We start from the raw sequence: 230,686 nt of genomic DNA, 5'->3' as shown, positions 1-230,686 counted from the left end.
TTCGATTGCGCGCTGATGGGCGCTGTTGGCACTGCACTTGCGGTGAGCGCGCACGGCCTCGGCAATCTGCTCCCCGATGCTCAGCACCGGGTTGAGCGCGGTCAGTGGTTCCTGGAAGATCATCGCGATCTTCTCGCCGCGGAAATGCTCCACTTCACGCTGGTTCATGGCCAGGAAGTCCTGGCCGTCGATCAGCATCTTGCCGCTGGTCACCCGCGCCGCCTCGGGCAAGAGGCGCAGCAGGGAGAGGGCGGTCATGGACTTGCCACAGCCGCTTTCGCCAACAATGCAAAGGGTTTCACCCGGCCGCACTGAGAGGCTCATGTCTGAGACGACGGCGAATGACCCTTGGGCGCCCCTGATCTCGATATTGAGATCGGACACCTCTATCGCCGCTTTTTCAATAGCGCTTGTCTGGCTCATCGCCGTCGTCTCCTTTACCAGCCGGGGCAGGCCGATCTCGTCCGCAATCAGTCGGTGGCGCCGTCGAGGTTACCGACCATGTACGCATAGTCGCCGCTATGGACGAGATTGCGGGTTAGGTGCTGCATGATCATGATGCCGTTTTCGAAGGGGGTTTTGATCTCTTCGAGAACTTCGAAATTGTAGGGGCTGACGACCCGTCCAAGCAGTGCGCCGCCCTTGATGACTTCGCCATTTGCCGGCGCCAGGGTTTCAATCCAGCCACCCTGCGTCGGCCGCACGCCGGCCAGCTCGGTGACCACGATCTGCTTTGGATTCTCCCAAGGTTCTCCGGCGATGGTGCCGGTAGTCTTGAGCATGTTGAGCACACCGTCGACCGTCTGCTTGACGTAGCCCGTCTGCTCGACAATGCCGCCGCCCAGCTCGATCACTGCAACCGGGATGTTGCGGGTGTCGATGGTCACCGTCTTGGTGGTGCCGCCGAACACAGTGCCCTGCTTGTTCTCGACCGGACGGTAGAGGACCTTGGAGCCAAAGGCGCGCGACAGGCGCTCGTCATTCCAGATGTAGACATAGTCCACGGTCGGACGGTCGGTGCCCGAATGCAGATCGATATGAACGTCGATCTTATTGAGGAACTCATTGGTCAGTGCATGGGCGAGCTGCTGGCTGTGGGTGCCATTCGGATTGCCCGGAAACTGACGATTGAGGTCGACCTTGTCGATGGTCGAATAACGCTCGTTGACCGCAAATGCCGACGGATTTGCAACCGGCAGCAGGAGAATGCGACCCTTGATCGGCATTTCCTTGAGCACGCGGAAGAGATCGAGGATCGCCTGCGAACCTGTGTTTTCATTGCCGTGGATGGACGCTGAAATCCCGATGGTAGGTCCGTCTTCTTCACCGACCAGCTCGTGCATGAAGATCACGGCGTCGGAACCGTCGGCATTGGTGGTGAATTTGGGGCGAAGCTGATTGATGGCTTTTACCATGATGAATTCCTTAGTTACTTGGCGGACTTGCCGCCGCCGCGGGACAGCTGGCGGGGATCGAGAATGTCCCGAAGGCCGTCGCCGAGAAGATTGAAGCCGAGCACAGTGACCATGATGGTTGCGCCCGAAATAATGGAGAGCCACGGCGCGTCACGCATGAAGCGAGTGCCGTAGGCGAGGGTCCAGCCCCAGGTCGGCTCGGGGGGAGGAAGGCCGAAGCCGAGGAAGCTCAGCGCCGATTCAGAGATGATCGCGGTGCCCAGGCCAAGCGACGCCAGCACGATGATCGGCCCGAGAGCGTTGGGGAGGATTTCCTTGAACAGGATACGGATGGGACCCGCACCAAGCGCCCTGGCGGCCTGGACATAGTTCTGCTCGCGCAGAACCAGGGTGGTGGCGCGCACCACGCGGGCATATTCCGTCCACGCCACCACGATGATCGCGAGCGCGACATTGAAGACGCCCGGTCCCAGCACGGCGACAATGGCGAGGGCAAGAACGATCGCCGGGAAGCCGAGGAAGATGTCGGTAATACGCATCAGGAGCTGGTCTACCCAGCCACCGAAATAGCCGGCGGCAAGACCGACCACGGTTCCGATCACTGCCGAAACGGTCACGGAAATGACCGCGATGGTCAGCGAGATGCGTGCCCCAAAGATCAGGCGGGACCAGAGGTCGCGCCCAAAATTGTCCGTGCCCAGGATGTGGTCCATGGTGGGACCGGCGAAACGGTTGCGCATGTCCATTTGCTCCACCCCATGGGTAGCGAACCAGGGCGCGAAGACGGCAAGGACAATGATGGTGAGCGTGATCAACGCGCCCACGATCAGCGAAATATTGGTCAGAGCTTTCGGCAATCGCATGGGCGTTATCCGAGGCGTACGCGCGGATCGACCGCGGCGTAGAGAAGGTCGACGATCAGGTTCACGAGGGCGAACACGATGGCGAAGGTCAGCACGATGCCTTGAATGAGCGGCAGGTCACGCTGCGAGATGGCGGAGATGGTCAGCTGACCAAGGCCGGGCCAGGCGAAGATGGATTCGGTGAGCACTGCACCCCCGAGGAGGGCGCCGAAGCGCAGGCCGATGACGCTGAGCACGGGCAGCAGCGCATTGCGCAGGGCATGGCGCACGACGACACGCCCCTTGCGCAGGCCCTTGGCATAGGCGGTGCGCACGAAGTCCTCCCGCAGCACTTCCAGCATGGAGGCGCGGACGAGCCGGGAGATGATTGCCGCCGAATTGGCCGCCAGTGCCAGTGCGGGCAGGGCGATATGGCGGAAAGAATCCCAGAGCACCTGCGGCCGGCCATTCAGCGCCGCCCAGAGTGCCTCATGCATTGGCACGCCGCGGCCGATCGAGGGGAGCCAGCCCAGTTGCACGGCAAACAGCAGCATGAGCAGAAGACCCAGCCAGTAGACGGGCATGGAAACGCCAAGCTGGGCGAAGAGCATGGTGACGGTATCGACCCAGGAGCCCTGACGGATAGCCGCCAGGACGCCGAGGGTGATGCCGATCACGCTGGCAAGCAGAAGAGCAACGACGGCGAGTTCGATGGTCGCGCCAAGCCGACCGGCGATGATCTCGCTCACCGGCTGGTTCTGGAAGATGGAGCGGCCCATGTCGCCCTGCAGCAGGGCGGCAAAGTAGTTCCACAGCCGAATGAACCAGGGGTCATTGAGGCCAAGAGAATTGCGCAAATTCTGGATCGCCTCGGGAGTGGCGTCCTGTCCCAGAAGCACAGCGGCCGGATCACCCGGAATGATGAGCAACAGGCCAAAGGTCACCACGACCATGCCGATGGCCATGGGGATGAGGAGGAGCAGGCGGCGGGCAATGTAGGCGAGCATGGCGACCTACCTCAGTTCGAGCGGAAGAGCGTCATCCCAGGATGACCTCGTCCAGCTTGCGGGGATAATTGGTGAGGCTTTCCGGGCCCGATGCCGTCACGAGCACCGTATCGGCCAGGCGGAAGCCGCCAAGTCCGGGCACGTAGAGCGCCGGTTCGGAGGAGCAGACCATGCCGGGGAGCAGGACGGTTTCGTCGCCGCCTTCCACCCATGGGGGCTCGTGGAACATCACGCCCATGCCGTGGCCGACGCGATGCGGGCAGAACTGGAACACACCGTGATCCCGATAGAAATTGAGGGCCCGATCATCGGCGGAGGAACAAGTGGCGCCCGGTTGAAGGCCTGCCGTGCCGATGGCCTGCGCTTCCTGGGAAAGATTGTAGAACTTTTCCTGCTCGGCATTGGGTTCGCCGAGGATGAAGGTGCGCTCGCTTTCGGCGGCTCGTCCCCCAACTCGGCAACCGAGCGAGAGGATCATGCTTTCGCCGCGCTGGGGGCGATGGGCTGTGGGCATGCCGTGCGGAAATGCGGAGCGCAGGCCCGAGTAGACAAGGCCACCAGCGATGCCCGCGACATACATGATGTCCTCATGCTCGTTCTGCATGGTTTCGAGGGCATGGCTGATGATGTAGTTTTCGATCTCGATTTCGGTCGGCATGGTTTTGCCGGTGCGCAGCGCCTCGGAGATCAGTTCCGCACCGGCATTGACCATGCTGTCGGAGATGCGGGCTGCTTCGCGATGCAACACCAGCTCTTCGGGGTATTTGATATAGCGCTGCACGCTGACGAGGGACGTGGCAGCCATCCGCGCATTCGGGAAGGCACGCTGGATCTGCGCCACGCGGCCGTTGGACATGCCGAAACTGTGGCCGATCGTCCCCTTGAGATTACCCAGCGTGCGCGCCAGCACCGCAAATGCGGGGTCGCGGCCGGGAAATTCGAAATAGACCACCAGTTCTGCGTCATCATACTGCGCGCTGGCGTGGTGCCGCTCAAGCTCTGGGATGAGCAGATAGGTCGTGGTCGCCGTCAGGACGACGGCAATCGGCCGCTCATTGGAGTAGTGCGAGAAGCCGGTCGTGTAGACGACATCGTCATTGGAATCCAGAATGAGGACATCAATCCCCTGCTGGGACATTTTTGCGCGAATGTCGCGTTGAACCCGCGCGTAAAACTCGGCGCTGAGGCGCTGGTTGAAAGTCATGACGGTCGTCCTGCTCTGGAGCGTTCGGGGATGGGCCGGCGCCTGAGCGCCGACCCAAGCCATTGGCTTAGTCGTTGAGGCCGATCAGGCCGCGCAGATTGCCGCGCGGAGTGGCCTGCACTTCAACCGGCAGGTCCTTGCTGTAGAACAGCTGATAGCCCTGGGCCGAGACGATGTAGTAGGGCAACTCTTCGGCCAGGATTGCAGCGGCCTTCTGGTAGGCAGCGGCGCGTCCGGCCTGGTCGAGGGTCGAGCGACCTTCCTGCAGCAGGGCGTCGACTTCAGGGTTGGAATATCCACCCCAGTTGGTCGGGCCACCGGTCGAGAGCTGGGCGAACATCAGGCGATCGGGATCGACGATGTTCAGCCAGCCGAGCAGGGCGATCTGGTGCTTGCCCTGCTGGACGTAGTTGGTCGAGAAGCTCGGCCAGTCGCTGATCTGGGCCACGGCCTTCACGCCAGCCATTTCGAACATGGCCTGGAGGAACTCCACGGTCTGGACGCGGTTGGTGTCTTCCGAATGGGTCGACAGCACGACTTCGAGTGCCTTGCCGTCCTTGTCAAGGAAGCCGTCACCATTGGTGTCGCTCCAGCCCAGCTCGTTGAACAGCGCGACAGCGCCCTCAACGTCGAAGGTCGGCTGCACGATGTCGGCCGAATAGGCCCAGGACGACGGCAGGATGATCGAGGTCGCCACTTCGTCGACGCCCTGGAAGATGTCGTTGACGATGGTTTCCTGGTCGATCAGCATCGAGAATGCCTGACGCATCTTCGGGTCGGCCAGCAGCGGATCGTTGGCGTTGAAGTTGACGTAGGTCACGCCAAGGCCGGCCATGATGACATTACCGAAACGGTCGTCGTTCTTGAGGCGCTCGATGTCCTGGGGCGGCAGCGGTGACTGGATGACGTCCAGGTCTCCGGCCTCGAAAGCCTGCGAACGGGCGGAGTTGTCGCCGATGATCTTGAGCGAGACCTTCTCGAAGGCCGGCTCGGCACCCCAGAAATTCTCGTTCTTGACCAGGGTGATTTCGCTGCCGCGGTTCCAGCTGTCGAGCTTCATCGGGCCGGCGCCGACCGGGTTCAGGGCGATGTCATGGCCGCCTTCGACCAACGCCTTGGGGACAATGCCGACGTCGAGATAGCTCAGCAGCGGCGCATAGGGTGCGCTCAGGCTGAACTTGACGGTCTGCGCATCGACGGCCTCGATCGCGGTGATCGGAGTGTAGAGCGCGCGCTGGGGGGCGTTGAGATCCGGGTTGAGCAGCGTAGTGTAGGTGAACACCACGTCATCGGCCGTCAGCGGGCTGCCGTCGGAGAATTTCAGATCCGGGCGCAGCTTGAAGATGACCGTCTGCGGATCGGGGCTTTCCCATCCCTCGGCGAGGTCCGGAACGGCCTCGAGATTGGGGGTGATGTGCACGAGACCCGAATAGATCAGGTCATTGGCGCGCGAAGCCGTGGTGTCGCGCATGAGGCGCGGGTCGAGCGTGCCGGCATCGACGTCCATGCCGACGACGAGTGTGGTTGCGTCCTGTGCGATGGCTGCATGCATGGGCATGAAGCTCAGCGCGACAAGCGCACTGGTTGTCAGTAGAAATTTCTTCATAATGTTCCCTTCCTTGACATTAAGCTGTCTGTCTTTCAGATCCCGGATTTGCCTTTGATTGACGCAGTTGGGCGAGTTTCGGGACCAGAATTGTCTCCAGGGCGCCTGGGTCTGGCGCGTGCCGGAATTCGAAGCACTGGACGCCGGGCCGAACGATCTGGGCCACGTGATCGGCACCCGAGGCGAAGACCACTGCATCGCAGGTTGAAAGGATCTCGGCCAAATCCGGGGCCGAGGACCAGGTCACGCGAATATCCGACACATGCGGGGCAAATTCCCGCACGCTCGGCCGCATGATCGCGATATATTCCTGGAAGTGCGTCACCGCCGCGACGCGCGAGCGTGGGTCGAGGCCGGCAAGCGTCTGGCGCGTGCGTTGGGACGGTAGAAAGCGCAGACCCAGCACCAAGGCGCCCTTGACCGCACTGCGGACCTCGGCTTCCCGATGGCCGAAGGTAATCACGAGGTCAGCCTGAAGGCAGAGCCGATGCTCTGGTCCGTCGGCCTGGAGGGCTTCAAGAGTGACCAACTCGATGGTGTCGAGAGGGGAGAGTGCGGGACGGATATCGTCGACATAGTCGCGGCCGGGGCCCTCGAATATGCACACGAAAACAAGCTTCAGTCCGGTGTCCGGGCGCCGCATATGTGCGCGGGCATTTATCATGGCCACAAGTGACATGGGCGAAACGCCCAGCGCCTCGGCCTTGGCAATGATCGCGTCGATGTCGCGGCTCAACGCGTTGATGGGCTGGTTGTCATCGAGCGCCTTGCGCGGGTCGCGCATGGTGAACGCACCAAGGCCCTGCCGCATCTCCACCAGGCCTTCGTCGCGCAGCTGCTGGTAAACCTGGTTCACCGTCATCGGTGCCACGCCCAGCTCTGCGGCGAGCTGGCGCACCGAGGGCAGCTTGGTGCCGTAGGCGGCGTCGCTGAAAGACAGCACATAGCTCAGAAGACCGTGCAGCTGCGTCCCGATCGGTACGGGGAGGGACTTGTCGATGCTGGACGGGTCGAAGGTGAACATGTGTTCTATCCGGTTGATACACTGACCGTACCCATGCGTTCGCAGCAGCGCAATAGGGTGTGAGAGTTTTTCGCGCAGCTTGTGAATTAGCTGCTTTTATGAGCATCGTCTCCGGGGTTTTTGGGCTTTCACGCGCGGCTCCGCCGATGCTAGAGTCCAGATTTAGCAAGATTGCCGCGGAAGGTGTACTAATGGAATATGTCAATCTCGGTCGGACCGGCCTCAAAATCTCAAAATTGGGCTTGGGCTGCATGACGTTCGGCTCGCCGACATGGGCGCCGTGGGTGCTTGACGAGGCCGCCGCCCGTCCGATCATCGAGAAGGCTGTCGATCTGGGGATCAACTTCTTCGATCTGGCTGACATGTATTCGCTTGGTGCATCTGAAGAGGTTGTGGGCCGCGTGCTCAAGGACGTTCCGCGCCACAAGCTCGTCTATGGCTCCAAGCTCTACAATCCGATGAGCGGCGACGTGAACGATCGCGGTCTCTCGCGGAAGCATATTTTCGATTCCATCGATGGCACGTTGAAGCGCCTCAACACCGATTACATCGACCTCTATTCGCTGCACCGTTTCGACTACGAGACGCCGCTCGAAGAAACTCTCGATGCACTCAATGATGTCGTCCGCCAGGGCAAGGTCCGCTACCTCGGCGCATCGTCCATGCATGCCTGGCAGTTCATGAAGGCGATCGGTATCCAGCGCGCCAACGGTTGGGCGCAGTTCGTCTGCATGCAGAACCACTACAATCTGATCTACCGCGAAGAAGAGCGCGAAATGCTCCCGCTCTGCATCTCGGAAGGCATCGGCATTACGCCCTGGTCGCCTCTGGCCCGTGGTCGTCTCGCGGCACGTCCGGAAGCCGACACCACCCGCTCACAGACCGACAAGACCGCCCAGGCGCTTTATGATCGGACGAAGGATGCCGACGACGCCGTCATCGCTGCTGTCCGTGCGGTCGCGGAGCGTCATGGCCGTCCGGCGGCTCAGATTGCCTATGCTTATGTCGCGCGTCGCCCCGGCATCACCGCGCCGATCGTCGGTATTTCGAAGCTGCATCAGTTCGATGACGCGATTGCCTCGCTCGAAGTCAAGCTGACCCCGGAAGACATCGCGCAGCTCGAGGCTCCCTATGAGCCAAAGCGCGTCGCTGGCCACGTCTAAGGATATTTCGCGATGAAAATCGGCAAGGAACTCGCTGAACTCACGGCTGGCATCGATGCGCTCTACCGCTCGATGCAAAGCAGCGATGGCTTCCTCAACAAGGAAGGCCTGATCCCAGTCGCCATGGCAGAGGTCACCCCTCTGCCATTGGCCAGCTATGATGACGCCCGCGAAAAGCTCCGCGCTCTCGCGGCTCGGGTGCCCGCTGAGTCGGAGAGCCTGCTTCGGGCCGACTACGTGGCGGAAATGATCGATTCGCTGCTCGCCCTGCTCGACACCTTTGATGGCACGCCGATTTCTTTTGGAGATCGCGTAGCCCGTCAGATCCGTGTTCCGCAAACCCTTGTTCCGGATGCTGAAATCGAAGGCTATCGCACGACGATCCGCGAAAAGCTCAACGAGCTTGGCTACACCGGCGGTACGCTCTCCGAGGATTTTGAGCGCTACGAGGCGCAGGCCCGCGTTCCCACTGACGAGGTCCTCTCGGTTCTCAACGAGTTGATCGCCGAGGCCCGCACCAGCGTTACCGCCACCATGTATCCCTATGATCATGAGGGCATGACGCCGGAAGGCGTCACCGCGGTCCCATTCTCGGCCTATTGCGACTACCCCACGCGAAAAGTGCTGCTGAACCTCGACTTTCCGTACACCCGCTTCTCGCTGAAGCATCTGGCGACGCATGAAGTGTTCCCCGGGCACCTGGTGCACATGAACATCCGGGAAAACCGGGTGGCTGACGGCACAATGCCGCTCGATGGCGCGCAGGTGGTCACGAGTTCAGCCAGCTCCGCCCTCTTTGAAGGCATTGCCGACAATGGCATGGAGTTTCTCGACTGGATCAATGGTCCAGAAGATGAGCTGGGCGTTGCCCTCCAGCGTCTGCGCAGCGCCATGCGTTGCAATGCCGCCTGGATGATGCATGCGCAGGGAATGTCGCTGGATGAGATCGTCCCGATTGTCGCGAACAAGACTCTCCAGGACCCGGTCACCATGCGCTCGCGCCTGGCTTTCCTCAGCCACAATCTCCGCGCGCCGTTCGTCTACGCCTATTACGGTGGCGACATGGCGGTGAACGCGGTCTGGAAGACGGTCAAGCCCGAGCAGCGCAAGGCGTTCTGGGAATACCTCTACAACAACATGCACACGCCGACGACGCTGGCCAAATACTGGCAGCCGGAATAGCGCTCGCATTTCCGGTTCAGCACCAAAACTCTTGCGGCCCGCGACGTGGAAGTCGCGGGTCAGGCGTCAGACGGTGATTGCCAGCGCCAGCGCTTGCATCAGTTCATCTATGTTTCCCGGCTTTGTCACAACCGGAAAGTCGCGATATTTCTCCGGCAAATCGCGGGCCGAATATCCGCTGAAAAACACAACCGAAATGGACTTCTCACGGAGGCGCTCGACCAAGGGGAAGGCGGGGCCGTCTATCAGTTGAATATCGATAATTGCTGCGTTTAGTCCCGCGTCGACCAACTCGTCCAGCAAGGCGACACCCTCTGCCACCTGTGCGACGATTGCCAAGACCTGTACGCCCCGTGCCTCGAAGTCGGACGCAAGACTGCTTGCGAGCAGATACTCATCTTCGCAGATCAAAATTCTGACGTCTGTAACTGAGGACACGACACTCACCGCACACCACGACGATTCGCCCACCATACCGACGTCCGGCATTGATGCGCTAACATAGGTTAAGTAGAGGGTCGAAGGGCAGACGACGGTGCGATTATCCGCCGGTCTGATGATGCGGCGCCGCGACAGGCTTGGACTCGGGTGAACCGCGATGACGAAGGAATATGGAAAGGACAACCAGCGCAGCTGTCGCCAGGAATTCCGATTGCCAGTTCTGGAAGGATTCGAACCACAATTGCGAACTGGTCAAATGTTCCCAGAGCGAGACCTCCGGCATATTGTGCAGCGCTGCCTCGGCGTTCGCTGCAGCGGCGCTGCCGGTCCAGTGCAGAACGAAGGACATCACGAAAAGCCCAAAAAGCGCGGTTCCGAGAGAATAGGAGTAGAGGTATCCGATCAGCCCCCCCGCTCTGACCGGCCATGGGGAATCCGGACGTACTCTGTTGGACGGGCCATCCTCTGCCTCATCGCTGGCCGCGTCCGGATCGCGCGATTCCGCCGAACCTTTTTGAAAAAGCATTGCTGTGAGCAACACATAGGCTGCCATCTGGAGAAATTCGCTCTCCCAATTTTCGAACAGGGCCGACTGGAATTCTGGCGACGTCAGATAGCTGAACAGGCCCAGAACGGGACGGTGGTGCTCCGCGAGGAGTTCATTATTGGCAAGCCAGCCGGATAGAGCCATGCCAACGAGGCACATGAAGAATGCCAGCATAAGGGCGATTGTCAGGCCGTTGTTTCGGAAAAACATGACGACGAACCTCAAAACCTCCGGGAAAAAGCACGGGTGATAACCGCCGAGGGACGGCTATATGCGCCGTCCTCCCCAAGTGTCGGCCGCGAAACAGACGTCAGACGCGTACTTTCTATGCAACCTTCTCAGCGTTCGCGACTTAACCGTAAGCGCGTGGTCCATCGCGCATTGCTCTACGGATGTGTGTCCTGGTGCTCGAAGTGAAATCCAGGCTGAATCATTTGACGATGTTCCGACGGAAAGCCTGCCTAGAGTTCCATCAATATTTTACCCGAGCATCCCTCTTCCTATCGATGCCAGAATTAGAAAGAAGGCCGCACCACCGACCCAGAGTGCGCCTGCAATCAGGGCAAAGCCTTCGATGAAGTCTGCGCCAGAATCATGATTTTCCTGCATTTCGGCCTCGCTGCTTGTTCCAGGCAGTAACGTCCGGCCCGTTGTGAGGTTGCCAATGCTCCGGAATGGCAAGCCAATTTTGCGCACGGGAAATGATTGTTTTCGGGGCAATAAAAATGCTGTGTATGGTTGATGTCAGCCAGTTAGGTAGAAATGTTCCCGCAGACCCCCGTGCCGCCCAGCAATAATATTTCTGCGGATGATCATACCGCCTATCTCCTGGCGGCAATCGTCGACAGTTCCTTCGATGCAATCATCAGCAAGAACCTCGATAGCATCATCCAGACCTGGAACGCCGCCGCCGAACGCATGTTCGGCTATACCGCCGAGGAGGCGGTGGGCAAATCGGTGGTCATGTTGATCCCTCACCATCTGCAGAACGAGGAAGCGGAGATCATTGCGCGCATCCGGCGGGGGGAACGCGTCGAGAGTTTTGAGACCGTTCGCTTGCGCAAGGATGGCACCCGGATCGATGTTTCGCTGACCATATCACCCATCAGACATGCCGATGGCAGCATTGTCGGGGCGTCGAAGATCGCACGGGACATCACCCAAACCAAGGAGGCGGAACGGCGAATTCGCCTTTTGCTTCAAGAGGTCAATCATCGCGTCAAGAACCAGTATGCGGTGATTCTTTCCATCATTCGTGAAACCAGCAACCGATCTCAGTCGCCCCAGCATTTCGAACAGCAGCTTCGCGACCGGATCCTGGCCCTGGCACGCTCGCAGGACCTCCTCGTCAATTCCGGTTGGAGCGGCGCGAGCCTTGCCGAGTTGATTGAACAGCAGCTTGGGGCCTTCGGCAATGAGCACAAAGTGGTCACGCTGGGGCCGCCAGTCACGCTAAATTCCAATGCAGTTCAACACCTTGGCATGGCCATGCACGAGCTTGGGACGAACTCGGTCAAGTATGGTGTGCTGGGGCGCGGCCAAGGACAAATCGTCATCGAGTGGAAGATTTTCCCCAGCGACGGCGAGGACTTCGTCGAACTCTGCTGGAGCGAGATGACCGGAAGTGCGGTGGCCGTTCCGGATGACAGTGCGCGCCGGGGGTTCGGCTCGGTCGTTCTGGAACGTGCGGTGCCTTTTTCCCTTCGCGGAGAAGCATTTATCGACCGCGGCGCGGATTATATCCGCTGGACGCTCAAGGCGCCGCTGACCGAAATGATCTCTCAGCGTCCATCGGAGGCCTTGGCGTCAGTCGCAAAAAATCTGGGCGCCAGAGAGGCTTAGAGCTGATCGTTGTAACGGTCTTTGGTTTCCCCGACCATTTTGGTGAGTTGGGAAAAGCTTGCGGACGCGTCGGCGTCGCCGCGGTTGGCGAGCCGGAGGAGCCGGATCGGAAAGGCGATGGCGTCGCGATTGGCGGGCGAAAGCTCCTCGGTGGCCCGTTCATCGCCGATGACCAGCTGCTCTGACGTGGCGAGCGCCTTTTCGATCTCATCTGCCGTCAAAATCCCTTTTGAAACGAGTGTCTTATTGATGGAGGCGATGGCCATGAGCAGGCCTTCGAGCTGAAGATTGGCTGTGTTCATCTTGGTCTCCTTCACGCGGATGGCAATGATCTTAAGCGATATTCGTTGCCCGGGGATAAGCTCAGTCTTCTGGCTTCCAGATCGCTAAGGTGCTGATCGGCTTGCGGTTTGTGGAAAGGGATGGGCCCTCGAACTCCCAGGGATCGTAAAAAACCCTGTTGTCGGCATCATAGAGCATGAAGTGGTCATCGTGGACATGCATGACGGCGAGGCCCTGGACGTCGTCCCAGCTTTCGACTGCCTGCCGCGCAGCGAACCGCCAGCCGAACCGGGGCAGGATGCGGATGATGTCGTCCCAGGTCGAGCGGCGTAACTCCCCGTCTTTCCAACCGAAATGGGCTTCTATCTCGCCAAGCGGCCTGCCGGTCAACATCTGCAGGACGCTGGCGCCGCAGCCATCTTCAAGCGGGCGCTGGGTGACGAAGGGCAGGCGGATTTGGTCTGGACTGGGTCGGGTCAACGGGCCGCTCCTTGATTGGGCGCGCGTAGCATTTCGTGGTCTAGTGCTAACAGACGGTTAGCATTGAGACGCCTCAAATGTGAAATGGGCCGCTGATAGTGGACGCGTTGGGCCGAACGGTAAATTGGCCCACGACCGCGCTCCAACTCTGCTTGATTTCTATCGCACCATGGCATTGATATGCAGCGAGCAGTTCAGGGGAGGACAGCATGCTGGCTGGATTTGGCGCCGTACGGAATTTCGCGGCCGCAATGCTGATCGGCCTGGCGCTGATCGGGTCGGCCACTGCGCAGACCAAGATCACCCTGCTGGAAAACACCGACCTCCCCGGGTTCGACTATTCGATCCTCAAAAATACCGACCTCGAAGCCTGCCGGGCGCAATGCGCCGAGGACAATATCTGTCGCGCCTTCACCTTCAACGATAAGTCGAAATGGTGCTTCCTCAAAGGCGGCGTCGGCGATGAGGCCGCGTTCAACGGAGCGATCTCAGGGCGCGTGACCCGGGCGCCATCGCCGGCCGTCATCGAGGCGACGCGTCATTCCGAATTGCCATTCCCGGCGCAGGCGCTGGTCGACCAGGCGAAGCGCTTTGCCAACGACCTGCCGCAGACCGACGCGCCGGCTCCCAAGGCCGTTTATGCCGACCTCGTTGCCTCGGGTGACGAGGAAGCGGCCGCGGACAATTATGCCGGCGCCGTGGTGGCCTATCGCCAAGCCCTCGCCATCAACGCCAACGATCCCGAGGTGTGGCAGGCGCTTGCCGAGGCCGCATTGCGCCGCGCCGACGCGGTCAAGGGCCAGTCGACGGGCGACAACAGCTCCGAAATGGGGCAGGTGGCCACGGCAGCTGCCATGAATGCCTTCCTGCGCTCCACCGAACCGGATGCGCGCGCAATGGCGCTGCGGGCCCTCGCCAATGGCATCGAATATCGCCAGATGTGGCGGGAAGCCATCGCCACCTACCGCCTGAGCCTGGCGCTGTTGCCGGACGCGGTGCTGGAAGACTATCTGGACACAGTGGTGGCCCAGCACGGCTTCCGCATTACCGACCATGTGGTGGATGCCGAACCGGCCGCCCCGCGGGTCTGCGTCGTCTTCTCCAATCCGCTCGGCAGCACCGATCTTTCGGCCTTCGTCTCCGTCGCCAATGCGCCGCAGGCTTCGGTCGAAACCGAGCACGAGCAGATTTGTATCGAAGGACTGCAGCACGGCAACCGCTATTCGATAAAGTTCCGCGCCGGCCTGCAATCGGCCGATGGCGAGGAACTGAGCAAGGATGTGGACCTCAGTGTCTATATTCCCGACCGCACCCCCTTCGTGGGCTTTGCCAATAATGCCTATGTGATGCCAGCCGGTCTGGGCGGTGGTCTGCCCATCACCTCGGTGAATGCCGAGACGGCGGAAATCGAAATCTATCGTATCGGCGACCGCTCCATTGCGACGGCCGTGCGGGATGGGATTTTCCAGAACGGACTCGCCCCTTATGGTGCCGAAGACATTGCCGACCGGCTTGGCGAGGCGATCTGGAGCGGCGAAGTCGATCTGGCGCAGGGCGATTCCAATGCGCTGATGACGACGGCCATCCCCGTGGCCGAAGTGCTGGGCGAGGTTAGTGCAGGCGCCTATGTGATCACCGCCAAGGTGAAGGGCGAAGACGACGAGAATTACTGGTCGGATATGGCCACGCAATGGTTCATCGTCACCGATCTGGGGCTGACGACCATAGCCGGCGACGATGGCGTGCATGCCTTTGTGCGCGGCCTGAGTTCGGCTCAGCCCATTGCCGGGGCCACGGTCCGGCTCGTGGCGGTGAACAACGAAATCCTGGGCGAGGCCACGACCGATGACGATGGCCGTGCCGTGTTCGCACCGGGCCTGGCTCGCGGGCAGGGCGGCCGGGCTCCGCAATTGCTGGTGGCCGAGACCGGGGACGGCGACTACGCCTTCCTCAACCTTTCCCGCCCCGCCTTCGATCTCACTGACCGCGGCGTCGAGGGACGGCCATCCCCGGGCCCGCTCGACCTCTTCGCGACCACCGAACGCGGCGTCTATCGCCCGGGCGAAACGGTGTATCTGACCGCGCTGCTGCGCGACGAGCGCGCCAATGCCGTGACCGGCCTGCCGCTGACGCTCGAAATCGAGCGGCCCGATGGCGTCACCGCCAGCAGTCAATTGCTCAATGACGAAGGGGCGGGTGGCTATTTTGCAGCCCTGCCCATGGCGGCAGAGGCCATGAGGGGCTCCTGGACGCTGCGCATCTATTCCGATCCCAATGCCGAACCACTGGCGCGCACCAGCTTCCTTGTTGAGGATTTCGAGCCCGAACGCCTCGCCTTCGAGGTAAGCCCGGTGGAAGAGGGGCCATTCAAGGCCGGCGCGGTCAACGAGATCAATGTCGCCGCCAAATATCTCTATGGCGCCACCGCGCCCGATCTGCGGATCGAGGCCGATGCCATTCTGCGGCCGCGCACGACCCTGGCCGAATTCCCCGGCTACACGTTCGGCCGGCTGGACGACGCCATCGAGACCAGTCGCGAGCCCCTTGGTCTCGTCGGCATGACCGATGAGGCCGGCAACGCCATTGCCGAGGTGACCCTGCCCGAAGCGCAGGTGACGACCAAGCCGCTCGAAGCGCAGATCCTGCTGCGCCTGATCGATACCAGCGGCCGTTCGGTGGAACGCAGCATCACGCGGCCGGTTCTGGCTGATGGCATTCGCATCGGCATCAAGCCGGTGTTCAGCGACGCGACGGGCCTGGGCGAAGGCAGCAAGGCCGAGTTCGAGATCATCGCCGTTTCGCCCGAAGGTGAGGCGGTCGCCGAAACGGGGCTGAACTGGACCCTGTCGCGGATCGAGACCAATTATCAATGGTATCGCAACGGCAGCACCTGGAACTGGGAAGCCATCACCACGACGCGTGACGTGGCCAATGGCGAAGCCGACACCAGCGAAGGCAAACCGGCCATTGTTGGCGCCAATGTCGATTGGGGCCTCTACCGGCTCGAGGTGGAAAGCAGCGGCTCTGACCCGACCTCGTCGAGCTATGAATTCTACGCCGGCTATTATTATGCCGATGCCGGTTCGGATACGCCGGACACGCTGCAGGTGGCGCTCGACAAGCCGGCCTATCGCATCGGCGAGACCGCCAATCTCAAGCTCGACCCGCAATTTGCGGGCACCGCGCTGGTAATGGTGATCGACAATCGCGTCATCGAAATGCAGGCGGTGGACGTACCCGAAGGGGGCACGACCGTACCGCTGCAGGTGACCGAGGCCTGGGGGCCGGGCGCCTATGTGACGGCCATCCTCTACCGGCCGGCCGACGCCAGCGAAAAGCGCATGCCATCACGGGCGCTGGGTCTGGCTTTCGCCGATATCGATCCCGGCGAGCGCAAGCTCGATGTGAGCCTCTCGGCGCCGGACGTGACACTGCCGCGCGAAAGCTTCACCGTCGAAGTGGCGCTGGGCAATGTCGCCGCTGGTGAGACCGCCTATGTGGCCGTCGCGGCGGTGGATCTCGGCATCCTCAACCTCACCAATTTCAAGGTGCCGGCGCCGGACGAGTATTATTTCGGCCAGCGCCAGCTGGGCATGGAAATCCGTGACCTCTATGGCGCCCTGATCGACCCCAATCAGGGGCTCGCCGGGGCACTGCGCTCGGGCGGCGATGGCGAGACCGCGCGTCTCGGCACGCCCCCGCCGATCACCGTGCTGGTCGCCCAGCATTCGGGCATTGTCGAGGTGGACGAGAACGGCAAGGCGAGCCTCAGCTTCGACATGCCGGACTTTACCGGCACGGTGCGGATCATGGCCATGGCCTGGACCGATAGCGCCGTCGGCCATGCATCGACCGACGTCATCGTGCGCGATCCGGTGGTCGTGACGCTGAGCCCGCCGCGCTTCCTGCGGGTGGGCGATGAATCTCGCCTCTTGGTCGAGATCAACAATGTCGATGGCGAAGCGGGCAGCTATGGCGTTGCGCTCTCGACCGGCGAGGGCATTTCCACACCCGCTTCCAGCACGGAAATCGAGCTGGGCGAGGGTGAGAGGACGGCACTCGACCTCCGGCTCAATGGCATGCAGATCGGCGATTGGCCGGTGGTGCTGACCATTACCGGGCCGGGCGGGCTGGAACAGACCAAGGAACTCTTGCTGGGCGTGCGCCCGGTGAGCGCGCAGGTGACGCGGAGCCGTCTCGTTCCCATCGGGCCCGGCGAGCGGATCGAACTCGGGGTCGAGAGCTTTGAAGACCTGCTCGCCGATACCGGCACGATGACCCTTGCGGTCGGCCCGCTGGCGCGACTCGACGTGCCGGGCCTGCTGATGTCGCTCGACCGCTATCCCTATGGCTGCGCCGAACAGGTTTCGAGCCGGGCGCTGCCGCTGCTCTACCTCAACGAAGTGGCCGGCCTGATCGGGCTGGCCGAAGACGACAAGCTCAACCAGGTGGTGGCGGACGCGATCACCAATGTGCTCGCCAAGCAGACATCGGCGGGCGGGTTCGGGCTCTGGGGGCCCTATGATGGCGGCGACCTCTGGCTCGACAGCTTCGTCACCGACTTCCTGCTGCGGGCCAAGGCCAATGGCTACAAAGTGCCCGAAGAGGCCATGAGCATGGCGCTCGACAACCTCGCCAACCAGCTCTCCTACGCAGCCGATTTCGACAATGGCGGCGAGGATGTGGCCTATGCGCTGCACGATCTGGCGCGGGCCGGCCGGGTGGCGATGGGCGATCTGCGCTATTATTTCGAGGCGCGGCTCGACGCCTTCGCGACGCCTCTCGCCAAGGCCCAGCTGGGTGCGGCGCTGGCGCTCTACGGGGACAAGACACGCGCCAATCGGGCCTTTGCCGCGGCGGTGGAGAGCCTCGGCAAGCCGGAGAACACCAAGCGCTACCGGCTCGACTATGGCAGTAAGCTGCGCGACACCGCAGGCGTGATCGCGCTGGCGGCCGAATTCAGGGCCGAGGGTGTCGATCTGCTGGCGCTGACCAACCAGCTGGCGAAAATGCTGGACCGGGCCCGCTACACCTCCACCCAGGAGGAGAGCTGGACGCTTCTGGCGGCAGCGGCGCTGGGGCAGGGCACGGCCGACGGCACGATCACCCTCGATGGCGAGGCCCTGACGGGGCAGGTCTACCGCCGCTTCGAGCAAACTGGTTTTACCACGCTCGAACTCGTCAACGAGGGCACCAGTGCGACCGAGGCCAAGGTGAGTGTGACGGGATATCCCGCCGTCGCGCCTGAGGCGACCAGCAATGGCTTCACCATCGAGCGGGAATATTTCCTGCCCGACGGCTCGCGCGTCGATCCCGAGATGACCCCGATCGCCCAGAACGAGCGGCTTGTGGTGGTGATTTCGGTCCGGCCGACCGATTTCGGATCGGGCCAATATGTGATCGCCGACCCGCTGCCGGCAGGCTTCGAGATCGAGAACCCGAACCTCTCCGCGGGCGAGGGCGTCTCCGATTTCAACTGGCTCAAGCTCAATACGCCGACCCATGTGGAATCGCGCACCGACCAGTTCGTCGCCGCCTTCCGCTACTATTCGGAGGTCGAGACTTTTACGACCGCCTATATGGTGCGGGCCGTGTCGCCGGGGATGTTCGTCTTGCCTGGCGCCAATGTGGAGGACATGTATCGTCCCGAATTGCGGGCCAACACGGCCTCCGGCTCGGTCGAGGTGATCGCCGCAGGGCCATGAGCGAGAGTGCGCCAAAATCGGGGAGGAAGCCGCGCCCTTGGGTGGCGCGGCTGACCCTGCTTGGCTTTGTGCTGTTCACGCTGGGATTGGCCGGAGTTATCCAACTGACCGCCTGGGTGACGACGATCCGGGCCGAGCTGCCGGCGACGCCGGACCTCGCCGAATTGCCGGTTTCCGTCGCGGTGGTGGATCGCAATGGCGCCCTGCTGCGGCCGTTCACGGCCGGCGATGGCCGCTGGCGCCTGCCGGTGCGCAAGGCGGAGGTCGATCCGCGCTTTATCGACATGCTGATCGCCTATGAGGATCGCGGCTTTGACGGGCATGAGGGCATTGCCTGGAACTCGATGGCGCGCGCGGCGCTGCAATTTGTCGGCGCAGGGGGCCGGGTGGTGTCGGGTGGCTCGACCCTCACCATGCAGGTGGCGCGGCTGATCGAGGGGCAGCCGACCAGGAATGCCTGGGGCAAGCTGCGGCAGATGGTGCATGCCGACCGGCTCGAGGATGAACTGGGCAAGGACGACATTCTCGATCTCTACCTGACCCTGGCGCCCTATGGCGGCAATATCGAGGGCATCCGCGCCGCGAGCCTTGCCTATTTCGGCAAGGAGCCGACGCGGTTGACGACGGCCGAGGCGGCCCTGCTGGTGGCGTTGCCGCAATCGCCCGAGGCGCGACGGCCCGACCGCGACCCCGAGGCGGCGCGGCGGAGCCGGGACATGGTGCTCGACCGGCTGGTGACCATGGACGCCATTGCCGAAGAAGAGGCGCGGGCGGCAAAGCTCGAGCCGATCCCGATCGCGCGGCGCGAATTTCCCATGCTGGCGGCGCATACCGCAGAGGCGGCGCGAAAAGCGCAGCCGGGGGCGCGCACAGTTCAACTCACCATGGAAAAGCGGCTTCAGGAGGCGCTGGAGCGGCTCGGCGCGGCGCGGGCGCGGATGATCGATCCGAAGGTTTCGGTGGCCATCCTTGCGGCGGATATGGAGACCGGGGAGATTCTGGCGTCTGTCGGATCGGCGGGGCTGCTGGCGACGGAAAGCGCGGGGTTTGTCGACATGACCACGGCGATCCGGTCGCCCGGCTCGACGCTGAAACCACTGATCTACGGGCTGGGGTTCGAACTGGGGCTGGCGCATCCGCAAAGCCTTATCGAGGACCGCACAACGGCCTTTGGCGGTTATGTGCCGGTCAATTTCGACGGCTTCAATCGCGGCACGGTGACCATCCATGACGCGCTGACGCAGTCGCTGAATATTCCGGCCGTGGTGGTGCTCGATGCGGTGGGGCCGGCGCGGCTGGTGTCGCGGCTGCGGCGCGCCCATGCGGATGCACGCCTGCCGGTCGATACGGCGCCGAGCCTTGCCGTGGGGCTCGGCGGGGTGGGGATCAGCCTGCGCGATCTTGTCGGGCTCTATGCCGCCATCGGGCGCGGGGGAATGCCGGTGACGCTGCGGGACGGTGTTGGCAAGCCCAAGCCGGAGAGCAATGGCGTATCCGCGCCGGTCCTCGACCGGGTAGCGGCGTGGTATGTGGCCGATATTCTGGCCGATGTGCCGCCGCCGCTGAACGGCACGCCGGGGCGCATCGCCTACAAGACCGGTACCTCCTATGGCTATCGCGATGCCTGGGCCATCGGCTTTGACGGCAAGACGGCGATCGGCGTCTGGGTCGGGCGGCCGGATGGCGCGCCGGTGCCTGGACTATCGGGGATTACCGGGGCCGCGCCGATCCTCTTTGAAGCCTTTGACCGGCTGCGCAATCGCCGCGCGCCGCTGCCCAAGGCGCCGCCGGGCGTACTGTTTGCGTCGAATACCGAACTGCCCGAGCCGCTGCGGCGGTTTCGCCACCCGAACGATAATTTGGTGGCGCGGATCGCCTCGCCGGAGATCGCCTTTCCTGGGGATGGCGTCGATGTCGATCTGGGATTGCGGGAGGGGCAGGAGGCAGCGCTCACCGTAAAAGTGCGCAATGGCGTGCCGCCCTTCACCTTCTTTGCCAATGGCGCGCCTTTCGGGCGGCCGCGCTTTGCGCGAGAGGGGATCTGGCAGCCCGACGGACCCGGCTATGTCACGCTCTCGGTGGTCGATGCCGAGGGGCGCGGGGATAGTGTGACGGTGTTTTTGAATTAGGGGGGGCCAACACCGATGACCCCCAACCCAGCGCCGCTACGGCCTTGCGGCCCAGCTTTGCTACCCTCCCCCTGAACAGGGGGAGGATGCGCAGGAGTTGATGGGGTTGGTTCCCGAACGCTCTGCCTACTCGGTGTCATTCCCGCGAAAGCGGGAACCCCTGTTTAACGGAGGTCCCCGCTTTCGCGGGGATGACATTGTGGTGGTGCGAGATAGGGGCAGCTATCGGGAGTTGCAGCCACCCCCCCACAAACAAAAGATCAGGCGCCGGTGACGCGCCAGATGACGTCGCCGACGTCGTCGGCCATAAGCACGGAGCCGTCGGCGGCGTGGGCGACGCCGACGGGGCGGCCATAGGAATAGTTCTCATCTTCCGTCAGGAAGCCAGTGAGGATGTCGCGGGGCATGCCGACCGGCTTGCCATCCTTGAACTCGACAAAGGTCAGCTTGTAGCCGGAGAGCTTGCTGCGGTTCCACGAACCGTGCTGGCCGATGGCCATGCCGGCGGGATAGCCGGGCAGTGTGCCGTCGGGTAGCCAGCAGAGGCCGAGCGAGGCGGTGTGGCCGCCCAGGGCGAAGTCGGGTTGCAGGGCGATTGCGACCTTGGCTGCATCCTGCGGCACGCGATCGTCGACGGTGCGGTTCCAGTAGCAATAGGGCCAGCCATAAAAGCCGCCATCGACCACCGAGGTGAGGTAATCCGGCGGGGTCTCGTCGCCGAGGCCGTCGCGCTCATTGACAACGGTGTGGAGGGTCTGCGTGGTGGGTTCGAAGGCCATGCCGACCGGATTGCGCAGGCCGCCGGCAAAGAGGCGGTGCGTACCGGCCGCGATGTCATATTCGAAGATGCAGGCGCGGTCGATTTCGGCCTCCATGCCGGCATCGCCGATATTGCTGAGCGAGCCGACGGCGACATAGATCTTGGTGCCGTCCTTGTTGGCGATGAGATTGCGCGTCCAGTGGCCACCGGGCTTCATGCCCATCAGCTTGCGGCCCTGGGCGGTGATCTTGGTCTGGCCCAGTTCATAGGGATAGGCGAGCAGGGCATCGCTGGCGCCGACATAGAGAGTGTTGTCGAGGAACACCATCCCATAGGGCTGGCGCACGTTTTCCAGCAGAACGTGGCGGACTTCGGCCACCCCGTCGCCATCGGCGTCACGCAAGAGGATAATGCGATTGGGGCTGTCGCCCGAGGCGCGGGCCCGTTTCATCGTCGCGGACATGGCGTGGTCGAAGACGGTCTTGGGATTGCCCGACTCGCCCATGGATTCAGCGACGAGAACGTCGCCATTGGGCAGGATATAGACCTGGCGCGGATGATCGAGGTCCCTGGCGAAGGCATTGACCTTGAGGCCTGGCGCGGGAACCGGGGTGCGGCCGTCCTGCCAGCCCTTGGCGGTCGGCATCTTGAGGGTCGGGATGGAGCCCTGCGGCTTGGGCCCGGGAATGGTCGGTTTCAGCCCATAGGCCGGTGGGCGCGGACCATCGCCGGAATGGCGAATGGCGACGGCAACCGAACCGACTAGAGCGACAAAACGGGCGAAAACGGCACTGGCATCCATCGGTGATCACTGCTCGCAAAATCGGGAAAGCTGGAGACTAGCGGCAATATCGTTCTCGGACCAGATATTGATCGCCAGAAGTATGATTTATTCGGGGAATTGCTGGCGGTGCAGGAGGTTATGGGAGCGGTAAGGAGGCGGTAGGGGCACACCGAGCCCTCATCCTCATTCCCGCCCCATAAGGGGGGAGGCGCAGGGGGATAGGATCGCGGGACGAGACGGACGGTCGATGGGTTAGCCCGTCTGCGGCAGCTTTTCGATGTCGCAATTGGCTTCCATCGGGGGTGACCCGAGGCAGCGCCGTGAGCGGACAGGCGGTCCAATAGAAAAGGCGCTCATCAAGCGCCTTTTCGGAGGAGTTTCGGGCCGGTCAGCTCCAGAGCTGGGACCACTGGCCGTAGGTGACAGCCAGGAGTTCGGGGCCTTCGTGGTTGCCAAAGGCCAGGTGGCGATTTTCTTCGCTATAGGCGAAGGACATCAGCAGGTCGGCGCGGGTGGCGCCGCCGGCAATCTGGTCCTGCCAATAGGCCAGGCCATCGGCCTCGCCCTCGCGGCCAAGAACGTTCTTGTAGAGCACGTCGACGAAATCGTCGTCGGACATGGTGTCCGGGGTGCCGAAGCGATCGGCGAATTCCGGGCTGTCGATCAGGCTGAGGGCCATGCGGTCGAGATCGGTGCCGTTCGAACGGGCCGAGAACCAGAAATCGAGACCACCCGCGTCGAGGTCGCGGCCGAGGCCGGCGCGATAGAGCAGGGTGATTTCGTCGACGAACTGGCGGTCGCCCAGTTCGGCAATCGGGCCGACCAGCGAGAAGATGCCATCCTTGACCGCAAGGATTTCGACGCCGCTGAGGGCAACGCTGCCGCCGTCATGGACGATGTTCATCACCCCATTGGGGTCGCCCGAGATCTTGAGCGCCTTGAGCGACAAATCGAGCACGAGCGTATCGGTGCCCGCGCCGCCGCGAACCTCGTTGCGGCCGAAGCCGGGGATGAAGATGTCGTTGTGTTCGCCGCCGATCAGGATGTCGTTGCCCGCCTGGGCTGGGGGTGTCGGCAGGGTGACGGAGATGAAGTCGCGGATGTTGAGGCCGATCAGCGAGAGTTCCTTGCCGATGCTGTCGCCGACGAGGAGATTGCGACCTGCGCCGCCATTGAGCGTGTCATTGCCGGCGCCACCGACGAGGACGCTGTCGGCGCCATTGCCGATGATCACATCGTTGCCGCGACCGCCAATGGCGTTCTCGATGAGGGCGAGCGGGTTGTTTTCATGCAGCAGGGCGACGGCGACATTGCCGGGGGCCACCTGGCCATTGCCCAGATTGGCGCGCTGGCTATTGCCGAAGCTCGACCAGCCGCCGGGCGTGAGATCGATCCGGAGATCGGTCGAATATTCGGAGAAATCGAAGGTGTCGCGGCCGCCGCCATCCCAGATGGCTTCAAAGACCTTGTTGCTGCCCGGAGCGCCCTGGCCGACGCCATTGATGAATTTCTCGCCGGTGGATTCGCTCCAGCGATAGACGGTGTCCCCGGCGCGGGTGTTGTAATTGGCGCCGTAGAGATACTGGATGGCGGCGATATCGCGCACCATCGGGGTCTGGGCATAGCCATAGGTCTCGTTGGTGTAGCCGACCGAGACCGACTGGCCCTCATAGGAGCGGTAGCTCATGATGGTGTGCGCCATGGCGTCGATAACCGAGGCGGTGGCGGCAGAGGGCACGGACTGGGCGCCGCTGATCTGGCCATGGAGCGCGCCGGCGCAGCAGGGGCACAGACCATCATCGGGCGCGGCGCCGGAGGCCGACAGCGTGTTCGCCTCATGCGGATGCGCCAGGCCGAGCGCATGGCCGATCTCGTGCATGATGGTGAGATAGGCGTAATTTCCCTTGGCGGGTGAAGCGAGATAGGTCGTGCCCAGCCAGACATCACCGGCCTGGGTGGTTTCGGACGGGGTGTAGGCCCAGGCCGTGCTCGGCATGGTCGAGACGCCCATGCGGATTTCGGCAGTGTTGGCGTTGGTCTGGACGAGGTCGAGCGCGATCAGCTCGTTCCACATCGCGAAGGCATCGAGCGCGGCTTTCTGTTGCCCGCTGTGGAGGGCGGCAAAGCTCTTGTTTTCGCCGCGGCCATAGCTGGTCGCATAAACCGATGCGGACTGGGAAAACCCGAAGGAGATGGCCTCGCCTGCCCATTTGCGGCTGGTCAGGAGGTCGTCGATGTACTTGGTACCCGAAGAGAGGACGCGGTCTACTGCCGACATGATTGACATCACCCCAAAGCATTCTTGCCTGGGTCTGGTGATATCGATCAGGAATTCAGGGTCGGTTGGAACGCGCGGCGCAATTTTATCGACCCGTTTAAGGGGTCAGAAACTCTGTTTCGCCGGGGGTACTGAAATATCGAAGAAAATGCCCGCCAATGCTGCGGGCAAATTGTTTACCCTAATGATTTTTCTCAAGTATTTTCGTCGGGCAGCCAGCGATCCCCGGCCGTTTTGTGGAAGCGCGGGGTGGCCAGCGGGGCAATGATGCGGTCGAGCCAGGGGGTCAAGGCCGACCGCCAGGCCGAGCCCTGCAGCATGGCGCAACCAATGGCGATGGGCGTGATGCCGGCATGGCCGAGCAGGCGCAGCACCGCCTCCATGGACTGGCCGGTGCTGATGACATCGTCGATAACTGCGATCCGCCGGCCTTCGAGCAGGGGCAGCATGCGCGGATCGATATAGATGGTCTTGCCTGCGCCGGGGCTGGTGATCGATTTCAGCGGCTCGGAGAGTTCGTCGCGGTACCAGAATTTTCGCGAGGTGCCGAGCGGGACCATGCGGGTATGGCCGAGGCGGCGGGCGACGTTGGACGCCAGGGGCAGGCCGAGCGTCGGCACGCCGATGATGATTTCGGGCGCCAGCGGGCGGAGCAGGTCGGCCAGCGCCCCGGCGAGGCCGTCCTCGACGGCAAAGCTCGCCTGATTGAGAATGAGCGAGGACACGGCGGCAGTGCCATCGCCGGGCAAGACGCGGAGCGGCAGGGGCAATTGGCGGCCATCGGGCAGGGTGGCGGGATAAAAGCCGACATGTCCCTCTGCCGGGGAAACGTCATATGTGCCCGGCGGAACAAAGCTCTGCCAGAAATCATGCGGCTCATAACTCATGCCTAATCCTTGATTGTGCGGCCTGCTGGGCGCAAAGGTGCGCCGACGCGAGCTATGCCAAGACGGACTGAACTATGCAATCGGCCAGCAATGATCCCTTTGAACTTGATGCCATGATTGCGCTGCGGCGCGATCTGCACGCCAACCCCGAACTCGGTTTCGAGGAAGTGCGCACCAGCGCCATCGTGGCGGAAAAACTGGCCGAGGAGGGTATCGAAATCCATCGCGGGCTGGGCAAGACCGGCGTGGTGGGGACGCTGAGAGTGGGCGATGGCAAGCGGCGGATTGCGCTGCGCGCGGATATGGACGCACTGGCCATGCCAGAGCTGGCCGACCGGCCCTACAAATCGAACACGCCAAACGTGATGCATGCCTGCGGCCATGACGGGCATACGGTGATGCTGCTGGCGGCGGCGCGGCATCTGGCGCGGACGCGCAATTTTTCAGGCACAGTGCATTTCATCTTCCAGCCCGCCGAAGAAGGGCGCGGCGGCGCCAAGGCTATGGTGGAGGAAGGGTTTTTCGAAAGATTCCCGGTGGATGCGGTCTATGGCCTGCACAACATGCCGGGGCTGGCGACGGACGAGATGGCTGTCGTTGCGGGGCCGCAGCTGGCCTCGTCGGACAGCTGGACGGTTACTTTTCGCGGCGTCGGCACCCATGGCGCGAAGCCGCATCTGGGGCGCGATGCGGTAACGGCGGCGGGCCATTTTCTCGCGGCCATCCACACCATCGTGGCGCGAGTGGTCGATCCGCTGCAGCCGGCGGTGATCAGCGCCTGCGCGCTGGAAGCCGGTGACTTCAAGGCGCTCAACGTGATCCCCGATATCGTGCGGGTCGGCGGAACGGCGCGGGCCTATTCGGCCGAGGTGCGCAACCAGCTGGAAACCGAGATCGGCATCGTGGCGCGCGGGATCGCCGCGACCTTCGGTATCGAGGCCGAATATGAGTTCCTGCGGCGCATACCGCCGGTGGTCAATGATGCCGATGCGACGGCGCGGGCATTGCGCGCATCGCAGGCGGCCACGGGCCGGCCCGTGGTGACGGATTTCCCGCCCTCGACGGCCGGCGATGATTTTGCTTTTTTCGGCGCGGAAGTGCCCGGGGCCTATGTCTGGCTGGGCAATGGCCCCGCCGTGGACGGGGCGCTGCACCATAATACGCGCTATGATTTCAACGACGACGCCATTGCCACCGGCGCCCGGTTCTGGACCACCCTGGTGGAACAGGAACTCGCGGCCTAGAGCGTTTCACCGCGTCGTTGAAACGATGAAATTGCTCAAGGCTCTCGTTTTGTCGCGGTTCCGAACCACAAAGCTGGAAACGCTCTAGCGCAGGCCGCTGGCCAAAAGTGCCAGCACGGCCGGTGCATCGACACGCATCGCGACATTGACGGGGCTGCCGGTGTCGCTGCGGGTCAGCGCTCCGGCATCGGCACCGTCGCCGAGATTGACCGAGAGGCGCAGGAAGTCGATCCCGAAGAGGTCTGGCGCGACGGCGAGGAGCATGACACAGGGGTCGTGCAGGGGGCGGCTGCGCTTGTCGTCCTGGAGATAGGCCATCAGCATGTCGGCGGCGATATTGCCGGCCGGGCTGGTGCGCAGGGCTTCCACATAGTCGCGATCGGCGCGGACCCGGCGGGTCACGTCTAGCGGAACGATCGTGGTGCGGATATCGGAATGCAGCACCAGGGCCACGGCCTCGGGATCGCTGGCGAAGTTGAACTCCGAGCCCGGGCCGGAATTGCCGGGCTCGTCGATCGTGCCGCCCATGGCGATGAGATGGCCGATGCGCTGGGCGGCGTCGGGGTGCTCATCAATCAGCCGGGCGATATTGGTGAGGGGCCCAAGGGCCAGGATGTCGATCGAGCCCGAGGGTTCGCGGCGCAGCGTTTCGGCCAGCCATTCCACGGCATTAGTGTCGATGGGAGCGGCCGGCGGGGGCAGGGTGACGCCGCGCAACCCGTCATCGCCATGGACGACGATGGCGTCGATATTGTCACGCAGGAGCGGCGCGTCGGCACCGGAATGGAGCGGGATGTCCGAGCGCCCCATGGCGGCGAGCAGGCCGCCGGCATTCTTCGTGCTGCGTTCGAGGCCGATATTGCCGGCCACGGTGGTCAGACCAAGGACTTCGAACCGTCCGCTGGCGAGCGCAAAGAGAATGGCAACGGCGTCGTCGAGGCCTGGGTCCGTGTCGATGATGACGCGTCTTGTCATGGTGCTGTTTTCCACGCTGGTGTGCCTGTTCAGGCGCGTTGATCGATGTCCCGCATTTCGGATTTGAATTGCCCGGCAATCTGCAGGGCATCGGCCACGACGCGGCGGCTTTCGAGTGTCTGTACCCTACGGTCGCGCATGAGCCATCGGCCTGCAACCATCGTATCGGTGACGTCGGTGGGCATGGCGGCAAAGACGAGGGCCGAATAGGGATCGTAGATCGGGTGCAGGCGGGGCGCATCGAGGCTGATGCGGATGAGGTCGGCCTGCTTGCCGGGCTCGAGCGAGCCGGTCTTGAGGTTTAGCCCGAGGACGCGCGCGCCTTCGATGGTCGCCATCCGGATGATCTCGACGGCGGGCAGCGGCTTGCGCGAGCCGGCGAGGAGTTTTGCGAACATCGAGACGGGGGCGAACTGGCTGAAGAGGTCGAGCGTGTTGCCGCTCATGGCCCCGTCGCTGCCAAGGCCGACGGGCAGGCCGGCATTGCGCATCTTTTCGACCGGGGCAATGCCGCGACCGGCCTTGCCATTGGAGCGGGGATTGGTGGCCACGCAGACCTGATGCTCGGACATCATGGTGATGTCGGCATCGTCGAGCTGCAGGCAGTGGGCGCAGATGAGATTGGGTTTGAGCAGCCCCGCTTCCGCGGTCACGGCGACGGTGGATTTGCCGTGGTTCTCAAGCGCCCAATTCACCTCGAGGGTGGATTCGGCCAGATGCATCTGGACCGGCACGTCCGGGTGGTCGGCGGACCATTGGGCGATGCGGGCCATGACATCCCGGCCGGTGGAATAGGGCGCGTGGGGGGCGATCGAGGGGGTGACGAGCTTGTGGCCGGTATAGCGGTCGACCAGTTCTTCGACGCGGGCAAACCCTTCGTCGAAATTGGTGTGGTCCGGCGGGGCGAAATCGGCCAGCGTCTGCCCGACAATGGCGCGGAGGCCTGCCTCGGCGCAGACATCACCCACTTCGGTTTCGAAATAATACATGTCGGCGACAGTGGTGACGCCGCCCTGGATCATTTCGAGTGCAGAAAGGGCCGAGCCGGCGCGCACCATTTCGGGGGAAACAAATTTGCGCTCGAGCGGCAGGATGTAGCGATAGAGCCGGTCATCGACATCCTCGCCAAGACCGCGGAACACCGACATACCCATGTGGCAATGGGTGTTGACCATGCCGGGCATGACGAAGTCGCCATTGCAGTCGATGGTCTCGGCGCCGGGAATGGAGGGCGGCGTGCCCGAGCCGAGGGCGGTGATGATGTCGTCATCGATCTGCAGCCAGCCGCGTTCGTGGACGGTGAGGGCGTCGTCCATGGTAATGAGCTGGGCGTTGGTGAGGATGCTGGTCATGATTGGTCCCTCGGGCAGATCGTGCGTGTATGGAGAGATTGGGGCTCTCGGTCACCCCCACCTAGCCTCCCCCTTCAAGGGGGAGGTGGCGCATCGAGTGCTTGGTGCGGTCGGACCCCAAATGACGGCCCTGACAAATCTCATTGGGGCACTATAGAGCTACACCCACCGGCCGGCACCTCCCCCTTGACGGGGGAGGGTGGGAGGGGGTGTTGGAAGCCCGGATATTGGGGCTCTCACCCCCCCACCCTTGATCCCTCCCCGCAAGGGGGAGGGAGACGACTGAGACATCTTGAAAGGTGGTGAAGGTTACCCTTCTCACTCCACCGCCAGAATAGTGCACTGCTCGGGGACGGGGACGAGCTTGGCGTTGGCGCCGGGCTCGAGGATGCGGGTGAGGGGGCAGTTAGCGAGGAGGGCGCCGGCTTCGGTTTCGGCCTGGTACTGGTAGGCGCGGCCGAGATAGGTGCGGAGGCCCAGTTTTGCCGGAATGCCTTCGGCGGCCATGTCGTCGGTGACGGCAAGGCCATCGGCGCGGCAGGCAAGCACGAACTCACCGGGGATGGCGCCATAATGCTCGAGGCTGAGCGTGAGGCGGACGCCACCGGCAGCTTCCGCCGTGACCTTGGCGCCGTCGCGGGCGACGACCTTCATCGGCACGAGGTTTTCAAAGCCGACGAAGCGGGCGACGAAGGCATTGGCCGGACGCTGGTAGAGATTTTCCGGCGTGTCGAGCTGCATGATCTTGCCGGCATGCATGATGGCGACGCGATCGGAGATCGAGAAGGCTTCTTCCTGATCGTGGGTCACATAGACCGAAGTGGTGCCATTGGCGCGCTGCAGTTGGCGGATTTCGACACGCATGTCGATGCGCAGCTTGGCGTCGAGGTTCGACAGCGGCTCATCGAACATCAGCAGCGGTGGCTCGATGACGAGGGCGCGGGCGAGTGCCACGCGCTGCTTCTGGCCACCCGAGAGGGCGCCGGGCAGGCGCTCGGCCAGATGGGCGAGGCCGACGCGCTCGAGCATGGCGGTGACGCGCTTGGTCTTGGCTTCGCCGGAGACGCCGCGCTGCTTGAGACCGAAGCCGACATTGTCGGCAACGGTCAGGTGCGGGAAGAGCGCGTAGTTCTGGAAGACGAGGCCGATATCGCGCTGGTGGGCGGGCAGGCGGGTGAGGTCCTTGCCCCCGAGCGTGATCGTGCCGGAGGTCGGCTGCAGGAAGCCGGCGACGAGGCGGAGGGTGGTGGTCTTGCCGCAGCCCGAGGCGCCGAGCAGGGAGACCAGTTCGCCCTCTGCGATATCGAGCGAGAGGTCTTCGAGAACCTTGGTCTGGCCGTAGTGGGCGGTGATGTTGCGGATGGAAAGGGGCTTGGTCACGGCGAGACCTCTATTTGGCAAGGAAGGTGAGGCCCAGTGTGCGCTCGACAATGGCCATCACGGCCACGGTGAGCACCATGAGCAGAACCGAAACCGAAGCCACGGTGGGATCGAAGAATTGCTCCATATGAGCAAGCAGCTGGATAGGCAGGGTGGAAATGCCCGGTCCGGTGAGGAAGATCGAGATCGACACATCGTTGATCGAGGTGATGAAGGCCAGGATGAACGCGGCGATGACGCCCGAGCGGACATTGGGCAGCAGCACGGTGAAGAAGGTCTTCAGCGGCGGCGAGCCCAGGCTGATCGCGGCTTCCTCGATGGAGAAATCGAAGGAGGCGAGCGAGGCCGAAATGACCCGGATCACATAGGGCAGGATGAGGATCGTGTGCCCGATGATCAGCGAGATGAAGATCGGCGCATTGAACTGGAAGGCAAGGTTTTTCAGAAGCGAGAAACCCAGCACCAGTTCAGGCACCAGAACCGGCAGCACGAAGAGCGTCGACAGCCAACCCGGAAGCTGGATGCGATAGCGGCTCATGGCGTAGGAGGCCGGAATGCCGATCAGCAGCGCCACGAAGGTGGCGATGAAGGCCACCTGCAGGCTCGTGGTGATCGTGCGCCGGAAGGCGTCGATGGCAAAGATGTTCTCGAACCACCTCAGGCTCAGTCCCTGCGGCGGGAAGGTGAGGAAGGTGGTGTCGCTCAGCGCCGAGCCGAGGACGATGACGAGCGGCCCGACCAGGAAGAAGAAGACGAGGACGGTAAAGCCGATCAGTGCGGGATGGAGTTTGGTTGGCATCAGACGGTCATCGGGTTGAGGCGGCGTGCCGCTGCGTTCATCGCCATGACGATGGCGATCGTGAAGACCACCATGATGGCCGCGATGGTGGAAGCGCTGACCCAGTCAAAGGTGACCATGGCCTGCTGGTACATGAGGGTGCCCATCATCATCACCTGTTCGCCGCCGAGAAGCTGTGGCGTGGCGTAGGATGTGAAGCTGCCGGTGAACACCAGCACGGCGCCGACGATGAGACCGGGCACGGCGAGCGGCAGGATGACCTGGGTGAAGGTCGCCGACGGCTTTGCGCCGAGCGAGGCCGAGGCCTGGATGAGGTCGTCCGGGATGGCTTCGAGCACGCCGACCAGCGTCAGGATCATCAGCGGCACGAAGAGATAGACCATGGCCACGATGACCGAGCCCTGGGTGTAGAGCATTTGCAGCGGCTCGGTGATTATGCCGAGATTGACGAGGGTGGTATTGAGAATGCCGTTCTTGCCCAGGATGATGAGCCAGGCAAAGGAGCGGACCACGACGCCGGTCAGCAGCGGGAAGACGGCGGCGATGATCAGGATGGATTTGAGCCAGCCCGGCGCGCGCGACACCACATAGGCGGTGATGAACCCGACCACGAGCGCAATGGCGGTGACAATCAGCGAGACGTTGATGGTCCGGATCAGCACGGTGCGGCGGAAATTGCTGCCGAAGAAGGCCTGGTAGGTGGCGAGCGGGCCACCCGGCGTGCCGAACGTGGTGTAGATGGTAGCGGCAACAGGGACCACAAGGCCCAGGAGGACCAACAGGGTTGCCGGCGATGCCAGCGTCCAGCCTGCGAAGCGTTTCATATTTTCGCCTTCACAATGACGGTGCGCCCGCCAATGGCGGGGCCTCTTTCCTGCCGGGCAGGAACTTAACGGAATTGCGGTGTACTACAGAAGTCGCACCCGCTCGGAAATGGCAGAAAGCGGCTGGCTCAGTGCCTAATCGTCACACCCTTGTTACGGTAGCGACAGGCGCGCAGCTCTGCAATCGGGCGCCGGCGATGCCGGGAGAGCAGATGGCGTAGCGAAAAGGGGCGTGACGATAACCGCCACGCCCCCGATCAAATCTTACATGCCGAAGATTTCGTTCCAGCGATCAACCCAGCCGCCCTTGGCGGCGTTCATCTTGGCGTAGTCGATACGCTGCAGGCCATCGATCACGTCGGCGCCGTAGGTCCAGAGCGAAGCCTGCTCGGGCGTGAGCGTGACGGACTTGACCACGGGAGCATCGACGCCCTGTTCGGCCAGCTGCTGCTGGATTTCGGTGGAGAGGATGAAGTTGATGAACTCGTGAGCCAGCTCGGGTTCGGCAGCGCCCTTCGGAATGTTCACCGTGTTGAGCGTGGCGATGGAGCCTTCCTCGAGATCTGCCCAGACGACGGAGGGAACCGCAGCCTGGATCTGGCCCAGGGTGAAGTCCTGCGCGATGGCGGCGGTGATCTCGCCAGTCGAGAAGAGGTTAATCATCTCCGAGCCGGTATTGTAGTTCTTGACCACGTTCGGCTTGAGCGCTTCAACGCCGGCAAAGGCGGCATCGGCGTTCTCGAATGCGTCGACGCCTTCATGATCGCCGGCCTTCATCACGACCATCGGGCCAGCCGTGGTGGTGATGCCGGGGAGCGAGAGCGAGGAGGCGAGGTCGTCGCGCCAGAGATCGTTCCACGAGGTGATCGGGGAGGCGATCTTTTCGCTGTCATAGACGACGCCCACGCGGCCGATCGTGTAGGCCGGGCCGTAGCCGCCCTGAGGATCCTTGGCGAGGTCGTAGATGCCTTCAAGGTTGGGGATCTTGGACGGATCGATCTTCTGGAACACGCCCAGATCGATGCCCTGCTGGCTGAAGCTGTCGGAGAAATAGGCAACGTCGACACCGGCGCCGTTGCGGATCTGCAGCTTGTTCAGGCGCTCGCCATTATTGCCGGTTTCGAACTGGATCTCGCAGCCGCACTGTTCGCGGAAGGGAGCCAAGACGATGGATTCAAGCTTTTCGCCGTTAAAGCCCCACCAGGAGATGGTGAGGGTCTTGGTCTGAGCGAAAGCGGGCGTTGCGAATGCGGCTGTGGCGGCGAGACCAAGCGCGAGAGTGGTGGCGACGAACCTTGACATTTTTCGAGTTCCTTTTGCCCAAACCGGGGAAAGTTGGGCAAGCTGATAGTGATGTCCCTGCGGAGAAGAGCCTATTTTTTCAGCGCTTGTAATACAAGTTCAATTCTTAGGCTTTCCTCACCTTGCTGATCGCATTCAGGGCCATTGGGAAGCGATCACGGACCCGTGTTAGCGGGATCGTGGGCGGCGGCAAGCGCGACCTCCAGGCTTGGTTAAAGATAGAGGTGCGCTAGCTCGCCTCGGCGATATCGACCGCATTGGCATGGAAAAGGGCGGAGACCACATCGGTCTGGGTCACAATGCCGGCCAGCGTGCCGTTGTCGGTGACAACGGGCAGATGGTGGTGGCCGCTGCGCAGCATGAGCTGGATGACCATGGCCAGCGGCATGGCGGCGGGGATGGTGGAGACAAGGGGCGTCATCACATCGCGCACCCTGCCGCGCAAGGGGCGATCAGCGCGGGGCAGAAAGCGGCTGGCACTGGCGCTCGGGCCCCAATCGGCTTTGTCGAGAAGATCGGTCTGGGTGAGAATGCCGACCACGCGTCTGGCGTCGTCGATCACGGGAAGGGCCTTGATGCCTTCCCTGCGGAGGAGGCGCAGCGCGACGCGCAACGATGTGCCGGGGGCGATGGTGGTGACCGCGCGTGTCATGATCGCTGCGGCGGTGATGTCGCCCGAGCGGCGCGCAAAGGCGATGATCTCGGCGCGCTGCAGGACATCCCCCAGATCCACGGGGTCGACGCTGACCACTTCGTCGCGCTGGGCGATGGCCTTTTCGAGATCAGAGACGGTAACGCCGAGGCTGAGCGCTTGAGGGGCGGTCTCCGAACCGGCACGCGCGGTGACGGCCGGGCGGTGCGGATAGTCCTTGCCGGTCAGCCGGTTGAAGGCGACCGCAATGGCAAGCAGCAGTAGCGAATTGACCGCGACCGGCCAGGCGACGAAGACATAGCCGAGGTCTGTGATGGCCGGGCCGCCGATGACCGCGGTCAGCGCAACGGCGCCGCTGGGCGGGTGGAGGCATTTGAAAGTCAGCATCAGCCCGATGCTGACTGAGACGGCCAGCGCCGCTGCAAGCGGCACATCGCCGATCCACTGCGCGCAGGTGACCCCGACTATGGCAGCCAGGCAATTGCCGCCGAGGATGGACCAGGGTTGAGCCAGCGGGCTGGCCGGCACGGCAAAAAGCAGCACGGCCGAAGCGCCGATGGGCGCCATCAGCAGCGGCCAGTCCGGGCCATTGCCCAGCGCCAGTGTCGTCAGAGCCGCGGTGGCCAGCAGGCCGATAAAGGCGCCAATGGAGGCGCGCAGCCTCTCGCGATGGCTGACGGGGACAAGATTGGGCAGGAAACGGGCAAGGCGGGACATGGCGCTGGCAATAGCATTGCCGTCGCGCGGCAACAAAGGCGGGGAATGCGAAGTTCGGCGGGTTTGGGTAAAATCTTGCTGGGGGGATACCCGCTCCTAGCCTCCCCCCGATAGGGGGAAAGATCTGCCGGTGGTTCATAAATATCGCGGCAAACGCGATAGGTTAGGGGGGGATCCCCCAAACCCTACTCCGCGTGGTCCTTGACCGATTCCATCGAGACGTGGGTGGAGGTGTGGGCGACGTGGGGCAGGGCGGAGATCTTTTCGCCCAGCACTTCGCGATAGGCGGCGATGTCTTTGGTGCGGACTTTTAAGAGATAATCGAAGCTCGAGGCGATCATGTGGGCCTGCTCGACCTCGGGGAGGGCGCGGACGGCCTTGTTGAAGGCGGCGAGCGCGGCCTTGCGGGTGTCGGAGAGCTTGACCTCGACAAAGGCGACATGGGGCAGGCCAAGGCGCTCGGGATCGATGACGGCGCGATAGCCCAGAATATAGCCTTCTGCCTCGAGCCGCTTGATGCGGGCCTGGCAGGGCGTCTTGGATAAATTCACCCGCCGGCTCAACTCGGCTATGCTGAGGCGACCATCGCGGGAGAGCTCATCGAGGATACGACGATCGATCTGGTCCAAAGTCTCGTGGGTGATGGTTTTCATGGTCGTTTCGCCTAAGAGAGGCCGCCATATTACCAGCATTGATGGCGCTGTCCCAGATGATCAGGCGAAACGCCTGTGAGAGGTCTGGCATATCTGCTGGCAACGATTTTTGAGTGATGTCCATGACCGATATCGACGCCATCCGCGGGGAAATGCGCGCCCGCATCTATGCAGATGAAAACCAGCTGGTGCCCCAGCTCATCGAGGCGACGGGCCTCGACGAGGCGCAGCGCCGCGCCGTCTCGGGCCATGCCGAGCAGCTGGTGACCACGGTCCGCAGTGGCAACAAGCTCGGGCTGATGGAGAGCTTCCTGGCCGAATATGGGCTCGCGACCGATGAGGGCGTGGCGCTGATGTCGCTGGCCGAGGCGCTGCTGCGCGTGCCGGATGCCGAGACCGTCGATGCGCTGATCCATGACAAGGTGGGCGGTTCGGACTGGGCCAGCCATTTTGGCGGTTCGTCCAACCAGCTGGTCAATTTCTCGTCCTGGGCGCTCAGCCTGACGGCAGATGTTCTGGGTGATCCGGAAGTCGGCCCCAAGAACGCGCTGCACCGCGCCATCGCCCGTCTGGGCGAGCCCGTGATCCGCACTGCCGTTGCGCAGGCGATGCGCGTGCTGGGCAGCCAGTTCGTCTTTGGCCGCACTATTGATGAAGCCATCAGCAATGCCAGGAAGCCCGAGGCACTGGGTTATCGCTATTCCTACGACATGCTGGGCGAGGCCGCCCGCACCAGTGAGGACGCCGAGCGCTATTTCGAGAGCTATGCCAGCGCCATCGCGAGCCTTGCGCCGCACTGCACCTCTGATGCCGTGCGCGACAATCCGGGCATTTCGGTAAAACTCTCGGCGCTGCATCCGCGCTATGAATTCGCCAAGCGCGAACGGGTTCTTACTGAACTGGTGGACTCGACGCGAAAGCTGGCGCTGGCGGCTCGCGCCGCCAATATGGGCTTCAATATCGACGCCGAAGAAGCCGACCGCCTCGATCTCTCGATGGAAATCATCGAGGCCGTTCTGGCAACGCCGGAACTCGCTGGCTGGGACGGTTTTGGCGTGGTGGTGCAGGCCTATGGCAAGCGTGTCCTGCCGCTGATCGACTGGCTGGAAGCCATTGCGGAAAAGCTCGATCGCAAGATCATGGTGCGCCTGGTCAAGGGCGCCTATTGGGATGCCGAGGTCAAGCGCGCGCAGGTGCTCGGGCTCGACGACTTCCCGGTCTATACCCGCAAGGCGACCACCGACGTCAGCTACATTGCGGCGGCGCGAAAGCTCTTTACCTGCAAGCGCATCTACCCGCAGTTTGCCTCGCACAACGCCCATACGGCGGCGGCAGTGCTGCATCTGGCCGCCGAAGCCGGGCGGTTCAACGACAGCTACGAGTTCCAGCGCCTCCACGGCATGGGCGAGCGGCTGCATGAAGTGCTGCGCACCAATCATTCGACCCGCACGCGTATCTATGCGCCGGTCGGTGCGCATAAGGACCTCTTGGCCTATCTGGTGCGCCGTCTGCTCGAAAACGGCGCCAATGGCTCGTTCGTCTATCAGATTGCCGACGAGGATATCCCGGCCGCACAGGTCGCCGAGGACCCGATCGGCAAGCTGCTGGCACTGGAGAGCTTTGCCAACCCGGCCATTCCGTTGCCCAAGGACATTTTTGGCGGGCGGGACAATTCGGCTGGCCTCGATATCACCGACCCGGTAGCGCTCGGTGCTGTCGACGCGGAGCGGGCAAAATTCCGCACGCATAAATGGCTGGCGACCACGATCCCGGCTTCGGCCGGAGAGGGCGAGGTCGCTGGTTCTGCGGCCGCGGTGATCAATCCGGCCGATCCCGACGATGTCGTCGGTCACGTCGTTGCCGCGACGGTCGAAGAGGTCGGTGCAGCGATCGGGGCTGCGGCGGCGTCCAACTGGGCCTGGACGCCCGTGGCAAGCCGCGCCGCAGCGCTGCGCAAGACCGCCGATCTCTATGAAGCCCATCGCGCCGAGTTGTTTGCGCTATTGGCGCGCGAGGCTGGCAAGAGCTGGTCGGACGCTGTGGCGGAAGTGCGCGAGGCTGTCGACTTCCTGCGCTACTACGCGGCGCAGGCCGAAGAGGGTGAACTGGGCGCGCCGCGGGGTGTGTTTGCGGCGATCTCGCCGTGGAATTTCCCGCTGGCCATCTTTACCGGCCAGATCGCTGCTGCGCTGGTGACCGGCAATGGCGTGGTTGCCAAGCCCGCCCCGCAGACGCCGTTGATCGCCTTCCGGGCGGTGCAGCTGATGCATGAAGCGGGGATTGCTGCCGACGCCATCCATCTGGTGCCGGGTGGCCCGGATGTGGGCACGGCCTTGACCTCGGACAGCCGGATTGCCGGCGTCGCGTTCACCGGCTCGCTGCCGACAGCGCATCGCATCGACCGCGCCATGGCGGACAACCTCGACCCCAAGGCCCCGCTGATCGCCGAGACGGGCGGGCTCAATGCGATGATCGTTGATTCGACAGCGCTGCCCGAGCAGGCGGTGCGCGATATCCTTGCGTCCGCTTTCCAGTCGGCCGGCCAGCGCTGTTCGGCGCTGCGCGTGCTCTATGTGCAGGAAGACGCGGCCGAGCGGACGCTGACCATGCTCAAGGGTGCGATGGACGAGCTGACGCTGGGCAATCCCTGGGACCTCGCCACCGATATCGGCCCCATCATCGATCAGCCGGCGCGCGAAAAGATCGAGACCTATCTGCGCGTTAATGCGGCAAAGGTGATTCACGCGCTCAAGACGCCGGCCAAGGGCAATTTCGTCGCCCCGACTGTGCTCAAGGTGAATGGCGTAGAGGATATCCCGGAGGAAATCTTCGGGCCGGTGCTGCATGTGGCGACCTTCAAGGCCGATGAGATCGACAAGGTGATCGCCGCGATCAACGCCTCGGGCTATGGCCTGACCTTTGGCATGCACACTCGCATTTCGAGCCGGGTTAAGAAGGTCTCCGCCTCGGTCCACGCTGGCAATATCTACATCAATCGCAACCAGATCGGTGCGGTGGTGGGCAGCCAGCCATTTGGTGGCGAGGGCCTGTCGGGCACTGGGCCCAAGGCGGGCGGGCCGCACTATCTGCCGCGCTTCACCACAGGGTATGCGGATTTGCAATCCGCTGCGCTGACGCTGCCCGGACCGACCGGCGAGAGCAATGTGCTCCATGTCGCGCCGCGCGGAACCGTGCTGTGCCTGGGACCGAGCGGACAGGATCTGGTGACCCAGCGACGTATGGCAGAGACGGCCGGTTGCGTGCCGCTGGTTGTGCCGGTGGATCTTGAGATGCTGGCAAATGCCACGACGTTCGAGGCGGTGGCGTTCTTTGGCGAAGGCGAGGAGCTGGTGCAGATCCGCAAGGCGCTGGCCGCGCGCGATGGCGCTATCCTGCCGCTGCTGACCGGCCCGGGCGATGTCGCCCGCCTGCAGTTGGAGCGCCAGGTCTGCATCGACACGACGGCAGCTGGCGGAAATGCCAGCCTGATGGCCGAAGCGGGTTAACGGGAACGGATGGGGCGGGGGTTTCTCCCGCCCTTTTCTTTTTGACGGGCGGCGCGGTACACCCACCTAACCTCCCCCTGATAGGGGGAGGGACGCATCGAGTTTGGACTGTTAATTTCCGCGATGACACGGTGGCGATAGGTGACCCGGTAGGCGCCCAGAGTGCGCTCTCTCCATGAGATGGCGAAAGCACTCTTCCAAGAACCCAAAAACTCAGGCGCGCAGCGCGACCAGCATGGCGAGCTTGGCCGGGATCGAAATGAGGTCGCGGATCTGCTGGACGCGCTCAGGCGTGTAATAGTCGGTGACATCGAGCATGTTGACGGTGCCAACCAGCACGTCGCCGACAATCACTGGCATATTGACGACCGACTGGCAGCCGAGCGAATTGATCAGCTCATGGTCGAAGAACACCTTGGCGATGTCTTCGATGGTGTTGGTGACGAAATATTCGCGGCGGCCGTGCACGACGTCGAACCAGGGGCCGTAATTGAGCGGCTTGGTGCCCGAGGCCGGGTAATTGGCGGGGTCGCTGGTATAGGCGCGGCGCGACAGCTCGGCGGCCATATCGACTTGCATGACAGTGAAAAGCTTGGCGCCGACAGTGGCCTGGACGAGGTTCTGGAGGGCGGAGAAGGCCTGCTCGGCACTCTTGGCCTTGGCGATTGCCACGTCGAAAGTGGCGAGGGCGGCCTGGTGGTCAGTCATTGAGGGTAGTCCTTGGTCTGGTAGATGCGGAGGCTCGTTGGGCCGAGCCGGTTTCTCCTCCCCAACACTCCCCGCGAGGGGAGATAGCGGCAGCCTTGGGCCCTAGCCGCCTTCAGTGGCGGCGAGCAGTTCCATCGAATAGGGCTCGTTGAGTTGGCCGGCCTTGAGCTGGGCGACGTCGGCGACTTCAACGATGCGGCCATGGCGCATGACGGCAAGGCGATCGCAGAGGAAGCTGACGACGGGCAGATTGTGCGTCACCATGAGATAGGTGAGATTCTGCTCGCGGCGGAGGCGTTTTAAGAGATTGAGGATTTCGGCCTGCACCGACACGTCGAGCGCCGAAGTCGGTTCGTCGAGCAGCAGCACCTTGGGTTCGAGCATCAGCGCGCGGGCGATGGCGACGCGCTGGCGCTGGCCGCCCGAGAGCTGATGGGGGAAGCGGAAGCGGAAGCGCTGGTCGAGACCAACCGAGCGCAGGACGGCGTCGACCCGTTCGCCACGATTGCCGATGCCATGGATGGCCAGCGGTTCGGTGAGGGCAGCATCGATGGTTTTTCGCGGGTGGAGCGAGCCATAGGGGTCCTGGAACACCATCTGGACCTGGCGCGAGACAGCCCGGTCGATCCGGTGGCTCCGGGGCTGGCCAAGGACGGAAATCTCGCCCGTCCAGTCCGGCGCAAGGCCGGCAATGGCGCGCAAAATGGTGGATTTGCCCGAGCCACTTTCCCCGACAAGGGCAAAGCTCTCGCCCTCGGGAATGGACAGGGTGACATCATGGACGACCTTGGTGTCGCCATAGGAGATGTCGAGATTCTTGAGGTCGATGGCGATCATGTGCCGGCCCATTGTGTCCGGTCGAGCACCGGCAGTTCTTCTCTTATTTCATCGATGACGGGCATGGCTGCGAGCAGGCCCCGCGTATAGGGATGCTGCGCCTTGTCTAGCTCACCGGCGGCGCATTCTTCGACCACGCGGCCCGAATTCATCACCAGCACGCGGTCGCAATAACGACTGACCAGAGCCAGATCGTGGCTGATGAGGATGAGCCCCATGCCCTTGCGGGTGACGAGGTCGTCGATGATGTCGAGCACCTGCGCCTGGACGGAGACGTCGAGCGCCGAGGTCGGTTCGTCGGCGATCAGCAATTCAGGCTCCGGGATCAGCATCATGGCAATCATGATGCGCTGGCCCATGCCGCCCGAAACTTCATGCGGGTAGAGTGTGGCGACGCGCTGGGGATCGTTGATGCGGACGGCACGCAGCATTTCTAGCACGCGGGCCTGCACGTCGCGGCGCGGCAGTTTCTGGTGGGTCACCAGGGCCTCGGCGATCTGCGCGCCCACCGTCATGACCGGATTGAGCGAGAATTTGGGGTCCTGCATCACCATGGAAATGCGGGCGCCGCGGATCGAGCGCATCTGCTTTTCGCTCTGGGCGAGAATGTCGATGCCATCAAAGCTGAGCTTGTCGGCGGTGACCTCGCCTGGCTTGCGGATGAGTTTGAGGATCGAGCGGCCGGTCATGGATTTGCCGGAGCCGCTTTCACCCACAATGCCCAGACGCTCGCGACCGAGCGTGAAGGAGAGGCCCTTCACCACTTCGACGCGGCCGGAGTGGGTCGGGAAGGAAACGCGAAGATTTTCGACTTCGAGAAGGGGCATGGTCATCAGCTCTTGCCCTCGTTCTTGGGATCAAGGACGTCGCGCAGACCATCGCCGAGGAAGCAGAAGCCGAGGGAGACGATGATGATGGCAAAGCCGGGCATGGTGGCGACCCACCACTGGTCGAGGATGAAGGTACGGCCGCGCGAGATCATCGCGCCCCATTCGGGCAGGGGCGGCTGGGCGCCAAGGCCGATAAAGCCGAGACCGGCAGCGGTGAGGATGACGCCAGCCATGTCGAGGGTGACGCGCACGATCATCGAGGAGGTGCAAAGCGGCAGGATGTGCTGGACGATGACGCGGATGGGGCCGCCACCGGCCAGCTGCACCGCCGAGATATATTCGGCATTGCGGATGGTCAGTGTTTCGGCGCGGGCAATACGCGCATAGGCGGGCCAGGAGGTGATGGCGATGGCGATGATGGCATTGTTGATGCCCGGGCCAAGCGCGGCGACGAAAGCCAGCGCCAGGATCAGCTTGGGCAGCGACAGGAAAATGTCGGTGAAGCCCATGAGGATGCGGTCGATCCAGCCACCGAAATAACCGGCAATGGCGCCGACGAGGAGGCCGAGCGGAGCCGAGATCAGGGCCACCAGCAGCACGATGGTCAGCGTGATCTGGGAGCCATAGACGACGCGCGAGAAGATGTCGCGGCCGAGCTCGTCCGTGCCCATCCAGTGCTCGCCCGAGGGCGGCAGCAGGCGATTGCCGAGGTTCTGCCCGGTGGGAGAATAGGGGGCAATCCACGGCGCGAAGGCGGCCGTGAGCAGCAGGACGAGAATGATGAGGCCGCCGAGGACCGAGAGCGGATTGCGCAGCAGGGCTGTCAGGACGCGATAGGCGCGCCCGGCATTGGCCTGCCAGCGGGAAGTGGGGCTATCGGCGAGGAGCCAGTCGCGAGTGGTCATGCGGAGACTCCTTTTTGAGACATGAACGAAAGGCCCCTCACCCCAACCCTCTCCCCAGAGGGGCGAGGGGGCTCGGCCGGTGCATTTTTCATTCGCCGCGGCAAAAGCCGCATCATCCTTGCGCGCACCGCTCTATCCCATGCGTCCCCTCGCCCCTCCGGGGAGAGGGTCAGGGTGAGGGGTGTGGCCGCGAAAACAGAACTCACCATCACCGGGCCCTCGGGTCGAGGACGCGGTAGAGCACGTCGGAGACCTTGTTGATGAAGATGAAGACGGCGCCGATCACGAGGGTCGAACCGAGCACGGCGTTCATGTCGGCGTTGAGCAGGGCCGTGGTGAGGTAATTGCCGATGCCGGGCCAGGAGAACACCGTCTCGATCATCACCGAGCCTTCGAGAAGACCGGCATAGGAGAGGCCGATGACGGTGATCAGTGGCACGCGGATGGGGTTGAAGGCGTGGCGCCAGATCACGATCCGCTCGGGCACGCCCTTGACGCGCGCCGTGGTGACGAACTCCTGGTTGAGCTGGTCGAGCATGAAGGAACGCGTCATGCGAGCGATATAGGCGAGGCTGAAAAAGCCGAGCACGGACGCCGGCAGGACGATGTGCCAGAGCGCATTCCAGAAGATGTCGATCTCACCGCGAATGAGGCTGTCGATGAGGATCATGCCGGTGACGGGCTGGACGAGGCCGTCATAGAAGATGTCGAGCCGGCCCGGGCCACCCACCCAGCGCAGGCGGGCGTAAAAGACGGCAAGGCCGACAAGGCCCAGCCAGAAAGCGGGGACGGAATAGCCCAGGAGGCCGACGACGCGGATCGCCTGGTCGAGCCAGCTGCCCTGGCGGGCGGCCGCGGTGACCCCGAGCGGTACGCCCAGCGCGATGCCGATCAGAATGCCGAGCGTGGCCATTTCGAAAGTGGCGGGGAAGAAGCGGCTGAGGTCTTCGGCCACGGGGCGGCCGGTCGAAACAGAGCGGCCGAGATCGCCGGTCAGAACATTGCCGACATAGGAAATGAACTGCTCGTAGATCGGGCGGTCGAGGCCCATGGCGCTGGCAGCGGCATCATATTGAGCCTGCGTCGCCCTGTCGCCGACGACTGCCAGAACCGGGTCGATCGGGATGACACGGCCGATGAAGAAGGTGATGGCCAAAAGGCCAAGAAAAGTGAGGAAAAGCGTGATGAGGAACCCGGCGAGCGCCGAAAACCGTCTGCCGACGCGCTTTGACGTCGAGACGGAGGAGGGCGCTACTTCAACGGGTGGCTGATCAACGCTCACGCGAAAACCTCTTGTACAAACAAAAACTTATCGCCGCAGGATGACTCTCTTGCGGAGCGGGAAACCTTTATATTTCACTTCCACCATACAAGAAACTTTGCTTATATCAAAAAAATTTTGGTGAGGGACAATGGCGGAAGAGGCCACTGCACGAGCGCAAGGGAGGCACCCAAAAGTGGGCGCGTTGATCCGTGCCCGCCGCCGTCAGCAGCACATGACCCTGATGCAATTGGGTGAAATTGCCGAAGTGTCGGTAGGATATCTCAGTCAGGTGGAGCGTGACCATGCGACGCCTTCGCTCGGCACGCTGGCGCAGATCGCGCGGGCCCTGGGCGTTCCCATCGACTATTTCATTTCGGCGCCTGCGCCGCAGAATGCCCTGACCCGTTCGGAAGAGCGAAGCCGGTTTTCGATCGATGGTTCCTCGGTGGTCTATGAGCGGCTCGGCGCCGATTTTCCGGGCAACCAGCTCTCCAGCTTCCTGATGACCGTGCCGCCGGGCTATCGCTCGGAAACGGTGGCGCATGAGGGCGAGGAGATTCTCTTCGTGCTGGACGGCTCGATCACCCAGCGGCTGGACGGCGAGGACATGGTGATGAATGCGGGCGACAGCCTGCATTTTCGCGGCAACCGCCCCCATTCCTGGTCCAACCACACGGACCGGCCTGCGCGTCTCCTGTGGACGGGCACGCTGGCACTCTTTCGGTCGACGGCCCGCCCGCAGCGGTCGGCAGTCGCGAAACCCAAACCCGGCACCAATAAGCCGGCCAACAAAAAAATCACCCCAAAGGAGAAACACTCATGAAGCTCTTTCGCGCTGCCTTGCTGGCCTCAGCGCTGACCCTGCCGCTGGCGGCAGGCGCAGCCTATGCCGCTACCCCCGCCGATGCGCTGGTCATCGCCCAGAACATCGACGATATCGTCGCGCTCGATCCCGCACAGGCCTATGAATTCTCGGCCGGCGAGATCAACGCCAACCTCTATGACAAGCTCGTCCAGTACGACGCCGCCGACACCACGGTGCTGGCACCGGGTCTGGCGTCGGAATGGGTTGCCGACGAAGCCGCCAAGACGCTGACCTTCACCATGCGTGACGGCGCCACTTTCGCCTCGGGCAATCCTGTCCGCGCCGAAGACGCGCAGTTCTCGTTCAAGCGCGTCGTGACGCTGAACCTGACCCCGGCCTTCATCCTGACCCAGCTTGGCTGGACCCCGGAAAACATCGACGAGATGGTGACCGTGGACGGCAACAAGGTCGTCGTGAAGTGGGATGGTGATTTCGCGTCGGCCTTCGTGCTGAACGTGCTTGCGGCCCGTCCGGGCGCCATCGTCGACGAAGTTCTTGTGCGCGAGCACGAGGAAAATGGTGACTGGGGCAATGCCTGGCTCAACACCAATTCGGCCGGTTCCGGCCCGTTCGTCCTGACCGACTACCGTCCGGCCGAACTGGTTCGCCTCACCGCCAACGAGACCTATTGGAACGGCGCGCCGGCGATGAAGCAGGTGCTGATCCGTCACGTTGCGGAAGCGGCAACCCAGCAGCTGCTGCTCAACTCGGGCGACGTCGATATCGCCAAGAACCTGACTTCCGACCAGGTGGCGGGTCTCGCGAGCGATGCGGTCAAGGTCGAGACCTATCCGCAGGCGGCCGTGCACTTCCTTTCGTTCAACCAGAAGACCGAAGAGCTGACCAATCCGGCCATCTGGGAAGCTGCGCGTTATCTCGTCGATTATGACGGCATGACCCAGACCTTCCTCAAGGGCCAGATGGAAAAGCACCAGGCCTTCTGGCCCAAGGGTTTCCCGGGTTCCTATGACGAGACCCCGTTCACCTATGACGTCGAAAAGGCCAAGCAGATCCTGGCCGATGCCGGCATCGAGACGCCGATCAACGTCACGCTGGACGTGATCAACTCGACCCCGTTCACCGACATCGCGCAGTCGCTGCAGGCCGGTTTCTCAGAAGCGGGGATCAATTTCGATATCCTGCCCGGCACCGGTGCCCAGGTGATCACCAAGTACCGTGAGCGTACGCACCAGGCCATGCTGCTCTATTGGGGCCCGGACTTCATGGATCCGCACTCCAACGCCAAGGCGTTCGCCTACAATTCCAACAATGCGGACGACAACTACACCGCGACAACGACCTGGCGTAACGCCTGGGCCGTGCCTCAGGAAATGAATGACGAAGTGACCGCAGCCTTGGCCGAAGCCGATCAGAGCAAGCGTAACGAGCTCTATATCGACCTTCAAAAGAAGGTTCAGGCCGAAAGCCCGATCGTCATCATGTTCCAGGCGGCCCTGCAGATCGCCATGGGCAGCAATGTTGACGGTTATGTGAATGGCTCCAATTCGGACTTCGTGTACTACCGCCTCGTAACGAAGAACTGATCCGCCAGCGGATTCTATGCGGGGTCGATGGCCCCGCATGTTCTCGAGATAGACGACGGCTGTCCCTCATGTCGTCGTCTCGCGGAGCCGGGCACTCCTCCTCCCGTCCGGCTCCGCCTCCTCTTTTGAAAATTGATAGACCCCTCACCCTAGCCCTCTCCCCAGAGGGGCGAGGGGACTGGATCGAGTTTGTGGCACAATCTCTGCAAGCGCGCCGGTCGTCTTCCATCGCCCCCCGGGGAGAGGGTTAGGGTGAGGGGCCGCGCCCCATAAGCAAACCAGCGAGTTATTCTCATGAATCCAACACTATCCGCCCGCATGGCCAAGCTGCGCCAGCGCATGTCCGACACGAATACGGACCTGGTCGTGATCGGCCCTTCGAGCCACATGACTTATCTCGCCGATCTCTCCCCGCATGGCGATGAGCGGCCGGTCATGCTGCTGGTGAGCAAGGATTTTGCCGGTTTCCTGATGCCGGCGCTCAATGCCGACAGCTCGCGCCAGCACACGGATCTACCGTTCTTCTCATGGGCAGATGCCGAGGGCCCGAACGCGGCGCTGGACCAATTGATCGACGCCACCGGCATTTCGCGGGTCAGCCCATCCGTGGTGATCGACGAAACCATGCGCGCCGATTTCGCGCTGCTGCTGCTCGATGCGCTGCCCGGGGCTTCGCGCCGGTTCACCCAGGACACGGTCGGCTATCTGCGCTCGCGCAAGGACCAGGCCGAGTATGATTTGCTCAAAGCCTCGCACCTGCTCAATGACGGGGCCATGGCGGCCGGTTTTGCCGCGCTGAAAGAGGGGATCACCGAGGTCGAAGTGGCCGAGGTCATCGCCAAATTCTACAAGGATAACGGCGCGACGACCCAGTTCATCTCGGTGTGCTTCGGCGCCAATGGCGCGTTCCCGCATCACCACACCGGTGCAACCAGGCTCAAGGCTGGCGATGCCGTGCTGCTCGACATTGGCGGCCGCATCAATGGCTACCCCTCCGACATGACGCGCATGGGCTATTTCGGCAGCAAGCCTGAGGGCTATGACGAGATCCATGACATCGTGAACCGAGCTGTTGAAGCCGCGCTTGCCGCGGTCAAGCCGGGTGTTCAGGCCAAGGAAATCGACAAGGCAGCGCGCGATGTCATCACCGCTGCCGGCTATGGCGAAAAATTCCTGCACCGGACCGGTCATGGCCTCGGCATCGACGTGCACGAAGCGCCCTATATCACCGGCACGAGCGAAACCGTTTTGGACGAAGGCATGGTGTTCTCGATCGAGCCGGGAATTTACCTGCAGGGGCGCTTCGGCCTGCGGCTCGAGGAGATCGTCATCATACGCAACGGCAAGGCGGAGATATTCTCCGAAATGCCGCGGACTGCCGTGGGGGCTTAAGGCTCCACCGAAAATGGTGGGTGCCGAAGCCACCTCCTAACCTCCCCCGGGAGGGGAGGGACTGGTTCTTTGGCGCACAAAAATTGCGGCAGACACGATTTATGCCTCTCCCTATCAGGGGGGAGGTGGGGGGCCTGGTCGATGGCGAGGATGAGGCCGGGAACGGTCATTTCTTGCGGGCGATAGTCTGGCGCACGGCGTCACCAATGCCGGCTTCATTGAGCCCGAAATTGTCGAACAGCCACTCGGCCGAGCCGGTCGGCACGAAGCCGGGGAAGCCGAGAATGCGCATGGGCACTGGATTGGTGGTGCTCACCACTTCGGCAATGGCGCCGCCGAGACCGCCGCGGACGGAGTGCTCTTCGACAGTGACGATGGCGCCGGTGTCGATGGCGGCAGCAATAGCCTCATCATCGAGCGGGTTGACGGTCGACATGTTGGCGACGCGGACCGAAATGCCCTCCGCGGCAAGCGTCTTGGCCGCCGCGACGGCGCGGTGGACGGTGGTGCCGCTCGCGATGATGGTGGCGTCCGAACCCTCAACCAGCGTTTCGGCCTTGCCGATCTCGAATCTTGCCCCGGCGGGACGCTCCAGTGCCGGCACGGCCATGCGGCTGACGCGGACGAACACCGGGCCGTCATGATCGGCGGCGGCCTTGATCGCCTCCGCCGTCTCCCACGGGTCAGCCGGCACGATCAGCTTGAGATTGGTGAAGAGGCGCAGCCAGGCGAGGTCTTCGATCGAATGGTGGGTCGGGCCGAGCTCGCCATAGGCGACGCCGCTCGACTGGCCGATGAGCTTCACATTGACATTGGAATAGGCAATGTCGGCCTTGACCTGTTCCAGCGCGCGGCCGGTGATGAAGCACGAGGCAGCCGAAACGAACGGGATTTTGCCGCCATTGGCGAGACCGGCACCGACAGCCACCAGCGTCTGTTCGGCAATGCCGACATTGACCATGCGCTCTGGGAATTTCTTGCGGAAGCCACCCAGCTTGGACGAGCCGACGCTGTCGCTGACCACGGTGACGATGCGCGGATCGGCTGCGGCCAAGGCCTCGATGGTCGAGGCAAAGCTGTCGCGGCAATCAAAGAGACCGGCTTTTGCAGGGGCAGTAGCGCTCATCAGACCAACTCCGCCATGGCTTGCTCAAACTGTTCCGTGTTGGGCACGCCATGATGCCAGGCGACATTGTCGTGCATGAAGCTGACGCCCTTGCCCTTGAAGGTATTGGCAATGATGCAGAGCGGCTTGCCGCGACCCTTGGGCGAGGCGGAGAGGACATCGAGAAGCGCACCATGGTCGTGACCATCGACGATCTCGACATGCCAGCCGAAGGCGCGCCATTTGTCATCCAGCGGATCGAGCGAGGCGGTGTCCTCGGTGCGCGCACCCTGCTGCAGCCGATTGCGGTCGATGATGAGGGTGAGGTTCTCGAGCTTGCGGTGCGCGGCGGTGAGCGCCGATTCCCAATTGCTGCCTTCCTGCAGCTCGCCGTCGCCGGTGAGCACGAAGGTGCGGAAATCGGCATTGTCGAGCTGGCCGGCAATGGCAATGCCCGTCGCGACCGGCAGACCATGGCCCAGCGGGCCGGTATTGGTCTCGACCCCCGGCAGATAATTGCGGTTGGGATGGCCGTTCAGCCTGGAGAGCGGCTTCATATAGGATTTGAGATCGGCCTCGGGGAAGAAGCCTGCGCGGGCCAAAACGGAATAGAAGGCGCCGGTGCAGTGGCCCTTGCTCATCACGAACCGGTCGCGCGCGGGATCGCGGGGATGCTTCGGATCATGGCGCAGCACGCCGAAATAGAGCGTCGCGAGAATATCGGCGGCGCTGAAATCCCCGCCGGGATGCCCCTGCCGCGCCTCGTACACCATCTGGAAACTGCGGCGGCGAATCCACAGCGCCTGGGCGGCGATTGCGGTGACGCGATCATTGCGGAGATCGAGGGCGGGGGTGGGCACGGGCGGATTGTTCCTGTCTGGGCAGCAGTCGAAGTCGCTTGATCAGCTTGCTGCAAGCCTAGCCTTCGACCTGACCGGCTATCAACTAGTATTTGCGATTTTTGCGGTTTATTTGTGAATGTCTGCATTTTGGTACTTTATGCGCGGCGAAACCGCATTGACCTTGCGAATGCCGGAGGCCAAGGCTAAGTCCTTGCCGGAAGTGATCGGGAGGGCAGGATTTGGCCGGTTCCACCACAAAGCCAGTCGACCCCGCAGCGCGTAGAGGGCGAAAGCCCATGGCGGACGCTGGCCGACAGAATTTGCTCGCCGAACCGAGGCGGATGAAAATTCTCGAGTGGTTGCAGGAAGAGGGGAGCGCCCGCGTGCGCGATCTCTCCGTGGCCTTCGCCGTTTCGGAAGCGACGATCCGCCAGGACCTCGAGCGCCTCGACGCCGAGGGCTTTGTGACCCGGGAGCATGGTGGCGCGCACCTGAAGTCCGTGCCGCAACAGGTGCAGTCCATGTCGCTGCATCACCTGGTCAATATGGACAGCAAGCGCAAGATTGGTCGAGCAGCGGCTGCCCTGGTCGGGCCTGGCGAGACCATTATCCTCGATGCTGGATCAACCACGACCGAAATCGCCAACAATCTGGTGTCCCACCAGAATTTGAACGTCATCACCAACGCGATCAATATCGCGCTTCTCCTGGGCGCCTTGCCCAGCATGACAATTCATATGTCCGGCGGTCAGTTCAAGGCGCCGACCCTGTCCTTGTCAGGCGAAAAAGCCGGCGAGTTTTTCCAGGGCGTATTCGCCGAAAAGTTGTTCCTGGCAACCGCCGGGGTGTCGTTCGATGCCGGGCTGACCTTTCCCGCCATGGCCGACCTCTACGTCAAGCGGGCCATGATCAAGGCGGCGTCGAAGGTCTATCTTGTGGCGGACAGCACCAAGATCGGGCGGACCTCCTTTTCGTCCCTCGGGCCGCTGGATGTTTTGACCGGCTTTATCACCGATGACGGCATCTCTGATGAAGACCGTCGCGAATTCGAGCGGCGGGGGATTGAAATCATCGTCGCAATCTAGCGCGCTTCGGGGCCGTGATTGGCGTGTGATTTGACAGCGCGCGGCCATCTCGCGCATGGCTTATGCCTGAACGAAAAAAAGCGAAAGCGTCATGCTTCGATTTTTGCGGTTTAATGTGGATGGCCGGGTTTTGTAGTGATAGCTGTTCCCGTCGGCAAAGGGGATGGGTTCAGGGCCAGTGTCGAGGGGCCCAGCGAGGGTAGTCCCTTCGTACGATTGCTTCCCGCGTGAACCGAATGCCGTGTTCGCGGTGGAATTGCCGGGGCGGCCCTATCTGGCTATTCGGGTCCCGCCCGGCGCAGTAGAGGGGTTTCCGGCCGCCCCCTGGTGCGTGCGGCCGGGCACCGAACGGGGCTCAGAGTGTCTTGGCCAAGGCCTCCATCTGCGTGGCGCAAAGGCCCCAGCCTTCGTGAAAGCCCATCTTCTCGTGGGCCTGCTTGTCCTCAACCGTCCAGTGCCGTGCCGTGGCCGTGTACCGCGTCTTGCCGCTTTCCTCCTCGAACGTCAGAACGCAGGTGAAGAACGGTTTTGAAGAGGGCTGCCAGTCCCCGACATAGGCGTCGGTAAAGACGAGCTTCTTGTTGGGAATGACTTCGAGATATTGCCCCGGATTGGGGAATTCGGTGCCGTTCTCGTCGGCCATGACGATCTCGCTGCGGCCCCCGGGGCGCAGATCGACCGAGGCGCGCGGCGTGCTCCAGGGTTTTGGCGCAAACCACTGGGTGATCAGGGCCGGTTCGGTCCAGCAGCGATAGAGCGCCTCGGGCGAGGCGTCGATCAATCGGGTGAGCACGAGATCGCGCGAACTGTCCTGGGTCATTTCTGGTCCTCCTGACGTTTATTGTCTGCAATGACGACGAGAGCCGGTGATGGCGTTCGACATATTCGATATGAAATATGCGAGCCCAGCCACCCCTTCATTGCGCCGTCCGTCAGGAGGCCGTTGCGGTCTTGTCGCTGAACCGTGTTTCGCCGGGTTCGGACGGTGCATGTCCGAGCGCCGCCAGGGCAGGGCGCAGGACGCCCCCGTGGGTGTCCAGCAATTGCCTGGCTGCGGCGAGATCGGGTGCACCGGCGGCAAGAAGCACGGCGGGCTTCACAAAGCCCTGGCTGGTGTCGAGCGCCCGCGCAGCGACAGTGTCATCCACCCCCGCAATGGCCGACACGATCGCCCGGGCCCGATCGCGCAGCTTGATATTGTCTGCGACCAGATTGACCATGTACCCGTCATGCACATGGCCCAGTTCGATGGCCATCATGGTGGAGAGCATGTTGAGGGCGATTTTCTGAGCCGTGCCGGCCCCCATGCGGGTCGAACCCGCGATCAGCTCTGGCGGCGTCGGCAGGCAAATGCCCACATCGGCGGCCGACAGAATGGGCGAACCCTCATTATTGGCGATGGCGATGGTGGCGCCACCGGCTTCGCGAACGGCCGCCAGCGCTGCCATGGGGAAAGGGGTCTGTCCGCTGGCGGTCACGGCAATGAGACAATCGCGATCGCTGGGTGCAAGGGCTTCGATCGCCCGGCGCGCGGCGTCGCTGTCATCCTCCGGTCCCCCGGCCATGTTGGTGAGGGATTGCAATCCCCCAGCCAGTACGACCGCGATCCGGTTCTGCTCGATGCCGTAGGTTCCGGGCAATTCCAGTCCGTCCGCGAGCGCCATCAGGCCCGAGCTGCCGGCAGCGGCATAGATGAGCCGGCCGCCTGCGGCAATTTTGGTGGCAGCGAGGTGGGCGCCGCGCGCAATGTCCGGGATCGCCGATTCGACGCTTTGCGCTGCGGCGACCTGACCATGGGCGAGAAGCCGAAGCACGCGATCTGCGGGGAGGGTTTCGAGCCCCTTCGCATCCATATGACGCATCTCGGTCTGTCGCATGAATTATCTCCTCCTCGGGAGATAATGCCAAAAAAATACCACTTGTCGAGTAGGGCGGCCGGAACGGGTCATCGTCCCCCCTTGTGTGGCGCCCGCGGGCTGAGACGCACAGCAATCTTCTCTGCCAAGTCAGTTTCGGCTTGGTGAATGGTATTTTATTGGTATTGTCAAAGCGAAGCGCTCGGTCTATCTGCGGAGATAACCGGTACCATCGTCAAGCGAGGAGAAAAGCGTGGCAGAGACGTTTGAAACGTTCTTCTCCGGCAATCCGGTGACCCTGCCGCAGGGCGGGCCCCTCTATCTTCAGCTCAAGCGCTGGATAGAGGATGCCATAAAAAGCGGCGCTATCAAGCCCGGAGATGCCCTGCCATCCGAGCGGGACCTGGCGCTGCGGGTCGATGTTTCGCGGGTGACGGTGCGCAAGGCGGTGCTGCATCTGGTGCAGGAAGGCTTGCTGGTGCAGCGGCACGGTTCCGGAACCTTCGTTGCGCCGCCGACCCAGCGGGTGGAGCAATCGCTCTCGCAGCTAACTTCCTTTACCGAAGACATGGCGCGCCGCGGCATGGCCGTGCGTGCCGAATGGCTGGATCGCGGGCTTTATGCGCCGTCGCCTGAAGAAACCATCATTCTGGGCATGTCTCCCGGCGAGCAGGTGGCGCGAATTGCGCGGCTTCGCCTCAGCGGCGACACGCCGCTCGCCATCGAGCGCGCCAGCCTATCGAGCGACATCCTGCCGGATCCCGGCCAAATCGCAGATTCGCTTTATAAGCACCTCGATCGCAGCGGCAATCGGCCGGTGCGCGCCATCCAGCGGATCCGGGCCGCAAATCTAGGCGAAGACGATGCGCGTTTGCTGCATGTATCGACAGGGTCGGCCGGACTCAATATCGAGCGCACATCCTATCTCGCGTCCGGCCGTGTCATCGAGTTCACCCGCTCCATCTATCGGGGTGACACCTATGATTTTGTCGCCGAGCTCCGGCTGGGTGACGCGCCGACCAACGGAGCAGGGCGGTGACAGGCCTCATGAGGGGCGTGTCATTCGATGGATTTTTGGATTGCGGGTTACGGCAAAAAATGCCGGCGGCATTCAGGACAGTAACGGAGACAGCATGAGCGACCTGACGGCTTTTATGGGCGGGCGGCTCTTCGACGGGCATGATTGGCACGACAATGCGGCAATTCTGGTGGAGTTCGGCCATGTCTGCGCCATCCTCCCACGCAGTGAAATCCCGGAAAACGCCGAAAAGATAGACCTGGGCGACGGACTGATCGTGCCGGGGTTCATCGACCTGCAGGTCAATGGCGGCGGCGGGGTTCTATTCAACAATCAGACCGATCTGGCCGGTATCCGGACCATCTGCGAAGCTCATGCCCAGTTTGGCACGACCGCACTGATGCCGACGCTGATCACCGACACTGCAGCGGTGAATGTTGCAGCCATCGCAGCCGGGAATGCAGCCGTTCAGGCGCGCGTTCCTGGGTTTCTTGGTTTGCACCTCGAGGGGCCGCACCTTGCCCTTGCGCGCAAGGGGACGCACGATCCCGCCCTTATTCGCCCCATGGACGAAAGTGACCTCGCGCGGACGGTCGAGGCAGCCCGGACATTGCCCAATCTGATCTGCACGGTCGCCGCGGAAACCGTGACGCCCGATCAGATCGCAACCCTCGTCGAGGCCGGGGCCGTCGTCAGTATCGGACATTCCGATGCCAGCGCCGAAGTGGCGGGCGCCGCCTTCGACGCGGGCGCGAGCATGGTGACGCATCTCTTCAACGCCATGAGCCAGATGGGCAATCGCGAACCCGGCGTCGTCGGCGCGTCGCTGGCCAACGATCGGGTGTTTGCCGGATTGATTGCGGACGGCATCCACGTTCATCCCACCAGCATCGAAATAGCCCATCGGGCCAAGTCAGGCGCCGCCGGCCGGCTGTTCCTCGTCACCGACGCCATGTCGCAGACGGGAACGGATCTGACGGAGATGACGCTGAATGGTCGGAAGATCACTCGCGCGGATGGCGCCCTGCGCCTGGCGGATGGAACACTGGCTGGGGCCGATCTCGACATGATCGACGCGGTGACCTTCATGAACCGGAAGATTGGCGTGCCGCTCGAGGAAGTATTGCGCATGGCGTCGCTCTATCCCGCCGAGGCGCTCGGCATTGAAGAGACTTATGGCCATTTGCGGCCTGGCGCTCTCGCCAGCTTCGTTCACCTCTCGGGCGATATGGACGTTCAATCCACCTGGATTTCCGGCGAGCGCGTCTGGCAGAAATAATGGCCTGGCCCCGCAGAGAATTGTGTGGGGCCAAGCTATATCCATCGAAGTCCTAGCCGCGGCCGATATAGGGCATGGCCGTGGCCATCACGGTCATGAACTGAACATTCGCCGAAAGCGGCAGTCCCGCCATGTAGCGCACGGCTTCCACGACATGGGCAACATCGAAGGTCGGCTCGGGCGCCACCGTTCCATTGGCCTGCAGCGAACCGGCGTTCATGTGGCTGGTCATATCGGTCGCCGCATTGCCGATGTCGATCTGTCCGCAGGCGATGTTGTAGGCCCGGCCATCGAGCGAGATGGCTTTGGTCAGCCCGGTAATCGCATGCTTGGTCGTTGTATATGAGGCCGCCTGCGGCCTGGGGACATAAGCCGAGATCGAGCCATTGTTGATGATCCGCCCGCCCTGTGGTTGTTGCTCGCGCATCATGCGGAATGCCTCGCGGGCGACATAGAAGGCGCCGTTGAGGTTGGTATCGACCATCTCCCGCCAGACCTCTATCTCGATATCGCCAAAGGGGCGGGCGGGGGCAAAGCGGCCTGCATTGTTGAAGACGAGATCGAGGCGGCCGAATTTTTCCTTGAGACCGGCGAACATCCTTGCGACCGAATCCGCGTCGGCGACATCGCAGGTGAGCCCGACAAATCCGTGCGCGTCCGACAATTGCTCGACCAGTTCGCGACGCCGCCCGCAGATCGCCACCTGCCATCCCGATTGTGAAAGGCCGCGTGCCGTGGCCAGCCCGATGCCTGAAGTGCCACCCGTCACAAGTGCGTATCCGCCAGGCGTCATATTGCTTTCTCCCTTATTCCAGCCATGTCGCTGCCATGTGTCGGGCAAAGCCAATCCGGTGTCAAACGGCCCCCGGCATGGGGGCTGCGAAGCCTCGACAGGTCCGAAAAAGCCCGGAAGACGGGGATTCTTAAGCTGGTATTCAGAAGTGTTAACGAAAGGTTTCCAACTGTGTGCTGAATCTGCAACATCCGGTTCGCAACCATATTGTGGCGAGCTTGAATCCGGCTTTGCGTGATTGCGTCCGCATCTTCCATGCGTAGAGTGGGTCTTGCGAATCCATGCATGGGATCGTTTGTCGGTCGCAGCGCGACGGCAACACACTGCACCACGAATAGTGTGGTCGCGTTTCGACAAACCGCTGGGTAACCGGCACCAAAAATGACTGACTTTGGAGGTCAATTAATGAAACTCAAGAGCCTTATCCTCGGTTCTGTCGCCGCCGCTGGTCTCTCGACCGCAGGCTTCGCTGCCGATCTCGGCGTTCTCACCTCGCTGGACGTCTGTGACGCTCTCGGTCTTTCGGGCCTGACCATCTCGTCCGACACCAACTGCCTGCAGATCTCGGGCGAAGTGAAGTACGAATTCATCTGGGGCGACTATGCCGGCACGTTCCCGGGCATGGGCATCCTTGCACAGGCTGGTTCGCGCAACGTTGACGACAACAACGCCGTCGTCGTCGGTGGCTCCACCTTTGACAACGACTGGCGCACGAAGGTCGAGACCTGGCTGAAGTTCGTCGGCACCGCCGACAGCGATTTCGGTCCGGCCAAGGCCACCATCAAGCTCAAGTCCTGGTTCGACCAGGTCGTGACCAACGAAGGCTATGACGCCGCTGGCGTTTATGTTGGCCCGACCGTTGGTGGCGACGCTACCGTGAACGGTGTTGGTTCGAACGGCGCATGGATCATCGACGAGGCTTTCGTCTCGGTCGGCGACACCACCATCATCTCCGCTGGCCGTAAGGGTTCGATCGCGAACCTCGGCGACGACGAGCCCTTCAACTTCCTGGGTCTCTTCAACTCCGACGCAGTTGACAAGGGCGTTCGTTACGCTGGTCAGCACCCGCGCACTGGCAACTATGCCATCCAGGTCGTTTCGGATCTCGGCAACGGCGTGAACGTCGGTGTTGGTCTCGAAAACCTCGGCAACGAAGGCACTGGCGCATTCGGCACCAACCCGGCTGGCTTCTACAACGCCACCACCGGTGCTCAGGCTGCTGGTACCCTCGTCGGCGTCGTGAACTACGCTGGTGAAGGCATCACCGCACACATCACCGGCGTTGCTGGTGGCGTGCTCGACGGTATCGTTGAAGATTGGGGCGTCCATGCTGGCGTCACCGGCACCTTCGACGCATTCAAGGTCCGCGTTGCCGGTGCTTATGGCGCCAACAATGCTTCCGACACCTACTGGAACGTCCTTGGTTCGGCTCAGGCCACCTTCGACATGTTCACCATCGCTCTGTCGGGTGAAGCAACCGGCGGCCAGAACGCTGGCGTTGCTATCCCGAACCAGGCTGGTCTCGGCGGCTCCATCGGTGCAGCAATCACCGAAGGCGTGAGCGTCAACCTCGGCGGTCGTTGGTTCGACGAGAACACCGGCCTTGCAAACGACGAAGGCTACCAGGTCGCTCTCCAGCTCGTGGCTGCTGTCACCGAGACTGTTAAGCTGACCGGTGAAGTCGGTGTCTATGGCACCAACAAGCCAGTTGCTCAGCAGTCCGACTTCTACGGTTCGGCTGAACTCGCATGGGCTCCGGGCGGTGGTTTCACCTCCTCGCTCAAGGGCGAAGCTCACCAGAACGGTGCCTACAAGGTCACCTTCAAGGCTGCCAAGTCCTTCCAGTAATTGGAAGCTTCGGTATTCCGAACGGAAAGGCCCGGCATTTGCCGGGCCTTTCTGCTTTTGGGCCGTGGGATAGATCACGGTCGTGGATCGACGGGATAATCAGGATCGAACCCAACCCATCCGGGACGGACCGATTGGCTCGGCGGACCCCGCGAACTTTCGCTCAAAATTTTGACTTGGCCTGGCGTCTGCCCAAGTTCAGTCTGACTTCTCCGTCCCGATATCGCCGGGCACCAGCGTCAAAGTGCAAAACTCAAAACAGACGGTGCCAAGCTTACTGAGCCTGCGCCTGTCCTCGTGCATTTTTCTTTGTCACCCGCGCGAAATCATCTAGGGTCCGCAAAATTGCGGGATTCTATAGGTTTGGCATGAATAGGCGGCTCCTTACCTGGGCAGCGGGCGGTGTCTTCGTCGCTCTCGGCTCAATCGTTCTTCCGGGTGCCGCTATTGCGCAGAATTCGGTGGTCTCAGTCCCTCCACCCCAAATTTACGAATATTGGCTGAGCATCTCACGGCAAGCGGGTGGCACCCTCGTTTTCGACGGTTACGCCCCTGATGAAGCGACCCGCCAGCGCCTGTCCCAGGTCGACGGTGCCGACACGACCTGGTTGAAACTCGGTGCCGGCGCGCCGGCCCGCTATGACGACATAGCCGCTTTCGGTCTCGGCATTCTTGGACGCCTGAATGAAGGGCGCTTCGCGGTGCGGGGAAACATCGTCTCGATCTCCGGTGTCGCGGCCAATGCCGACGCCTATGCGACAGTGCGCTCCCAGCTTGCGACCGAACTGCCCCAGGGTCTGATCCTTGCCATGGCCGAAATTTCCGCCCCACGGGTGGATCCTTTCGAGTTCTCGGCGAAGCGGTCCGAAGGCGCTGGAGTGACGCTCACGGGTTTCGTGCCGAGCCCCAATCTGGAAACAGCTCTGATGGGCCTGGCCGGGGATGGCGCCGTATCCAGCCTTCGATATGGGTCCGGCGAACCCGTCAATTTTGAAAACGCTGCCCGTCAGGCTCTGGCATTTCTTCCGCAAATGGCCGAAGGCGAGGTGCGATTTGACGGCAGGGCCTGGGTCATTTCCGGCACGCCAGCTTCCGCCGAGGCGGCCAGGTCCATCCAGTCTCAGTTCAGCGAGCGCAAGCTGGCCGAGGCAGGATGGGGCTTGAGCCTGGCGACGCCCGCGCCAATTGCCGTCGCAGAGGCCGTTCCTGCTCCGCCGCAGCCAGCGGCCGAGCCGGTCCAACAGGCGCAGCCTGCGGGGGCGGTCGCCCCGGCGCAGCCGGAAACTGTTCCCTCTGTGCAGCCAAGTGTCCGTCCCAGCTTGTCCCCCGCAGCACAGCGGACCCAATGCGCCGAGCAATTGGCCATCCTGTCGGCTCAGAACGCTATTCTCTTCCGGTCCGGCGCAGCAATACTGGCGGTGGAAGCGGGAACGATGCTCGACCAGATCGCCGCCACACTGCAAAATTGTCCCGAGATCATGGTCAATATCGAAGGACATACTGACAGCGACGGCGAAGCGCGCGCCAATCTGGCTTTGTCCGTAGCGAGGGCTGAAGCCGTGGCCAACGCTCTTGTCGAGCGCGGCATTGTCTCCGATCGGCTTTACGTCCTTGGATTTGGCGAGGCGCAGCCCATCTCGGACAATGCTACGCAGGCCGGAAAGGCGCAGAACCGGCGCATCGTGGTTTCGGTCAGGGACTGATCCCGACCGAACCGTCAGGCAGCCTTGCCGCGCCGGCCCGATGCCAGATGCGAGATAAACCGCGCAATGGCCGCGATCTCCTCGGGTTGGTCGAACAGGGCAGGGGAGCCCTGACCGGCAATGGTGTATGCGATCGCGTCCGGGCGTCTTCGCACCATCTCTTCGAAAGTCTCGCGCCGCAATTGATCGGTGAGGTGCGTCCTCAGGATCATAAGCGGCGCAATGGATAGAGCGTCGTAGAACGGCCATTGCGGTGCCAGGACATCATCGAAATTGATCGCAGCCAGCGGGGCGAGAAGGCGACGATCATAAAGGGGCTGGGCGCGCCCTCGCTTGTCGAGATGGTGGCTCCGCAGGGCCAGGCGATCCAGGGCCTCGTCGCTTAGCCCCGGATAATCGCCCCCCAGCATCCGGCGAAACCCCGCTGTGACAAGCTTGAGGCCTCGCAGGCTTTCGATATGTGCGAGATTGTTGCGTAGCCGTACGATCCCCCGCGAATCGACGACAGGTCCGGCATCGAGCAATATCGTGCCTGCAACCAATAGTGGGTGCGCCGCCGTCAGTGCCATCGCGACCTGACCGCCATGGCCTTGACCAAGGAAAATGGCGCGGGGGACGCCGAGCGCGGCGAGCCCGTCGGCAACATCCCTGGCGTCGGCGAGCGAGCTATAGTCGGATGCGGCAAGGCGATCGTCGGCGCGACCGCGACCGGGCAGATCGATCAGCAAAGTCGGCCATCCGCCCATTTCTGCGCGACGGAAATAAGCCAGAAAATCGGAGAAATCGCTCATGTTGCGATTGAGCCCGGCCAGACACACCAAGGGTGGGCGCGGATCGGAGAGCGAGCCGGATATATGCACGGCCATGCGCACAAGCGGGTTGCGCGTTTCTATGAACGCAACATGCAGATTGGCGAAGGGCGGGTGGTCCGACGGTACGCTTCGGCTCTTGCGCAAAACTCTCTCCAATCGTTCCCGTCGGGCCCGCCCATGTGGCCCCAGCGAAGGGGCTCGTTCAAGCCTTTTGCGGCGCGATGCACAGTTGCGGGCAAGTGGGCAGAGTTTGTCGCCATCTGCCTTGTGATGGGCAAAAGTTGAAAGTATGGTGCGCCTCTCTCAAGGGCTCGGCCCGGACATCCAACTCTTCGCCGACCCCAGGCTCGGCATAAACCAGGGAATACCGACAAAATGCTGCGTGGCTCAATTCCGGCTCTCATCACTCCCATGCGCGATGGGGCCGTTGATGAGAAAGCCTTTGCCCGCTTTGTCGAATGGCAAATCGAACAGGGTTCGCACGGCCTGGTGCCGGTCGGCACCACGGGGGAAAGCCCCACGGTCAGCCACGAAGAGCACAATCGCGTCGTCGATATCTGCGTGGAAGTCGCCAATGGCCGCGTCCCGGTTCTGGCCGGCGCCGGCTCCAACGCCACCGCGGAAGCCATCTCCCTCGCCCAGCACGCCGAAAAGTCGGGTGCCGACGCCGTCCTGTCGGTCGTGCCCTATTACAACAAGCCCAGCCAGGAAGGCCTGTTCCAGCATTTTTCTGCCGTGGCGCGCTCGGTGGGGATCCCGGTCATTCTCTATTCCGTGCCCGGCCGCACAGTGGCTGACCTGACGGTGGACACGATTGCGCGCCTCCACGAGGCACATTCCAACATCATCGGCGTCAAGGATGCGACGGCCGACCTGGGCCGCGCCAGCCTTCAGCGCGCCAAGCTTGGCACCGATTTCATCTTGCTCTCGGGTGAGGACATCACGGCACTGGGCTTTAATGCCCATGGCGGCAATGGCTGCATTTCGGTCACTGCCAATGTGGCGCCCAAGCTCTGCTCGCAATTGCAGGAGCTCTCGCTGGCGGGCGATTTCAAGGGCGCGCTCGCCATCCAGGACAAGCTGGTGCATCTGCATAAGGCCGTCTTCGTTGAGCCCAGCCCGGCGCCAGCAAAATATGGCGCGAGCAAGCTCGGCTTCTGCGCCAATGAGGTGCGCCTGCCGATCGTCCCAGCAACGTCCGCCGGCGAAGAAGCCATGGACTTTGCAATGCGTCACGCCGGACTTATCTAAGGCCCATGGCTCAGAAGAACGACAAGAACAAATCAAAGAGCGGTCTCATCAGTCACGGCCTAGTGGCTGAGAACCGTCGTGCGCGTTTCGACTACGAAATCGGCGACACGATCGAGGCCGGCGTCGTTCTCACGGGCACCGAGGTCAAGTCTCTGCGCCTCGGCAAAGCCCAGATCACCGAGGCCTATGCTTCCCCTGAGAAGGGTGAGCTCTGGCTGATCAACGCCCATATTCCTGAATATCTGCAGGCCAACCGCTTCAACCATCTGGAACGGCGCCCGCGGAAATTGCTGGTGAGCAAGAAACAGCTTGCCCATCTCGATGCCGAAGTCTCGCGAGCCGGCAATACCATCGTGCCGTTGAAACTGTTCTTCAACGACCAGGGCAAGGCCAAGCTTCTGATCGGCCTGGGCAAGGGCAAGAAGAATTATGACAAGCGCGCCACCAGCCGCGATCGGGACTGGAACCGCGACAAGGCGCGCATCATGAAGGAAGGTGGGCGCGGATAGGCTTCCGCGCTAGGCGTCCGGATTGACCGGACGAGTGACCTGGGGCCGGCCCACGGTCTTGGCAAGGTCGACGACATCGAGGAAGAAGTCCGCCTGGCGGCGCAGATCGTCCGAAATCATGGGGGTAGAGGTGGTCAGGGTGGAGACCACGGTCACGCGCTTGCCCTTGCGCTGCAGTGCGGCCACGAGGGCAGTGAAATCGCCATCACCGGAAAACAGAATCAGGTGATCGTAAAAGGCTGAAAGTTCGAGCGCATCCACGGTGAGCTCGATGTCCATGTTTCCCTTCACCTTGCGGCGGCCAAGAGCGTCGGTGAACTCCTTGGCGGGCTTGGTGACCACGGTGTAGCCGTTATAATCCAGCCAGTCGATCAGCGGCCGGATGGAAGAATATTCCTGATCTTCCACCAGGGCGGTATAGTAATTAGCCCGCAACAGATAGGCGCGAGCGCCGAACTCGGTGAGAAGTTTCCGATAGTCTATATCGATCCCGACTGCTTTAGACGTGGCATATAAATTGGCCCCATCAATAAAAAGCGCAATCTTCTCGCGAGGATCAATTCCCATACTAACAAACGCTCCAATGAACAGCGCGAATTCTGTCTGGTTGCGAACAATTTTGCAAGAGGGCGTCGTGGGGCCGAATAAGTTCACGGCCAGACTTTAATCTTCGGCCGCTCTTCGCATATTTCCATGGAGGCGGCAAGGCAGGGTGGGGCGCCCGCACGGTCACCAAACTTGTCATCCCCCGCCGCATGGTGTATGGCCAACATTCGTTCCGCAAATTATTGGAGACGTTCGTGGCACGCGTCACCGTTGAAGACTGCATTGAGAAGGTCGAGAATCGTTTTGACCTCGTCCTCATGGCCGCTCATCGCGCGCGCATGATTTCCTCCGGCGCCCAGATCACTGTAGCGCGTGACAACGACAAAAATCCCGTCGTTGCCCTGCGTGAGATCGGTGATGGCACCATTTCGCCTGAAGATTTGCACGAGGACCTGATCCACTCGATGCAGAAATATGTCGAAGTCGACGAGCCCGAGAGCCACGCCGCTCCCTTGCTCGATGGCTCCGGCGACGACGACTCGATCAATTTCGACACGATCAGCGAAGAAGAACTGCTTCGCGGTATCGAGAGCCTGGCTCCGCCAGAGCGTCGCGACGACTGATTGGTTCCCGCCGGTGCCCCTGCTGACGGCAGGCGGTCGAAGGCGAGAAATCCCAAAGTCCAAAACACTCCACCCCCGGACCATTCCGGGGGTGTTTTTGTGTTGGATGAACAATCTCTTGGCGCGCGACCCTTCCCATTTCCAATCGACGCGCTAAGTATGGAGACAGAGCGAGAGCAGCCACCTCCATGATGCGTCAGTACGAACTCGTCGAACGTGTTCAGGCTTACAACCCGAACGCCGACGAACAATTGTTGAACAAGGCCTATGTGTACGCCATGCAGAAGCATGGTTCGCAAAAGCGTGCCTCTGGCGACCCCTATTTCAATCATCCCCTAGAAGTGGCGGCGATCCTGACCGAGCTCAAGCTCGATGACGCTTCGGTTGCCGTTGGCCTGCTGCACGACACGATCGAAGATACCGACGCGACCCGCGCCGAGATCGATCAGCTTTTCGGCGGCGAGATCGGCAAGATCGTCGATGGCCTGACCAAGATCGATCGGCTGAACCTTGTCAGCCGCGAGGAGGCCCAGGCAGAGAACCTGCGCAAATTGCTGCTTGCCGTCAGCCAGGACGTGCGCGTCCTCTTGGTCAAGCTGGCCGACCGGCTGCACAATATGCGCACGCTGCAATATATGCGGCCGGACAAGCAGGTCCGCATTGCGCAGGAAACCATGGATATCTATGCCCCGCTCGCGGGCCGCATGGGTATGCAGGATATGCGCAACGAGCTGGAGGATCTGTCCTTTCGGATCCTGCACCCCGAGCAATACGCGGCCATTGTCGAGCGCCTCGAGCAATTGCAGGCCGACAATCGCGAAGCCATCGAGACCATTACGCGTGAGCTGACCGAACGTCTTGGCGCCGAGGGCATCAAGACGCGGGTGAAGGCGCGGGTGAAATCGCCCTATTCGATCTTTTCCAAGATCGAGCGCAAATCCATCGCCCTAGAGCAATTGTCAGACATGATCGGCTTCCGGGTCATCGTGGAGTCGGTGGAGCAATGCTACCGCACCGTGGGACTGATCCACACGACCTGGAAGGTCGTCCCCGGGCGGTTCAAGGACTATATCTCGGTCCCCAAGCACAATGATTATCGCTCGATCCATACCACGATCGTGGGTCCCAGCCGCCAGCGCGTCGAGCTGCAGATCCGCACCGAGGAAATGGACCAGATCGCCGAATTCGGCATTGCGGCCCATGCCCTCTACAAGGACGGCGCATCGGCCAATCTGACCCGCATCGAGAACGAGTCCCAGGCCTATGGCTCGCTTCGGCAGACCATCAGCCATCTCATTTCCGGGATCTCGGCCGAAGATTTTCTGGAATATACCAAGCTTGAGCTGTTCCAGGACCAGGTGTTCTGCTTTACGCCCCGTGGGCGGCTGATCGCCCTGCCGCGCGGCGCGACCCCGATCGATTTCGCCTACGCGCTGCACACCGATATCGGGGACACCTGCGTCGGCGCCAAGATCAACGGCCTCATCCTGCCGCTGGTGACGCAATTGCGTTCGGGCGACGAAGTGGAAATCCTGCGCGACCAGAACCATCGCCCGCCCTCCAACTGGATCGGCATTGCGGCAACCGGCAAGGCGCGGGCGGCCATCCGCCGAGCGGTGCGTCTCGCCGCCACGCAGCGCGCGCACGCCCTTGGTGAGCATGTGCTCAACATGATGCTGGAGCGCGAGGGCGTCATGCTCGACGAGGCCGAGGCCAAGACGCTTGCCGAAGAACTCCACATCGGCAATCGCCGGGATCTGCTTATCGCGCTGGGCGAAGGCAAGGTGGGCAGCGAGGATCTTGGCAATGCCCTCGCTAAGGTAAAGGGCATTCGCAAGCGTCGCCGCAAGCTCGACCTGCCTGTCGCTGATACCGCCGATGGCTGGTTTGCGCTCCGCGCGACCGAGCTCTTCAAATTCCGTGTGCCCGGTGGCCAGCATGGCGGGCCCGCCGCCAAGGCCGCGTTGGCACAGCTTGATTTCCATACCCCTGTTCGCATCACGGGGGAGGGTGTCGTCCCGGGGGATCGTCTCGTCGGCATTCTCCAGCCGGACGCGCCGATCGTCGTCTATCCCATCCATTCCGAAGTGCTTGCCCAGATGCATGACAAGGACGTGGCCTGGGTGGATGTGCGCTGGGACCTGACAGGCGAGGAAGACCGCCTCTTTGCCAATGTGATTTCGATGGAATCACTGAACAAGCCGGGATCGCTGGCGCAGATTTCTTCGGCCATCGCCGCGTGCGACGCCAACATCAACAATCTGGTGATGCGGATGATTTCGCCCGACTTCCACCAGATGATCTTTGAAATCGAAGTGCGCGATCTTGCGCAACTCACCGATGTTCTGGCAACGCTCAAGCGCAGCCCGGGCCTATCCGCCGTCCAGCGGGCCGGCGCCCGCGAAGCGGGCATGATTTCGACCCTCGAGTGGGACGGCAATGTCGACAGGAGTGCGCGTGATGACGAAAGATGAAGTCCTCGATATTTTCCGCCAGTGCGGGGCCATGCTGGAGGGGCATTTCATCCTGTCCTCGGGGCTGCGCTCTCCCGTCTTCCTGCAGAAGGCGAAAGTCTTCCAATATGCCGAGCACACGGAAACCCTCTGCAAGGCTCTCGCCGCGAAAATCCGCGACGAGGGTTTCGGTGACGTCACGAAAGTCGTGTCCCCGGCCATCGGCGGCATAATCCCCGGCTATGAGACGTCGCGTCATCTCGGCGTTCCCGCCCTTTATACCGAGCGCGTCGACGGCCAGTTCGAACTTCGCCGCGGCTTCGAGATCGAGCCGGGTGACAAGGTCATCGTCGTCGAGGATATCGTCTCGACCGGCCTCTCGATCCGCGAATGCGTCGATGCCCTGCGCAAGATCGGCGCCAATGTCGTGGCTGCGGCCTGCCTGATCGATCGCTCCGCCGGTGAAGCCGATGTGGGCGTTCCCCTCGTCAGCCTTATCCAGTATAAGGTGCCAGCCTATCCCGCCGACCAATTGCCGCCCAAACTGGCGGCATTGCCGGCGGTAAAGCCGGGCAGCCGGGGTATTCAGGGCGTCAAATGATCATTGGGCTAGGTTCCGATCTCATCCAGATTCATCGCGTGAGCGAGGTGCTCGACAAACATGGCGAGCGCTTCACCAATCGTTGTTTCACCGAGATCGAGCGCCGGAAGTCCGATCGCCGCGCCCAGCGGGCGGCCTCCTACGCCAAGCGGTTCGCTGCCAAGGAGGCCTGCTCGAAGGCGCTTGGCACCGGCCTTAGTTTTGGCGTTTATTGGCGAGACATGGGCGTTGTGAACCTGCCGTCAGGCAAGCCCACAATGCATTTGACCAATGGGGCCTTGCGGGCGCTGCAGCGGCTTGTGCCGCCTGACCACGAGCCCCATATCCACCTGACGATCACCGACGATGCCGGGCTTGCCCAGGCCTTCGTCATCATCGAAGCGCTACCCAGAACCGTTGACCCCGCTTCGGCAACGCTCTAACGCTTCCGCATTGCCGTTTCGGGGACGAAGATGACCCAATCTGCCGACAAGACCACCAGGAAAACCGCCTCCAACGAGTGGTGGGATACATGTGTGGTCGTGGTGGAAGCGCTGCTGATTGCCATCGTCCTGCGCTTTTTCCTGTTCCAGCCTTTCTCCATCCCGACTGCCTCGATGCAGCAGACGCTGATGATCGGCGACTATTTCGTCGCGAACAAATTTGTCTGGGGCTACGGAAAGCATTCGTTCTCGCTGGGCCGGTATGGAAATTTCAGCGCGCTGGATTTCGAGCTGCCCATCTCCAACCGTATCCTGGGCCGTGACCCCAATCGCGGCGACATCGCCGTGTTCCGGCCGGTGCCGCAGGACATCGAATACATCAAGCGCATTGTCGGCCTGCCCGGTGACCGCATCCAGGTGACCAATGGCCGGCTGATCATCAACGGCACCATGGTTGAGCGCGAGGAAATCGGCAAGACGATGGACGTCGACAGCAATGGCGATGCCCGTGAAGTGACGGTCTACCGCGAGACCTTCCCCGAAGGGACGACGCACATCATCCAGGAAATCGGTGACAACCTGCCGCTCGACAATACGCCGGAATATGTCGTGCCCGCTGGCCATTACTTCATGATGGGTGACAATCGAGACCGCTCTGCCGATAGCCGTGTGCTGAGCCAGGTGGGCTATGTGCCCGCGATCAACCTCATCGCCAAGGCAGAGGCGCGCTTCTTCTCGATCAAGGACAATCTGCCGCCCTGGCAGATCTGGCAGTGGCCGGCCAATGTTCGCTGGGATCGCATGTTCCAGTATGTCGACACCGACCAGCCGTATGACACGACGGCGACGCCGTGAGTCGCCGCAGCAATGGACATGAAAAGCTCCAGTTCCGGCTCGGCTACCGATTTGCCGATCCGGACCTGTTGGAGCGGGCGCTCAGCCATTCCAGCGCCATTTCACCCGGCAAACGCGTCGAACGCTCCTATCAGCGGCTGGAATTCCTGGGCGACCGGGTTTTGGGTCTCGTCGTCGCAGACATGCTCTATCGGCGCTTTCCCAAAGCCAATGAGGGCGAGCTGAGCCGCACGCTCAACTCTCTGGTGCGCAAGGAAACTTGCGCCATCATCGCGCGCCAGCTGGACCTTGGCCCGGAGATGATCCTGGGCGATAGCGAAGCGCGCACGGGCGGGGCCGAAAAGGAAGCGATCCTGGGCGACGTGACCGAAGCGATCATCGGCGCCATCTATCTCGATGGCGGCATGGGCAAGGCCTATGAATTCGTCGAGCGTCACTTCGAGGAATTCATCGCCGATGGCCAGACCCATCGCGCCGATGCCAAGACCACATTGCAGGAATGGGCCCAGGCCAAGGGTCTCGAACCGCCGAACTACGAATTGGTGGAGCGGACCGGGCCCGATCACGCGCCCGAATTTACCATTGCCATCGATTTGGCCGGATATGGGCGCGTTGCCGCCACCGGCCCCTCCAAGAAGATCGCCGAGCACAAGGCGGCCCAGGAATTTCTGGTCCAGCAGAATGTCTGGAAGGAACAAAAATGACCGAACCCGCCGATCTCACGAACACATCCTGCGGCTTCATCGCGCTTGTCGGTGCCCCGAACGCCGGCAAGTCGACCCTGCTCAACGCGCTGGTTGGCACCAAGGTCTCCATCGTCACGCACAAGGCTCAGACGACGCGAAGCCAGGTCCGCGGCGTGCTGACGCTCGACACGGCGCAATTGGTGTTCGTCGATACGCCCGGCATTTTTGCGCCCAAGCGCCGGCTTGAGCGTGCCATGGTGGACAATGCCTGGGGTGGGGCAGGGGACGCGGACATCGTCGCGTTCATTCTCGACGTCGGTCGCGGTATTGCGCCCGATATCGAGCTCTTGCTCGAAGGGCTCGAGAATATCCGCCAGCCCAAGGTTCTGATCCTCAACAAGATCGACACCGTCAAACACGAGAGCCTGCTGGCACTGTCGCAGACGCTCAACGAACGCACGCGCTTCGAGGCGACCTTCATGCTGTCGGCTCTCAAGGGCAATGGCGTCCAGGATTTCATCGACTGGTGCGTAAAACACATTCCGCCGGGGCCATGGCACTTCCCGGAAGATCACCTGACCGATCTCACGATGGCGATTACCGCCGCCGAAATTACGCGCGAAAAACTGTTCCTGCGCGTGCACGACGAAATTCCCTACAATTCCACGGTGGAAACCGAGAGCTTCAAAATCCAGAAGGACGGCTCCTACAAGATCGACCAGGTGGTCTATGTCACGCGCGACAGCCACAAGAAGATCGTGCTGGGCGCGGGCGGCCAGACCATCAAGGCCATTGGCGCCGAAGCGCGCAAGGAGCTGATGGGGATGTACGACGTGCCGATCCATCTCTTCCTCTTCGTCAAGGTCCGGGAGAAATGGGCTGACGATCCGGAGCGCTATCAGGAAATGGGGCTCGATTTCCCACACGAGAAGAAATGAGGTCGCGCCCCGGTGTGTTATCCGGGGCGTAAGTCGCCATGGAATGGACTGGTGAAGCGCTGCTCATAGGTGTCAGGCGCCATGGCGAGAGCAGCGTCATTGCCGAGGCCATGGTGGCAGGGCGGGGGCGGTATCTCGGCCTCGTGCGGGGCGGGCGGTCTACGAGGCTCGCAGCAACCCTGCAGGCGGGCAACACGGTGCAACTCACCTGGCGGGCCCGCATCGAGGATCATCTTGGCAATTTTACCGTCGAATTGCTGCATGCCCGCGCCGCCGAACTGATCGCCGACCCGGTTCGGCTCTATCTCAGCCAGCTTGTGTGCGAACATCTCCGCCTCTTGCCCGAACGCGACCCGCATGATCGGCTGCTTGGCATGGCGCTCGACCTTATCGACCACCCTCCGGATGGTGCCGCCCTGGCCAAGTTCGAACTGGCCGTTCTCGATGAGCTTGGCTTCGGGCTCGATCTCGAAAGCTGTGCCGCCACCGGCGTGACCAGCGACCTCACCCATGTTTCCCCGAGATCGGGACGGGCGGTGTCGAGGGCCGCAGCTGAGCCCTATCGCGAGAAGCTCTTGAAACTGCCGAGCTTTCTCGTGTCACGCGGCAATGCTTCACCGGGTGATATCCGGGACGCCTTTCGCCTCTCCGGCTACTTTCTGGACAGGCATGTCTGGGGGCCCCGCCAGATGGACGTCCCCCCTGTGCGAGACATGCTGCTCACCAAGTTGATGTCAAAAGCGGAATGATGTCGACGCTGGTTGAAAAATCGGCTGTTTCTGCGGGAAAACCTTGGGGAAATAGGCTTCCGCGCCTCTAGCTCGCTATACTCTGCTCCTGATTCGTTCTCATTTCGAGCCACCATGTCCGATACCGATACCAGTCCGCCGGCCGACGATCAGCGTATCGTCGATCTCAAGCAGGCGCTTGAGGAGCGGTACCTGAGCTATGCGCTCTCGACCATCACGCAACGTGCGCTTCCCGACGCGCGGGACGGCCTCAAGCCGGTCCACCGACGCATCCTGCATGCCATGCGCCTGCTCAAGCTCGATCCGAGCCAGGGCTACAAGAAAAGCGCCCGCATCGTTGGCGACGTGATCGGTAAATTCCACCCGCATGGCGACTCTTCGATCTATGACGCGCTGGTGCGTCTGGCGCAGGATTTCTCGCTTCGCTATCCACTGGTCGACGGGCAGGGCAATTTCGGCAATATCGACGGCGATAGCGCTGCGGCCATGCGATATACCGAAAGCCGCATGACCGAGGTGGCAACGCGCCTGCTCGAAGGCATCACCGAAAACGCCATCGACTTCAAACCGACCTATGACGGTGAAGACGACGAGCCGGTGGTCCTGCCGTCCAATTTCCCGAACCTGCTGGCCAATGGCTCGACCGGCATCGCCGTGGGCATGGCAACTTCGGTGCCGCCACACAATGTGGTCGAGCTCTGCAATGCGTCGCTGAAACTCATCCACAATCCCAATGCGACGGTCGACGAGCTGATCCATCAGGACCTCTCGGCGCCACCATCGATGGACGATCTGATCCGTGGTCCGGATTTCCCGACGGGCGGGCAATTGGTGGAGACCCGCGCCTCCATCGTCCAGTCCTATGAAACCGGGCGTGGCGCGTTCCGGACCCGCGCTGTCTGGCACAAGGAAGAGAAGGGCCGCGGCGTCTACCAGATCGTCGTGACCCAGATCCCCTACGGGGTGCAGAAGTCCCGCCTCGTCGAGAAAATCGCCGAGCTTCTCCTGGCCAAGAAGCTGCCGCTGCTCAAGGACGTGCGCGACGAAAGTGCGGATGACATCCGGCTGATCCTCGAGCCGCGCGCCGGCACGGTCGACGCCGTCATCCTGATGGAGCAGCTGTTCAAGCTCACCGAACTCGAGCTTCGTTTCGGCTTGAACCTCAACGTGCTCGACCGCGGCACGGTGCCAAGGGTGATGAGCATCGCCGACGCACTGCGCGCCTGGCTCGACCATCGCAAGGAAGTGCTGGTCCGGCGCTCGCAATATCGACTGGCGCAGATTTCTGCCCGGCTCGAGGTCCTGGAAGGCTACATCATTGCCTACCTCAATCTCGACGAGGTGATCCGCATCATCCGCGAGGAGGACGACGCCAAGGCCAGCCTGATTGCCACATTCGAGCTCACCGACAACCAGGCCGAAGCCATCCTCAATATGCGCCTGCGGTCCTTGCGCAAGCTCGAGGAAATGGAGCTCCGCAAGGAGCATAAGAACCTCACCGAGGAACGCGGCAAGCTCGAGCATCTCCTCTCATCGGACAAGCGGCTTTGGGGCGAGATCGCCAAGCAGGTGGAAGCGCTCAAGAAGTCCTATCCGCTGTTCGAGGCCGATGGCACGACGCCCCATGCCCTTGGCGCACGTCGCACCTCCGTCGGTGCCGCGCCCACTGCTGACGCGGCCGAGATCACAGAAGCCTTTATCGAGCGCGAGCCGATCACCGTCATTCTGTCCGAGAAGGGCTGGATCCGCGCGCCCAAGGGCCACAATGCCACGATCGATGAAAAGGCATTCAAGAGCGGCGACAAGCTCAGGCTCTCGTTCAACTGCGAGACGACCGACAAGCTCTTGATGATGACCACGGACGGCAGGGTCTACACCATTGGTGCGGACAAGCTGCCGGGTGGTCGCGGGCAGGGCGAGCCGGTCCGGATCATGGTCGATATGGAGGAAGGCCAGGAAATCGTCGCGCTGTTCGTGCACAAGCCGGGCACCAGGCGGGTGATCGCCTCCTCCGCCGGCTATGGCTTCATCGTCAATGAGGACGATCTCATTGCCAATACCCGCAAGGGCAAGCAGGTGCTCAACGTATCGGCACCTGAAGAGGCCAAGCTCATCGTGCCCTGTGACGGCGACCGCGTCGCCGTCATCGGTCAGAACCGCAAGCTCCTCGTCTTCCCGATGACCCAGCTTGCAGCCATGACGCGCGGCAAGGGTGTTCGTCTGCAGCGCTACAAGGATGGCGGGATTTCGGACATCAAGACCTTCTACGCCGCGGACGGACTGACCTGGATGGACAGCTCGGGCCGGACCTATTCAAAGCCCACAGAGGAACTGGTGGACTGGATCGGCGATCGCGCTGCGGCCGGCCGCCAGCCGCCAACCGGCTTCCCGCGCAACAACAAGTTTGTCGGCTAACCGATTCAAGGGACTCAACAAATGATCCGCCACTGCGTGTTTGTTCGCTTTCGTCCGGATGTGTCGCTTGAAGAGCGGGCGGCCATCTATGCCGAACTTGAATCTCTGCGTGAAGTCGTTCCGGGATTTGTTGGCATGGCCTTCGGTGCGAATGTGTCACCCGAGGGCCTGCACCAGGGGTTCATCGACGGCTTCACCATGGATTTCGTCGATGAAGCGGCGCGCGATGCCTATCTGGTGCACCCGGCACACAAGGCCGCAGGTGGGCGTCTGGTGGCGGCGCTCGAGGGCGGTCGCGATGGGCTGATTGTCTTCGATATGGCGGTGTAGAGCGTTTCCAGGAAAAGTGGACACCACTTTTCCGGTTCGGAAGCGCGACAAAACAAGGACTTGGAGTGATTTCACCGCGTCAACGACGCGGTGAAATGCTCTAGAGCGCGCGCGAGGCCTCGGCTTCGGTGGGCGACTGGCGCACCCAGCCCTCGTGTCCACGCTGGATTTCCAGCGGCTGGTAGAGGGCCTTGTAGGCCATCTTCGGCGAGTTCTTCACCCAATAGCCGAGATAGACATAGTCGAGGCCGGCGGCGCGTACCTGGGCGATATGGTCGAGGATGAGGAACGTGCCGAGACTGCGTCGGGCCTGCGCCGGGTCGTAGAATGAATAGACCATGGATAGCCCGTCGGGCATGACATCGGTCAGCGCCACGGCCACCAGGGGTTCGCCGGGCTCCTTGAGCAGGCGGTACTCAACCACCACGGACTGAACCGGCGTGTCCTCGACCATGTACTCATAGTCGTCGTAACTCATCTGCGTCATCCCGCCGTCAGCATGGCGGGCATCGAGATAGGTCTTGAATAGATCGAATTGTTCCGCTGTGGCCTGCGGGTGGCGCACCGAAATGCCCAGATCCACATTGTTGCGCAGCACCCGTCGGAAGCGTGCCGACGGATTGAACTCCTCGGCCACGATGCGTACGGATTGGCACGCATTGCAGCCTTCACAGGCCGGACGATAGATAAGGTTCTGGCTGCGGCGGAAGCCATTATCGCTGAGGAGATGGTGAAGCGCCGAGGCGCGCCTGCCGGTCAGATGCGTGAACAGTTTCCGCTCCTGCCGATCCGGCAGGTAGGGACACGGCATCGCTGCAGTTAAGAAGAGCTGGGTGGATTCCGGGGACTGGTTGGTCATCTAGGACCCAAAAGCTGCAATGACCGCGAGTGTACCCTCGCGGCCGTCTACCTGCAACGTATCAATATGCCCCGGATTGCCGCATCCGTTGCCAGTGACGCATCATCGGCGAGCGCCGCACCATCAGCGTGCCCACGATCAGGTCGTGGATCATCTGGCGACGGGGCGTGAACAGGGCAAAGAGCAGAGAGATGGGCCAGGAGATCCAGAAGGTGATCCAGAACACCAGAGCGTGGACCACTGCCATCCAGCCGTCCAATGGAACGCCACGGGTGGGGGTAAGGACGAGGTCCATGAGTTGCATGCCGATCGTGGCCCGTTTCGCCGAGCCAAGTGTTGCCGCGTAGTAGAGAACGATCGAGGCGGGCACGATGAAAAGCAGCGAGACCCAGGCCAGCCCGAAGGTGAAGAAGCCCAATATGGCTCCAGCCAGAGACACCAGCGCGACGATTATCGAGATCAGGATGATATCGATGATCGCGGCGATGACACGTCGCGTCAGCAGTCCCTCGAAGAGTTCGGGGGCCGTTGCGGGGTCGGGCAATTGGGGGCGGGCGGCGTAATCGTTGCTCATGGCCGAAAGATTGTCATAGCCGCGCCGCAGTGCAAGAGGCGGACCTCATAATTTCAGTGCTTCGGTCAGGCCGCCTCGGCAACCTGCGCTTCGCCGAGGATAGGCGCGGGCGCGACGCGGCGAACCATGGCCAGAGCGGTCATGGCTGCAATGGCCGCGATGATCGAGCCCGTCGCAAAAAGCGGAATGATTGCGGTCAGCACTTCTTCCTTCGTCGTCGCTACGGCATATCCGGCGGTGTTCGCGGCCAGGCCGGCAATAGCCGCTCCGATGGCATTACCGGCAGATTGCGTCGTCGGGATGAGAGCAGAGGTGCGGTCGCGTTCCGCGTCGCTGGTCGTCTCGATCAAGGTGAGCATGATGTAGCCGTTCGACATGCCAAACCCCATGCCGATCAGCAGTTGCGACACGATGAGCAGCGGAGGCAGGGTGAATATGAGGCCGCACAGAACACCTGAAATGCCGATGGCGAGAAAAACCGGTCCAAGGCGGATCAACACGGCGCGAGTCGAACGCTTGCGCACATTGGCGACAGCGACGGAAGACAGGCTCCACGCCACTGCCATCACCGCGCCCACAGCGCCGGCAAGCGTCGGGCCAAAGCCCCACAATTGCTGCAGCAGCATGACGAGGTACACCGCCGTCACCGCGCCCGCGACAGGCATCAGCAGGACGACCCAGAAGCCCGGTCCAAGGGCCGTGTTCGACCAGAACGCGCCGGATGGGGTGAGGGGGGAGGCGCTGCGGCGATCGAGCCAGATGGCAAAGATCAGCGCCAGGATCGCCACGCCCACAAGTCCAAAAGCCTGTGGAGCCGGAAGAACGGAAGCGATTGCCACCAGCAATATGCCGCCACCAATGGCCAGGAGCCTCACGCCCGGAAAGCCGGACCGTGTATCGCTTGCGGCGCTGTTGGGAACGACGAGCGCGACCATGAGGCAGAACACGACGACGAAGGGCACGTTCACCAGAAACGCTGCGCGCCATGACACGAATTCCGTCAGCGCTCCCGCTCCGGCCGGACCGCCAAAGGCCGCGATGGCCCAGATCACCGCCTGCATGCCGAAAACCTTCGGCACCAGCCTGTTGGGGAACAGCTCAGGGATCAGCGCAAAGCACAGCGCCGCCACGACCCCTTCGCCCAGACCCTGGATGGCCCGACCGATCAGGACCTGGGACATGGTGCCCGCACTGGCGGCCACGAGCGTGCCAATCAAGAATACGACCGCCATGGCGATCAGTGCCCAGCGCGAGCCGAGGCGTTGCTTGACCATGACGGCGCCGGCACCGCCCACAATGGCGAAGACAAGGTAGAGGGTTGTCGCCCAGGCGATCAGTTCGACGCCGTCAAGTTCATTGACGGCGGTTGGCAGCGCCGTGGACGACAGGAAGGCGTTGAACGCCAGCAGCGCCACGCCGAGACAAAGGATAATCGTGGCAGCAAGGTATTTCGGCCCAAAAATTTCGGCCCAGCGCCCTTCGACATCAGCCGACATTTCAGACTCCAGAATATTGCAAGTTGCGTCTTGTTAAATTCTCGTGCGACTTAAAGCAATCGACATCTCGGCAACTTGTTCAAAATGAAAAAGGCCCCCGCGCGAGGCGGGGGCGCTTGATCACCGATTGCCGAGAATGCAGCTTGTCAGCGGCCGAGCTTGCGGGCCATTTCGAGCGCGTAATAGGTGAGAATGCCATTTGCACCGGCCCGCTTGAAGGCCCACAGGCTCTCGAGGACTGCCGCGTCGCGATTGATGGCGCCCGCTGCCCCGGCCAGTTCGATCATCGCGTATTCCCCACTCACCTGGTAGGCGTAGATCGGGATGTTGAAGGCGTCCTTCGCCCGGCGGATGATGTCGAGATAGGGCAGGCCCGGCTTGACCATGACGCTGTCGGCGCCCTCGGCGATATCCTGCTCGATCTCGCGCAGCGCTTCGTCGGTATTGGCGTAGTCCATCTGGTAGGTACGCTTATCGCCCTTGAGGCGGCTGCCCGAACCGACGGCCTCACGGAACGGACCATAGAAGCACGATGCATATTTGGCCGAATAGGCCATGATCTGCACGTTCTCGTAGCCTTCCGCATCGAGGGCTTCCCTTATGGCGGCAACGCGGCCATCCATCATGTCCGACGGCGCAATGATATCCGCGCCAGCCCTGGCCTGGACGAGAGCCGACCGCACCATGGCAGCCACAGTCTCGTCATTGAGGATTTCCCCGTCGCGAACGAGGCCATCCTGACCGTCGCTGGAATATTCATCCAGCGCCACGTCGGCGATGAGCCCGATTTCCGGCACGGCACTCTTGATGGCACTGAGCGCGCGGCACATGAGGTTGTCGGGATTATAGGCCTCGGCTCCGTCCTCGGCGCGGAGGTGGTCCGGTGTATTGGGGAAAATGGCCAGCGCCGGTATCCCGGCATCGCGGGCGGCCTTCGCGGCCTCGACCATGAGATCCACGGACAGCCGCTCGACGCCGGGCATGGTCTTGATCTGCGTCCGCTCATTGTGTCCATCGATGACAAAGAGCGGCCAGATCAGGTCGCGCGGCAGCAATTGAGTCTCGCGCACCATGTCGCGACTCCAATTAGCCTGCCGTGTCCGGCGCAGTCGGCGTCCGGCGAGAAAGGACATGTCATGCTTTGGCCAATTGTCAGTCATGGGAAGGCGCTCCGTTTCTGCGATCTTCCTATCAGCGCAGCGCTGGCCGTCCAAGCCACCGCTTGTCGCAGGGGCCGCCAGTCGCTATCAAGTCTGCATGTTGTTCAAGGCACCCCAGCTCGGCCTCTATATCCGGATCGTCGCAATCCTCAGTCTCATGCTGGGGCTGAACGATGCCGGCCGCCTGCTCGGGATTAACCTCGGCTCGACAAGTCCCCTGGCCGTCATGGGACCGTCCGCCTTCGTCTACCTGGCGATCTTTTCCCTTGCCCGCCTCTTTGCCGGTGTCGGCCTGTGGATCAAGGCCAGTTGGGGCGCTGTTCTCCTGGTCGGCGCCACGGCAACCGAACTGGCTCTCTATGTTGCCGGCAGCCCCGACATCCGCATGAGCGCGGTCGGCTTTTCCGTGCGCGTCATTTTGCTGGTCGCCATCGTGCTGATTTTCGGGCTCAGCATCCGCATCAATCGGGCACAGGCCGCAGACTGACCGCAGTCGCGCTGCCGGTAAATTCGCCTCAAATCGACGGCATGACCTTAACCAGCCACTGGAGCTGGCGAGCGGCCAATGCGGGGTTTCCTGGTCTGGGTGAACAGACTTATCCACTGCGCGCTCAACAACCTCAGGGTGGCGCACCCGTCGTCTGGCGGCCCTTTACACGCCCGTAAGGTTACAATTTTATCAACCGGTGTAACGATCCATAAAGCCAAATTCCCATTGCTTTCCAGTAAGATAGTTTTAAGCGTGCGGCTTAGGGTGATCTTAGTCGGCGGGCCCTAGTTTGGCCTCATGAGATGCGAAAAATCGCACGCAGAAAAACAGTGAGGCACAAATGGCAATCAAGTCGAACACCGCTGAGAACATCGTTCCGGAACGTGGCGTAGGTCTCAAGCCGCTCTATCTCGAGGCAGTCTCCCGCGTTGAGCGTCTTCACCGTCGTCTTCTCGACCTGATCAAGGACGAGTTCGACCGCATGGGTTGGGACGATATCAACCCTGTCCAGGCGCTGTTGATGTTCAACATCGGCGACAGCGAACTGACAGCGGGAGAACTGCGCTCGCGGGGCTACTATCTCGGCTCCAACGTCTCGTACAACCTCAAGAAGCTGGTCGAGACCGGTTACATCTTCCAGGAGCGTTCGCGCACGGACCGTCGCTCGGTTCGCATCCGCCTGACGCCGAAGGGCGAAGAAGTGGCAGAAGTGATCGACGAGCTCTATGATCGCCACCTCAAGTCGATCGACAAGGTCGGCGGCCTGGGCGACGAGGAGTTCGACAACCTCAACAAGGCACTGGCCCGTCTCGAGCGCTTCTGGGTCGACCAGATCCTCTACAAGCTCTGATCACGGCGTTCATCTGACGACATTCGGGCGGGTGGAGCGCGTGTTGCCTCCGCGCCACACTTGCACGCGAACGCCGGCCCCGTGGCCGGCGTTTCTCATTTGTGCCGTAAAGCGAGCGCAGCAGCGTTACGTGGTTCGAAACCATTTCCCGAGTATGGGTAGTTGTGCCGATGGTTCACAAGGCGTTGACAGACGTTGTGGGCCCGACATGGCAATGCTAATCGCGCCATCTGGTGATGGGCGTTCTGCTGGGTGATTCAATGCGGCTAAATCGACGTTCTCTTCTCCGTTCTCTTGCTGTTGCTGGTGCTGGCATAGCCATGCCCTCGATCGTCAGGGCGCAGGACAGCGAGTCCGTATGGGACATGTTCGCAAGAAACCGCGTCCTTCGTGATGCGGACCAGGGTGGAAATACGGCCGCCGCAGAGGCGCTGATTTCGACCAATGAGCCGATCTTGAGCTTCGATACGGCTTACAATCTCCAATTGGCCATTTCCCAGTATGAGCCGTTTGTCGCTGCGGGCGGCTGGGAAGAGACGCCGCAGGAGGCATATGGGCTCAACCTGGGCAAATCGGCGCGTCATGTTGTGCAGCTCAAGCGCCGCCTGATCTCGTCGGGCGACATGCCGCTCGTAGACAATGTCAGCGAAGTTTTCGACGCCGAGACCGACCGTGGCGTTCGCGCCTTCCAGGCTCGGCATGGCCTCGTGGTCAACGGCCAGGTGGACGAGGCGACCTGGTATGCGCTGTCCGTGCCGGCCGCCACCCGGCTGCAGCAGCTTTACCTGAACTTCACCCGCGTCCAGAACATGGCCGCCAAGCTCAACCCGCGCTATGTGGTGGTGAATATTCCGGCGGCGACGATCGAAGCCGTCAATGACGGCATGGTCGAGCAGCGCCACACCGCGGTGGTCGGCCGCGTTGACCGTGCGACGCCGATCATGGCGTCGAACATCCACCAGATCAATTTCAACCCCTATTGGCATGTTCCCAAGTCCCTGGTTCGCCAGGACCTGACCAAGTACATGCAGCAGAACCCGAACTACCTGGCCGAGCAGAATATTTTCATCTACGACGGCAGCGGTAACAAGATCGATCCGCAGTCCATCAACTGGGCCAATATCAGCGATGCAGAAGTGAACTACATGTATCGCCAGGAGCCGGGCGCAGCCAACTCCATGGGCCACTGCAAGATCAACTTCTACAACCCCTATGACTGCTATCTGCACGACACGCCATCGAAGGCGCTGTTCGGCGAAAATGCGCGTTTCCACTCATCCGGCTGCGTGCGCGTCGAGGGCGTCAGCCAGCTCGTGAACTGGCTTCTGCGCGACAATGGCGACTGGGACCAGAACAAGGTCAACACCACGTTCGACGCGCTGCAGCGCCTCGACGTGGAGGTCAAGGCCAAGGTGCCGATCCACACAACCTACATCACTGCCTGGGCAAACAAGCAGGGCACGGTCAGTTTCCGCGACGACGTCTACAAATTCGACGAACAGGGCAAGGTCTCGTTCGGCTGATCCTCGACCGGCGCCCTCCCACCAGGAGGGCGTTTCCGTATAGGCATCGGCGAGAATCTTGCTATCCTTGCCCCGTCTGGAGGTGACATGTCAGCGGGTGTTCTGTTCGAATTCGTACAGATGGGCCAAGTGATGCGTGTCGCCGCCATTGACGAGGTGACCGGCACGGAGGTCATCGTCATCACGCCGCTCAACGCCACGCGTCTCCAGATGCAACGCGTGGCGATGGCCAAGCTGCAGCGCAAGATGCACGGCACCGATGAAGGGCCTGATGCGCCCGTACCCAAAACACCAGGACGATACGCCTGAAATAACGCACCCAACGGGGGACGGGCAGGGTGCGCCCGCTAAGCCTTGAGCATCCACTCATGCTCGGCTGCATTGTGGAATTTCCAAACGCGCTTTGGCCCGGCCATGACGTTCAGATAGTAGAGGTCATAGCCCGCGGTGGTCGCCACCGGATGGTAGCCGCGGGGCACGAGAACGACATCGCCATCCTCTATCGCCATGGCCTCATCAAGGCTCCGATCATCGGTGTAAACGCGCTGGAAGCCGAAGCCCTGGGGCGGGTTCATCCGGTGATAGTAGGTCTCTTCAAGCTGACTCTCGCGGGGGAGATCGTCCTGGTCGTGCTTGTGCGGGGGATAGGATGATGTGTTGCCCTGGGGGGTGATCACTTCCACCACGAGCAGCGCATTGGCAGAGCCATCGTCCTCCGGCATGATGTTGTAGACATGACGGACATTGTGGCCCGTGCCCCGGGTGATACGGGGATGCGTGCCGGGCGGAATGATCTTTGCAGCGAAATTCCCGCCGCCGGGGGCCGAGCAGACAGCCAGTTCCAGCTCAGTCGTCGCGTCCACCGCCCAATGGCGACCGGCCGGAACATAGAGGGCCCATGGCGCCCCATCGAACGGGCTCATCCGCTCGCCCAGCTCGCCAAACTCCTCGCCGTCGACGGCGAATTTGCCCCTGCCGCTGACGATGACCAGGCACAGTTCGCGGTCCTCGGACGCCCCACCAAAGGCCTCGCCAGGCGTCAGCTTGTGCAGGGCAAATCCGACATGGTTCCACCCTGCCGAGGCGGGGGTTACATCATGGATCTTGCCGGTCCTGTTCGTCGGGCGAACGAGGAGGGGGGATTTGCTCATCGGATTTCTCCTCCTTGGGAAATCTGTAAAAGAAATTCCAGGCGACATAGGCGAGCGCCAGACCGACCAGAACAGCCCAGAACTGGTCGCCGGTATAGAGCAACTCCCAGCCCAGCCACAGCGTCAGGAAAACCGCCACGGCGACCCGGCGCCAGAGCGGTCGAAACCAGTTCACATCGTTTTCCTTGAGCGCCATGCCGACCCCTCCCGCCTGATTCAGTACGGCAAGGCTTTAGCACAGCCCGTTCAAAAGATTCACTGTTTCGGGAAGCCCTGGGTCTCGACGGTATATCCTGCGGCACTCATGACCCGCATCAGCTCGGCATGGCCGATTTGCGCCATTTTGAGCGGCGGGTTCTTTTTTGGATCCTGTTCGGCCTCGACGACGAACCAGCCTTCATAGCCATGATCGGCGAGCCGCTGCACGATCGCGCCGAAATCCAGCGACCCGTCACCCGGGACCGTGAAGGCCCCCAGAGCGACCGCATCGAGAAAGCTCTGTTGGCTGCGATCCAGCGCGTCGACCACCGCGCGGCGGATGTCCTTGACGTGCACATGGTTGATGCGGGCGTGGTGCCTGTCGATCGCGCGCAGCACATCGCCACCGGCAAAGGCCAGATGGCCCGCATCGAGAAGGAGCGGGATGCCCGCGCCGGACGCGGCCATGAAGGCGTCGAGTTCGGGCTCGGTCTCGACCACAGCGGCCATGTGATGGTGATAGGAGAGGGGCATGCCCTGGTCTGCGCACCATTCGCCGAACGCGGTGACCTTGCGGGCATAGGCCTTCATTTCGTCATCCGAGAGTCTTGGCTTTTGCGCCAGCGGAATCTCCCGCTTGCCCTGGATCGAGCGGCCGACCTCGCCATAGACGATGCAAGGGGCATTGACCGCCTTGAACAGCTCGATCATCGGCGCGATGCGGTCCTTATTGGCTGCGAGCTCCTCATCCACCAGCGTGCCGGAGAACCACCCGCCGCAGAGCGTGACGTCTGCCGCTCGCAGGATTGGCAGCATCAAATCGGGATCGTCCGGAAACCGGCGACCCTTTTCCATGCCGGTAAAGCCTGCTGAGCGCGATTGGCGCAGGCACTCCTCGAGTGAAACGTCGTCGCTGAGTTCAACGAGGTCGTCGTTCCACCAGGCGATCGGCGACATGCCAAGCTTGGCCTTCATGCTCATTCCCCCTTAGCCGGCGCGTTGCGCCTTGAGCGCCTTCACATAGGCCTCGCGCGCTGCGTTGACACTTGGCCTGTCGCTGACTTCCGGCACGGCCACGTCCCACCAATGGCCGCCCGCTTCGGTGGTGATCAACGGGTCGGTTTCGATGACGAAGACATGGACGCCGGCCGCCCCTTCCGTCTCCCGAAGCGCTGTCTCCAGTTCGGACACGGAACCAAGCTTTTTCGCCTTCGCGCCCATGGCCGCGGCATGGGCCGCGAAGTCCACATTGGGCAGTTCCATATGGTAGGTGTCGCGGAAGAGATTGTTGAAGTTCGCGCCGCCCGTGGCCATCTGCAGCCGGTTGATGCAGCCGAAGCCGGCATTGTCGAGCACGACGATAGTGAGGCGGATGCCCATCATCACGGCGCTGACGATTTCCGAGTTCATCATCAGGTATGAGCCATCGCCGACCATGACGATGACATCGTCGTCCGGCCGCGCCATGGCGACCCCGAGCCCGCCGGCGATCTCATAGCCCATGGTCGAAAAGCCATAGTCGAGGTGATAGGAGCCGGGGCCATCGGCGCGCCAGAGCTTGTGCAATTCGCCCGGCAGACCGCCCGACGCGCAGACCAGCGTGGCCTTGGTCCGGCCGCGCTGGACGGCACCGATCACCTGGGCATCGGAGGGCAATTCAGTATTGGTCTCCGCCCGCGCCGCGTCGGCGTCCACGAGCCAATCTTCCTTTTCGCGCAATGCCTTGGTGGCCCAGGCGGAATCAGTCTGCCAGCCCATAAGGGCGGCATCGAGCGCCTCGAGGCCAACCCGGGCATCGGCCACCAGCGGCAGCGCATTGTGCTTGTGTGCATCGAAAGGCTGGACGTTGAGCCCGATGACCCTGACGTCCTCGTTCTTGAACAGCGCCCATGAGCCGGTGGTAAAATCCTGCAGGCGCGTGCCGACTGCCAGCACCAGATCGGCTTCCTCAGCCATGGCATTGGACGCCGCTGTGCCGGTCACCCCGACCGATCCGAGATTGAGGCTGTGGCCATGCGGCAGGGAACTCTTGCCGGCCTGCGTCTCCAGCACCGGGACGCCATGCGCCTCGGCAAAGGCGGCGAGACTGTCCGAAGCTTCGGAATAGAGCACGCCGCCGCCAGCGATGATCACGGGCTTTTTCGACAGCTTCAGCGCCGCTGCCGCGACGGCAAATTCCTCGGCGTCTGGCATGATGCGGCGCTGGGTCCAGATCTTCTCGGCGAAGAAACTCTCCGGATAATCATAGGCTTCCGCCTGCACATCCTGGCAGAGGCTGAGCGTCACCGGACCGCATTCGGCGGGGTCGGTGAGCACCTGCATCGCCCGACGCAGCGCCGGAATGATCTGCTCGGGTCGCGTAATCCGGTCGAAATAGCGGCTGACGGGACGAAAGGCGTCATTGGCCGATGCCGTGCCGTCACCCCAGGCTTCCAACTGCTGCAGGACGGGGTCGGGCATGCGGTTGGCAAAGACGTCGCCGGGCAGGAGCAGAACGGGGATGCGATTGACATGGGCAAGGCCAGCGGCGGTGACCATATTGAGCGCGCCCGGGCCGATTGAGGTGGTTGCGGCCATGAAGCGGCGGCGGAAATTGGCCTTGGCGTAGCCGATGGCGGCGTGGGCCATGCTCTGCTCGTTCTGCCCGCGATAGGTGGGTAGTTCCGTCTTGACGCCATGAAGCGCCTCGCCGAGCCCGGCGACATTGCCATGGCCGAAGATGGCCCAGACGCCGCCGAAGATCGGAACAGTTTCGCCGGAGATGACGGTTTTCTGCGCCGTCATGAAACGTGCAACGGCCTGGGCCATAGTTAGCCGAACTGTCTTTTGGCTCATGCCGATTTCCTCAACTCCCAAACGCTTTCATGCCGCCGCGATGCCTTGAGCACTGCGCTCCCAAATCTCGACCAGCGTGCCAAAGCGGCGGGCCATATTCTCCACCGCCTCGGCATCCACCATCTTTCCATCCAGCCAAGCCCTTGCGGCTTCTGCAAAAATCGTGCGGCCCACGGCAAAGCCCCGGACCCAGCGCGAGGACTGCGCGGTGGCAAAACCCGCCTCCAGCTGAACCTGCGGGGCGTCGAGGCCGAGAAGGACTATGCCACGACAGAGAGGGTCGCGCGCATCGATCACCCTGTCCAGCGCTGCCCAAGCATTTGGCGAGGCCAGGGGTTCGAGCTTCCACCAATCCGGCTTGATCCCGGCGTCGTAAATCTCGCCGAGGGCGCGGGCGATGGTGTCGTCTCCCACCGCGCCATGCTTGCTGGCGATGATCTCGACCAGCAATTCTCGGCCGATTTTTCGAGCGGAATCATAGGCCGCGCGCAGCTTTGCGATCTGGGTTTGCTTGAGCTCTTCCGGATCGTCGGGATGGAAGAAGCACAGAACCTTGATGCAATGGTCGACCGGCCACTCGGTGAGCCGCGAGCCCAAATCCTGAGTGAATTCAAACTGTAAGGGCCGGGAGCCAGGCAACTCGATCGGCTTGGCAATCCAGAAATTCGGGATTGCGGAGGCGGTGAACAGGGCGTCGCGGCCATATTTGTCGTCGAGCAGCATGCCGAAGCCGTCGCGTCCATCCGCCACCTGCGCGGCGGCTTTGACCGCCAGCACCTTGAAATCCGGGATCTTTGCGAGCTTTTGTGGGTCGCCGCCCGCCATGTCCTCGAGCTGGCTGCGGTGGTCGATGGCGAGGGCCAGCAATTTGGGGATCTGGCGACGGCGCGTCGTGGCCCAATGGATGTGGTTGATCTCCGCATCCTTGCGTAAAGCCTTTTCTTTGCTGCCCTTTTCGAGAAAATAGGTCAGTTCGGCCCAGGTCGGAATTTCGGGGGCACAGAGGAGACGCGAGACGGCGAAGGCACCGCAGGCATTGGCCCAGGTCGCGCTGGTTTGATGGGGCTCCCCGCGCAGCCAGCCGCGCAGATAGCCACTCATGAAAGCGTCGCCGGCGCCCAAAACATTATAAACTTCAATGGGAAAGCCCCGTCCGACGATTCCGTCCTCGAGGTCGTCCGGGATGGCTCCATCATAGACGATGCACCCCATCGGCCCGCGCTTGAGCACAATGGTGCCGGTCGAGAGATTGCGAATGGTTCGCAATGCCTCGTGGAGATCAGTCTCTCCCGCCGCGATCAGGACTTCCTCTTCCGTCCCGACGATCAGATCGCAATCGGCCAGGACGGTCTTCAAATGGTCAGACACTTTGTCAGACGCGATATAGCGGCTGTCGCCGGCATCGTGTCCGGCCAGCCCCCACAGATTAGGGCGATAATCGATGTCGAGGATAACTTTGCCGCCATTTTCCCGAGCGATGCGCATGGCCTTGCGCTGGGCGGCGTCGGTGTGGGGCTTGGAGAAATGCGTGCCGGTGACCAATACGGCGTTGGAAGATTTAATGAATTCGGGGTCGATGTCGTCTTCATTGAGCGCGTTGTCGGCGCAATTGTCGCGATAGAAAATCAGCGGAAAGGATTTGTCGTTCTCGACCGCGAGCAAGACCAGCGCCGTCAAACGCTCGGGATCGGTGACGATTCCACGGGTTTCGACCTTTTCTCGCGCCAATTGTTCGCGGATGAACCGGCCCATCTGCTCATTCCCGACGCGGGTGATAAGGGCCGATCTGAGGCCCAGTCGCGCCGTTCCGACAGCGATATTGGTGGGGCAGCCGCCGACGGATTTTGCAAAGGAATCAACGTCTTCGAGCCGCGTTCCGATCTGCTGGCCATAGAGGTCGACAGAGGCGCGGCCGATGGTGATGACGTCGAGTTTGTGGTCCTCCCGGGCGGCGGTCACGGCTGATCTCCTCAGGGCCTGTATTTCGCTGGATATGAAACACAGGTTCTGAAAATCCGTCAATATGGAACGAGCATTCCAAATGTGGAATGCACATCTTCCCTAGAAGCGGCGGCGCTTTTCGGCGATCGAGACGGTCAGCGCCATGGCAAAGGCCATGCTGGCCGAAAGGGAGCGGAAGCCGGCATGATCGGCTTCGACCAGTTCGAACCAGACGCTGGAGCACTCGGCCAGCGGCGAAAAGGCAGAATCGGTGAGGGAAACCACCGGCACGCCACGCGCAGCGAGGGCCCGGGCCTGGGTGGCGCTTTCCGAGGCATAGGGGGAAAAACTGGTGGCGAAGGCGGCATCCTGCGGACCCGCCATAGCCAGGAGGTCGTCGTCAATTCCTGCAGACGTGCCAACCATTTGGCAGCGAACTTTCAGCTTGCCGAAGGCATAGGCCATGTAGCTGGCAATGGGGTAGGAACGGCGCTTGGCGATGAGATAGATGGTGTCGGCTTTGGCCAGGATTTCGACGGCTTTCTCGAAGCCTTCGGGGTCGATGGCCGCGCTCAGCGCGTCGACGCTGCGATGGGCCGCGGAAATGAACTTGTTCAGGATTGCCGTGCTTTCGGCCAGCGAGGCCTCGCCTTCCTCGAGCTTTTTCAGCCGCTCTTCATAGCTCGAATTGCGTTCGCGGAGGCGCGCCCGGAAAACCTGCTGCAGGCCGGAAAAACCATCGAAACCAAAGTGTTGGGCGAAGCGAACGAGGGTGGAAGGCTGAACCTGCGCCGAGATGGCGACGCTGGCGGCCGTGCCGAACGCAATCTCGTCGGGATGGTCGAGCGCATAGGCAGCGACCTGGGTCAGCCGCTTCGGCAATTCGCCTTTTCGCTCAAGGATGACCGCGCGAAGCGTATCGAAATCCTCGGGTGCTGCCCGCTGTGAAATATCACTCATGCGCAAGCCCTGCTGGAAAACCTGTTCCGCAGATGGAATGCACGGATTACGCGGACAAAATCAAGGGCAAATCCGCGCGTGCACGCGGACTCGCCTTTGGTCATGTTGATGTTAGCAGGATGTTAGCGTTGAAAACCGCCTTTGGCGAATTTGGTTACGCTGGCTGCAGCCCACCCTGGCGGTCATTGTTTTCGACCCAGAAGATGAAGGCGGAGGCCCCCACGATCAACGCCGCACCGGGCCAGAACCAGACCGATGGGACCTGACCCAGCGCGATCCATCCGACCAGCCCGCTGAGTGGCACTTTCAGATCGCCGAAGGGCTGGAGATAGGCGGCATCCGCGGCGCGATAGGCAAAGGCGAGGAGATATTGCGCCAGCGCCGTCAGCGCCCCGAGGAGAACCAGGAGGACAAGCCCCATGCCGCCGGGCAGGGCGAAGGGCAGGCCTGCAATGCCGGCGGGGACCGCGGTGGGCAGCAGCCAGCCCAGCGCATTGACCGCGAGGAGGATGAGCAAATGGTTGGGCGTGACGAGGACCAGAAGCGAAACCGTCAGCGTCTCGGGGCTCTCTTCGCGCGAGAGGTATTTGGTGAGCACGTCGGTGGTGGCCCAGAGCGCCGCAGCAAGGATCGGCACCAGCGTGTGCCAGCCGAGGCCCTCGGCGCCGACACCCGAAACGATGATGGCCCCCAGCGACCCGACAAGGGCAGCGCCGATGCGGGCAGAAGAGACGCGTTCGCCGAGGAAGAGCGTGGACCCCAGGATGATGAAGAGCGGGCCGGTGGCCAGGAGGGTCACCATCTGCCAGATCGGCACGCCTGAGGCGAAACCATAGACAAAGACATGCACGCCCAGCGCCGACACGAAGGCACGGATTTCGTGCGCCCAAGGGTGCCTTGTGTGGAGGTGCCTGAGGCCGATGCGGAGGATGAGGGGCAGAGCCAGGAGCGAGGCAATGAGATATTGCCAGAAGGCCATGCCGGTGGAACTCATGCCGAACTGCCATGGCAAGACGGCCTGGAGCGTATTGGTGCCGGCGAAGGCGAGGCTCGCGGCGAGCATAAAGGCCGCGCCGGTAGCGGCGGCATTTGCGGTAGCAGAGGAAATCTGGTTCATGATCGTCCTTTCCGTAACCAGTTTCCTCAGGGTTACGGGAGACGACAGGCCGGTTTTTGCGCGCCAATAGACGCGCACGCCCGGCAGGGCGCTGATCCCGTTCTCTTTCATCCGGACTATACCGTCGGCTCCGGAGTTACACCGGATCTGCTGACCCTCGGGACCCAAAAGTCCAAAGGCGCTCGCGGGCTTGGCGTTGCCGCCTTTACCGCCGGTGGGGAATTGCACCCCGCCCTGAGAACATTGCAGGCTTTTGACCTGCGAGGAGAAAAATAGGTCAGGGCGATGCAACAGGCAAGTACGCACAGGCCTGTAACTGTGCGTCGTTCTCGAACGATGAGGAAAATCTGTTCGAGAACGCGCGGGTCACGGGGTCGGGCTTCTATTCGCCGCGGGGCAGGGCGGTGTAGACGCGCGTCACGAACTGGTGGAACTCCGCCATGTAATTGGCGAGAAAATCACGCGTGCTGGAATTGTTCACTTCCCCATCGTCGGTGATGAGATCGGGAGTGAAATGGATATAGGCTTCGATCGCATTCATCTGCGGTGAATTGCAGAAGCTGAGGATACTGCGCAAATTCTGCTGGGCCACGGCGGTGCCGATGGAGCCGATCGACGCCCCGATAATGGCCGAGGGTTTTCGGGTGAACGAATTTTGCCCCCAGGGGCGACTGGCCCAGTCGATGGCATTCTTGAGGCCTCCCGGAACGGCGCGATTATATTCCGGCGTCACGAAAAGAATGGCATCGGCGTCGGCGATGGCCTGCTTGTAGGCCCGGGCGACGGGCGGGTAGTCCGCATCGTAGTCGGGGCTGTAGATGGGCAGATCCCGGAAGGGGATTTCGCTCATCGTGAACCCGGGATGGGTCAATCGGACGAGCGCCTTCGACAGCTTCCGGTTTATCGATGTGCTCGAAAGGCTGCCGACAAAATAGCCGACCTTGAACATGGTGGTCATGACGACCTCCTGCGCGAATTGGGGACCTCACTCAACGCGGCAGGCAAAGGTTTTGATCCGGGAAGGACGCCGAAAGGTCTTGCGGCTCACGCCCCGCCAATCGAAGGCCAGTGCTCGTCAGGCCGGAGGCGGACCATGAGAAGGACGTCCAGGACGGCGTTGCCCTTAATCCGTGCTCTCAGCTTCCGGCCCTCCTCGATAAAGCCATTGCGAATGTAAAGCGCGATGGCACGCGGATTGTCGGAATGGACGCTGAGTTCTACGCGCAGGACGCCACGCGCATCGGCTTCGGCCAATGTTGCCTCAAGCAGGCTGCGGCCAAGCCCGCGGCCTCGCCAGTCGGATCGAACGCCCATCCCGAGCTCGCCACAATGCCGTTCATGTGTTGCAGTCGAACGGACAATGTCGCACCACCCCACGACCTGGCCGTCGGCAAGGGCGACAAATTGCGGGTTTCCGGCCTCGATATTGCCCAGCACGAAATCCTGCACCGCCGCGAAGGGCGGCGCCTCGGCGCTGCGGAGGAAGGAGGATTCCCTTGCCACAGCGCCGAGCGTTTCCCAGAAGCCGGGAATATCCGCTTCAGTAATAGCCCTCACCTTGTGCAATTTTCGCCCCCACTGACAAGTCCCCGACTGAGGACGGTTGAAGAGCTTATGGGGCGGTGCGGGCCCAAAGCAATCGCTGGAAGGGACGTATTTTTGAGTTCTTTCGAGCCTCTGCCAGGAAGACTTATGGAGCACTGGCTCGCGTCCTCTCACCCCAAACCTCCCCGCGAGGGGGAGGGAGCATCTCGACAGCGCTCAGCGCGAAAAGGTGACGTGGATGACGCCGCTTTCGGAGACTTCGCTCGTGACCGTGTAGCCGTCTTCGAGCCGGCGCAGATCCTCCCAGAGACGGACGCCCTGACCCAGAATGACCGGCGCAATGCCGACATGGAGCCGATCGACGAGCCCCGCCTTGAGGCAGTCGCGAACGAGGCTCGCGCCGCCGCCGATGCGGATATCTCCCCCCTTGGTAAGGGTTTTGGCGCGCTGCAGGGCATCCTCGACGCTGGTGTCGAGGAAGTGAAAACTGGTGCCATTGGCAAATTCGAGGTCGGGGCGCCGCTTGTGCGTCAGGACGAGCACCGGAATGCGGAAGGGGGGCTCGTCGCCCCACCAGCCGTTCCAGTCGGGGTCGTCCGTATTGTGCAGGCCGAACATGCCGGCGCCCATGATTTCGGCGCCGACATCGGCGAAATATTCCTGGGCGTAGCGATCATCGATGCCGGTCGTGCCCTTTCCGGTCTTGTCGCCGAAGACGCGCTCCCGCACGGTCTTCGTGGCGGCATAGGCGCTGACAAGGCGCATCCAGTCCGGGCTCATCGGATTTTCCGGCGTCTGGTCCATGGCGGTGGCGAAGCCATCGAGCGAGATATTGAGATCGGCGCGGACGACCATTTTTTCCTCCTGGCGGAATGGCAGTTTTACTTAGGCATTCGACTTAGTATCACGTCCAAACACTAAGGCAATAGCCTAAATGTCATTGACCCGTTTTCGGCGGGGCGCTAAGCAGGGACATGCCCTATCATTCGACCCCACTCGACCTTGCCTTCCACGCCCTGAGCGACCCGACACGACGCGCCGTGGTGTCGCGGCTGGCCGAGGGGGAGGCGCCGGTGAGCGTTTTGGCAGAGCCCTTCGACATGGCACTGCCTTCCTTCGTCCAGCACCTCAAGGTGCTTGAGGAATGTGGCCTGATCGCGAGCGAAAAGCGCGGGCGCAGCCGATGGTGCCGGCTGGTGCAGCCGCGCTTCGAGGAGGCGGCGGACTGGATGGATGCGGAGCGCCGGAGCTGGCGGAAGCGGCTCGATCGGCTGGAGGCCTATCTCGACAAACAGGCGGAGGAAGAACGATGAGCACGCTGTTCGACACCTGGTCGATCGACCGGGAGATCGTGCTGACCAAGGTGATCAACCATCCGCGCGAAAAGGTGTTCGCCGCCTGGATGGACCCCAAGGCGCTGGCGCAGTGGTATGGGCCCGATGGGCTGGGCATCGAGAGCCACGAGGCCGATATCCGCGAGGGTGGGGTCTGGCGTTTCGACATGGTGGGCAATTTCGAGGGGCGGGAGCAGCGCTTTCCCAACCTCATGCGCTTCATCCAGATCGTGCCGAACGAACGCATCCTCATCGACTATGGAACGCCCGAGCCGGACGACCCGGACCGCTTCCACATGCTGGTGACATTCGACGTCCAGGGGGATGGGAAAACGGTTCTGACCATGCGCCAGCTGCATCCGAGCCGCGAGCGGCGCCAGGCGGTTCTCGCGTTCAACGCGGTGGAATATGGCCTGCAGACGCTCGATTCCCTCGCGGCCTATCTCGACCGCTAGTTGAGAGGCGCGGTGCCGGAGCACCGCGCCGAAGGTCGATTGGGATCAGCCCTGTTCGAGCCACTTCACCTGCTCGGGGGTGAGCTGGATCTCGAAGGCGTTGAGGCTGTCGTCGAGCTCGCCGAGGGTACGCGGCCCGATGAGGGGAACGCTCGGGAAGGGCTGGGCGAGGACATAGGCGAGGGCCACATGGATGGGCGACTTGCCCAGGCGCCGGGCGAGTTCGATGGCGCGGTCGCGACGGCCAAAGTTCTGGTCGTTGTACCAGACGCGGACCAGTTCCTCATTGTCGGTCTTTTCGCGGCCGGCGCGGTCGGTGAAGAAGCCGCGGGCCTGGCTGGACCATGAGAAGTTCGTGACCTGCCTATCGATCAGCCATTGCTTGAAATCGGGCGTCGAGGCCGTGACGCAGCCATCCCAGATCGGGTCGAGCATTTCGGCGAGGGCGAAATTGTTCGACAGCGCCTGTGGCTTGGTCTTGCCGGTGCGTTCCGCGTAAGCGATGGCCTCGTCGAAGCGTTCCTTGGTCCAGTTGGACCCGCCGAAGGGCCCGCGAATGCGACCAGCCTTGACCTCGGCATCCATGGCATCGACGAATTCGCCCACCGGCACGTCGAGATTGTCGCGGTGCATGAAATAGACGTCGACATAGTCGGTCTGGAGGCGATCCAGCGACTGGGTGAGCTGCCGGGCGATGACATCGGGATAGCAGAGCGGAGAGTGCGCGCCCTTGCCGATGAGCACGGCGTTTTCGCGGACGCCACGGCTGGTGTGCCATTCGCCAAACAGCTTCTCGGTGTAGCCGGCGCCATAGACGAAGGCGGTGTCGAAGAGATTGCCGCCCCGCTCCCAGAAGGCGTCGAGAAGGATCGCGCCGGAGGAGAAGGTCTTGAAATCCTCAAAGCCCAGCGCTGCCGCCGAGGCGGATTTGGCAAGGCCCGGGATAGTGCGCTTGGGGATGACGCCGGTATTGGGCCCGAGGGGGCGATTGTCGATGGTCCTTGTGCGGACGGAAGGCCTTTCGATCGAATATTCGATGCCGGCATCCTTGCGCCAGATGTCGAGCACGCGGGCATTGCCCAGGCTATCGGCCCAGCTCATGCCGGGGGCGGGGAACTCGGTGCGGCCTTCCTTTATGGCGAGCGAAGCGGCGTCGGCCTCGAAGGAATAGACATGGCGCTCTTCGCCGAGGCTCAGCGTCTCGGTCTTGCCGCCCTTGATGATGTCGATGCGGCCGGGGCCACGCGTGCGGTCGCCGGCGGCGAACCAGAAATCGGGCACTTCGATGCGGCCTTCCGAGCCGTGAATGCGCAGGACATTGTCAAGGTTCGCCATGACGGCGCAGGAGACCTGGGCGATGATGCCGTTCTTGAAGGTGAGAATGGCCGCGGCCCAATCGTCCGTGCCTTCGTCATTGAGCTTGGCTGTGCCACGCACTTTCACCGGGTCGGCGAAGGGCTTGCCGATGGCCGCGCCGGCGATGAGCCGGGCCATGGAGACGGGGTAGCCGCCGACATCGAGAATGCCGCCGCCGGCGAGCGAGGAGGCAAAGAGCCGGTGCTCGGGCTGGAATTTGCCCATCGAGAAGCCAAAGCTCGACTGGATCATGCGCACTTCGCCGATGGCGCCGGACCGGATCAGCTCGATCAGCTGCACGACCTGCGGGTGCAGGCGATACATGAAGGCCTCGCCCGCGAACGTGCCGGCCTTGCGGTGTGCGTGGAACACAGCGTCGATCTCATGGGCCGAGAGGGCCAGCGGCTTTTCGACGAGCACATGCTTGCCGGCCTCGGCGGCCTTGATGGCCCATTCGGCGTGGCCGGTATGAGGAACGGCGATGTAGACGGCGTCGATATCTGGATCGGCCAGCAGCGCGTCATAGCCCTTGAGGATGCGCGCTCCGGGAAAATCCTCGGCGAGGTCCGGACGATTGGGATCGCGCGTCGCAATGGCGGCAAGTACGCCGTGCTGGGCATTTTCGAGGCCCCCGCGGAAGGCCTTGGCGATGCTGCCCGGGCCGATAATGCCCCAGCGGATCTTGGAGTCGGTCATGAACATAGTCCTTGAAAAAATAGGTGTAGGCGTTCCGGGTCATTCCCGGGAAGGCGGGCGTTTCCGGGAAAGGATCAGCGCAGGCGATTGCCCGCACTGTCGAAGAGAAAGGCGTGGCTGGCGCGGATGGCGACGGTGAGGCCGGAATCATTGCCAAGGTCGCGGGCACCCTCGCGCTCGACAGTGATCGGCTCGCCGGACCCGGTATTGGCGTAGACAAAGCTGGTCGAACCCAGATGCTCGGCCACATCGACCTCGAGGTTGAGATCGACATCCCCGGTACCGGCCTCGGCAAAATGCTCGGGCCGGACGCCGACCAGCACCGTACTGCCCATTGCGGGCAGGGGGCCCGAAAGCGGCATGCGGAGGTGGACGCCGCCCTGGTTGACGAGCCGCAGACTGACCGCGCCATTGGCGGCCTCGCTGACCTCGGCCTCGATGAAATTCATCTTCGGCGAGCCGATGAAGCCGGCGACGAACTGGTTGACCGGATCGTCATAAAGGTCGAGCGGGCGCCCGGCCTGTTCGATCCGCCCGTCGCGGAGAACGACGATCTTGTCGGCCAGTGTCATCGCCTCGACCTGGTCGTGGGTCACGTAGATCATCGTGGTCTGCAGCTCCTTGTGGAGGCGCGCAATCTCGATGCGCATATGCACACGCAATTCGGCGTCGAGATTAGACAAGGGCTCGTCAAAGAGGAAGACCTCCGGCTGGCGCACGATGGCCCGGCCGATGGCGACGCGCTGGCGCTGGCCGCCGGAAAGCTCCTTGGGGTAGCGGTCCATCAGCGGGTCGAGCGCCAGGATCTTTGCGGCAGCGTTGACCTGCCGGTCGATCTCGTCTCTGGGCACTTTGGCGAAACGCAGGGCAAAGCCCATATTGTCCCGCACGCTCATATGTGGGTAGAGCGCATAGGTCTGGAACACCATGGCAATGCCGCGCCGCGAGGGCTCGATATCGTTCATGCGCACGCCGCCGATCTGCAGATCGCCGCCGGTGATAGGTTCAAGCCCGGCGATCATGCGCAGGAGCGTGGACTTGCCGCAGCCGGACGGGCCGACGAAGACGACAAACTCCTTGGACGCGATCTCCAGATCCACGCCCTTGATGACTTCGTGGTGGCCATAGGCCTTGCGAATGCCTTTTAGGCTGAGGCTGCTCATTTCATGTCCCTCATTTGACCGCGCCCAGCATGCCCTGCACGAACTGGCGCTGCAGGACGAAAAAGATGACAAGGGTCGGAAGCGTGGCGAGAACGGTAGTCAACAGGATGACGCCGTAATCAGGTGTATAGGCGGCCGTCAGCGTCGAGATGACCAGGGTGATGGTCTTGTTCTCGGGCGTCTGCAGCACTATCAGCGGCCAGAGGTAATTGTTCCAGGCGCCCATGAAGACGATGATCGTCGCCGCCGCATAGGTCGAGCGCATGGTCGGCAGATAGACGAAGAGAAAGATCTGCCATTCCTTGAGCCCGTCCACCCGTGCCGCGTCGCGCAGATCGGCCGGAAAGGCCTTTGTCGCCTGCCGGAAGTAGAAGACGATGAAGATCGAGGCGATGGACGGCAGGATGACGGCGGTGAAGGTGTTGGTCAGCTGCACCCGCGAGATCATCACGAAGAGCGGCACCATCAGCGCCGCGAACGGGATAGACAGCAGGAGGAGGAGCAGCTGGAAAATCCGCTCCCGCACCCGCGATCGAAAGATCTCGAAGCCGTAGCCGGCGAGCGAGGAAATCGCCAGGGTCAGGATGGTCGAGACGATGGCGATGAAGAAGGAATTGCCGAAGACCCGCACCAGATCGACCTGGGCCATCAAATTCTGCAGATTGACCAGCAGATTGCTCCCCGGCGTGAGCTTGCCGGTGACGATTTCGGTCGACTTGTTGGTGGCGCCGAGCGCCATCCAGATGAAGGGAAAGACCGAGACGAAGGCCGCGACGGAGAGGAAGAGATAAACGCCGGCGCGCCGCAGCAGATAAAAATTCATGACGGCCTCCTGCGATCGCGCGCAAAGGCGAACTGGATCACGCTCAGCACTGCCACGATGGCGACGATGACCCAGGATACCGTGGCCGAGTAGCCGAAGCTGGGCATCATGCGGAAGGTGAGGTTGTAGATATAGAGCGACAGGGTCATCGTGCCATTGCCCGGGCCACCCTGGGTGATGTTGTTCACCTCGTCGAAGAGCTGCAGCGTGCCGATGGTCGAGAGGATGGTGGTGAACAGGATCACCGGCTTCAGCATCGGAATGGTGATGTGCCAGAACCGCGCCCAGGCGGGGATGCCGTCGATGCGCGCGGCCTCATAGATCGACTTGTCGACGTTCTGCAGCGCCGCCAGGTAGAAGATCATGTTGTAGCCGGTCCAGCGCCAGGTGATGGCGAGGACGATGACGATCTTGGCCCAGAACGGATCGGTCAGCCAGGGCAGCGGCACGCTGATCAGATGCAGCGACATCAGCGTCTGGTTGACGATGCCATCGCTCGAGAACATCGATTTAAAGAGGCTCGAATAGGCGATCAGCGAGGTGACGCAGGGCAGGAAGATCAGGGTGCGGAACAGGCCCCGGAAGCGCAGGGTCGCATCGTTCAGCGCCACTGCGAACAGCAGCGCCAGAATGATCATTATCGGCACCTGGACGACAAAGAAGAAGCCCGTATTGAGCAGCGCCTGCACCAGCAGGGCATCATTGGCCAGCCGCTGGATATTGGCGAGGCCACCAAAGGAGAAACTGTTCCCGCGTCCGACCTGGAAGCTCATCCAGAGCGACCAGAGGATGGGATAGATCATGAAAATGCCGAGCAGGACCAGGGCGGGCATGACGAATGCCCAGCCGTTGAGCTGCTCGTTGCGGTCCAGACGTGTCTGCGCCATGCCCCACTCCGATCGAGAAACCGTGCCAAGGGAGCGGAGCGGGCCGAAGCCCGCCCCGCAGGCTGGAGGCTATTGCATCTGCTGGCGCAGCTGGGCGTCCATGGCCTTGAGGGCCTCGTCGATATCGCCGCCATTGGCGATGTTCGGCAGCTGGGCGCGGACGGCGAGGCGGGCTTCCGGCGTGAAGGTGCCGTAGTCGACCGAAGGAACCTGGGCCAGCCAGTCGGAGAAGTTCTGCCAGACCGGTTCGCCACCGAAGAACTCGTCGCTGGCCTTGTAGGCGTCGCCTTCACGGGCGGCGAGGAGGGAGCCGACGGCGCCCTGGTTGACCAGGATGCCCTGGTAGAAGTCGACGTCTTCGGCCCAGACGGTTTTCAGGAAGTCGATGGCTTCTTCCTGGTTCTGGGAGGAGGCCAGCACGTACCAGCTGGAGCCGCCATTGTTGGAATAATTGGTCGCGCCTTCGACTTCATTGAGCTTGGGCAGCGGCGCCACGCCCCACTTGCCGGCCTGGTCGGCAGCCGACTTGATAGTGCCGGTGATCCACACGCCCTGCGGCACCATGGCCACTTCGCCCGAGGTAAAGGCGCCGGTGTAGCCGGTCCAGTCGGAGACGGGCTTGATCAGGCCGGCCTGGGCCATTTCCTGGAAGACTTCGAGCGATTCCCGCAGCGCGGCATTGTCGAGGATGTTCGGCTCGTTGCCGTCCTTGAGGTACCACTGGCCGGTGGACTGCATCATCATGATGATCTGGCCGTCATCATTATAGTCCATGTCGATCAGCGGATGGCCGGTCTTGGCGAGGATGTCCTTGCCGATCTCGATCAGGCGATCCCAGGTGATGTCCTGGACATCGGCCGCGGTGTAGCCGGCTTCCTCGAGATAGTCGGAGCGGTAGAAGAGGCCGGTGACGCCGGAGTCGAAGGGCAGGGAGTAGGACTTGCCGTCATGGGTCGCGGCGGCGACCTTGTAGTCGGCGAACTTGCTCATATCGATGCTGTCGGACAGCGGCACGAAGGCGCCGGGGAAGGACTGCAGGAAGCGCTGGATGTTGTCGTCCTGGATCAGCACGATGTCTGGCAGGCCGTCCGAGACGCCGGCGAGCAGCTGGGTCTGCAGCTTCTGGTTGATCTCGTCCTGGGTGACATTGTTGATGTTGAACGTGGTTTCCGGATGCGCAGCGGTGTAGCGCGCGCCGGCATCGGCCATGGCAGGGATGTTGAAGTTCGGGTCCCAGCACCAGACGGTCAGTTCGGCGGCGGAGGCCGCGACGCTGAACATGCTGATGCCGGTCAGGGCGACGGCAAGCGTGCGGGTCCACCGCGTGACATTGCGAGACATAGTATTCCTCCCTTTTTGTTTGCTCTTCCTCTGAGCGAAACCTAAGCTAACGGTCCTGATGTTCCCGTCACTCTCATTGGGTATGCGGATTTGGCGGAAAGTAAGATGGACGAGCGTGTTTATTACGAACCACTTGCCAATGGCGTGGAACGACTGCCCACGGAACTGCAACTTTTCCATGCTTCGCCCCTCGTGATGCGCACGCCTCACTGGCACGCCCAGGTCGAGGTCAATTTCATCGTCAAGGGCTGGGCTCACTACAAGATGAGCGGGCACGAGGCCAAGTTCAACGCCGGCGATCTGGCCCTGTTCTGGGGCGGGCAGCCCCATTATCTCGACAGCGCCTCGGACGATCTGATCTATGCCGGCGGGCATTTGCCGCTCGTGCATTTCTTCCGCCTGCGGCTGCCGCCCGGCGTGCAGGCAAAGCTTATGCAGGGCGCAACGCTGGTCACCGGGGCCACCGACGCCTCCGACCCGATCAATTTCGAGCGTTGGTACGACTATGCCCGCTCCGGCGATCTGATGAAATCGAGCGTGGCGGTGGACGAACTGCTGCTGCGGCTCGAGCGCATCCGCTTTTCGCCCTATGCGCTGCTGCCCGACTCCCTGGCCTTGCACGACCACGGGGAACTCGACCCGCACACCTCGCCCATCGTCGTGCGCATCTGCGAATTCATCGCCGACAATTTTCGCGAAGACATCGATTCCATCGATATTGCGGTGGCCGCGGACGTGCATCCGAAATACGCGATGACCGTGTTCAAGAAATCGACCGGCATGACCCTCAATGACTATGTCAATCTGCTGCGGCTGAGCTATGCGCAGGCCCTGCTAATGCGCGACGAGGCAAATGTCCTGCAAGTGGCGATGGATAGCGGCTTTGGCTCGCTCAGCGCCTTCAACAAGTCCTTCCGCAAGATCGCCGGCACCTCGCCCAGCGATTTCCGCCGGGAGTTGCGGACCCGGCCGAGCGTGAGCCCGAACGGCCGCTTCGCAAGCGCAAGCCTTTTCGGCTGACGAGGCCGGCGATGGGGCGGCGGCGGACGGCAATCGGCTTCGGACTGGTTGTTATCGTCCTGCTGACGCTGTTGCGCCTTGCCGATCCCTATCCGCTGCGCGTGGCGCGCGAGACCAGTTTCGACAGCTATCAGCAGATGCTGCCGCGCCATGTGGGCGCGGAACTGCCCGTGCACATCGTCGATATCGATGAGGAGGCTTTGGCGGCCATCGGGCAATGGCCCTGGCCGCGCGATGTCTTTGCCCTGCTTACCGAGCGCCTCCTTGAAATGGGCGCGGCCGCGGTGGCGCTCGATCTGCTGTTCGCCGAGCCCGACCGGATGGGACCGTCCGGCACCGAGGCGGGGCAAAGCAATGACGGCAAGCTGGCGGCGGCGCTGGCGAGCGGGCCGAGCGTGCTGGCCCTTGCCCAGAGCCCACGCGCTCCTCCACCCAGGATTGGCCCCAAGGCCGGGTTGGCGGTGACCGGTAACGACCCGCTGGCGCGCCTGCCGCTCTTGGGCGGCGTTGCCCAGCCCCTCCCGGAACTGGCGGCGGAGGCCGCAGGACTGGGGGTTGCCAGCCTCGAACGGGGGGAGGGCGGCGTGGCGCGCCGGTTGCCGCTGCTCTGGAACAGCGACGGGAAGATGTTCCCGACCCTCTCCGTCGAGGCGATGCGGGTCGCCATGGGGGTTTCGACCCTCGTCGTGCTCGGCGATGGCAGCGGCGCCGTCGACCAATTGCGCATTGGCGACATGGCCATTCCCACCGGCCCGAACGGGGATCTCTGGATCTATTATCGCAGCCTCGAGGACGAGATATTCACCTCGGCGGGAGACATTCTGGGCGCTGACTACACCAAGCTGACCGAGCGGATTGCCGGCAAGATCATCCTCGTCGGCACCTCCGCGACGGGCCTTCTCGATATTCGCACCAGCGCGCTGGGCGAGGCCGTGCCGGGTGTGACCATCCACCTCCAGGCGCTCGAGCAGATGCTGACCGGCACCTTTCTCGACCGCGCCGATTGGGTGGCGGGGCTGGAAGTGCTTATTTTTGCCAGCGCCGGATTGCTGATCGTGGCCAGCGTGGTCACCACCGGGCCGATGGTGGGGCTGCTGGTGTCGCTGATGACGGCAGCGGCGGTGACGGCGGCGAGCTGGCTGGCTTTTGCCGGGCCGCGCCTCCTCATCGATCCGAGCTTTCCGCTCCTCGGCATCCTGACGCTCTTTGCCGCCATGGTGGTCTATCGCTTCGCCACCACCGATGCCGACCGGCGGCGCATCAGGCGCGCCTTTGCCCACTATGTCGAACCCTCGCTGCTGACCCAGATCGAGGCCGACGAAAAATTGCTGCGCCTCGGTGGGGAAGTGCGGGAGCTGACCGTCATGTTCTCGGACGTGCGCAATTTTTCCGCGCTCGCCGAACGTATTTCGCCCGACGAACTGGTGGGCATCCTCAATCGGCTGTTCGGCGCGCTGGGCCATGCCATTGTCGATCACAAGGGCACCATCGACAAATTCATGGGCGATGCGGTGATGGCGTTCTGGAACGCCCCCGTGCGCACCGAGCGGCATGCGCTTCTGGCCTGCCGGGCGGCGCTCGACATGCGCGATGCGCTCGAAAAGCTCAACTCGGAGGGCAGCGAGACCATCCGCATCGGCATTGGCATCGCCACCGGACCGGCGCTTGTCGGCAATATGGGGTTCGAAGAACGGTTCGATTATTCCTGCGTCGGGGACACGGTCAATGTCGCCTCAAGGCTCGAAAGCATGTGCAAGGCGGTGGGGCACGAATTGATCGTGAGCGCGGCCACGGCCGCAGCGGCGCGCGAGCTCGCCTTTCTCGATGCCGGGCGGATCGAACTCAAGGGCATGAGCGGCCGGGAGGCGATTCTGATCCTTGTCGGGGACGAGAAGGTCGAGCAGAGCACGGCGTTTCTCCTCCTCTCCGAGGCGCACGATGCGCTGGTGGTGGAATTGCTCTCAGGGCAGGCGAGCGCCGGCAGGATTGCGAACTGCCGGGCACTCTCGGCGGCGGTCGACCCGCGCCTTGCGGCCTTTTATGACGCACTGCCCGGACGTATCGACGATTTCACGACATCCGGGGAGGCCATTGCCAGCGCCAGTGAGTAAGGGAAGGTGCAATGGCCATCGAATGACAAAAGCTGTGAAATTCTCGCGATCTGGCTTCAGCGATGAAAATGGGGCTTGCCTCACCCGGCGCGACTGACTATGTCTCCGCGCAGTCGGGGCGTAGCGCAGCCTGGTAGCGCATTTGTCTGGGGGACAAAGGGTCGTCGGTTCAAATCCGGCCGCTCCGACCATTTTCCAAAATATTGGCGGCAAGTCCGGCGTCACCAGTCGGCACGACTGGGGGACAAATGGCGCTGACGGAAAGCGACATCGAACCCGCCTTCGATTTGTGGCCGCAACTGGCGGGCCGCGTTCGCGACGCCCATCTCGTCAATCACTCCGAAAACCAGACCTTTCGCATCGACACCGCAGCCGGCGAGCCCTTTATGCTGCGCGTCCATCGGCCCGAATATCAGACCGAGATTTCGATCAACAGCGAACTGGCCTGGCTCGCCGCCCTAAGCCGCGACACCGATCTGCCGATTTCCGAACCGCTGCCCGGCGGCGATGGCAAGCTCCTCCAGCATTTCGTCACCCGCTCCGGTGAAAGCCGCCGGGGCGTATTGTTTCGCTTCATTCCGGGGCGCGAGCCGGGACCCGACGAAGACCTTGTGCCGCTCTTCCGGACGCTGGGGGTCTACGCCGCGCGCATGCACCTTCACGTCATGGAGTGGACGCCGCCCGCCGGTTTCGAGCGGCAGGTGTGGAACGCGGCTTCGATTCTCGATGCCGATGGACTGTGGGGCGACTGGCGTTTGGCGCCCGGGGTGGACCATCGCGTGCGCGAGGTGCTCGACCGGCTCTGCGTGGCGCTTGCGCAACGCCTCTCCGATTACGGCACCGGGCCGGATCGCTATGGGCTGATCCATGCCGATATGCGGCTGGGCAATCTCCTGGTCGATGGCGAGCATGTCAGCCTGATCGATTTCGACGACAGCGGCTTCTGCTGGTTCGCCTACGACTTTGCCGCGGCGATCTCGTTCCACGAGACCCAGGCCAATATCCCAGCGCTCAAGGCGGCGTGGATCGAGGGCTATACGAGTGTGCGGGCTCTGAACGCCAGGGATATCGCCATGCTCGACGCCATGGTCATGCTGCGGCGCATGGCGCTGCTAGCCTGGATCGGCTCGCATGCCGAGACCAATCTGGCCCAGACCCATATGGATGGCTATGCAACCGGAAGCGCAGATCTGGCCGAGCGGTTTATGGCCGGGCCGATCTGGGGGTAAGCAAAGTTCTTGCCGAGAGGCCTGCCCCCATCACCCCAACCCTCTCCCCGGAGGGGCGATGGAGGGGAGGGTTTTGCGCCTCGGACGAGACCCTAAACCAGCACTTCTTCGCGGGAGGCGGTGAGGCGGGGGTCGTTGTCGATGGCGCTGGCGACGCCCCAGACCAAGCCGATCAGCAGGAACAAATGCCGCCAGTGATCGGAATCGATGATGGCGGATTCGGCGGCCAGCATTGAAAATGTGGCCATGAGGGGAATGGCGAGGAGCCGGTAGGGGGAGGGGCGCAGGAGCGTGCCAAGACCCTTCCAGAGCGTCACGCCGATCAGGCCAATGAACAAGATTCCCCCGCCCCAGCCATAATTATGGAGCACGGACACATAGACATTGTGGGGCTCCTCGATGATGCGCAAATTGCGGAATTCGCCTGGTCCCAGTCCCCAGGGGTGATCGAGCGCCAGCTCGAACGCATAGCCCTGGCGTCCGAAGCGGCCGGTTTCGCCGGTGTCGTAGCTCTGGGTGGCGAAACGGGTTTCGAACAGCTTGTAGACCGAGGGAATGGACAACAGGCCCCCCAGCGCGACGACCAGCATGGCGGCGCCCACCATCGACATCATCATGATGCGCACCTTGTCGCGCGCACCGGCCTCGAGCAGGAAGACGAGGAAGAGCGTGATCATCGATGACGCCGCAAAATGTCCCCAGGCCGCGCGCGAGAAACTGACGAAGACGCCGACGAAGAGGATGAGATAGATGCCGCCGGCGATGATCGCCGGCCAGCCGCGCAGCAGCAGGACGCGCTGCAGGGCGAACATGGCGGGCAGGATGAGGAAGGGCGCGAAGACGTTGGGGTCCTTGAACGTCGCCTTGGCGCGGCCATAGCGCAGGAAGAAATCGGCGCCGGGCATGAGCCGGAGATAGGCCAGCGTGCCGATGATGGCGAGGAGGACGGCGATCGCGGTATAGGCCCCCATGATCAGCCGCATGCGCCGCGTCGTGTCCTCGGCCACGTAATTGGCGGCGAAATAGGAGGTGATGAGCAGGAAGATCGTCACCAGGGTGAAGATCAATGCGTCGCTGATCGGGGTAAACTGGACCTGGAAAACCGCGATCACGGCAAAGGGCGTGAACGCGAGGATGATGGCCAGGAGCCCCAGGGTCGACCGGTAGAGGCCGAGGCCCGCCATGATTGCGACGGGCAGCACCAGGACGAACATCAGCTCATAGGGCGACGGCTCGAAAAGGACGATGCCGCCGGAAAAGATCCACATCGCCACGAGAATATCGAGAAGGCGCTGCGCCTTTTTGCGCACGAAGGCCTGGCCGGCCTCTTTCGATCCGACATAGGCGGCATCGAAGGGGGCGGTGACGCTCAATAGGCGTTCTCGTTCTTGGCAAACAGGGAGATCGGCGTCATGACCACGATGTAGAGATCGAGCAGCAGCGACCAGTTCTCGATGTAATAGAGGTCGTGGTTCACGCGCTGCATGATCTTGTCGATCGTGTCGGTTTCGCCGCGCCAGCCATTGATCTGGGCCCAGCCGGTCATGCCCGGCTTGACGCGATGCCGGGCGAAATAGCCTTCGACGGCGTCGTAATAGAGCTGGTTGTCGGCCTTGGCCTGCAGGGCGTGGGGACGCGGGCCGACGATGGACAACTCGCCCTTGAGCACGTTGAACAGCTGCGGCAGCTCGTCGATCGAGGTTTTCCGGATGAATTTGCCGACGCGGGTGACGCGCGGATCGTCCCGGGTCACCAGCTTGGCGGCACTTGCGTCCAGCATATCGGTCCGCATCGAGCGGAATTTGTAGATGTTGATCAGCTGGTTGTTAAAGCCGTGCCGTTTCTGCACGAAAAAGACCGGGCCCTTGCTTTCGAGCTTGATGGCGATGGCGGCGGCGATCATCACCGGCGACAGCAGGGTGAGCGCGGTGATGGCGACGACCTTGTCGAACACCCATTTGAACACGAGGTTCCAGTCCGAAATCGGGCGGTCGGCCATGTCGAGCACGGCCACGCCACCGATATAGGAATAGGCCTTGTCGGTGAATTTGAGCTTGCTCATATGCGCCGAGAGGCGGATGTCGACGGGCAGCACCCAGAGCTGGGTGAGCATGTCGAGCACGCGCTTTTCGGCCGAGAGCGGCATGGAGACGATGACGAGATCGACCGGCGTGCGGCGCGCGAATTCGATGAGGCTCGAGACCTTGCCCAGCTTGTGATAGCCGGCCACTTCATCGGGAGAGCGCTCGTCGATGCGGTCGTCGAAAAGGCCGAGGAGATTGATATCCTTGTCGGCGCCGGCGTTGATCTGCTCGATCAGGACTTCGGCATCCTTGCCCCCGCCGACGATGACTGTGCGGCGCTTCAGCCGGCCCTGGTGGGTCCAGCGCTGCACCAATGTACGCAGCAGCAGCCGATAGCAGATGAGCAGGGCGGCGCCGGCGACGAACCACGTCATCAGCCAGACGCGCGACACCATTTCGCCCGCCTTGAGGAAGAAAATGACGGCGGTGAGAATGACCACCACCGAGGCCCAGACGGCGAGAACCCGCCCGACTTGGCCGATGATCTGGCGATAGGCCGGGACGCGATGGCTGCGCAGGGCATTGAGCCCGATATTGGTCAGGAGCGCCGCGCCGATAATGAGGATGGCGTAGAGCGTTTCCTCGCCCGGAGGCACATAGGCCGCCTGGATCCCCAGGCCCAGCGCGATCAGCAGCGCGGCTTCCACCACTTGGGCGACGCCCGAAATGACATTGCCCGAATAGGTGCGCTCAACCGGCCGGGCTATGATGTCTTCGGCTGGAGGGGAGAGCGGGGTGTCGGGATTGGCCTCGCGCGAGGCATGACCTGTGATGGCCTGCTTGGGGTCGACACGAAACATTCTGGCCACCGGTACTCATACACTAGGCCGTTATATTGCGCGACAGTCCTTTATACTCGGTGAAATCACTCGCTAGGATTGCGCCAGCGCTGCCCGATAAAGCACCTCGATCGCGGTGGCCATGGGCCCGACGGCGAAATGGGTCTCTATACGTGCCAGCCGGCGCATCATTCGCTCGTGAGCCGGGTGAGGCGCATCGAGCGCCTCCTGCATGGCGCGGGCCAGCGCCTGTGCATCGCCGGGGGGCAGGAGGCCGTCGGTTTCGCCGGCAAATATCTCGGGAATGCCCCCGACATTGGTGGCGATGACGGGTTTTTGCGCGGCAGCCGCTTCGAGCACGATATAGGGCAGGGACTCCGCCAGCGAGGGGACGACGACAATCTTGCCGCGCGCGAACATGGGGCGGGCGGGCTGCGCGCCGACGAGTTTTACCCGGGGCGCGAGGCCCAGTTCGGCCAGTCTGGCTGCGAGCGTCGCGCGGTCGGGGCCGTCCCCGGCCATGACCAGCGTAGCGGGGCTTCCATCCGGCCGCGTCACGCCGGTCATCGCCTCGACGAGCGGGAAAATGCCCTTGAGCTCGCGCAATTCACCGACAAAGACGAAATCGTCCGCATCCGGCGCGGTTTCGACCGGTACGAATTCGTCCGGCGAAAGCCCGTTATGGATCACCGCGACGGGACAGGTCGGGGGACCGATGAGGCGCGAATAGGTGGTCCGCGCAAACGCGCTCTCGAAAATGATCGCTGCCGTTTGCGGCATCAACCAGCGTTCGAGCCGGTGGAACAGGCGGCCCGAGGTGGATTGGGCAGAAAAATGCAGCACGCCGCCATGCGGGGTATAAAGGGCGCGGGCACGCGAGTTTCCGATGCGGGCGAGGCGGGCGTAAAAGCCGCCCTTGGCGCCGTGGCCGTGAAGAATGTGGATATCGAGCTTTCGCGCCAGCCGGCGTACGGCCAGCGGCGTGGTGAGATCGCCGCCGCCGAGGACCCGCGGCATCGGCAGCCTGTGGACGCCGAGTTTTGCATGGGGCGCCAGCGCGGCGAGGCGGGTGTCGGTCTGGGCGTCGCCGGCGAGGCTATCGACGACGAGGCCAACCTCATGGCCCATGCCGTCTAGGGCGCGCGTCAGATCGGCGACGTGGCGAAAAAGCCCGCCCACCGGGGCGCGCATGATCTGGAGGATACGCAGTTTTCCGCGCTGAGGGTCGCCCAAGGGTTCTAGAACCAGCGCTCGTTCACGACGATTGTGTCGCCGGGCGAGAGGGGGAAATCGAGCTCGACATTGCCCTTGACCATTTCACTGCCCTGGCGGCGATAGACGGTGACCTTGGTGCGGTCTGCCGTTTCGTTGAAGCCGCCGGCCGTGCTGATCGCAGAGCGCGCCGTCATGCCATAGACATAGGGAAACTGGCCGGAAGTCCGCACTTCGCCCTGGATGAAGAAGGGACGATATTCGGCCACCTCGACGGCGACATTGGGGTTGCGCATGAAGCCATTGGCCAGCGCCCCGGCAATGCGCGAGGCGGCAACGCCGGTTGTCTGGCCGCGCACCTGCACCGACCCGACCAGCGGGAAGGCGATCGCGCCGCTATCATTGATGCGGTAGGTATTGGTCAGCTCCGCATCGCCATAGACGGACACGCGCACCACGTCGCCTGTATCGAGTGTATAGGCGCCCTTGGTGTCGACCAGATAGGTCGATGGCAGCGTCGACGTGGTCGAGCACGCCGCCAGGGGCATCAGCAATGTCAAAGCAAGAAAGGGCAGCCAGCGCATTGGGAATCCCGCGCGTTCGAGTTGGCCACAGTGTTGATCGTCATGGTTAAGATTTCCCTTATGTCGTTTCAATATCGCCCGTTTTGCGGTCTTGATTAACTTAATGTTGACCACGCAGGGGGATAAGTCAGGTCACGATGAGGAGCCCACATGACTCTGGATGCGCCCACCTTGCGCGATGCGCGGATTGACATTGCAGCGGTGATGGGTGCGCTGGCGCGGAAACTGCCTCGCATTATCCTGATTACTCTGGGTCTGCTGGTGGCGACTTTTGTCGTGCTCATGTTCATGCCCAAGCTTTATGAATCGTCCGCGTCGATATTGGTGGAACCACGCTCCAACGCCTTCGCGCGGGCCTCGAACGAGCTGGCGCCGACGGCCGGAGGCGCCGACACCGGCGTGGTTTCGAGCCAGATCGAACTCCTCAAATCCCGCGATACGCTGCTGCGCGTCATCGACGAACTCGATCTGCGGTCCAAGCCTGAATTCAACGGCTCGCAATCGGGATTTTCGCCGATGGGCGTGCTGATGCAATTGATCGGCCGCAGCAACCGCCCGGTCAGCATCGACGAGACGGTGCTCAACACGCTTTATGATCGCATGACGGTGGTGCAGGAGCGGGATTCGCGCATCATCACCGTGCTGTTGCGGTCGACCGACCCCCAGCTGGCGGCCGACATCGCCAATGCGGTGGCGCGCGCCCATGTGGTGCGCCGGGCGCAATTGTCGCTGTCCGACACCGCCGATGCCTCAGGCTGGCTGAACGAGGAAATCGCCCGGCTCCGGATTTCGGTGGAGCAGGCAGAGACCGCCGTTGCCCAGTTCAAGGTCGACAATGACCTCTATGTCGGCGCCAACAATACCAGCCTGCTCGACCAGCAGCTGACCACCATCTCTGCCCAGATCGCCACGGCCCAGGAGCGCAGGAATGCGGCAGTGGGTCGTGCGGCGATGATCCGCGAACTGCTCGCTCGGGGCCAGCCCATCGACGGCGTGACCGATGTGCGCAGCTCGGTCGTCATTCAGCAGTTGAGCCAGGAAAAGGCCCGTCTGCAGGGCGAGCGCGCCCAGCGTTCGGCGACGCTCCTGCCCAATCATCCCACCATCCGCGCCATCGATTCCCAGCTCCGTGAGCTCGAGGCCCAGATCCGCCAGGAGGGCACGAGGGTGGCCGAGACCCTTGAGGCCGAGGGACGGGTCGAAGGCAATCTCGAAACAACCCTGGGGGCCGATCTCGATCGGCTCAAGCAGACAGCTTCGACGGCCACGCGCGACACGGTGGCCCTCGACGGCCTGGAGCGCGAGGCCAAGGCGCAGCGCGATCTGCTCGAGGCCTATCTGCTGCGCTACAACGAAGCGTCTTCGCGCGTCGATGCCAATTCGACACTCCCCGATGTGCGTGTCGTCACCGAGGCCGCGCCATCCGTGGTTCCGGCCTCGCCCAAGACGGCACTAATCCTTGCGGCCGTGGGCCTCGTCGCCCTGGCAGGGCAGGTGGGAGGCGTCATCTTCGGCGAACTGATGTCCGGTCGCGCCCTCCGCCCCGTCCAGCTTTTCGATCCCACGCCTTCCGAGCCGCGCGCCCGGCGGTCAGAGCCTGCAAAAGAACGCGACGACGTCGAGGCCGAGGCAGGCGCCGAAGAAGCGCCGAAAACGCCGGATGTGCAGCCAGGACCTGCAACGCTGCTGTCCCGCGACGGCAGCGAAGTAGCGGACATCGCCTCGAGCGATACGCGTGCCCTGTTCAAGGAACTGTCGGAACGGCGCGAACGTGCTGCGCCACCGGAGGTGGAGAATTCTCCGCCGCCAGCCACGCCGCGCCCTGTGCCCGGGCTGGTGCGCTATGCAGATCTCGCGGCCGATCTCGTCCTGGGCCGGACTCATCTTCTTCTGCTCGCCGATTACGGACGTGACTTTCCCAGCGAAAGACTGGCGCGCGAGCTGATCAATGATGCCCTGTCCAAGGGCCTCAGCGTGGCCCTTGTCGATGCCGGAAGCGGCCGAATTGGTCCTGTTCCGGGGCTCTCCGATCTCAGCGCGGGAGGCGTGAGCTTTGGCGATGTCGTGCAGAAATCGGCTTCCAGCAGTTTCGCCGAAATCGCCTGGGGGCAGGGCGATGCCATCGACCGCAGCTCGGCGCGCCCGATCACCCTGGTTGAGGCGCTGGGCGACATCTACGAGGTCGTGGTGGTGTTGACCGGCCGCATTGCCGGGCGCTCCAGCCTGCCGCTCTTTGCCGATCTGGGCGGGCGCGTCGTGCTGGTGGCAACCAGCTTCGAGGAAACCGACGAGGCTAACGACATTCGCCGGCAATTGCTCGATGCGGGCCTGCCCAAAGTGGAAATCGCCGCCCTGGCAGATCTGGTCGCAGCGTAATTGGCCGGGGCGTCATGTCGTTGAAATATGCCGTCATCCGGGCCGCGTTCGAAGCCATGTGGCTCGCGCGCCTGCCGCAGTTTTCCCGTGCTCTTTCCGCATCGCGCGGCGTGATTCTGACGCTGCATCGCGTCCTGCCGGAAAAGCCCGCCGCCTTTTCGCCCAATGCCATTCTGCAGGTGGAGCCGGAATTTCTCGACTATATCATCGAGCGCATCCGGGCATTGGACATGGATATCGTCAGCCTCGACGAAGCCATGGAGCGTCTTGAAGCGACTGTGCCCGGACGAAAATTCGTCGTCCTGACCTTCGACGATGCCTATCGCGACAATCTCGTCCATGCTCTGCCCATCCTGCGCCGGCACGAGGCCCCGTTCACGCTTTATGTGCCCACGGCCTTCGTCGATGGCGTCGGGCAATTGTGGTGGCAGGCCATCGAGGACATCATCGCGCGCCAGGACGCGATCGCCTTCTCCGAAGATGGAGAGACGGACTATGTCGAAACGCGCAGTGCCGCCCAGAAGACCGAGGCGTTCGACCGGCTCTACTGGCGCATGCGAAAACTGCCAGAGGCGGAGCGGCGGGATCTCCTCGCCGAGTTTGCCGAGAACTATGGCTATGATCTGGATCGGCAATGTCGGGACTTGATCATGGACTGGGACGCGCTCGGCGTGTTCGCGCGCGATCCGCTCTGCACCATCGGCGCTCACACCGTCCACCACTACGAACTGGCCAAGCTGCCGCCCCAGGAGGCCCGACAGGAAATGGCGCTGTCGGCCGACATTCTCCAGGCCCAGCTGGGCAAGCGGCCGGAGCACTTTTCCTATCCGCTGGGCGGGCCGCTATCCTGCGGGCCACGCGAGTTCGCGCTGGCGGCGGAGCTGGGGTTCCGTACTGCGGTCACGACCCGGCCGGGCGGCCTATATCAGCATCACTTGCAAAGCCGCACGGCCCTGCCGCGCATTTCGCTCAACGGGCTTTTCCAGAAGCGGCGTTATGTCGATATTTTCGCCAGCGGCGGGTTGTTCACGCAGATGGGGCGGCTGATGGGGTAGGGCGCGTGCCCTGGGGCCACTCCCGCCAATTCAGTCAATTCGCGCGGTGTCGTCGGGCCGCGCCATCCATCGCACGAGGGCCATGGCCGGAAACAGCCAACCCATGCCGGCGATGATGAAATAGATGATCAGCACGAGCCCGGGGAGGCCTTCGGGCAGGGCAAGATAGATCGACGTGGCCAGCACCGACCATGCCGCGATCGAGCCGACCACCAGGAATGCACCGATCAATTTGCGATTACGCTGGGTCATGTGCGGCATCTGGACTGTTGCGGGAATATCGCCCCGGCATTACCACTGCGCCAGTTTCTTCGATACCAGAAAGATCGCTGTGACTGCCTTGCATGATGCCGCACCCGGCAAAGTGAGTATTGTCGGTGACCGCCTCCGCCCTGTGCGGATATGGCTTTATATTGTCGCCGCAATGGTTCTTCTCATGGTGATGGTGGGCGGCATGACCCGCCTCACGGGGTCGGGCCTGTCGATCACCACCTGGAAACCCATATCCGGGATCATTCCACCGCTGACCGAAGCGGATTGGCTCGCCGAATTCGAAGGCTACAAGCTGATCCCGCAATATGAGGTCTACAATCACTGGATGACCCTCGAGGATTTCAAGGGCATCTTCTGGTGGGAGTGGGGCCATCGGTTCCTCGGCCGGATCATCGGCTTCGCCTTCGCCATCCCGTTCCTGGTCTTCCTGTTCCAGCGTCGCCTGACGCGTGACATGACCATGCCCCTGGCCGCGCTCTTCATTCTGGGCGGGTTCCAGGGCTTTCTGGGCTGGTGGATGGTTTCCTCCGGCCTCAGCGAGCTGACCTCGGTCTCGCAATATAGATTGGCCACCCATCTGACGGCGGCCTTGATATTGCTCCTGGCTTTGGTCTGGGTGGCGCGGCGCATGCGGCCCGAGCCGGTGGAGAATGTCGTCACATCGGCCAATAAATGGGCCGCCGCAATTCTGCTCGGCATGCTGGTGATCCAGATCGCGGCCGGCGGTTTCGTGGCCGGCATCAAGGCAGGCATGGGGTTCAATACCTGGCCGCTGATGGAAGGCAAGTTCATCCCCGATGGGCTTTATGCCTTCGATCCGGCCTGGCTCAGCCATTTCGAACATGGCCTCACTGTCCAGTTCAACCACCGCATGCTGGCCTATCTTATCACCATCGTGGCGGCTGTGATGGTCTTCGTGCAGGCGCGCGGCAATGGCCTCTCGGGCGTGCATCGCTGGCTGGTGGTCATCATGGTGCTGGTCGTGGCCCAGGTGGCCCTTGGCATCGCGACGCTGCTCTCGATGATCAATATCGATCTGGCGGTCGCCCACCAGGGACTGGCCTTCATCCTGGCCTCCACCGTCGCGGCCTATCTCGCCGATATGACGAAAACCCATGCGCTGGGTGCGGTAAGATAATACCGCATCTGTAAGTACCTGTTTTCAAACGACTTTTTAGGTGGGGTTGACGGCATGTCGAATCCCCCCTAAAGACCCCCCCGAACTGGTCGGTTCCCTGTGGATCGGCTGCCTGAATCTTAGGGATTTCGATTATGAGCACTTACTCGGCAAAACCGAGCGAGATCGAAAAGCAGTGGATCCTCATCGACGCCGAAGGGCTGGTCGTGGGTCGTCTTGCTTCGATCATTGCTTCGCGTCTGCGCGGCAAGCACAAGGCGACTTTTACGCCTCACATGGACATGGGTGACAATATCATCGTCATCAATGCCGACAAGGTGAAGCTGACCGGTCGCAAGCTCGACCAGCACCGCTTCTACTGGCACACCGGTTACCCCGGCGGCATCAAGGATCGTACCGCGCGCGAACTGCTCGAGGGTCGTTTCCCGAACCGCGTGCTGGAAAACGCCGTGCGCCGCATGATGCCCGGTGGCCCGCTGACGCGCGCCCAGCTCAAGAACCTGCGCGTCTATGCCGGTTCCGAGCACCCCCATGTCGCACAGAACCCGACCGCTCTCGACGTCGGCGCGATGAACCCCAAGAACGCCCGGGTGAAGTAACATGGCCGAAACCATCAACTCTCTCGAAGATCTCGGCACTGCTGCCGGCGCTCCCGCCGTCAACGCTGCACCCGTTCACGAACAGAAGCTCGACAGCCTCGGCCGCGCCTATGCCACCGGCAAGCGCAAGAACGCCGTCGCTCGCGTCTGGATCAAGCCCGGCAAGGGCAAGGTCACGATCAACGGCCGTGAATTTGCCAAGTACTTCGCACGTCCGGTTCTGCAGCTGATCGTCAAGCAGCCGATCGTCGCTTCCGAGCGTCTCGACCAGTACGACGTCAACGTCACCGTCGCCGGTGGTGGTCTCAGCGGCCAGGCCGGTGCTGTCCGTCACGGCATCTCCAAGGCACTGACCTACTTCGAGCCGACCCTGCGTCCGGTTCTGAAGAAGGGCGGCTTCCTGACCCGCGACAGCCGCGTTGTCGAACGCAAGAAGTACGGCAAGGCCAAGGCCCGTCGTTCGTTCCAGTTCTCGAAGCGCTAAGCTTTTCGAATTTTGTCTTTTGCAAAGGGGCCGGGAAACTGGCCCCTTTGTCTTGTCTGGCATCCGCGCTCCCGGTGTTCGGGTGCAGCCTGCTCTCCCGGGGGAGGGAAGCTGGTGATCCCCAGTGGATCGAGGCTGGTCAAACGCCGCCTCGCTCTCCATATGGGGACGATCAATAGAGCCTCGCCATGCCCAGCCTCGTTACCCGCTTCCACCTGCTGATCTTCTCCGTCACCCTGGCGATTACTGCAGTCGCGCTTTTGCGGGTTCCCGAAGGATTTGCCTTTGTCGCCCATTGGCGGGGCAGCGTGGCTGACTGGTTGTGGCCGCGCGATATGGCGCTGGCTGTGGCGCCCCTCCTCGAAATCGGGCTGCTCGTGGCATTCTTTGTCCTGGGCCGCGTGCTCACCAAGAACCACCTGGCCAAGACGCGCCATATTTTCGACCCCGCCCTGACATTGCTGCTCGCCGTGCCTGCCTTTTGCCAGTTGGGGCTGCTCTTTTCCGGCATCGGCTCCGACCTCGATCTCATCCGCTTCGCCGGCTTTGGCCTCGGCTTCGTGCTGATGCTGCTCGGCATCGTCCTCTATGGGGCGGAACGGAACTCCTATGGGGGCTTGCGCATGCCCTGGCCGATCCCATCGGACCGCGCCTGGCTGGTGGTGCACCGCCTGACCGGGGCCGCGACTTTTCTCGCCGGGGCGGGCCTGGCCGTCCTCGCATGGATCGACCCGGGGCTGGGCGTCTTGCTGCTGGCCTACGGGCTGAGCCTTCTCGTCTTGCCAGTGCTTGCCGGCCTTGTGAGTCTGCTGAGCCGGCCGCTTTGACATTTTCGATCTGCAAAGCATCGAACCGGCATTAGAAATTTCTTCTACGCGGGGCGCAAATGGAACGCCATGCGCTGCTTTCGGTCCGGTGCAGGGATATGTTTTGGCCAATTCGCGGGCAAGCTGCCTAATTTTCATGCTTGGCCTGTCAGCTAGAAGGTCACTTCATGTCTCCCACCACCCTTTCAGCGGCTCGCGCGCCTCGTGCCCCCAAGCCGTTCTATGCCAGTTTCGGCTTCCAGGTCCTCGTGGCCATGGTGGTCGGCCTGATCCTCGGTTTCATCGCCCGCAATATGGGTCCCGACGCGGCGGGCAACGCCAATTGGCTGGCCCAGACGCTGTCCACGATCGGCTCGTCCTTCGTGTCCCTGCTCCGCGCCCTGGTGCCGGTGCTGGTCTTTACCGCCATCGTCGCTTCCATCGCCAATCTGCGCGAACTCAACAATGCAGCCAAGCTGGTCTGGCAGACCCTGCTCTGGTTCGCCATTACCGCGCTGATCGCCGTGGCCATCGGCATTGCGCTTGGGCTCATCATCCAGCCTGGCCTCAATACGGCCGTGACCGAAGCCGCGGCCCGCGCGCCGTCCTCGACTGGTTCCTGGCTCGATTTCCTCAAGGGACTGATCCCGTCCAACATCTTTGGCCTGCAGGCTTCGACCCGCGTCACCGATAGCGGCGCAACCACCAGCCTCAACTTCAACGTGCTGCAGATCCTCGTGATCTCCATCGTTGTCGGTATCGCCGCTCTGCGCGTCGGCCCGGCAGCCGATCCGTTCCTGGCCTTCAACCGCTCCTTCCTCAAGATCGTCCACAAGGTCCTGTGGTGGGTCATTCGCCTGACGCCAATCGGCACGATCGGCCTCCTGGGCAATGCCGTGGCCGTCTATGGCTGGGACGCGCTGGCGCAGCTCGGCTGGTATTCTGCCGCCATCTATATCGGCCTCGCCCTCGTGCTCTTCGTGGTCTATCCGGTGCTGCTGCAGGCCAATGGCCTCAATCCCATCCGCTATTTCCAGAGCGCCTGGCCCGCCATCCAGCTTGCCTTCGTGTCCCGCTCCTCGATCGGCACCCTGCCGGTCACCGAGCGCATCACGGAAAAGAACCTCGGCGTACCGCGTGAATATGCGTCCTTTGCCGTGCCGCTCGGGGCCACCACCAAGATGGATGGTTGCGCCTCGATCTATCCGGCAATCTCGGCCATCTTCGTCGCCCAGTTCTTCGGCATCAGCCTCGGCATCGAGCACTATCTGCTGATCGCCTTCGTCGCGGTGATCGGTTCGGCCGCCACGGCTGGCCTGACCGGTGCCACCGTCATGCTGACCCTGACGCTCTCGACCCTCGGATTGCCGCTTGAAGGCGTCGGCCTGCTGCTCGCCGTCGACCCGATCCTCGACATGGGCCGCACCGCCGTCAACGTCGCTGGCCAAGCCCTCGTGCCGACCATCGTCGCCAAGCGCGAAGGCATCCTCGATCAGGCCACCTACGATCGCGGCGAGAGCATCGAGGCGCTGGATATCGAACCCAACGCCGTACCGGCCGAGTAAAACTCTCCATCTCCGTACTGGGGGAGGCGAAAGCCTCCCCCTTTTTTGTCTTCATGTTTCGTCTTGACGCTAATTAGCGAAAACGCTAAGTAGCGAAATATCGAAATGAGGCTGCCCTTGAGTATCAACGCGGTTTTCGAAGCTCTGTCGCATCCGGTGCGGCGCAAGGTGCTGGCCCTGCTCAAGGGCGGCCCCAAAAGCGCCGGAGCGCTCGCCGATCATTTCGACATCAGTCGGCCAACGCTCTCGGTCCATTTCGGCAAGCTCAAGGAGGCCGGCCTGGTAACCGTTGAGCGGCAGGGCACGAGCCTGATCTATCATCTCAACACGTCAGTGCTGGAACAGGCCCTGGCCGATGTGCTCTCGCTCAGGGAAGAAAAATGAAGACACCAAGACTTCTCAATCTCTCCGCTCTTGCGAGCTTGTCGCTTTTGGCAGCCATCACCATTGTCGGCTATGCCATCTTGCCCGCCGATGCCCAGATGCCGGTCCATTGGGGGCCTGACGGCGCGGCCGATTTCCACATGGCGCGCAACTGGGCGCTGCTGGTTCCGGTCGCTGTGATCCTGTTCATCGGGGTAGCGTTCCAGATCGTCCTGCAACGCGGCTTACACGGTGAACGCGCGGCACCGTCGCTACGCACGGCCTTTGCCGGCCTTGCCCTGCTCATGGCGGCGCTCCAGGCCGGCGCCATCGCCATTACCCTGGGCTTTGCGCTCGACATGGTCCGGCTGGTTGTCTTCGCCCTTGGGGTGCTGCTGATCGTCCTGGGCAATATCCTGCCCAAATCGCAGCCGAACGCTTTTGCCGGCATGCGCCTGCCTTGGACACTCGATGACCCCGCCAACTGGCAGGCGACCAATCGCCTTTCGGGCATATTGATGATGGTCGGCGGGTTTGCCATGGCGCTGGCGGCCTTGCTTATCGGCGACAAGGCCTGGCTCTTCGCGATCACGGCACTCGGTATCGTCGGCCCGCTGCTGGCGGGCGTCCTGTTCAGTTACAGGCTGTCGCGGCAGGGCAGGGTGTAGCCGAGGCGGGCGACCCTCGGGTCGCCCTAGACTGCTTTTTTGAGCGAGAGCTTCTTGGCCTTGGTCTTCTTGCGCTCGACCTTGGCGGCGCGCGGCACGAAATTGGCCATGACGCGCTCGATCACCTTGATCGCACGGTCGACGCCATCCTCGCTGCGCAGCTTCTCGGCGAGCTCGGCCGCATTACGCCGATAGCTTTCATTGCTGGAGAGATCGGCAAGCGACTGCGCGAGCGTCTCGGCCGTCAGCTTGCGCAGGCGGATAGGCTTGGGGCCGCAACCCAGTTCATAGACGCGCCGTCCCCAATAGGGCTGGTCCATCGCCTGCGGGACGACAAAAGTGGGTCTACCAAGGTGGAGGCCGGCCGATGTGGTGCCGGCGCCGCCATGATGGACGACCGCGCTGACATAACGGAACAGCCGGTCATGCGGGGCCTTTTCGATGGAAAAGATGGTGTCCGGCAAATCGCGCGGATCGATGCCGCCCCAGCCGCGCGCCACGACGGCACGGCCGCCCCACAGCGCCATGGCTTCCTTGAGGATGCGCGTATTGCGCTCAGCGCCGAACGGCATGGAGCCAAAGCCGATATAAACCGGCGCTTCGCCAGCGGAGAGAAACGCTTCGAATTCGGGCGTCGGCTCCCAGCCACTGCGATCGCGAAGGTTCCAGTATCCGGTGACGAGCGCGGTCTTGGGCCAGTCGCGCGGGCGGGGGCTGACGGCCGTGGAATACGCGTACAGCGTCGTCAGCGCCGAGCCGTCGGTATTGGTGAACACGCCGCCCATATTGCGCGCATCGAGCCCCATCAGCTCGCGGCGCAGCCGATTGCGCGGCAGGTTCCAATAGGCCTGCTGCATGGTCGCGGCGGTGTAGGAGAGCTTGTTGAGCGTCGGGCCGAGGTCGTCGGCGACATAATACATCGACAGCGGAAACTCGCTGGTCGAATTGAGCGGCTGCAGCGCCGTCATGATCGCCGGGATCTTGAGCGCCTCGGCGATGTCGATGCCGAAGCTCGTATTCATGTTGACGATGATGGCGTCGGCGCCCTGGCACATGCGCCAGGCCGAGCGCGCCGCCGTATCGACGATCTGCTGGCCCTGTCTCAACAGGGCAGGGCCGTTGATGAGCATGGAGGTGCTCATCGCACTTTCGAAACGGGATTCCTTGAGAAAGGACTGGATGGACGGCCCGAGCGAGTGGAACTCCAGCCCGTAGCCCGTCACCAGGTCCTCAAATTCCTCGGTCGCGCCAAGCGCCACCCCGTAACCGCGCTCCTGCAGCGCTATGGCAAGGGCGAGATAGGGTTGAACGTCGCCTTGCGTGCCGATCGTCACCAGGGCAATGCGCTTCAAGTTCGAACCTCACCATACGCCGTTCGGCTCCGAAGGTCGGCACCCTTCGGCCCATTTACAAGACCCGGAGGACGATTTAAGAACGGTCTGTCGATGGTTGCATTCCTTACAAAAACGACTTCCGAAGGGCAAGAGACATGCTGTCTCCGTTCACTGTTGCAAAGGTTGGAGCTGAGCTCGCCGGCAAGGTGATGGCGGTTGCCGCGGCCGCCAATGCGGCAAGCGCCCGCTAGCTCTTCCCGCATGGCCATTCATATGGCCGGGAAGAGCCGAATACAGCGCAAACCCCACAGGGCCGGGCGTTTTTGCCCGCCGACAACCATAATTCCGCGATAATCATGCCTCCCATAATCGAGGTGTGGCGCTCACAGCGCGTCGCGGCAAGATCAGGGTCTTTGAGTGGCCCGCCGAGGAATCACATGAGCGAAGTTTTCCACCGTATCCGTCGCCTCCCGCCCTATGTCTTTGCCCATATCGACCCGATCAAGGCCAAGGCGCGCGCCAATGGCGTCGATATCATCGATCTGGGCATGGGCAATCCCGACATGCCCACGCCCGATCACATCGTCGAAAAGCTCCAGGAGACGGTCAAGGATTCGCGGACGCACCGCTATTCGACCTCCCGCGGCATTCCCGGGCTCCGCAAGGCACAGGCCAGCTATTACGGCCGCCGGTTCGGCGTGAAGCTCAATCCGGACACCCAGGTCGTGGCGACCCTCGGCTCCAAGGAAGGCTTCGCCAATATGGCGTCGGCCATTACCGCGCCGGGCGACGTGGTGCTGGTGCCCAACCCGACCTATCCGATCCACTCCTTCGGCTTCATCATGTCGGGCGGCGTCGTCCGCTCCATGCCGGCCGAACCGGGCGAGGATTTCATGCGCGCGCTGGATCGCGGCGTGCGCCACTCGATTCCAAAACCCATCGCGCTGGTGCTCAACTACCCGGCCAACCCGACCGCCTACACGGCCGACCTCGATTTCTACACCGAGGTGGTCAAGTACTGCCGGGCCAACGACATCCTGATCCTCTCGGACCTCGCCTATTCCGAGATCTATTTCGACGAGAAGAACCCGCCGCCCTCGATCCTGCAGGTGCCGGGCGCCATCGACATCTCGGTCGAATTCACCTCCATGTCCAAGACCTATTCCATGCCCGGCTGGCGCGTCGGCTTTGCCGTCGGCAATGAGCGCCTGATTGCCGCGCTGGCCCGCGTCAAATCCTATCTCGATTATGGCGCCTTCACGCCGATCCAGGTTGCCGCTGTTGCAGCGCTCAATGGCTCGGACGAGGTGATTGAAGAAGTTCGCAAGGTCTACAAGCACCGCCGCGACGTAATGGTGGAAAGCTTTGGCCGGGCCGGTTGGGAAATCCCGGTTCCCAAGGCCACCATGTTCGCCTGGGCCCCGATCCCGCCGCAATATGCGCATCTGGGCTCGCTCGAATTCGCCAAGCTCCTGGTTCAGGAAACCGGCGTGGCCGTCGCCCCGGGCGTTGGCTTCGGTGAATATGGCGATCAGTATATCCGCCTCGCTTTCGTCGAGAACGAGCAGCGTATTCGCCAGGCCGCGCGCAACATCAAGAAGCTGCTCGGCTCGAACGGTGGTCAGGGCAATGTGGTGCCGTTGACCGCCTGATGCGGGAACAGGCGCGTTTCGAGGGGGCGGTATCCGCCCCCTTTCCATGCCGTGGGATTGTCTGGTGGATGCAGCTCTGAGCGCCGTGATGCAGTGCGGCTATTACGATAGAGGCGTCTGCCGATCCTGCACGCTGATGGGCACGCCCTATGATGCCCAGCTCGCCGGCAAGATGGAGCATGCACGAGGCCTGCTTTCCGCCTGGCCCGACGCCGTCTGGCTGGAGCCGATGACAAGCCGCCCCGAGGGCTTTCGCAACAAGGCGAAAATGGTGGTGGGCGGCTCTGCCGATGCCCCCACGCTCGGCATTCTCGATGCAGCCTTGCATGGGGTCGATCTCGTCGGCTGCGGCATTCTCGCAGCGGGGCTGCGCGCCGCCTTCGCGCCGATCAAGGCCTTCATTTCGCGCGCGAACATCGCGCCCTACGATATCCCCACGCGCCGCGGCGAACTCAAGAATTTGCTGCTGACCCAGTCCTCGGACGGCGAATTGATGCTGCGTTTTGTGCTGCGCTCCACCGAGGCGCTCGGGCGCATGCGCAAGCATCTGGCGAGCCTGCTGGCCGAGCTGCCGCAGCTCGCGATTGTCACCGTCAATTTCCTTCCCGAGCACAAGGCCGTGCTCGAAGGCGATGAGGAAATTGCATTGGCGGGAGGCGACACTTTGTCCATGCGCCTCGGCGAGGTGTACCTGCATTTGCGGCCCGCGAGCTTCTTCCAGACCAATACCGAGATCGCCATTGGGCTCTATGCCCAGGCCAGGGAATGGGTCGATGAGATCGCCCCGCAATCGGTCTGGGATCTCTATTGCGGGGTAGGGGGCTTTGCGCTTCATGTCGCCGCGCCGGGTCGCCGCGTCCACGGCATCGAGATCAGCGCGCCGGCCGTTGCATCGGCGCGGCTCAGTGCGTCGGATGCGGGACTTGCCGATGTGACATTCTCCGTGGGCGACGCGACCGCCTTGCCGGTCGCGCAGCCGCCCGATGTCATTATCGTCAATCCGCCCCGCCGCGGTCTTGGCGAAAAGCTCTGCCAGACCCTCGAGGCGACGGCGGCGCAGACCATAATCTATTCGAGCTGCAATGCCGTGACGCTGGCCCGCGACATTGCCGCCATGCCGTCCTACATGCCCAGCCGCATTCGCCTCTTCGACATGTTTCCGCAAACAGACCATTATGAAGCCATGGTGCTTCTGGTCCGGCGTCCCTAGCAGGGCGGAACCAGCTGTTATTTCTCCAGTAATCCGGGGATGTGCGGCAAAACTCCTATTGACCTCTAGGCAATTTCCTATGCAGATGGCGCCACCATGAGCGATATCCAATCCTTCCGCCAATCCGTCGAATCCTTCATCTCTTCCCGCGGTTGGACTCCCACCCGTTTCGGGCGCATTGTGGCAGGGGATCCGCTATTCGTTTTCGACCTGCGGGACGGCCGTGAGCCGCGCACCGAGACGCGTGCGCGTATCCTCAAGGCCATGGCCGAATTCGGCGACACGGAAGCCCAGACACCGCTGCGCATCGGCGTGGCCGGGCTGGGCAATGTCGGCGCCACGCTGGTCCGCATCCTTCAGAAAGACGGTCCCGAACTCAATAAAAAGCTGGGCCGGCAATTGCAGGTCACCGCCGTTGCCGCGCGCTCGCGTTCCCGCGACCGCGGCATTGATATTTCCGGCGTCGAATGGTTCGACGATCCGGTCGCGCTGGCCAAATCCGATGGCATTGATCTCTTCGTCGAGCTGATCGGCGGGGAAGATGGTCCTGCCTTTGCCGCCGTCAAGGCGGCGCTGGAAATCGGCCGCCCGGTCGTGACCGCCAACAAGGCTCTGCTCGCCAAGCATGGTGTGGCCCTTGCCAAGCTGGCCGAAGAATCAGGCGCGCAGCTCGGTTTCGAAGCTGCCGTTGCCGGAGGCATCCCGGTCATCAAGACCTTGCGGGAGGGCCTCGGTTCGGCCCGTATCGCCAAGGTCTTCGGCATCATGAACGGCACCTGCAACTATATCCTCACCCGCATGGGCAATGAGGGCATCAGCTTTGCCGATTGTCTCAAGGACGCGCAGGCGCTGGGCTATGCCGAGGCCGACCCGACTTTCGACGTCGAGGGTTTCGACACCGCCCACAAGCTCTCCATCCTCGCCACGCTCTGCTTCGGCTATGAGATTGCGCCCGACAAGATCCGGGTGGAGGGCATTTCCTCGATCACCCAGCACGATATCCTCGTCGCCGCCGAGCTCGGCTACAAGATCAAGCTGCTGGGCATTGCCGAACGCACCCAGAGTGGCATCGAGCAGCGCGTCCACCCCACTTTCGTGCCCAAGGGCAGTGCCATTGCCGGCGTCGATGGGGTGATGAACGCCGTCGCGCTCGAAACCGACCATGTGCACGAATTGCTGCTGGCCGGCCCTGGTGCCGGTGGCCCGCCGACCGCGTCCTCGGTACTGTCCGACATTCTCGACATTGCCCGTGGCACCCGCGTGCCGCCGCTGGGCGTGCCGAGCGACGAGCTGCTGCCTTATCTCGAGGCGCCGATGCGCCCCCATGAAGGCGGCTTCTATATCCGCCTCAACGCCAAGGATGTACCTGGTGCGCTGGCTGCAATCGCGACCCGCATGGGCGACAAGTCGATCTCCATCGACTCGGTCATCCAGCGTTCCGATCTCGGCGCCAAGGCCGTCGCTCCGGATGGCTCCCCCACCCGGACTGTGGTGATGATTACCCAACAGACTTTGGAATCATCCGTGCGCGAAGCGCTTGCAGAGATCGCCGCCGACGGGTTCATAGTCGGCGAACCGCAATTGATCCGCATCGAACGGCTCTGACCCCCGCTTTTGGGGCAGGTCGTGGTCCCGGGGGAAACATGAAGCTCAGTAAGGTCGAAGACGGCAAGAGCACCACCCATCTGCATCGCATGCTGACGCTCGAAATGGTGCGCGTCACCGAGCGCGCCGCGATTGCCGCCGCCGAATGGCGCGGCAAGGGCGATGAGAAGGCCGCGGACGACGCAGCCGTTTCGGCGATGAAAGCCGAACTGGACAATGTCGCCATTTCCGGGCGCGTTGTCATCGGCGAAGGCGAAGAGCACGAGTGCGACAATCTCTTTATCGGCCAGCCGGTCGGCACGGGGCAGGGTCCCGAGGTCGATATTGCCGTCGATCCGCTTGAGGGCGTCACCCTCTGCGCCAAGAACCAGCCTGATTCCATCGTCGTGCTCGCCATGGCCGAGCGCGGCGGCTTGCTCAATGTCGCGCGCAACGTCTACATGCACAAGATTGCCATCGGTGCCGATTATGCGCCCGAGACGGTCCATGTCGAATGGTCGGCCACCGATAATGTCCGCTCGCTGGCCAGGGCCAAGCAGGTGCCGCTGGCCGAGATCACCGCCATCGTGCTCGACCGGCCCCGCCATGCCGGGTTGATCGAGGAACTGCGCACGGCCGGTGTTTCGGTGAAGCTCCTCAGCGACGGTGACATTGCCGGCGTCATCCACGCCGTGAACACCGCCGATACCGGCGTCGATATCTATCTCGGGTCCGGCGGCGCGCCCGAAGGCGTGCTGGCCGCGGCGGCCCTGCGCTGCATTGGCGGCCACATGCAGGGCAAGCTGATCCTCGATACCCCCACCAAGCGCCAGCGCGCCCACGAGATGGGAATCTCCGACGCCCATCGCATCTACGACATCGGCGATCTGGCCTCGGGCGATGTGCTCTTTGCTGCCACCGGCATCACCGATGGTACATTGCTCGATGGTGTGCGACTGCGCCGCGACAATGTTGAAACCAGCACCATCGTCATGCGCTCCTGGAGCCAGACGACGCGATGGATCAAGGCGCGGCATTCGCGCTGAGGGGAGGGTATGCCCCCACCCAACCTCCCCCTGATATGGGGGAGGGGCTCAGCAAGGTTCGTTTGGTTTTTATCAATAAAGCACCACGCTTCCCTCGGGCTTGACCCGAGGGCCACTCTGCGCGCCCCAATCCTGGCAATTCGCGCGTGGATGGAGGCCCTCGGGTCAAGCCCGAGGGAAGCCCGGTATGCAGAGAGGGCGCCCGAGCCATTTCCATCCCTCACAAGCGACACCCTCTTCCGCTTCCGCACCAAATCGCCTAACACCGGCACATGCTGGAAACGCGGCGCAATTTTCTCGATGTTACCCAGTCGGTCACTGGCCGTGCCTGGGTGGACCGGCTTGACCTTGCCGGCACAAGGCTGGCCGGGGCCATCGCCCAAAAATCCGGAATATCCGATATTCTGGCGCGCATTCTCGCCGGTCGCGATGTGGAGCTGGATGCGGCCGGCCTCTATCTCGAGCCGACCATCCGCGCTTTGATGCCGGATCCATCCACTCTGACCGACATGGATGCACTGGCCGAGCGGATCGCCAAGGCCATCGCCGATACGGAATCCATCGCCCTCTTTGGCGACTATGACGTCGATGGCGCGTCCTCCTGCGCGCTCATGGTGCGCTTTCTCGGCCATTTCGGCATCACCCCGCAGGTGCACATCCCCGACCGCATCTTCGAGGGTTATGGCCCCAACATCGCCGCCATGGATAAGCTGATCGATGCCGGCGCCAGCCTCATCATCACGCTCGATTGCGGCACGACCAGCGACAAGCCCATCGCCCATGCCCGCAACAGGGGTGTCGACGTGCTGGTCATCGACCACCACCTCTCCGACCATGATCTGCCGCCGGCCAATGCGCTGGTGAACCCCAACCGTCCCGACGACATCTCCGGGCTTGGCTATCTCTGCGCGGCGGGCGTCACCTTCATGGTGCTGGTCGCCGTCAATCGCGCCCTGCGCCAGAGCGGCACCACCGGCCTGCCGGATTTGATGCGCCTCCTCGATATCGTGGCGCTGGGCACGGTGTGCGACGTGGTCCCGCTCGTCGGCCTCAACCGGGCCTTCGTTATCCGCGGGCTGGAAGTGGCCCGGCGCGGCGACAATCCCGGCATGGCGGCGCTGGCCCTTGCCGCGCGGGTGTCGGGTCCGCTCAATCCCTATCATCTCGGCTTTCTCATCGGTCCGCGCATCAATGCCGGCGGTCGCATCGGCAATGCGGCGCTCGGCACGCAATTGCTGGCACTGGACGACGAGCACCAGGCCATGGTGATCGCCGCAAGGCTCGACGAGCTCAACACCGAGCGGCAGCGCATCGAGGTGGAAGCCGTCGAGGAGGCGACCGCCGTCGCCGCCGCCGAAATCGGCGGAGGGGAGGGGCCTCCAGTGCTCGTCCTGGCCTCGGAAAGCTGGCATCCCGGCATTGTCGGGCTCATCGCAGCACGCCTCAAGGAGCGCTTCGAACGGCCGGCCTTCGCCATTGCGCTGCATCCAGACGGCACTGGAACCGGCTCGGGCCGCTCCCTGCCGGGGGTGGATCTCGGCTCGGCCGTCATCGCCGCCGTGGAATCAGGTCTCATTCCCAAGGGCGGTGGCCACGCCATGGCTGCCGGCATCAGCCTTCGACCCGGCGAGCTGGGACCCTTCCGCTCGTTCCTCGCCGAACAATTGGGCGCCAATGTCCAGGCCGCGCGCGCCGCTTCGGCGCTGAAGATCGACGCCGCCCTGACCGCCCGCGGCGCCAGTGTCGATCTCCTGCACAATGTCGAAAAGGCCGGCCCGTTCGGTTCGGGAAATCCCAATCCGGTCTTTGTCTTTCCCGCCCATCGAGCCCGCTTCGCCCAGATCGTCGGCAAGGGCGGACATGTGAGTTTCACGCTCGCCTCCGAGGATGGCGCGCGCTTGAAAGCCATCGCCTTCCGCGCTGCGGGCACCCCGCTTGGCGACGTGCTGCTGCGCGACGCCGAGGCGCCGCTGCACTTTGCCGGGGCCCTTTCCATCGACCATTATCAGGGGCGCGAACAGGTTCAGTTCCGCCTCACCGACATTGCCCGTCCGCCCCGGTGAGCCCGCCTAACTCCCCTCGAAAACGCAAAAACTGCCGCTTGCATATCCGTTAATGGCCGTTAAGGTACTGGCGGACATAGATCGGCGGCATGATCTTCACCGATCGTCAGAGACCATTGAATTGTTCGCGTCTGCCTCGCGGTGTTTGTGGATTTAGTATTCGATGAGCAAATCCGTTGTCGACCAATCTCAAACCGGCGTTACGCTTTGGACCCGATTTGCCTCGCGGCTGGTCGAGCGCATCGGCGTATCGCTGATCGGCAACCCGCGCCATGGCGCGGTCACGGTGATCCTGCCCAATGGCCGGACCCGTACCCTGGGCAATCCCCATTCCGGCGGACATTCCGTGCTGCGGATGAAGAATTTCAACGTCATCGGCGAGGCGATGAAGCGCGGCACGGTGGGTTTCGCCGCGGCCTATATGAATGGCGATATCGAGGTCGATGATCTCACCGCGCTGTTCCGCTTTTTCCTGCGCAACCGGGACATGTTCGAAAAGGCCAATCCCGGCTTTTTCCGTCGGGCCGCCGCCGATCTGCATTATCACCTCTCGCGCCGCAACACGCTGGAGGGCTCGAAGAAGAACATCGCCGAGCACTACGACCTCGGCAATGATTTCTACGGCCTTTGGCTCGACCCTTCGATGACCTATTCCTCTGCCGTCTTCACCTCGGGCGACCAGAGCCTTGAAGCCGCGCAATTGGTCAAATACCAGCGCGTCGCCGATATGGCGGGGGTGACGCCGGGGTCTTCCGTGCTCGAAATCGGCTGCGGTTGGGGCGGCTTCGCCGAGACCGTCGCGCGCGACTACAAGGCCCATCTGCGCGGCATCACCCTTTCGGCCGAGCAGCTGAAATTCGGCAAGGAGCGCCTCGCGCGGCAGGACCTCGACGACCTGGCGACGCTGGTATTCGAGGATTATCGCCACACCGAGGGGCAATTCGACCATGTCTGCTCCATCGAGATGATCGAGGCGGTGGGCGAGGACAATTGGCCGAGCTATTTCCAGACCGTGCACGATCGCCTCAAGCCCGGTGGCACCGCCGCGATCCAGGCCATCACCATCAACGAGGCCGATTTCGACGGCTATCGCAGCGGGCCCGATTTCATCCAGCGCTATATCTTCCCCGGCGGCATGCTGCTGACCAAGACAGTCATGCGCGAGTTCGGCGACAGATTCGGGCTGGTGCTCGAAAACGTTGAAACCTTCGGCCTTTCCTACGCCAAAACTCTGCGCCTCTGGCGCGAGCGCTTCCTCGAGCGCTGGCCGATGATCGCCCAGTTGGGCTACGACGAGAACTTCAAGCGCAAATGGGTCTACTACCTTTCCTATTGCGAAGCGGGCTTTACCGAAGGCGCCATTGACGTCGGCATCTACCAATATCGCCGACCCAGCTGAATTGAAGAGCTCCGGCATCGTCCGGAGCTTTTCGTGACTGGACGCAGGCCCGGCCTTTCGCCTTCCTGAGCGAATGGCTCGGCCTCGCGCTGCGCCCGATTTGACAAAGTGGGCAATATGGCCATGATGTCGGCCATGAACCGCATTTTTGTCATCCCTCGCCAGTTCATTCACGGTCTACGCCAGGCAGGCTGATTGCCTGGTGTTGCTACCTGCCTTTCAGGCAAGAGCGGCACCAGGCTTACGGACTTCAATCCTCCAAATCCCCTGATCTGCCCGCCACGCCTTTTCGCGTGGCGCTTGCACATGTCCTGTTCGAGGCTTTCGCGATGACTTTCAAATATTCCGTCACCCTTCCCATCACCGGCAGCCACAAGCTGGGCCGCTTCCGGACCTGGGCCGAAGAGCACCTGCCGGAGCTGGCCTATAGCTTGCCGCACCAGACCCCGATCAAGACCGAGACCATGGTCATTCGCCTGCGCTCGCTCGACGACCGCAAGCGTATCCTTGAAACCTACGCCCAAAACCCTCTGGCCTGAAGGAGACGTGAATGCCCGCCCTGCGCTATTGCCGATCCTGTGCCGGCCCGAGACCCCGGGCCGCGCGACGCTGCCCCTGGTGCCTCCGTTCCTACGACGGGAAGGCATCGAGGCCGGAGCATCTCTTCTCCATTTACGAACGTGCGGCGAACACCAGCCGGGACACGATCACCAAAACGCAGGTGCAAGGATGACCACGATTTCTCTGTCTGAATGGACCCAGTCGCCCGACATCGTCATCGGCGAAGAAGAACATCGCCGGCTGACCGTGGCGGCGCTCACCGATATCGGCCAGAGCGCAGAGCGCATGGATTTCCTGCTGTATGAGCTGGACCGTGCCCGCATCGTCAAGGACGGGCTCCTGCCCGCTGATGTGGTGCGGATTGGCAGTGTCGTCCGCTACAGGCCCATCCCGGGCGAGGAGCGGACCGTCAAGCTGGTCATGCCCGAACATGTCGATCAGACCGGCTCCTATCGCCTCTCGGTGACCTCGACCCATGGCGCAGCGCTTCTCGGCCTGCGTCCGGATCACCTGATGAGCTGGCTCGATCCCGACGGCACGATGCACAGGCTCAAGGTCCTCAAAGTGGCCAATCCACCGGCCGCAGCCGGTCCCGAAACGGACCCCGATCCCGGCCCGTCCGCCGCCTGACGCGCGCCGTAACCGCCTCCGGACATCATCCGGGGGCGGTTCTCCTTCACTTGACGGTTATATTGTTATGCATATAACCAGTTAACGTGGTGCGGGGGCGATATTGGGGTGGGGGAGACCGTAGCCCTCATAGTCAGCAGATCCCCCGCGTCACGACACGAGGGGGTTCGTATGGCGAGACAGGTCTATATTTCCGGCAGGATGGTTGCCGAAACCGAAGCAAAGATTTCAATTTTCGACAGCGCTATCATGCTGGCCGATACGGTCACGGAATCGACGCGCACTTTCCGTCACAAACCTTTCAAGCTCGAGCAGCATATCGAGCGCCTCTACCAGTCGCTCAAGCTGACGCGCATCGATCCCGGCATGAGCGCCGAACAGATGCTGCGCACCACGCTGGATGTGTTCGAGGCCAATCGCGATAATTACGGGCCGGATGACGATTGCTGGATCGTCCACAATATCTCGCGTGGCCTTGCCGTGGCGGGCGCCGATCCCACCGTTCAGTTGGGCGCTGCGACGGTCATGATCTTCACCCAGTTCATGGACCTCAAACCCTGGGCGCGGTTCTACACCGAGGGGTGCCACGGCGTGACGCCGGTGAGCCGGATGGTTCCAAGTCAGTCGCTCGATCCGCGCATCAAGAATCGCAGCCGCCTTGCCTATACCCTGGCCGAAATGGAAGCCAAGCAGGTCGATCCGGCTGCCCAGAGCGTCATCCTCGATCTCAATGGCCACGTGGCCGAGAACAAGGGTGGCAATATCTTCTGCGTCACCAAGGGCGTGTTGCGCACCCCCTCGACGGTCAATTGCCTCGCCGGCGTCAGCCGCGCCACGGCACTCGAACTGGCCAAAAAGCTCGGCATCCCCACAGAGGAGACCTCACTCCTCCCCTATGATCTGGCCACTGCCGAAGAGATGTTCTTCACCTCGACGCCCTATTGCATCATGCCCGCCACCAAATTCAACAATCTCACCGTCGGCGACGGCCAGGTCGGCCCCATCACCAAACGCCTCCTCGAAGCCTGGAGCGACCTCGTCGGCATGGACATCGTGGCCCAGGCCGAGGCCCAGGTGAACTGATGTTCTGAGTGGCCGAAACCCTCTGAGGCAAGAGGGCGCGTCCGCATTGCGGGTGTGCCCTTCGTTTTTCTGGGCGAGCGCAAAGCCTGCAGCGCCTTCGGTCGAACAGGCAGGCCTTCCAGATGGCAGAGCCTGCGCCGAAGCAAGAATCGCCAGGCTATGGAGCCTCTGCTCATTTCTCGCAAAGTGGGGGAAGCGTGGTACGCCCTAGGGGAATCGAACCCCTCTCTGCACCGTGAAAGGGTGCCGTCCTAACCGATAGACGAAGGGCGCGTGCCAACGCTGGGATTTCAATTCTTGGTACGCCCAAGGGGAATCGAACCCCTGTTCCCGCCGTGAGAGGGCGGTGTCCTGACCGCTAGACGATGGGCGCAAGTCCAAAGAATAACTGTGTTGTCTAAGCACAGTTCCCGCAAAGCGGGGGGAAGCGTGGTACGCCCTAGGGGAATCGAACCCCTCTCTGCACCGTGAAAGGGTGCCGTCCTAACCGATAGACGAAGGGCGCGTCTCAACGCTGGGTGTCGTATAGAGGGAGCTTTTCGCCGTGGCAACCCCCTCTGTCGCGAATTTCAGGGTTTTTAAAAAAAGACCGAGTTATCAACAGCCTGAGAAGGTTACAGGGCGGTTGTAGCCGCGCGGCCGGTCGCGCACATCCACATGAATGAAGTTCCGGCCAGGATAGCAGCCCAGCCCGCCGACGCCCGGCGTTCGCATGGCGAACTGGATCAACCGCTGCTTGTCGACACCCGGGATGTAGAAGTCCGCCGCCATGCATTTCTTGTGGTAGGAATTGTCCGCGCCGCCGGCCGCCGAATTGTGGTGGTCGTCGCGATAGCCAGAATGCATGACGACCTTTTTGCCGAAATGGCCCTCGAACTCCCAGATGAGGAACCGCAGTTTCGGCGTGATGCAGAAGGCGTTGACCGATTTGGACGCGACATAGGTTCCCCAGTCGGCGCGCAGGCCGGCATAGCCCGCGCCGCTGCCATTGGCGAACATCGCCATGGGCACGCAGGCCGAAAGGATGAGGAGCAATCCGCCTATGGCGGCAAATCTGATGATGGGGCGAGGCATGGCGACTTTCCCGATTGGCTTGTGTTGCCGGCGGGCAACAGGCAATGGGCCGAACAGTTCAGTCGCTAAAATTAGAGCGGTTTCGCTAACCCCACGCTAAGCGAGACGGTTAGCGAAACCTAAAGCCGGTGTTACCAGCTGCCGGTGTTCGGCAACGACGCCCAAGGCTCCTGCGGGGGCAAATGGCCATCCTGGATCAGCTCGATCGAAACGCCATCGGGGGACTTTACGAAGGCCATGTGGCCATCGCGTGGTGGGCGGTTGATGACCACCCCCATGTCCGCAAGGTGCTGGCAAAGGGCGTAGATGTCCTTCACCCGATAGGCGAGATGGCCGAAATTGCGTCCGCCGGTATAGACTTCCGGATCCCAATTGTAGGTCAGCTCGACCTCGCCGCCATTATCGCCCGGCGCGCGAAGGAAGATGAGGGTGAATCGGCCCTTTTCATTGTCGGTGCGGCGCACTTCTTCCAGGCCCAGCCCGGCACAGTAAAAACGCAGGCTGTCCTCGACATTGGTGACCCGCACCATGGTGTGAAGATATTGCATCTCGGTCTCCCTGAACGATTTCGGACCCTGCGTAACAAGCCGGGTCTGCCCCGGCAACCGCGGCATCTGGCGGTCCGTCAACTATTTCGCAACACCTTCTTAACTTTTCCCCCTGAATCGGCCAGACTGGCGCGGTATTGTCGGAGTACCTCGCTGGGGCGGGGATGAGAAAAAGGCGTTGGGGTATGGGGGTTAAGGGCAGCGATGATAGCGGGGAAGGCGCGAATCCACACGGGATAAGCAGTGTGGATGGACGCGAGGAGCATGCCTCCCCGGATGCGCAGCCATCGCTGGATGTCATCGAGATATCGGGAGCGATCAAATGGTTCGATGCCGGCAAGGGCTTCGGCTTCATCGTCCCGGACAATGGGATGGCGGACGTGCTGCTGCACGTTACCTGCCTGCGCCGCGACGGCTACCAGACGGCTTATGAAGGCGCCCGCATCGTCGTCGAGGCGCTCAATCGCCCCGGTGGCCTGCAGGCTTTCCGCATCGTCTCCATGGATGAGAGCACGGCCCGCCACCCGGCGCAGATGCCCGCGCCGCGAACCCATGTCGTGGTCGAGCCATCGTCTTCGATGGTCCGGCTCGAGGTGAAGTGGTTCAACCGCATCCGTGGTTTCGGTTTCCTTTCCGCAGGGGAGGGGACGCCCGACATCTTCGTCCATATGGAAACGCTGCGCCGCTTCGGCATCACCGAATTGCGGCCGGGCCAGTTCGTGCTCGTGCGCTACGGAAACGGACCCAAGGGCCTTATGGTCGCCGAAATCCGGCCCGATGGTTGGGGCGATGCCCCATCGTCTCACTAGGTCCTTCCAAAAGGTAACATTATGCTAACCTTGGCGTCATCGATGCGAAACGCGCTGGCAATTGCCGCCGTGCTTGTCGTCAGCCTGCCGCTGGCGGCCTGCAGCGATGACAGCCGCCTTGTCATCAACAGCGACGGTGCCAGCCACGAGTTCAAGGTGGAGCTGGTGGATACCCCCGAAAGCCGCGCCCAGGGCCTGATGTACCGTCAGGAACTGGCCGATGACGCGGGCATGCTGTTCGATTTTCTCGATGAGCGGCCGGTCTCGTTCTGGATGCGGAACACGTTTATCCCATTGGATATGCTGTTCATTAGCGCCGATGGCGTTATCCGCACCATCCACGTAAACGCCGTCCCGCATGATCCGACTTCGATCCCGTCGCAGGTGCCGGTACAGTTCGTGCTCGAGATCCCAGGCGGCCGCAGCAAGGAACTGGGCATTGAGCCCGGCGACACTGTCGAGCACGCGCGGATCAAGGCCGCCAATTAAAGCCGCGCGAACACCATGCAGTCCAGCACGGCCAGAAGGTGCAGGCTGGCGCCGGCGACGACGAAGACATGCCATAAGGCATTCTGGAATTTGAGCTTTTCCCAAAGATGGAAGATGATTCCTGCCGAGTAGGTGACGCCGCCGGCAAGCAAGAGCCAGAGCGTCGAATCCGGCAGCGTCTGCGCCAGGGACTTGAAGACGAGAATGCCGCTCCAGCCGATGGCGAGATAGAGCACGATCGCCAGTCGCCCGAAACGGTGCGGCACGATCAGCTTCAACGCCACGCCGACCAATGACGCGCCCCAGACAAGGCTGGTCATGACCGAGCCCATGGGCGTGCCGCCGATGACGGCCAGGAATGGCGTGTAGGACCCTGCGATAAAGAGGAAAATCGCCGCCTGGTCGAGACGCGCCAGGTGCTGCTTTACCGGGGTGACGGGCCACAGATTGTAGGCCAGCGACACGCCGAGCACGAGGATGAGCGTGGCGACATAGACGAGAAGGGCCGGAAACGCCTCAGGCGCGGTGTGAAGAAGGGCCAGCGCCAGCAGCGAGGAGCCAGCGGCAATGGCAATGATCAGGCCAAAAATATGGACCGCAGCGTCGGCGACCATCTCGGAGGTCGAATAGGGCCTCTGTTCCCGGCTCCACCACGAATATGTCGCGGTCCCAGCGCTTCTGCGCATCATCTCCGTCTCCCTTGTTGAACCCAGCATGGGCTACGGACAATGACCAGACTATTGAACAGTTGCGGCGATTGTGTGCCATCGTGAATGGCGGGCCAACTTATCTGGTGAACAAGTGGTGTCATCGCTTGACGGGTAACGGTGTCGTTACGTACGCACCGGGCTATGAGCAAGTCGCCAAAGCCGCCGGTTCCACTCTATTCCGCCCTGGCTGATGCCACGCGCTGCCGCATCCTGACGATCCTGCAGGCGGGGCCGGTCCCGGTGCACAAGCTCGCCGATTCGTTTCCAATCAGCCGTCCGGCCATCTCGCGCCATTTGCGCGTGCTGAAAAGCGCCGGTCTTGTCGCTGAGGTCAAGAAGGGCCGCGAAAATCTCTACACCTTCAAGCCAGCAAAGCTGGAGCGGGCCCGTGCGTGGATCGACCTTATGACGGTGGCGCCGATCGTCGAGGCCCGCGCCGCCGAGACTGCCCCAGCCAAACCGAAGTCCGGCAAGAAGCCGACCGCCCCGGCTAAAGCAAAGGCCGCCCCGGAGGCGGCAAAGCCTGTCGCCGCCGATCCTGTGATCCCTGCCAGCCAGATGGGCTTTGATTTCTAGGCAAGTGCCTGGCCGGAGCGCGGTCTAGACCGGAGCGAGGGGGAGGGTGCTTTCCAGGGCGGGGCGCTCTTCGCTGCCGAAGGCCGCCTCAACGGACCGCCCGAATTCAGTCGCCGACCACATGATGTGGGCCTTGTCCGCACAAATCTCGACGGCCGCCAGCGCGGCCCGGGCGCCGAGCGCGACGGGCACGATCTGATGACCAATGATCTCGGACGCCGCCATGGCTGCAGTGATATCCTTGCGCTGATCGCCGACATACCAGATGACGTCGCGGCGCCGCAGATCGCGGCCAATGCCCTTGAGGGCGGTGACCAGCGGATCGGGCCAGGGCTTGCCGCGAATGACGTCTTCCCGGAAAACGCTGGCCGTAAAATACTTCTTGAGGTCAAACGCCTCGAGCACGTCATGGCCATAGCCGCGGCCGAGGCCATTGCTCACGAGGCCGAGGACCACGCCATTGTTGTGGAGGTGTTCGAGAGTAGCGCGAAGCGTCGCGCAGGGCTGCAGCATCTGTTCCACCGACTTGCGGCGAACACGATGGATCGCCCGGTGAACCAGCAATTTAGGCGCCTTGGTCTCTACCGTACGATGACGGCGAGCCAGGCGAAACCGAGCAACCAAGCGACCGGCCCTGTGCGAACAATCGTCCAGGAATTCCAGCGCCTGCAGCACCCGCGGATTGACGTGATGTACCAGCGTTCCATCGAGATCGAAAAGCACGATGGTCGGCGGCGTCAGTTTGGAATCCAGCGTCACTACCCCCTGATCGGGGGAAACTGACCCAATTCCATTCCGTGCACAACCCAAAACCGACATTTTCACCAGCGTGTGCGGCCTTGACCAGGTGCCCGCTTGCCAGGGTGGTATCGGTGCCCAGACCATGCGCAGGCGGCAAAAATCACTTAAAAACAGATGCTTCTCGCTAACGCTTCCATTATCAATTGCACTTTAGAGGTGATGCTGTCTTCGGTGGTTGCAAACCGGCCTTTCTGGCGGCGCATGGCGAATCTTTTGCGCTTGAGTGTCGTTTAGTCTAAACTGAACGAACTGAAATTAGCCTGACGGATTGATGTGACCCTCTCTGCCATTGACCGCTTTATCGAAGAAATGGGCCTCATCGCGCAGCACGATGGTGGGCCTCGCATTGCCGGGCGGATAATGGGACTCCTTGTTGCCGAGGGACGCGAACTAAGTCTAAACCAGATCAGCGAGCGCCTGTGCGTCAGCCGGGCAAGCGTCAGCACCAACGCCCGACAATTGGCCGCCCGCGGACTTCTGCGCCTGACCACGCATACAGGGGATCGTCAGGACTATTACGAATTATCTTCCGCCAGCTATGTGCAGATGCTTCAGGAGCTGGCAGGACGAATGGAAAAATATGCAAGCGTCACAGAGGCTTGCGCTAAAGAAATTGAATCAGAATCGGAAGGTGCAGCTCGCAGGGTGACCGAGCTTTCGGCCTTCTATCGTGACTCCTCGCAATTCTTGGGCAATTGGGCGAGCCTATTGCTACAGGGAAAAGCTTCGCTTCAGGACAAAGAGCAATGACCGCAACCAACGATAAACCCGAATGGGCCCAGAGCAAGCGCGAGAAGGAAAATGCGCAGCGCGTCGCTCAAGGCCTCAAGCCAAAGCGGCGCATTGCGCCCTGGATCGTCCTTGGCGTTATCGTGGTGGGCGCGGCGGCTTTCTTCCTGCTTCAGCCTCCCGCGCCCGAGCCTGTTGTCGCAGTCGAGGAAACGACTGTGGTCAAACAGATTCTGCGGTCCGAAACTTTTGAAATCCAGCCCAGCACTTTGCGCCAGACCGTCAAGGTGACGGGAACCCTCGTGCCGTCCCAACAGTCGGACGTCGCCGCCCAGGCTTCGGGCCGCGTTCTTTTCGTTGCGGTTCGTCCCGGCGACGAGGTTGCGGCGGGCGCCAAGCTCGTCGAGATCGATCGCGAGAATCTGGAGCTGCAGCTGAACCAGCAGCGGGCCACTGCCGACGCCACGCGTGCGCAATTGCTTTCCTCGCGCCAGCAACTGGAACGGACCGAAGAGTTGGCGCGCCAGGGGCTCACCAGCCCCTCCGCGCTGGAACAGGCACGCTCCTCGACTGCCGCCCTGGAGGCCAATCTGGCGGCGCTGGAAACCGCTGTGCGCGGCGCCGAACTGGCTCTGAGCAAGGCAACCGTGACTTCGCCCATCACTGGCATAATCGCATCCCGTTCTGTCGAGCCGGGCCAGACCGTATCCGCCGGCGCGCCCTTGATGACCGTGGTCAATCTCGACCGCATGGAATTCCAGGCCGCGGCGTCGGTGAATTCCAGCGCCCTTGTCGGCGCCGGCCAATCCGTCGAAGTGACCGTGACCGGCCTTGATGGCCAGAGCTTCACGGGCACGGTCAAGCGGGTGAACCCGATCGCAGTCAGCGGCACCCGCACCGTGCCGATCTACATCGATCTCGACAATGCCAATGGCAATCTGCGGGGTGGCATGTTCGCCACCGGTTTCATCACCGTCACCGAAAAGGTTGATGCTGTCGCCGTGCCGTCCACGGCAGTGCGTGAAGACGCGTCGGGCAATTTCGTTCTCAAGCTCGTCGATGGCAGCCTTGTCCGCCAGGGCGTCGAACTGGGCCAGGAATGGGATCGCGGTCGCACCGTCGAAGTCGAAGGCGTGGCCGTCGGCGACACCATCATCGGCGCCCCGCTGACCGATCTCGCCGATGGCGAAGTTTATGAAGTGGTCGAGGACTGATCCATGTTTCTGACCCGAATAAGCGTCAATCACCCCGTCTTTGCCACCATGATCATGGTGGCAATCATGGTGTTCGGTATCTATTCCTACCAGCGCCTCCCCATCGAGCAGATGCCCGATGTGGACTTCCCCGTCGTCGCCGTGGTGGTGAGCTACCCCGGCGCCTCGCCGGAGGCTGTGGAAGCCGACGTCGTCAAGCCGATCGAAGAGGCGGTGAACACCATTGCCGGTCTCGACACCATCCAGTCCACGGCCCAGGCCGGACAGGCCATGGTGATCATGATCTTCAATCTCGACCAGAACTCCCAGCAGATGGCGCAGGATGTTCGAGACAAGATCGACCCGGTCAAGGCCCGGCTGCCGGCCGGGGCAGGGGAACCGCGCGTGCTGCGCTTCGACCCATCGGCCCTGCCGGTCCTCTCGCTCGCGGTCAGCTCCGAGACCTTGTCTGATCGCGACCTGACGGCCCTGACCGAGGACATCATCGTAAAGCGCCTGTCAAACATCTCCGGCGTCGGCAGTGCGTCCGTGGTTGGTGGTGTTCCGCGCCAGCTTAATATTCAGATCGATCCCGACCGGCTCACGGCTTTCAACATTGCGCCGAGCGCCGTGATCTCGGCCATGCAGGCAGCCAACAAGGATCTTGCAGCCGGCTCGATTACTCAGGATAGCATCGTCCAGTCGATCCAGGTTCTGGGGCGGCTCGAGGACGAGCAGGATTTCTACGACATCATCGTCGGCAATCAGGGCGGCCAGCCGGTCACCCTGCGCGATGTCGCGACCATCGAAGACGGCACGGGCGAAGCATCGAGCCTGGCCATCCTCAATGGCGAGCGCGCTCTTGCCGTCGACATCCTCAAGACGCAGGGCGCTAATACGGTGGGTGTCGCGGAAGAAATCCGCCGTACCATCGACAACCTCCTGACCAGGGAACTCCCCGAGGGGCAGGTCAAGATCGAGGTCGTGGTCGACAACGCCAAGCCGGTGGAGGATTCCTTCCACGCCGTGCAGAACATGCTCATCGAGGGTGCGGTCCTTGCCGTCATCATCGTGTTCCTGTTTCTCAATTCCTGGCGTTCGACCGTCATCACCGGCCTGACGCTTCCCATCTCGATCATCGGCACGATGGTGGCGCTGAATTTCCTCGGCTTCACCCTCAATATGATGACGCTCCTGGCGCTGTCGCTGGCCGTGGGTATCCTGATCGACGACGCCATCGTGGTCCGCGAAAATATCACGCGCCACCTCCACATGGGAAAGAGCCACCGTCAGGCGGCTTTCGACGGCACCAATGAAATCGGCCTCGCCGTGATGGCGACGACGCTGTCCATCGTTGCCGTGTTCCTGCCCGTCGCCTTCATGGATGGCATCATGGGCCGGTTCTTCCTGCAATTCGGCGTGACCGTGTCCGTGTCCGTGCTGATCTCGCTCTTCGTGGCCTTCACACTCGATCCGATGATGTCGAGCGTCTGGTACGATCCGGCCTCGAACCCGAATGCCAAGCGCGGGCCGGTTGGACGGCTGATCCAGCAGTTCGACCGCCTGTTCGAATGGATCACCGAAGGCTACCGCCATGTGATCCATTGGGGCCTCAAGCACCGCAAGTCGGTTCTGCTCGTCGCGCTTCTGTCCTTTGTGGGCACCTTCTTCCTGTTTCCGCGCGTCGGGGTGGAATTCGTGCCCGCGGTCGACAACGGCATCTTCACCGTGACGGTGGAGACGCCGGCCGGTTCGTCGCGTGAGCATACGGCCGTCAAGCTCCGGCAGGCCGAATCCATCCTGCGGCAATTGCCGGAAGTCGAGACCACTTATTCGACTGTGGCTGGCGGCCTGGCGGCCAGCGGCGCCAATACCGGCACGCTGACCGTCACGCTCGTCGACAAGGCCCTGCGCGACATCACTCCCCAGGAATTGATGCCGCGTGCCCGCGACATGCTTGACGCCGTCCCCGGTGCCAAATTCCAGGTTACCGCAACGTCGGGCCTGGGCATGTCCTCCGCTCCGGTCTCGATTACCCTCTACGGCGACAGCTTTGTCGTCCTGGAGCGCCTGGCCGACCGACTGGTCGCCAAGCTCGAAACCATCGATGGGCTGATCGACGTCACCTCGAGCCTCGACGAGGCGGAGCCGGTTGTCGGCATTTCCGTCAACCGTGACCTCGCCAACAATCTGGGCGTTTCGATGGGCCAGATCGCGGCAACGCTCAATCCGCTGTTGAGCGGCGAGGATGTGGCCGACTGGACCGCGCCGAACGGCCAGGTCTATTCGGTCGTCGTCCGTCTCCCCCAGGCCCTGCGCGAGGATGTGGATGCCATCGGCAATCTGCCCATCGCCCAGTCTGGCGCCACCGGCTCGAGCGCCATGATCACCCTCAACCAGGTGGCCGAGGTCGTCGAAAGCACCGGGCCCGCCACCATTAACCGCCAGGATCTGCAGCGCGGCGTGACAGTGGAAGCCTATCTCTCCGGCGTGGAACTGGGCGCGGTGACGCCCCAGCTTCAGGAGGCGGTCAACAGCATCGAGTTCCCGACGGGCTACCGCAGTTCGTTCGGCGGCGAAGTCGAGCAGATCGCTGACACCATGGGTGCAGTAGGCTCGGCCCTGCTGCTGGCCGTGATCTTCATCTATCTCGTGCTCGCCAGCCAGTTCGGCAGCTTCCTGCAGCCGATTGCCATCATGGGCTCGCTGCCCCTGGCGTTGATCGGCGTGATGGTCGGCCTTCTTGTCGGCGGTTCGACGCTCAACATGTTCTCGGCGATTGGCTTCATCATGTTGATGGGCCTCGTGGTGAAGAACGCCATCCTGCTCGTGGACAATGCCAACCAGCACGTTCGCGGCGGCATGAACCTTTATGAGGCCTTGGTCGAAGCCGGCGTAACCCGCTTCCGCCCGATCATCATGACGACACTCGCCATGATCTTCGGCATGATCCCGCTGGCGCTGAGCTTGCACGAAGGCAGCGGCCAGAACGCCCCGATGGCCCACGCGGTTATCGGCGGCCTGATCTCTTCGACCATCCTGACCCTTGTCGTGGTGCCGGTGCTGCTGACCTATATCGACAGTTTCAGCCGCTTCACCCGCCGCTTCATGCCCAAGGCGCCGCATGACGACGAGCACGACGTGCTCGTTGAGCAGAAGGCCTGATAAACGAAAAGGCGGGGAGCAATCCCCGCCTTTTTTCTGTTCTGATGATGTCGGTATCGACAGAGAATGGTTTAGCCCGGACCGCCCAATCGAGCGCCAGACTTCCCTCGGGCTTGACCCGAGGGCCAATTTGCGAGCCGCAAAGCAACAGATTTGCAATTGGATAGTGACCCTCGGGTCACGCCCGAGGGAAGCTCCGTGCGAGAGGGGAACGGCAGGGCAAGCTTCGTCGCCAATCCTACCGATCACCCGAAAACCGCTGCTAGTCTTACCACTGCGGCCCGACACGGGCCGGGTCGATCGTAGCAGGGCGGCCATCGAGGCTCAGCGCGCTCTGGCGTGCCGGCGTACGGGAGATGACCTTGCCGCCCTTGATGACAGCCAGGCGCGTCGGCTTGAGACGGATGGCGTCGATGCTGTCCTTGGCCTGCAGCAGCACCATGTCGGCCTTGCAGCCGACATCGACGCCATAGCCCTCGAGATGCATGATCTTGGCCGGGCCCTTGGTGACGAGATCAAAGCACTTGCGCATGGCCTCGCGGCTGGTCATCTGCGCGACGTGAAGGCCCATGAAGGCTACCTCCAGCATGTCGCCCTGGCCGAGCGAATACCAGGGGTCCATGACGCAGTCATGGCCAAAGGCGCAGTCAATGCCATAGGTCAGCATCTCGGGAATGCGGGTCATGCCACGGCGCTTGGGATAGCTATCGTGCCGACCCTGGATGACGATGTTGATCAACGGATTGGCGGTGGCGCTGACGCCGGCCTCGACCATCAGCGGCAGGAGTTTTGAAACGTAGTAATTGTCCATGGAATGCATGGAGGTCAGGTGCGAGGCGTTGACCCGCCCGCCAAGACCCAGCCGCTGGGTTTCATAGGCCAGCGCTTCGATGTGACGGCTCATGGGGTCGTCGGTCTCGTCGCAGTGGATGTCGACAAGGAGACCGCGGTCGGCGGCAATTTCGAGCAACGCCTTGAGGCTCGATGCGCCATCGGCCATGGTCCGTTCGAAATGCGGAATGCCGCCGACAACGTCGACACCCATGTCGAGCGCGCGCCTCAGCAGCTCCGGCGCCCCCGGATAGCGATAATAGCCATCCTGCGGGAAGGCGACGAGCTGCAGGTCGATATAGGGCGCAACGCGCTTCTTGACCTCGAGCAGCGCCTCGACGCCGAGCAGGCGATCGTCGCAAATATCCACATGGGTGCGGATGGCGAGGAGCCCCTGCGAGACGGCGAGGTCGCAATAGGCGAGGGCGCGCTCGATCACCGCTTCCTGGGTCAGCAGCGGCTTGAGCTCGCCCCAGATCTTGATGCCATCGAGCAGCAGCCCGCTTTCATTGTGGCGCGGCAGGCCGAGCGAGAGCGTGGCGTCCATGTGAAAGTGCACATCGACGAAGGGCGGAGCAACCAGCTGCCCGGCAGCGTCTATGGTTTGTCCTGCGTCACCAGGCAGATTGGCTTCGATCGCAGCAATTCGCCCCTCGCGCACGCCGATATCCACGCCGCTGCGGCCATCCGGCAGATTGGCATTGGTGATCTTCAGATCGAACATATTTGGGTCCTCTTCAATAGACCTCGCCCCCAGCTGCGCCCTGGAGCGCGGCCTCGGAGGGCAAGGATGTGGCAGATGGTCTGGCCTGGCAACCTCCCGCAGAGGCGGGAGGTTCGAATGAGTTTAGTGCCGCTGCCCCTTGGTCCAGGGCTGCAGCAGGGCGCGGGGATAGTCCGCCCGGCGTGCCACAAGGATCAGGGCGACGATGGACAGCAGATAGGGCAGCATCAGGAAAATCTGCCCCGGAACGACCTGGCCGATCTGGGCTTGAAGGCGGATCTGGAAGGCGTCGAACGCGCCGAACAGCAGCGCGCCAAGGAGTGCCTTTCCAGGCTGCCATGAGGCGAAGACGACCAGCGCAATGCAGATCCAGCCACGTCCATTGACCATGCCGAAGAAGAAGGCGTCGAAAGCCGACATGGTCAGGAACGCGCCGCCCAGCGCCATCAGGGCCGACCCGGCGACGACGGCACCGATGCGCAGCCCACGCACCGAGAGCCCCTGCGCTTCGACGGAAGCCGGATTGTCCCCCACGGCGCGGATGGCGAGGCCCAGCGGCGTGCGATAGAGCACCAGCGCGACGAGGGCGACGAAGACCAACGCGAGGAATGTCAGCGGCGTCTGTTGAAAGAGCGCAGGCCCGATGAAGGCAATATCGGAAAGGCCGGGAATATTGAGCGGCTGGAATGCGGCGATGCGCGGCGGGGTGGTCACGTCGGGCAGGGCGGTACGATAGGTGAAATAGCTGGCGCTGGTGGCCAGGAGGGTAATGCCGATGCCTGAAACATGCTGGGAAAGCCCCAGCACCACCGTGAGGATGGCATGGAGCAGGCCGAAGACGGCGCCGGCGCAGGCCGCCACGAGCACGCCACCCCAAAGCCCCAATCCGAGATAGACGGCAAGCCAGCCTGCCATCGCCCCGGCAACAAAAATGCCTTCGATGCCGAGGTTCAAGACGCCGGCCCGCTCGCAGAGCAAAGCGCCGAGGACGCCAAAGATCAACGGCGTGGCGATGCGAAGGGACGCAGCCCAGAAATTGGCCGAACCAAGGATTTCAAGAAGGACATCCATGCTCAGGCCTCCACGCTCTTTTGCTCGTAGCGCAGTCGGAAGCGCAGGAAGAAGCTGCCGACCAGCACGCAGAGAAGGGAAAGGGAGACCACGAGATCGGCGATATAGTTGGAGATGCCGGTGGCCCGGCTCATCGAATCCGCCCCCACGAATACGGCCGCGACGAAGATCGCTGCGGCCACGGTGCCGATTGGCGAAAGGCCGGCCAACATGGCGACGACAATGCCCGAATAGCCAAAGCCCGGCGAAAGATCGGCGGAAAGGTAACCCTTGACTCCAGCCACTTCGCTGACGCCGGCGAGGCCCGCGAGCCCTCCGGAAATCAGCGCCACCTTGAGCATGGTGGCGTTGACCGGAATGCCGGCAAAGCGGGCGGCAGCCTTGTTCTCGCCGACGGCGCGAATCTCGAAGCCCAGCACGGTCTTGCGCACCACGACCCACAGCACGATGGCCGCGACGACGCCGACGATCAGCCCCCAATGCATCCGCAGGCGTGGCAGCAGCTTTGGCAGCTTGGCTTCGGCAATCAGCGGGATCGATTGCGGCCAGCCCATGGCCAGCGGGTCCTTCAGCGGGCCCTCGATCAGCATCTGGACGAAGAGGATGACGATGAAGTTGAGCAGCAGCGTGATGACGACTTCGTCGGCGCCGAATTTCTGCTTCAAGATGGTGGGGACGACCATCATCAGGCCACCAGCGACGAAACCAGCAATCATGACGGTCGGTATAGCGAGGGCAGGGGGCATCTGCAGCAGCCCTCCGCCCACCAGCACTGCGGCCAGGGCGCCGATATAGAGCTGACCCTCGGCGCCGATATTCCAGAGTTTTGCGCGGAAGGCGACGGCAGCGGCAAGACCGGTGAGGATCAGCGGCGTGGCGCGATTGAGTGTTTCACTCAGCGCAAAGGTGGAGCCGAACGCGCCCTGGACCATCAACCAATAGGCATTGAGCGGCGAGCCCCCGGCAAAGAGCACCGGGATGGCCACGAGCAGCAGCGCCACCACGCCTGCACCCAGCGATACAGCGAGCTTGAGGCCCATGCTGGCATCAGTCCGGGGTTCAAGACGAAAACTCATGATGCCACCCCTGCGGACTGAATGTGCTGACCGGCCATCAGCAGGCCGATCGTGCCCCGGTCGAGATTTTCGGACTGTCCGGCATCGGTCACCGTGCCGGCATGGGCGACGAGGAACCGGTCCGAGAGAGCGAACAATTCGTCGAGGTCCTCGGAAATGACCAGCACTGCGGCGCCCCGGTCGCGGGCGGCAATAATGCGTCGATGCACTTCGGCCTGCGCGCCGACATCGAGGCCACGCGTCGGCTGGTTGGCGAGGATCACGCGCGGCTCGCGCTCCAGCACGCGCGCCAGGATCAGCTTTTGTACATTGCCTCCGGACAGCAGGCGCGCCTCGGCATCCGGGCCGGGACAACGCACGTCATAGGCCGCAATGGCACTCTCGGCCCGCACCCGCATCGCATTGCGGTCGAGCCAGCCGGCGCGGGAGAATTCGGAGCTGCGGACATCCTCGATGGCGATATTGTCCGCCACGCTCATCGTGCCGACGACACCGTCATGCTGGCGATCTTCCGGCATGCGGGCAACGCCCGCGGCGACGAGCGCGCGCGGATCGGCGGAGCGCACCGGGGTGCCGTAAAGGTTGAGCGCGCCCTCGCTTGGAACGGCAAGGCCGGAGATCAGCGCGGCGATGCCCGCCTGACCGTTACCCGACACGCCGGCAAGGCCGACGATCTCGCCCTGGCGCAGCACGAAGTTGACATCGGTGAGCACTTGCTTGCCCGCGCCCTCGCGCAGGCTGACGCCGTCGAACTGCACGAGCACATCGCCGGGCGTAGCAGGGGTGCGGGTGATCTCGGCCACGGCCTTGCCCACCATCAGATCGGCAATGGCGCGGCGGTCGGCCTGTGCCGTTTCCAGCTCGCCCGCCTTCTTGCCGCCCCGCAACACGAGGATGCGGTTGGAGATGGCGAGCACCTCGCCAAGCTTGTGGGAGATGAAAATGACCCCGAGCCCGTTGGCGGCCAGCCGCCGGAGCACGGTGAAAAGCCCATCTGCTTCCTGCGGTGTCAGCACGGCGGTGGGTTCATCGAGAATGAGGACGCGCGCGTCGCGATAGAGCGCCTTGAGGATTTCGATGCGCTGCTTTTCGCCGACCGTCAGGTCCGCCACCCGGCAGTCGAGATCGACGTCGAGGCCGCTCTCGGCGATGATCTTTTCCACCTTGCGGCGTGCTTCGGCGGCACGGCCGAAGGACATCAGCTTTTCCGTGCCGAGACGAATATTGGCCAGGCCGGAGAGATTTTCTGCCAGCGTAAAATGTTGGTGGACCATGCCGACGCCGGCATTGAGCGCCGCCCCGGGCGAGCCGCTGGGAAGCGTGACCATCTCACCCTCGACGGCGACGCGGACCTGTCCTTCGTCCTGCACATAATGGCCGAACAGGATATTCATCAGCGTCGTCTTGCCCGCGCCATTCTCCCCCAGCAGCGCCAGGATCTCGCCTTTGTGCAGAGTGAGGGAGATGTCGTCATTGGCGACCAGAGGGCCGAAGCGCTTGGTGATGTGCTCGAGCGAGAGCAGGGGGGCTGGTGATGGCTGGTCGGTCATTTACTGCTCGCGCAAAGGGACTTTGAGCTTGCCGTCACCTCCACCCGACCTCCCCCTCAGAAGGGGGAGGGGTAGAGCTGTGTTGGAGGCACGATCTGTTCTCCCCACCGCCTCGTTTCATCCACCTATCAGGGGGAGGTTGGGTGGGGGTGGTGGGGGCCACGATCTCTCATGGCTCCCAAAGCTCAGTTGGACTTCGGCTCGCTGTCGTCGATCTCGACTTTGAACGTGCCGGCCAGGATTTCGGCTTCCTTGGCCTTGGCTGCAGCAACCGCATCGGCGCCGGCCAGGGCTTCGTCGACCACGAGGCTCGAACCACCGTGTTCCATGAAGGCATAGATGCCGTAGTCGGAGGCGGTGAATGTGCCGGCCTTGACGTCTTCAATGGCCTTGTTGATCATCGGCTCGCCGTGCCAGAGCGCGGACGCCAGGATCGTGCCCGGATAGTCGGCAGCGGTGTCGATGACGTTGCCGATGGCGAGAATGCCGCGTTCCTTGGCAGCGTCGGACACACCAAAACGTTCGGCGTAGAGAATATCGGCGCCGGCATCGATCATGGCGAAGGCGGATTCCTTGGCCTTCGGGGGATCATACCAGGAGTTGATGAAGCTCACCGAGAATTTCACATCCGGATTGACCGACAGCGCGCCGTCCATGAAGGCGTTCATCAGGCGGTTCACTTCGGGGATTGCGTAGCCGCCGATCATGCCGATCTGGTTGCTCTCGGTCTTGAGACCGGCAATCATGCCAGTGAGATAGCTCGGTTCCTGGATGAAGTTGTCGAAGGTCGCATAGTTCGGCTCTACGGGCTGCAGCGACGAGCCCATCAGATACATCACTTCGGGATATTCTTCGGCAACGGCACGCGAGGGCTGCTCCACGCCAAAGGCCTCGCCGATGATCAGCTTGTTGCCCTGCTCGGAATATTCGCGCATCACGCGCTCATAATCAGTGTTGGAGATGTTCTCCGAATAGACATATTCAATGGTGCCGGCAGCGTCGGCGGCGACGAGCGCATTGTGCAGGCGGCTCGCCCACTGCTGCTCGACCGGCACGGTCCAGATCGCGGCGACCTTGAGCGCTTCCTGCGCGATTGCGGTGCCCGACATGGCCAACGCCACGCCTGCAGCCATGACAGAAACGAAGCCGCGACGGCCCAACACAAGTTTCATCATCATCTCACCCCGTTTGTAGAAAAGTTAGCCCAGGTTTCCCAAGTGCCCATCTAGTGGGCAATAACCACAGGCTTGGCAAGCGTTGGCATCGCGTTGTTCACCGCGATGTCGCCGCGCAAACCTGGCCTCCAGCCAGGCTGTTTTCCGAAATCTTGCTGGCTCTGGCGGATGGCGCGCAACCGATGTCCCGGCATGCCGTTTTACTTTTTGGAGGTACCGATCATGAAAGACACCCCGAAAAAGACTGACGAAGCCGCCGCCATGCGCGATGGCAAGAAGCCTGGCCCCAAGGATGCACCCGTGCAGATCCGCGACGCCGGCAGCGAGGCGCAAGAGAGCCCACCCCGCCAGTGGGACGAGGTCGATGAAAGCGTCGACGAGACTTTCCCAGCGAGCGACGCCACTGCGAAATATTGATAGCAGACGGGGAGGGACGCTTTCGCCCTTCCCCGGCCCCGGCTTTCCCCATAAAGCTGCGGCATGTCCCACGCGCTCTCCCGCTCCACCGCGACCCTGATCGGCCTTTTGGCCGTCGTGCTCTGGTCGCTTTTGGCAACCTTGACTGCGGCCAGCGGCGACATGCCTCCGCTTCAGTTCACCGCGGTTACTTTTGCCATCGGCGGTGTGTGCCTGATGATCGTCAGGCCCGGCGCGATCAAGGCGATGCGCCAGCCTCTCTCGGTTTGGCTTGTTGGCGTGCTGGGCCTTGCCGGCTACCATTTTGCCTATTTCTTTGCGCTTAAGAATGCACCGCCGGTCGAAGCCAGCCTCATCAACTACCTTTGGCCCGTGCTGATCGTGGTGATGTCTGCCATGCTCCCGGGGGAGAAGCTTCGCTGGAACCACATCGCCGGCTGCGTGCTGGCTCTGGCCGGCACCGTGCTGGTCGTTACGCGCGGGCAGGGACTGGTGCTCGAGGCGCAATATGTCCTCGGCTACGCCGCGGCCCTTTTTGCTGCCTTCGCCTGGGCCAGCTATTCCATTCTCTCGCGCCGGCTGGCCAGAGTTCCAAGCGAAGCCATCGCAGGATTTTGCCTTGTGGTGGCCGTCCTGGCCTGGCTGAGCCATTTGGCTCTTGAAACCACTGTCTGGCCGACCTCGCCGTGGCAATGGGTGGCCATTGTCGGGCTCGGTCTCGCGCCAGTGGGTCTCGCCTTCTATGTCTGGGACATCGGGGTCAAGCAGGGGGATATCCAGATCCTGGGGGCGGCGTCCTACCTTGCCCCCCTTCTGTCCACGCTCCTTCTCATCGTCTCCGGCTATGCGGAGTTCAGCATGAGCGTCGTGATTGCCTGCGGGCTCATCACCCTGGGTGCGGTGGTGGCGGCAAAGGATATGCTGTTCCGCCGCCAGGCCGCCGTTGAAATCGCGCCAGCAGACGCTGGGTGAGGCCGGCTTAGCGGCCCATCTTCTCGGCAAGGATACGGGCGCTCGTCGGGCCGAGGGTAAAGCCCTGGTGGCCATGGCCGAAATTGAACCACATGCCGGGGTTCTTCTCCGATGGTCCGATCATTGGCAGCATGCCCGGCATGAACGGCCGCGTCCCGCGCCAATCTTGGGCATCGACCCGCTCGCCCAATGCGAACAACTCACGCGCGGCCAATGTCGAGCGGTCGATCTGACGGCTGCTTGGCGGTGCGTCCAGCGTACTGAGTTCGGCGCCGGTCAAGACGCGCAGTCCCATCCGCATCGGCGACAGGAACGTGCCTGTCTCCACGTCGAACAATGGCAGTTTTGGCCCGTCCTTGACGTGGAAATGCCGGTGGTAGCCGCGCTTGTACACCATCGGTACGGCATGCCCGAAACGGCCAACCAGGGCGGGAGACCATGGTCCTAGGCAGACCACCACGCGCTCCGTCGTCAGGGGGCCATTATTGGACTGGACCCGCCAGCCGGCGCCTGCGCGTTCGAGACTGTTCGCATCACCGAGGACCATGGATCCTCCACGCGCCATGAAGAGATCGGCATAGTGGCGCACGAGGCCACCGGGATCCTGGCAGGACCATGAGCATGTCCAGTGCACGGCACCGGCCAATTTGGCCTGAAGTCCCGGCTCTGCGTCCGCCAGCTCGGCCCCCGAAAGGGTATGCGATGGAACGCCGTATTGGGAGCGATACCGTTCGGCTGTCGCCACGGCCTTATCGAAGCCGGCCGCCGTGCGGTAAACCTTGCGGTACCCATCCCGCGCAATGATGGCCTCGGCCCCCGATGCTGCGATCAGGCGCGCATGGTCCTCGGTTGCGCTGAGGATCATCCTCGACCAGCTCGGCGCGATATTGGCCTTATAGCCCCTCGGCAGGGAATTGCGGGCATAGCCGAGCAGGGGCACCAGCCAGTGCGGCAGGTCCCTCATGCGCCAGACCACATCATTGGTGCGTCCGGTCGCGATGGCGAACAATGTCTTGGGGTCAAGCGGAAGCGGATAGGGTTCGACCGCCTCGGCCTGGATTATCCCCGCATTGCCGAAACTTGTCTCTTCGCCCGGGCCGCGCCGGTCGAACAGCGTCACGGCGTGGCCGTTTGCCTGCAGGGCCAAGGCAGTCGAAACGCCGACCATTCCGGCGCCCAGGACGATGATTTCACTCATATGATGTAGCCAGCTTGTCTCTTCGGCTCCCCGGCCGGCGCGTCAATCTTGGTCGAAAAGGGAGACTGCTGCGCCAGTTGGAACATGTCCTGGGCGGGGACGATCCGAATCCGGATTGTCTTTGGCGGATTTGACCATGCCGAAGCGCAGGGCCGCAAGCTCGGATTTGAACGCCTCTTTCTCCCGGCATGATTGTGAACGGCCGGCATACACCCGGGCAACACCTCGGAACGGGTCATGCTCTCCCCCGTTGAGTACAGTTCAACAGAGGAGTGCCGTGCATGTTTATGAGAGTAGACAGGCTGATCACCGAGTTGCCACCGCCCACCAAACAGGACCCCAATGCCGCTGCTGCTCTCCAGGAGCTTCTCGGCGGCAAGTACGGGGAAATGTCGACGCTCGGCAACTACATGTTCCAGAGCTTCAACTTCCGCTCCAAGGACAAGCTGCGCCCCTTCTACAGTCTGGTCGCCTCGATCACGGCCGAGGAACTGGCTCATGTGGAACTCGTCAGCAACGGCGTTGCCATGCTCAACAATGGTCCCGACAAGCCCAAGGGCGACATGGGCGACGGGGGTGATATCTCCAAAACACCGTTCGAAGCCATGAACGATATCCGTCTCGCTTCTGCGTTCTTCTCCAATGGCGGCGGCGCCACACCGGTCAACGCCAATGGCGTTTCGTGGAACAATGACTTCGTCACCACGACCGGCAACGTCATCTTCGACCTGCTGCACAATTTTCATCTCGAATGCGGCGCGCGCCTCCACAAGCTGCGCGTCTACGAAACGCTGAGTGACCCCACGGGCCGCGAAGTCTGTGGCTATCTCCTGGTTCGTGGGTCGGTCCACGCCCATTCCTATGCCCTTGCCATCAAGAAACTGACCGGCGTCGATATCGAGAAGATGTTGCCGACACCCAATATCCCCCTGGCGAAAATTCCCGAGTGCCAGAAATATCTCGATGAGGGATCTCATCGTCGCCTCTACACCTGGAGCAACGAGGACTATCGCGAAATCTCCGGGATCTGGTCGAACGACGACGTGGCCTTGCCCGGTGATCCTCCGGGGCCGCTGGAGGTCGTCGAAGGCATGCCGGAAGGCGGCAAGATGCAGCAATTGCAGGGCGTGCCATCGGCCTTCACGCCCGACTACGCGCCTGAAGAATTCTACGAAATCGCGGCCAAGCTTTATAAAGCGTCACGATAGTCTATCCGACGGGGCGAGTGATTTCGTCCCGTCCTTCGCTTTCACCCGGCGCACGATGATTGCTCGTTACCAAGGGTGACCCGAGGGGCTTGGCCGGTTGAAGTGATCGGTAATGGCGAGCAGCACGACCATATGCAGGCGTTCGGGCGTCTCCGGGTCCTTCAAGCACTTCACCTTGGACGAAATGGTGAAGCGCCGCGCGCCTTTTTCCCCGCTGACCGTATAGTGCAGATATTGACGCGCAGCGTCATAAGCCGCCGCCACAATTTGGAACTGCATAGCCCTCGTCCCAAGGATATTCCGCTGCCAAGTCTAGCAGAGTTTTATCCGGAGTGCCGCTATCGCAGGGGAAAGTCCTGAGTTTGGCTTTCAATTATCCGCGCGGTCGAGGTCAGCTCAAACGAAACGCCGCCATCACCATCGGCCGGAACGCGCCGCTCTCTTCCAGCAGCCCGGCGAGCGCCGCCTCCGAAAGCCGCGAATGGATGCCGGTCCGGACCAATATTGCATCGATGCCGAAATTTGCGGCTCCCGCGATATCGTGTTCGATACTGTCCCCGATGGCGATAAGTGTTTCCTTCGCCGGCCCGCCGCAGAGCCCAAAGGCATGCTCGTAGATCGCGCTATGGGGCTTTCCAATCCATCCGACTTTGCCGCCCAATTCTTCATAGACGCGCGCGATCGCTCCGGCGCCCGGGGCGGTGCCCTTGCCGGTCAGCATCTCCATGTCGGGGTTGGTGCAGATGGCGGGCACCCCACGCTCGGCCGCTGGCCGCAACATCTCCCGGTATGACTGAAGGTCGATCCTGTCTGCCTCGCTTCCGGATATCACTAGGAGTTCCGCAGCGTCAGCCGTCGACACGTTCCGGAACTGCAGCCGGTCTGCCAGATTGGTATCTCCCCCGCTCGAAATCGTGAAGCATGGCGTTCCAATGGATGACGGCAGGCCCGACCAACCGGTCCTGACGAGGGAAAATGCAACATCTCCTGAGGTGACCAGATGGTCGTAGAGGTCTGGCCCGATGCCCAGCTTTTCCAGCCGCCTGCCATTATAGTCGCTCGCGCGGCCTGAATTGGAGAGGATGATGACAGTCTTGCCGCGCGACTTGAGAAAGGCCAATGCCGCGACGGCGCCGGGATAAGGCTTCGCCCCGTCCAGCAAGACGCCGAACTGGTCGACGAAGAACACGGCGTATCGATCGGCAAGTTCCTGCAGCGAGACGGAGGGTCCGAGCTTAGCCATGTTGCACATTCCTCAGGGCCAGGCGGGCGACACCTACGGCTGCCTCGAGCGACAGCGCTGGCAGGAAGGGTACACCGAGCCGCTTGGCCCGGATACGCTCCCAGGCTTCGTTTGCGGCGCCGCCTCCGACGGTCCGGATGGATTTGAGGGCAGGGCCGCCAAGCGCTTCGAGCATGTCGTATCCCCTTGCCTCGATATCGGCAATTCCCTCGAGGATCGCCTGGAAATAGAGGGCGTCGTCATCGGGACGCGGTGATAATCGTGGCGCGAAATCGGGATCGCTCACCGGAAAACGCTCTCCTGGTTTCGCCAGCGGATAATAGGACAATCCGCTCGGTTTTTCCGGGTCAATGCGGGCGCTCAAGGCATCGAAATCGGCGTCCGGCAGCAGCGCCTTGATCACTGCCCCTCCAGTGTTGGACGCGCCGCCGGCCAGCCACATGGAATTGACGCGGTGGCTGTAGATGCCGAATTCGGGCGCTTCGATCCGTTTCGCCGATAGCAGCTTTATAACCAGGGAGGAGCCGAGCGCGGTGACCCCGTCGCCGATTTCCGCAGCGCCCGTGGCCAGGAACGAGGCGCAACCATCCGTCGTCCCGACATGCACCCGGCAATCCATTGGCAATCCCAGCGACCGGCCCCATGCACCAATGGCGGCGACCGGGCTGCCGGCAGCTCGGACATCGGCTAGCAGATGGACAGGCAGTCCCGCCCGCTCGATCCACGCGGGCCAGGTGCGGCTATCGAGGTCGTACCCAGTTTTCAGCGCATTGTTCTCGTCGCTATAGGCGATCCCGTCGCCGAGCTGCATGGCCACCCAGTCAGCCTGATGCACGATGTGCGCGGGGGCAAGGCGCCGGTAGAGGTCGATCGCCTTGCCGAGCGGCGAACTGCCGCCCCGCGCGGGACTGGAAGGCGGCGCGTGATGCGCAATGCTGGCGAGAATATCGGGCGAGGACACCTGCGCATTGTACATCGCCGCCGCCTCGATCGGCGCACCGGCCTTGTCGAGCGCCAGCACCGTCCCTGATGTGCCGTCCACAGCCACGCCGCGCACCGCCGACAAATCCACATTCTCCCCCAGCTGCGCGAGACTGTGCTCGACGCCTTGTCGCCATTGGACGGGGTCGCTGGCCTCTTGTGGCGCGGAAAATCTGTGTGCGCCAAGGCCGAGGGCCCGGCCATCATTGTCTATCGCCGCTGCGCGGACGCCGGAGGTCCCCAGATCGATGCCGACGATAGCGGCCTTGGTCATCCCTTGGTCGCCTGCCGATCGAGGGATTGCCGGTATTTTTCGGCCTCCCAATGGGTGAGCTCGTATTCCTGTTCAGCCGAAAGATAGTTGAGGCTCTTGCCTGCCGGGATCCGCGTGATCACCTCGGCGAGGCATCGCACCATGGCGTGCCCACCCGGCGTCAGATCCGAGCGCACGAGAACCCCTTTGCCGGGAATGACCACCAGCTTGGCAGGTTCGCCAGTTTCGGACAGCGCAAGGTTTGGGCTGTCATCGAGCGTTCCAAGCTTCGTACCGAGAAAAATGACATGGTCCGGATAGAGCGAGCCACCCATGGCCATGGCCAGCGCAGCCGGGTCGAGTGCGATGTCGTGAGACTCCGGATCATCCGGCAAGCCAAACTCACCCAGCCGCCGCGCCGTCGCCTCCAGCCAGTCAATATCCGCAGCGGGAGCGGATCGCCGGGGCAGGGCGAGTGCGGCCGTCACTTCTTCCACCCGCGCTTCGGTTTCCGCGACGCTGTCGCCGCACACCACCAGCCCATGATTGGCAAGCACGAGAATATCAGGCGCATCAGCACGCACCTCGGCGATGGCCCGCGCCAGCGGCGTTCCCGGCCGGCGATAGGGGATCATCGCCCATCGCAGATGCGGCAAGCGATCCGCGAAGATTTTTGTCAGCTCGGCCTCGGCATCGCTGCAGACCGCGTGCGCCAGAGTGTTGACGCAGTGGAAATGCGCCACGACACGCTGCGGAATGGAAGCATGGACGCTCGCCTCGATAGACGGCCGCAATCCGGAGGGGTTGAGCGCGGCGACGACAAAATCGGTTGCCTTCTCCGCGCGGGGATCGCCCGCGTCAAGCGCAGCCACAAGCGGTGCGGTCTCGAGCGGAACCATGATGTCCCGCTCCAGCGCATGCGCCAGCCAGGTGCCGGATGCTTTGACCCACATCACCTCGCCGATCTTGATGGATGTATTGCCACCGGCGCCCTGGGTGCGGGTGATGTCGCTTCCCAGTCTTGCCGAGAAGGTGCTGAGGGCCGCCAGCGCCTGTGTGCTGTGCTGATCCGCTGTCATCGGCCCCTCCCGTGATGTCCATCGCGTAACGCCATGAGAAACGGTCTAGGCTAGGTGAGGAACTTTCGTCAAGGGTGATGGACTTTGATCATCACCCTCTTGCAAGCGTGAGTGAGTTGTGAATACGATGGCCCCAATGAGGCAATAAATTGCCCTGGGAGGACAGTGGCGTGATCGACTCGGATCGTCACCAGCAGATCGCCGACATTCTGAAGGATCGCCCGTTCGTGTCGGTGCGCGACCTGCAGGATGCCTTGGGCGTTTCCGCTGCCACGATCCGCCGCGACATCGAAAAGCTGCATCAGCTCGGTCGGGCGCGGAAAGTCTATGGCGGTATTTCCGCCCGCGAAGGCACGGGCGGCAAAGCCAGCTCGGCGCGCCCCTATGATGAGAACCGCGATATCGCCGTCGATGCCAAGCGCTCCATAGCCCGGCTGGCGGCCACGCTGGTGCGCGATGGAGATTCCATCATCATCAATGCCGGCTCGACCTGCTTTCATCTGGGCGTCATGTTGGCCCAGCGAAGCCTGCGCGTTTACACCAATTCCATGCCGCTCGCGGCCTATCTCGGCGATCACGGCGCCTGCCAGTTGATCCTGCCAGGCGGAGAACTGCATCGCGAGCCTGGCATCCTGGCTTCGCCGGCCAACAGCACCGTTCCTTTTTATGCCTCGCGCTTTTTCGTTGGGGCACAGGGCATCAGCGGAGAGGGGACACTGGAATCCCACCCGCTGCTCGTGCGCGTCGTGAGCGAATTGAGTGATTGGGTCGATGAGGTCGTCGTTCTCGCCGACAGCCGCAAATTCGCGATACGCCCGCGCAACGTCGTCCTGCCGCTCTCGCGTATCGGCACTTTGGTGACAGACGAGGATCTCTCCGACGCCGACGCCAAGGAACTCGAGGACAATGGCGTTACCGTTCTGATCGCCGGTCGGGGAGGGGCGGAGCAATGAGCCTCGCGGTCTTTGATCTGGGCAAGACGAACTCGAAAATGTTCGTCCTCTCGCGCGATGGGTCCATCCTCCATCAGACGAGGACCAAGCCGGTCTGGATCGATCACCAGGGGCGTCGCGTGCTCGACGATGCGCATCTGTTCGATTGGATGCAGGCGTCCCTCGCCGACATTGCCGATCAGCACAATGTCACCGGCATCATGGTCTCCGGCCATGGCTGCACTTTCGCCTTGGTCGGACCCAATGGGCTGACCCATCCCATCCTCGATTACGAGCAGGATCCGCGCCCCGAAACCGCGACCCACATAGACGCGGAAATCCCACCGTTCAGCGAGACATTCTCCCCTGTCCTGCCGCTTGGCTTCAACTATGGCCGCCATCTACTGTGGCTCGCCGAGGACGAACCTCCTTCAGTGTCCGATGCCGAATGGATTTTGAGCTATCCGCAGTTCTGGAGCTGGCGCTTCGGTGGCGCACCGTCCTCGGAAGTCTCCTATCTCGGCTGCCATTCCCATCTCTGGGCGCCGCTGGCAGATGATTTCAGCACGCTGGTCCGGAAGCATGATTGGCGGGGAAAGATGCCGCCATTCGCCCGGGCTGGGGAGCGCATCGGCTCCTACGCCCTGCGCACGCCCATGGGAACACGCCACCTCGCCGTCCACAATGGCGTCCACGACAGCAATTCCGCGCTCTATCTCTACCGAGCCCTTGGCCTCGATGACTTCACCCTCGTTTCGAGCGGCACATGGGTGATCATCTTCAACACATCCTGCCCGCTTCAGGTGCTCGACGAACGGCGCGACATGCTCGCCAACGTCACCGTCGACCGCAATCCTGTCGCCACCATCCGCTTCATGGGCGGCCGCGAATATGATCTGGTCAGCCAAGGGTGGAATGCTCCGATTTCGCTGGCGGCGCTTCACGGCGTCATCGAAAAATCGATCTTCGCCCTGCCATCCTTTGCCGCAGGCGGGCCGTTCCAGGGCATGCAGGGCCAGGTCATCGGCCCTCAGCCGACACCCGAAGAACGCGGTGCTGTTGCGCTTCTCTACGTGGCGCTGATGACCGATCTGTCGCTCGATCTGGTCCAGTCCGACAATGATCTGGTGGTCGATGGCGGGCTCGTCAAAACCGGTCTTTATGCGCCGCTTCTGGCGCAATTGCGCCACAGCCAGACCGTACTCTCCAGCCGGGAGGTAGAGGGAAGCGCGCTCGGCGCGGCGGCCCTCGCCATGGAGGATTTCGATGTCCATGCGGTCGTTGGAGATCTTGCACGCAGCGAGCCGCTGGCACTGGCCGGGCTCGATGCCTACCGCAAGACCTGGCGTCAGCTCGTCTCGACCCAACAGCGGGAGGCTGTGGCATGAGTGAGCAGACCTCGAGCGCGGCCCCGACCAGGCCCGTCCTCGAAATGCGCAATATCAGCAAGACCTTCGGCGCCATCCGCGCCCTCAACAATGTCTCGCTGACGGTCTATCCCGGCGAAGTCCATGCCGTCATGGGTGAAAACGGCGCCGGCAAATCCACTCTCATGAAAGTCCTTTCAGGCGCCTACAAGCCCGACCCGGGCGGCGAAATCCTGCTCGATGGCCATCCGGTGGCGCTGGGCGATCCGATCAAGGCCCGCGCCAGCGGTATCTCCGTGATCTACCAGGAGCTCAGCCTCGCGCCCAATCTGACCGTCGCGCAGAACATCTATCTCGGGAACCAACCCTCCCGCTTCGGCCTCATCGACACGAGGGCCACCGAAAAATCCGCCAAGCCCATCCTGGACCGGCTCGGCATCACCTTTTCCCCGCGTACCATCGTGCGAACCCTGTCCCTCGGCGAGCGGCAGATGGTGGAGATCGCGCGCGCCCTCTCCACCCAGGCGCGCATCATCGTCATGGACGAGCCGACGACCTCGCTGACTTCGCGCGAAACCGACAAGCTCTTCAGCGTCATCGAGACCCTCAAGGCTCAGGGCATCGCCATCATCTATATCAGTCACCGGATGGAAGAGATCTACCAGCTGGCCGACCGGGTGAGCGTCTTGCGCGACTCCGCCTATGTCGGCACGCTTGACCGGTCCGAACTCTCGGCCTCGCGGCTGGTTTCGATGATGGTGGGACGCGATCTCTCGTCTTTCTACAAGAAGGAGCACCGCAGCCCTTCCGCCGATCGTGCACTGGCGCTCGCCGTGCGTGATATGTCCGATGGCGCGCGTGTCCATGGCTGCAGTTTTGACCTCTACAAGGGCGAGGTTCTGGGTCTTGCGGGCCTTGTCGGTTCCGGCCGCACGGAACTCGCCCGGCTGATTTTCGGCGCCGACCGCAAGAAGTCTGGCACATTGTCCCTGGAGGGATCGCAGCTCGAGATTTCCAGTCCACGCGACGCCATCGAGGCCGGCATTGCCTACCTCACCGAGGATCGCAAGGTTCTCGGCCTATTCCTCGACATGTCGATTTCCGACAATATTTCCATCAGCGTCATCGGCGACGACGCTGGCGCGGGCCGCCTCCTGGACCGCCCTGCATCCCGGCGGCGGGCGGAAAAGGCGGTCAAGGACCTCTCCATCCGCACCGCCGGCACGAGCATCAGCGCCGGAGCCCTTTCAGGCGGCAACCAGCAGAAAGTGCTGCTGGCACGGCTCCTCCAGAAAGACCCGAAGGTCATCATTCTCGACGAGCCGACGCGCGGCGTCGACGTCGGTGCCAAGTCCGAGATCTATCGGCTTATCGACGAACTGGCCCAGCGCGACATCGCTGTCCTCGTCATTTCGAGCGAGCTTCCGGAGATCATCGGCATTGCCGACCGCGTCCTCGTCATGCGCGAGGGCCGGATCGTGGGGGAGGTACGCTCCACACCGGACAAGCCGATCGACCAGGAAACGATCATGAATTTCTCAACCGGCGCGCTGCGCGAAACCGCGGCGTGACCCCGATGTGCAATTCCTCACCACAGGCAGAACCATGACCGACGCACAAGTGAGCCCCATCGCCCAGCGCCAACGCGTTCGCGCCATGTTGGCCGCGCTCGGCATGCTGCCGGTCCTGATCATCCTCGCGGTGGGCTTTCAGCTGCTCAGCGGCCGCTTCATGAACCCGAACAATCTCTCGATTGTCATGCAGCAGGCCTCGATCAACACTGTGCTGGCGGCAGGAATGACCCTCGTCATCCTCACCGGCGGCATCGATTTGTCGGTCGGTTCGATCCTGGCCGCATCCGCCATGGTGGCGGTGATCGTCTCGCTCTTCCCCGATATCGGCCTGCTGGGTATTCCGGCCGGTCTCGCCATGGGCCTGGCCTGCGGCTTCGCCAATGGCGCGCTCATCGCCTATATGAAGCTGCCGCCCTTCATCGTCACCCTGGGCTCGCTGACCGCAGTGCGCGGTCTGGCGCGCCTGCTGGGTGCCGACACCACGGTCTTCAACCCGAACCTGCCGTTCCAGTTCATCGGCAATGGCAGCGTGCTGGGCGTGCCCTGGCTGGTGATCATTGCCTTCCTGATCGTGGTGATTTCCTGGTTCGTGCTCAAGCGCACCGTGCTCGGCACCCAGATCTATGCGGTGGGCGGCAATCCCGATGCGGCGCGCCTCACCGGCATCAACGTGCCGCTGGTGCTGCTCTTCGTCTATTGCTTCTCCGGCGTCATGGCAGGGCTGGGCGGCGTCATGTCGGCCGCACGGCTTTATGCGGCCAATGGCCTCCAGCTGGGCCAGGCCTATGAGCTGGACGCCATCGCCGCCGTCATCCTGGGCGGCACCAGCTTCGTCGGCGGCGTCGGCTCGATCTGGGGCACACTGATCGGCGCACTCATCATCGCCGTTCTGTCCAACGGGCTCATCCTCACGGGGGTCTCGGACATCTGGCAATACATCATCAAGGGACTGGTCATCATCGCTGCCGTAGCGCTGGATCGCTATCGGCTCGCCGGTGGCGCGAGGACCTGATCTACCGGTTTTCCGGCAACTCGTGGCTCGCCTTCAGCGGCCATTTCAATAGGGAGGACTACAATGAACTTTCTACCAAAGCTGCTGTGTGGCGTCGCGCTTTCCGCCTGCGCCCTGACCGGGGCCATGGCCCAGGAAAAGGAACTGACCAATGTCGGTATTTCCGTCGGCCTTCTGGGCAATCCCTTCTTCGTCGCCACCATCAAGGGCATCGAGGACAAGGCCCGCGAGATCAATCCCGACGTCCGCGTAACCTCGGTTTCCGCCGACTACGACCTCAACAAGCAGGTGTCCCAGATCGACAGCTTCATCGCTGCGGGCGTCGACATCATCATGCTCAACGCCGTTGATGCCAGCGCCATTGCCCCGGCCGTGCAGAAGGCCCGCGACGCCGGTGTCGTCGTCGCTGCTTTCGACGTTTCCGCACCCGGCGCCGATGTCACGGTGATGACCAACAATGTCAGCGCCGGCGAAAAGGCCTGCCAGTACATCGTCGACGAGCTCAAGGGCGAAGGCAACGTCATCATCATCAATGGCCCGGCTTCGTCCTCGATCATCGATCGCGTCCAGGGCTGCAAGAACGTCTTCGCCCAGAACCCGGGCATCACCATTCTGTCCGACGACCAGAATGGCCAGGGCTCCCGCGAAGGTGGTCTTGCTGTGATGCAGGGCCTGCTCACCCGCTTCGATGACATCGACGCCGTCTTTGCCATCAACGATCCCACCGCCATCGGTGCTGAACTGGCTGCCCGCCAGCTCAACCGCACCGATTTCATCATCACCGCCGTCGATGGCGCTCCCGATATCGAGGAAGCCCTGAAGAGCGGTACGTCGATGATCAAGGCTTCGGCCTCCCAGGACCCCTATGTCATGGCTGGCCAGGCACTCGAAATGGGTGTGGCCGTCCTCAAGGGTGAAAAGCCCGCCGAGGACACGATCCTGCTCGAACCCGAGCTGATCACCTCGGACAATCTCGGCACCTACAAGGGCTGGACCGCAGTCCGCTAAAACTCCCGACCAGCGGCGCGGCCCCAGGGCCGCGCCGTCTTTTTCTTTGCTTGAGGGGACCCATGAGCAAGCTAGGCATCCACTCCTTCGTCTGGAGCGCGGGATCGAGCCAGACCGAACTTGAGGCGGCACTCGAAAAAACCCGTGATAGCGGATTCAAACTCATCGAGTTTTCCTATCTCGACCCCGCCCAGGTTGACGTTCCCTGGCTCGCGCGCCGGATCAGCGATCACGGCCTCGACGTGTCCATCAGCATGGGGCTTCCGGCCGAAGGTGACGTCTCCAGCGCCGATCCCGCTATCGTCGCGCGCGGTCAGGAAATCCTCTCCGGCGCCATCGCCCTGACGCGCGATCTCGGCGGCACCAAACTCGCAGGCATATTGTCCTCGGCACACGGCAAGCAGGTCCACGCTCCAACCCTCGAAAGCTGGAAGCGCAGTGTCGACGCCGTCGCCCGCGCCGCCGAAATTGCGGCTGGCGCAGGCGTCACCCTCAACCTCGAAATCGTCAATCGCTTCGAGAGCAATTTGCTCAACACGGCCGCGCAGGGGCTTGCCTTCATCGAGGCGACTGGTGCCGATAACGTCTTCCTCCACCTCGACAGTTTTCACATGAACATCGAGGAAGCCGATATCGGCCTCGCTATCCGCAATGCGGCGGACAAGATCGGCTATGTCCATATTGGGGAAAGCCATCGCGGCTATCTTGGGACCGGCAACATCGATTTTGCCGCCATCTTCGACGCGCTGGTGGCTATCGGCTACGATGACTGGGTCACCTTCGAGAGCTTCTCCTCCGAGATCGTGGACGAAAAACTCTCGATCGCCACGGGCATCTGGCGCAACCTCTGGGACGACAATGTGGACCTCGCCAACCACGCCCGCACCTTTATCGACCTGGGCTTCGCGACTGCCCGCCGCAAGGCTGCGCTGGTCGCCAATCCCGACACGCTTTCTCCATCCTGAGCCTGCCGGCGGGAACGCTCTTCCCGCCGGGTCCGTTTCTCGCCTTTAGCGCGAGGACTATCCGGTGGCCGAATACGAGCTTCTTTACTGGTCGGTCCCCTTTCGGGGGCAGTTCGTGCGGGCCGTGCTCGCCTATGCAGGCAAGAGCTGGAGCGAGCCTGGCGATGGCAAGATCTCGGCACTGATGGCCGGGAAAGTATCCGACATGCCGGTCCCCTTCATGGGGCCGCCTGTCCTGATCGATAATCAATCCGGCTTCGCATTGTCCCAGATGCCGGCCATTATCTACTACCTCGGCGACAGCCTGGGCCTGCTCCCGACCACCCCGCAATTGCGCGGCATGACCCTGAAAGTGGTCAACGACGCCAATGATGTCATCGACGAGCTCACCCTCAATGGCGGGCGGGACATGTGGACCGAAGAGCGATGGCAGCGATCCATTCCGCGCATCGAAAAGTGGATGACGATGTGGGAGGAACTGGGTCGTCGGCATGGCCTGGCAGACGATGCCGGCTATCTGCTGGGCGGCGACCACCCGGGACTGGCTGATGTGATCACCGCAACGCTCTGGACCACGATCAGCGATCGCTTCAGCCGCCTGAAGACACTTCTGGTCGACACCGCGCCGCGGACCATGGCGCTCTCAGAGCGCATTTCTTCGCTGCCGGCGCTCGCCGAACTCCGGGCAAAGGCCCGGAGCGAGTATGGCGACGCTTATGCCGGTGGCCAGATCGGCGCGTCGATGAAGACATATCTGAACGAGTAGCGAGCGCCGGAGCGCCACGCCTCAGAGCAGTTCGTACAGATAGACGTCGCCAGTGGTGTTCGTGCCAATCACCCCCGGAACTAGATTGGTGGCGTGGCTGACGAAGGCGAGCTTGCTGCCATCTGCGGACAGCCAGGGGCTGAGGCTTGAACCGTTGCCATGTGCCGTGATGTTCGACAGCACGCCATTCCGGTAGACGAAAATGTCATAGTCCCCGTTCGTCTCGACGACGCCATCGACGAGATTGCTGGCCTTGCTCGTAAACGCGATCGTGCTGCCGTCAGCAGAAATGACGGGATTGCCACTCTCGGCGTTGCCGTGGGCCGTGATGTTGGTCATCGTGCCGTTCCGGTAGACGAAGATGTCCGCCACCCCATTGTCGTCCACCACGCCATCGACAAGGTTGGTGGCCTGGCTCGTAAAGACGATCGTGCTGCCATCTGCCGAGACTCTTGGGTCGAGGTCGTAATAGGCGTCGTCGCCATTCGAGCCGGCCGTGATGTTGGTCAGAATGCCATTGCGGTAGACAAAGATGTCCGCAAAGCCATTGTTGTCGTCATAGCCCTCGATGAGGTTGGTGGCATCGCTGAGAAAGACCACCGTGCTCCCATCGGCGGAGATCGCGGCCATTCCGCTGTAATTATTGGCATTTGCGGTAATGTTGGTGATCGTGCCGTCCTTGTGAAGGAAGACGTTCATCTGTCCATTGGGTTCGGTCGCGTTCGGGTCGAGATTGCTGGCTTCGCTCGTGAACACGATCGCGCTGCCGTCGGCCGACACACTCGGAGTGAAGCTTGCCCTGTCAGCATGCGGAGTGAGGTTTATGATCGTCCCATCCCGGTAGACGAAGATGTTCTCGAACCCGTTGGTTTCCGTGACACCCGGGATCAAATCCTGCGCCGCGCTGAAAAACACGATGGTGCGGCCATCCACCGAAACTTCGGGATGGTAGCTGGCGCCACTGCCATGCGCGGTGATGTTGGTGATCGTGCCGTTGCGGTAGACGAGAACATCCATGACCCCATTGGTGTCGATGACGTTGGGGTCCAGTGTGGTGGCAAGGCTGCTGAAAGCGATGACGCTGCCATCGCCGGACATCTGGGGGGGATAACTCGGTATCTGCGAGTTCGGCGTGAGAAGCGTAAGGCGCTCGTCATCGACGATCGTGGCGTGCGCACTGGCTGTGGTGATCGCCACGCCGTCGCTGGGCCCGGAGATGGTGGCAATGACCGTTTCGTCGCCCTCGGCCCGCGTGTCATTGATCGGCGTTACCGTAAAGCTCGCCGTGGTCGCCCCCGCGACAAAGCTCAGTTCTCCATCAACGAGGGTCGTCGTATAGTCGGTACCGGCCACCGCAGTGCCGGTGAGCGCGACAGAGATCGTCGCCGCATCCAGGGCGCCAACGCGCGTGACCGTATAGGTGATCGCTGCCCCGCTGCCTTCGCCCACGGCGGCATTAGACGCCGAGATGGAATAGGAAGGCGAGGGTGGGGCGCTGCCACCGCCGCCATTGCCCGTTTCGGTCGGGTTCAACAGCTTGGAGACCCACTGCTCCAAAACCAGCGTGCCGGATGGATCGGCCGGGTTGAGTTCGCTGAGAAATTGCCGGCCGATCGCCGCTGCATCCGTGCCGGCATAGGCCGCGATCTCCTCCGGCGTGTCGAGGCTTGCCGTAAAGGCTTCCGCGGCGGCGACCTTGGCGGCCAGAACGTCGAGATCAGCGCTTTGCGCCCCGTCGAAGATGTTGATGGCGATGGTCTCGATGGACTGTTCGCCGTTCTCGAGCGCCGCGATGAAGTGGGCAAGCCCATCCGCATCGGCTTCCCGGTTGAACAATGCAAGGTAGATCGAACCGATGATTTCGGCCGGAGTCTTGTGTTCGACGCGGTCGAGATATTCGGGCGTTGCCGTCAGCGTTCCGATCAGGGCACTCAGATTTGCGCCATCATTGGTGATGTCCCTCCAATAGGCGAGGCCCTCAGGATCTGCCGGACGGCCAAAGAGCGCGACATAGATACCCTGAATGCTTGCCATGATCGTAAAGTCCAATGGGATAAAATAATTTGATGCCCATCAGTGATTTAAATTCCTAACAGAAGTTTCAATCGCCGGGGCGTCTCGAGCGCATCGCTGCAGCTGTTCCCATGGTGATTGAAATTGAGGTTACCAAACTACCCCGATTGTTCACCGCCCCCGATGGCACGCCACTGCCAGCGCTCCAGCGCGGTAAAGCCATCATGGATCAGCAGCGCCAGCGCGCCGACGATCAATCCACCCTGCACGACAAAGGCAGTATTGCCCGATTGCAGCCCGGCAATGATCACCTCGCCAAGCGTCCGCGCGGCGACCGTCGATCCGATGGTGGCGGTGGAAAGAGCTATGGTTGTCGAGAGGCGCAGCCCCGAGAGGATGAGCGGCAGGGCCAGCGGCAGCTCGACGCGCATAAGCCGCTGCAGCGGTGTCATTCCCATCCCCTTGGCGGCCTCGGTGACGGCCGGGGGAAGGCCCGCCAACCCGGTAAGCGAGTTCTCGAAGATCGGCAGCAGGCCATAGAGAAACAGCGCGACCAAGGTCGGTGTCGTCCCAAATCCCAATATCGGCACGCAGAGCGCCAGCACCGCGACAGGGGGGAATGTCTGGCCGATATTGGCAATGGCCCGCGATACCGGCAGGAACTCCGCCCCAAAGGGGCGTGTCACCAGAATGGCAAGGCCCACCGCCAACAGCGCTGAGGCGGTGATGGCAGCAAAGACGATGGCCAGATGGCTCAGCGTCAGCGAAACGAGGCTGCCCTGATTATAGACGGCAACCTGTCCCGGCCGGGCAAACAGGGAAAAGAAGAAGTCGAAATCACCCGGGCGGATGATCACCCAAGCCAGCAGAGCCGCCGCGCCGAGGCGGAGAAGGAACCCCGTTCTGATCACGGCTTGGCCGCCAGGGCGCCCAGCTTTTCGAGCGTGATAACCCCCACGATCGCGCCGTCCTTCTGCACCGGAGCAGCCCTGCGCCTCGACCACAAGAGCTCGGAATAGGCGTTGCGAAGGCTCATGCCCATCTCGAAAGCTTCGCCCTCCGCCATGCCCGGCTCGACATGCTCGCCGACGCTCGACAGCGACAACAGCCGAAACGCACGGTCCGTCGTGCCCACCAGCTCGCGCACATAATCCGTTGCCGGATCGGCGATGATCTCGTCGGGCGGCGCGCATTGCAGGAGCTTGCCTTTGTCCATCACGGCAATGCGGTCACCAAGTTGGATAGCCTCGTCCATGTCGTGGGTGACGAGCATGATGGTCGTGCCGAATTTGGCCTGGATGCGCTTGAGGTCCTCCTGCGCCTTGCCCCGCGTTACCGGGTCGAGGGCGCCGAATGGCTCGTCCATCAGCAATATGTTCGGCTCTGCCGCCAGCGCGCGCGCCACGCCGACACGTTGGCGCTGCCCGCCGGACAATTGGTGCGGCATGCGATGGCGAAAAAGCTCGGGCTCGAGTTGAAAAAGCTCCAGCAACTCATCCACACGACTCGCGATTTTGCCTTTGCTCCACCCCAGAAGTCGCGGCACTGTCCCGACATTCTGTGCGATGGTCCAATGCGGAAAGAGCCCATTTCCCTGGATCACATAGCCCATATGGCGCCGCAATTCGTAGGCGGGAACGCTCTTGATGCTGCGCCCGTCGACCCGGATATCGCCCGCGCTCGGTTCCTCCAGCCGGTTGATCATGCGCAACAGCGTGGTCTTGCCCGAGCCGGAGGTGCCCACCAGCGCGCAGATCGTATTCGGCTTGACCACGAGGCTTACCCCGTCGACGGCCCGCGTATTGGGATAGGCTTTGACGACATTTTCGATTTCGATCACGGCGGCGCCATCCTTCCCGAAGACATCTCGATAAAACTGTCGAGGATGACAGCGGCCGCAAAAGCCAGCACCACGGTCGGCACGGCGCCCAAGAGAACCAGATCCGCCGCCGTCTGCCCGATCCCCTGGAACACGAAGACCCCAAAGCCGCCGCCGCCGATCAGTGCGGCGATTGTTGTGAGCCCGATATTCTGCACGAGCACGATGCGAATGCCCGTGAGGATCACGGGCAGCGCCAGCGGCAACTCCACCTGCGCCAGCCTCTGCATGCCGCTCATGCCCATGCCGCGCGCAGCCTCGACGGTGGCCGGGGGCAGTCCCGTCAAGCCCACAAGCGTATTGGCCACCACCGGCAGCAGCGCATAGGCCACCAGCGCAACCATGGCCGGCGCCGTGCCGATGCCCGATATTCCCGCGGCACTTGCCCCCGGGACATTGGCCGCCACCCACGCCAGCGGCACGATCAGCATGCCGAAAAGCGCGATCGAGGGAATGGTCTGGATCACGTTCAGCACGCCCAGCGTTATCCGCCGCATCTTTTTGATTTTGTAGCTGGCGATCCCCAGCGGAACGCCAATCGCTACGGCCAGCGCGACCGAGGCGAGGGCAAGCAGGACATGGGTCTTCGCCTCGCTCCAGAATGCTGGAGCCCGGCTTTGATATTCCTTGAGGATCGACAACTCGCTCCAGGCCCCGCTCCAGAAGAAGACGCAGACGACGCCGATTGCCAGAGCCAGGAGTCCCAATCGCTGCATGGGCTGCATTTTTCGCCGTGCCAGCGCATCGGTCAGCATCAGCGCCAGCGCGAAGGCGATCAGCCAGAAGCCGGCCCCGATCGAAACGCGCGCATAGCTGTTCTCCTCAGGGGCCAACCCGTTCGCAGCAACGCCAATGCACATGGCCACGATGACAAGCGCCACGGCGCTGACCCCGAGCTTTACCGGGTCCGAAGCCCTGACCAGAGCCGCAGCAAGGGCTGCGCCCATAGCGACCAGCATACCGGCAAGCGCGAGCGGGGGCAGGGCTTCCCAGAGGAGCAGTCCATCCCCCGGCACGATCCGATTGGCCTTGAACACGGCAAAGGGCAGGAAAAATCCTGCCCCGGCGATGATCGTGATCAAGACCCCGAGCGGATCGAGGCGAAGCCCGCCCGCATTCTCACGCCTTGCCGATAGTGCAATGCTCATTGACGCCCCTTGGCGGCCTTCCCGACGCGAGGACTAATCGAGAAAGCCATTCTGCGTCAGGAAGTCAGTCGCCACTGCAGCCGCCGGCTCACCGCCAAGCTGCACACGCCCGTTAAGGTCCTGCAGGACTTCAATGCTGAGCGCTTCGAACACCGGCTTCAGCAACTCCTCGATCTGCGGATATTGCTTCAGCACTTCCTCCCGGATGATCGGGGTTGGCTGATAGACCGGCTGTACGCCCTTGTCGTCATCGAGCACCACGAGCCCGGACGCGCTGATCCCGCCGTCCGTGCCATAGACCATGGCGGCATTGACGCCATTGGTCTGCTGCGCCGCCGCAGCGATGGTCGCGGCCGTATCGCCGCCTGACAGCACCACCAATTGGTCCGGCGTCAGCGTAAAGCCATAGACTTCCTGGAATTTTGGCAAGGCAGGAGGCGAGTTGACGAATTCCGAGGAGGCCGCCAGCTTTACCGCGCCGCCGCCCGCCACCCAAGCTCCGAATTCGGAGAACGTCGTCAGCCCATTAGCCTCGCCCAGGTCGCTGCGCAGGGCGACGGCCCAGGTGTTGTTCGCCGGCGACGGCGTCAGCCAGACAATCTTGTTGGCTTCATAATCGAGCCGCGCCACCGTATCATAGGCTTCGGCGGCATTGTTCCAGATGGGTTGGTCCGCCCGGTCGAAGAAGAACGCGCCATTGCCGGTATATTCGGGGTAGATGTCGATCTCGCCGGCGATGATCGCCTCGCGCATGATCGGTGTCGCGCCAAGCTGGATCCGATCTTCCACCGCGATGTCATTATTCTCGAGCACCTGCTTGATGACATTGCCGAGGACACCACCTTCGGTATCGATCTTGGATGAGACGACCACTTGGGCCGAAGCCGTGCCGGTCATTAAAACCAGCGCCGCGAGCGCGCCGACTGCGAGTTTGCCGTCTATCATTGCCTGAACCACCCTTCGTTCTATCAGATTTTGCCAGATTACGACGCGTCGCGCAGAATTCAGGCTCTCGACAAACGCCTCGTAACCGCGCTGGTTCCTCCAAGACATCTGCGCTTCATCTCAGTGCGCCGGGTGGATCAATTTCTGCGTCCCGCCCGTTAGGCCCTTCATACGCACCTGGCCCCTGGCTGGATTATGGAGACGCATCATGCTTCGTTCATTTCTCATCGGCCTCGCAGCAGGACAGCGTGGGATAACCCCACTCGCCGCCATCGCGCTCGCCACCTATCGTGGTGAAATCAGGCCGTCGCTGCCGTTCCAGAGTCTGTTTCGCAATCCCCTTGTCACCGCCGGCGCCACTGCCTTTGCCGCCGCTGAGATGGCCGGCGACAAGATGAAATCTGCCCCCGACCGCATCGTGCCGATCGGTCTCGCCGTGCGCAGCGTCACCGCCGCCTATGCCGGAGCGGCGCTGGCGCCCAAAGGGCAGCGCCAGCTCGGCGCGGTCATCGCTGTGGGGACGGCGCTCGCCTCCTCCTATATCGGCTGGCGTCTGCGCTGCGCCGCCATGGAACGCTACGGCCAGACCTCGACGGGCCTTGTGGAAGACGCCATCGTCATGTCGGGAGCGCTTGCCGTGGCCACCCCGCAGCTGATGGGCACGACGGCGCTGCTCGAACCGCCCCGGCATTGAACCTGAGAGTGACCCTCCGCTGCAAAAAAACCAGTTGTGATTTGCCTGGGACCGCCGGCGGCACCACATAAATGACATGGCCAGCAAACTGACGCTTGTTCTCGGATTGACACTTTTGGCGCTGCAGCCCGCTGTGGCGGCGTGCCCGCCTCCGCCTGCCGGCAGCACGGCGGAGGAAATCAGGGCGCATGGACAGCGGCTGCTCTGCTTCCAGCAGCAATTGGCGGAGGACGCCGAGCGGCAAAAGCTGCAGACCGATATCGATGTCCTCAGCCGCACCCTTGACGACCTGCAGCTTCAGAACAAGTTCAACGCGCTCCCGCGTCCCGAGACCATGTTCCCGGCCGTCGTCCTGCCCTGAGCCGATGAGCGGCGTCAGCCGCGATGGAAGAAGGCCGCAATCCTGTCCACGATGCGGTCTGCCAGCTCTTCCTTGCTTCCGGCCCCGAGATCGGTAACGCCGTCCCTCGCCACCTGCAGGATATGATTTCGGTCCCCACCGAACACGCCTTTGTCGGGCGAGACATCATTGGCGAGGATCCAGTCCGCGCCCTTTGTCGCGAGCTTGTCTCCGGCGTGGGCGAGGAGGTCATCCGTCTCCGCCGCAAAGCCCACGACCAGTTTCGGCCGCTGTTCATGATGGCCTATGGTCTTGAGAATATCCGGGTTTCGCACCAGGCGGATGGAAAGTTCCTCGTCCTCCCCGCCGCGCTTCTTGATCTTGCTCGAGGCTATGGTGGCCGCGCGCCAGTCCGCTACGGCAGCCACGAAAATCGCGCCGTCGGCCGGCAGGCTTTCTGTCGCCGCCGCAAGCATTTCGGCCGCCGTCTTCACGCGTACCATCTGCACCCCCGCCGGGTCAGGCAGCGAGGTCGGGCCCGAGATCAGCCGAACATTCGCCCCTTCATGGGCGAGCGCTGCCGCGATCGCGTGGCCCTGCTTGCCCGAGGACCTGTTGGAAATAAAGCGCACCGGATCGATCGGCTCTTCGGTGGGGCCAGACGTAACGAGAAACGACAGTCCCTCAAGCCGCCTGCGCGAGGGAGCCAGAAGGCGCTCCGCTGCAGCGACGATGGCAAGGGGTTCTGACATGCGCCCGAGCCCGGCTTCCCCGGACTCCGCCATTTCCCCTCTGTCCGGCCCGACAAACGCGATACCGTCCGCCCGCAGCGTCGCCAGATTGCGCTGCGTTGCCGGATTGTCCCACATCTTCGGGTTCATCGCCGGCGCAAACAGCACCGGACTGCTGCGGGCTAGCAGGATCGCGCCGGCAAGATCGCTCGCGAGGCCCAAGGCCGTCCGCCCAATCAGATCGGCCGTCGCCGGCGCAACGATGATGAGGTCGGCCTCCCGTGCGATCCGAATATGCCCCACATCGGCGCCCGCAATCGGCTCGAACAAATCGGTCGCGACGGGCACGCCGCTAACCGCCGCCAGCGTGGTCGCGGTGATGAAATTGTTTGCCGCCTCGGTCATCACGCACCGCACACGCGCGCCCCGTTCACGCAGCCGCCGCACCAGGTCAGGGCTTTTGTAGGCCGCAATGCCCCCGGAGACGATGAGGAGGAGCTGTTTGTCGCGAAGGCTCATGTCTGCTCCTGCCGGGCACGGGCGATTTCGAAGCCGCGGGCGCGCTGGTCGGCGCGCAAGGCGCGAGCCGCATCGAGGTCGATGTCGAAGACGCGGACCTGGCTGCGCCCCAATGTGCGCAGCATCTGGGAACTCGTCTCCGGATCCGGGTGGGCAAGCCCCGCGATCCCCGAGCTGGGAAGGTCGCCGCCGGTCCGCACCGGATAGGCCCAATCGCTTACCGCGACGAAGGCCGCCTGCTCAAAGGCCCGGGCAATCATGGCATGGCGCCAGCGCGCCCGCGCCATGTCGGGACTGCTCTTGCGGCTCACCGACAGGGCAGGGACGAGGATCAGATCCGGCGCCACATCGAGCGTCCGATAGGTTTCCGCGTGGAAAAAATCAGCACAGACCGAGACGAAGCATTCCACCCCATTGATGCGGAAGCTCGCCCCCGCGCGGTCACCGGGGCGCGCAAATTGGCGCTCCCGGCCATATGGGTTGGCTTTCTGGTAGTGCGCGATGATGTCGCCCAGAGGGTCGACGACGATGCCCTGGTTGGGCGGCTGGACCTGGGAAGTGTCGAACTGGCTCCCACCCACCACGTGGCAACCGAAGGCCCGCGCCATCTCGGCAATGGCCGAGGCATATTCGCTCGCGCTATATCCCTCGCCGATGACTTCGGGCAGCAGGATGATGTCGCCTGGCTCGCCCGTGAAACCGTGCCGTTTGAGCGTGGCGGCAGCCCGGCCGATATCGGTTCCGTCTGCCAGTCTGGCCTTTGGCTGCGTCAGGACGATTCTCACGCGGGCGCTCCAGTTTTTGTTCCGACATGCACATGGCCAGTCAGAACCGGAAAATCAACCGCAAGTCTTCTATGCCCCGGAAGCAAGCGCCATGTCGCTGTCGCCTTCGACCAGTTCCAGCGGCACGATTTTTCGCACCACACCGAGCGGATAATGCGCGCTGTAGTCGGGCATGTTGGCCAGCAGCGCCTCGGCCAGCGAGATGCCCAGATCGCGCAAGGACAGCCTGAAACAGGTAAGGCGCGGCACCAGATAATGCGCCTGCGGACTGTCGCGCCCGATGATGGCGATATCCCGCCCCGGCACGAGGCCGGTCTCGTAAAGCCCGTTATAGAGCCCCAGCGACATCACTTCATTGGTGAGGATAAACCCGGTCGGTCGCTGCTCCGGCGCCATGCCGGCAATCGTCCGGGCGATCTCGTGGCCCCCACGCTCATTGGGCGCGGTCCGGAACACCAGCGCCTCGTCATACGCGATCCCGTGCCGGGCCAGCGTCGTCCGATAGGCGTCGAGGAAGACGAACCCCAGATTGGTATCGTCGCGCGGCGCGAACACGCCGATCCGCCGATGCCCCTTGGCCACCAGCCGCGAAACCCCGACCTCCGCCATGCCTTCGAAATCGAGATCGAGCCAGGGGTGGCCCGCGTCCGTCTCCGAGCGCCCCAGCGCGATGAAGGGAATCTTCCGGCCGGCGAGAAAATCGATGCGATGATCCCTGCGCTTGGTCGCCGATATGATCAGCGCGTCGGCAAAACCACGTGCCACGATACGCTGCATATAGGCGTCCGGGTCTTCCTCGGAGGAACAGAGCAGGGCAACGAGATCGAGTTGATGGCGCGCAAACACCGTCTGCACCCCATCGAAGACGCTCATGAAGAACACATCGCCTTCGCCGGTAATGTCCGAGCCGGTCTGCATCATGAAGCCGACCACCCCGGTCGATCCCTTGCGCAGGGCGCGGCCGGCCTGGTTGGGCACATAGCCCATGGCAGCGGCCGCCTCGAGCACGCGCTGGCGCGTCGCCTCGTTCACATCCGGCTTGCCATTGAGTGCCCGCGACACAGTGCCGATCGAAATATTGAGCTGCTGCGCCAGGCGCCTGATGCCGGTCATGCTTTCTGGCTTCCTCCATCGGCCTGGTGCGCTCCAGAAACGTTTACGATTTCCCATTGACACGTCCGCCGTTCAAATAATAGCGTCGTAAACGTTTACGGCCAGTTTCGAAATGCCGAATACGGCAGCGACGCTCAGGGCCCGTCGGGAGGAAGTCTTGGTATTCAGAGCGGTTCTGGCCGGTTGCGGCGCCATGTCCAAAGGCTGGCTCACAGCCCTTCGCGAGCACGACCTGCTCAAGGGCAGGGTGGAGATCGTCGGGCTCGTCGATCTCGATCTCGCCACCGCGTCCGCGCGGGCCGCTGAGTTCGGCCTCTCCGCCGCCAGCATCGGTACCGACCTCGACACGGTGCTAGGCGAGACCAAGCCCGATCTTCTTTTCGACGTCGTCGTTCCTCCCGCCCGCGCCGGCGTGGTCGAAGCCGGCCTCCGCCATGGCTGCCACGTGCTCAGCGAAAAGCCGATGGCGGCGAGCCTCGCGGAGGCCCACCATCTTCTTGCCGAGGCGAAGGCCGCCGGCCGCATTCACGCCGTGGTGCAGAACCGACGATTCATTCCCGGCGTCAGGCGCCTTCGCCGTCTCATCGAATCCGGCGCCATCGGCGAGCTGGCCAGCCTCAATTGCGATTTCTTCATCGGCGCCCATTTCGGCGGTTTTCGCGATGAAATGGAAAACGTCCTGCTGCTCGACATGGCCATCCACACGCTCGATGCCGCCCGCTTCATGTCCGGCAAGTCGCCTCGCGCCGTCTATTGCCTGCAGACCAATCCGCCGGGCTCCTGGTATCGCCACGGCGCCGCCGCCAATGCGATCTTTGAGTTGGACGATAATGTCGTCTTCAACTATCGCGGCTCCTGGGCTGCCGAGGGGGCCAATACCTCCTGGGAAAGCGCGTGGCGCATTGTTGGCAGCAAGGGCACGGTGCTCTGGGATGGCGCTGACGCCTTCCAAGCCAATATCGCCACCGGCGACACCGGCTTCTTCCGCGATCTTACCGCCATCGATATCCCGCCACCCGCGGACGACACGCAGACGCACGGCCATGCCAGCGTCATCGCCGACTTCCTCACCGCCATCGAGACCGGCCGTCCGCCGGAAACCGTTTCATCCGACAACATAAAAAGCCTCGCCATGGTCTTCGCTGCGATCGAAAGTTCGCGCCTGGGCCAACGCGTTGCTATCGACATTTAGGAACACTGCATTGACCGACCCAGCCAAATCCATCCGCATCGGCACCATGGTCTCCGCGTCAGCCGGCAAGGCGGCAGAGCGTATCGCTGAAATCGCCGATCTCGGCTTTGAGAGTTTTGAGCCGTTCTTCTGGCAGACCACCAATGGTCAGGACCTTGCCGAGCTGGGCAAGCGCAGCCGCGACGCCATCGGCGATCGCGATATTACGATCTCGACCCTGGGCATGTTCGGCAATGTGCTGGAAGACCAGGAGATGGACCGCCAGACCCTGCAGGGCTGGAAGGACTGCATCGACAACGCCCACCATTTCGGCGCCAGTTGCGTCGCCGGCTTTACCGGGCGCATCCGTAACAAAGTGCTGACCGATAGCCTGCCCCAATACAAGAAGGTCTGGACCGAGCTGGCCCAACGCGCCGCCGATAGGGGCATCCGCATCGCCTTTGAAAACTGCGCCATGGACGGCAATTGGCAGACCGGCGACTGGAACATCGCGCACAATCCCGATGCCTGGGAGTTGATGTTCAACGAGACGCCCCAGGACAATATCGGACTCGAATGGGAACCGTGCCACCAGATGGTCTATCTCATCGATCCGCTGCCACAGATCCGCAAATGGGCGCACAAGATTTTCCACGTCCACGGCAAGGACGCCACCATCCGCTGGGACGTCATTCGCGAGCACGGCATCTTCGGCAAGCATCCCTTCGTCTTCATGCGCACGCCCGGCTTTGGCGACAGCAATTGGACCGACATTATTTCCGAGCTGCGCCTCGCCGGCTGGTCGGGCTCCATCGACATCGAGGGCTGGCACGACCCGGTCTATCGCGATGCGCTTGAGATGACCGGGCAAGTTCACGGCCTCAATCATCTTAAGGCCGCGCGCGGCGGCGCCCATGTGAATGTATGACAATAAGTATGACTATTGACGAGGCTTGAGAAACCGTTTTACCTAACCTGAGAAAAGGGTTTTCCATTGAGGTATCGGGACGTGATCAAGGCTGAGCGCATCCGCATCTATGACGTCGCCCGCGTGGCAGGCGTCAGCGTTGCGACTGCGTCCAAGGCCCTGAACGATACCGGCCGGATGACCGAGGAAACCCGTACCCGCGTGAAGCAAGCGGCGGCGAGCCTCGGCTTCCGCCCCAATGCGATGGCGCGGGCGCTGACCCAGCAACGCAGTTTCACCATTGGCCTGCTCACAAATGACACCTATGGCCGCTTCACCCTGCCGGTCATGGCCGGGATCAACGAAGCGCTGATCGATCACGGCGTCTCGGTCTTTCTGTGCGGCATCGAGGACGATGCGGCGCTGGCGAAGATCCATGTCGACGCCATGCTGGACAAGCAGGTCGATGGCATCATCGCCACCGGCAAGCGCATCGACCGTCGCCTGCCTGTCGATCTCTCCAATCTTCCCGTGCCCGTCGTCTATGCCTTCACCGATGGCCCGGACGATGCGGTCACCCTTGTCTCGGATGACGCCCTCGGCGGCCGCCTCGCCACCCAACATCTGCTCGACCTTGGCCGTCGCAACCTCGTCCATGTCACCGGCCCCGAGAGTTTTGCCTCGGTATCGGCCCGTGCCACCGCCTTTCGCGCATTGGCCGGGGCGGGGGCGTCCGTCCTGCATGGTCCATGGTCCGAGGCCTGGGGGCACGAAGCGATCGCTCAACTATGGGCCGACCCCGAACCGCCCGATGGCATTTTCTGCGGCAATGACCAGATCGCCCGCGGCGTCGTCGATGCCCTGCGCGAGCGCGGCGTTTCCGTCCCCCGAGATGTCGCCGTCATCGGTTTCGACAATTGGGAAATCGTCTCGGCGGCGACGCGCCCGCCGCTCACCACCATCGACATGAATTTGAAGGAACTCGGCCGCGAGGCCGGACGCCTGATCCTGGAACTTGCCGAGGGCAAGCCGGTCGAGCCGGGCATCCGCACGCTGCCATGCAAACTCGTGGTCCGCCAGTCCTGCGGCAGTGGTCTGCCTGCCGCTCACGAAGAGGGAAGGGTGTCGCACGAGGCTTAGGGAGTGCTGCCACGGGCATTGGCGTGCCCATGGCAGCGAGGAAAGTACCGCTCGGGAAGAGGAAACCCGATGCGGCACGGATCGCGGCCGAGGCCGCAAGGGAGGATATAATGCAGTTTACCAAGTTCGGTCTATTGGCCGGTCTCGCCTTCGGCGCGTTGATTGCCGCAACGCCTGCTTACGCACAGGTAACGCTCAAGGTCTGGTCCATCGACGGCGTCGATCGTCCGGGCATCGCCGATACCTATTCCAAGGAATTCGATGACGCCAACGAGGATATCGTTGTCGAATATCGCGGCATCCCCTTCGATGAGATCGTCAACGAGACGCTGCGCGCCTTCGCCACCGGCAATGCGCCCGATATCGTCTCCTTCGACAATCCCGATTTCGCGCTGTTTTCTTCGCGCGGGGCTATGCTCGACATCACTGATCGCGTCGCGGCTTCCGATATCATCAGCAAGGCCGAATATTTCGCCGGCCCGCTCAATTCGGTCACCTGGGACGGAAAACTCTTCGGCCTGCCCAAATATACCGACACCATCGGTATCTTCTACAACAAGGATTTCTTCGCCAAGGCGGGCCTGACCGAGCCCCCCAAGACCTGGGACGAAGTCGCCGACTACGCCGCCAAGCTGACCGATCCCGCCAACAATATCTACGGCATCACCTTCTCGGCCCGCGCCGGCGAAGAGGGCACTTTCCAGTTCCTGCCGATCATCCAGATGTCCGGCGGTGGCGCCGACAAGGTGAATACCGAGGGCGCGGCAAAGGTCCTTGATATCTGGAAGAGCCTGATCGACAACGGCTATGCCAGCCGCGACGTGCTCAGCCTCGGCCAGTGGGATTCCACCGGCGTCTTCAATTCCGGCAATGCCGCCATGGCCATCTCCGGTCCGTGGGAAATCGACCGCATGGTCGAGGACGCCAAGTTCGATTGGGGCGTGGCTCTGCTCCCCACCATCGACGCCGACGATGAGCGCTCCTCCGCGCTCGGCGGCTTCAACTGGGGCATCATGGCCAACACCCAGCATCCGGACGAAGCCTTCCGCCTGCTCGAATATTTCGTCGACCAGGAAGACCGCATCTTCCCCGAGTTCGGCAATCTGCCGGCGCGTGGCGATATCGAGCTGCCGGTCACCGGCATCGAGAAAAAGGACGCGGCCCTCAAGGTCTTCCAGGAGCAGCTGCAGTTCGCTCAGCCGCGTGGCCCGCATCCGGAATGGCAGAAGATCTCCAAGGCCATCTATGACGCCGAACAGCAGGCCCTGACTGGCCAGATGCCGGCCATGGATGCGCTCAACCAGGCCCAGGCCACCATCGATACCATCTTCGGAAAATAGTCCTCCCGACCACTGGCCGGCCGGAGAACGCTCTGGCCGGCATTTTCTTCTGATGCCCTGGAGGATGCGGTGTCGCGTTTTTTCAATTGGCTGCGGGACGGGGTGGGGTTCGATATCCTCCTCGTGGGCGCCGCCCTGCTTTTCCTTGTCGCCCTGGCAGGCCTGCCGCTCATCTATAATGTGCTGATGAGCTTTCAGCAGGTGGACATGTTCACCCTCGGAGTGCTGTTCCGGCCCTTTGTCGGCTTCGACAATTACGTCGCCGTGGTGCGGCAGCCCGAATTCTGGCTCGTCACCCGCAACACGCTGATCTTCGTTTTCGGCTCGATGTCCGGACAGTTCGTGCTCGGCTTTGCGCTGGCGCTGTTCTTTGCCCAGAATTTCCCTGGCGCCTCCACCATCCGCGGCCTGTTCCTCGTCTCCTGGGTCATGCCCGGCCTTGTCGTCGGCGCCATCTGGAGCTGGATCCTCGCCGGCGATTTCGGCGTGCTCAATGTCATCCTCAAGAGCCTTGGCATCATCCAGTCCAACATCTTCTGGAAGTCGGACCCGAATTTCTCCATCTGGGCCGTCATCATCGCCAATATCTGGCTCGGTCTCGCCTTCAACATGCTGCTGCTCTCCGTGGGTCTCGCCGCCATCCCGCGCGATCTCTACGAGGCCGCCGAGCTCGATGGCGCCAATGCCTTCCAGCGCTTCTGGACCATCACCCTGCCGATGATGCGCCCCACCATTGGTGCGGTGCTCTCGCTGGGCCTCATCGGCACGCTCCAGCAGTTCGACCTCTTCCCCGCGCTCACCGAAGGCGGGCCCGCAAACACCTCCAACGTCGCCGGCTTCTGGTCCTGGCAATTGAGCTTCCAGCTCTATGACTTCGCCAAGGGCGCAACCGTCTCGGTCATGATGTTCCTGCTCGTGCTCTTTGCTTCAGTGATCTATGTGCGCTCGACGCGCCATGAGGTGCGCGGATGACCAAGACCTACACCCCCTGGTTCCTGCTCGTCGTGGCGCTGGCGCTCGCCGCGATCTATCTCTTTCCGCTCTATTGGATGTATGTCACCAGCCTCAAGACGGGCTCTGAGATTTTCGCCAATCCGCCGACCTTATGGCCCAACAATCCCAATGCGGGGATCTACCCGGAGGTCTGGGCCCGGCGGAACATGCCGGTCTTCCTCTCCAATTCCGTGCTCATCGCCTCCGGCGTAACCGCCATCACCGTGATCCTGGGCACAGGCTGCGCCTATGTGCTGGCCCGCTACCGCAATGTCTGGATCGATGTCGGCCTCTTCTGCGTGCTGATGCTGCAGGTCCTACCGGCCTCGGTCATGGTGACGCCACTCTTCGTCGGCTTCAACCAGATCGGCCTCCTCAATTACCCGCGCACCGCGGTGGTGCTGGCCGCCGCCGCCAAGGCCATGCCGTTCTTCGTCGTGCTGGTGCGCGCCACCTTCATGAGCGTCCCGCGCGAACTCGAGGAAGCCGCGCTGGTGGATGGCAATTCGCGCATCGGGGCCTTCTTCTCCATCGTCCTGCCCCTGGCGCGAAACGGCATTCTGGTCTGCGCCATCCTCACCTTCATGAGTGCCTTCGGCGAATACATCTACTCCAAGTCCATCATCCAGAGCCCCACCCAGCAGCCGGCCAGCGTTGGCCTCTCCGGCTTCCTTGGGCCCAACTCCACCGACTGGAGCTCGATCATGGCCTATTCGGCCATCTATGTGACGCCGATCCTCCTCGCCTTCGTCATCCTGCAGCGCCGCATTGTCTCCGGCCTCACCTCGGGAGCCCTCAAATGACCGCACAGATCGAGCTCATCGGCATCGACAAGCATTATGGGAGCTTCCATGCCCTCAAGACCATCTCGTTGACCATCGAAAAGGGCAGCTTCGTTGCCCTGGTCGGCCCCTCCGGCTGTGGCAAGTCCACGCTTCTGCGCTCCATCGCCGGCCTCGAAACCATCACCGCAGGCGAACTCAAGATCGCCGGAAAAACCATGACCGGCGTGCCGCCGCGCCATCGCGACATTGCCATGGTGTTCCAGTCCTACGCGCTCTACCCGCATATGACGGTGGAGGAAAACCTCACCTATTCGCTGCGCCTCCATGGCGTCGGCAAGGCCGAGGCAAAGGCCAAGGCCGCCGAAGTCGCGGCCACGACCGGTCTCTCCCAGCTCCTCGGGCGCTATCCCCGCCAGCTTTCCGGCGGCCAGCGCCAGCGCGTCGCCATGGGCCGGGCCATCATCCGCAACCCCAAAGCCTTCCTCTTCGATGAGCCGCTCTCCAATCTGGACGCGGCTTTGCGCGTCCAGATGCGCAAGGAGATCCGCGCGCTCCATGATCGCCTCGGCGCCACCTCGGTCTATGTTACCCACGACCAGATCGAGGCCATGACCATGGCCGACTGGGTCGTCGTCATGCGCGATGGCATCATCGAGCAGCAGGGCCGCCCACTCGACCTCTACGACAAGCCGGTCAATCGCTTCGTCGCCGGCTTCATAGGCTCACCGGCCATGAATTTCATCGACGGCCGCATTGCCGAGGCTGGCAGATCCGTAGTCCTCGCCGATGGCGCCGGTGAACTGCCATTGCCGCGCAGTCTCGAGCCGGGCAGGGCGGTGGTCGTCGGGCTGCGCCCCGAACATCTCCAGCCCGCCAGCACTGACGCCACCTTCCATCTGGAGATCGGTGTCATCGAATCCACCGGTTCCGCCACTTATCTGACCTCGCCCGATGGCGCGTTCCAGCTGGTTCAGTCCGAGCGCTCAAGCCTCAGGCCAGGCGATCGCATCGGCCTCTCCATAGCGCCCGAAAATATCCACCTCTTCGATCCGCAAACCGGCGTCGCACTCTAAGGGCACATAATATGTCTCGTTACGCTCCCGTCCCGTTCCCGTCGGTCAAGCTGGAAGGCCAGTTCTGGCATGAACGGCTCGACACGGTCCTCGCCCGCACCGTCCCCAGCCAGCATAAAAAGCTCGGCGAATACGGCATTCTCGACAGTCTCAAACTCCCCAATCCACCGCCGCCGCTGCGCTTCCCGCGCCACCCCAATGGCTTCACCGTTCAGGTGTTCTGGGACAGCGATGTCGGCAAGTGGATCGAGGCGGCCAGCTATGCGCTCGCCCATCGGCGCGATGCCGATATCGAAGCCAAGATCGAGGCCGCTATCGACGATCTCGAAAAGGCTCAGGCGCCCGACGGCTATCTCAATTGCTGGTATCTCGGTCGCGAGCCCGAAAAACGCTGGACCAATCTGCGCGACAATCACGAGATGTATAATGCCGGCCACCTGCTCGAAGGCGCTGTGGCCTATTTCCAGGTTACCGGCCGCCGGCGCTTCCTCGACATCATGGAGCGCTATCTCGACCATATCTACGCCGAGTTCGGCACCGGCCCTGGCCAGCGCCGCGGCTATGACGGCCACGAGGAAATTGAGCTTGCCCTGATGAAGCTCTATTACCTCACCGGCGAAAAGAAGCACCTCGACTTCGCCACCTATATGATCAATGAGCGCGGCCGCCAGCCGCCACATTATTTCGACTGGGAGCGCGATCAGCGTGAGGGCGGGGATGCCGGCCAGCGCTATGTCTTCGGCAATTACGAATATTCCCAGAGCCACAAACCGGTTCGCGAGCAGGACAAGGTCGTCGGCCACGCCGTGCGCGCCATGTATCTCTATACCGCCATGGCCGACCTCGCCGCCGAACTTGGCGACGCCGATCTCAAGCGGGCTTGCGAAGTCCTCTGGGACGATGTCATGCAGACAAAAATGTATGTCACGGCAGGCCTCGGCCCCTCGGCACACAATGAGGGTTTTACCCACGATTTCGACCTGCCCAACCAGACCGCCTATGCCGAAACCTGTGCCTCGGTTGCCCTGATCTTCTGGGCTCAGCGCATGCTGCATCTCGATCTCGATGGCAAATATGCCGATATCCTCGAGCTCGCCATGTTCAACGGCGCGCTCTCCGGCCTCAGCCGCGATGGCGAGCACTATTTCTACGCCAATCCGCTCGAAAGCGATGGCACCCCGACCCGCTGGGACTGGCACACCTGCCCCTGCTGCACCATGAATGTCTCGCGCCTCGTCGCCTCGGTCGGCGGCTATTTCCTCTCGACCGCCGCCGACGGCGTCGCCTTCCACCTCTATGGCGGTATTGCCTCGGACGTGGAAATATCAGGCACCAAGGTGAGCCTGAGGGAAGAGTCCAACTATCCCTGGTCCGGCGACATCACCATTCACGTCGATCCGGAAACGCCCAAAACCTTCGACGTCAAACTGCGCATTCCCGGCTGGTGCTCGGATGCCAAGCTGGCGGTCAATGGCGACGCGGTGGATGTGTCATCGGCCAAGGCCGGCTATGTCACCATCAACCGTCTATGGACCAAGGGCGACGTCGTCACCCTGACGCTCCCCATGCCGCCGGTCCGCCTCTACGCCCATCCCGGCGTTATCATGGACGCCGGTCGCGTTGCGCTCAAGCGCGGGCCGCTGGTCTATTGCCTTGAAGAAACCGACAACGGGGAGGGTAGGGTCCAGCGCCTCAAACTCCCTCGCAGTGCCGAGCTGCGCACCGAGATGGACAAAAACCTCTTCGGCGGCATCGTTAAGCTGCACGCCGCTGGGACCGCAATCGAGGAAGCCGACTTCACTCAGCTTTACCGAACCGCGCCCCCCCAGGAGACCTCTGCCACCCTCACGGCCATCCCCTACTACCTCTGGGCCAACCGAAATCAGGGCTCGATGGTGGTCTGGATCCCGGAAGCGGTCGAATAGAAGTCGTCCGATCGGCAGAGACAAAAAAGCGCCCGGCGTTCTGGCCGGGCGCTGCAACTCTTCAAATGCGCTTAGCGGCTCGAGCCGGCCTGCAGTTCGCGCAGAAATGGGATCGATTCGAACTGATCGGGCTGCACATGGTCCCAGGAAATGCCCTTGGGGCGGGGATGAGCGCTGTTGGTGGTGATCAGCTCTTGTTCGGTGGCGACGTAGTCCATCCAGCAGTCGAAATCCATCATGACGATGTTGCCGTCCGGCACCACCTGGGTGGAGTGGACGCTGGTGACCAGCGGCGTGTCGGGCCTGATCCGGCCCAGCTCGTTGAGCACGCCGGCTTCAAGATCGGCGAATCCGCCGCCCTTGCCGGTCCGCGCCCCCTGCCGGGTAACGGCCACCGAGCCGAACACGCAGAAATCGAGCTCGGGGATGTCGGTGAATTCGATCCGCTCGCCATGGTGCATATAGCCCTGATGGCTGGCAGCCAGCTCGAAGGTAATGCCCTTTTCCTTGAGCACGACAGGGTCGATGCGGACATAGGGCGCGCTCTGCACCAGTTCGGGAACGGGGCAATAAAGGGTCTTGCCCTCGTAGAGCGCCCGCAACCGCAACGAGTACTGGGCGGAATCGGGATTGACCTTGACCGCCTTGGCAGTCTTCCAGGCCGGAATCTGGGTCATGTGCCAGGCGGCAATATCGGCGCCGGTGAAATTGGGGATATGGCTGCGCGCAGGGCCAATCGCGACCCCGTCCTCGACCAGCTGATCCCAGATGGCATTGCGCAACTCGTCTTTGGCAGGGTTGCGACCCGCCCAGCGACCACGATCGGTCATCACAATCTCCATCACTAAAGTGCGGCTTGCAACCGCATGCCGCCATTCGCGTCGAACAAGAGAGGCGTCTCTTGCGGCGGGAAAAGCAGGATTTCGGGGCCAGCGATCGCCTGTTCGGCGGCCATTCGCACGGTCAACTGCGTGCCGCCCGTCTCGACATGGACAAGCCGGTCCCCACCGACGAATTCGATCGCGGCAATTCGGGCCGACAGGCCGCCCTCGCCGGCGGTTTCGATGGCGAGGGTCTCCGGCCGCAGCGCCATCAGGCACGCCGTGCCGGGTTTGACGCCATTGGCCTGGGGGGCGAGGCGGGCGAGAGGCCGCCAGACATGCCCGTTTGCCAGGGTCCAGCTGTCGGCATCCCTGGCCGTCAGCGGCAGGAGGTTTGCAGGCGGGCTACCGACAAAGCCCGCGATAAACGCAGTCGCCGGCGCGCGATAAAGGGTCTCCGGCGGCTCATACTGCTGGATCCGGCCCGAATTCATCACCGCGATCCGATCGGAGGTGGCGAGGGCCTCGGCCTGGTCATGGGTCACCATGATGGTGGTGATCCCCGTGCGGTCGTGCAACTCGCGCAGTTCGAGGCGCACCTTGTGGCGGAGCACGGCATCGAGATTGGAAAGCGGTTCGTCGAGCAGCAGCAGTCGCGGCCGGATGGCGATGGCCCGGGCAATGGCGACACGCTGCTGCTGACCGCCCGAGAGTTCGCCGGGCCGACGGCTCAGCGCAGGGTCGAGACCGACCATGGCCAGGGATTCATCGACGCGCTTTTCGGCTTCGGCGCGGTCCATGCCCAGCATGTCGAGCCCGAAGCGGACATTCTGGCGAATGCTGAGATGGGGAAACAGCGCATAGTTCTGGAACACCAGCCCGATATTGCGTTTCCAGGGCGGCAGATCGGTGATGTCTTCGCCGCCCAGTTCGATCTGTCCGCGATCGGCGTCGAGCAGGCCGGCGAGGATCTGCAGCAGGGTCGACTTGCCGCAACCGCTGGGGCCGAGCAGGGAGATGAACGCGCCCTGTTCGACATCGAGGTTGATGTCATGCAGCGCCACCGCGCCCTTGTAGCTCTTCTGCACGGAGCGGATGCGTAGATAGGAAGATCCGGTCATCAGAACCGCCTTGAAAGCTGGAAGAGGCGCTGTCCGAGGACGATCACCAATATTGTGAAGCCGACGATCATCGCGGCAATGGCGATCGTTGTCGGGTCGATACCCTCGGTGCGCAGCCGCGAGAAGGTGCGGACCGGGAAGGTAATCCACCCGGCTCCCGCGATCAGCGTCGTCACCACCACATCGTTGAACGAAACGAGGAAGGCGATGGCCGTGCTGGACAGAAGTCCGGGCATGGCTAGGGGCAGGGTGACGCGGCGCACGACATTCCAGGGTGAGGCGCCGAGGCTCTTGGCTGCGGCCTCGAGCTTGGGATCGATCTCGTCAAACGTGGCGATCATGATCCGCGCCGCAAACGGCATGGTGATGGTGACATGGGCAAGGATCAGGCCGGGCAGTGTGCCGTTCATGCCCAATTGCGCGTAGATCGACAACAGCGCGATGGCCCAGACCACCAGCGGCAGGGTAAGCGGAGCGAGCAGCAGCACTTCGAGCGCCAGGCGATAGGAGGGCTTCCCGCGCACAAGGCCGAAGGCGGCGAGGCTCGAAAGCCCGACGGCGATGGCCGTCGAGATGACGCCCAGCACTGTGCTGATCCACAGGCTGCTCTTGTACTCGTTGTGGTTGAACGCTTCCTCGAACCAGCGCAGCGAATAGCTGCGCGGCGGAAAGCGGAAAATATTGCCGCCGTCGAAGGCCGAAAAGATCAGCACCAGGATCGGGGCCAGGAGGAACAGCAGGATGGCCACGACGCCCGCGAGCATCAGGCCCTTGCCGAAACGAGATGTCATGAGGCCCTCGCCAGTCGACGGGAAATCAGCGCGCCGACAAGACCGGCGAGGGCGAGGAACAGCAGCATGACAATGCCGAGGGCCGAGGCAAAGGGCCAGTCGAGCACCATGGCGGCCTGCTGATAGGCGAGAGAGGCAAAGGTAACGACCTTGCCCTGGCCGAGAATCTGCGGCGTCACGAAGGCCGTGAGCGCGGCGCAGAAAACGAGGAGGCTGCCGGCCACGATGCCCGGAAGCATCAAGGGCAGCAGCACTCGCCGCCAGACTACGAATGGCGACGCGCCAAGGGACATGGCGGCCTTTTCATAGTCGTGCGGAATTCGTTCAACAGTGTTGATGAGCGGCAGCACCATCAGCGGCAGGAAGGCCTGCACGAGCCCGATGCTGACGCCGGTAATATTGCCCAGAAGCGGCAGGCTGGTCTGGATCAGGCCCATCGATTTGAGCGCGCCATTGATGAAGCCGAGCGGGCTCAGGAGATTGACGAGTCCCAGCGTGGGCAAGAGCGCGCCACAGATCAGCGGGAGGATCGAGATGCCGATGAGCAGGCCCTTGGCGCGCCCCGCATGGAGCACGATCCACCGCGCCAGGGGCAGGGCGAGGAGCAGGCAGATGAGCGTCACGAAGCCGCTCAGCCAAAGCGTCGTCCACAAACCGCCCAGATAATAGCTGTCGCTGAAGATGCGGACATAGTTGGTGAGAGTGAAACTGGTGTCGAGACTGAGCGAGCCGGGCACCTGGCTCCAGAAGCTCAATACCACCAGAAAGAGGAACGGCAGCACGAAGACACCGAACATCAGGACGGCCGCGGGCGCGACGAGGAGCGCCGTTGTCGTCGGGGTGATGTCCGGTGTCTGGTTCAAGGCGTGCGGTCCTGTGCTCGGGCAGACTGATTACTGGCCGAGGATTTCCTTGTTCCAGCGGTCGGTCCAGTCAGAGCGCTGCGCAATGACATAGGTCCAGTCGAGCTGGAGCAGGCTTTTCACCTCTTCCGGCGTGTTGATCACCTTGGCGGCCTGTTCATCGGACAGGACGACCTTGGAATTGGTCGGGCCGAAGTTCAGTTCATTGGCGTAGGCGGTCTGGGTTTCGACACCGAGGGCGAGGTCGATGAACATCTGGGCCAGCTCGGGCTCAGGGCTGTTGGCGACCTGGCAGACCATGTCACGCACCAGCACCGGACCGGGGTCCTTCGGGAACACGAAGCCGATGCCTTCGTAGTTCTCGAGGTTGGAGATGACATAGCCCGAGATCATCGGCGCGGCGGCGATTTCGCCGGCATCCATCAGGGTCAGCACTTCATCGAGGCTGTTATAGGTCAGCATCGGCGCGCCCAGCTCGGCCAGCTTTGCAAAGGCCGCGTCCGGGTTGGTTTCGTCCGCGCCGGCGATGCGGGCGGCCACGGCCAGCATGCCGTCGCCTTCCGAGCTCGGATAGGGGGCATAGGCCATCTTGCCCTTGAGTTCTGGGTTCCACAGATCGGACCATTCCGGGGCTTCAGGGAATACGGCCTTGCTGTAGGCGATGCCGAGCCCGACAAGGCTCATCGCGTAGCAGCCATCGTTCATGCCGGCCCAGACGTCGGCTGCGGCGGGAACGAGAGCGGCGTCAGGTGCAATGACGAGGCCTTCCTTCAGCGCGGAGGGCGCTTCATAAATGTTCTGGAAGGTCACATCCATGGTGGGATTATTGCGTTCCGCCACCATCTTGGAGAGGCGATCGCCGCTGCCGCCGAGGAGGAACTCGACCTTGGCGCCGGTCTTGGCTTCGAGCGGGCCGGCAACATGCTCCCGGAGGAGGCGTTCGATATCGCCGCCCCAGGTGCCGACGACGAGAGTGCGACCCGAGTAATCCTGCGCAAAGGTTGGCAGGCACGGGAAAAGGCTCACTGCGGTCACTGCCGCGTAACAAGCGATGCGTTTCATGATTCCCTGCTATGTTAAGTTTAATAACGCTGTTCCCGTGCCCACTCGCAAAGGCACGTTGAATTCAGACTAGGCAGGGCACCAGGACAGGAAAAGTTGCCCATCCCATATATGAGTCATAATCCCGGCCTTATGGGCGACCGCCTGGAACCGCCAAAACATCCTGCTCCCGTACGAGCCGGCGTATAGTCTCCCGCAGCCAGCGGTGATAGCGGCTGGCCTGGGAGCGCTCATGCCAGAGCAGGTAGAAGGCCATTACGCCCAGCTCTTCGGGCATTTGCAGAAGTTTGAGCCTGCCGCCGCGCGTCGCATGCTCGGCATAACGCCGCCCGACGGTGAAAGCGTGCTGGGTTCCGGGCAATAATTGCGGAATGATGGAATAGTCGGGGACGGAAATAACCACGCGCCGCTCGAGCCCCAGCCGCGCCAGCATCCCCTCTATGGGGCTGATCGACAAATCCTGCTGGGAAGACGGGGAGATGTGGCTCAGCCTTACATAGTCTTCGAGGGTCAACTGCGTGCCCGCCGGGAGGGGATGGGAAACGCAGACGAGGCAGGCCAATTCCGCGCTCGCCAAAGGCATGTGCTTGAGGTGCGCCGGCGGCACGGGCCAGTTCCCGACGATGGCATCGAGCCCGCCCGATTCCCGCTCCGTTTCGTCACCGCTGTGCAGAGTGGGCACGAAAAGCTCGAGCCGGCAGCGTGGCGCGATCCGGTTCAGCTCGGCGATGAGGTGGGGCACGAGAAAGAACTCGAACGAGGTCGCCGCCGCGATCCGAATTGTCCGTTCCGAGGTGGCGGGGTCGAACGTCTCGTCCGATTCCAGTAGGTCGACGAAGCCGTTCATCAGCGCGTCCACCTGCGCGGAAACCAGCATGCCCTTTTCGGTGAGAACCATCTTCTGGCCCGACCGGACCAGCAGCGGATCGCCGAAAATGTCGCGCAACCGGCGCAGGATCGCACTGACCGAGGGCTGGCTCTGGCCCAGTTGCGCCGCCACGCCCGACACGCTCCGAACCGAAAGCAGGCGCCGCAGAATGTCGAGATCGCGCAGGCTGAGGCCAAAGAAATTGGATCTGCTACTCATCGTCCGCTCCCCGCGCAGCGTCGCTTCCTGCCCTCTTTGATAAGCCACTGCGCGAACAAATCACGGTGTTTATGCGCGAGACGCTTTGGCAGGCGTCATAGAGCCTGTGCCCATATTCTGCCATCGCCCGCTCGCGCGGCAAATGACCGCTCCCGCGAGGCAAGCCGCCGAGATTGCGACCCCTGGTATAAGCAATTTGCCCCGCAATTTTCCCGCCCGGATACTACCACGCCCGCAGGAACGCCTCAAAAACAGGCATTTTCTGCAACTGCTAAAGGTTGTGTCATCAAATTATGTATGACAGTCTACAGATGTTACAAAGTTCGAGGGGGCTTTTGTGAAGCATCTGATCCGCGGCAGGGTTCTGATTGATGGCAAGGGCGGCAGTATCGACCAGGGGGCGGTGCTGTTCGAAGGTGACCGGATCGTCGCCGCCGGTCGCGCTGCCGATATCGGTGTTCCGGAAGGGGCCGAAATCATCGACACGGACGGCACGGTCATGCCGGGAATGTTCGACGCCCATGTGCATTTGCGCTCGCCGGGTACGCCGGATGAGACCGGCATGCACAAATGGGAGATGGCGAGCATGTCCTATGCCGACATGTCCCTGCGCGCCGCCTATTACGCCCAGCAGACGCTGCGGTCAGGCTTCACCTCCGTCCGTGACCTTGCCGCTCCGGGCGGAACGATCATCGATCTGCGCAAGGCCATCGATGCCGGGTATATTACCGGGCCGCGCATCAAGGCGTGCGGCATGGGTCTCACCGTAACCGGCGGTCATATGGACGAGGGCGGTTGGGCCGATCACGTCAGCTTCGCCAACATGACCGCGCCCTGCAATGGCGCCGACGGTTTCCGTCAGGGTGTGCGCGAGCAGCTCAAGCGCGGCGCCGACTTTATCAAGCTCAACACTTGGGTCTCCTATCACAACAGCCCGACCCGCTTCTGGCGGCAGGAGATGACCGAAGACGAGATCCGGGCGGCCTGCGATGAAGCGCACGCCCAGGGGGTCCATGTTGCGGCTCACACCTATGGTCCGGACGGTGTCGCGGCCTCGGTGCGCAACGGGGTCGACACGATCGAGCACGGTCACTGGATCGACGAGCCGACCATAGAATTGATGGTCAAGCACAACACCACTTTCGTGCCGACGCTGACCATCAACGATGTTCATGCCAGCTACGCCGTCGACAATCCGAACCTGGCGGAAAAATACAAGCGCTGGCACCGGGAATCGAGCGCGGCCAAGTGGAAGACGCTCGAATTGGTGCGCAAGGCCGGCATCCGCGTCTGCACCGGCACCGACAGCGGCTTCCAGCTCGAAAACGGCAAATGGGGCGCCTATGAGCTCATGCTCATGGTCAAGGGCGGGTTCACCCCGATGGAGTCCATCGTCGCCGCCACCGCGTCTAGTGCCGACATGATGGAGATCGAGGCGGGGCGCCTCGAAGCCGGCAAATATGCCGACATCGTCATCGTTGACGGCAATCCGCTCGATGACATCTCCATTCTTCACGACATCAGCAAACTCCGCGTCTTCAAGGGCGGGGTCGCGGTGCAGTGACCGGATAAAGGACGGCCGGCCCGACCGGCCCGCAGCGAAAGAGATCACGAGCAGACTTCATCAAGGCCCCCGACAGGAGGGCCTTCCTGAAGACCTGCGCAAAATTACCGACGAAGGAAACGCGCCATGAGACAAATCTTTCTCGCCGACAAGGTGATCGACTGCACGGGAGCGGCGGCGATCGAGAAAGGCGCCGTGCTGGTGGAAAAAGGCCGGATCGTCGCGGTGGGCCGACAGGCCGATATGGGCGTGCCGGACGGCGCGGTCATGGTCGAGACCAGGCCCGGCTCCACCCTCATGCCCGGCCTGATCGATAGCCATGTGCACATTGTCTATAGCGGCTCCGAGAATGCAGCCGTGGCGCGGGCCGAACAGACCGATACCTCCTATCCGGCGATGGCCCTGCGCGCGGCCGCCCACGCGCAATTGGCGCTGGCCAGCGGCTTCACCGCCCTGCGCGACATGCACGCCCCCGGCGGCGTCGCCATAGATCTGCGCAACGCCATCGCGCGTGGCGATGTGGTGGGACCGCGCCTGAGTGCCTGCGGTCGCGGCCTGACCGTCACCGGTGGTCACATGGACTTGCCCGGCTATGCCGATCACGTTTCGCTCGATGGGTTTGCCCATCCCTGCGACGGCCCGGACGAGTTCCTCAAGGGCGTGCGCGTCGAGGCAAGGCGGGGCGCCGACTTCATCAAGCTCAACACCGCGGTGGGGTCGCGCAAGGTGCCGGGCGTCTATTGGCGTCCGGAAATGAACCCCGCCGAAATCCGGGCGGCCTGCGACGAGGCCCACGCGCAGGGGCTCTATGTCGCCTCGCACACCTCCGGCGGTCCTCCGCTCACCGCCACCGTGGCGAACGGGGTTGATTGCGTCGAGCACGCCCACTGGATCGATGATGAGTGCATCGATCTGATGGCGGAGCGGGGCACCTTTCTGGTGCCGACCCTGCTCGTTAACGAGCGCAATTTCGAGGTTGAGCTCGCCCCCGGCCAGACCCTCTCGGACTGGGCCTATTCCTCCCGCGACGCAAAATGGGTGTCGCTCGAAAAGGCCCGCAAGGCCGGGGTCAAGATCGGGGCGGGCACCGATGCCGGCTTCATGGTGCCCCACGGAACCATGCACTGGCGCGAGCTGGCGCTGCTGGTTCAGGGCGGCTTCACCGAGATGGAAGCAATCATTGCGGCCACGCGCGTCAATGCCGAACTCATGTCGCTGCCCGTCGGCGTGCTCGCAGCCGGAAAGCTGGCCGATTTGCTTGTCGTCGATGGCGATCCTCTCGCCGACATCTCCATTCTCGGCGATGCAAGCCGGCTGACCGTATTCAAGGACGGCTTCAAGGTCGCCGAGGGCGGCACACTGATTTCTTCCTTTCCTGCCGAGGTGGCCGCATGAAACTGATCCGAGCCGACAAGCTGATCGATGGCACGGGAGCCAAGGCTCTCGAAGGGGCCGCCATCCTGATCGAGGGCGATCGCATCAAGGCCGTTGGACGCGCTGCCGACATTGGTCAGCCCGAGGGCGCCGAAATTATCGATGCGCCGAAAGGCACGACGATCATTCCCGGCCTCATCGATGCTCATGTGCACATGGCCTATAGCGGCGCGGTGGATCTCGATGCCTTCCGGGTCGAGACGGCGCTGATACACTGCCCGGCAATGGCCCTGCGAGCCGCGCGCTATGCCCGCGAGACGCTCGAATACGGGATCACCGCCGTGCGCGACATGCACGCGCCGGGCGGGACCATCATCGATCTGCGCCGGGCCATCGATGCCGGGCAGGTCGAAGGCCCGCGCATCAAGGCCTGCGGCCTGGGCCTGACCGTCACCGGCGGCCACATGGACCAGCCCGGCTTCGGCGATCACGTAATGTTCCGCGACATGAACGCCAATTGCGAGGGTCCCGACGGTTTCCGGGCCGGCGTGCGCCAACAGCTCAAGCGCGGCGCCGATTTCATCAAGCTCAATCCCTGCGTCGGCTCGCGCCGCGACGAGCGCTATTTCCGCTTCGAGATGACGCTGGCCGAAATCACTGCCGCCTGCGAAGAAGCCCACGAACAGGGCGTCATGGTCGGCGCCCATACGTCGGGCGGCCCCCCGCTGTCTGCGGCCATCCGCGCCGGCTGCGACACGGTCGAGCACGCCCACTGGATCGATGACGAGACGCTTGCTTATATGGCCGAGCACGGCACTTACCTCGTCCCCACGCTCGCGGTGAACGAGGCCTCCTCGGCCTATATCCTGGAACACGGCGCCTCCGAGCGGACGCTCAAATGGGCCAGCGATTCCGAAACCGCCAAATGGGAGCGTCTGACGCGTGCCAAGGCAGCGGGCGTGAAGGTCGCCATGGGCTCCGATGCCGGCTTCTTCCTGCCGCATGGCGCTGGCAATCTCCGCGAGATCGAACTCCTCGTCCAGGGTGGCTATTCCCCCATCGAGGCGATCCATTGCGCGACCGCGGTGGGTGCCGACCTCATGCAGATCGACGCCGGGCGGCTAATTGCGGGCAAGTTCGCCGACATCGTCCTCGTGGCCGGCGATCCCACCGAAAATATCTCAATCCTGCGCGACAAGACCAAACTCACCGTCTTCAAGGGCGGCAAGCCGGTCTCGCGTCGTCTGAAGCACTAGCATGGCATCCGCCAGGTGGTTTCGATGTCTGAGGGGGCATCGAAACCACCCCGTTTTCTGACCCAAGGAAGGAGGGTTTCCTCATGAAGCTCATAAGACATCTGCTCGCAGCAGGCACGGTCGCGCTGGTCGCGCCCGTTTCTGCGGTGATTGCAGCGCCGCCGGACAACACCATCGTGGTGGGCCTGTCCACGGACGCCGTTACGTTCGATCCCGCACAGATTTCAGCGCGCGACAATTCAAACATCGCCCGCCACATCTTCCAGACGCTCTATGAGCCGGTTCCCACCGGCGGCCTCGTGCCCGATCTGGCCTCGGGCTATTCCATCTCGGAAGATGGGCTCGAATATACCTACACCATCCCGGAGGGCCTTACCTGCTCGGATGGCGAGCCGCTGACCGCCGAAGACGTGGCCTATTCCTTCACCCGCCCAGCCGATCCGCAGTACAATTTCACCGGCAATACGCCGGGCTACATCTTCTCCTCGGTCGGCTTCAAAAGCGCCGAGGCGCTGAGCGACACCGAGGTCAAGATCACCATCGGCCGCAAGAACCCCATCGCTTTCACGCTGATGAGTGAAGTGATGATCCACTGCAAGGATAGCTACGAGGCCATGACGGTGGAAGAAGCCGCCGAACGCCCGATCGGCTCCGGGTCCTATAAGCTGACCACCTGGGATCGCGCCTCCCAGATCGTCCTTGAAAAATACCGCGAGCCGGGCAATTTCGACACGCTCGTCTATCGCATCATCCCGGAAGCATCGACCCGTTCGGCCGAGCTGATCGCCGGCAATGTCGATATCATCACCAATGTGGCGCCCGACCAGCTCGAGCCCATCAACACCTCCGGAACGGCCGAGGTCCAGGCTGTACAGGGCACGCGCCGCATCTATGTCGGTTTCAATCTGCGCGATGATTTCGCCCAGGGAAGCGAGGGTGGGGCTGCCATCCAGAACACCGATGTTCGCGTCGCCCTGCAATATGCCATCGACGTGCCCTCCATCTGCTCGCAGCTGCTCAATTTCGAGTGCGAGCGCGCCACGGGCCTGGTGAACCCGCCCAACGGCAATCCCGACATCGAACCTTATCCCTATGATCCGGAGATGGCTGAAAAGCTGCTGGACGAAGCCGGCTATCCGCGGGGCGAAAACGGCGTTCGTTTCAATATCAAGCTGCAGGGGCCGCGCGGCCGCTACCTCAATGACGCCAATGTCGTTCAGGCCATTGGCCAGTATCTCAACGATATCGGCGTCGAAACCGAAGTTGAATTGCTGGAATTCGCCTCGGTCTATGTCCCGCTCATCCGCGAGCACGATGCCGGTCCGCTGTTCTTCCTGGGCACCGGTGGTGACCTCGCCGAGCCGCTTGTCGACATGACCGATCTGGCCACCGTCGAATCCGGCACCAACTACACGTCCTGGAAAAACCCGGACTGGTTCAACGGCTGGGCAGACATCTCCAAGACCACCACCAAGGAGGAGCAGCGCCCCATCATCAATCGCATGCTGGACGTTTTCTACAACGATCCGCCGTGGCTGATGCTCTACTTTCAGCCTGACTTCTACGGCGTGTCCGATCGGGTGAACTGGCAGGCCCGCCGCGACGAACGCGTCTACCTCTGGGATGCCTCACTCGCAAAATAACGCATAACGAACTCAGAAGCGCGGCCGCCGGATCACTCCGGCGGCCGCAACTCATTGGCGATTTGTGTGGCGCCTATTCGGCGAGGCCAGGCGGCAGGGTGCCGGCCTTGAACAGCACTTTCGGTTCGTCATAGGTGTCGGCCTCCACATCGACGTCTGCGGAGTAGGCCCAGACGCCCGCCCTTGAAGGCGCGATCCGCTCAGCTGCCGCTATCGCAGCCTCCGCCGACCGGGCAGCCTGCGGCTGATCCGGCTCCAGCTTGCGCCCTTTGGCGCGGAAGCCTTGAACAAAGTACAGGGTTGGCACGAGTGCGATCCTTCTGATGAGCCGGACCATGAACCGAGGTAATAAGGACGAGGTCCTTACCGCAATCGACGGGATCTGGCTGACGTGACTTGCGACAGTGCAGTTCTGCAGCATCGATCGTCCAGCGATCCCACCGTGGAAAAACAAATGGGAAAGCGACTGAAATTCTGGCGATCCCGACAGGATTCGAACCTGTGACCAACAGCTTAGAAGGCTGCTGCTCTATCCAGCTGAGCTACGGGACCGCGCGCCCTTCCTTTATCGCATTTTGCGGGAAATGGAATGCCTCTTGGGTCAGGGCAGGGCAGGCGCGTCGGCGCGTTCCACAGATGGCGGACGTCCGGTGCTCTCGCGCACCACCAGCTCGCTCCGCAGGACGATACGCAGGGGTTTTTCCCGGTTCGCCGAGCCCTCGATCATGTCGATAAGCGCCTCGGCGGCCATCCGCCCGAGCATTTCCCGCGGCTGGCGCATGGTGGTCAGGGGCGGGTCGATATGCGGGGTAACGCCCAGATCATCGAACCCGATGACCGAGATGTCCCGGGGGCAGATGATCCCGTGCTGGCGCAGTCCCGAGAGGAAGCCGATGGCCGATTCATCATTGGCCGCGAAGAAGGCGGTGGGCCGCTCGGGCAGCGACAGGAACCGCGCCGCCGCTGCATAGCCCGTTTCCATTTCGAAATTGCCGCGCAGGCACCACTCGGGTCGCACTTCGAGCCCGACCTTGTCCAAAGCCCGCGCGAAGCCGCTATGCCGTTCGCGCGCAACGATATTTTGCTCCGGCCCCAGCAAATGCCCGATTCGGGTGTGGCCCAGATCGATCAGGTGCCGCGTCGCCCTCTCCGCCGCCTCGATATTGTCGGTCAGAACCGTGTGAAAACCCGATTTGGGAATCTCCTCGCAGGCGATCACCACCGGTACCATCGCCGCCTGGTCGCGCAACGATTGCAGCTGCGCCACCTCGATCGAGCCATCGAGCAGCAACAGCCCGTCGGCGCGATTGGACAGCAGGAAATCCTGCAGCCGCCCCACGGTCTGCCTGCCGAAATAGAGGTTGATGACGAGGACGCCATAGCCCCGCAGCGCCGCCTCTCGCTCGATGGCGTCGAGGATCGACGAAAAGAACGGATTGCGGATGTCAGGGAGGGCAACCAGGATTGCTTTTGCACTGCGCTGGCGCAGCGAGCGGGCGGTCTGGTTAAGCGTGTAACCGGTTACACGAACGGCCTCCGAAACACGGGCGCGCGTCGCCTCGCTCACCTTTCCGGGGGCGGAGAGGGCGCGGCTCACTGTTGCTGTAGAGACTTTCGCAAAACGCGCAACGTCTTGGATTGTCGGCGTTTTTCTTGGTTCTTGCACGTGAGCCAGCGCCTCCATTCGCTGTCAATTCTGCAAAGGGTCTAAAACGATCTTGACAGGTCCGCAAGTCCTGTATGAAACTCCTGAAATCGATTGCACTGGGCGTTTTGGTCAATTGCAATCGATTACACGCGGCCGGCCTGGGATGTCTCATTCAAAGAAGACAACCTCGCGGCTGGCGGCATGATTGGGGCGGAGGCCCCTCGTGTTCGTTGGGAGGACATATCTATGAAGAAGTTTGCAGTAGTTGCCGCCATGGCAACTGCGTTGCTCGGCTCGACTTCGGCCATGGCAGCGGATCTTGAAGTCACCCACTGGTGGACTTCTGCCGGTGAAGCTGCCGCTATCGCCGAATTCGCCAAGATTTTCGAGGCAGAGACGGGCAATACCTGGGTCGACAGCGCGCTGGCCGGTTCGGGCACTGGCGCAAACCCGGTCATCATCAGCCGTATCATCGGTGGCAACCCGATGGGCGCCACCCAGATGAACACCGGCCGTGATGCCGAGGAGCTCATCCAGGCTGGCCTGATGCGCGACCTGACCGACGTTGTTGCCGATCTCGATATCGACAGCTTCTATGTCGACCAGTCCCTGCTCGAGCCGTGCCGCTACGAAGGCGGTCTCTACTGCCTGCCGATCAACATCCACTCGTGGGACTGGCTGTGGCTCTCCACTGCTGCCTACGAAAAGATCGGCCAGCCCGTCCCGACCAATTGGGATGAATATGTTGCCTCCTGGCCTGCACTGCAGGAAGCCGGCATCCTGCCCTTCGGCCTCGCGACCGGCTGGCCGATCAACGGCATTCCCGGCGTTCTCATGAACGGCATCGGTGGTGCCGACCTCGTCAAGCGCATCAACACCGACAAGGATCCGGAAGCCGTTCGCGGGCCGGAATTCCGCAAGGTTGCTGAAGCTCTCGACGCCCTGCGCAAGGTGACTTCGCCCGAAACCATGGTTCCGTCCTTCGGTGACGTTGGCAATCAGCTGCTCGAAGGCACTGCTGCCGGCAACATCCATGGCGACTGGCTCGCTGGCGATCTGCAGATCGCAGGCGGCGTCCCCGGTGAAGACTATGAATGTCTCCCCGCTCTCGGCGTCGGCGATCAGCTGACCGGTGGCGGTGACTCCTTCTACTTCCCCAAGCTTCCCGAAGGCACCGATCCGGCTGTGATCGAAGCCCAGGCCCAGCTGGCACGCATCCTGATCTCGCCTGAAGCCCAGCTCAAGTTCAACATGGTCAAGGGCTCCATGCCGATCCGTACCGACATCGACCTGTCGGGCGCCAACGCCTGCATGACCAAGGCTCTTGGTCTGCTCAAGAACGGCCTGCTGCCCTCGGGCGACTCCTCGCTCTCCAGCGACACCCAGCAGCAGCTGCAGGATCTCGATCTCGAATTCTTCGCTGACGAAAGCGTCACCGTTGATGACTACATCGAGCGCCGCGCCGAGATCATCGCTCAGGCTGACTAATTCTGCCCGGGTTGAATGAGGCTCAGCTCTCATTCCAAAAAGCGGTGGTCGGTCTCTTAGGAGATCGACCACCTTCTCAATGGAGAGAAGTTTATGGCGGACATTGCCGTTAAATCGGGGGAGGAGGCACGCGACGTCGCTCGGCCTGGCCTCCTGCAAAAGACCTTCCTGAAAAATCTGCCCGCCAAAATAGCGGCGCTGCCCATGATGGCGACCGTTCTCGTCGTCTTCGTCGGGTGCACGATCTGGACAATCTACTACTCCTTCACCAACTCTAAGCTCCTGCCGACCGGCAAGTTCGTCGGTTTCGATCAGTATGAGCGCCTGTTCACCACCAATCGCTGGAATATCTCGGTCACCAATCTGATCACCTATGGCGCCATGAGCCTGGTGTTGACACTGACCCTTGGCTTCCTGCTTGCCGTGCTGATGGACCAGAAGATCCGCTTCGAAAGCGCCTTCCGCACCATCATGCTCTACCCCTTCGCCCTCTCGTTCATCGTCACCGGCCTCGTCTGGCAGTGGATCATGAACCCCACGCTCGGCCTCCAGGGCGCGATGCGTAATCTGGGCTGGGAGAATTTCACCTTCGACTGGATCACCAATCCGCGCATGGTGCTGTTCGCGCTCCTCATTGCCGGTCTCTGGCAGGGCGTCGGCTTCTGCATGATCCTGATGCTCGCTGGTTTGCGCGGCGTCGATGAAGAGATCTGGAAGGCCGCGCGCGTCGACGGCATCCCCACCTGGCGCACCTATGTGTCCATCGTTCTGCCGATGATGCGCGGCGTGCTCGTCACCGCCGTGGTGCTGATCGGCTCGGGCATTGTCCGTCTCTATGATCTGGTCGTGGCCCTCACCAATGGCGGCCCGGGCATTTCGTCCGAAGTACCGGCCAAATACGTCGTCAACTATATGTTCTCCGGCGGCAATATCGGTCAGGCACTCGCAGCCGCGACCATGATGCTGCTGACGGTGATGATCATCATGATCCCGTGGGCCTATCTGGAATTTGGCGGAAAGGGCCGACGTACATGAGCAATACCGCAACTCTGTCAGGCTCGGCGCCTGTCTCGTCCGGCCCGTCCGTCGAGCCGCGTGGCCCGAGGCCAAAGCCCTTCTTCACCCCGAAGAAGATCATGATCTATACGACCCTGGTCTTCTTCTCGCTCTACTTCCTCTTTCCGCTCTATGTGATGGTCTCGACCTCGTTCAAGACCATGCCGGAAATCCGCTTCGGCTCGATCTTCGCTCTGCCCAGCCAGATCAATTTCGACGCCTGGGCACGGGCCTGGACCAGTGCCTGCACCGGCCTGAACTGCAACGGTCTTGCTCCGGGCTTCTGGAACTCGGTCAAGATCACCATTCCGTCCACGATCGTGTCGATCTTCATCGCGGCGATCAACGGCTATGCGCTGGTCAACTGGCGCTTCAAGGGTTCGGAAATCTTCTTTGCCATCCTCATCTTCGGCTCGTTCATCCCCTATCAGGTGATGCTCTATCCGCTGGTGATCATCACCCGTGAGCTCGGCATTTTCGGCAAGCTCGAAGCCGTCATCCTGATCCACACCATCTTCGGCATGCCCATTCTGACGCTGCTGTTCCGCAATTACTTCGCCTCGCTGCCGCAGGAGCTGTTCAAGGCCGCCCGCGTCGATGGGGCAGGGTTCTGGCGCATCTTCTTCGAGATCATGCTGCCCATGTCGCTGCCGATCTTCGTGGTGGCGCTCATCCTGCAGATCACCGGCATCTGGAATGACTTCCTGTTCGGCGCCGTCTTTGCCGGCACGCAGAACCAGCCGATGACGGTGCAGCTGAACAATATCGTCAATTCTGCCCAGGGCACGCCCGAGTACAACGTCAACATGGCGGCCACCGTGCTCACCGGCCTCGTGCCTCTGATTGTCTACTTTGTCTCCGGCAAGCTGTTCGTTCGCGGCGTGGCCGCTGGCGCCGTGAAGGGATAAACGACTATGCAACCCAGCGTTTCCATCAAAGACCTCTCGCTCAATTTCGGCAATGTGAAGGTGCTCGAGCGCCTCAATCTCGACATTGCCCAGGGTGAGTTCATCGTGCTGCTCGGGCCCTCGGGCTGTGGCAAGTCGACCCTGCTGAACTGCATCGCGGGGCTTCTCGAAGTCTCCGACGGGCAGATCTTCATCAATGGCAAGAACGTCACCTGGGAAGAGCCCAAGGACCGCGGCATCGGCATGGTGTTCCAGTCCTACGCGCTCTATCCGCAGATGACGGTCGAAAAGAACCTGTCCTTCGGCCTGCGCGTTTCGGGCATGGCCAAGGATGAGATCGAAAAGCGCGTCAAGCGCGCCGCCGAAATCCTCCAGATCGAGCCGCTGCTGCAGCGCAAGCCGGCCAATCTCTCCGGTGGCCAGCGTCAGCGCGTCGCCATCGGCCGCGCCCTCGTGCGTGATGTGGATGTGTTCCTCTTCGACGAGCCGCTATCCAACCTCGACGCCAAGCTCCGCTCGGATCTGCGCGTCGAGATCAAGCGCCTGCACCAGCGCCTCAAGAACACCATGATCTACGTGACCCACGACCAGATCGAGGCCCTGACGCTTGCCGACCGCATCGCCATCATGAAGAGCGGTGTCATCCAGCAGCTGGCCGATCCGCACACCATCTACAACAAGCCCGTCAATCTCTATGTGGCAGGCTTCATCGGTTCGCCGTCGATGAACTTCCTCAACGGCACGCTGGATGGCGCGACCTTCACCGCCGATGATGGCACCAAGATCCCGGTCGGCTCCTACGATTTCACCGCGCCGGCAAATGGGGCGCGCAAGGCCGTCCTTGGCGTCCGTCCCGAGCATATTTTCCTCGGCGATGCGGCGCATGGTTCGCCCTTCACCACGTCGGCGGAGATCGAGATCGTCGAGCCCATGGGCTCGGAGACCCTCGCCTGGACCAAGGTTGCCGGCATTCCGGTCACCTTCCGCTGCTCCAGCGATATCGAGCTCAATGTTGGTGACAAGGTCACCCTCGGCTTCGATATCGCGCGCGGTTCGCTGTTCGACGCACAGACGGAAAACCGTCTCTGATTTCCAACCCGTCCGGCGCCTCAAACTGGTGCCGGACGGCCGCCTCGGCGGCAAAAACTTACCTTTGCGGTACTTGGTCTGGCATTCCGGCAGGACTGGTTATTGTGTTTAGCCTATTTCTGTCCGCGCGATGCGAGGCCGCATTTTAATTATTGGACGGGGCCATTATGGACTTCTCTTACCAGCTTTACAGTGCACGCAACGAGGCGTCGCTGGATGATACCCTCAAGACGCTCAGCGGGCTTGGCTATACTCAGGTCGAAGGTTGGGGTGGCCAGTTCGCCGATCCTGCAGCGCTGGCCCAGAGCCTGAAGAACGCCGGCCTCAGCATGCCGACCGCGCATATGGGCTTTGCCCAGCTCGAAGATACCGACGCTGCCCTGCGCATCGTCGACACGGTTGGCATCGACACCGTCTATTGCCCCGCTCCTCCGTCCGAGGCCTTCCGCCTCGGCCTCGGCGACTGGCAGCATTTCGCCGAAGGTCTCGCCAGGATCGCCGCTGCCTTCAAGGCCGCCGGCAAGGGCTTCGGCTACCACAATCACCATTGGGAATTCGCCAGGGACGCCAATGGCAAGACGCCGATGGAGCTGATCCTCGACGCCTCCCCGGACACGCAGTGGGAAATGGACCTCGCCTGGGTGGTCAAGGCCAATGAAGACCCGCTCTTCTGGCTCGACAAGCTCGGCAGCCGCATTACCGCCGTCCACGTCAAGGATATCGCCCCTGCCGGCGAGAATGCCGATGAAGATGGCTGGGCCGATGTCGGCCACGGCACGCTCGACTGGAAAACCCTGATTGGTGAAGTGAAGGCCAAGACCAAGGCCCGCTATTTCGTCCTCGAGCATGATAAGCCCGCCGATGCGATCCGCTTTGCGCGCCGCTCGATGGATACCCTCAAGAGCTTCGGAGTCTAAGCCATGGCAAAGACCTATGGCGTCGGCATCATGGGTGCCGGCAATATTTCTGGCGCCTATCTGCGCCTCGCGCCCCTGTTCAAGGGGCTCGAGGTCCGCGCCGTTGCGGACATCCGCCCGGAAGCCGCCAAGCTGCGCGCCGACGAGTTCGGCGTCGCCGCCCAGACCCCCGATGAACTGCTGAAAAACAGCGAGATCGACGTCATCGTCAATCTCACTATTCCGGCGACCCACTACCAGGTTTCGTCCGACATCATCTCGGCCGGCAAGCACGCCTATTCCGAAAAGCCGTTCGTGCTCTCGGTTGAAGAGGGCCTCGCCCTCAAGAAGGCTGCCGACGAGCGTGGTCTCAAGGTTGGCTCGGCGCCGGACACCTTCCTCGGCGGCGCGCACCAGCAGGCCCGCGACATCATCGACAGCGGCAAGCTCGGCAAGATCATGAGCGGCACCACCCACGTGATGAGCCGCGGCATGGAACACTGGCACCCCAATCCGGACTTCTTCTTCCAGCCCGGTGGTGGCCCGATCCTCGATCTCGGCCCCTATTACGTTACCGAGCTGATCCATCTCCTCGGCCCGGTCAAGCGCCTCTCGGCCTTCACCAACATGGCCCGCGCCGAACGCACCGTCACCGCCGAAGGCCCGTTCAAGGGCAGCACCATCAAGGTCGGCACCCCGACTACGATCCACGGTGTCCTCGAATTCCATAACGGCGCCATCGTCACCGTCGGCGCCAGCTGGGACGTGGCGGCCCATGGCCACCACAATATCGAGCTCTATGGCACCGATGGCTCCATCTTCGTGCCCGATCCGAACTTCTTTGGTGGCGATCTCGTCACGGCCAGCATCGATGGTACCCGGACCCCGGTCACCCCATGGGATCACCCGTTCGGCAAGCCGAACCAGGAACTCGACAAGCCCGTTCCGCGCGCCAACTATCGCGCTGCTGGCCTTGCCGACATGATGAACACCATCGAAACCGGTGCCCCGGCGCGTTGCGGCCTCGATGTTGCCCTCCACGTCATCGAAGTCCTCGATGGTCTGCTGCGGGCTGGTGCGAGCGGTGAGGTCCTCACCCTGACCACCACCTGCGAGCGCCCGCTGGCCCTCGGCCCAGACGAGGCCCGGGCCCTGCTCAAGGCCTGATGGACGTACCTCATTGACAGGTGCGAGGCACTGGTCAAGACTATTTCGAATTTGATCCGGGCGGCGGCAATCCGTCGCCCGTTTTCGTCTATGCGGGCATCAGACCCGCGCTGAGGATAAGGTCTGCGGCGCCACTGCCGACGGGCCGTAGAGAGGAGAAAATTCATGCGCACCATCAAGGGGCCCGCAATTTTTCTGGCCCAGTTTGCCGGCGACACTGCGCCGTTCGACACTCTGGACAATATCTGCCGCTGGGCTGCCGGTCTCGGCTACAAGGGCGTTCAGATCCCGACCTGGGTCTCGAGCTTTATCGATCTCGAAAAGGCCGCCAATTCAAAGACCTATGCGGACGAGATCAAGGGCATCGTCAATAGCCACGGTCTCGAGATCACCGAGCTTTCCACCCACCTTCAGGGACAGCTCGTCGCCGTTCATCCGGCCTATGACACCGCATTCGATGGTTTCGCCCCGGCCGCTGTGCATGGCAATCCCAAGGCCCGTCAGGAATGGGCCGTCCAGACGCTCAAGAACGCCGCCAAGGCTTCCCAGAACCTCGGCCTCAAGGCCCACGCCACCTTCTCCGGCGCCCTTGCATGGCCCTATGTCTATCCGTGGCCGCAGCGCCCCGCAGGCCTCGTCGAAGAGGCCTTCGATGAACTGGCCCGCCGCTGGACGCCGATCCTGAATGCCTTTGATGATGCCGGCGTCGACGTCTGCTACGAAATCCATCCCGGCGAGGATCTGCACGATGGCATTTCCTTCGAAATGTTCCTCGAGCGCGTGAACAACCACCCGCGCGCCAACATCCTCTACGATCCCAGCCATTTCGTTCTGCAGCAGCTGAACTATCTCGACTTCATCGACATCTACAAGGACCGCATCAAGGCGTTCCACGTCAAGGATGCCGAGTTCAACCCCACCGGCCGTCAGGGCGTCTATGGTGGCTTCCAGTCCTGGGTAGACCGGGCAGGGCGCTTCCGCTCGATCGGCGATGGTCAGGTCGACTTCCCCGCCATCTTCGCCAAGCTGACCGCCAATGATTTCGACGGCTGGGCCGTGCTCGAATGGGAATGCGCCATCAAGCACCCCGAAGACGGCGCGCGTGAAGGTGCCGAGTTCATCAAGAGCTACATCATCCGCGTCACGGAAAAGGCCTTCGACGATTTCGCCAGCGGCGGCACCGATCAGGCGGCCAACCGCAAGATGCTCGGCCTGAGCTGAGCCGTTAGCAGGTCTGTGACGTATTCTCGTCGCAGGCCTGCTCGATGCTAACAGTCTGCTACCCAATTGCAGCATTAAGGACACGCAAAATGGCTGAAAACGGCGCAAAGCGCATTCGCCTTGGCATGGTCGGCGGCGGCACGGGAGCCTTCATCGGCTACGTCCACCGCATCGCAGCGCGGCTTGACGGAGACTATGAACTCGTCGCCGGCGCCCTGTCCTCCCGCCCGGAAGTGGCTCTGGAATCAGGGAAAAATCTCGGTCTCGCCGAAGACCGAATCTATACGTCCTACGAGGAAATGGCCCGCGCCGAGGCGGCTCGCCCGGACGGTATCCAGGCGGTTTCCATCGTCACGCCCAACCACATGCACTTCGGTCCCGCCAAGGCCTTTCTCGAAGCCGGCATCCATGTGATCTGCGACAAGCCGATCACCTCGACCATCGAGGATGCTCGTAAGCTCCTGGAAATCCAGCCGAAAAACGGCGCGAAGTTCCTGCTCACCCACAACTACACCGGCTATCCGCTGATCCGTCAGGCCCGAGACATGATCGCGGCCGGCGCCCTCGGCAAGATCCGTGTCGTCCAGGCTGAATACGCCCAGGACTGGCTGACGGAAGCCGCTGGCGACGACAATAAGCAGGCCGCCTGGCGAACCGACCCCGCCCGGTCCGGTGCCGGCGGTGCCATCGGCGATATCGGCACCCACGCCTACAATCTGCTTCGCTTCGTCACCGGGCTAAAAACCGAAGCAGTTTCAGCAGACTTGACTGCATTTGTCCCCGGGCGTCAGCTTGATGATAATGTGCACATCATGCTGCGTTTCGAAGGCGGGGCAAAAGGCATGCTTTGGGCGAGCCAGGTCGCGGTAGGCAAGGAAAATGGTCTCCTGCTGCGGGTCTATGGCGACAAGGGTGGGCTCGAATGGTCTCAGGAGAACCCGAACTATATGTGGTTCACTGAGTTCGGCAAGCCGCGCCAGTTGTTGACCCGTGGTGGCTCGATCTCCATGCCGCCCGCCGCGTCTATGAACGTGCGCATTCCGTCCGGTCACCCGGAAGGATATTTGGAAGCCTTTGCAACGCTTTACAGCCAGTTCGCTGCTGTCATTCGCGGTGAGGGCAGCGAGTACGAAGGTCTTCTGCCCACCATGGCGGACGGTATCGAAGGCATGCAGTTCATCACTGCCTCGGTAAAGTCCAGCCAGAACGACAGCCGCTGGACCAAGTTCAGCGACATCTGATGTCCTGCGCCGCCCAGCCCTCCGGCTGGGCGGTTTCTACTGAATGCGTTCTGCGGAAAAGCCCTTTTCTTCCAACAACTTAACGACGCTCATCTCTCCCAGGAGATGCCCGGCGCCCACCACAATCAGCGCTTCGTCGTTTTTGTCCAACAGCGTTTCGATCTGATCGACCCAGTTGCGATTGCGCTGGTTGATGAGAATCTCGATGAAGGCATCGCCATAGGCGCCGGCATCGGCCATGAAGAGATCGGCCAGCGCCTCTGGATTGCCGTCCGCCCAGGCCGCCTTCATCTCATCGAGCATCTCGACCAGGCGATCGGCTTCGGTCAGCGTTCCTTCCAGCATCGCCACCTCGCTGGCTTCGTCCCCGCCCGCCAGGAAGCCGATCTGCTCCGCCGCCGTCTCGAAGAACCGCAGCCGATCCCGGTCGATTTCATTTTGAAGGGTCAGGTCGACACCCAGATTTGGGTCATACCCCGCCTGGGCCAGGGCCGTTACGGAGATCGTGCTGGCCGCCAGCCATGGTCGCATGGCCAGCAAGGTGGGCACGGGTACGCCGTAAAGCCCTGCCGCATCACGCACTTTTGCCATCAGGCCGGCATCGATCCGTTCATTGAGCAAGCGCCCATCCCGCGCAAACCCATGCTCCATGGTCAGGGCGATAATCTCCGGCTGTGCCTCCAGACCCAAATCGGTTTCGAAATAGACCAGGTCAGCCTTGGCCATGATCTTCTCCAGCGCCGCCGTGCGCCATTCGGTGTCCTCTGGGAGCAGGTGGATCGAGCCGAACAGCCAGATGGCGCTGTCCGCGTCATGGACCTTCCACAGCGCGGGCGCGCTTGCCGCCGGCAGGGTGGCCGAGACGGCAAGAGTTAGGGCGGCAATCAGCTTCCGGATGATCATACTTGCGCTCCATTTGGGTCGTGACAGCAGACTACAGGAGCTTATCCGCTGGCCCAAACTTGTCCTGATAATGTGAACGCGTATTTTCTGCCGGGGCCAAAAACAAAAAGCGCTGCAATCACTTGCAGCGCTTCGCGGACTCAATATGGCAGGTGCTTAGTGCGTCCAGGGTGTCCGGCGGTCCGAACGGAAATTGTCCGGATAGCTGACTTTCTTGGGCGTGGTGTCATGCGCTGGTTGCACTGTGTATTCGATGCCATTGCGCTGCGCATAGGCCTCGGCTTCTTCCTGGCTATCGAAGGAAAGGCGAACCTGCTGGCGGGTTTCCGCCGTCGTCGTATAGCCCATGAGCGGGTCGATGCCGCGCGGAACGGCGGCCTCATGAACAAGGACCCAGCTCTTGGACTTGCCTCTGCCGGATTGCATCACATTACGAGAAGGGCGGTAGATGCGGGCGGTCATGCAAAGTCCTCTAAACGATGCGGCGTCGGGTTGATGGCAGGCGCTCCAGAGCGCTCGAACACCCGGAATCCCTGCAGCCGAGAATAGGTTCCGAAGCTATAGTTGGCCATGGGCCGCGGGGGAAGTAGAAAAACGCTCCTCATCCGCCGGAACGATCTTTCGAGGCGCAGATCCAGCCCAATCATGCGTCGATTTCGACTTCTCCCGGCTTCGGAAAGAGCCCGGCCCATGGCAGGGCAACCGGCAACTCGACGGTTTTGCGGGTGGGACTTGCTTACAAGCCGGTTTTGGTCCGTCTGGGGCGCTGGTTCCCTTGGCCGTGGCCCAATAACCTGCCTGCGCTTTTCAAGAGGGATCCAAGGGTGCTAATAGTGCTTATAAAGCGCATTGGTGAGTGATCTCAAACCCTTCATGGTTACGCGTCAAAAAGACAACTCATCGGATCTCGTTCATCGGCGCAAGCCCGAGACGGCACGGCGCGTCACGATGACGGACGTGGCGCGGGAGGCTGGCTGTTCTCAGGCGACAGTGTCGTTCGTTTTGAATAATGCATCCGGCATACGTCTGTCGGAGGAGACGCGCCGGCGGGTGTTCGACGCCGCGCGGCGGCTGGGCTATGACGGGCATGTGGCGCGTGCGGCGCAGGCCGTTCGCGCCCAGCGTGGGCGGCGGATTGGTTTCGTCGTCGACCAGTTAGCGACCAGCCCGGAGGCGGTGCAGGCGGTCGAGGGATTGAGCCAGGCGGTGCAGGCCGCGGGGGATCTGGTTTTCGTGGCGCAGAGCCGCACCGATGCCCGGATCGAGGCCGAGCTGATAGCGTCTTTTGTGGAGCAGGGGGCTGTGGCCCTCGTCTACATGACCATTTTCACGCGCGAGATCGAATTGCCCAAGGCATTGCTCGATCTCGATATTCCCGTGCTCCTCCTCAATTGCTACACCACCGATCAGTCCCGGCCGGCAGTTGTTCCCAGCGAGATCGCCGGAGGGCAGAGGGCTACCCAGCATCTGATTTCCAAGGGGCATCGCCGGATCGCCACCATTACCGGAGAAATCTGGATGGAGGCAGCGCAGGACCGGTTGAAGGGCTATCGCCGGGCTCTCTCGACGGCGGACATACCCTTTGACGAGGACCTGGTGTTCAATGGCGACTGGTCTGCCAGCGCCGGCTACGAGGCGACACGGAAAATCCTGGCGCTTCAGGACATTCCCACGGCCATATTCTGCCAGAACGACCGGATGTCCATCGGCTGCTATGAGGCCTTGAAGGAAGCGGGCTACGAGATCCCGCGGGACATGAGCGTGGTCGGATATGACGACGAGGAAATTGCCCGGCACCTCCACCCCCGCTTGACCACCTCGGTGCTGCCGCACCGGGCGATGGGGCAGTGGATCGCCGAGCAATTGGCGGAGCATTGGTCGGCCGACCAGCAGCGCTATGCCATCGTCAAGCTTGAATGCCCACTGGTCGAACGACTTTCCGTGACATCGCCCCGGGGTGAGCTGCCGCTCTAGGTCCTTGGCGGCGCAACCGAATTTCGGGTTACCAGCTCGCATTCCAGCTTGGTTTTCTGCATCCGTTGGTCTGCGTCGGCATCCTCGAAACTGTCGAGCAACTGACTAACTGCCCACCGCGCCATCTCGTCGTGCGGCAAAAGGATGGTGGTGAGCGGGGGATCCATATTGGCCGCAATGTCCTCGTCGTCAAAGCCGACGATGGAGAGATCTTCGGGGATGCTGAGGCCAAGCATGCGCGCCGCTTCGTAGCAGCCAATGGCCATTCGGTCACAATAGCAGAAGATGGCGGTCGGCCGGTTTGGCTGGGAGAGCAGGGCGAGGGCGCGCTCGCGGCCGGCCTGGATGGTCCAGCCCCCAAGCGTGACGAGGCCGTCTTCCACCGGCAGCCCCCATTTCTGCATCGCCATCCGATAACCCTTTTCCCGGTCGATGGCGGCTTCGATCACGTGCTCGCCGGCCAGGTGCGCGATCCGTCTGTGACCGGCCCGGATCAGGGTCTCGGTGGCGGTAAAGCCGCCGACCAGGTCCCCGGGCACGACTGACGGATAGCGGAGCCGCTTTTCGTAGCAGTTCAAGAGGATCAGCGGGAGACGAGAAAGCTGTTCCGGAACAATTACTTCCCGGGTCATCAGCGTGCTGTAGATGACGCCGATCGCGTTGTGGGCGACGAGCATGTCCAAGCCGGCCTGTTCGAGCACGGGGTTATTGCCCGTGCAGAACGTGGCGATGATGATGTCCTGCAGGGCCGCCTCGTCTCGCGCGCCTTCGATCAGGGGTGCGGCAAGGGGCGTGGTGGAAATCTCGTCGATGAAGAGGCCGATGACCCGGTGCCGGCCGGCAGGCAGTTTGTGGCCGGGTCCACGACGGTAGCCCAGGGCCTCGGCGGCTTCCTGGACCCGGCGGCGGGTCAGGCGGGAAATCCGGGCGTTGGCGACGCCGTTGAGAACCAGGGACACTGTGGCCTGGGAAACACCCGCCAACTCGGCGACCTGATGCATAGTTGCGCGCTTTTCCACCCCGCCTCCCCAGCGTTAACAGATCACCACCCTTTAGCTCTATTTGCTAGCAGACTGCTAGCATTTGGGAGGCCGAAATGCGCCATGTGTTGTCGCGAGGAAGGGACCGCTCGGGCGCCTCTTGCCAAGGTTCAAGTTCAGACCTAAGGTGATTATAATATAACTAATAGGGTGGAGAGATGAGCGCAAATCCTGCTGAAGCGTTTAGCGCCGACATGGCCCCGCGCATGAGCCTGTCCCTGGACGGTGTCTGGCAGTTCCGGCACGAGAATGGGCCGTGGCGGGAAGCGCAGGTGCCCTCACCCTGGCAGGCCCAATTCTCCGATCTCGTCGACACCTTCGGCCACGCGGTCTACCGGCGCAGCTTCACCATCCCTGACGGATGGAAGCAGAAGGAGTTGGTTCTCCATTTCGGGGCCGTGAGCTATTTCTGCGAAGTCTTCGTCAATGGCGAAAAGCTCGGGAGCCATGAAGGCGCCTTCCTGCCTTTCGATTTCGTTCTTGCCCCGGACCTGCTGAAGGCAAGCAACGAGATCGAGGTGCGGGTGACCATGCCATCGACGGATCACCGCGCTTTCCCGGATTTCCCCTTCGCCGAAGTCCCGCATGGCAAGATGTCCTGGTACGGCCGTGTCGGCGGCCTCTGGCAATCGGTATCTCTTCAGGCGCGTGATCGCCGTCACCTGCAAGCTGTCGTGGTCACGGCAGGCATGGACGGAAGGCTCAATGCGCAGCTGTCCTTTTCGGCCGCTTCGGCAGGCCTTCCGGCGCTGCTGGAGGTGCTGGATGCTGACGGCATGGCTGTCGCGCACACGAATATATCGGCCGGCGCAGAGGTCGAAGCGGCGCTCGCTCTCGACGCGCCCCGGCTCTGGGGGATCGACCAGCCCAATCTCTATACCCTTGTCGTGACGCTGGGTGAAAATCTCGACCGTTTCGAGCAGAGCTTTGGCTTCCGAACGATAGAGACGCGCGACGGCAGGATGCTGCTCAACGGCCAGCCGATCTATATGCGCGGGGCGCTGGACCAGGACTATTATCCGGACGGCCTCTACACGCCGCCATCGCTGGAATTTCTCGAGGACCAGGCGCGCAAAGCAAAGCAACTGGGGCTCAACACCCTGCGGTGCCACATCAAGGTGCCGGATCCTCGATATTACGATGTCGCCGACCGCTATGGCCTGCTGGTCTGGACCGAAGTGCCCAACGTGGCCAATTTCACGACGGCTTCGGCGCGGCGGATGCGTCAAACCATGGAAGGCATTCTCCAGCGCGATCGCAACCATCCCTCCATCATCGCCTGGACGCTGATCAATGAAGACTGGGGGACGCGGCTCATCGAAAACGAAGAGCACCGCCAATGGCTCGCGGACAGCTACGACTGGCTCAAGCAAGCCGATCCCACGCGCCTGGTGGTCGACAATTCGGCATGTTTCCCGAACTTCCACGTCAAATCGGACCTGAACGATTTTCACTACTATCGCTCGGTGCCGGAACGACGGGGGGAATGGGACGATCTTACGGCGCAGTTCGCGGCCGGTGCGGACTGGACCTATTCTCCCCTGGGAGACGCCGAGCGGCGCGGGGATGAGCCGCTGATCGTCTCGGAGTTCGGCGTCTGGGGGCTGCCGCATCCGGACAAGCTGCGCAAGGACGGCCGAGAGCCGGACTGGTTCGAAACCGGCGCGCTTTGGGGCGATGGCGTGGCCCTGCCGCATGGCATCGAAGAACGCTTCGCAGCGCTCGACCTGCACAGAACCTTTGGCAGCTTCGACGATTTCATCGAGCAGGTGCAGTGGTACCAGTTCATGAATCTGCGCTACGAAATCGAGGAAATGCGCCGCTATGCCTCGATCATAGGTTACGTCATCACCGAGCTGACCGACGTGCACTGGGAGGCAAACGGCCTCCTGGACATGGAGCGCAATCCCCGCGTCTTCCATGACGTTTTCGGCACAATCAACGCGGACATCGTCATCGTGCCGCGCCCCGAACGGTATTCGGCCTATGCGGGAGAAAACCTCGACATTGCGCTGACAATCGGCACAGGGGGCCTCTCCATTCCCGGAGGCGCAGTGTTGCGCTGGAGTGGCGAGATCTCAGGCGAGGCCGCCGTTCCGGCAACAGGACCAGTCTCGACGGTCGATCTCGGCCGGATCGGTTTTGGGATGCCGGCTACGGGCGGCAATCGCATGCTGGAAATTGCGTTCGTGCTGGAATCCGAAGGCGTGGTTCTGGCACGCAACACTTGCGAGATCGCGCTCTACTCCCGGCGCGACAATGCGGGACTGCCCTCCATCGCTGCAGCCGATCCGCATCTTGCAAGTCATGCCAGCGGCCTCGGCTATCGGGTCGTGCCCGCAGCCGAGGCCGACATCGTCCTGGTCCATGCCGTGGATGGGGACGATGTCGAAGCAATCAAGGCCGGGGCGCGCTATCTGATCCTGGCCGATGGCACTGTTGAGACCAATCGCAATCTGCGCACGGACATGCCGATCGGGGAGCTGCCGCATCGCTCCATCGTGGCGGGCGGCAAGCAGTTCCGCCCGAGCCTCGACCAGCATTTGCCCGGCATCAGTCTCGTCGAGCGCGACGGCACCATATGGCGCGGCGACTGGATCGCGGGCTTTTCCTGGCTGCGGCGGCAACACGGCTTCGCCGACATGCCCGGTGGCCCGATTTTTGATCTCAGTTTTTCCGACGTGGTGCCCCATCACCTGCTGACCGGTTTCCGGCCGTGGGAGTTCGGCAGCAATGTGATCGCCGGGATCATATGCGGATGGGTGCACAAGCCCGCTGCGATCATCGGCGAAAAGCGTGTCGGCCGCGGCGGTGTCGTGGCCACGACATTCCGGCTGACACGGGAGGCGCCGGGCGCCGATCCGGTGGCGGCAGCCCTTTTTGACGGCCTGGTGAGAACGGCAATGGAAATGCCGATCGACCTAAAACACTAGGGAGGCAATTCAACCTGGCGCGGCCCGTCATGGGCCGCGACTGCAACGAGTTTGATCCGGAAGATGGCAAAGCCGCGCCGGATGCAAGCGGGAGGAGCGAGATGGCAGACATCGTGCTGTCGGAGGTGAGCAAGGCCTTTGGCGCCGTACGGGTGCTCGACAATGTGTCGATGCATATCCGCTCGGGTGAGTTCATCGTTTTCCTGGGTCCCTCGGGCTGCGGAAAATCAACGTTGCTGCGCATGATTGCAGGGCTCGAGACCGTCAATGGCGGCACCATTCATATCGGTGATCGCCGCGTCGACAATTTGCCGCCAAACCAGCGCGGCGTGGCCATGGTCTTCCAGAATTACGCGCTCTATCCCCATATGAGCGTGCGCCAGAACATGAGCTTCGGCCTCGAAAACATCGGCACCGACAAGGGCGAGATCGCCCGACGCGTCGACGAGGCCGCGCGCATGCTGGAGATCGGGGCCCTCCTGGACCGCCGTCCAGCCCAGCTTTCGGGTGGGCAGCGACAGCGCGTCGCCATCGGCCGGGCAATCGTCCGTGAACCGGAGGCCTTCCTCCTTGATGAGCCGCTCAGCAATCTCGATGCCGGTTTGCGCGTGCGCACGCGGGTGGAACTGGCGCAGCTGCACAAGCGGATCGGCACGACAATGATCTTCGTGACCCACGACCAGACCGAAGCCATGACACTGGCCGACCGGATCGTGGTGATGAATAACCGCAAGATCGAACAGATCGGCACGCCGATGGACGTCTACTCCCGCCCGGCCAGTCGGTTTGTGGCCGGCTTTGTCGGCTCTCCCGCGATGAATTTTCTCCCGGTGCAAGACATCCGGGAGGAGGGCGGCAAGCTGGTCGTGCGGGCAGGGGGCGCCGATATAGCCACCGACATCGATAGCGGCGCACTCGCCGGCAGGGACGCGTTGACGCTGGGCATCCGGCCCGACGGTCTGAAGGTCGTCGCGGGAGACGGCCTGCCCGGCACGATCGAGCTGGTGGAACATCTGGGCGACCGCACTTTGGTCCATGTTCGCCTCGAGGAGGGCGAACTGGTGATCGCGGAGGATATCGGCAAGAGCACGCTGGTTCCGGGACTGCCCGTGTCGCTCATGGCGGCCCGCGGCGAAACCCACATCTTCGATGCACAGGGGGCGGGATACCACTCCAGCTGAGTGTCGAATGGTTCAGGCGGTGCGAAAATACCTGCTCAATGCGACGCACCGGCCGCAGTGGACCGCATAGGGCATCAATCCTTTTGGGAGGAAAGAATGATGAAATCTCTACGGCGAATTGCCCTGGCCTCGACCGCGTTTCTCGCGCTCGCGACCAGTGCCTATGCCCAGCAGAATGTTGTCTGGTGGGACTTCCTTGCCGGTGGTGACGGCGTGCGCATGAAAGCGCTGATCGACGCATTCAATACCGAACATCAGGGTGAGATTACCATCCAGGGCACAACGCTCGAATGGGGCACCCCTTTCTACACCAAGCTGCAGACATCGGCGGCGATCGGCGAGGGGCCCGATATCGCCACCTATCATCTGTCGCGCATTCCGCTGGCCGTCGATAGCGGCACGCTGAGCGAAATCACCGACGAGGACATGGCCGGCGCGGGCATTTCCGACGCCGATTTCACCGCCGCCGCCTCCGAGGCCGGCAAGGTCGACGGAACCCGCTACGCGGTGCCGTTCGACCAGCATGGGCTGATCCTCTATTATAACAAGGACATGCTCGGGGAAGCGGGCATGCTGGATGAGAACGGCCTTCCCACCGGCCTCGACGGGCTCGACGCTTTCGATGCCGTGCTGGCCAAGTTCACCGGCGACGGTAAATATGGCCTGTCCACGCCGACCGGCGACCGCTACCGCACCATCTACAGCCTCTTCGGCCAGCAGGGCGGCACCATGTTCGACGAGGCCGCCGGCGGGTTCTTCCCGACGGACGAGGATCTTGCCAAGCTGACCACTGCCATCGAGACGGTCAAGGGCTGGGTCGACAAGGGTTATACGCCGGTGCAGGTGGAAAGCCCCGCGGCGCTGGCTCTGTTCACGTCCCAGCAGGCGCCGTTCTTCATCATGGGCAATTGGGAAATTCCCACCTTTGTCGACCTGCACGCCAAGGGCGAGCTGTTCGAATGGGGTGCTGTGGAACTGCCGACCCTGTTCGAGAACAAGGCCGCCTGGTCCGATAGCCATGCCTTCGTCATCCCGGCCAATGCCGGCAAGGAAGCGGATGCGGAAAAACGCGCCGCCGTGATGACGGTAATCGCGTGGATGGACCAGCATTCGCTGGACTGGGCCGGAGCGGGCCATATCCCGGCGTTCAACGCGGTTCGCGAGAGCGCAGAATTCCAGGCCCTCAAGCCGCAATCGGATTATGCCGGCTTTGCCGACACGGCCGTGTTCGATCCGCGCACCATTCTGGCGGGCCCTGCGGCCCCGCTTGGTGATGCATGGAGCAACTACATCAATCCGGCCACCACCGGCGAAATCGAGCCTGCCGACGCCGCCGAGCAGATGCGCGACGATCTTAACGGCCAGCTTTAGACCCAGGAGGCCGGCGCCGGACAATGGCGCCGGCCTTCCCACATCGGGAGGCGAGGAAATGCTTCGGGACAAAAGACAGGACTATCTGGCGGCGCTGATCCTGGTCGGGCCCTTCGTGCTCATCTATGGCGTGCTGTTCGTCTGGCCCACGATCCAGATGGTGATGCTCAGCTTCACCAAGGCGCCGCTGATCGGCAGTGGCGATTTCGTGGGTTGGGATAATTACGAAAAGATCCTCACCCAAAAGCTGTTTCACTCCGCCTTCTGGAACACCGCTTATTTCGTTGTGCTGACCGTCATTCCCAGCACGCTGATTTCGCTCCTCATTGCCTTGGCCGTGAACCGGCTCAAGGGCTGGATGCAGGGATTTGTGCTGGCCTGCTTCTTCCTGCCCTATATCCTTCCGGTCTCGGTGGTCTTCCTGACCTGGAACTGGCTGATCGATGTGCAATATGGGTTGGTGCAGGGGGTGGTCGCCCTGTTCAATGGCGGCCAACCGATCTCGCTGACCCGCACCATACCGCTGTTCATGCCGACCGTGGCCTTCGTGACAATCTGGTGGACGATGGGGTTCAATATCCTGCTGTTCATCGCCGGACTGCGCAATATTTCGCCGGAAATCTACGAGGCGGCGCAGCTCGACAGTGCCAGCCGATGGCGCCAGTTCAGCCGCATCACCTGGCCCTTGATCTGGCCCATCACGGTTCTGGTGATGACCATCCAGCTCATCGCGCAGCTCAAAATCTTCGACCAAGTCTATCTGTTCTCGATCGGCGGGCGGCAGGACGCGACTATCACTCTGGTTCAATTCGTCTACAAGCTCGCCTTCCAGCAAAACCGCGGTGGCGAGGCAGCGACGGCGGCCGTGCTGCTGTTCGGGATCATCATCGTCCTGTCGGTTCTGCAATATCAATTGCTGCGGGCGCGAGGTGAGAAATGACCACACAAACCCTGAGTCAGACTGAAAGCCTGGCGCCGCCCCGCGATCGTTCGCTCGATATTATCGGTATCGTGTTGACTGCGATAACGCTTGCCGTGGCCGTCGCGTCCTTCTTCCCGATCTACTGGGCCATCGTCACCTCGATCAAGCCGGACAGCGAGGTGATCTCGGGCAGCAATTCGCTATGGCCGGGCCGGGTAACCTTCGACAGCTATATCCACATCTGGAACAACACCAATATCGCCACCTGGTATCTGAATTCCCTCGTCACCTCCGCGATCATTTCCGCCCTGGTGATCGTCTCCTCGGCCGGGTGCGCCTATGCACTGAGCCAGCTCGAGTTCCCCGGCCGGCGGCTGATCTATGTGCTCATCCTGGCCTGCTTCATGGTGCCGATGCAGGCCCTGATCGTGAACCATTTCGTGCTCATGGCTCAGTTCAAGCTGCTCAATACCTGGGCCGGCATCATCCTGCCGCAACTGATCGTTCCGGTCGTGATTATCGTCTACAAACAGTTCTTCGACAGCGTTCCCAAGGAATTCCGGGAAGCCGCGCAGATGGACAGCGCGGGCCACTTCAAGATCCTGTTCCGCATCTACCTCCCGATGAACTGGGGCGTCACGGCAGCGCTCTCCATCATCACCTTCATCGGCGCATGGAACGCCTTCCTCTGGCCGTTCCTTGCCGCAACAGGCGAGGCGACGATGACGGTGCCGGTGGGGATCACGCAGGTGAAGGACGCCTATGGCATCGTCTATGGAAAGCTGATGGCCTCGGCCGTCGTCGCGGGCCTACCGGTCGCTGTCCTGTACCTGATCTTCCAGCGGCGGGTAACGCAGGCGATCATGCTCTCGGCCGGGGTGAAGGGCTGAATATTTCCATCGCAAAAAAATGCCCCTCGTCGAGCGGTCCAGTGTGCTCGACCAAGGGGCAATGAGTTCGGCGCTTTGTTCGGCAGCGCCGTCAGGCGGAGGGGCGGATGTTCTGGTTGACGTGGAAGAGGTTCGACGGATCGAACTGGGCCTTTGCAGCCGCGAGCCGAGTGTAATTGTCGCCATAACTGGCGCGAACGCGCGCATCGCCCTCATCATCCATCATGAAGTTGATATAGCCGCCGCCCGAATTGAACTGATGCACATTGTCCCAATATTCCCGCCCCCAGCGCGTAATCGGGCCGGCCATCTGCGGGTTGGAGTCGATTGCAGCGATGACCATTGACCACCTGGCGTCGCGCGCGCCCCAGGGGGTGTCGTCCTTATTGGCCCGGTGAACCGCTCCGTCGATGGGGTAGAGATGCATCAGGCAGAGTTCGCTCGGCGCCTTGGCCGCCTGCGCGATGTGGGCGTCAATGGCCGCGTCAGTAAGCTCGCTCACATAGTCGCCTTTCCAGTACCATTGCAGGCCCTTCGGGAAGAAGGGGTCGAACAAGGCCTGGATCGAGGGGAAAGGCATCATGCCCATCCAGTTGAACAACGGCTCTGGAAGGTGGTCGAGCAGCCGCGCCATCACCGCAATGCCTTCGTCTTCCGGGCCATTGAATGACGATATGACGGCGCAGGCTCTCTTGCCCCAGTGCTCGCGGGGGAACGGATCCATGGACGGGACGGTCTTCAACCCGACAAAGGAGCCCAGAGCCTCCGGCGCGCTGCCGATGAAATCGCGATAGGCCCGCATGACCGTGGCGCCATGCTTGGCAGCATCCCAGAAGATTGGGCCGGCAAAGACGTCCTTGACCGGATGCGCCTGGAATTCGAAGCTGCTGACCACCCCGAAATTTCCCCCTCCACCCCGTATCGCCCAGAACAATTCCGGGTTTTCCGTCTTGCTGGCGGTTTTGACGGTGCCGTCGGCCATGACGACATCGGCGGACAAGAGATTGTCGATCGTCAGCCCATGCTGGCGCGTCAGATAGCCCGTGCCACCGCCCAATGTCAGTCCACCGACGCCCGTGGTCGAAACAATCCCGAACGGGACGGCCAGCCCAAAGGCATGCGTAGCATGATCGACATCGCCCGAAGTGCAGCCCGGCTCGACCCGAACCGTCGCGCGATCGGGGTCCACGTAAACCCCCTTCATCATCGACAGATCGATCATCAGCCCGTCATCGACGCTGCCAAGCCCGGGACCATTGTGCCCGCCACCCCGTATGGCGATGTCGAGCCCGTTTTCGCGCCCGAAATTGACGGCCGTCATGATGTCGGCAACGTCGGCGCAGCGCGCGATCAGCTTTGGCCGCTTGTCGATCATGCCGTTATAGAGTTTGCGCGTCTCATCATAGTCGCTGTCCCCGGGGCGCACGACCGGCCCCCGCATGCGCGCCGCGAAATTGGTGATGGTTTCCTCGTTCATGATATCGCTCCGGGACAATCGCCTGATGCAGGGGAGGAACGTTAGTCCGGGCAAATGGCGCTTCAAATGGCCCATCGTCCTGTTTCATTGCTCATTCGTCCGAACGCTTGAAACGGTATTGACGGTTGTTCGGGAAGGGCGGACTCTCGGCGGCCAACCGCTGCCCTCCAAGGGGCTATGCGTTTGTCTCGACTGCCTTTGCAATCAAGGTGAGGCAAATGGATGTGCTCTCCGATGTGCTTGCCGCAGTTCGTTTGACCGGTGCGATCTTCTTTGACAGTACCTTCCGCAACGATTGGGTGGCGGAAGCGCCGAAAGCCTCGAGCATTGCCCATCAGGTCATGCCAAGCGCCCAGTATGTGTTCTATTTTCACACCCTGCTCGAGGGAGCGTGCTGGGCGGAACTGACCGATGGTTCGATCGAGCCGATCCGGCTCCGGACCGGCGATGTCATAGCCTTCCCCATGGATGATGCCCACGTCCTGTGTTCGAAAATCGGCATGAGGGCCAAGCCGGAACTGGCCATGTTCGTGCATCCGGTGGATCGGCAATTGCCCTATCTGATCAACCAGGGCATTGGCCGGGAATCCTGCCGCTTCGTCTGCGGATATCTTGGTTGCGATATCCGACCCTACAATCCATTCATCAGCGCCTTGCCGCGCGTTCTGCTCGCCCGGGGCGCTGCCAGCCAGCTGTGGTTGTCCCATCTCGTCAACCACGCGGTGTCGGAAACCGACTGCCATGATGCGGGGGGCGAGATTGTCCTGGCAAAGCTGGCCGAACTTCTCTTCATCGAGATCGTCCGCCAACACATCGACAGTCTCCCGATGGGTTCACGGGGATGGTTGTCGGGCCTGCGCCATCCCCAGATCGGCCAGGCGCTCCGGCTTATCCACGGTCGACCGTCCGAGGACTGGACCATCGAGCGCTTGGCACGCGAAATCGGGCTGTCGCGGTCGGTATTCGCCGACCGTTTTACCCATTTCGCGGGTGTCACACCGATGCAGTATGTGGCGCGCTGGCGGATGCAGCTGGCCGCGCGCCGGCTGGAGACCCCGGGGATCAGCGTCGCGCAGGCCGGCGCCGAAGTGGGCTACGAATCGGAGGCGGCCTTCAACCGCGCCTTCAAAAAGATCGTCGGCACCCCGCCGGGGTCCTGGCGCAGGAACCTGACCCACAGGCCCGGGGTGGCGGAGGCGCCCTTCGCCAATGGGGGCCACTTACCCCTGATAACCAAACTGCAGGAAACGCCCGGGCCAGCGCTGTAGGCGCCAGGATTCCAGATGACCGCGCCGGGGGGCAGCGGTCTCGAATGCCTCGGTTCGGCGGAAGGAGGTCGGCCATGGTGCGTTTGATCGACACTGACTACCTCGTCGTCGGGGCAGGGGCGATGGGCATGGCCTTCACGGATGCACTGATCGACCATGCCGATGTCCATGTCACCCTTGTCGACCGACGACCTGCGGCAGGCGGACATTGGAACGACGCCTATCCTTTCGTGCAGCTTCACCAGGCATCCTTGTTTTATGGAGTGGCCTCGCGGCAGCTGGGGACAGGTGCAATCCAGCCGGACGGGCCGGAAGCCGGCCTGCAGGTCCGGGCACGACTGGCGGAGATCCAGGCCTATTACGACGATATCCTGCATCGGCATTTCCTGGGAACCGGGCGCGTGAGATTTCTCGCAAATTGCTGCTATCGCGAGACGGACGGCCGCCATTTGGTGTCGTCCCTGGTGTCCGGAGAGACGATCGAGGTCAGGGTCCGCCGCCGCATTGTCGATGCGACCTATCTGTCTCCGACCATCCCCGCGACCACTCCGCCACCTTTCGATGTCGCCGATGGCGTCAGGGTCGTGCCGATCAATGAGATCACCCGGCTCGCCGACGCTCCGAAGCGGTTTGTGTTCGTGGGAAGCGGCAAGACCGCCACAGATGGCATTATCTGGCTTCTGGGCAATGGGGCGCCGCCCGATCGCATCATCTGGATCCGCCCGCGCGATCCATGGATGCTCAATCGGGAAGTGGTGCAGCCCGGCGCCGTTACGGCCCTCGACCTGGCGAGCGGTGTCATGGCTTCAGCGGCCGAAGCCAGCTCTGCCGATGATATGTTTCTCCGCCTCGAGGCGGCCGGAATCATGCTGCGGATCGACAGAAATGTAACCCCGACAATGGCCAAGACCCCGACAATGGCCAAATGGGAGCTCGACCTGCTCCGGACAGTGGACCGGGTCGTGCGGCTTGGTCCCATCAAGAAGATCGATCGACATGAAATCGCGCTCGACAGAGGAATGATCGCTTTGCCGGCCGGCACGCTCATCGTCCATTGCGCCGCCTCGGGCCTGACATATAGGCCGCTGGTCCCCATCTGGGGGCCTGACAGGATCCGCCTCCAGGGGATCAGGGCCGGCTTTCCCTGCTTCTGCGCCGCGCTGGCCGGGTTCGTGGAGGCCACTTATGACGATGACCGGGAGCGCAACCGGGTGTGCCCTCCCAATGTGTTTCCCGACAATCCGCGCAGCTGGGCCGAAATGCAGTGGCGCGGCGCGCTGGCCACGCGGCTCTATGGTGCCGAGCCCGCTATTGCCGCCTGGGCCAATCAATGCGCGCTCAACCCGGCACGTATCGATCCGTCCTCGGCCAGCGATCCCGCAATCGCGGCAGCGGCGGCACGCCTTGCGGCTGTCGCCGGACGCGGACTGGCGCGGTTGGCCCAACTCGCGAGCGTGACGAGCGGCTGATCCATGGCTCGGGCAGCGGCACTCGCACGCCGAAGGTGACTAACGCGTTGTAATCTGAAGATTTTCTGGTGGGTCGCCGCGCGTAGCCGAGAGAAGCCTGTTCTCGAACTACGGGCAGACTTGAGACGCAAATGGTCGGAGTACAAAGATTCGAACTTTGGACCCCCGGTTCCCAAAACCGGTGCTCTACCAGGCTGAGCTACACTCCGACATTGCCCCCCTCCGTTAGCGCGTCCTCATGCAAAGGGCAAGTGCGATCAAGCAGATACCACAAACTCTTGACGCTGAGGCCGGGGCTGTGGACAACAAGGCATGATCGATCTGCAAAAACCCTGGCCGCTGGGCCTCGACCGTCGAACATGGCCACTGTTTCTTGTCGCCATTCTTGTCATCCTGGCGGCGCTTGCCGTGATCGACGTCTCCGCTTCCCGGGGCGCGATTGGCTGGCCAGACGCTTGGCGGGCGCCGTTTTTCTTCATCACCGATTATGGCCTGTCCGAGTGGGTGCTTGTTCCCAGCCTCGTGCTGACGATCGTGGCGGGCCTTGCAATGGTGCCGCTCAAGGGGTTCTGGCGATCGATCGCGTCGGAAACCGCACTGGTCTCGGCCTTCGTCCTCGCGGGGGTGGGCATTCCGGGCCTCCTCACCAATTTGCTGAAACGCCTTATCGGGCGGGGGCGGCCGGTGGAGTTCGACAGCGCCGGCGCCTTTTCCTTCCATAATGTCTTCAACGACTGGACGTATCAGAGCTTTCCAAGCGGCCATTCGGCCACGGCGCTGGGTGTGGCCTTCACCATCGGCTTTGTCTGGCCGCGCACTTTCATTCCGCTGCTGATCGTCGGTCTTCTCGTGGCCATTTCGCGGGTGCCCGTGGGCATGCATTACCCCACCGACGTCTTTGCCGGCTGCGTGGTCGGCATGCTGGGGGCCTATCTCGTGCGCAATCTCTTCGCCCGGAAGGACTGGCTGTTCCACCAGCAGGCCGACGGACGTATGGTCCGCAAGCCGCTGGTGGCGTTCGGGCAGTTGTTTCAGCGCGCCCGCGCATAACGCGAAAGGCCTTCCGACAGGTCGCGCTTGAGATCGTTCACGTCCTCGAGCCCGATATGGACGCGGAACAGATTGCCATCGTCGGTCCAGGGCTTGGCGGTCCGCGCCTTGCCGGGCCGCACGGGCAGGCAGAGGCTTTCGAAGCCGCCCCAGGAATAGCCCATTGAAAACAGCTTCATCTCGTCGACGAACGCCGCCACGGAGGCGCGTGGCGCGGGCTTGAGCACGAAGGCAAAAAGGCTGCCGGAGCCGGTAAAGTCGCGCTTCCATAAAGCATGATCGGGATGGCTGGGCAGGGCAGGGTGAATGACCCGCGCAACCTCGGCCTGTCCTTCGAGCCAGGTGGCGATTTCGAGAGCGCGTTTCTGGTGCGCTTCCATGCGTATGGCCAGCGTCCTGAGGCCCCGGCTGACGAGATAGGCGTCGTCGCCTGAGGTGAAAAAACCGAGCAGAGTGCGCGTCCGCGCTACTTCGGTCCAGGCTTCCTCGGTCGCGGAAACGGTTCCTGCCAGCACATCCGAGTGACCGACAAACATCTTCGTAGCCGCGTGGACGACGATATCGGCGCCCAGCTTGAGCGGCTGGTGGTAAAGTGGTGTCGCCCAGCTGTTGTCGACGATCAGCCGCGCCCCATTGGCCTTCGCGGCGGCGGCCAGGGCCGGAATGTCCTGCATTTCGAAGGTGAGGGAGCCTGGGCTTTCTGCCAGCACGGCCTTTGTATTGGGCCGCATCAAATCGGCGATGCCCGCCCCGATTCGGGGGTCGAAATAGCGGGTGGTGATCCCCATCCGCGTCAAAAACCCATCGGCGAAGACCCGGCCAGGCTCATACGCACTGTCGCTGATCAGCAAATCGTCGCCCGTCTTGAGGCAGGCGAGAAGGGCGATGGTTATGGCCGCCAGCCCCGAGGGCACCAACTTGGTGGCGTGCGCGCCCTCCAGCTTGGTGACCACCGCCTCCGCGCTTTCCGTGGTGGGATTGCCTGCCCGGCCATAGAGATAGCGCTGTTTTTGGTCTTCCAGATCCGACAGGCTTTTAAACAGGACAGTCGAGCCACGGTAGACGGGCGTGTTGACGAAACCGAACTGCTCGTCGGGCTCTCTGCCCTCATGTGTCAGTATGGTCTCGGCCGCCATGTGGGCAGGCGAGGAGGGCGATATGTCGGTCATGGGCGTAGTGCTCAAATTCAGATCACAATTTCACTCTGGCGAAAAAAGAGACAGAGTGCTTGTCTCAATTCATCATCTGCCCTTGACGTTACGGTCAAGAGACGATTGCATGCTTAACAGCATCGCAACTGTCATACAAAGGATGGTGGTGCTACTCGGACAGTCGTTGGGCAAACAGCGGCATGTTGTTCGGGCACTGAGGGTCAGGGAACAAAGGTAACTAATATGCAGAAAAAGCTTGCAACACTCGCAGTATCCGCCGCGATCAGCCTTATGGCTGTCGCAGCTCATGCCGCGACGCTGGAAGACGTCAAGGCAAAGGGTTACGTGCAGTGCGGCGTGACCGGGGGTGTACCCGGTTTTTCCGCGCCGGATGCCAATAACAATTGGTCCGGCCTGGAAGTAGACTTCTGCCGCGCTGTCGCGGCAGCTATTTTCGATGACGCAGACAAGGTCCGCTACACGCCCCTGACGTCACAGGAGCGCTTCGCTGCACTGTCCGCAGGCGAAATCGACATTCTGTCGCGCACGACCACCTGGACCATGAGCCGCGATACCGACCTCGGCATCACCTTTGTCGGCACGATGTATTATGACGGCCAGGGCTTCATGGTTCGCGAAGCTGACGGTATCGCGTCGGCCACCGATCTTTCGGGCGCCGCCATCTGCATCGAATCCGGCACCACCACCGAACTGAACGCTGCCGACTATTTCGAAGCCAACGGCATGGAATACTCCCCGGTCGTGTTCACCGACCAGGACGAAGTCGTGAAGGCATTCGAAGACGGCCGTTGCGACGTCTACACCACCGACGCCTCCGCCCTTGCTGCCGAACGCTCCAAGTTCGCCGTGCCGGATGACTACATCATTCTGCCGGAAATCATTTCCAAGGAGCCGCTTGGCCCCGTCGTTCGCCAGGGCGATCCAGTCTGGTTCAGCATTGCACGCTGGACCTATTTCGCACTGCTCGAAGCTGAAGAGCAGGGCGTGACGCAGGCCAATGTCGACGAAATGCTCGGTTCGGACAATCCGTCGGTCAAGCGTCTGCTGGGTGTTGAAGGTGATTTCGGTACGCCGCTCGGCCTGACTGCAGACTGGGCTTACCGCATCATCAAGCACATCGGCAATTACGGCGAATCCTATGATCGCCATGTCGGCCCCAACACCGAGATTGGCCTGGCTCGCGGCCTGAACGCCCTGTGGACCGATGGCGGTCTGCAGTACGCAATGCCGATCCGCTAAGGCGAAACAGTGCTGGCGCCCATTGATCGGGCGCCAGTTCGTTTAGGCGCATGCATGAAATGAGCGACCTCATCATCCAACGGAATTTTCGCGTCCCTCCTGCCTGAGGCAGGCCGAGGGTGGCCGGCTGTTCCGCATTTTGATGTCGTCGTGACGCGTATGCGGCCCTAAAAAGGGGACTTTTCGCCAATGGCCGTCCAAGACAATCTCGCGGCCCCGCCGCGAACTGCGTTCTACAACGATCCTGTCATTCGCGGCATTCTGTACCAGGTTCTGGTCGCCGCGGCCGTGATCGTTTTTTTCGTCTGGATCATCATGAACACCGCTGCCAATTTGGCAGCGCAAAACAAGTCGACCGGGTTCGACTTCCTGTTCCAGACATCGGGTTTCGGCATCAGCTTCTCGCTGATCCCGTTTGACCGATCATCCTATTACTGGGAAGCCTTCCTGGTTGGTCTGCTCAATACTCTATTGGTTGCGGCCATCGGTATCGTCTTCGCCACCATGCTGGGCTTTGTCCTGGGCGTGGCAAGACTGTCGTCGAACTGGCTGATCGCGCGTTTCGCCACCGTCTACATCGAGATCATCCGCAACGTGCCGCTGCTGCTGCAGCTGTTCTTCTGGTATTTCGCGGTGCTCAAGGCCATGCCGGCGGTGCGGGAATCCTTCGAGCTGCCTCTCGGCGTCTTCGTCAACCAGCGCGGCATCGTGGTTCCACGGCCCATGCCGGATGCAGAGATCACCTGGGTGGTCGTGGCGGCCGTGCTCTCTATTATCGCGGCAATTGCTCTTGTCCGGTGGTCAGTCGGTGTGCGCGCCCAGACCGGACACTATCCACCATTCGTCAAGCTGGGGTCGCGCATCGCCGCCCTCGTTGTCACGTTCCTCTTCGGGTATTTGGCGTTTTCGCTGCTCGGCAGCGTGGTTCCCGCGCTGGGAACGAATTCCCTGCTGCCATTGGTCGGCGCAGCAGCGCTCGCTGCGCTCAGCCTCACCACCATGGGTGTCTATGGGCGTGCGTTCATCGGCTTTGCCATTGCCTGGGCGATCGGGCGCTTTGCGCTCGGTGGCATGTTCGGCTTCATGTCCGAACTGGCCATCGCCGCGGTCTCGGGCCTCCTCGCCCTGGCCTATGGCTGGACCTTGCTTGGTGCGGACCGTCGGCCCGCAGCGCGGGACAGCAAATTCCCTCTCGCCCTGCCGGTGCTGCTCATCATCGCCGTGCCGGCCCTGATCTACTGGGTCACCGGGGCCTCGCTCGCCTTCGAAATGCCGCTGCTCGAGCGGTTCAATTTCCGGGGTGGGTTGCAGCTCGTCCCCGAAATGGTGGCCCTCGTCATGGGGCTCACCATCTACACGGCCGCCTTCATTGCCGAAAACGTGCGCAGCGGCATCCAGGCCGTCAACAAGGGCCAGACCGAGGCTGCGGCCTCGCTGGGCCTGCGCGAAGGCGATCGCCTACGCCTCGTGGTCATCCCACAGGCCATGCGGGTCATCATCCCGCCGCTCACCAGCCAGTATCTCAACTTGACCAAGAACTCCTCGCTCGGGGCGGCAATCGGCTATCCCGAACTGGTCAACGTCTTCATGGGCACCACGCTCAACCAGACAGGCAAAGCCATCGAGGTCATCGCCATCACCATGGCGGTCTACCTCACCCTGTCGTTGAGCACATCGGCCTTCATGAACTGGTACAATGCGCGCGTTGCGCTGGTCGAACGGTAGGAGCAGCCAATGACAAGCATGTTTGTCCGCAGTCAAATGGTTGCCCCTCAGCCGGCCCCGGTCAACAATGCCGGACCGATCGCTTGGCTCAGGCGCAATCTCTTCTCCACACCAGGAAATGCCCTGCTGTCCGTCGTGGCGGTCATTGTCCTGCTCTGGGCCATTCCGCCCATCTATGGTTTCGTGATGCCCACCTTTCTTGGCGGACATGCGGTGCCACCGGGCGGCACGGTCGAGGATTGTCGCGCCTTGGGGGCAGGGGCATGCTGGGCCTATATCGAAGCCCGCATGAGCTTTTTCATCTATGGCTTCTATCCGCCGTCCGAATATTGGCGCCCCAATCTGGTGTTCCTGTTCGGTGCCCTGCTGATTGCGCCGCTGCTGATCCCCAGCGTCCCGTTCAAGCGGCTCAACGCCATCCTGTTCTTCGTCGTTTATCCAATTGTCTGCTTCTTCCTGCTCAATGGCGGCGCATTCGGCCTTCGGTCCGTGCCCACCGAGCAATGGGGCGGCCTGCTCGTCACCCTGGTCATTTCCCTCGTGGGCATTATCTGCTCGATACCGCTCGGGATTCTTCTGGCACTGGGACGGCAATCGAAACTGCCGATCATCAAGACGCTCTGCGTCATGTTCATTGAGCTCTGGCGGGCGGTGCCACTGATCACGGTCCTGTTCATGGCCTCGATCATGCTGCCGCTGTTCATGCCTCAGGGTACGACGGTCGACAAATTGCTGCGTGCCCTGGTCGGCGTCACGCTGTTCTCCTCGGCCTATCTGGCCGAAGTGGTTCGCGGCGGCCTGCAGGCGCTGCCGCGCGGGCAATATGAGGCGGCATCGGCGCTCGGGCTGAGCTATTGGAAATCCATGGGGCTGATCATCCTGCCCCAAGCCATCAAGCACGTCATCCCGGGCATCGTGAACAGCTTCATTGCCCTGTTCAAGGACACCTCTCTCGTCTCCATCGTAGGCATTTTCGATCTGCTCAACACGGTGCAGGCGGCCAGTTCGGACATCAACTGGGCGTCCCCGACACAGGCCATAACCGGCTATCTATTCGCCGCCATGGTTTTCTGGATTTTCTGCTTTGCCATGTCGCGCTATTCCATCTTCATGGAGCGGCGCCTGGACACTGGCCACAAGAGGTAACGCGATGAGCGACATCACCACCGGCGCAGATCGCGCCATCGACACCAGCAACATGACCGTGTCCGACACGGACGTCGCCATCGATGTTATCGGCATGCACAAATGGTATGGCGATTTCCACGTGCTGCGCGACATCGACCTGAAAGTGATGCGGGGCGAGCGGATCGTCATTGCCGGGCCGTCCGGGTCCGGCAAGTCGACCCTGATCCGCTGCATCAACCGGCTAGAAGAGCATCAGCAGGGCAAGATCATCGTCAATGGCACCGAGCTTACCGCCGACCTCAAGCGCATCGATGAAGTGCGCCGGGAGGTGGGCATGGTGTTCCAGCACTTTAATCTCTTCCCACACCTGACGATTTTGCAAAACCTTACCCTCGCGCCCATCTGGGTGCGCGGCACCCCAAAGGCCGAGGCGGAAGATTCGGCCATGCACTATCTGGAGCGGGTGAAAATTCCCGAGCAGGCCAATAAATTCCCGGGCCAGCTGTCCGGCGGCCAGCAGCAGCGCGTCGCCATTGCGCGCTCACTCTGCATGCAGCCAAAGATCATGCTGTTCGACGAGCCGACCTCAGCCCTCGACCCGGAAATGGTCAAGGAAGTGCTCGAAGTGATGATCAGCCTGGCCGAAGATGGCATGACCATGCTCTGCGTGACCCACGAAATGGGCTTTGCCCGCCAAGTGGCCAATCGCGTGATCTTCATGGATCAGGGGCAGATCATCGAGCAGAACGATCCGGATAATTTCTTCTCCAACCCGCAGCACGAGCGCACCAAGCTCTTCCTCAGCCAGATCCTGCACTGAGTCTTTGCTGCACAAACTCCTGGGGTCAGGCGAGCGAGCCGCTTGACCCCTCCCTCCCGCCTGCCAATATGCCAAGCTGTTGCAAAAGAAGTTGGCGTCGTGAGACATTTTTTAGAGCAATTGCTATGCGCGCTGACGGTGTTTGCCGGTTTGGCGAGCACTCCCGCCGCCGCACAGACGCTCGATACCGTGCGCGAACGTGGTTTCCTTATCTGTGGCTCGAGCAATCCGCTTGCCGGCTTCGCGCAGCAGGATGCCGATGGACGCTGGTCGGGATTCGATGTCGATCTGTGCCGCGCCCTGGCGGCCGGCATATTCGGCAATCCCGATCTCATCGAGTTCCGCTCCTATCGTGGAGAGGCCCGATTTGCGCCGCTCCAGACGGAAACGGTCGACGTGCTGATGCGCAATGGCGCCTGGACGGCGGGCCGCGATACCCGGTTTGGCGCGCGTTATGTCGCCACGAGCTTCTTCGATGGCCAGGCGTTTCTGGTGCCGCAATCTCTCGGCGTCGTTTCGGCCTATGAGCTGGATAATGTCAGCATCTGCGTTGCCGACAGTTTTGGAGAACTGAAGGCGCTCGACGATTTCTTCTTTGCCAACCAGACCAGCTTCGAAGAAGTGGTCTATGAAGAGGTCGCCGATCTGGCTGTTGCCTATCGCGCCGGGCTCTGCCAGGTCGTATCCGCGCCGGGCCGCCAGCTGCAGGCCATCCGCCGCGACCTTCCCGATCCGCCCCAGCATCGCGTCCTGCCAGAGCGCATTTCCAAGGAAATGCTCGGTCCTGTCGTCCGGCAGGGCGACGACCAGTGGTTCAATATCGTTCGCTGGACCATTTTCGCCCTGATCAATGCCGAGGAAGTGGGCGTCACCAGCCTCAATATCGAGTCGCTTTCGGCTGCGCGCACTGCGGCAGTCCGCCGCCTGCTTGGCGTGGAGGGCGATTTCGGCGCGCCATTGGGCCTCAAACGCTCCTTCATGAGCGATGCCATTCGCGCGGTCGGCAATTATGGCGAACTCTATGACCGCCATTTCGGGTCGCAGACCGGCGCCGCCATGCTGAGGGGCCAAAACGCTCTCTGGAGCAATGGGGGGCTGCTCTACGCCCCGCCGATCCGCTAGAGCGCTTCGAGGAAATGTGGGCACCACGACAAAACACGGACTTAGCGTGACGTCGTCGCGTCAACTAGGCGGTGAAATGCTCTCGGCGAACGCCTTACAGGAGCGGTGACAGGAGCCGGGCCGCCTGGGTGAGAAAATACAGCGTCATCGGTCTGGTCTCGAGCTCCGACGAGCTGACCTCGCGGCAGGATTTGAAGTCCTCGAGCAGCATCGCCTCGACGGCGTCGACGGTCTTGCGATCGGCGAACCACAGCGTGATCTCGAAATTGATCGCGAATGAGCGATTGTCGAAATTGACGCTTCCCACCGTGGCGATCTCATCGTCCATCAGCACCACTTTCTGGTGCAGGAACCCGTCCGTATAGCGGTAGACCGAGATACCATGCTCCACCATGCCGTCAGCATGGGCCATGCTTGCCAGCCAAACCAGGGCGTGGTCGGGGTTGTCGGGCAGCATGATCCGCACATCCACCCCGCGCAATCTCGCCGCGAACAGCGCCGTCCGGATGTCCGTGTCAGGCACGAAATAGGGGCTCACGATCCATAGGCGCTCGCGCGCCCGTCCGATCAGGTCGACATAGGCAATGGCGCATTCCTCGAGCTTGTCGGCGGGGCCACTGCCCATGACCAGCACGGATTGATCGCCCGGGGTCTCAAGCTCCTTGGGCGGGTTGGCCGGCAGTCTTTCGCCGGTGGCCCATTCCCAGTCCTCGCGGAAGAGCAGCGCACACCCCAGAGCCGCCGGGCCGGAAACGCGCACATGGGTGTCGCGCCAATGGCCATAGCGTGGATCCTTGCCCAGATATTCGATGCCCACATTGTGCCCACCGACCCAGGCGTGTTTGCCATCGGCCACGACGATCTTGCGATGATTGCGGTAGTTCATCCGCGTCGGCCCATAGACCCGCAGGAATTTGTGGCGCTGGTTGAAGCCGGCGACCTTGATCCCGGCGTCGCGCAACTGCGTCCGGAAGCGCTTGGGCATGCCGGTACTGCCGATATCATCATAGAGCAGACGAACCTGCACACCCTGTCGCGCCTTGGCGATCAGCCGCTCTGCCAGTTGCTGGCCCAGTTCGTCGTCGCGAACGATATAGAACTGAACGAGGAGATATTCCTGTGCCGCCTCGATCCCTTCGAAGATCGAGTCGAAGGTCGCCTTGCCATCGATGAGTAGTTCAACATCGTTGCCATGCAGGAATGGCAGCTCGGAAACCTGCGCCTGGACCGGCCATTTATCCGTGGTTTCACGGTCAATCAGCGCCAGATCCTTGGCGCGCAACGGCCTGTCCGCGCGTCCGTTCTTGATCCGGTCGGTGGCATAGTCGTCAAAAAACTTCCAGCCGAAGATCATGTAAAGAAAAACGGTGGGGAAGGGCAGCAGCGCCAGCGACAACAGCCAGGCGATCGATCCCTGGGAGGTTCGCGAATTCAGGATTTCGCGAACCGCGCAAATGAAAGCGAGAAGATAAATGGCCGCCATGAGCGCGGCCAACAAATGCAGATCTGCAACGATGGCGCGCAGGATATCGTCTATGCCGAACAACTTGCCCCCTTGCGCATCAGGCGCGCACTCTACCACCTCGAGAGCGCGCCGCAATCCTAAGCCTAAATGGGGATAGGCCGACTGTGATGGAAGGGCGCGCTACTCGGAGACGATCACGCTGGAAATGTCGATCGGCGTTCTTTGTTCCATCCAGGGCGGAACAGGAAGATTGCGTTCCCGCAGGAAGGCCGGGTTGAAAAGCTTGCTGGCATAGCGATTGCCATAGTCGCAGAGGATGGTGACGATGGTCTTGCCCGGACCGAGATCACGCGCCATCCGCACCGCCCCGGCGATATTGATCGCGCTCGAACCGCCGAGGCACAGCCCCTCATGTTCGAGAAGGTCGAAAATGTAGGGCAGGGCTTCGGCGTCGGAAATCTGGTAGGGGTTGTCGATCGTCAGGCCTTCGAGATTGGCCGTAATCCTGCCCTGGCCGATACCCTCGGTGATCGAATTGCCGCTCGAGGCCAGCGCACCATTGGCGTAGAAATTGTAGAGCGCCGCGCCTTCTGGGTCGGCCAGGCCGATCTTGACGTCAGCGCTGCGCGCGCGCAGGGCCTCGGCAACGCCGGCAAGGGTGCCACCCGAACCCACGGCGCAGATGAAGCCATCGATGCGGCCATTGGTCTGCTGCCAGATTTCCGGCCCGGTGGTTTCCACATGTGCGCGCTTGTTCGACACATTGTCGAACTGGTTGGCCCAGACTGCGCCATTGGGGAGCTCCCGGTTGAGCTTCTCCGCCAGCCGCCCGGAAATCTTGATGTAATTATTGGGATCCTTGTAGGGCTTGGCCGGAACTTCGATCAGCTCTGCCCCATAGAGCCGCAGCGCGTCCTTCTTTTCCTGGCTCTGCGTCTCGGGAATGACGATCACCGATTTGAAGCCGAGCGAATTGGCGACCAGGGTCAGCCCAATGCCGGTATTGCCGGCTGTCCCCTCGACGATTGTGCCGCCAGGCTTCAAGGCCCCGGACTTGACCGCATCGTGGATGATGAACAGCGCCGCGCGATCCTTCACCGACTGGCCGGGGTTCAAGAACTCCGCCTTACCCCAGATATCGCAACCGGTTAGCGCCGAGACACGATTGAGCCGAATGAGCGGCGTATTGCCGATGGCGGAGATAAGGTCGTCGTGCTTGCTGGCCATGTCAGATCTTTATTTGTGCTGTGCGGCAGTTTTACGGGCGGTGCCGAGGCTGAACAAGCCTCAAACGTCTCTAACAGCACGACATTCCGGTTCGTTCCACCTTGGGAGCAGGCAGCCATCGTCCTTTCGTGCAACCGGCAAATTCATTCCCCCAATCGGGCGAACCCATCCAGCGCCCTTTGCCGGGACAAGCCGAGGTCGACCACGGGCAGGGGATATGTCTTGCCCAGCAAAACCCCCGCCTCGGACAGCACTGCCGATGGGGCGGCGAAAGGCTTCTGCACCCATTTGTCCGGCAAGCGGGAAAGCTCCGGCACCCATTTACGAACGTAGTTGCCCGTCGCGTCGAACTTTTCCCCCTGCGTCACCGGGTTGAAAATACGGAAATAGGGGGCAGCATCGAGCCCGCTGCCGGCGACCCACTGCCAGCTCGCCGCATTGTTGGCGATGTCCGCATCGACCAGACAATCCCAGAACCAGGCTTCGCCCAGCCGCCAGTCGATTTGCAGGTTCTTGGTCAGGAGCGACGCCACCAGCATGCGGACACGGTTGTGCATGTAGCCCGTTTCCCACATCTCGCGCATGCCCGCATCGATGATCGGAAAGCCCGTCTGTCCGCGCTGCCAGCGTTCGAGATCCCCGGGAGCCATCCGCCATGTCAGCGCGCCGAATCTTTGCTGCATCGGCACCTGCGCGATGTCCTCGCGATGATAAAGCTGGCTGTAGCTGAAGTCCCGCCAGGCGAGTTCGGAGAGAAATTTGTCGATTCCTCCAGCAAGGTCCGGCTGCATGTCCGCCTTGAGCCGCGACGAATGCCAGATCTGGCGGGCGCTGATTTCGCCGAAGCGCAGATGGGGTGAAAGGCGAGACGTGCCGTCCCTGGCCGGAATATCGCGCGCCTCGGGATAGTCCGCCACCATCTCGTCGAGAAACTCCGCGAGGCGCTGCCCTGCGGCGTCTTCGCCGATATCCCAATGGGCGTGGAGCTTTCCCGCCCAGTGCGGTTCGGTGTATTCCCGGTCCGCGCCTTCGGCGGAAATCACCTTGCCCATGGCATGGGGTGCGGGCAACGGCGGCGCGACAGGAACATCCCGCAGCGTCTTCCAGAACGGGGTGAAGACGGAATATGGCTTGCCCTGGCCATTCTTTATCGACCACGGTTCTGCCAGCAAATTGCCGGTGTGGGAGAGAGCCTCCACCCCACGGTCTCGCAAGTCAGCCTTGATGGCGCTGTCAATTTCGCGCTCTGCCGGGCCGTAGCGTCGGTTCCAGTGCACCTGGTCCGCGCCGAGTTCCGCAAGGGTAGCCCGAAGGACTTCGCCGGCCAGGCCCTCACGGACGATCAGCCGGATGCCGAGGCCGGCAAGGGTCTCCTCAAATCGCTCAAGGCTCTGGTGCAGCCACCACCGCGCCGCTCCGCCGATTGGGCGGAGGCCGGTATCCGTTTCGTGGATATAGAGGGCTGTGACTGTTTCCGCCGAGCGGGTGGCGGCCAGAAGGGCCGGATTGTCGGCCACGCGCAGATCATTGCGCAGCCAGACAAGGGCGGTACGGGAATTGGACACAGGCGGCTCTCCGGTGGCGCCATGCTATACGCATTGTCGCGCCATCCGGTTCACCTTGGTGCTATTCCATCAATTCGGCCAGTTGCTCGAGCGCCGCGCTCCAGGCTTCCATCGAAAAGATGCGCGTCTGCGCATCCGCATGGGGCAGGCCGCGCTCGACCAGCGTCACCGCCGTATTGTCGTCGTCGATGGCTTTGAACGTGACCTCGATGACGAAGAGGAATTCCGTGTCGTCCTCCTCGTCACGATGCATCCAGCTCATCACCAGCTTTTCGTCTTCGACGAATTTCAGGATTTCCCCGGTCACCTCGTGGTCGGCCTCGTCGTCTTCCTCGCCATAGGTGACGAAGCGATATTGGCCGCCCTCGAAGCCGTCGAATTCGGCTTCGTCCACCTGCCATTGTTCGATCAGGGCAGGGTCGGTCCATGCAGCAAAGACATCGCTGATATTGCCGCCAATGGTGCGCGTCAGCGTGATCTGGCTGTCACTGTCGATCTGGGTGGGGTCGCTCATGCCAGTTTCTCCCGGCTTTCAGGATGAAGTTCGGCTGTCCGAGGCAGCAGGATGGTGAGGAATCCCAGCGCTGGCAAGAAGGCGCAGATCTGGAATACCGCCACGATGCCGATCCAGTCGGCCAGCGCGCCCATGGCGGCGGCGCCGAGCGCACCCACGCCAAAGGCGAAACCGAAGACGAAGCCTGCAATCATGCCGACCTTTCCGGGCACCAGTTCCTGGGCATAGACCACCATGGCCGAAAATGCGGAGGAGAGGATCAGCCCGGTCATCACGCTCATCGTCGCCGTCCAGAAGAGGTCGAGATAGGGCATGAGGAGGGTAAAGGGCAGGGAGCCCAGGATCGACACCCAGATCACCGCCAGGCGCCCATAGCGGTCGCCGACAGGCCCGCCAATGAAAGTGCCGGCCGCAACCGCGCCGAGGAACAGGAAGAGATAGAGTTGCGCGTCCTGCGCCGAGAGATCGAATTTCTCGATCAGGAAGAAGGAGTAATAGCTCTTGAGCGTCTCGATATAGATGAACTTGCTGAGCAGCAGGGCCCCGATCACGGCGAAGGCGACGATCAGCCGGTCGCGCGACAAAGCGGGCTTGCGTGGCGCGACGGCAGGGCGAGAGGAAATCTGGCGCTGGTGCTCGGCATACCACCGGCCTACATAGCTCAGCAGCGCAACACCGGCGAACCCTGCGAGCACGAACCATAGCGTCGTGAACTGCCCCAGCGGCAGGAGGATCAGCGCCGCAGCCAGCGGTCCGAATGCCGTGCCGAGATTGCCGCCGACCTGGAACAGCGATTGGGCGAAGCCCAGCTTTCCGCCTGAGGCGAGGCGCGCAAGTCGCGATGCTTCCGGGTGGAAAAGCGCCGAACCGATTCCCAGCACTACGGCGGCCACCATGAGCAGCGCAAAGCCATTGGCCGTTGCCAGCGCCACCACGCCGACGCTGACGATCGCGAGCGACAGCGGAAGCCACAAAGGCTTTGGCTTGAGGTCGCCCTGCAACCCGAATAGGGGCTGAAGAATGCAGGCGGTGATCTGCTGACCCAGCGTCAACAGACCAATCTGCAGATAATTGAGATCATAGGTCTCTTTGAGCAGCGGATAGAGCGCCGGCAGCAGGAATTGCAGCAGGTCATTGAGCAGATGCGCGCCGCTCACCGCGAAGATGATGCCCAAGGCTGTGGTCTGCCCCGACGCGGTCGCGGGCCCGGTATTCGCACTCATGTCAGAA

At 62.4% G+C, this 230,686-nt stretch carries 205 protein-coding genes, 6 tRNA genes and 1 riboswitch (1 of these 212 cut by a window edge); of the genes, 107 read left to right on the top strand and 104 right to left on the bottom strand.

The window, feature by feature from the left end; all coding sequences use genetic code 11:
* The 7 genes from N0P34_RS14430 to N0P34_RS14400 all read right to left on the bottom strand — a co-directional run.
* Positions 1–423, bottom strand: the 5' portion of a protein-coding gene (locus tag N0P34_RS14430) for an ABC transporter ATP-binding protein (RefSeq protein ID WP_275603921.1). Its footprint begins 579 nt before the window's first position; 423 of the gene's 1,002 nt are visible here — the first part of the coding sequence; it begins with the start codon at positions 421–423; its stop codon lies off the left edge, out of view.
* Between the two features lie 47 nt (positions 424–470).
* A complete protein-coding gene (locus N0P34_RS14425) occupies positions 471–1,415 on the bottom strand; it encodes a succinylglutamate desuccinylase/aspartoacylase family protein (RefSeq protein WP_275603920.1) in 945 nt (314 codons plus the stop codon).
* A gap of 14 nt (positions 1,416–1,429) precedes the next feature.
* Complete coding sequence (locus N0P34_RS14420; RefSeq protein WP_275603919.1) at positions 1,430–2,278, bottom strand: ABC transporter permease; 849 nt, start codon at positions 2,276–2,278, stop codon at positions 1,430–1,432.
* A gap of 5 nt (positions 2,279–2,283) precedes the next feature.
* Positions 2,284–3,264: an ABC transporter permease gene (locus N0P34_RS14415; RefSeq protein ID WP_275603918.1), complete on the bottom strand. Its 981-nt coding sequence runs from the start codon at positions 3,262–3,264 to the stop codon at positions 2,284–2,286.
* 31 nt (positions 3,265–3,295) lie between these two features.
* Positions 3,296–4,468, bottom strand: coding sequence for a Xaa-Pro peptidase family protein (locus tag N0P34_RS14410; protein WP_275603917.1), 1,173 nt, complete (start codon positions 4,466–4,468; stop codon positions 3,296–3,298).
* A gap of 67 nt (positions 4,469–4,535) precedes the next feature.
* Entirely contained in the window at positions 4,536–6,074 is a 1,539-nt protein-coding gene (locus tag N0P34_RS14405) for an ABC transporter substrate-binding protein (RefSeq protein WP_275603916.1), read from the bottom strand.
* Positions 6,075–6,093: 19 nt separating this feature from the next.
* A complete protein-coding gene (locus N0P34_RS14400; protein WP_275603915.1) occupies positions 6,094–7,098 on the bottom strand; it encodes a GntR family transcriptional regulator in 1,005 nt (334 codons plus the stop codon).
* A gap of 191 nt (positions 7,099–7,289) precedes the next feature.
* Between N0P34_RS14400 and N0P34_RS14395 the strand changes: the two genes are divergently transcribed.
* Positions 7,290–8,261: an aldo/keto reductase gene (locus tag N0P34_RS14395; RefSeq protein ID WP_275603914.1), complete on the top strand. Its 972-nt coding sequence runs from the start codon at positions 7,290–7,292 to the stop codon at positions 8,259–8,261.
* A 12-nt stretch (positions 8,262–8,273) separates the two neighbouring features.
* On the top strand, positions 8,274–9,443 hold the full coding sequence (locus N0P34_RS14390; RefSeq protein ID WP_275603913.1) for a hypothetical protein: 1,170 nt from the start codon (positions 8,274–8,276) through the stop codon (positions 9,441–9,443).
* 66 nt (positions 9,444–9,509) lie between these two features.
* Here N0P34_RS14390 and N0P34_RS14385 read toward each other — a convergent pair whose 3' ends face one another.
* The gene (locus tag N0P34_RS14385; protein WP_275603912.1) at positions 9,510–9,917 is read right to left on the bottom strand and encodes a response regulator; all 408 of its coding nucleotides are present in this window, start codon (positions 9,915–9,917) and stop codon (positions 9,510–9,512) included.
* 67 nt (positions 9,918–9,984) lie between these two features.
* On the bottom strand, positions 9,985–10,641 hold the full coding sequence (locus tag N0P34_RS14380; protein ID WP_275603911.1) for a DUF6766 family protein: 657 nt from the start codon (positions 10,639–10,641) through the stop codon (positions 9,985–9,987).
* Between the two features lie 552 nt (positions 10,642–11,193).
* Here N0P34_RS14380 and N0P34_RS14375 point away from each other — a divergent pair.
* Entirely contained in the window at positions 11,194–12,273 is a 1,080-nt protein-coding gene (locus N0P34_RS14375; protein ID WP_275603910.1) for a PAS domain S-box protein, read from the top strand.
* On the opposite strand, the gene N0P34_RS14370 is transcribed toward N0P34_RS14375, so the two are convergent.
* Both N0P34_RS14370 and N0P34_RS14365 read right to left on the bottom strand, forming a co-directional pair.
* Positions 12,270–12,575 carry a hypothetical protein gene (locus N0P34_RS14370; protein ID WP_275603909.1) on the bottom strand — a complete coding sequence of 102 codons (306 nt, stop codon included), beginning with the start codon at positions 12,573–12,575 and terminating at the stop codon, positions 12,270–12,272. The genes N0P34_RS14375 and N0P34_RS14370 overlap by 4 nt on opposite strands.
* A 61-nt stretch (positions 12,576–12,636) precedes the next feature.
* The gene (locus N0P34_RS14365) at positions 12,637–13,035 is read right to left on the bottom strand and encodes a hypothetical protein (RefSeq protein ID WP_275603908.1); all 399 of its coding nucleotides are present in this window, start codon (positions 13,033–13,035) and stop codon (positions 12,637–12,639) included.
* A gap of 209 nt (positions 13,036–13,244) precedes the next feature.
* On the opposite strand from N0P34_RS14365, the gene N0P34_RS14360 reads away from it, so the two are divergent.
* A complete protein-coding gene (locus N0P34_RS14360; protein WP_275603907.1) occupies positions 13,245–18,740 on the top strand; it encodes an alpha-2-macroglobulin family protein in 5,496 nt (1,831 codons plus the stop codon).
* A gap of 41 nt (positions 18,741–18,781) precedes the next feature.
* Positions 18,782–20,869, top strand: coding sequence for a penicillin-binding protein 1C (pbpC, locus tag N0P34_RS14355; protein WP_275603906.1), 2,088 nt, complete (start codon positions 18,782–18,784; stop codon positions 20,867–20,869).
* Between the two features lie 260 nt (positions 20,870–21,129).
* Here the strand turns inward: pbpC and N0P34_RS14350 are convergent, their stop codons facing one another.
* The 3 genes from N0P34_RS14350 to N0P34_RS14340 all read right to left on the bottom strand — a co-directional run bounded on the left by N0P34_RS14350 (position 21,130) and on the right by N0P34_RS14340 (position 25,578).
* Positions 21,130–22,431 carry a sorbosone dehydrogenase family protein gene (locus N0P34_RS14350; RefSeq protein WP_275603905.1) on the bottom strand — a complete coding sequence of 434 codons (1,302 nt, stop codon included), beginning with the start codon at positions 22,429–22,431 and terminating at the stop codon, positions 21,130–21,132.
* Positions 22,432–22,801: 370 nt separating this feature from the next.
* Positions 22,802–24,691, bottom strand: a complete 1,890-nt coding sequence (locus tag N0P34_RS14345) for a DUF4214 domain-containing protein (RefSeq protein WP_275603904.1) — start codon at positions 24,689–24,691, stop codon at positions 22,802–22,804.
* 194 nt (positions 24,692–24,885) lie between these two features.
* Positions 24,886–25,578, bottom strand: a complete 693-nt coding sequence (locus N0P34_RS14340; protein WP_275603903.1) for a phosphoribosyltransferase — start codon at positions 25,576–25,578, stop codon at positions 24,886–24,888.
* Between the two features lie 74 nt (positions 25,579–25,652).
* Here N0P34_RS14340 and N0P34_RS14335 point away from each other — a divergent pair, with 74 nt between their 5' ends.
* A complete protein-coding gene (locus N0P34_RS14335; RefSeq protein ID WP_275603902.1) occupies positions 25,653–26,822 on the top strand; it encodes a M20 aminoacylase family protein in 1,170 nt (389 codons plus the stop codon).
* Positions 26,823–26,906: 84 nt separating this feature from the next.
* Here N0P34_RS14335 and N0P34_RS14330 read toward each other — a convergent pair whose 3' ends face one another.
* The 8 genes from N0P34_RS14330 to N0P34_RS14295 all read right to left on the bottom strand — a co-directional run bounded on the left by N0P34_RS14330 (position 26,907) and on the right by N0P34_RS14295 (position 35,476).
* Complete coding sequence (locus N0P34_RS14330; RefSeq protein ID WP_275603901.1) at positions 26,907–27,797, bottom strand: nucleoside hydrolase; 891 nt, start codon at positions 27,795–27,797, stop codon at positions 26,907–26,909.
* 29 nt (positions 27,798–27,826) lie between these two features.
* The gene (locus N0P34_RS14325) at positions 27,827–29,149 is read right to left on the bottom strand and encodes an amidohydrolase (RefSeq protein WP_275603900.1); all 1,323 of its coding nucleotides are present in this window, start codon (positions 29,147–29,149) and stop codon (positions 27,827–27,829) included.
* Positions 29,150–29,467: 318 nt separating this feature from the next.
* Positions 29,468–30,529 carry an ABC transporter ATP-binding protein gene (locus N0P34_RS14320; RefSeq protein ID WP_275603899.1) on the bottom strand — a complete coding sequence of 354 codons (1,062 nt, stop codon included), beginning with the start codon at positions 30,527–30,529 and terminating at the stop codon, positions 29,468–29,470.
* Positions 30,530–30,539: 10 nt separating this feature from the next.
* The gene (locus tag N0P34_RS14315; RefSeq protein WP_275606992.1) at positions 30,540–31,331 is read right to left on the bottom strand and encodes an ABC transporter permease; all 792 of its coding nucleotides are present in this window, start codon (positions 31,329–31,331) and stop codon (positions 30,540–30,542) included.
* Positions 31,328–32,152: an ABC transporter permease gene (locus N0P34_RS14310; RefSeq protein WP_275603898.1), complete on the bottom strand. Its 825-nt coding sequence runs from the start codon at positions 32,150–32,152 to the stop codon at positions 31,328–31,330. Before N0P34_RS14310 ends, N0P34_RS14315 begins: the two co-directional genes overlap by 4 nt.
* A 264-nt stretch (positions 32,153–32,416) precedes the next feature.
* The gene (locus tag N0P34_RS14305; RefSeq protein WP_275603897.1) at positions 32,417–33,454 is read right to left on the bottom strand and encodes a polyamine ABC transporter substrate-binding protein; all 1,038 of its coding nucleotides are present in this window, start codon (positions 33,452–33,454) and stop codon (positions 32,417–32,419) included.
* Positions 33,455–33,683: 229 nt separating this feature from the next.
* Positions 33,684–34,823, bottom strand: a complete 1,140-nt coding sequence (locus N0P34_RS14300) for an HPP family protein (RefSeq protein WP_275603896.1) — start codon at positions 34,821–34,823, stop codon at positions 33,684–33,686.
* A 185-nt stretch (positions 34,824–35,008) separates the two neighbouring features.
* Complete coding sequence (locus N0P34_RS14295; RefSeq protein ID WP_275603895.1) at positions 35,009–35,476, bottom strand: Lrp/AsnC ligand binding domain-containing protein; 468 nt, start codon at positions 35,474–35,476, stop codon at positions 35,009–35,011.
* Positions 35,477–35,598: 122 nt separating this feature from the next.
* Here N0P34_RS14295 and putA point away from each other — a divergent pair, with 122 nt between their 5' ends.
* A complete protein-coding gene (putA, locus tag N0P34_RS14290) occupies positions 35,599–38,982 on the top strand; it encodes a bifunctional proline dehydrogenase/L-glutamate gamma-semialdehyde dehydrogenase PutA (RefSeq protein WP_275603894.1) in 3,384 nt (1,127 codons plus the stop codon).
* Positions 38,983–39,195: 213 nt separating this feature from the next.
* Here putA and N0P34_RS14285 read toward each other — a convergent pair whose 3' ends face one another.
* The 5 genes from N0P34_RS14285 to N0P34_RS14265 form a co-directional block, all read right to left on the bottom strand.
* A complete protein-coding gene (locus N0P34_RS14285; protein ID WP_275603893.1) occupies positions 39,196–39,690 on the bottom strand; it encodes a GAF domain-containing protein in 495 nt (164 codons plus the stop codon).
* A 102-nt stretch (positions 39,691–39,792) separates the two neighbouring features.
* Positions 39,793–40,527: an ABC transporter ATP-binding protein gene (locus tag N0P34_RS14280; protein WP_275603892.1), complete on the bottom strand. Its 735-nt coding sequence runs from the start codon at positions 40,525–40,527 to the stop codon at positions 39,793–39,795.
* Positions 40,524–41,360 carry an ABC transporter ATP-binding protein gene (locus N0P34_RS14275; RefSeq protein ID WP_275603891.1) on the bottom strand — a complete coding sequence of 279 codons (837 nt, stop codon included), beginning with the start codon at positions 41,358–41,360 and terminating at the stop codon, positions 40,524–40,526. Before N0P34_RS14275 ends, N0P34_RS14280 begins: the two co-directional genes overlap by 4 nt.
* Positions 41,360–42,262, bottom strand: a complete 903-nt coding sequence (locus N0P34_RS14270) for an ABC transporter permease (protein WP_275603890.1) — start codon at positions 42,260–42,262, stop codon at positions 41,360–41,362. Before N0P34_RS14270 ends, N0P34_RS14275 begins: the two co-directional genes overlap by 1 nt.
* Positions 42,263–42,470: 208 nt before the next feature.
* Complete coding sequence (locus N0P34_RS14265) at positions 42,471–43,448, bottom strand: ABC transporter permease (protein WP_275606991.1); 978 nt, start codon at positions 43,446–43,448, stop codon at positions 42,471–42,473.
* A gap of 226 nt (positions 43,449–43,674) precedes the next feature.
* Between N0P34_RS14265 and N0P34_RS14260 the strand changes: the two genes are divergently transcribed.
* The 3 genes from N0P34_RS14260 to N0P34_RS14250 all read left to right on the top strand — a co-directional run bounded on the left by N0P34_RS14260 (position 43,675) and on the right by N0P34_RS14250 (position 47,327).
* A complete protein-coding gene (locus N0P34_RS14260; protein WP_275603889.1) occupies positions 43,675–44,349 on the top strand; it encodes an XRE family transcriptional regulator in 675 nt (224 codons plus the stop codon).
* A complete protein-coding gene (locus tag N0P34_RS14255) occupies positions 44,346–45,935 on the top strand; it encodes an ABC transporter substrate-binding protein (RefSeq protein WP_275603888.1) in 1,590 nt (529 codons plus the stop codon). Before N0P34_RS14260 ends, N0P34_RS14255 begins: the two co-directional genes overlap by 4 nt.
* A gap of 294 nt (positions 45,936–46,229) precedes the next feature.
* Positions 46,230–47,327, top strand: a complete 1,098-nt coding sequence (locus N0P34_RS14250; RefSeq protein ID WP_275603887.1) for a M24 family metallopeptidase — start codon at positions 46,230–46,232, stop codon at positions 47,325–47,327.
* 166 nt (positions 47,328–47,493) lie between these two features.
* Here the strand turns inward: N0P34_RS14250 and N0P34_RS14245 are convergent, their stop codons facing one another.
* Both N0P34_RS14245 and N0P34_RS14240 read right to left on the bottom strand, forming a co-directional pair.
* The gene (locus N0P34_RS14245; RefSeq protein WP_275603241.1) at positions 47,494–48,453 is read right to left on the bottom strand and encodes a transketolase C-terminal domain-containing protein; all 960 of its coding nucleotides are present in this window, start codon (positions 48,451–48,453) and stop codon (positions 47,494–47,496) included.
* Entirely contained in the window at positions 48,453–49,292 is an 840-nt protein-coding gene (locus tag N0P34_RS14240) for a transketolase (protein ID WP_345774435.1), read from the bottom strand. The genes N0P34_RS14245 and N0P34_RS14240 overlap by 1 nt, the downstream gene beginning before the upstream one ends.
* Before the next feature lie 278 nt (positions 49,293–49,570).
* On the opposite strand from N0P34_RS14240, the gene N0P34_RS14235 reads away from it, so the two are divergent.
* Entirely contained in the window at positions 49,571–50,359 is a 789-nt protein-coding gene (locus tag N0P34_RS14235) for a DeoR/GlpR family DNA-binding transcription regulator (RefSeq protein ID WP_275603886.1), read from the top strand.
* Between the two features lie 355 nt (positions 50,360–50,714).
* On the opposite strand, the gene N0P34_RS14230 is transcribed toward N0P34_RS14235, so the two are convergent.
* Both N0P34_RS14230 and N0P34_RS14225 read right to left on the bottom strand, forming a co-directional pair.
* Positions 50,715–51,179: an SRPBCC family protein gene (locus N0P34_RS14230; protein ID WP_275603885.1), complete on the bottom strand. Its 465-nt coding sequence runs from the start codon at positions 51,177–51,179 to the stop codon at positions 50,715–50,717.
* Positions 51,180–51,291: 112 nt separating this feature from the next.
* A complete protein-coding gene (locus tag N0P34_RS14225) occupies positions 51,292–52,236 on the bottom strand; it encodes an N-acetylmuramic acid 6-phosphate etherase (protein ID WP_275603884.1) in 945 nt (314 codons plus the stop codon).
* A gap of 232 nt (positions 52,237–52,468) precedes the next feature.
* Between N0P34_RS14225 and N0P34_RS14220 the strand changes: the two genes are divergently transcribed.
* Positions 52,469–53,254, top strand: coding sequence for a GntR family transcriptional regulator (locus N0P34_RS14220; RefSeq protein WP_275603883.1), 786 nt, complete (start codon positions 52,469–52,471; stop codon positions 53,252–53,254).
* Positions 53,255–53,348: 94 nt separating this feature from the next.
* On the top strand, positions 53,349–54,512 hold the full coding sequence (gene nagA, locus N0P34_RS14215) for an N-acetylglucosamine-6-phosphate deacetylase (protein ID WP_275603882.1): 1,164 nt from the start codon (positions 53,349–53,351) through the stop codon (positions 54,510–54,512).
* A gap of 52 nt (positions 54,513–54,564) precedes the next feature.
* On the opposite strand, the gene N0P34_RS14210 is transcribed toward nagA, so the two are convergent.
* Positions 54,565–55,305: an SDR family oxidoreductase gene (locus N0P34_RS14210; protein WP_275603881.1), complete on the bottom strand. Its 741-nt coding sequence runs from the start codon at positions 55,303–55,305 to the stop codon at positions 54,565–54,567.
* A 405-nt stretch (positions 55,306–55,710) separates the two neighbouring features.
* On the opposite strand from N0P34_RS14210, the gene N0P34_RS14205 reads away from it, so the two are divergent.
* Entirely contained in the window at positions 55,711–57,153 is a 1,443-nt protein-coding gene (locus tag N0P34_RS14205) for a hypothetical protein (protein WP_275603880.1), read from the top strand.
* Positions 57,154–57,521: 368 nt separating this feature from the next.
* Positions 57,522–58,856: an OmpA family protein gene (locus N0P34_RS14200; RefSeq protein ID WP_275603879.1), complete on the top strand. Its 1,335-nt coding sequence runs from the start codon at positions 57,522–57,524 to the stop codon at positions 58,854–58,856.
* Positions 58,857–58,870: 14 nt separating this feature from the next.
* Here the strand turns inward: N0P34_RS14200 and N0P34_RS14195 are convergent, their stop codons facing one another.
* Positions 58,871–59,812: an alpha/beta hydrolase gene (locus N0P34_RS14195; RefSeq protein WP_275603878.1), complete on the bottom strand. Its 942-nt coding sequence runs from the start codon at positions 59,810–59,812 to the stop codon at positions 58,871–58,873.
* A 231-nt stretch (positions 59,813–60,043) separates the two neighbouring features.
* Between N0P34_RS14195 and dapA the strand changes: the two genes are divergently transcribed.
* The gene (gene dapA / locus N0P34_RS14190; protein ID WP_275603877.1) at positions 60,044–60,919 is read left to right on the top strand and encodes a 4-hydroxy-tetrahydrodipicolinate synthase; all 876 of its coding nucleotides are present in this window, start codon (positions 60,044–60,046) and stop codon (positions 60,917–60,919) included.
* A gap of 5 nt (positions 60,920–60,924) precedes the next feature.
* Complete coding sequence (gene smpB, locus N0P34_RS14185; protein ID WP_275603876.1) at positions 60,925–61,428, top strand: SsrA-binding protein SmpB; 504 nt, start codon at positions 60,925–60,927, stop codon at positions 61,426–61,428.
* Positions 61,429–61,437: 9 nt separating this feature from the next.
* Here smpB and N0P34_RS14180 read toward each other — a convergent pair whose 3' ends face one another.
* Positions 61,438–61,995, bottom strand: a complete 558-nt coding sequence (locus N0P34_RS14180) for an NYN domain-containing protein (protein ID WP_275603875.1) — start codon at positions 61,993–61,995, stop codon at positions 61,438–61,440.
* Between the two features lie 233 nt (positions 61,996–62,228).
* On the opposite strand from N0P34_RS14180, the gene rpoZ reads away from it, so the two are divergent.
* The 10 genes from rpoZ to N0P34_RS14130 all read left to right on the top strand — a co-directional run bounded on the left by rpoZ (position 62,229) and on the right by N0P34_RS14130 (position 72,046).
* Entirely contained in the window at positions 62,229–62,597 is a 369-nt protein-coding gene (gene rpoZ, locus N0P34_RS14175; RefSeq protein WP_275603874.1) for a DNA-directed RNA polymerase subunit omega, read from the top strand.
* 188 nt (positions 62,598–62,785) lie between these two features.
* On the top strand, positions 62,786–65,071 hold the full coding sequence (locus tag N0P34_RS14170; RefSeq protein ID WP_275603873.1) for a bifunctional (p)ppGpp synthetase/guanosine-3',5'-bis(diphosphate) 3'-pyrophosphohydrolase: 2,286 nt from the start codon (positions 62,786–62,788) through the stop codon (positions 65,069–65,071).
* A complete protein-coding gene (pyrE, locus tag N0P34_RS14165) occupies positions 65,058–65,651 on the top strand; it encodes an orotate phosphoribosyltransferase (RefSeq protein WP_275603872.1) in 594 nt (197 codons plus the stop codon). The genes N0P34_RS14170 and pyrE overlap by 14 nt, the downstream gene beginning before the upstream one ends.
* Positions 65,648–66,073: a holo-ACP synthase gene (acpS, locus tag N0P34_RS14160; protein WP_275603871.1), complete on the top strand. Its 426-nt coding sequence runs from the start codon at positions 65,648–65,650 to the stop codon at positions 66,071–66,073. Before pyrE ends, acpS begins: the two co-directional genes overlap by 4 nt.
* Before the next feature lie 30 nt (positions 66,074–66,103).
* The gene (gene lepB, locus N0P34_RS14155) at positions 66,104–66,928 is read left to right on the top strand and encodes a signal peptidase I (RefSeq protein WP_275603870.1); all 825 of its coding nucleotides are present in this window, start codon (positions 66,104–66,106) and stop codon (positions 66,926–66,928) included.
* The gene (gene rnc / locus N0P34_RS14150) at positions 66,925–67,632 is read left to right on the top strand and encodes a ribonuclease III (protein WP_275603869.1); all 708 of its coding nucleotides are present in this window, start codon (positions 66,925–66,927) and stop codon (positions 67,630–67,632) included. Before lepB ends, rnc begins: the two co-directional genes overlap by 4 nt.
* Positions 67,629–68,552 (top strand): GTPase Era, encoded by a 924-nt coding sequence (gene era / locus N0P34_RS14145; RefSeq protein ID WP_275603868.1) that lies wholly within the window; start codon positions 67,629–67,631, stop codon positions 68,550–68,552. The genes rnc and era overlap by 4 nt, the downstream gene beginning before the upstream one ends.
* A 38-nt stretch (positions 68,553–68,590) precedes the next feature.
* Positions 68,591–69,301, top strand: a complete 711-nt coding sequence (gene recO, locus N0P34_RS14140) for a DNA repair protein RecO (protein ID WP_275603867.1) — start codon at positions 68,591–68,593, stop codon at positions 69,299–69,301.
* Positions 69,302–69,415: 114 nt separating this feature from the next.
* Positions 69,416–71,716 carry a DNA topoisomerase IV subunit A gene (parC, locus tag N0P34_RS14135; protein ID WP_275603866.1) on the top strand — a complete coding sequence of 767 codons (2,301 nt, stop codon included), beginning with the start codon at positions 69,416–69,418 and terminating at the stop codon, positions 71,714–71,716.
* A 21-nt stretch (positions 71,717–71,737) separates the two neighbouring features.
* A complete protein-coding gene (locus N0P34_RS14130; RefSeq protein WP_275603865.1) occupies positions 71,738–72,046 on the top strand; it encodes a Dabb family protein in 309 nt (102 codons plus the stop codon).
* Positions 72,047–72,146: 100 nt separating this feature from the next.
* Here N0P34_RS14130 and N0P34_RS14125 read toward each other — a convergent pair whose 3' ends face one another.
* From N0P34_RS14125 to hemB, 4 genes are all read right to left on the bottom strand, one after another.
* Positions 72,147–72,905 (bottom strand): arginyltransferase, encoded by a 759-nt coding sequence (locus tag N0P34_RS14125; protein WP_275603864.1) that lies wholly within the window; start codon positions 72,903–72,905, stop codon positions 72,147–72,149.
* A gap of 61 nt (positions 72,906–72,966) precedes the next feature.
* The gene (locus tag N0P34_RS14120; protein ID WP_275603863.1) at positions 72,967–73,479 is read right to left on the bottom strand and encodes an RDD family protein; all 513 of its coding nucleotides are present in this window, start codon (positions 73,477–73,479) and stop codon (positions 72,967–72,969) included.
* Positions 73,480–73,544: 65 nt separating this feature from the next.
* Positions 73,545–74,975 carry an MFS transporter gene (locus tag N0P34_RS14115; RefSeq protein WP_275603862.1) on the bottom strand — a complete coding sequence of 477 codons (1,431 nt, stop codon included), beginning with the start codon at positions 74,973–74,975 and terminating at the stop codon, positions 73,545–73,547.
* Positions 74,976–75,121: 146 nt separating this feature from the next.
* On the bottom strand, positions 75,122–76,135 hold the full coding sequence (hemB, locus tag N0P34_RS14110) for a porphobilinogen synthase (protein ID WP_275603861.1): 1,014 nt from the start codon (positions 76,133–76,135) through the stop codon (positions 75,122–75,124).
* Positions 76,136–76,232: 97 nt separating this feature from the next.
* Here hemB and N0P34_RS14105 point away from each other — a divergent pair, with 97 nt between their 5' ends.
* The 4 genes from N0P34_RS14105 (at position 76,233) to N0P34_RS14090 (ending at position 79,307) form a co-directional block, all read left to right on the top strand.
* On the top strand, positions 76,233–76,622 hold the full coding sequence (locus tag N0P34_RS14105; RefSeq protein ID WP_275603860.1) for a hypothetical protein: 390 nt from the start codon (positions 76,233–76,235) through the stop codon (positions 76,620–76,622).
* Positions 76,623–76,965: 343 nt separating this feature from the next.
* Positions 76,966–77,475 carry a winged helix DNA-binding protein gene (locus tag N0P34_RS14100; protein WP_275603859.1) on the top strand — a complete coding sequence of 170 codons (510 nt, stop codon included), beginning with the start codon at positions 76,966–76,968 and terminating at the stop codon, positions 77,473–77,475.
* A gap of 365 nt (positions 77,476–77,840) precedes the next feature.
* A complete protein-coding gene (locus N0P34_RS14095) occupies positions 77,841–78,998 on the top strand; it encodes a L,D-transpeptidase family protein (protein ID WP_275603858.1) in 1,158 nt (385 codons plus the stop codon).
* A gap of 87 nt (positions 78,999–79,085) precedes the next feature.
* Positions 79,086–79,307: a serine hydroxymethyltransferase gene (locus tag N0P34_RS14090; protein WP_275603857.1), complete on the top strand. Its 222-nt coding sequence runs from the start codon at positions 79,086–79,088 to the stop codon at positions 79,305–79,307.
* A gap of 38 nt (positions 79,308–79,345) precedes the next feature.
* On the opposite strand, the gene iolB is transcribed toward N0P34_RS14090, so the two are convergent.
* From iolB to N0P34_RS14040, 10 genes are all read right to left on the bottom strand, one after another.
* Positions 79,346–80,149 carry a 5-deoxy-glucuronate isomerase gene (iolB, locus tag N0P34_RS14085; protein WP_275603856.1) on the bottom strand — a complete coding sequence of 268 codons (804 nt, stop codon included), beginning with the start codon at positions 80,147–80,149 and terminating at the stop codon, positions 79,346–79,348.
* On the bottom strand, positions 80,094–80,345 hold the full coding sequence (locus N0P34_RS14080; RefSeq protein ID WP_275603855.1) for a DUF3329 domain-containing protein: 252 nt from the start codon (positions 80,343–80,345) through the stop codon (positions 80,094–80,096). The genes iolB and N0P34_RS14080 overlap by 56 nt, the downstream gene beginning before the upstream one ends.
* Positions 80,346–80,404: 59 nt before the next feature.
* On the bottom strand, positions 80,405–81,322 hold the full coding sequence (gene iolE / locus N0P34_RS14075; RefSeq protein WP_275603854.1) for a myo-inosose-2 dehydratase: 918 nt from the start codon (positions 81,320–81,322) through the stop codon (positions 80,405–80,407).
* Between the two features lie 12 nt (positions 81,323–81,334).
* The gene (gene iolD, locus N0P34_RS14070) at positions 81,335–83,182 is read right to left on the bottom strand and encodes a 3D-(3,5/4)-trihydroxycyclohexane-1,2-dione acylhydrolase (decyclizing) (protein ID WP_275603853.1); all 1,848 of its coding nucleotides are present in this window, start codon (positions 83,180–83,182) and stop codon (positions 81,335–81,337) included.
* Positions 83,183–83,209: 27 nt separating this feature from the next.
* Positions 83,210–85,141 (bottom strand): 5-dehydro-2-deoxygluconokinase, encoded by a 1,932-nt coding sequence (gene iolC, locus N0P34_RS14065; RefSeq protein ID WP_275603852.1) that lies wholly within the window; start codon positions 85,139–85,141, stop codon positions 83,210–83,212.
* A gap of 102 nt (positions 85,142–85,243) precedes the next feature.
* On the bottom strand, positions 85,244–86,083 hold the full coding sequence (locus tag N0P34_RS14060) for a MurR/RpiR family transcriptional regulator (protein WP_275603851.1): 840 nt from the start codon (positions 86,081–86,083) through the stop codon (positions 85,244–85,246).
* 154 nt (positions 86,084–86,237) lie between these two features.
* Positions 86,238–87,311 (bottom strand): DMT family transporter, encoded by a 1,074-nt coding sequence (locus tag N0P34_RS14055; protein WP_275603850.1) that lies wholly within the window; start codon positions 87,309–87,311, stop codon positions 86,238–86,240.
* A riboswitch (FMN riboswitch) is annotated at positions 87,296–87,446 on the bottom strand. Its footprint overlaps the gene before it by 16 nt.
* A gap of 136 nt (positions 87,447–87,582) precedes the next feature.
* Positions 87,583–88,158, bottom strand: coding sequence for an NADPH-dependent FMN reductase (locus N0P34_RS14050; protein WP_275603849.1), 576 nt, complete (start codon positions 88,156–88,158; stop codon positions 87,583–87,585).
* Positions 88,159–88,244: 86 nt separating this feature from the next.
* On the bottom strand, positions 88,245–88,757 hold the full coding sequence (locus N0P34_RS14045) for a GNAT family N-acetyltransferase (protein WP_275606990.1): 513 nt from the start codon (positions 88,755–88,757) through the stop codon (positions 88,245–88,247).
* Positions 88,758–88,961: 204 nt separating this feature from the next.
* Positions 88,962–89,600, bottom strand: coding sequence for a dihydrofolate reductase family protein (locus tag N0P34_RS14040; protein ID WP_275603848.1), 639 nt, complete (start codon positions 89,598–89,600; stop codon positions 88,962–88,964).
* A 119-nt stretch (positions 89,601–89,719) separates the two neighbouring features.
* Between N0P34_RS14040 and N0P34_RS14035 the strand changes: the two genes are divergently transcribed.
* Positions 89,720–90,058: a metalloregulator ArsR/SmtB family transcription factor gene (locus N0P34_RS14035; RefSeq protein WP_275603847.1), complete on the top strand. Its 339-nt coding sequence runs from the start codon at positions 89,720–89,722 to the stop codon at positions 90,056–90,058.
* The gene (locus tag N0P34_RS14030; RefSeq protein ID WP_275603846.1) at positions 90,055–90,534 is read left to right on the top strand and encodes an SRPBCC family protein; all 480 of its coding nucleotides are present in this window, start codon (positions 90,055–90,057) and stop codon (positions 90,532–90,534) included. The genes N0P34_RS14035 and N0P34_RS14030 overlap by 4 nt, the downstream gene beginning before the upstream one ends.
* 45 nt (positions 90,535–90,579) lie before the next feature.
* On the opposite strand, the gene N0P34_RS14025 is transcribed toward N0P34_RS14030, so the two are convergent.
* The 5 genes from N0P34_RS14025 to N0P34_RS14005 form a co-directional block, all read right to left on the bottom strand.
* Positions 90,580–92,592: an aldo/keto reductase gene (locus N0P34_RS14025; protein WP_275603845.1), complete on the bottom strand. Its 2,013-nt coding sequence runs from the start codon at positions 92,590–92,592 to the stop codon at positions 90,580–90,582.
* Positions 92,593–92,660: 68 nt separating this feature from the next.
* Positions 92,661–93,749, bottom strand: coding sequence for a sn-glycerol-3-phosphate ABC transporter ATP-binding protein UgpC (gene ugpC / locus N0P34_RS14020; RefSeq protein ID WP_275603844.1), 1,089 nt, complete (start codon positions 93,747–93,749; stop codon positions 92,661–92,663).
* 10 nt (positions 93,750–93,759) lie between these two features.
* Positions 93,760–94,572, bottom strand: coding sequence for a carbohydrate ABC transporter permease (locus tag N0P34_RS14015; RefSeq protein ID WP_275603843.1), 813 nt, complete (start codon positions 94,570–94,572; stop codon positions 93,760–93,762).
* Positions 94,569–95,459 carry a sugar ABC transporter permease gene (locus N0P34_RS14010; protein WP_275603842.1) on the bottom strand — a complete coding sequence of 297 codons (891 nt, stop codon included), beginning with the start codon at positions 95,457–95,459 and terminating at the stop codon, positions 94,569–94,571. The genes N0P34_RS14015 and N0P34_RS14010 overlap by 4 nt, the downstream gene beginning before the upstream one ends.
* Before the next feature lie 69 nt (positions 95,460–95,528).
* Positions 95,529–96,800 (bottom strand): sugar ABC transporter substrate-binding protein, encoded by a 1,272-nt coding sequence (locus N0P34_RS14005; RefSeq protein ID WP_275603841.1) that lies wholly within the window; start codon positions 96,798–96,800, stop codon positions 95,529–95,531.
* A 105-nt stretch (positions 96,801–96,905) separates the two neighbouring features.
* On the opposite strand from N0P34_RS14005, the gene N0P34_RS14000 reads away from it, so the two are divergent.
* From N0P34_RS14000 to N0P34_RS13985, 4 genes are all read left to right on the top strand, one after another.
* Entirely contained in the window at positions 96,906–97,820 is a 915-nt protein-coding gene (locus tag N0P34_RS14000; protein ID WP_275603840.1) for a helix-turn-helix domain-containing protein, read from the top strand.
* Positions 97,821–97,831: 11 nt separating this feature from the next.
* Entirely contained in the window at positions 97,832–99,931 is a 2,100-nt protein-coding gene (locus N0P34_RS13995) for an adenylate/guanylate cyclase domain-containing protein (RefSeq protein ID WP_275603839.1), read from the top strand.
* A 114-nt stretch (positions 99,932–100,045) separates the two neighbouring features.
* A tRNA-Pro gene (locus tag N0P34_RS13990) sits at positions 100,046–100,122 on the top strand.
* A gap of 57 nt (positions 100,123–100,179) precedes the next feature.
* Entirely contained in the window at positions 100,180–101,160 is a 981-nt protein-coding gene (locus tag N0P34_RS13985) for a phosphotransferase (RefSeq protein ID WP_275603838.1), read from the top strand.
* Between the two features lie 92 nt (positions 101,161–101,252).
* On the opposite strand, the gene N0P34_RS13980 is transcribed toward N0P34_RS13985, so the two are convergent.
* The 4 genes from N0P34_RS13980 to N0P34_RS13965 form a co-directional block, all read right to left on the bottom strand.
* Complete coding sequence (locus N0P34_RS13980) at positions 101,253–102,533, bottom strand: O-antigen ligase family protein (RefSeq protein ID WP_275603837.1); 1,281 nt, start codon at positions 102,531–102,533, stop codon at positions 101,253–101,255.
* A complete protein-coding gene (locus tag N0P34_RS13975; protein WP_275603836.1) occupies positions 102,530–104,044 on the bottom strand; it encodes an undecaprenyl-phosphate glucose phosphotransferase in 1,515 nt (504 codons plus the stop codon). Before N0P34_RS13975 ends, N0P34_RS13980 begins: the two co-directional genes overlap by 4 nt.
* 72 nt (positions 104,045–104,116) lie before the next feature.
* Positions 104,117–105,256, bottom strand: coding sequence for a glycosyltransferase (locus N0P34_RS13970; protein WP_275603835.1), 1,140 nt, complete (start codon positions 105,254–105,256; stop codon positions 104,117–104,119).
* A 5-nt stretch (positions 105,257–105,261) separates the two neighbouring features.
* The gene (locus tag N0P34_RS13965; RefSeq protein ID WP_275603834.1) at positions 105,262–105,819 is read right to left on the bottom strand and encodes a polysaccharide biosynthesis/export family protein; all 558 of its coding nucleotides are present in this window, start codon (positions 105,817–105,819) and stop codon (positions 105,262–105,264) included.
* Between the two features lie 150 nt (positions 105,820–105,969).
* On the opposite strand from N0P34_RS13965, the gene N0P34_RS13960 reads away from it, so the two are divergent.
* Both N0P34_RS13960 and N0P34_RS13955 read left to right on the top strand, forming a co-directional pair.
* Complete coding sequence (locus N0P34_RS13960) at positions 105,970–108,195, top strand: GumC family protein (RefSeq protein ID WP_275603833.1); 2,226 nt, start codon at positions 105,970–105,972, stop codon at positions 108,193–108,195.
* A 14-nt stretch (positions 108,196–108,209) separates the two neighbouring features.
* Positions 108,210–109,250, top strand: a complete 1,041-nt coding sequence (locus N0P34_RS13955) for a polysaccharide deacetylase family protein (RefSeq protein ID WP_275603832.1) — start codon at positions 108,210–108,212, stop codon at positions 109,248–109,250.
* Between the two features lie 30 nt (positions 109,251–109,280).
* Here the strand turns inward: N0P34_RS13955 and N0P34_RS13950 are convergent, their stop codons facing one another.
* Positions 109,281–109,502 (bottom strand): DUF2842 domain-containing protein, encoded by a 222-nt coding sequence (locus N0P34_RS13950; protein WP_275603831.1) that lies wholly within the window; start codon positions 109,500–109,502, stop codon positions 109,281–109,283.
* Here N0P34_RS13950 and N0P34_RS13945 point away from each other — a divergent pair.
* From N0P34_RS13945 to N0P34_RS13915, 7 genes are all read left to right on the top strand, one after another.
* Positions 109,501–110,661 carry a COX15/CtaA family protein gene (locus N0P34_RS13945; protein ID WP_275603830.1) on the top strand — a complete coding sequence of 387 codons (1,161 nt, stop codon included), beginning with the start codon at positions 109,501–109,503 and terminating at the stop codon, positions 110,659–110,661. The two genes, N0P34_RS13950 and N0P34_RS13945, sit on opposite strands and share 2 nt — an antisense overlap.
* 134 nt (positions 110,662–110,795) lie before the next feature.
* Positions 110,796–111,260 carry a 50S ribosomal protein L13 gene (gene rplM, locus N0P34_RS13940; RefSeq protein WP_275603829.1) on the top strand — a complete coding sequence of 155 codons (465 nt, stop codon included), beginning with the start codon at positions 110,796–110,798 and terminating at the stop codon, positions 111,258–111,260.
* A 1-nt stretch (position 111,261) separates the two neighbouring features.
* The gene (rpsI, locus tag N0P34_RS13935; protein ID WP_275603828.1) at positions 111,262–111,744 is read left to right on the top strand and encodes a 30S ribosomal protein S9; all 483 of its coding nucleotides are present in this window, start codon (positions 111,262–111,264) and stop codon (positions 111,742–111,744) included.
* A gap of 188 nt (positions 111,745–111,932) precedes the next feature.
* Positions 111,933–112,571: an SdpI family protein gene (locus N0P34_RS13930; protein WP_275603827.1), complete on the top strand. Its 639-nt coding sequence runs from the start codon at positions 111,933–111,935 to the stop codon at positions 112,569–112,571.
* A 167-nt stretch (positions 112,572–112,738) separates the two neighbouring features.
* Positions 112,739–114,115, top strand: a complete 1,377-nt coding sequence (locus tag N0P34_RS13925; RefSeq protein WP_275603826.1) for a dicarboxylate/amino acid:cation symporter — start codon at positions 112,739–112,741, stop codon at positions 114,113–114,115.
* 117 nt (positions 114,116–114,232) lie between these two features.
* Positions 114,233–114,499, top strand: a complete 267-nt coding sequence (locus N0P34_RS13920) for a metalloregulator ArsR/SmtB family transcription factor (RefSeq protein WP_275603825.1) — start codon at positions 114,233–114,235, stop codon at positions 114,497–114,499.
* Positions 114,496–115,146: an SdpI family protein gene (locus N0P34_RS13915; protein WP_275603824.1), complete on the top strand. Its 651-nt coding sequence runs from the start codon at positions 114,496–114,498 to the stop codon at positions 115,144–115,146. Before N0P34_RS13920 ends, N0P34_RS13915 begins: the two co-directional genes overlap by 4 nt.
* Before the next feature lie 26 nt (positions 115,147–115,172).
* On the opposite strand, the gene N0P34_RS13910 is transcribed toward N0P34_RS13915, so the two are convergent.
* The gene (locus N0P34_RS13910) at positions 115,173–116,498 is read right to left on the bottom strand and encodes a glycosyltransferase (protein ID WP_275603823.1); all 1,326 of its coding nucleotides are present in this window, start codon (positions 116,496–116,498) and stop codon (positions 115,173–115,175) included.
* A gap of 419 nt (positions 116,499–116,917) precedes the next feature.
* Here N0P34_RS13910 and N0P34_RS13905 point away from each other — a divergent pair, with 419 nt between their 5' ends.
* From N0P34_RS13905 to N0P34_RS13865, 9 genes are all read left to right on the top strand, one after another.
* Positions 116,918–118,132, top strand: coding sequence for an LL-diaminopimelate aminotransferase (locus N0P34_RS13905; RefSeq protein WP_275603822.1), 1,215 nt, complete (start codon positions 116,918–116,920; stop codon positions 118,130–118,132).
* Between the two features lie 64 nt (positions 118,133–118,196).
* The gene (gene rlmC / locus N0P34_RS13900; protein ID WP_275603821.1) at positions 118,197–119,342 is read left to right on the top strand and encodes a 23S rRNA (uracil(747)-C(5))-methyltransferase RlmC; all 1,146 of its coding nucleotides are present in this window, start codon (positions 118,197–118,199) and stop codon (positions 119,340–119,342) included.
* Between the two features lie 264 nt (positions 119,343–119,606).
* Positions 119,607–120,947: a homoserine dehydrogenase gene (locus tag N0P34_RS13895; protein ID WP_275606989.1), complete on the top strand. Its 1,341-nt coding sequence runs from the start codon at positions 119,607–119,609 to the stop codon at positions 120,945–120,947.
* 38 nt (positions 120,948–120,985) lie between these two features.
* Positions 120,986–121,972: a class II fructose-bisphosphatase gene (gene glpX, locus N0P34_RS13890; RefSeq protein ID WP_275603820.1), complete on the top strand. Its 987-nt coding sequence runs from the start codon at positions 120,986–120,988 to the stop codon at positions 121,970–121,972.
* 272 nt (positions 121,973–122,244) lie between these two features.
* Positions 122,245–124,035 (top strand): single-stranded-DNA-specific exonuclease RecJ, encoded by a 1,791-nt coding sequence (gene recJ, locus N0P34_RS13885; protein ID WP_275603819.1) that lies wholly within the window; start codon positions 122,245–122,247, stop codon positions 124,033–124,035.
* A 163-nt stretch (positions 124,036–124,198) separates the two neighbouring features.
* Positions 124,199–125,434 (top strand): cyclopropane-fatty-acyl-phospholipid synthase family protein, encoded by a 1,236-nt coding sequence (locus N0P34_RS13880; protein WP_275603818.1) that lies wholly within the window; start codon positions 124,199–124,201, stop codon positions 125,432–125,434.
* Between the two features lie 329 nt (positions 125,435–125,763).
* On the top strand, positions 125,764–125,973 hold the full coding sequence (locus N0P34_RS13875) for a hypothetical protein (protein ID WP_275603817.1): 210 nt from the start codon (positions 125,764–125,766) through the stop codon (positions 125,971–125,973).
* A gap of 190 nt (positions 125,974–126,163) precedes the next feature.
* Positions 126,164–126,625 (top strand): GreA/GreB family elongation factor, encoded by a 462-nt coding sequence (locus N0P34_RS13870; RefSeq protein WP_275603816.1) that lies wholly within the window; start codon positions 126,164–126,166, stop codon positions 126,623–126,625.
* A gap of 171 nt (positions 126,626–126,796) precedes the next feature.
* Positions 126,797–127,708 (top strand): aminotransferase class IV, encoded by a 912-nt coding sequence (locus N0P34_RS13865; RefSeq protein WP_275603815.1) that lies wholly within the window; start codon positions 126,797–126,799, stop codon positions 127,706–127,708.
* A gap of 198 nt (positions 127,709–127,906) precedes the next feature.
* On the opposite strand, the gene N0P34_RS13860 is transcribed toward N0P34_RS13865, so the two are convergent.
* From N0P34_RS13860 to N0P34_RS13840, 5 genes are all read right to left on the bottom strand, one after another.
* Positions 127,907–127,981, bottom strand: a tRNA-Glu gene (locus N0P34_RS13860).
* A gap of 25 nt (positions 127,982–128,006) precedes the next feature.
* Positions 128,007–128,081 (bottom strand) — tRNA-Glu (locus N0P34_RS13855).
* A gap of 57 nt (positions 128,082–128,138) precedes the next feature.
* A tRNA-Glu gene (locus N0P34_RS13850) sits at positions 128,139–128,213 on the bottom strand.
* Between the two features lie 92 nt (positions 128,214–128,305).
* A complete protein-coding gene (locus N0P34_RS13845; protein ID WP_275603814.1) occupies positions 128,306–128,782 on the bottom strand; it encodes a D-Ala-D-Ala carboxypeptidase family metallohydrolase in 477 nt (158 codons plus the stop codon).
* A gap of 131 nt (positions 128,783–128,913) precedes the next feature.
* A complete protein-coding gene (locus N0P34_RS13840) occupies positions 128,914–129,330 on the bottom strand; it encodes a VOC family protein (RefSeq protein WP_275603813.1) in 417 nt (138 codons plus the stop codon).
* A gap of 164 nt (positions 129,331–129,494) precedes the next feature.
* On the opposite strand from N0P34_RS13840, the gene N0P34_RS13835 reads away from it, so the two are divergent.
* Together N0P34_RS13835 and N0P34_RS13830 are read left to right on the top strand one after the other, a co-directional pair.
* Positions 129,495–130,139: a cold-shock protein gene (locus N0P34_RS13835; RefSeq protein ID WP_345774432.1), complete on the top strand. Its 645-nt coding sequence runs from the start codon at positions 129,495–129,497 to the stop codon at positions 130,137–130,139.
* Positions 130,140–130,181: 42 nt separating this feature from the next.
* On the top strand, positions 130,182–130,628 hold the full coding sequence (locus N0P34_RS13830) for a DUF192 domain-containing protein (protein ID WP_275603811.1): 447 nt from the start codon (positions 130,182–130,184) through the stop codon (positions 130,626–130,628).
* On the opposite strand, the gene N0P34_RS13825 is transcribed toward N0P34_RS13830, so the two are convergent.
* The gene (locus N0P34_RS13825; protein WP_345774431.1) at positions 130,625–131,317 is read right to left on the bottom strand and encodes a hemolysin III family protein; all 693 of its coding nucleotides are present in this window, start codon (positions 131,315–131,317) and stop codon (positions 130,625–130,627) included. The genes N0P34_RS13830 and N0P34_RS13825 overlap by 4 nt on opposite strands.
* Positions 131,318–131,479: 162 nt before the next feature.
* Between N0P34_RS13825 and N0P34_RS13820 the strand changes: the two genes are divergently transcribed.
* A complete protein-coding gene (locus N0P34_RS13820) occupies positions 131,480–131,914 on the top strand; it encodes a metalloregulator ArsR/SmtB family transcription factor (protein WP_275603810.1) in 435 nt (144 codons plus the stop codon).
* 24 nt (positions 131,915–131,938) lie between these two features.
* Here N0P34_RS13820 and N0P34_RS13815 read toward each other — a convergent pair whose 3' ends face one another.
* Positions 131,939–132,673 carry an HAD hydrolase-like protein gene (locus N0P34_RS13815; protein ID WP_275603809.1) on the bottom strand — a complete coding sequence of 245 codons (735 nt, stop codon included), beginning with the start codon at positions 132,671–132,673 and terminating at the stop codon, positions 131,939–131,941.
* A 315-nt stretch (positions 132,674–132,988) separates the two neighbouring features.
* Here N0P34_RS13815 and N0P34_RS13810 point away from each other — a divergent pair, with 315 nt between their 5' ends.
* Genes N0P34_RS13810 through N0P34_RS13800 form a run of 3 tightly spaced genes read left to right on the top strand, consistent with a single transcriptional unit; the run spans position 132,989 to position 137,802 of the window.
* Entirely contained in the window at positions 132,989–133,465 is a 477-nt protein-coding gene (locus N0P34_RS13810; RefSeq protein WP_275603808.1) for a MarR family transcriptional regulator, read from the top strand.
* On the top strand, positions 133,462–134,658 hold the full coding sequence (locus tag N0P34_RS13805; protein ID WP_275603807.1) for an efflux RND transporter periplasmic adaptor subunit: 1,197 nt from the start codon (positions 133,462–133,464) through the stop codon (positions 134,656–134,658). The genes N0P34_RS13810 and N0P34_RS13805 overlap by 4 nt, the downstream gene beginning before the upstream one ends.
* A gap of 3 nt (positions 134,659–134,661) precedes the next feature.
* Positions 134,662–137,802: an efflux RND transporter permease subunit gene (locus N0P34_RS13800; RefSeq protein ID WP_275603806.1), complete on the top strand. Its 3,141-nt coding sequence runs from the start codon at positions 134,662–134,664 to the stop codon at positions 137,800–137,802.
* A gap of 268 nt (positions 137,803–138,070) precedes the next feature.
* On the opposite strand, the gene N0P34_RS13795 is transcribed toward N0P34_RS13800, so the two are convergent.
* The 5 genes from N0P34_RS13795 to N0P34_RS13775 all read right to left on the bottom strand — a co-directional run bounded on the left by N0P34_RS13795 (position 138,071) and on the right by N0P34_RS13775 (position 144,232).
* On the bottom strand, positions 138,071–139,357 hold the full coding sequence (locus tag N0P34_RS13795; protein WP_275603805.1) for an amidohydrolase family protein: 1,287 nt from the start codon (positions 139,355–139,357) through the stop codon (positions 138,071–138,073).
* Between the two features lie 123 nt (positions 139,358–139,480).
* Positions 139,481–140,428 carry an ABC transporter permease gene (locus tag N0P34_RS13790; protein WP_275603804.1) on the bottom strand — a complete coding sequence of 316 codons (948 nt, stop codon included), beginning with the start codon at positions 140,426–140,428 and terminating at the stop codon, positions 139,481–139,483.
* Positions 140,429–140,430: 2 nt separating this feature from the next.
* The gene (locus N0P34_RS13785; protein WP_275603803.1) at positions 140,431–141,504 is read right to left on the bottom strand and encodes an ABC transporter permease; all 1,074 of its coding nucleotides are present in this window, start codon (positions 141,502–141,504) and stop codon (positions 140,431–140,433) included.
* Positions 141,501–143,054: an ABC transporter ATP-binding protein gene (locus tag N0P34_RS13780; protein ID WP_275603802.1), complete on the bottom strand. Its 1,554-nt coding sequence runs from the start codon at positions 143,052–143,054 to the stop codon at positions 141,501–141,503. Before N0P34_RS13780 ends, N0P34_RS13785 begins: the two co-directional genes overlap by 4 nt.
* A 185-nt stretch (positions 143,055–143,239) precedes the next feature.
* The gene (locus tag N0P34_RS13775; RefSeq protein WP_275603801.1) at positions 143,240–144,232 is read right to left on the bottom strand and encodes a BMP family protein; all 993 of its coding nucleotides are present in this window, start codon (positions 144,230–144,232) and stop codon (positions 143,240–143,242) included.
* Positions 144,233–144,451: 219 nt separating this feature from the next.
* Here N0P34_RS13775 and N0P34_RS13770 point away from each other — a divergent pair, with 219 nt between their 5' ends.
* Together N0P34_RS13770 and N0P34_RS13765 are read left to right on the top strand one after the other, a co-directional pair.
* Positions 144,452–144,646 (top strand): hypothetical protein, encoded by a 195-nt coding sequence (locus tag N0P34_RS13770; RefSeq protein WP_275603800.1) that lies wholly within the window; start codon positions 144,452–144,454, stop codon positions 144,644–144,646.
* A 63-nt stretch (positions 144,647–144,709) separates the two neighbouring features.
* Positions 144,710–145,618 (top strand): EamA family transporter, encoded by a 909-nt coding sequence (locus tag N0P34_RS13765; RefSeq protein WP_275603799.1) that lies wholly within the window; start codon positions 144,710–144,712, stop codon positions 145,616–145,618.
* A gap of 7 nt (positions 145,619–145,625) precedes the next feature.
* Here N0P34_RS13765 and N0P34_RS13760 read toward each other — a convergent pair whose 3' ends face one another.
* Positions 145,626–146,816 (bottom strand): FAD-dependent oxidoreductase, encoded by a 1,191-nt coding sequence (locus N0P34_RS13760; RefSeq protein ID WP_275603798.1) that lies wholly within the window; start codon positions 146,814–146,816, stop codon positions 145,626–145,628.
* 281 nt (positions 146,817–147,097) lie between these two features.
* Here N0P34_RS13760 and N0P34_RS13755 point away from each other — a divergent pair, with 281 nt between their 5' ends.
* Positions 147,098–148,024 carry a manganese catalase family protein gene (locus N0P34_RS13755; RefSeq protein ID WP_275603797.1) on the top strand — a complete coding sequence of 309 codons (927 nt, stop codon included), beginning with the start codon at positions 147,098–147,100 and terminating at the stop codon, positions 148,022–148,024.
* A 66-nt stretch (positions 148,025–148,090) separates the two neighbouring features.
* Here the strand turns inward: N0P34_RS13755 and N0P34_RS13750 are convergent, their stop codons facing one another.
* From N0P34_RS13750 to N0P34_RS13735, 4 genes are all read right to left on the bottom strand, one after another.
* On the bottom strand, positions 148,091–148,303 hold the full coding sequence (locus N0P34_RS13750) for a hypothetical protein (RefSeq protein ID WP_275603796.1): 213 nt from the start codon (positions 148,301–148,303) through the stop codon (positions 148,091–148,093).
* Between the two features lie 112 nt (positions 148,304–148,415).
* On the bottom strand, positions 148,416–149,267 hold the full coding sequence (locus N0P34_RS13745) for a TIGR01459 family HAD-type hydrolase (RefSeq protein ID WP_275603795.1): 852 nt from the start codon (positions 149,265–149,267) through the stop codon (positions 148,416–148,418).
* Positions 149,260–150,522 carry an FGGY-family carbohydrate kinase gene (locus tag N0P34_RS13740; protein ID WP_275603794.1) on the bottom strand — a complete coding sequence of 421 codons (1,263 nt, stop codon included), beginning with the start codon at positions 150,520–150,522 and terminating at the stop codon, positions 149,260–149,262. Before N0P34_RS13740 ends, N0P34_RS13745 begins: the two co-directional genes overlap by 8 nt.
* Positions 150,519–151,580 (bottom strand): class II aldolase/adducin family protein, encoded by a 1,062-nt coding sequence (locus N0P34_RS13735; protein ID WP_275603793.1) that lies wholly within the window; start codon positions 151,578–151,580, stop codon positions 150,519–150,521. Before N0P34_RS13735 ends, N0P34_RS13740 begins: the two co-directional genes overlap by 4 nt.
* Before the next feature lie 170 nt (positions 151,581–151,750).
* Here N0P34_RS13735 and N0P34_RS13730 point away from each other — a divergent pair, with 170 nt between their 5' ends.
* The 7 genes from N0P34_RS13730 to N0P34_RS13700 all read left to right on the top strand — a co-directional run bounded on the left by N0P34_RS13730 (position 151,751) and on the right by N0P34_RS13700 (position 159,204).
* Entirely contained in the window at positions 151,751–152,533 is a 783-nt protein-coding gene (locus tag N0P34_RS13730) for a DeoR/GlpR family DNA-binding transcription regulator (RefSeq protein ID WP_275603792.1), read from the top strand.
* Positions 152,530–153,900, top strand: a complete 1,371-nt coding sequence (locus N0P34_RS13725; protein WP_275603791.1) for a carbohydrate kinase — start codon at positions 152,530–152,532, stop codon at positions 153,898–153,900. The genes N0P34_RS13730 and N0P34_RS13725 overlap by 4 nt, the downstream gene beginning before the upstream one ends.
* Positions 153,897–155,450, top strand: a complete 1,554-nt coding sequence (locus N0P34_RS13720; protein ID WP_275603790.1) for a sugar ABC transporter ATP-binding protein — start codon at positions 153,897–153,899, stop codon at positions 155,448–155,450. The genes N0P34_RS13725 and N0P34_RS13720 overlap by 4 nt, the downstream gene beginning before the upstream one ends.
* Before the next feature lie 34 nt (positions 155,451–155,484).
* Complete coding sequence (locus N0P34_RS13715) at positions 155,485–156,465, top strand: ribose ABC transporter permease (protein WP_275603789.1); 981 nt, start codon at positions 155,485–155,487, stop codon at positions 156,463–156,465.
* 63 nt (positions 156,466–156,528) lie between these two features.
* Positions 156,529–157,473 (top strand): ABC transporter substrate-binding protein, encoded by a 945-nt coding sequence (locus N0P34_RS13710; RefSeq protein ID WP_275603788.1) that lies wholly within the window; start codon positions 156,529–156,531, stop codon positions 157,471–157,473.
* A gap of 62 nt (positions 157,474–157,535) precedes the next feature.
* Positions 157,536–158,438, top strand: coding sequence for a sugar phosphate isomerase/epimerase (locus N0P34_RS13705; RefSeq protein ID WP_275603787.1), 903 nt, complete (start codon positions 157,536–157,538; stop codon positions 158,436–158,438).
* A gap of 64 nt (positions 158,439–158,502) precedes the next feature.
* On the top strand, positions 158,503–159,204 hold the full coding sequence (locus N0P34_RS13700; RefSeq protein ID WP_275603786.1) for a glutathione S-transferase: 702 nt from the start codon (positions 158,503–158,505) through the stop codon (positions 159,202–159,204).
* Between the two features lie 21 nt (positions 159,205–159,225).
* Here the strand turns inward: N0P34_RS13700 and N0P34_RS13695 are convergent, their stop codons facing one another.
* From N0P34_RS13695 to N0P34_RS13675, 5 genes are all read right to left on the bottom strand, one after another.
* Positions 159,226–161,238, bottom strand: coding sequence for a Calx-beta domain-containing protein (locus N0P34_RS13695; RefSeq protein WP_275603785.1), 2,013 nt, complete (start codon positions 161,236–161,238; stop codon positions 159,226–159,228).
* Positions 161,239–161,375: 137 nt separating this feature from the next.
* Complete coding sequence (locus tag N0P34_RS13690; protein WP_275606987.1) at positions 161,376–162,071, bottom strand: ABC transporter permease; 696 nt, start codon at positions 162,069–162,071, stop codon at positions 161,376–161,378.
* Positions 162,072–162,124: 53 nt separating this feature from the next.
* Entirely contained in the window at positions 162,125–163,057 is a 933-nt protein-coding gene (locus tag N0P34_RS13685) for an ABC transporter ATP-binding protein (RefSeq protein WP_275603784.1), read from the bottom strand.
* Positions 163,054–164,244, bottom strand: coding sequence for an ABC transporter permease (locus N0P34_RS13680; protein ID WP_275603783.1), 1,191 nt, complete (start codon positions 164,242–164,244; stop codon positions 163,054–163,056). The genes N0P34_RS13685 and N0P34_RS13680 overlap by 4 nt, the downstream gene beginning before the upstream one ends.
* A gap of 33 nt (positions 164,245–164,277) precedes the next feature.
* The gene (locus tag N0P34_RS13675) at positions 164,278–165,189 is read right to left on the bottom strand and encodes an ABC transporter substrate-binding protein (RefSeq protein WP_275603782.1); all 912 of its coding nucleotides are present in this window, start codon (positions 165,187–165,189) and stop codon (positions 164,278–164,280) included.
* 208 nt (positions 165,190–165,397) lie between these two features.
* Between N0P34_RS13675 and N0P34_RS13670 the strand changes: the two genes are divergently transcribed.
* Both N0P34_RS13670 and N0P34_RS13665 read left to right on the top strand, forming a co-directional pair.
* A complete protein-coding gene (locus N0P34_RS13670) occupies positions 165,398–165,883 on the top strand; it encodes a DUF4126 family protein (RefSeq protein WP_275603781.1) in 486 nt (161 codons plus the stop codon).
* Between the two features lie 76 nt (positions 165,884–165,959).
* Positions 165,960–166,244 carry a hypothetical protein gene (locus N0P34_RS13665; protein WP_275603780.1) on the top strand — a complete coding sequence of 95 codons (285 nt, stop codon included), beginning with the start codon at positions 165,960–165,962 and terminating at the stop codon, positions 166,242–166,244.
* A 14-nt stretch (positions 166,245–166,258) separates the two neighbouring features.
* Here N0P34_RS13665 and coaBC read toward each other — a convergent pair whose 3' ends face one another.
* The 3 genes from coaBC to N0P34_RS13650 all read right to left on the bottom strand — a co-directional run bounded on the left by coaBC (position 166,259) and on the right by N0P34_RS13650 (position 169,371).
* Positions 166,259–167,473: a bifunctional phosphopantothenoylcysteine decarboxylase/phosphopantothenate--cysteine ligase CoaBC gene (coaBC, locus tag N0P34_RS13660; RefSeq protein ID WP_275603779.1), complete on the bottom strand. Its 1,215-nt coding sequence runs from the start codon at positions 167,471–167,473 to the stop codon at positions 166,259–166,261.
* A complete protein-coding gene (locus N0P34_RS13655) occupies positions 167,470–168,258 on the bottom strand; it encodes a carbon-nitrogen hydrolase family protein (protein ID WP_275603778.1) in 789 nt (262 codons plus the stop codon). Before N0P34_RS13655 ends, coaBC begins: the two co-directional genes overlap by 4 nt.
* A 69-nt stretch (positions 168,259–168,327) precedes the next feature.
* The gene (locus N0P34_RS13650) at positions 168,328–169,371 is read right to left on the bottom strand and encodes a LacI family DNA-binding transcriptional regulator (RefSeq protein ID WP_275603777.1); all 1,044 of its coding nucleotides are present in this window, start codon (positions 169,369–169,371) and stop codon (positions 168,328–168,330) included.
* Between the two features lie 157 nt (positions 169,372–169,528).
* Between N0P34_RS13650 and N0P34_RS13645 the strand changes: the two genes are divergently transcribed.
* The 8 genes from N0P34_RS13645 to N0P34_RS13610 all read left to right on the top strand — a co-directional run bounded on the left by N0P34_RS13645 (position 169,529) and on the right by N0P34_RS13610 (position 178,705).
* Positions 169,529–170,563, top strand: a complete 1,035-nt coding sequence (locus N0P34_RS13645) for a Gfo/Idh/MocA family oxidoreductase (RefSeq protein WP_275603776.1) — start codon at positions 169,529–169,531, stop codon at positions 170,561–170,563.
* Positions 170,564–170,573: 10 nt separating this feature from the next.
* Positions 170,574–171,470 (top strand): sugar phosphate isomerase/epimerase, encoded by an 897-nt coding sequence (locus tag N0P34_RS13640; protein ID WP_275603775.1) that lies wholly within the window; start codon positions 170,574–170,576, stop codon positions 171,468–171,470.
* An 81-nt stretch (positions 171,471–171,551) separates the two neighbouring features.
* A complete protein-coding gene (locus N0P34_RS13635; RefSeq protein WP_275603774.1) occupies positions 171,552–172,589 on the top strand; it encodes a LacI family DNA-binding transcriptional regulator in 1,038 nt (345 codons plus the stop codon).
* 110 nt (positions 172,590–172,699) lie between these two features.
* Positions 172,700–173,929 carry a sugar ABC transporter substrate-binding protein gene (locus N0P34_RS13630; protein WP_275603773.1) on the top strand — a complete coding sequence of 410 codons (1,230 nt, stop codon included), beginning with the start codon at positions 172,700–172,702 and terminating at the stop codon, positions 173,927–173,929.
* Positions 173,930–173,998: 69 nt separating this feature from the next.
* Positions 173,999–174,901 (top strand): sugar ABC transporter permease, encoded by a 903-nt coding sequence (locus tag N0P34_RS13625; RefSeq protein WP_275603772.1) that lies wholly within the window; start codon positions 173,999–174,001, stop codon positions 174,899–174,901.
* Positions 174,898–175,725, top strand: a complete 828-nt coding sequence (locus N0P34_RS13620; RefSeq protein WP_275603771.1) for a carbohydrate ABC transporter permease — start codon at positions 174,898–174,900, stop codon at positions 175,723–175,725. Before N0P34_RS13625 ends, N0P34_RS13620 begins: the two co-directional genes overlap by 4 nt.
* Positions 175,722–176,780, top strand: a complete 1,059-nt coding sequence (gene ugpC / locus N0P34_RS13615; RefSeq protein WP_275603770.1) for a sn-glycerol-3-phosphate ABC transporter ATP-binding protein UgpC — start codon at positions 175,722–175,724, stop codon at positions 176,778–176,780. The genes N0P34_RS13620 and ugpC (N0P34_RS13615) overlap by 4 nt, the downstream gene beginning before the upstream one ends.
* Positions 176,781–176,791: 11 nt before the next feature.
* On the top strand, positions 176,792–178,705 hold the full coding sequence (locus tag N0P34_RS13610) for a beta-L-arabinofuranosidase domain-containing protein (RefSeq protein WP_275603769.1): 1,914 nt from the start codon (positions 176,792–176,794) through the stop codon (positions 178,703–178,705).
* 71 nt (positions 178,706–178,776) lie between these two features.
* Here the strand turns inward: N0P34_RS13610 and N0P34_RS13605 are convergent, their stop codons facing one another.
* The 6 genes from N0P34_RS13605 to N0P34_RS13580 all read right to left on the bottom strand — a co-directional run bounded on the left by N0P34_RS13605 (position 178,777) and on the right by N0P34_RS13580 (position 184,450).
* A complete protein-coding gene (locus N0P34_RS13605; protein WP_275603768.1) occupies positions 178,777–179,535 on the bottom strand; it encodes a 5-formyltetrahydrofolate cyclo-ligase in 759 nt (252 codons plus the stop codon).
* A gap of 14 nt (positions 179,536–179,549) precedes the next feature.
* Complete coding sequence (locus tag N0P34_RS13600) at positions 179,550–180,647, bottom strand: ABC transporter ATP-binding protein (protein WP_275603767.1); 1,098 nt, start codon at positions 180,645–180,647, stop codon at positions 179,550–179,552.
* Positions 180,647–181,438: an ABC transporter permease gene (locus tag N0P34_RS13595; RefSeq protein ID WP_275603766.1), complete on the bottom strand. Its 792-nt coding sequence runs from the start codon at positions 181,436–181,438 to the stop codon at positions 180,647–180,649. The genes N0P34_RS13600 and N0P34_RS13595 overlap by 1 nt, the downstream gene beginning before the upstream one ends.
* Positions 181,435–182,301 (bottom strand): ABC transporter permease, encoded by an 867-nt coding sequence (locus N0P34_RS13590; RefSeq protein WP_275603765.1) that lies wholly within the window; start codon positions 182,299–182,301, stop codon positions 181,435–181,437. Before N0P34_RS13590 ends, N0P34_RS13595 begins: the two co-directional genes overlap by 4 nt.
* 30 nt (positions 182,302–182,331) lie before the next feature.
* Positions 182,332–183,363, bottom strand: a complete 1,032-nt coding sequence (locus N0P34_RS13585; RefSeq protein WP_275603764.1) for an extracellular solute-binding protein — start codon at positions 183,361–183,363, stop codon at positions 182,332–182,334.
* Positions 183,364–183,493: 130 nt separating this feature from the next.
* The gene (locus tag N0P34_RS13580) at positions 183,494–184,450 is read right to left on the bottom strand and encodes a LysR family transcriptional regulator (RefSeq protein WP_275603763.1); all 957 of its coding nucleotides are present in this window, start codon (positions 184,448–184,450) and stop codon (positions 183,494–183,496) included.
* Between the two features lie 337 nt (positions 184,451–184,787).
* On the opposite strand from N0P34_RS13580, the gene N0P34_RS13575 reads away from it, so the two are divergent.
* From N0P34_RS13575 to N0P34_RS13560, 4 genes are all read left to right on the top strand, one after another.
* A complete protein-coding gene (locus N0P34_RS13575) occupies positions 184,788–186,014 on the top strand; it encodes an amidohydrolase family protein (protein ID WP_275603762.1) in 1,227 nt (408 codons plus the stop codon).
* A gap of 126 nt (positions 186,015–186,140) precedes the next feature.
* Positions 186,141–187,409, top strand: coding sequence for an amidohydrolase family protein (locus N0P34_RS13570; protein WP_275603761.1), 1,269 nt, complete (start codon positions 186,141–186,143; stop codon positions 187,407–187,409).
* Positions 187,406–188,644 (top strand): amidohydrolase family protein, encoded by a 1,239-nt coding sequence (locus N0P34_RS13565; protein WP_275603760.1) that lies wholly within the window; start codon positions 187,406–187,408, stop codon positions 188,642–188,644. The genes N0P34_RS13570 and N0P34_RS13565 overlap by 4 nt, the downstream gene beginning before the upstream one ends.
* Before the next feature lie 83 nt (positions 188,645–188,727).
* Positions 188,728–190,287, top strand: a complete 1,560-nt coding sequence (locus N0P34_RS13560; protein ID WP_275603759.1) for an ABC transporter substrate-binding protein — start codon at positions 188,728–188,730, stop codon at positions 190,285–190,287.
* A gap of 73 nt (positions 190,288–190,360) precedes the next feature.
* On the opposite strand, the gene N0P34_RS13555 is transcribed toward N0P34_RS13560, so the two are convergent.
* From N0P34_RS13555 to N0P34_RS13545, 3 genes are all read right to left on the bottom strand, one after another.
* Positions 190,361–190,594, bottom strand: coding sequence for a hypothetical protein (locus tag N0P34_RS13555; protein ID WP_275603758.1), 234 nt, complete (start codon positions 190,592–190,594; stop codon positions 190,361–190,363).
* Positions 190,595–190,762: 168 nt separating this feature from the next.
* Positions 190,763–190,839 (bottom strand) — tRNA-Arg (locus N0P34_RS13550).
* 49 nt (positions 190,840–190,888) lie between these two features.
* Positions 190,889–191,971 carry a LacI family DNA-binding transcriptional regulator gene (locus tag N0P34_RS13545; protein ID WP_275603757.1) on the bottom strand — a complete coding sequence of 361 codons (1,083 nt, stop codon included), beginning with the start codon at positions 191,969–191,971 and terminating at the stop codon, positions 190,889–190,891.
* Between the two features lie 210 nt (positions 191,972–192,181).
* Here N0P34_RS13545 and N0P34_RS13540 point away from each other — a divergent pair, with 210 nt between their 5' ends.
* The 8 genes from N0P34_RS13540 to N0P34_RS13505 all read left to right on the top strand — a co-directional run bounded on the left by N0P34_RS13540 (position 192,182) and on the right by N0P34_RS13505 (position 201,001).
* Positions 192,182–193,423, top strand: a complete 1,242-nt coding sequence (locus N0P34_RS13540; protein WP_275603756.1) for an ABC transporter substrate-binding protein — start codon at positions 192,182–192,184, stop codon at positions 193,421–193,423.
* 93 nt (positions 193,424–193,516) lie between these two features.
* Positions 193,517–194,458 carry a sugar ABC transporter permease gene (locus N0P34_RS13535; protein ID WP_275603755.1) on the top strand — a complete coding sequence of 314 codons (942 nt, stop codon included), beginning with the start codon at positions 193,517–193,519 and terminating at the stop codon, positions 194,456–194,458.
* On the top strand, positions 194,455–195,387 hold the full coding sequence (locus N0P34_RS13530; RefSeq protein ID WP_275603754.1) for a carbohydrate ABC transporter permease: 933 nt from the start codon (positions 194,455–194,457) through the stop codon (positions 195,385–195,387). Before N0P34_RS13535 ends, N0P34_RS13530 begins: the two co-directional genes overlap by 4 nt.
* Before the next feature lie 6 nt (positions 195,388–195,393).
* Positions 195,394–196,476, top strand: coding sequence for a sn-glycerol-3-phosphate ABC transporter ATP-binding protein UgpC (ugpC, locus tag N0P34_RS13525; protein WP_275603753.1), 1,083 nt, complete (start codon positions 195,394–195,396; stop codon positions 196,474–196,476).
* A gap of 167 nt (positions 196,477–196,643) precedes the next feature.
* On the top strand, positions 196,644–197,393 hold the full coding sequence (locus N0P34_RS13520; RefSeq protein ID WP_275603752.1) for a sugar phosphate isomerase/epimerase: 750 nt from the start codon (positions 196,644–196,646) through the stop codon (positions 197,391–197,393).
* A gap of 3 nt (positions 197,394–197,396) precedes the next feature.
* Positions 197,397–198,539, top strand: coding sequence for a Gfo/Idh/MocA family oxidoreductase (locus tag N0P34_RS13515; protein WP_275603751.1), 1,143 nt, complete (start codon positions 197,397–197,399; stop codon positions 198,537–198,539).
* A gap of 165 nt (positions 198,540–198,704) precedes the next feature.
* Positions 198,705–199,760: a sugar phosphate isomerase/epimerase gene (locus tag N0P34_RS13510; RefSeq protein WP_275603750.1), complete on the top strand. Its 1,056-nt coding sequence runs from the start codon at positions 198,705–198,707 to the stop codon at positions 199,758–199,760.
* Positions 199,761–199,849: 89 nt separating this feature from the next.
* Positions 199,850–201,001, top strand: coding sequence for a Gfo/Idh/MocA family oxidoreductase (locus tag N0P34_RS13505; protein WP_275603749.1), 1,152 nt, complete (start codon positions 199,850–199,852; stop codon positions 200,999–201,001).
* 36 nt (positions 201,002–201,037) lie between these two features.
* Here N0P34_RS13505 and N0P34_RS13500 read toward each other — a convergent pair whose 3' ends face one another.
* The gene (locus N0P34_RS13500) at positions 201,038–201,904 is read right to left on the bottom strand and encodes a TraB/GumN family protein (RefSeq protein WP_275603748.1); all 867 of its coding nucleotides are present in this window, start codon (positions 201,902–201,904) and stop codon (positions 201,038–201,040) included.
* A gap of 156 nt (positions 201,905–202,060) precedes the next feature.
* Positions 202,061–202,366 carry an ETC complex I subunit gene (locus N0P34_RS13495; RefSeq protein WP_275603747.1) on the bottom strand — a complete coding sequence of 102 codons (306 nt, stop codon included), beginning with the start codon at positions 202,364–202,366 and terminating at the stop codon, positions 202,061–202,063.
* A 411-nt stretch (positions 202,367–202,777) separates the two neighbouring features.
* On the opposite strand from N0P34_RS13495, the gene N0P34_RS13490 reads away from it, so the two are divergent.
* Positions 202,778–203,878, top strand: a complete 1,101-nt coding sequence (locus N0P34_RS13490) for a LacI family DNA-binding transcriptional regulator (protein WP_275606986.1) — start codon at positions 202,778–202,780, stop codon at positions 203,876–203,878.
* Here N0P34_RS13490 and N0P34_RS13485 read toward each other — a convergent pair.
* Positions 203,875–204,879 carry a LacI family DNA-binding transcriptional regulator gene (locus N0P34_RS13485; protein ID WP_275603746.1) on the bottom strand — a complete coding sequence of 335 codons (1,005 nt, stop codon included), beginning with the start codon at positions 204,877–204,879 and terminating at the stop codon, positions 203,875–203,877. The two genes, N0P34_RS13490 and N0P34_RS13485, sit on opposite strands and share 4 nt — an antisense overlap.
* A gap of 197 nt (positions 204,880–205,076) precedes the next feature.
* Between N0P34_RS13485 and N0P34_RS13480 the strand changes: the two genes are divergently transcribed.
* From N0P34_RS13480 to N0P34_RS13460, 5 genes are all read left to right on the top strand, one after another.
* Positions 205,077–207,851 carry a glycoside hydrolase family 2 TIM barrel-domain containing protein gene (locus tag N0P34_RS13480; protein WP_275603745.1) on the top strand — a complete coding sequence of 925 codons (2,775 nt, stop codon included), beginning with the start codon at positions 205,077–205,079 and terminating at the stop codon, positions 207,849–207,851.
* Between the two features lie 101 nt (positions 207,852–207,952).
* Positions 207,953–209,032, top strand: coding sequence for a sn-glycerol-3-phosphate ABC transporter ATP-binding protein UgpC (gene ugpC, locus N0P34_RS13475; protein ID WP_275603744.1), 1,080 nt, complete (start codon positions 207,953–207,955; stop codon positions 209,030–209,032).
* A 96-nt stretch (positions 209,033–209,128) separates the two neighbouring features.
* Positions 209,129–210,403 carry an extracellular solute-binding protein gene (locus N0P34_RS13470; protein WP_275603743.1) on the top strand — a complete coding sequence of 425 codons (1,275 nt, stop codon included), beginning with the start codon at positions 209,129–209,131 and terminating at the stop codon, positions 210,401–210,403.
* Positions 210,404–210,461: 58 nt separating this feature from the next.
* A complete protein-coding gene (locus N0P34_RS13465; protein ID WP_275603742.1) occupies positions 210,462–211,343 on the top strand; it encodes a sugar ABC transporter permease in 882 nt (293 codons plus the stop codon).
* Complete coding sequence (locus N0P34_RS13460; RefSeq protein WP_275603741.1) at positions 211,340–212,215, top strand: carbohydrate ABC transporter permease; 876 nt, start codon at positions 211,340–211,342, stop codon at positions 212,213–212,215. The genes N0P34_RS13465 and N0P34_RS13460 overlap by 4 nt, the downstream gene beginning before the upstream one ends.
* 91 nt (positions 212,216–212,306) lie before the next feature.
* Here N0P34_RS13460 and N0P34_RS13455 read toward each other — a convergent pair whose 3' ends face one another.
* Positions 212,307–213,692 (bottom strand): FAD-binding oxidoreductase, encoded by a 1,386-nt coding sequence (locus tag N0P34_RS13455; protein WP_275603740.1) that lies wholly within the window; start codon positions 213,690–213,692, stop codon positions 212,307–212,309.
* A gap of 218 nt (positions 213,693–213,910) precedes the next feature.
* Here N0P34_RS13455 and N0P34_RS13450 point away from each other — a divergent pair, with 218 nt between their 5' ends.
* Together N0P34_RS13450 and N0P34_RS13445 are read left to right on the top strand one after the other, a co-directional pair.
* Positions 213,911–214,960, top strand: a complete 1,050-nt coding sequence (locus tag N0P34_RS13450; protein ID WP_275603739.1) for an AraC family transcriptional regulator — start codon at positions 213,911–213,913, stop codon at positions 214,958–214,960.
* 74 nt (positions 214,961–215,034) lie between these two features.
* The gene (locus N0P34_RS13445) at positions 215,035–216,429 is read left to right on the top strand and encodes an NAD(P)-binding protein (protein ID WP_275603738.1); all 1,395 of its coding nucleotides are present in this window, start codon (positions 215,035–215,037) and stop codon (positions 216,427–216,429) included.
* A gap of 132 nt (positions 216,430–216,561) precedes the next feature.
* Here the strand turns inward: N0P34_RS13445 and N0P34_RS13440 are convergent.
* A tRNA-Pro gene (locus N0P34_RS13440) sits at positions 216,562–216,638 on the bottom strand.
* A 103-nt stretch (positions 216,639–216,741) separates the two neighbouring features.
* Here N0P34_RS13440 and N0P34_RS13435 point away from each other — a divergent pair.
* The gene (locus tag N0P34_RS13435; protein WP_275603737.1) at positions 216,742–217,479 is read left to right on the top strand and encodes a phosphatase PAP2 family protein; all 738 of its coding nucleotides are present in this window, start codon (positions 216,742–216,744) and stop codon (positions 217,477–217,479) included.
* On the opposite strand, the gene metC is transcribed toward N0P34_RS13435, so the two are convergent.
* Entirely contained in the window at positions 217,461–218,648 is a 1,188-nt protein-coding gene (gene metC, locus N0P34_RS13430) for a cystathionine beta-lyase (RefSeq protein ID WP_275603736.1), read from the bottom strand. The two genes, N0P34_RS13435 and metC, sit on opposite strands and share 19 nt — an antisense overlap.
* A 225-nt stretch (positions 218,649–218,873) precedes the next feature.
* On the opposite strand from metC, the gene N0P34_RS13425 reads away from it, so the two are divergent.
* From N0P34_RS13425 to N0P34_RS13405, 5 genes are all read left to right on the top strand, one after another.
* The gene (locus tag N0P34_RS13425) at positions 218,874–219,890 is read left to right on the top strand and encodes an amino acid ABC transporter substrate-binding protein (protein WP_275603735.1); all 1,017 of its coding nucleotides are present in this window, start codon (positions 218,874–218,876) and stop codon (positions 219,888–219,890) included.
* A 189-nt stretch (positions 219,891–220,079) separates the two neighbouring features.
* On the top strand, positions 220,080–221,615 hold the full coding sequence (locus tag N0P34_RS13420) for an ABC transporter permease subunit (protein WP_275603734.1): 1,536 nt from the start codon (positions 220,080–220,082) through the stop codon (positions 221,613–221,615).
* Between the two features lie 9 nt (positions 221,616–221,624).
* A complete protein-coding gene (locus N0P34_RS13415; RefSeq protein WP_275603733.1) occupies positions 221,625–222,761 on the top strand; it encodes an amino acid ABC transporter permease in 1,137 nt (378 codons plus the stop codon).
* Positions 222,762–222,765: 4 nt separating this feature from the next.
* A complete protein-coding gene (locus N0P34_RS13410; RefSeq protein ID WP_275603732.1) occupies positions 222,766–223,563 on the top strand; it encodes an amino acid ABC transporter ATP-binding protein in 798 nt (265 codons plus the stop codon).
* A gap of 99 nt (positions 223,564–223,662) precedes the next feature.
* Entirely contained in the window at positions 223,663–224,685 is a 1,023-nt protein-coding gene (locus N0P34_RS13405; RefSeq protein WP_275603731.1) for a transporter substrate-binding domain-containing protein, read from the top strand.
* Positions 224,686–224,779: 94 nt separating this feature from the next.
* On the opposite strand, the gene cls is transcribed toward N0P34_RS13405, so the two are convergent.
* The 5 genes from cls to N0P34_RS13380 all read right to left on the bottom strand — a co-directional run bounded on the left by cls (position 224,780) and on the right by N0P34_RS13380 (position 230,679).
* Positions 224,780–226,231, bottom strand: coding sequence for a cardiolipin synthase (gene cls / locus N0P34_RS13400; protein ID WP_275603730.1), 1,452 nt, complete (start codon positions 226,229–226,231; stop codon positions 224,780–224,782).
* A 99-nt stretch (positions 226,232–226,330) separates the two neighbouring features.
* The gene (locus tag N0P34_RS13395) at positions 226,331–227,377 is read right to left on the bottom strand and encodes a cysteine synthase A (protein WP_275603729.1); all 1,047 of its coding nucleotides are present in this window, start codon (positions 227,375–227,377) and stop codon (positions 226,331–226,333) included.
* Positions 227,378–227,520: 143 nt separating this feature from the next.
* On the bottom strand, positions 227,521–228,942 hold the full coding sequence (locus N0P34_RS13390; protein ID WP_275603728.1) for a deoxyribodipyrimidine photo-lyase: 1,422 nt from the start codon (positions 228,940–228,942) through the stop codon (positions 227,521–227,523).
* A gap of 61 nt (positions 228,943–229,003) precedes the next feature.
* Positions 229,004–229,456 (bottom strand): SRPBCC domain-containing protein, encoded by a 453-nt coding sequence (locus N0P34_RS13385; protein ID WP_275603727.1) that lies wholly within the window; start codon positions 229,454–229,456, stop codon positions 229,004–229,006.
* Positions 229,453–230,679 carry an MFS transporter gene (locus N0P34_RS13380; RefSeq protein ID WP_275603726.1) on the bottom strand — a complete coding sequence of 409 codons (1,227 nt, stop codon included), beginning with the start codon at positions 230,677–230,679 and terminating at the stop codon, positions 229,453–229,455. The genes N0P34_RS13385 and N0P34_RS13380 overlap by 4 nt, the downstream gene beginning before the upstream one ends.
* Positions 230,680–230,686: the final 7 nt, after the last annotated feature.

The sequence above is a fragment of the Devosia sp. FJ2-5-3 genome, assembly GCF_029201545.1.
Classification (GTDB): Bacteria; Pseudomonadota; Alphaproteobacteria; order Rhizobiales; family Devosiaceae; genus Devosia.
Note: the sequence above shows the minus strand (reverse complement) of the source record. Positions and strands in the feature narration are given on the sequence as shown.

Bases quoted from the DNA above. Each gene is read 5' to 3' on its own strand.
- N0P34_RS14425 (WP_275603920.1), bottom strand. From the start codon at position 1,415: ATGGTAAAAGCCATCAATCAGCTTCGCCCCAAATTCACCACCAATGCC.
- N0P34_RS14420 (WP_275603919.1), bottom strand. From the start codon at position 2,278: ATGCGATTGCCGAAAGCTCTGACCAATATTTCGCTGATCGTGGGCGCG.
- N0P34_RS14415 (WP_275603918.1), bottom strand. From the start codon at position 3,264: ATGCTCGCCTACATTGCCCGCCGCCTGCTCCTCCTCATCCCCATGGCC.
- N0P34_RS14410 (WP_275603917.1), bottom strand. From the start codon at position 4,468: ATGACTTTCAACCAGCGCCTCAGCGCCGAGTTTTACGCGCGGGTTCAA.
- N0P34_RS14405 (WP_275603916.1), bottom strand. From the start codon at position 6,074: ATGAAGAAATTTCTACTGACAACCAGTGCGCTTGTCGCGCTGAGCTTC.
- N0P34_RS14400 (WP_275603915.1), bottom strand. From the start codon at position 7,098: ATGTTCACCTTCGACCCGTCCAGCATCGACAAGTCCCTCCCCGTACCG.
- N0P34_RS14395 (WP_275603914.1), top strand. From the start codon at position 7,290: ATGGAATATGTCAATCTCGGTCGGACCGGCCTCAAAATCTCAAAATTG.
- N0P34_RS14390 (WP_275603913.1), top strand. From the start codon at position 8,274: ATGAAAATCGGCAAGGAACTCGCTGAACTCACGGCTGGCATCGATGCG.
- N0P34_RS14385 (WP_275603912.1), bottom strand. From the start codon at position 9,917: ATGGTGGGCGAATCGTCGTGGTGTGCGGTGAGTGTCGTGTCCTCAGTT.
- N0P34_RS14380 (WP_275603911.1), bottom strand. From the start codon at position 10,641: ATGTTTTTCCGAAACAACGGCCTGACAATCGCCCTTATGCTGGCATTC.
- N0P34_RS14375 (WP_275603910.1), top strand. From the start codon at position 11,194: ATGTTCCCGCAGACCCCCGTGCCGCCCAGCAATAATATTTCTGCGGAT.
- N0P34_RS14370 (WP_275603909.1), bottom strand. From the start codon at position 12,575: ATGAACACAGCCAATCTTCAGCTCGAAGGCCTGCTCATGGCCATCGCC.
- N0P34_RS14360 (WP_275603907.1), top strand. From the start codon at position 13,245: ATGCTGGCTGGATTTGGCGCCGTACGGAATTTCGCGGCCGCAATGCTG.
- N0P34_RS14350 (WP_275603905.1), bottom strand. From the start codon at position 22,431: ATGGATGCCAGTGCCGTTTTCGCCCGTTTTGTCGCTCTAGTCGGTTCG.
- N0P34_RS14345 (WP_275603904.1), bottom strand. From the start codon at position 24,691: ATGTCGGCAGTAGACCGCGTCCTCTCTTCGGGTACCAAGTACATCGAC.
- N0P34_RS14340 (WP_275603903.1), bottom strand. From the start codon at position 25,578: ATGAGTTATGAGCCGCATGATTTCTGGCAGAGCTTTGTTCCGCCGGGC.
- N0P34_RS14335 (WP_275603902.1), top strand. From the start codon at position 25,653: ATGCAATCGGCCAGCAATGATCCCTTTGAACTTGATGCCATGATTGCG.
- N0P34_RS14330 (WP_275603901.1), bottom strand. From the start codon at position 27,797: ATGACAAGACGCGTCATCATCGACACGGACCCAGGCCTCGACGACGCC.
- N0P34_RS14325 (WP_275603900.1), bottom strand. From the start codon at position 29,149: ATGACCAGCATCCTCACCAACGCCCAGCTCATTACCATGGACGACGCC.
- N0P34_RS14310 (WP_275603898.1), bottom strand. From the start codon at position 32,152: ATGAAACGCTTCGCAGGCTGGACGCTGGCATCGCCGGCAACCCTGTTG.
- N0P34_RS14305 (WP_275603897.1), bottom strand. From the start codon at position 33,454: ATGTCAAGGTTCGTCGCCACCACTCTCGCGCTTGGTCTCGCCGCCACA.
- N0P34_RS14300 (WP_275603896.1), bottom strand. From the start codon at position 34,823: ATGTCCCGCCTTGCCCGTTTCCTGCCCAATCTTGTCCCCGTCAGCCAT.
- N0P34_RS14295 (WP_275603895.1), bottom strand. From the start codon at position 35,476: ATGAAAACCATCACCCACGAGACTTTGGACCAGATCGATCGTCGTATC.
- putA (WP_275603894.1), top strand. From the start codon at position 35,599: ATGACCGATATCGACGCCATCCGCGGGGAAATGCGCGCCCGCATCTAT.
- N0P34_RS14285 (WP_275603893.1), bottom strand. From the start codon at position 39,690: ATGACTGACCACCAGGCCGCCCTCGCCACTTTCGACGTGGCAATCGCC.
- N0P34_RS14280 (WP_275603892.1), bottom strand. From the start codon at position 40,527: ATGATCGCCATCGACCTCAAGAATCTCGACATCTCCTATGGCGACACC.
- N0P34_RS14275 (WP_275603891.1), bottom strand. From the start codon at position 41,360: ATGACCATGCCCCTTCTCGAAGTCGAAAATCTTCGCGTTTCCTTCCCG.
- N0P34_RS14270 (WP_275603890.1), bottom strand. From the start codon at position 42,262: ATGACCACTCGCGACTGGCTCCTCGCCGATAGCCCCACTTCCCGCTGG.
- N0P34_RS14260 (WP_275603889.1), top strand. From the start codon at position 43,675: ATGGCGGAAGAGGCCACTGCACGAGCGCAAGGGAGGCACCCAAAAGTG.
- N0P34_RS14255 (WP_275603888.1), top strand. From the start codon at position 44,346: ATGAAGCTCTTTCGCGCTGCCTTGCTGGCCTCAGCGCTGACCCTGCCG.
- N0P34_RS14250 (WP_275603887.1), top strand. From the start codon at position 46,230: ATGAATCCAACACTATCCGCCCGCATGGCCAAGCTGCGCCAGCGCATG.
- N0P34_RS14245 (WP_275603241.1), bottom strand. From the start codon at position 48,453: ATGAGCGCTACTGCCCCTGCAAAAGCCGGTCTCTTTGATTGCCGCGAC.
- N0P34_RS14235 (WP_275603886.1), top strand. From the start codon at position 49,571: ATGGCGGACGCTGGCCGACAGAATTTGCTCGCCGAACCGAGGCGGATG.
- N0P34_RS14230 (WP_275603885.1), bottom strand. From the start codon at position 51,179: ATGACCCAGGACAGTTCGCGCGATCTCGTGCTCACCCGATTGATCGAC.
- N0P34_RS14225 (WP_275603884.1), bottom strand. From the start codon at position 52,236: ATGCGACAGACCGAGATGCGTCATATGGATGCGAAGGGGCTCGAAACC.
- nagA (WP_275603882.1), top strand. From the start codon at position 53,349: ATGAGCGACCTGACGGCTTTTATGGGCGGGCGGCTCTTCGACGGGCAT.
- N0P34_RS14210 (WP_275603881.1), bottom strand. From the start codon at position 55,305: ATGACGCCTGGCGGATACGCACTTGTGACGGGTGGCACTTCAGGCATC.
- N0P34_RS14205 (WP_275603880.1), top strand. From the start codon at position 55,711: ATGAAACTCAAGAGCCTTATCCTCGGTTCTGTCGCCGCCGCTGGTCTC.
- N0P34_RS14200 (WP_275603879.1), top strand. From the start codon at position 57,522: ATGAATAGGCGGCTCCTTACCTGGGCAGCGGGCGGTGTCTTCGTCGCT.
- dapA (WP_275603877.1), top strand. From the start codon at position 60,044: ATGCTGCGTGGCTCAATTCCGGCTCTCATCACTCCCATGCGCGATGGG.
- smpB (WP_275603876.1), top strand. From the start codon at position 60,925: ATGGCTCAGAAGAACGACAAGAACAAATCAAAGAGCGGTCTCATCAGT.
- N0P34_RS14180 (WP_275603875.1), bottom strand. From the start codon at position 61,995: ATGGGAATTGATCCTCGCGAGAAGATTGCGCTTTTTATTGATGGGGCC.
- N0P34_RS14170 (WP_275603873.1), top strand. From the start codon at position 62,786: ATGATGCGTCAGTACGAACTCGTCGAACGTGTTCAGGCTTACAACCCG.
- pyrE (WP_275603872.1), top strand. From the start codon at position 65,058: ATGACGAAAGATGAAGTCCTCGATATTTTCCGCCAGTGCGGGGCCATG.
- acpS (WP_275603871.1), top strand. From the start codon at position 65,648: ATGATCATTGGGCTAGGTTCCGATCTCATCCAGATTCATCGCGTGAGC.
- lepB (WP_275603870.1), top strand. From the start codon at position 66,104: ATGACCCAATCTGCCGACAAGACCACCAGGAAAACCGCCTCCAACGAG.
- era (WP_275603868.1), top strand. From the start codon at position 67,629: ATGACCGAACCCGCCGATCTCACGAACACATCCTGCGGCTTCATCGCG.
- recO (WP_275603867.1), top strand. From the start codon at position 68,591: ATGGAATGGACTGGTGAAGCGCTGCTCATAGGTGTCAGGCGCCATGGC.
- parC (WP_275603866.1), top strand. From the start codon at position 69,416: ATGTCCGATACCGATACCAGTCCGCCGGCCGACGATCAGCGTATCGTC.
- N0P34_RS14130 (WP_275603865.1), top strand. From the start codon at position 71,738: ATGATCCGCCACTGCGTGTTTGTTCGCTTTCGTCCGGATGTGTCGCTT.
- N0P34_RS14125 (WP_275603864.1), bottom strand. From the start codon at position 72,905: ATGACCAACCAGTCCCCGGAATCCACCCAGCTCTTCTTAACTGCAGCG.
- N0P34_RS14120 (WP_275603863.1), bottom strand. From the start codon at position 73,479: ATGAGCAACGATTACGCCGCCCGCCCCCAATTGCCCGACCCCGCAACG.
- N0P34_RS14115 (WP_275603862.1), bottom strand. From the start codon at position 74,975: ATGTCGGCTGATGTCGAAGGGCGCTGGGCCGAAATTTTTGGGCCGAAA.
- hemB (WP_275603861.1), bottom strand. From the start codon at position 76,135: ATGACTGACAATTGGCCAAAGCATGACATGTCCTTTCTCGCCGGACGC.
- N0P34_RS14105 (WP_275603860.1), top strand. From the start codon at position 76,233: ATGTTGTTCAAGGCACCCCAGCTCGGCCTCTATATCCGGATCGTCGCA.
- N0P34_RS14100 (WP_275603859.1), top strand. From the start codon at position 76,966: ATGGCAATCAAGTCGAACACCGCTGAGAACATCGTTCCGGAACGTGGC.
- N0P34_RS14095 (WP_275603858.1), top strand. From the start codon at position 77,841: ATGTTCGCAAGAAACCGCGTCCTTCGTGATGCGGACCAGGGTGGAAAT.
- N0P34_RS14090 (WP_275603857.1), top strand. From the start codon at position 79,086: ATGTCAGCGGGTGTTCTGTTCGAATTCGTACAGATGGGCCAAGTGATG.
- iolB (WP_275603856.1), bottom strand. From the start codon at position 80,149: ATGAGCAAATCCCCCCTCCTCGTTCGCCCGACGAACAGGACCGGCAAG.
- N0P34_RS14080 (WP_275603855.1), bottom strand. From the start codon at position 80,345: ATGGCGCTCAAGGAAAACGATGTGAACTGGTTTCGACCGCTCTGGCGC.
- iolE (WP_275603854.1), bottom strand. From the start codon at position 81,322: ATGAAGGCCAAGCTTGGCATGTCGCCGATCGCCTGGTGGAACGACGAC.
- iolD (WP_275603853.1), bottom strand. From the start codon at position 83,182: ATGAGCCAAAAGACAGTTCGGCTAACTATGGCCCAGGCCGTTGCACGT.
- N0P34_RS14060 (WP_275603851.1), bottom strand. From the start codon at position 86,083: ATGAGTGATATTTCACAGCGGGCAGCACCCGAGGATTTCGATACGCTT.
- N0P34_RS14055 (WP_275603850.1), bottom strand. From the start codon at position 87,311: ATGAAAGAGAACGGGATCAGCGCCCTGCCGGGCGTGCGCGTCTATTGG.
- N0P34_RS14050 (WP_275603849.1), bottom strand. From the start codon at position 88,158: ATGACCACCATGTTCAAGGTCGGCTATTTTGTCGGCAGCCTTTCGAGC.
- N0P34_RS14040 (WP_275603848.1), bottom strand. From the start codon at position 89,600: ATGGTCGTCCGCGCCGATCTCAATATCTCGCTCGATGGCTTCGCCACC.
- N0P34_RS14035 (WP_275603847.1), top strand. From the start codon at position 89,720: ATGCCCTATCATTCGACCCCACTCGACCTTGCCTTCCACGCCCTGAGC.
- N0P34_RS14030 (WP_275603846.1), top strand. From the start codon at position 90,055: ATGAGCACGCTGTTCGACACCTGGTCGATCGACCGGGAGATCGTGCTG.
- N0P34_RS14025 (WP_275603845.1), bottom strand. From the start codon at position 92,592: ATGTTCATGACCGACTCCAAGATCCGCTGGGGCATTATCGGCCCGGGC.
- ugpC (WP_275603844.1), bottom strand. From the start codon at position 93,749: ATGAGCAGCCTCAGCCTAAAAGGCATTCGCAAGGCCTATGGCCACCAC.
- N0P34_RS14015 (WP_275603843.1), bottom strand. From the start codon at position 94,572: ATGAATTTTTATCTGCTGCGGCGCGCCGGCGTTTATCTCTTCCTCTCC.
- N0P34_RS14010 (WP_275603842.1), bottom strand. From the start codon at position 95,459: ATGGCGCAGACACGTCTGGACCGCAACGAGCAGCTCAACGGCTGGGCA.
- N0P34_RS14005 (WP_275603841.1), bottom strand. From the start codon at position 96,800: ATGTCTCGCAATGTCACGCGGTGGACCCGCACGCTTGCCGTCGCCCTG.
- N0P34_RS14000 (WP_275603840.1), top strand. From the start codon at position 96,906: ATGGACGAGCGTGTTTATTACGAACCACTTGCCAATGGCGTGGAACGA.
- N0P34_RS13995 (WP_275603839.1), top strand. From the start codon at position 97,832: ATGGGGCGGCGGCGGACGGCAATCGGCTTCGGACTGGTTGTTATCGTC.
- N0P34_RS13985 (WP_275603838.1), top strand. From the start codon at position 100,180: ATGGCGCTGACGGAAAGCGACATCGAACCCGCCTTCGATTTGTGGCCG.
- N0P34_RS13975 (WP_275603836.1), bottom strand. From the start codon at position 104,044: ATGTTTCGTGTCGACCCCAAGCAGGCCATCACAGGTCATGCCTCGCGC.
- N0P34_RS13965 (WP_275603834.1), bottom strand. From the start codon at position 105,819: ATGCGCTGGCTGCCCTTTCTTGCTTTGACATTGCTGATGCCCCTGGCG.
- N0P34_RS13960 (WP_275603833.1), top strand. From the start codon at position 105,970: ATGACTCTGGATGCGCCCACCTTGCGCGATGCGCGGATTGACATTGCA.
- N0P34_RS13955 (WP_275603832.1), top strand. From the start codon at position 108,210: ATGTCGTTGAAATATGCCGTCATCCGGGCCGCGTTCGAAGCCATGTGG.
- N0P34_RS13945 (WP_275603830.1), top strand. From the start codon at position 109,501: ATGTGCGGCATCTGGACTGTTGCGGGAATATCGCCCCGGCATTACCAC.
- N0P34_RS13950 (WP_275603831.1), bottom strand. From the start codon at position 109,502: ATGACCCAGCGTAATCGCAAATTGATCGGTGCATTCCTGGTGGTCGGC.
- rplM (WP_275603829.1), top strand. From the start codon at position 110,796: ATGAGCACTTACTCGGCAAAACCGAGCGAGATCGAAAAGCAGTGGATC.
- rpsI (WP_275603828.1), top strand. From the start codon at position 111,262: ATGGCCGAAACCATCAACTCTCTCGAAGATCTCGGCACTGCTGCCGGC.
- N0P34_RS13930 (WP_275603827.1), top strand. From the start codon at position 111,933: ATGCCCAGCCTCGTTACCCGCTTCCACCTGCTGATCTTCTCCGTCACC.
- N0P34_RS13925 (WP_275603826.1), top strand. From the start codon at position 112,739: ATGTCTCCCACCACCCTTTCAGCGGCTCGCGCGCCTCGTGCCCCCAAG.
- N0P34_RS13915 (WP_275603824.1), top strand. From the start codon at position 114,496: ATGAAGACACCAAGACTTCTCAATCTCTCCGCTCTTGCGAGCTTGTCG.
- N0P34_RS13905 (WP_275603822.1), top strand. From the start codon at position 116,918: ATGAGCGAAGTTTTCCACCGTATCCGTCGCCTCCCGCCCTATGTCTTT.
- N0P34_RS13895 (WP_275606989.1), top strand. From the start codon at position 119,607: ATGGCCGAATTCGGCGACACGGAAGCCCAGACACCGCTGCGCATCGGC.
- glpX (WP_275603820.1), top strand. From the start codon at position 120,986: ATGAAGCTCAGTAAGGTCGAAGACGGCAAGAGCACCACCCATCTGCAT.
- recJ (WP_275603819.1), top strand. From the start codon at position 122,245: ATGCTGGAAACGCGGCGCAATTTTCTCGATGTTACCCAGTCGGTCACT.
- N0P34_RS13880 (WP_275603818.1), top strand. From the start codon at position 124,199: ATGAGCAAATCCGTTGTCGACCAATCTCAAACCGGCGTTACGCTTTGG.
- N0P34_RS13875 (WP_275603817.1), top strand. From the start codon at position 125,764: ATGACTTTCAAATATTCCGTCACCCTTCCCATCACCGGCAGCCACAAG.
- N0P34_RS13870 (WP_275603816.1), top strand. From the start codon at position 126,164: ATGACCACGATTTCTCTGTCTGAATGGACCCAGTCGCCCGACATCGTC.
- N0P34_RS13865 (WP_275603815.1), top strand. From the start codon at position 126,797: ATGGCGAGACAGGTCTATATTTCCGGCAGGATGGTTGCCGAAACCGAA.
- N0P34_RS13845 (WP_275603814.1), bottom strand. From the start codon at position 128,782: ATGCCTCGCCCCATCATCAGATTTGCCGCCATAGGCGGATTGCTCCTC.
- N0P34_RS13840 (WP_275603813.1), bottom strand. From the start codon at position 129,330: ATGCAATATCTTCACACCATGGTGCGGGTCACCAATGTCGAGGACAGC.
- N0P34_RS13835 (WP_345774432.1), top strand. From the start codon at position 129,495: ATGAGAAAAAGGCGTTGGGGTATGGGGGTTAAGGGCAGCGATGATAGC.
- N0P34_RS13830 (WP_275603811.1), top strand. From the start codon at position 130,182: ATGCGAAACGCGCTGGCAATTGCCGCCGTGCTTGTCGTCAGCCTGCCG.
- N0P34_RS13825 (WP_345774431.1), bottom strand. From the start codon at position 131,317: ATGATGCGCAGAAGCGCTGGGACCGCGACATATTCGTGGTGGAGCCGG.
- N0P34_RS13820 (WP_275603810.1), top strand. From the start codon at position 131,480: ATGAGCAAGTCGCCAAAGCCGCCGGTTCCACTCTATTCCGCCCTGGCT.
- N0P34_RS13805 (WP_275603807.1), top strand. From the start codon at position 133,462: ATGACCGCAACCAACGATAAACCCGAATGGGCCCAGAGCAAGCGCGAG.
- N0P34_RS13800 (WP_275603806.1), top strand. From the start codon at position 134,662: ATGTTTCTGACCCGAATAAGCGTCAATCACCCCGTCTTTGCCACCATG.
- N0P34_RS13795 (WP_275603805.1), bottom strand. From the start codon at position 139,357: ATGTTCGATCTGAAGATCACCAATGCCAATCTGCCGGATGGCCGCAGC.
- N0P34_RS13790 (WP_275603804.1), bottom strand. From the start codon at position 140,428: ATGGATGTCCTTCTTGAAATCCTTGGTTCGGCCAATTTCTGGGCTGCG.
- N0P34_RS13785 (WP_275603803.1), bottom strand. From the start codon at position 141,504: ATGAGTTTTCGTCTTGAACCCCGGACTGATGCCAGCATGGGCCTCAAG.
- N0P34_RS13780 (WP_275603802.1), bottom strand. From the start codon at position 143,054: ATGACCGACCAGCCATCACCAGCCCCCCTGCTCTCGCTCGAGCACATC.
- N0P34_RS13775 (WP_275603801.1), bottom strand. From the start codon at position 144,232: ATGATGATGAAACTTGTGTTGGGCCGTCGCGGCTTCGTTTCTGTCATG.
- N0P34_RS13770 (WP_275603800.1), top strand. From the start codon at position 144,452: ATGAAAGACACCCCGAAAAAGACTGACGAAGCCGCCGCCATGCGCGAT.
- N0P34_RS13765 (WP_275603799.1), top strand. From the start codon at position 144,710: ATGTCCCACGCGCTCTCCCGCTCCACCGCGACCCTGATCGGCCTTTTG.
- N0P34_RS13760 (WP_275603798.1), bottom strand. From the start codon at position 146,816: ATGAGTGAAATCATCGTCCTGGGCGCCGGAATGGTCGGCGTTTCGACT.
- N0P34_RS13755 (WP_275603797.1), top strand. From the start codon at position 147,098: ATGTTTATGAGAGTAGACAGGCTGATCACCGAGTTGCCACCGCCCACC.
- N0P34_RS13750 (WP_275603796.1), bottom strand. From the start codon at position 148,303: ATGCAGTTCCAAATTGTGGCGGCGGCTTATGACGCTGCGCGTCAATAT.
- N0P34_RS13745 (WP_275603795.1), bottom strand. From the start codon at position 149,267: ATGGCTAAGCTCGGACCCTCCGTCTCGCTGCAGGAACTTGCCGATCGA.
- N0P34_RS13740 (WP_275603794.1), bottom strand. From the start codon at position 150,522: ATGACCAAGGCCGCTATCGTCGGCATCGATCTGGGGACCTCCGGCGTC.
- N0P34_RS13735 (WP_275603793.1), bottom strand. From the start codon at position 151,580: ATGACAGCGGATCAGCACAGCACACAGGCGCTGGCGGCCCTCAGCACC.
- N0P34_RS13725 (WP_275603791.1), top strand. From the start codon at position 152,530: ATGAGCCTCGCGGTCTTTGATCTGGGCAAGACGAACTCGAAAATGTTC.
- N0P34_RS13720 (WP_275603790.1), top strand. From the start codon at position 153,897: ATGAGTGAGCAGACCTCGAGCGCGGCCCCGACCAGGCCCGTCCTCGAA.
- N0P34_RS13715 (WP_275603789.1), top strand. From the start codon at position 155,485: ATGACCGACGCACAAGTGAGCCCCATCGCCCAGCGCCAACGCGTTCGC.
- N0P34_RS13710 (WP_275603788.1), top strand. From the start codon at position 156,529: ATGAACTTTCTACCAAAGCTGCTGTGTGGCGTCGCGCTTTCCGCCTGC.
- N0P34_RS13705 (WP_275603787.1), top strand. From the start codon at position 157,536: ATGAGCAAGCTAGGCATCCACTCCTTCGTCTGGAGCGCGGGATCGAGC.
- N0P34_RS13695 (WP_275603785.1), bottom strand. From the start codon at position 161,238: ATGGCAAGCATTCAGGGTATCTATGTCGCGCTCTTTGGCCGTCCGGCA.
- N0P34_RS13680 (WP_275603783.1), bottom strand. From the start codon at position 164,244: ATGAGCATTGCACTATCGGCAAGGCGTGAGAATGCGGGCGGGCTTCGC.
- N0P34_RS13675 (WP_275603782.1), bottom strand. From the start codon at position 165,189: ATGATAGACGGCAAACTCGCAGTCGGCGCGCTCGCGGCGCTGGTTTTA.
- N0P34_RS13670 (WP_275603781.1), top strand. From the start codon at position 165,398: ATGCTTCGTTCATTTCTCATCGGCCTCGCAGCAGGACAGCGTGGGATA.
- N0P34_RS13665 (WP_275603780.1), top strand. From the start codon at position 165,960: ATGGCCAGCAAACTGACGCTTGTTCTCGGATTGACACTTTTGGCGCTG.
- coaBC (WP_275603779.1), bottom strand. From the start codon at position 167,473: ATGAGCCTTCGCGACAAACAGCTCCTCCTCATCGTCTCCGGGGGCATT.
- N0P34_RS13650 (WP_275603777.1), bottom strand. From the start codon at position 169,371: ATGACCGGCATCAGGCGCCTGGCGCAGCAGCTCAATATTTCGATCGGC.
- N0P34_RS13630 (WP_275603773.1), top strand. From the start codon at position 172,700: ATGCAGTTTACCAAGTTCGGTCTATTGGCCGGTCTCGCCTTCGGCGCG.
- N0P34_RS13620 (WP_275603771.1), top strand. From the start codon at position 174,898: ATGACCAAGACCTACACCCCCTGGTTCCTGCTCGTCGTGGCGCTGGCG.
- ugpC (WP_275603770.1), top strand. From the start codon at position 175,722: ATGACCGCACAGATCGAGCTCATCGGCATCGACAAGCATTATGGGAGC.
- N0P34_RS13610 (WP_275603769.1), top strand. From the start codon at position 176,792: ATGTCTCGTTACGCTCCCGTCCCGTTCCCGTCGGTCAAGCTGGAAGGC.
- N0P34_RS13605 (WP_275603768.1), bottom strand. From the start codon at position 179,535: ATGACCGATCGTGGTCGCTGGGCGGGTCGCAACCCTGCCAAAGACGAG.
- N0P34_RS13600 (WP_275603767.1), bottom strand. From the start codon at position 180,647: ATGACCGGATCTTCCTATCTACGCATCCGCTCCGTGCAGAAGAGCTAC.
- N0P34_RS13595 (WP_275603766.1), bottom strand. From the start codon at position 181,438: ATGACATCTCGTTTCGGCAAGGGCCTGATGCTCGCGGGCGTCGTGGCC.
- N0P34_RS13585 (WP_275603764.1), bottom strand. From the start codon at position 183,363: ATGAAACGCATCGCTTGTTACGCGGCAGTGACCGCAGTGAGCCTTTTC.
- N0P34_RS13580 (WP_275603763.1), bottom strand. From the start codon at position 184,450: ATGAGTAGCAGATCCAATTTCTTTGGCCTCAGCCTGCGCGATCTCGAC.
- N0P34_RS13570 (WP_275603761.1), top strand. From the start codon at position 186,141: ATGAGACAAATCTTTCTCGCCGACAAGGTGATCGACTGCACGGGAGCG.
- N0P34_RS13565 (WP_275603760.1), top strand. From the start codon at position 187,406: ATGAAACTGATCCGAGCCGACAAGCTGATCGATGGCACGGGAGCCAAG.
- N0P34_RS13560 (WP_275603759.1), top strand. From the start codon at position 188,728: ATGAAGCTCATAAGACATCTGCTCGCAGCAGGCACGGTCGCGCTGGTC.
- N0P34_RS13545 (WP_275603757.1), bottom strand. From the start codon at position 191,971: ATGGAGGCGCTGGCTCACGTGCAAGAACCAAGAAAAACGCCGACAATC.
- N0P34_RS13540 (WP_275603756.1), top strand. From the start codon at position 192,182: ATGAAGAAGTTTGCAGTAGTTGCCGCCATGGCAACTGCGTTGCTCGGC.
- N0P34_RS13535 (WP_275603755.1), top strand. From the start codon at position 193,517: ATGGCGGACATTGCCGTTAAATCGGGGGAGGAGGCACGCGACGTCGCT.
- N0P34_RS13530 (WP_275603754.1), top strand. From the start codon at position 194,455: ATGAGCAATACCGCAACTCTGTCAGGCTCGGCGCCTGTCTCGTCCGGC.
- ugpC (WP_275603753.1), top strand. From the start codon at position 195,394: ATGCAACCCAGCGTTTCCATCAAAGACCTCTCGCTCAATTTCGGCAAT.
- N0P34_RS13520 (WP_275603752.1), top strand. From the start codon at position 196,644: ATGGACTTCTCTTACCAGCTTTACAGTGCACGCAACGAGGCGTCGCTG.
- N0P34_RS13515 (WP_275603751.1), top strand. From the start codon at position 197,397: ATGGCAAAGACCTATGGCGTCGGCATCATGGGTGCCGGCAATATTTCT.
- N0P34_RS13510 (WP_275603750.1), top strand. From the start codon at position 198,705: ATGCGCACCATCAAGGGGCCCGCAATTTTTCTGGCCCAGTTTGCCGGC.
- N0P34_RS13505 (WP_275603749.1), top strand. From the start codon at position 199,850: ATGGCTGAAAACGGCGCAAAGCGCATTCGCCTTGGCATGGTCGGCGGC.
- N0P34_RS13500 (WP_275603748.1), bottom strand. From the start codon at position 201,904: ATGATCATCCGGAAGCTGATTGCCGCCCTAACTCTTGCCGTCTCGGCC.
- N0P34_RS13495 (WP_275603747.1), bottom strand. From the start codon at position 202,366: ATGACCGCCCGCATCTACCGCCCTTCTCGTAATGTGATGCAATCCGGC.
- N0P34_RS13490 (WP_275606986.1), top strand. From the start codon at position 202,778: ATGGTTACGCGTCAAAAAGACAACTCATCGGATCTCGTTCATCGGCGC.
- N0P34_RS13485 (WP_275603746.1), bottom strand. From the start codon at position 204,879: ATGCATCAGGTCGCCGAGTTGGCGGGTGTTTCCCAGGCCACAGTGTCC.
- N0P34_RS13480 (WP_275603745.1), top strand. From the start codon at position 205,077: ATGAGCGCAAATCCTGCTGAAGCGTTTAGCGCCGACATGGCCCCGCGC.
- ugpC (WP_275603744.1), top strand. From the start codon at position 207,953: ATGGCAGACATCGTGCTGTCGGAGGTGAGCAAGGCCTTTGGCGCCGTA.
- N0P34_RS13470 (WP_275603743.1), top strand. From the start codon at position 209,129: ATGATGAAATCTCTACGGCGAATTGCCCTGGCCTCGACCGCGTTTCTC.
- N0P34_RS13465 (WP_275603742.1), top strand. From the start codon at position 210,462: ATGCTTCGGGACAAAAGACAGGACTATCTGGCGGCGCTGATCCTGGTC.
- N0P34_RS13460 (WP_275603741.1), top strand. From the start codon at position 211,340: ATGACCACACAAACCCTGAGTCAGACTGAAAGCCTGGCGCCGCCCCGC.
- N0P34_RS13455 (WP_275603740.1), bottom strand. From the start codon at position 213,692: ATGAACGAGGAAACCATCACCAATTTCGCGGCGCGCATGCGGGGGCCG.
- N0P34_RS13450 (WP_275603739.1), top strand. From the start codon at position 213,911: ATGGATGTGCTCTCCGATGTGCTTGCCGCAGTTCGTTTGACCGGTGCG.
- N0P34_RS13445 (WP_275603738.1), top strand. From the start codon at position 215,035: ATGGTGCGTTTGATCGACACTGACTACCTCGTCGTCGGGGCAGGGGCG.
- N0P34_RS13435 (WP_275603737.1), top strand. From the start codon at position 216,742: ATGATCGATCTGCAAAAACCCTGGCCGCTGGGCCTCGACCGTCGAACA.
- metC (WP_275603736.1), bottom strand. From the start codon at position 218,648: ATGACCGACATATCGCCCTCCTCGCCTGCCCACATGGCGGCCGAGACC.
- N0P34_RS13425 (WP_275603735.1), top strand. From the start codon at position 218,874: ATGCAGAAAAAGCTTGCAACACTCGCAGTATCCGCCGCGATCAGCCTT.
- N0P34_RS13420 (WP_275603734.1), top strand. From the start codon at position 220,080: ATGGCCGTCCAAGACAATCTCGCGGCCCCGCCGCGAACTGCGTTCTAC.
- N0P34_RS13415 (WP_275603733.1), top strand. From the start codon at position 221,625: ATGACAAGCATGTTTGTCCGCAGTCAAATGGTTGCCCCTCAGCCGGCC.
- N0P34_RS13410 (WP_275603732.1), top strand. From the start codon at position 222,766: ATGAGCGACATCACCACCGGCGCAGATCGCGCCATCGACACCAGCAAC.
- N0P34_RS13395 (WP_275603729.1), bottom strand. From the start codon at position 227,377: ATGGCCAGCAAGCACGACGACCTTATCTCCGCCATCGGCAATACGCCG.
- N0P34_RS13385 (WP_275603727.1), bottom strand. From the start codon at position 229,456: ATGAGCGACCCCACCCAGATCGACAGTGACAGCCAGATCACGCTGACG.
- N0P34_RS13380 (WP_275603726.1), bottom strand. From the start codon at position 230,679: ATGAGTGCGAATACCGGGCCCGCGACCGCGTCGGGGCAGACCACAGCC.